At 60.0% G+C, this 230,686-nt stretch carries 177 protein-coding genes, 1 tRNA gene, 15 pseudogenes and 2 riboswitches (2 of these 195 cut by a window edge); of the genes and pseudogenes, 108 read left to right on the top strand and 85 right to left on the bottom strand.

Features of this window, described 5'->3' with window-relative positions; translation table 11 throughout:
- From nirB to map, 4 genes are all read left to right on the top strand, one after another.
- Positions 1-113, top strand: the 3' portion of a protein-coding gene (gene nirB, locus ACYZTK_RS03700; RefSeq protein WP_462013187.1) for a nitrite reductase large subunit NirB. The gene continues 2,449 nt to the left of window position 1, outside the view; the window shows 113 of its 2,562 coding nt (coding positions 2,450-2,562); its start codon lies beyond the left edge, outside the window; the stop codon is at positions 111-113.
- Positions 113-475 carry a nitrite reductase small subunit NirD gene (gene nirD / locus ACYZTK_RS03695; RefSeq protein ID WP_462013186.1) on the top strand — a complete coding sequence of 121 codons (363 nt, stop codon included), beginning with the start codon at positions 113-115 and terminating at the stop codon, positions 473-475. Before nirB ends, nirD begins: the two co-directional genes overlap by 1 nt.
- 86 nt (positions 476-561) lie before the next feature.
- Positions 562-825, top strand: a complete 264-nt coding sequence (locus tag ACYZTK_RS03690) for a ParD-like family protein (protein ID WP_462013185.1) — start codon at positions 562-564, stop codon at positions 823-825.
- Positions 822-1,607, top strand: a complete 786-nt coding sequence (gene map / locus ACYZTK_RS03685; protein ID WP_462013184.1) for a type I methionyl aminopeptidase — start codon at positions 822-824, stop codon at positions 1,605-1,607. The genes ACYZTK_RS03690 and map overlap by 4 nt, the downstream gene beginning before the upstream one ends.
- 83 nt (positions 1,608-1,690) lie before the next feature.
- On the opposite strand, the gene ACYZTK_RS03680 is transcribed toward map, so the two are convergent.
- From ACYZTK_RS03680 to ACYZTK_RS03670, 3 genes and pseudogenes are all read right to left on the bottom strand, one after another.
- Positions 1,691-2,863 carry a DUF1624 domain-containing protein gene (locus ACYZTK_RS03680; protein WP_462013183.1) on the bottom strand — a complete coding sequence of 391 codons (1,173 nt, stop codon included), beginning with the start codon at positions 2,861-2,863 and terminating at the stop codon, positions 1,691-1,693.
- Positions 2,864-2,959: 96 nt separating this feature from the next.
- Positions 2,960-3,040: pseudogene (locus ACYZTK_RS03675) on the bottom strand (outer membrane lipoprotein carrier protein LolA); the annotation flags it as partial.
- Positions 3,041-3,104: 64 nt separating this feature from the next.
- Positions 3,105-5,360: a TonB-dependent siderophore receptor gene (locus tag ACYZTK_RS03670; protein WP_462013182.1), complete on the bottom strand. Its 2,256-nt coding sequence runs from the start codon at positions 5,358-5,360 to the stop codon at positions 3,105-3,107.
- A 325-nt stretch (positions 5,361-5,685) separates the two neighbouring features.
- Here ACYZTK_RS03670 and ACYZTK_RS03665 point away from each other — a divergent pair, with 325 nt between their 5' ends.
- The 3 genes from ACYZTK_RS03665 (at position 5,686) to ACYZTK_RS03655 (ending at position 9,465) form a co-directional block, all read left to right on the top strand.
- Positions 5,686-6,138, top strand: a complete 453-nt coding sequence (locus ACYZTK_RS03665; RefSeq protein WP_462013181.1) for a GNAT family N-acetyltransferase — start codon at positions 5,686-5,688, stop codon at positions 6,136-6,138.
- 306 nt (positions 6,139-6,444) lie between these two features.
- Positions 6,445-7,839, top strand: coding sequence for a DUF1254 domain-containing protein (locus tag ACYZTK_RS03660; protein WP_462013180.1), 1,395 nt, complete (start codon positions 6,445-6,447; stop codon positions 7,837-7,839).
- A gap of 135 nt (positions 7,840-7,974) precedes the next feature.
- Positions 7,975-9,465, top strand: a complete 1,491-nt coding sequence (locus ACYZTK_RS03655; protein ID WP_462013179.1) for a DUF1254 domain-containing protein — start codon at positions 7,975-7,977, stop codon at positions 9,463-9,465.
- Positions 9,466-9,956: 491 nt separating this feature from the next.
- Here the strand turns inward: ACYZTK_RS03655 and ACYZTK_RS03650 are convergent, their stop codons facing one another.
- On the bottom strand, positions 9,957-11,489 hold the full coding sequence (locus ACYZTK_RS03650) for an MFS transporter (RefSeq protein WP_462013178.1): 1,533 nt from the start codon (positions 11,487-11,489) through the stop codon (positions 9,957-9,959).
- A gap of 172 nt (positions 11,490-11,661) precedes the next feature.
- On the opposite strand from ACYZTK_RS03650, the gene ACYZTK_RS03645 reads away from it, so the two are divergent.
- A complete protein-coding gene (locus ACYZTK_RS03645; protein WP_462013177.1) occupies positions 11,662-12,549 on the top strand; it encodes a LysR family transcriptional regulator in 888 nt (295 codons plus the stop codon).
- A 117-nt stretch (positions 12,550-12,666) separates the two neighbouring features.
- Here the strand turns inward: ACYZTK_RS03645 and ACYZTK_RS03640 are convergent, their stop codons facing one another.
- Positions 12,667-13,758 carry a DUF3616 domain-containing protein gene (locus tag ACYZTK_RS03640; protein WP_462013176.1) on the bottom strand — a complete coding sequence of 364 codons (1,092 nt, stop codon included), beginning with the start codon at positions 13,756-13,758 and terminating at the stop codon, positions 12,667-12,669.
- A 162-nt stretch (positions 13,759-13,920) separates the two neighbouring features.
- On the opposite strand from ACYZTK_RS03640, the pseudogene ACYZTK_RS03635 reads away from it, so the two are divergent.
- From ACYZTK_RS03635 to ACYZTK_RS03625, 3 genes and pseudogenes are all read left to right on the top strand, one after another.
- Positions 13,921-14,442: pseudogene (locus ACYZTK_RS03635) on the top strand (GNAT family N-acetyltransferase); the annotation flags it as partial.
- Between the two features lie 118 nt (positions 14,443-14,560).
- The gene (locus ACYZTK_RS03630) at positions 14,561-15,805 is read left to right on the top strand and encodes a serine hydrolase domain-containing protein (RefSeq protein WP_462013175.1); all 1,245 of its coding nucleotides are present in this window, start codon (positions 14,561-14,563) and stop codon (positions 15,803-15,805) included.
- 90 nt (positions 15,806-15,895) lie between these two features.
- A pseudogene (locus ACYZTK_RS03625) lies at positions 15,896-16,021 on the top strand (NADPH:quinone oxidoreductase); the annotation flags it as partial.
- Between the two features lie 67 nt (positions 16,022-16,088).
- Here ACYZTK_RS03625 and ACYZTK_RS03620 read toward each other — a convergent pair.
- Both ACYZTK_RS03620 and ACYZTK_RS03615 read right to left on the bottom strand, forming a co-directional pair.
- The gene (locus ACYZTK_RS03620; RefSeq protein WP_462013174.1) at positions 16,089-16,892 is read right to left on the bottom strand and encodes a 2OG-Fe(II) oxygenase; all 804 of its coding nucleotides are present in this window, start codon (positions 16,890-16,892) and stop codon (positions 16,089-16,091) included.
- A gap of 83 nt (positions 16,893-16,975) precedes the next feature.
- Positions 16,976-17,782, bottom strand: coding sequence for a glycosyltransferase family 2 protein (locus ACYZTK_RS03615; RefSeq protein ID WP_462013173.1), 807 nt, complete (start codon positions 17,780-17,782; stop codon positions 16,976-16,978).
- Between the two features lie 396 nt (positions 17,783-18,178).
- On the opposite strand from ACYZTK_RS03615, the pseudogene ACYZTK_RS03610 reads away from it, so the two are divergent.
- Positions 18,179-18,424: pseudogene (locus ACYZTK_RS03610) on the top strand (DUF6124 family protein); the annotation flags it as partial.
- 117 nt (positions 18,425-18,541) lie between these two features.
- Here ACYZTK_RS03610 and ACYZTK_RS03605 read toward each other — a convergent pair.
- Together ACYZTK_RS03605 and ACYZTK_RS03600 are read right to left on the bottom strand one after the other, a co-directional pair.
- Positions 18,542-19,005 (bottom strand): annotated as a pseudogene (locus ACYZTK_RS03605) (LysE family translocator).
- A 57-nt stretch (positions 19,006-19,062) separates the two neighbouring features.
- A complete protein-coding gene (locus ACYZTK_RS03600; RefSeq protein WP_462013172.1) occupies positions 19,063-20,523 on the bottom strand; it encodes an L-lactate permease in 1,461 nt (486 codons plus the stop codon).
- Between the two features lie 131 nt (positions 20,524-20,654).
- Between ACYZTK_RS03600 and ACYZTK_RS03595 the strand changes: the two genes are divergently transcribed.
- Together ACYZTK_RS03595 and ACYZTK_RS03590 are read left to right on the top strand one after the other, a co-directional pair.
- Entirely contained in the window at positions 20,655-21,143 is a 489-nt protein-coding gene (locus tag ACYZTK_RS03595) for an Lrp/AsnC family transcriptional regulator (RefSeq protein WP_462013171.1), read from the top strand.
- Between the two features lie 115 nt (positions 21,144-21,258).
- Entirely contained in the window at positions 21,259-22,194 is a 936-nt protein-coding gene (locus ACYZTK_RS03590) for a LysR family transcriptional regulator (RefSeq protein WP_462013170.1), read from the top strand.
- Here the strand turns inward: ACYZTK_RS03590 and ACYZTK_RS03585 are convergent.
- The 4 genes from ACYZTK_RS03585 to ACYZTK_RS03570 form a co-directional block, all read right to left on the bottom strand.
- Positions 22,179-22,625, bottom strand: a complete 447-nt coding sequence (locus ACYZTK_RS03585) for a GlcG/HbpS family heme-binding protein (RefSeq protein ID WP_462013169.1) — start codon at positions 22,623-22,625, stop codon at positions 22,179-22,181. The genes ACYZTK_RS03590 and ACYZTK_RS03585 overlap by 16 nt on opposite strands.
- 11 nt (positions 22,626-22,636) lie before the next feature.
- Positions 22,637-23,986, bottom strand: a complete 1,350-nt coding sequence (locus ACYZTK_RS03580; RefSeq protein WP_462013168.1) for a metal-dependent hydrolase family protein — start codon at positions 23,984-23,986, stop codon at positions 22,637-22,639.
- Between the two features lie 503 nt (positions 23,987-24,489).
- On the bottom strand, positions 24,490-25,647 hold the full coding sequence (locus ACYZTK_RS03575; RefSeq protein WP_462013167.1) for an alpha/beta hydrolase family protein: 1,158 nt from the start codon (positions 25,645-25,647) through the stop codon (positions 24,490-24,492).
- A gap of 59 nt (positions 25,648-25,706) precedes the next feature.
- The gene (locus tag ACYZTK_RS03570; RefSeq protein WP_462013166.1) at positions 25,707-26,669 is read right to left on the bottom strand and encodes a LysR family transcriptional regulator; all 963 of its coding nucleotides are present in this window, start codon (positions 26,667-26,669) and stop codon (positions 25,707-25,709) included.
- A gap of 267 nt (positions 26,670-26,936) precedes the next feature.
- On the opposite strand from ACYZTK_RS03570, the gene ACYZTK_RS03565 reads away from it, so the two are divergent.
- The 14 genes from ACYZTK_RS03565 to ACYZTK_RS03500 all read left to right on the top strand — a co-directional run bounded on the left by ACYZTK_RS03565 (position 26,937) and on the right by ACYZTK_RS03500 (position 45,571).
- The gene (locus ACYZTK_RS03565; RefSeq protein ID WP_462013165.1) at positions 26,937-27,878 is read left to right on the top strand and encodes a VOC family protein; all 942 of its coding nucleotides are present in this window, start codon (positions 26,937-26,939) and stop codon (positions 27,876-27,878) included.
- Between the two features lie 3 nt (positions 27,879-27,881).
- Positions 27,882-28,235, top strand: a complete 354-nt coding sequence (locus tag ACYZTK_RS03560) for a Rieske (2Fe-2S) protein (RefSeq protein WP_462013164.1) — start codon at positions 27,882-27,884, stop codon at positions 28,233-28,235.
- 144 nt (positions 28,236-28,379) lie between these two features.
- Complete coding sequence (locus ACYZTK_RS03555; protein ID WP_462013163.1) at positions 28,380-29,504, top strand: FAD-dependent oxidoreductase; 1,125 nt, start codon at positions 28,380-28,382, stop codon at positions 29,502-29,504.
- A gap of 57 nt (positions 29,505-29,561) precedes the next feature.
- Positions 29,562-31,259 (top strand): DUF1302 domain-containing protein, encoded by a 1,698-nt coding sequence (locus ACYZTK_RS03550; RefSeq protein WP_462013162.1) that lies wholly within the window; start codon positions 29,562-29,564, stop codon positions 31,257-31,259.
- A 12-nt stretch (positions 31,260-31,271) separates the two neighbouring features.
- Positions 31,272-32,660: a DUF1329 domain-containing protein gene (locus ACYZTK_RS03545; protein WP_462013160.1), complete on the top strand. Its 1,389-nt coding sequence runs from the start codon at positions 31,272-31,274 to the stop codon at positions 32,658-32,660.
- Positions 32,661-32,721: 61 nt separating this feature from the next.
- Positions 32,722-33,816, top strand: a complete 1,095-nt coding sequence (locus tag ACYZTK_RS03540; RefSeq protein WP_462013159.1) for a WD40/YVTN/BNR-like repeat-containing protein — start codon at positions 32,722-32,724, stop codon at positions 33,814-33,816.
- Positions 33,817-33,820: 4 nt separating this feature from the next.
- Positions 33,821-36,283, top strand: coding sequence for an efflux RND transporter permease subunit (locus ACYZTK_RS03535; protein WP_462013158.1), 2,463 nt, complete (start codon positions 33,821-33,823; stop codon positions 36,281-36,283).
- Complete coding sequence (locus ACYZTK_RS03530) at positions 36,273-37,520, top strand: MFS transporter (protein WP_462013157.1); 1,248 nt, start codon at positions 36,273-36,275, stop codon at positions 37,518-37,520. The genes ACYZTK_RS03535 and ACYZTK_RS03530 overlap by 11 nt, the downstream gene beginning before the upstream one ends.
- Positions 37,521-37,533: 13 nt before the next feature.
- The gene (locus ACYZTK_RS03525) at positions 37,534-38,115 is read left to right on the top strand and encodes a cupin domain-containing protein (RefSeq protein ID WP_462013156.1); all 582 of its coding nucleotides are present in this window, start codon (positions 37,534-37,536) and stop codon (positions 38,113-38,115) included.
- Complete coding sequence (locus tag ACYZTK_RS03520) at positions 38,112-39,095, top strand: fumarylacetoacetate hydrolase family protein (protein ID WP_462013155.1); 984 nt, start codon at positions 38,112-38,114, stop codon at positions 39,093-39,095. The genes ACYZTK_RS03525 and ACYZTK_RS03520 overlap by 4 nt, the downstream gene beginning before the upstream one ends.
- Before the next feature lie 10 nt (positions 39,096-39,105).
- Positions 39,106-40,074 carry an NAD-dependent epimerase/dehydratase family protein gene (locus tag ACYZTK_RS03515; RefSeq protein ID WP_462013154.1) on the top strand — a complete coding sequence of 323 codons (969 nt, stop codon included), beginning with the start codon at positions 39,106-39,108 and terminating at the stop codon, positions 40,072-40,074.
- Positions 40,071-40,853, top strand: a complete 783-nt coding sequence (locus tag ACYZTK_RS03510) for a cyclase family protein (RefSeq protein WP_462013153.1) — start codon at positions 40,071-40,073, stop codon at positions 40,851-40,853. Before ACYZTK_RS03515 ends, ACYZTK_RS03510 begins: the two co-directional genes overlap by 4 nt.
- Before the next feature lie 35 nt (positions 40,854-40,888).
- Positions 40,889-42,598 carry an arylsulfatase gene (locus ACYZTK_RS03505; protein WP_462013152.1) on the top strand — a complete coding sequence of 570 codons (1,710 nt, stop codon included), beginning with the start codon at positions 40,889-40,891 and terminating at the stop codon, positions 42,596-42,598.
- A gap of 72 nt (positions 42,599-42,670) precedes the next feature.
- Complete coding sequence (locus ACYZTK_RS03500) at positions 42,671-45,571, top strand: sensor domain-containing phosphodiesterase (RefSeq protein ID WP_462013151.1); 2,901 nt, start codon at positions 42,671-42,673, stop codon at positions 45,569-45,571.
- Here ACYZTK_RS03500 and ACYZTK_RS03495 read toward each other — a convergent pair.
- Positions 45,508-46,857, bottom strand: a complete 1,350-nt coding sequence (locus tag ACYZTK_RS03495; protein ID WP_462013150.1) for an MFS transporter — start codon at positions 46,855-46,857, stop codon at positions 45,508-45,510. The genes ACYZTK_RS03500 and ACYZTK_RS03495 overlap by 64 nt on opposite strands.
- Positions 46,858-47,171: 314 nt before the next feature.
- On the opposite strand from ACYZTK_RS03495, the gene ACYZTK_RS03490 reads away from it, so the two are divergent.
- Both ACYZTK_RS03490 and ACYZTK_RS03485 read left to right on the top strand, forming a co-directional pair.
- Positions 47,172-47,456: a GFA family protein gene (locus ACYZTK_RS03490; RefSeq protein ID WP_462013149.1), complete on the top strand. Its 285-nt coding sequence runs from the start codon at positions 47,172-47,174 to the stop codon at positions 47,454-47,456.
- A gap of 172 nt (positions 47,457-47,628) precedes the next feature.
- The gene (locus ACYZTK_RS03485; RefSeq protein WP_462013148.1) at positions 47,629-47,877 is read left to right on the top strand and encodes a hypothetical protein; all 249 of its coding nucleotides are present in this window, start codon (positions 47,629-47,631) and stop codon (positions 47,875-47,877) included.
- A gap of 57 nt (positions 47,878-47,934) precedes the next feature.
- On the opposite strand, the gene arcA is transcribed toward ACYZTK_RS03485, so the two are convergent.
- Positions 47,935-49,185, bottom strand: a complete 1,251-nt coding sequence (gene arcA, locus ACYZTK_RS03480; protein WP_462013147.1) for an arginine deiminase — start codon at positions 49,183-49,185, stop codon at positions 47,935-47,937.
- 10 nt (positions 49,186-49,195) lie between these two features.
- Positions 49,196-52,597 (bottom strand): EAL domain-containing protein, encoded by a 3,402-nt coding sequence (locus ACYZTK_RS03475; protein ID WP_462013146.1) that lies wholly within the window; start codon positions 52,595-52,597, stop codon positions 49,196-49,198.
- 234 nt (positions 52,598-52,831) lie between these two features.
- Between ACYZTK_RS03475 and ACYZTK_RS03470 the strand changes: the two genes are divergently transcribed.
- Together ACYZTK_RS03470 and tspO are read left to right on the top strand one after the other, a co-directional pair.
- A complete protein-coding gene (locus ACYZTK_RS03470) occupies positions 52,832-53,527 on the top strand; it encodes a tRNA (adenine(22)-N(1))-methyltransferase (RefSeq protein WP_462013145.1) in 696 nt (231 codons plus the stop codon).
- Between the two features lie 121 nt (positions 53,528-53,648).
- The gene (gene tspO / locus ACYZTK_RS03465) at positions 53,649-54,086 is read left to right on the top strand and encodes a tryptophan-rich sensory protein TspO (RefSeq protein ID WP_462013144.1); all 438 of its coding nucleotides are present in this window, start codon (positions 53,649-53,651) and stop codon (positions 54,084-54,086) included.
- Between the two features lie 72 nt (positions 54,087-54,158).
- Here the strand turns inward: tspO and ACYZTK_RS03460 are convergent, their stop codons facing one another.
- The 6 genes and pseudogenes from ACYZTK_RS03460 to ACYZTK_RS03435 form a co-directional block, all read right to left on the bottom strand.
- Positions 54,159-54,974 carry a DUF1206 domain-containing protein gene (locus tag ACYZTK_RS03460; RefSeq protein ID WP_462013143.1) on the bottom strand — a complete coding sequence of 272 codons (816 nt, stop codon included), beginning with the start codon at positions 54,972-54,974 and terminating at the stop codon, positions 54,159-54,161.
- Positions 54,975-55,043: 69 nt separating this feature from the next.
- On the bottom strand, positions 55,044-55,544 hold the full coding sequence (locus tag ACYZTK_RS03455) for a P-loop NTPase family protein (RefSeq protein ID WP_462013142.1): 501 nt from the start codon (positions 55,542-55,544) through the stop codon (positions 55,044-55,046).
- 27 nt (positions 55,545-55,571) lie between these two features.
- Positions 55,572-56,132 (bottom strand): fasciclin domain-containing protein, encoded by a 561-nt coding sequence (locus ACYZTK_RS03450; RefSeq protein ID WP_462013141.1) that lies wholly within the window; start codon positions 56,130-56,132, stop codon positions 55,572-55,574.
- Positions 56,133-56,205: 73 nt separating this feature from the next.
- Positions 56,206-56,913 (bottom strand): anti-sigma factor, encoded by a 708-nt coding sequence (locus tag ACYZTK_RS03445; protein WP_462013140.1) that lies wholly within the window; start codon positions 56,911-56,913, stop codon positions 56,206-56,208.
- Positions 56,910-57,485, bottom strand: a complete 576-nt coding sequence (locus ACYZTK_RS03440) for a sigma-70 family RNA polymerase sigma factor (RefSeq protein ID WP_462013139.1) — start codon at positions 57,483-57,485, stop codon at positions 56,910-56,912. The genes ACYZTK_RS03445 and ACYZTK_RS03440 overlap by 4 nt, the downstream gene beginning before the upstream one ends.
- A gap of 71 nt (positions 57,486-57,556) precedes the next feature.
- A pseudogene (locus ACYZTK_RS03435) lies at positions 57,557-57,928 on the bottom strand (MFS transporter); the annotation flags it as partial.
- A 2-nt stretch (positions 57,929-57,930) separates the two neighbouring features.
- On the opposite strand from ACYZTK_RS03435, the gene ACYZTK_RS03430 reads away from it, so the two are divergent.
- Positions 57,931-58,326, top strand: coding sequence for a LysR substrate-binding domain-containing protein (locus ACYZTK_RS03430; protein WP_462014847.1), 396 nt, complete (start codon positions 57,931-57,933; stop codon positions 58,324-58,326).
- Between the two features lie 117 nt (positions 58,327-58,443).
- Positions 58,444-59,085: a LysE family translocator gene (locus tag ACYZTK_RS03425; RefSeq protein WP_462013138.1), complete on the top strand. Its 642-nt coding sequence runs from the start codon at positions 58,444-58,446 to the stop codon at positions 59,083-59,085.
- Between the two features lie 62 nt (positions 59,086-59,147).
- On the opposite strand, the pseudogene ACYZTK_RS03420 reads toward ACYZTK_RS03425, so the two are convergent.
- Positions 59,148-59,291 (bottom strand): annotated as a pseudogene (locus ACYZTK_RS03420) (LacI family DNA-binding transcriptional regulator); the annotation flags it as partial.
- 52 nt (positions 59,292-59,343) lie between these two features.
- Here ACYZTK_RS03420 and ACYZTK_RS03415 point away from each other — a divergent pair.
- The 5 genes and pseudogenes from ACYZTK_RS03415 to ACYZTK_RS03395 form a co-directional block, all read left to right on the top strand.
- A complete protein-coding gene (locus ACYZTK_RS03415; protein ID WP_462013137.1) occupies positions 59,344-60,510 on the top strand; it encodes a Gfo/Idh/MocA family protein in 1,167 nt (388 codons plus the stop codon).
- 222 nt (positions 60,511-60,732) lie between these two features.
- Positions 60,733-61,023: pseudogene (locus ACYZTK_RS03410) on the top strand (NAD(P)/FAD-dependent oxidoreductase); the annotation flags it as partial.
- Positions 61,024-61,522: 499 nt separating this feature from the next.
- Positions 61,523-62,251, top strand: a complete 729-nt coding sequence (locus ACYZTK_RS03405; RefSeq protein ID WP_462013136.1) for a transporter substrate-binding domain-containing protein — start codon at positions 61,523-61,525, stop codon at positions 62,249-62,251.
- 107 nt (positions 62,252-62,358) lie between these two features.
- Positions 62,359-62,841 carry a signal peptidase II gene (locus tag ACYZTK_RS03400; protein WP_462013135.1) on the top strand — a complete coding sequence of 161 codons (483 nt, stop codon included), beginning with the start codon at positions 62,359-62,361 and terminating at the stop codon, positions 62,839-62,841.
- A gap of 99 nt (positions 62,842-62,940) precedes the next feature.
- Positions 62,941-63,189, top strand: a pseudogene (locus ACYZTK_RS03395) (short-chain dehydrogenase); the annotation flags it as partial.
- A gap of 60 nt (positions 63,190-63,249) precedes the next feature.
- On the opposite strand, the gene ACYZTK_RS03390 reads toward ACYZTK_RS03395, so the two are convergent.
- Positions 63,250-63,930: a class I SAM-dependent methyltransferase gene (locus ACYZTK_RS03390; protein ID WP_462013134.1), complete on the bottom strand. Its 681-nt coding sequence runs from the start codon at positions 63,928-63,930 to the stop codon at positions 63,250-63,252.
- Between the two features lie 107 nt (positions 63,931-64,037).
- Here ACYZTK_RS03390 and ACYZTK_RS03385 point away from each other — a divergent pair, with 107 nt between their 5' ends.
- The 4 genes and pseudogenes from ACYZTK_RS03385 to ACYZTK_RS03370 all read left to right on the top strand — a co-directional run.
- Positions 64,038-64,517 (top strand): VOC family protein, encoded by a 480-nt coding sequence (locus ACYZTK_RS03385; protein WP_462013133.1) that lies wholly within the window; start codon positions 64,038-64,040, stop codon positions 64,515-64,517.
- 587 nt (positions 64,518-65,104) lie between these two features.
- Complete coding sequence (locus tag ACYZTK_RS03380; protein WP_462013132.1) at positions 65,105-65,485, top strand: RidA family protein; 381 nt, start codon at positions 65,105-65,107, stop codon at positions 65,483-65,485.
- Positions 65,486-65,732: 247 nt separating this feature from the next.
- A tRNA-Gln gene (locus ACYZTK_RS03375) sits at positions 65,733-65,807 on the top strand.
- A gap of 526 nt (positions 65,808-66,333) precedes the next feature.
- A pseudogene (locus ACYZTK_RS03370) lies at positions 66,334-66,450 on the top strand (IS30 family transposase); the annotation flags it as partial.
- 117 nt (positions 66,451-66,567) lie between these two features.
- On the opposite strand, the pseudogene ACYZTK_RS03365 reads toward ACYZTK_RS03370, so the two are convergent.
- The 6 genes and pseudogenes from ACYZTK_RS03365 to ACYZTK_RS03340 form a co-directional block, all read right to left on the bottom strand.
- A pseudogene (locus ACYZTK_RS03365) lies at positions 66,568-67,377 on the bottom strand (asparaginase domain-containing protein); the annotation flags it as partial.
- 155 nt (positions 67,378-67,532) lie between these two features.
- Positions 67,533-68,432 carry an EamA family transporter gene (locus tag ACYZTK_RS03360; protein ID WP_462013131.1) on the bottom strand — a complete coding sequence of 300 codons (900 nt, stop codon included), beginning with the start codon at positions 68,430-68,432 and terminating at the stop codon, positions 67,533-67,535.
- A 68-nt stretch (positions 68,433-68,500) separates the two neighbouring features.
- Complete coding sequence (locus ACYZTK_RS03355; protein ID WP_462013130.1) at positions 68,501-69,301, bottom strand: 2OG-Fe(II)-dependent halogenase WelO5 family protein; 801 nt, start codon at positions 69,299-69,301, stop codon at positions 68,501-68,503.
- Entirely contained in the window at positions 69,298-70,020 is a 723-nt protein-coding gene (locus tag ACYZTK_RS03350; RefSeq protein WP_462013129.1) for a class II glutamine amidotransferase, read from the bottom strand. Before ACYZTK_RS03350 ends, ACYZTK_RS03355 begins: the two co-directional genes overlap by 4 nt.
- The gene (locus ACYZTK_RS03345) at positions 70,008-71,291 is read right to left on the bottom strand and encodes an ATP-grasp domain-containing protein (protein ID WP_462013128.1); all 1,284 of its coding nucleotides are present in this window, start codon (positions 71,289-71,291) and stop codon (positions 70,008-70,010) included. Before ACYZTK_RS03345 ends, ACYZTK_RS03350 begins: the two co-directional genes overlap by 13 nt.
- A 5-nt stretch (positions 71,292-71,296) precedes the next feature.
- Positions 71,297-72,751 carry a hypothetical protein gene (locus tag ACYZTK_RS03340; RefSeq protein WP_462013127.1) on the bottom strand — a complete coding sequence of 485 codons (1,455 nt, stop codon included), beginning with the start codon at positions 72,749-72,751 and terminating at the stop codon, positions 71,297-71,299.
- 146 nt (positions 72,752-72,897) lie between these two features.
- Here ACYZTK_RS03340 and ACYZTK_RS03335 point away from each other — a divergent pair.
- Both ACYZTK_RS03335 and ACYZTK_RS03330 read left to right on the top strand, forming a co-directional pair.
- A pseudogene (locus ACYZTK_RS03335) lies at positions 72,898-72,996 on the top strand (helix-turn-helix domain-containing protein); the annotation flags it as partial.
- 522 nt (positions 72,997-73,518) lie between these two features.
- Positions 73,519-73,973: pseudogene (locus ACYZTK_RS03330) on the top strand (GNAT family N-acetyltransferase).
- 31 nt (positions 73,974-74,004) lie between these two features.
- Here the strand turns inward: ACYZTK_RS03330 and ACYZTK_RS03325 are convergent.
- Positions 74,005-75,183: a trans-sulfuration enzyme family protein gene (locus ACYZTK_RS03325; RefSeq protein ID WP_462013126.1), complete on the bottom strand. Its 1,179-nt coding sequence runs from the start codon at positions 75,181-75,183 to the stop codon at positions 74,005-74,007.
- Positions 75,180-76,556: a pyridoxal-phosphate dependent enzyme gene (locus ACYZTK_RS03320; protein WP_462013125.1), complete on the bottom strand. Its 1,377-nt coding sequence runs from the start codon at positions 76,554-76,556 to the stop codon at positions 75,180-75,182. Before ACYZTK_RS03320 ends, ACYZTK_RS03325 begins: the two co-directional genes overlap by 4 nt.
- A gap of 313 nt (positions 76,557-76,869) precedes the next feature.
- Between ACYZTK_RS03320 and ACYZTK_RS03315 the strand changes: the two genes are divergently transcribed.
- On the top strand, positions 76,870-77,067 hold the full coding sequence (locus ACYZTK_RS03315; protein WP_462013124.1) for a hypothetical protein: 198 nt from the start codon (positions 76,870-76,872) through the stop codon (positions 77,065-77,067).
- Positions 77,068-77,108: 41 nt separating this feature from the next.
- On the opposite strand, the gene ACYZTK_RS03310 is transcribed toward ACYZTK_RS03315, so the two are convergent.
- On the bottom strand, positions 77,109-77,639 hold the full coding sequence (locus ACYZTK_RS03310) for a glyoxalase superfamily protein (RefSeq protein ID WP_462013123.1): 531 nt from the start codon (positions 77,637-77,639) through the stop codon (positions 77,109-77,111).
- Between the two features lie 215 nt (positions 77,640-77,854).
- Here ACYZTK_RS03310 and ACYZTK_RS03305 point away from each other — a divergent pair, with 215 nt between their 5' ends.
- Together ACYZTK_RS03305 and ACYZTK_RS03300 are read left to right on the top strand one after the other, a co-directional pair.
- Complete coding sequence (locus ACYZTK_RS03305) at positions 77,855-78,247, top strand: GFA family protein (RefSeq protein ID WP_462013122.1); 393 nt, start codon at positions 77,855-77,857, stop codon at positions 78,245-78,247.
- Between the two features lie 20 nt (positions 78,248-78,267).
- Entirely contained in the window at positions 78,268-78,765 is a 498-nt protein-coding gene (locus tag ACYZTK_RS03300; RefSeq protein WP_462013121.1) for a DUF1543 domain-containing protein, read from the top strand.
- A gap of 13 nt (positions 78,766-78,778) precedes the next feature.
- On the opposite strand, the gene ACYZTK_RS03295 is transcribed toward ACYZTK_RS03300, so the two are convergent.
- Both ACYZTK_RS03295 and ACYZTK_RS03290 read right to left on the bottom strand, forming a co-directional pair.
- Positions 78,779-79,471 (bottom strand): RES family NAD+ phosphorylase, encoded by a 693-nt coding sequence (locus ACYZTK_RS03295; RefSeq protein WP_462013120.1) that lies wholly within the window; start codon positions 79,469-79,471, stop codon positions 78,779-78,781.
- Positions 79,465-79,869 (bottom strand): hypothetical protein, encoded by a 405-nt coding sequence (locus ACYZTK_RS03290; protein WP_462013119.1) that lies wholly within the window; start codon positions 79,867-79,869, stop codon positions 79,465-79,467. Before ACYZTK_RS03290 ends, ACYZTK_RS03295 begins: the two co-directional genes overlap by 7 nt.
- A gap of 188 nt (positions 79,870-80,057) precedes the next feature.
- On the opposite strand from ACYZTK_RS03290, the gene ACYZTK_RS03285 reads away from it, so the two are divergent.
- The 6 genes and pseudogenes from ACYZTK_RS03285 to ACYZTK_RS03260 all read left to right on the top strand — a co-directional run bounded on the left by ACYZTK_RS03285 (position 80,058) and on the right by ACYZTK_RS03260 (position 85,356).
- Positions 80,058-80,492, top strand: a complete 435-nt coding sequence (locus tag ACYZTK_RS03285; RefSeq protein WP_462013118.1) for a hypothetical protein — start codon at positions 80,058-80,060, stop codon at positions 80,490-80,492.
- On the top strand, positions 80,489-81,949 hold the full coding sequence (locus ACYZTK_RS03280; RefSeq protein WP_462013117.1) for an ATPase domain-containing protein: 1,461 nt from the start codon (positions 80,489-80,491) through the stop codon (positions 81,947-81,949). The genes ACYZTK_RS03285 and ACYZTK_RS03280 overlap by 4 nt, the downstream gene beginning before the upstream one ends.
- Before the next feature lie 9 nt (positions 81,950-81,958).
- Positions 81,959-82,984, top strand: coding sequence for a sensor histidine kinase (locus ACYZTK_RS03275; RefSeq protein ID WP_462013116.1), 1,026 nt, complete (start codon positions 81,959-81,961; stop codon positions 82,982-82,984).
- 58 nt (positions 82,985-83,042) lie between these two features.
- Entirely contained in the window at positions 83,043-83,609 is a 567-nt protein-coding gene (locus ACYZTK_RS03270) for a nucleotidyltransferase family protein (RefSeq protein ID WP_462013115.1), read from the top strand.
- Positions 83,610-83,733: 124 nt separating this feature from the next.
- Positions 83,734-84,450: pseudogene (locus tag ACYZTK_RS03265) on the top strand (MCP four helix bundle domain-containing protein); the annotation flags it as partial.
- A gap of 42 nt (positions 84,451-84,492) precedes the next feature.
- Positions 84,493-85,356 carry a methyl-accepting chemotaxis protein gene (locus ACYZTK_RS03260; RefSeq protein ID WP_462014846.1) on the top strand — a complete coding sequence of 288 codons (864 nt, stop codon included), beginning with the start codon at positions 84,493-84,495 and terminating at the stop codon, positions 85,354-85,356.
- A gap of 103 nt (positions 85,357-85,459) precedes the next feature.
- Here ACYZTK_RS03260 and ilvD read toward each other — a convergent pair whose 3' ends face one another.
- Positions 85,460-87,142 carry a dihydroxy-acid dehydratase gene (gene ilvD / locus ACYZTK_RS03255; RefSeq protein WP_462013114.1) on the bottom strand — a complete coding sequence of 561 codons (1,683 nt, stop codon included), beginning with the start codon at positions 87,140-87,142 and terminating at the stop codon, positions 85,460-85,462.
- 384 nt (positions 87,143-87,526) lie between these two features.
- Here ilvD and mqo point away from each other — a divergent pair, with 384 nt between their 5' ends.
- The 5 genes and pseudogenes from mqo (at position 87,527) to ACYZTK_RS03230 (ending at position 94,086) form a co-directional block, all read left to right on the top strand.
- Positions 87,527-89,176 carry a malate dehydrogenase (quinone) gene (gene mqo, locus ACYZTK_RS03250; protein ID WP_462013113.1) on the top strand — a complete coding sequence of 550 codons (1,650 nt, stop codon included), beginning with the start codon at positions 87,527-87,529 and terminating at the stop codon, positions 89,174-89,176.
- A 469-nt stretch (positions 89,177-89,645) separates the two neighbouring features.
- Positions 89,646-90,059 (top strand): arsenate reductase ArsC, encoded by a 414-nt coding sequence (locus tag ACYZTK_RS03245; RefSeq protein WP_462013112.1) that lies wholly within the window; start codon positions 89,646-89,648, stop codon positions 90,057-90,059.
- Between the two features lie 261 nt (positions 90,060-90,320).
- Positions 90,321-92,222: a potassium transporter Kup gene (locus tag ACYZTK_RS03240; protein ID WP_462013111.1), complete on the top strand. Its 1,902-nt coding sequence runs from the start codon at positions 90,321-90,323 to the stop codon at positions 92,220-92,222.
- Between the two features lie 553 nt (positions 92,223-92,775).
- Positions 92,776-93,489 (top strand): annotated as a pseudogene (locus ACYZTK_RS03235) (PAS domain-containing protein); the annotation flags it as partial.
- Between the two features lie 51 nt (positions 93,490-93,540).
- Entirely contained in the window at positions 93,541-94,086 is a 546-nt protein-coding gene (locus ACYZTK_RS03230; RefSeq protein WP_462014845.1) for a methyl-accepting chemotaxis protein, read from the top strand.
- A 279-nt stretch (positions 94,087-94,365) separates the two neighbouring features.
- Here ACYZTK_RS03230 and ACYZTK_RS03225 read toward each other — a convergent pair whose 3' ends face one another.
- Positions 94,366-95,571, bottom strand: a complete 1,206-nt coding sequence (locus ACYZTK_RS03225) for an MFS transporter (RefSeq protein ID WP_462013110.1) — start codon at positions 95,569-95,571, stop codon at positions 94,366-94,368.
- 110 nt (positions 95,572-95,681) lie between these two features.
- Here ACYZTK_RS03225 and ACYZTK_RS03220 point away from each other — a divergent pair, with 110 nt between their 5' ends.
- On the top strand, positions 95,682-96,305 hold the full coding sequence (locus ACYZTK_RS03220) for a TetR/AcrR family transcriptional regulator (protein ID WP_462013109.1): 624 nt from the start codon (positions 95,682-95,684) through the stop codon (positions 96,303-96,305).
- 234 nt (positions 96,306-96,539) lie between these two features.
- On the opposite strand, the gene katG is transcribed toward ACYZTK_RS03220, so the two are convergent.
- Positions 96,540-98,798: a catalase/peroxidase HPI gene (gene katG / locus ACYZTK_RS03215; RefSeq protein WP_462013108.1), complete on the bottom strand. Its 2,259-nt coding sequence runs from the start codon at positions 98,796-98,798 to the stop codon at positions 96,540-96,542.
- Between the two features lie 324 nt (positions 98,799-99,122).
- On the opposite strand from katG, the gene ACYZTK_RS03210 reads away from it, so the two are divergent.
- Positions 99,123-100,250, top strand: coding sequence for a GGDEF domain-containing protein (locus tag ACYZTK_RS03210; RefSeq protein WP_462013107.1), 1,128 nt, complete (start codon positions 99,123-99,125; stop codon positions 100,248-100,250).
- Positions 100,251-100,271: 21 nt separating this feature from the next.
- Here the strand turns inward: ACYZTK_RS03210 and ACYZTK_RS03205 are convergent, their stop codons facing one another.
- From ACYZTK_RS03205 to ACYZTK_RS03190, 4 genes are all read right to left on the bottom strand, one after another.
- Positions 100,272-102,482, bottom strand: coding sequence for an LTA synthase family protein (locus ACYZTK_RS03205; RefSeq protein ID WP_462013106.1), 2,211 nt, complete (start codon positions 102,480-102,482; stop codon positions 100,272-100,274).
- A gap of 114 nt (positions 102,483-102,596) precedes the next feature.
- Positions 102,597-104,633, bottom strand: coding sequence for an LTA synthase family protein (locus ACYZTK_RS03200; RefSeq protein ID WP_462013105.1), 2,037 nt, complete (start codon positions 104,631-104,633; stop codon positions 102,597-102,599).
- 30 nt (positions 104,634-104,663) lie between these two features.
- On the bottom strand, positions 104,664-105,275 hold the full coding sequence (locus ACYZTK_RS03195; RefSeq protein ID WP_462013104.1) for a hypothetical protein: 612 nt from the start codon (positions 105,273-105,275) through the stop codon (positions 104,664-104,666).
- The gene (locus ACYZTK_RS03190; protein WP_462014844.1) at positions 105,272-106,570 is read right to left on the bottom strand and encodes a sialidase family protein; all 1,299 of its coding nucleotides are present in this window, start codon (positions 106,568-106,570) and stop codon (positions 105,272-105,274) included. Before ACYZTK_RS03190 ends, ACYZTK_RS03195 begins: the two co-directional genes overlap by 4 nt.
- Before the next feature lie 381 nt (positions 106,571-106,951).
- Here ACYZTK_RS03190 and ACYZTK_RS03185 point away from each other — a divergent pair, with 381 nt between their 5' ends.
- From ACYZTK_RS03185 to ACYZTK_RS03160, 6 genes are all read left to right on the top strand, one after another.
- Positions 106,952-108,172: a helix-turn-helix domain-containing protein gene (locus ACYZTK_RS03185; RefSeq protein WP_462013103.1), complete on the top strand. Its 1,221-nt coding sequence runs from the start codon at positions 106,952-106,954 to the stop codon at positions 108,170-108,172.
- A 34-nt stretch (positions 108,173-108,206) separates the two neighbouring features.
- Complete coding sequence (locus tag ACYZTK_RS03180; protein WP_462013102.1) at positions 108,207-108,839, top strand: Vgb family protein; 633 nt, start codon at positions 108,207-108,209, stop codon at positions 108,837-108,839.
- A gap of 162 nt (positions 108,840-109,001) precedes the next feature.
- Complete coding sequence (locus tag ACYZTK_RS03175) at positions 109,002-111,005, top strand: aminotransferase class I/II-fold pyridoxal phosphate-dependent enzyme (RefSeq protein ID WP_462013101.1); 2,004 nt, start codon at positions 109,002-109,004, stop codon at positions 111,003-111,005.
- Positions 111,006-111,029: 24 nt separating this feature from the next.
- Positions 111,030-111,812 carry a transporter substrate-binding domain-containing protein gene (locus ACYZTK_RS03170; RefSeq protein WP_462013100.1) on the top strand — a complete coding sequence of 261 codons (783 nt, stop codon included), beginning with the start codon at positions 111,030-111,032 and terminating at the stop codon, positions 111,810-111,812.
- A gap of 242 nt (positions 111,813-112,054) precedes the next feature.
- On the top strand, positions 112,055-112,768 hold the full coding sequence (locus ACYZTK_RS03165) for an ABC transporter permease (protein ID WP_462013099.1): 714 nt from the start codon (positions 112,055-112,057) through the stop codon (positions 112,766-112,768).
- A gap of 5 nt (positions 112,769-112,773) precedes the next feature.
- Complete coding sequence (locus ACYZTK_RS03160) at positions 112,774-113,472, top strand: ABC transporter permease (protein ID WP_462014843.1); 699 nt, start codon at positions 112,774-112,776, stop codon at positions 113,470-113,472.
- 90 nt (positions 113,473-113,562) lie between these two features.
- Here ACYZTK_RS03160 and ACYZTK_RS03155 read toward each other — a convergent pair whose 3' ends face one another.
- Entirely contained in the window at positions 113,563-114,198 is a 636-nt protein-coding gene (locus tag ACYZTK_RS03155) for a TetR/AcrR family transcriptional regulator (RefSeq protein WP_462013098.1), read from the bottom strand.
- 109 nt (positions 114,199-114,307) lie between these two features.
- Here ACYZTK_RS03155 and ACYZTK_RS03150 point away from each other — a divergent pair, with 109 nt between their 5' ends.
- From ACYZTK_RS03150 to ACYZTK_RS03140, 3 genes are all read left to right on the top strand, one after another.
- On the top strand, positions 114,308-115,324 hold the full coding sequence (locus ACYZTK_RS03150; protein WP_462013097.1) for a M14 family metallopeptidase: 1,017 nt from the start codon (positions 114,308-114,310) through the stop codon (positions 115,322-115,324).
- A gap of 166 nt (positions 115,325-115,490) precedes the next feature.
- Positions 115,491-116,519 carry an AbrB family transcriptional regulator gene (locus ACYZTK_RS03145; RefSeq protein ID WP_462013096.1) on the top strand — a complete coding sequence of 343 codons (1,029 nt, stop codon included), beginning with the start codon at positions 115,491-115,493 and terminating at the stop codon, positions 116,517-116,519.
- 137 nt (positions 116,520-116,656) lie between these two features.
- Entirely contained in the window at positions 116,657-117,112 is a 456-nt protein-coding gene (locus ACYZTK_RS03140) for a cupin domain-containing protein (protein ID WP_462013095.1), read from the top strand.
- A gap of 312 nt (positions 117,113-117,424) precedes the next feature.
- Here the strand turns inward: ACYZTK_RS03140 and ACYZTK_RS03135 are convergent, their stop codons facing one another.
- Positions 117,425-118,207: an alpha/beta hydrolase gene (locus tag ACYZTK_RS03135; RefSeq protein ID WP_462013094.1), complete on the bottom strand. Its 783-nt coding sequence runs from the start codon at positions 118,205-118,207 to the stop codon at positions 117,425-117,427.
- 101 nt (positions 118,208-118,308) lie between these two features.
- Between ACYZTK_RS03135 and ACYZTK_RS03130 the strand changes: the two genes are divergently transcribed.
- Positions 118,309-119,259, top strand: coding sequence for an aldo/keto reductase (locus ACYZTK_RS03130; RefSeq protein ID WP_462013093.1), 951 nt, complete (start codon positions 118,309-118,311; stop codon positions 119,257-119,259).
- Positions 119,260-119,433: 174 nt separating this feature from the next.
- Here the strand turns inward: ACYZTK_RS03130 and ACYZTK_RS03125 are convergent, their stop codons facing one another.
- The 6 genes from ACYZTK_RS03125 to ACYZTK_RS03100 all read right to left on the bottom strand — a co-directional run bounded on the left by ACYZTK_RS03125 (position 119,434) and on the right by ACYZTK_RS03100 (position 127,686).
- Positions 119,434-121,602 (bottom strand): TonB-dependent siderophore receptor, encoded by a 2,169-nt coding sequence (locus ACYZTK_RS03125; RefSeq protein ID WP_462013092.1) that lies wholly within the window; start codon positions 121,600-121,602, stop codon positions 119,434-119,436.
- A gap of 94 nt (positions 121,603-121,696) precedes the next feature.
- Positions 121,697-122,110, bottom strand: a complete 414-nt coding sequence (locus ACYZTK_RS03120) for a heme-binding protein (protein ID WP_462013091.1) — start codon at positions 122,108-122,110, stop codon at positions 121,697-121,699.
- Positions 122,107-123,348 carry a glycolate oxidase subunit GlcF gene (gene glcF / locus ACYZTK_RS03115; protein WP_462013090.1) on the bottom strand — a complete coding sequence of 414 codons (1,242 nt, stop codon included), beginning with the start codon at positions 123,346-123,348 and terminating at the stop codon, positions 122,107-122,109. Before glcF ends, ACYZTK_RS03120 begins: the two co-directional genes overlap by 4 nt.
- 3 nt (positions 123,349-123,351) lie before the next feature.
- On the bottom strand, positions 123,352-124,416 hold the full coding sequence (glcE, locus tag ACYZTK_RS03110) for a glycolate oxidase subunit GlcE (protein WP_462013089.1): 1,065 nt from the start codon (positions 124,414-124,416) through the stop codon (positions 123,352-123,354).
- Positions 124,416-125,915: a glycolate oxidase subunit GlcD gene (glcD, locus tag ACYZTK_RS03105; RefSeq protein ID WP_462013088.1), complete on the bottom strand. Its 1,500-nt coding sequence runs from the start codon at positions 125,913-125,915 to the stop codon at positions 124,416-124,418. Before glcD ends, glcE begins: the two co-directional genes overlap by 1 nt.
- Before the next feature lie 7 nt (positions 125,916-125,922).
- On the bottom strand, positions 125,923-127,686 hold the full coding sequence (locus ACYZTK_RS03100) for an L-lactate permease (protein WP_462013087.1): 1,764 nt from the start codon (positions 127,684-127,686) through the stop codon (positions 125,923-125,925).
- A 182-nt stretch (positions 127,687-127,868) separates the two neighbouring features.
- Here ACYZTK_RS03100 and ACYZTK_RS03095 point away from each other — a divergent pair, with 182 nt between their 5' ends.
- The 14 genes from ACYZTK_RS03095 to ACYZTK_RS03030 all read left to right on the top strand — a co-directional run bounded on the left by ACYZTK_RS03095 (position 127,869) and on the right by ACYZTK_RS03030 (position 142,735).
- Positions 127,869-128,105, top strand: a complete 237-nt coding sequence (locus ACYZTK_RS03095) for a hypothetical protein (protein ID WP_462013086.1) — start codon at positions 127,869-127,871, stop codon at positions 128,103-128,105.
- A 233-nt stretch (positions 128,106-128,338) separates the two neighbouring features.
- Complete coding sequence (locus tag ACYZTK_RS03090) at positions 128,339-129,226, top strand: Dyp-type peroxidase (RefSeq protein ID WP_462013085.1); 888 nt, start codon at positions 128,339-128,341, stop codon at positions 129,224-129,226.
- 133 nt (positions 129,227-129,359) lie between these two features.
- Entirely contained in the window at positions 129,360-130,112 is a 753-nt protein-coding gene (locus ACYZTK_RS03085) for a GntR family transcriptional regulator (protein ID WP_462013084.1), read from the top strand.
- Positions 130,109-131,854: a fumarate reductase/succinate dehydrogenase flavoprotein subunit gene (locus ACYZTK_RS03080; protein WP_462013083.1), complete on the top strand. Its 1,746-nt coding sequence runs from the start codon at positions 130,109-130,111 to the stop codon at positions 131,852-131,854. The genes ACYZTK_RS03085 and ACYZTK_RS03080 overlap by 4 nt, the downstream gene beginning before the upstream one ends.
- 26 nt (positions 131,855-131,880) lie before the next feature.
- On the top strand, positions 131,881-132,126 hold the full coding sequence (locus ACYZTK_RS03075; RefSeq protein ID WP_008060065.1) for a 4Fe-4S dicluster domain-containing protein: 246 nt from the start codon (positions 131,881-131,883) through the stop codon (positions 132,124-132,126).
- 236 nt (positions 132,127-132,362) lie between these two features.
- Positions 132,363-133,769: an ABC transporter substrate-binding protein gene (locus ACYZTK_RS03070; protein WP_462013082.1), complete on the top strand. Its 1,407-nt coding sequence runs from the start codon at positions 132,363-132,365 to the stop codon at positions 133,767-133,769.
- Between the two features lie 160 nt (positions 133,770-133,929).
- Entirely contained in the window at positions 133,930-134,712 is a 783-nt protein-coding gene (locus tag ACYZTK_RS03065; protein WP_462013081.1) for an ABC transporter permease, read from the top strand.
- Positions 134,712-135,560: an ABC transporter ATP-binding protein gene (locus ACYZTK_RS03060; protein WP_462013080.1), complete on the top strand. Its 849-nt coding sequence runs from the start codon at positions 134,712-134,714 to the stop codon at positions 135,558-135,560. Before ACYZTK_RS03065 ends, ACYZTK_RS03060 begins: the two co-directional genes overlap by 1 nt.
- Complete coding sequence (locus ACYZTK_RS03055) at positions 135,557-136,519, top strand: HEAT repeat domain-containing protein (protein ID WP_462013079.1); 963 nt, start codon at positions 135,557-135,559, stop codon at positions 136,517-136,519. The genes ACYZTK_RS03060 and ACYZTK_RS03055 overlap by 4 nt, the downstream gene beginning before the upstream one ends.
- Positions 136,516-136,791 (top strand): DUF971 domain-containing protein, encoded by a 276-nt coding sequence (locus ACYZTK_RS03050; RefSeq protein WP_462013078.1) that lies wholly within the window; start codon positions 136,516-136,518, stop codon positions 136,789-136,791. Before ACYZTK_RS03055 ends, ACYZTK_RS03050 begins: the two co-directional genes overlap by 4 nt.
- Positions 136,792-137,003: 212 nt before the next feature.
- Positions 137,004-137,621 carry a transcriptional repressor LexA gene (lexA, locus tag ACYZTK_RS03045; RefSeq protein ID WP_462013077.1) on the top strand — a complete coding sequence of 206 codons (618 nt, stop codon included), beginning with the start codon at positions 137,004-137,006 and terminating at the stop codon, positions 137,619-137,621.
- A complete protein-coding gene (gene imuA, locus ACYZTK_RS03040) occupies positions 137,621-138,238 on the top strand; it encodes a translesion DNA synthesis-associated protein ImuA (protein ID WP_462013076.1) in 618 nt (205 codons plus the stop codon). Before lexA ends, imuA begins: the two co-directional genes overlap by 1 nt.
- A gap of 7 nt (positions 138,239-138,245) precedes the next feature.
- Positions 138,246-139,661 carry a Y-family DNA polymerase gene (locus ACYZTK_RS03035; RefSeq protein WP_462013075.1) on the top strand — a complete coding sequence of 472 codons (1,416 nt, stop codon included), beginning with the start codon at positions 138,246-138,248 and terminating at the stop codon, positions 139,659-139,661.
- Positions 139,637-142,735, top strand: a complete 3,099-nt coding sequence (locus tag ACYZTK_RS03030; protein ID WP_462013074.1) for an error-prone DNA polymerase — start codon at positions 139,637-139,639, stop codon at positions 142,733-142,735. Before ACYZTK_RS03035 ends, ACYZTK_RS03030 begins: the two co-directional genes overlap by 25 nt.
- Positions 142,736-142,885: 150 nt before the next feature.
- Here the strand turns inward: ACYZTK_RS03030 and ACYZTK_RS03025 are convergent, their stop codons facing one another.
- From ACYZTK_RS03025 to ACYZTK_RS02995, 7 genes are all read right to left on the bottom strand, one after another.
- Positions 142,886-143,548, bottom strand: a complete 663-nt coding sequence (locus ACYZTK_RS03025) for a flavin reductase family protein (RefSeq protein ID WP_462013073.1) — start codon at positions 143,546-143,548, stop codon at positions 142,886-142,888.
- 12 nt (positions 143,549-143,560) lie between these two features.
- Complete coding sequence (locus ACYZTK_RS03020) at positions 143,561-145,060, bottom strand: amidohydrolase family protein (RefSeq protein ID WP_462013072.1); 1,500 nt, start codon at positions 145,058-145,060, stop codon at positions 143,561-143,563.
- The gene (locus tag ACYZTK_RS03015; RefSeq protein ID WP_462013071.1) at positions 145,057-146,253 is read right to left on the bottom strand and encodes an amidohydrolase family protein; all 1,197 of its coding nucleotides are present in this window, start codon (positions 146,251-146,253) and stop codon (positions 145,057-145,059) included. Before ACYZTK_RS03015 ends, ACYZTK_RS03020 begins: the two co-directional genes overlap by 4 nt.
- A gap of 134 nt (positions 146,254-146,387) precedes the next feature.
- Positions 146,388-147,440, bottom strand: a complete 1,053-nt coding sequence (locus ACYZTK_RS03010) for an extracellular solute-binding protein (protein WP_462013070.1) — start codon at positions 147,438-147,440, stop codon at positions 146,388-146,390.
- Between the two features lie 17 nt (positions 147,441-147,457).
- A complete protein-coding gene (locus ACYZTK_RS03005; RefSeq protein WP_462013069.1) occupies positions 147,458-148,246 on the bottom strand; it encodes an ABC transporter permease in 789 nt (262 codons plus the stop codon).
- Entirely contained in the window at positions 148,243-149,160 is a 918-nt protein-coding gene (locus tag ACYZTK_RS03000) for an ABC transporter permease (protein ID WP_462013068.1), read from the bottom strand. Before ACYZTK_RS03000 ends, ACYZTK_RS03005 begins: the two co-directional genes overlap by 4 nt.
- A gap of 1 nt (position 149,161) precedes the next feature.
- Entirely contained in the window at positions 149,162-150,247 is a 1,086-nt protein-coding gene (locus tag ACYZTK_RS02995; RefSeq protein WP_462013067.1) for an ABC transporter ATP-binding protein, read from the bottom strand.
- Positions 150,248-150,387: 140 nt separating this feature from the next.
- On the opposite strand from ACYZTK_RS02995, the gene ACYZTK_RS02990 reads away from it, so the two are divergent.
- From ACYZTK_RS02990 to ACYZTK_RS02980, 3 genes are all read left to right on the top strand, one after another.
- Positions 150,388-151,077: a GntR family transcriptional regulator gene (locus tag ACYZTK_RS02990; RefSeq protein WP_462013066.1), complete on the top strand. Its 690-nt coding sequence runs from the start codon at positions 150,388-150,390 to the stop codon at positions 151,075-151,077.
- Between the two features lie 215 nt (positions 151,078-151,292).
- Positions 151,293-153,404, top strand: a complete 2,112-nt coding sequence (locus tag ACYZTK_RS02985) for an ATP-binding protein (RefSeq protein ID WP_462013065.1) — start codon at positions 151,293-151,295, stop codon at positions 153,402-153,404.
- Between the two features lie 172 nt (positions 153,405-153,576).
- The gene (locus ACYZTK_RS02980) at positions 153,577-156,198 is read left to right on the top strand and encodes an excinuclease ABC subunit UvrA (RefSeq protein ID WP_462013064.1); all 2,622 of its coding nucleotides are present in this window, start codon (positions 153,577-153,579) and stop codon (positions 156,196-156,198) included.
- Positions 156,199-156,352: 154 nt separating this feature from the next.
- On the opposite strand, the gene ACYZTK_RS02975 is transcribed toward ACYZTK_RS02980, so the two are convergent.
- The 6 genes from ACYZTK_RS02975 to ACYZTK_RS02950 are packed head-to-tail and all read right to left on the bottom strand — an operon-like array spanning position 156,353 to position 161,777.
- Positions 156,353-158,296, bottom strand: coding sequence for a response regulator (locus tag ACYZTK_RS02975; RefSeq protein ID WP_462013063.1), 1,944 nt, complete (start codon positions 158,294-158,296; stop codon positions 156,353-156,355).
- Positions 158,286-159,158, bottom strand: coding sequence for a sensor histidine kinase (locus ACYZTK_RS02970; RefSeq protein WP_462013062.1), 873 nt, complete (start codon positions 159,156-159,158; stop codon positions 158,286-158,288). Before ACYZTK_RS02970 ends, ACYZTK_RS02975 begins: the two co-directional genes overlap by 11 nt.
- Positions 159,151-160,161, bottom strand: a complete 1,011-nt coding sequence (locus tag ACYZTK_RS02965) for an ATP-binding protein (RefSeq protein ID WP_462014842.1) — start codon at positions 160,159-160,161, stop codon at positions 159,151-159,153. Before ACYZTK_RS02965 ends, ACYZTK_RS02970 begins: the two co-directional genes overlap by 8 nt.
- Positions 160,158-160,562 (bottom strand): anti-sigma regulatory factor, encoded by a 405-nt coding sequence (locus ACYZTK_RS02960; protein ID WP_462013061.1) that lies wholly within the window; start codon positions 160,560-160,562, stop codon positions 160,158-160,160. The genes ACYZTK_RS02965 and ACYZTK_RS02960 overlap by 4 nt, the downstream gene beginning before the upstream one ends.
- Positions 160,559-160,921: an STAS domain-containing protein gene (locus ACYZTK_RS02955; RefSeq protein WP_462013060.1), complete on the bottom strand. Its 363-nt coding sequence runs from the start codon at positions 160,919-160,921 to the stop codon at positions 160,559-160,561. Before ACYZTK_RS02955 ends, ACYZTK_RS02960 begins: the two co-directional genes overlap by 4 nt.
- Before the next feature lie 4 nt (positions 160,922-160,925).
- Complete coding sequence (locus ACYZTK_RS02950; RefSeq protein WP_462013059.1) at positions 160,926-161,777, bottom strand: STAS domain-containing protein; 852 nt, start codon at positions 161,775-161,777, stop codon at positions 160,926-160,928.
- A gap of 215 nt (positions 161,778-161,992) precedes the next feature.
- Here ACYZTK_RS02950 and ACYZTK_RS02945 point away from each other — a divergent pair, with 215 nt between their 5' ends.
- From ACYZTK_RS02945 to ACYZTK_RS02935, 3 genes are all read left to right on the top strand, one after another.
- Entirely contained in the window at positions 161,993-162,250 is a 258-nt protein-coding gene (locus tag ACYZTK_RS02945; protein ID WP_462013058.1) for a hypothetical protein, read from the top strand.
- A 446-nt stretch (positions 162,251-162,696) separates the two neighbouring features.
- Positions 162,697-164,721 carry a T6SS effector phospholipase Tle3 domain-containing protein gene (locus tag ACYZTK_RS02940; RefSeq protein ID WP_462013057.1) on the top strand — a complete coding sequence of 675 codons (2,025 nt, stop codon included), beginning with the start codon at positions 162,697-162,699 and terminating at the stop codon, positions 164,719-164,721.
- Complete coding sequence (locus ACYZTK_RS02935) at positions 164,718-166,403, top strand: type VI lipase adapter Tla3 domain-containing protein (RefSeq protein ID WP_462013056.1); 1,686 nt, start codon at positions 164,718-164,720, stop codon at positions 166,401-166,403. The genes ACYZTK_RS02940 and ACYZTK_RS02935 overlap by 4 nt, the downstream gene beginning before the upstream one ends.
- An 88-nt stretch (positions 166,404-166,491) precedes the next feature.
- Here the strand turns inward: ACYZTK_RS02935 and ACYZTK_RS02930 are convergent, their stop codons facing one another.
- Complete coding sequence (locus ACYZTK_RS02930) at positions 166,492-167,013, bottom strand: DUF4142 domain-containing protein (protein WP_462013055.1); 522 nt, start codon at positions 167,011-167,013, stop codon at positions 166,492-166,494.
- 207 nt (positions 167,014-167,220) lie between these two features.
- Here ACYZTK_RS02930 and ACYZTK_RS02925 point away from each other — a divergent pair, with 207 nt between their 5' ends.
- The gene (locus ACYZTK_RS02925; protein WP_462013054.1) at positions 167,221-167,463 is read left to right on the top strand and encodes a YdcH family protein; all 243 of its coding nucleotides are present in this window, start codon (positions 167,221-167,223) and stop codon (positions 167,461-167,463) included.
- Between the two features lie 171 nt (positions 167,464-167,634).
- Here the strand turns inward: ACYZTK_RS02925 and ACYZTK_RS02920 are convergent, their stop codons facing one another.
- From ACYZTK_RS02920 to ACYZTK_RS02895, 6 genes are all read right to left on the bottom strand, one after another.
- Positions 167,635-168,723 (bottom strand): SMP-30/gluconolactonase/LRE family protein, encoded by a 1,089-nt coding sequence (locus tag ACYZTK_RS02920; protein ID WP_462013053.1) that lies wholly within the window; start codon positions 168,721-168,723, stop codon positions 167,635-167,637.
- Positions 168,720-169,865, bottom strand: a complete 1,146-nt coding sequence (locus ACYZTK_RS02915; RefSeq protein ID WP_462013052.1) for a sterol desaturase/SRPBCC family protein — start codon at positions 169,863-169,865, stop codon at positions 168,720-168,722. Before ACYZTK_RS02915 ends, ACYZTK_RS02920 begins: the two co-directional genes overlap by 4 nt.
- A gap of 106 nt (positions 169,866-169,971) precedes the next feature.
- The gene (locus tag ACYZTK_RS02910; protein WP_462013051.1) at positions 169,972-170,835 is read right to left on the bottom strand and encodes a LysR family transcriptional regulator; all 864 of its coding nucleotides are present in this window, start codon (positions 170,833-170,835) and stop codon (positions 169,972-169,974) included.
- An 83-nt stretch (positions 170,836-170,918) separates the two neighbouring features.
- Entirely contained in the window at positions 170,919-172,766 is a 1,848-nt protein-coding gene (locus ACYZTK_RS02905) for an amidohydrolase (RefSeq protein ID WP_462013050.1), read from the bottom strand.
- Between the two features lie 306 nt (positions 172,767-173,072).
- The gene (locus ACYZTK_RS02900) at positions 173,073-173,387 is read right to left on the bottom strand and encodes an SCP2 sterol-binding domain-containing protein (RefSeq protein WP_008154977.1); all 315 of its coding nucleotides are present in this window, start codon (positions 173,385-173,387) and stop codon (positions 173,073-173,075) included.
- A gap of 77 nt (positions 173,388-173,464) precedes the next feature.
- Positions 173,465-174,175: a histidine phosphatase family protein gene (locus ACYZTK_RS02895; protein ID WP_462013049.1), complete on the bottom strand. Its 711-nt coding sequence runs from the start codon at positions 174,173-174,175 to the stop codon at positions 173,465-173,467.
- Between the two features lie 205 nt (positions 174,176-174,380).
- On the opposite strand from ACYZTK_RS02895, the gene sohB reads away from it, so the two are divergent.
- Together sohB and ACYZTK_RS02885 are read left to right on the top strand one after the other, a co-directional pair.
- Positions 174,381-175,403: a protease SohB gene (gene sohB / locus ACYZTK_RS02890; protein WP_462013048.1), complete on the top strand. Its 1,023-nt coding sequence runs from the start codon at positions 174,381-174,383 to the stop codon at positions 175,401-175,403.
- Between the two features lie 138 nt (positions 175,404-175,541).
- Positions 175,542-179,390: a dermonecrotic toxin domain-containing protein gene (locus ACYZTK_RS02885; protein ID WP_462013047.1), complete on the top strand. Its 3,849-nt coding sequence runs from the start codon at positions 175,542-175,544 to the stop codon at positions 179,388-179,390.
- 35 nt (positions 179,391-179,425) lie between these two features.
- Here the strand turns inward: ACYZTK_RS02885 and ACYZTK_RS02880 are convergent, their stop codons facing one another.
- The 3 genes from ACYZTK_RS02880 to ACYZTK_RS02870 all read right to left on the bottom strand — a co-directional run bounded on the left by ACYZTK_RS02880 (position 179,426) and on the right by ACYZTK_RS02870 (position 182,263).
- Positions 179,426-179,920, bottom strand: coding sequence for a DUF934 domain-containing protein (locus ACYZTK_RS02880; RefSeq protein WP_462013046.1), 495 nt, complete (start codon positions 179,918-179,920; stop codon positions 179,426-179,428).
- Complete coding sequence (locus ACYZTK_RS02875; RefSeq protein ID WP_462013045.1) at positions 179,904-181,562, bottom strand: nitrite/sulfite reductase; 1,659 nt, start codon at positions 181,560-181,562, stop codon at positions 179,904-179,906. Before ACYZTK_RS02875 ends, ACYZTK_RS02880 begins: the two co-directional genes overlap by 17 nt.
- A gap of 479 nt (positions 181,563-182,041) precedes the next feature.
- Positions 182,042-182,263, bottom strand: coding sequence for a DUF2970 domain-containing protein (locus ACYZTK_RS02870; RefSeq protein WP_462013044.1), 222 nt, complete (start codon positions 182,261-182,263; stop codon positions 182,042-182,044).
- Positions 182,264-182,433: 170 nt separating this feature from the next.
- Here ACYZTK_RS02870 and ACYZTK_RS02865 point away from each other — a divergent pair, with 170 nt between their 5' ends.
- Positions 182,434-189,396 carry an NEL-type E3 ubiquitin ligase domain-containing protein gene (locus tag ACYZTK_RS02865; RefSeq protein WP_462013043.1) on the top strand — a complete coding sequence of 2,321 codons (6,963 nt, stop codon included), beginning with the start codon at positions 182,434-182,436 and terminating at the stop codon, positions 189,394-189,396.
- Between the two features lie 200 nt (positions 189,397-189,596).
- On the top strand, positions 189,597-196,556 hold the full coding sequence (locus ACYZTK_RS02860; protein ID WP_462013042.1) for an NEL-type E3 ubiquitin ligase domain-containing protein: 6,960 nt from the start codon (positions 189,597-189,599) through the stop codon (positions 196,554-196,556).
- Between the two features lie 55 nt (positions 196,557-196,611).
- On the opposite strand, the gene metH is transcribed toward ACYZTK_RS02860, so the two are convergent.
- Complete coding sequence (gene metH, locus ACYZTK_RS02855; RefSeq protein WP_462013041.1) at positions 196,612-200,322, bottom strand: methionine synthase; 3,711 nt, start codon at positions 200,320-200,322, stop codon at positions 196,612-196,614.
- Positions 200,323-200,477: 155 nt separating this feature from the next.
- Between metH and ACYZTK_RS02850 the strand changes: the two genes are divergently transcribed.
- The 3 genes from ACYZTK_RS02850 to nfuA all read left to right on the top strand — a co-directional run bounded on the left by ACYZTK_RS02850 (position 200,478) and on the right by nfuA (position 204,644).
- The gene (locus ACYZTK_RS02850; protein WP_462013040.1) at positions 200,478-202,787 is read left to right on the top strand and encodes a fatty acid cis/trans isomerase; all 2,310 of its coding nucleotides are present in this window, start codon (positions 200,478-200,480) and stop codon (positions 202,785-202,787) included.
- A 180-nt stretch (positions 202,788-202,967) separates the two neighbouring features.
- Positions 202,968-204,002, top strand: a complete 1,035-nt coding sequence (locus tag ACYZTK_RS02845; protein ID WP_462013039.1) for an acyltransferase family protein — start codon at positions 202,968-202,970, stop codon at positions 204,000-204,002.
- Between the two features lie 57 nt (positions 204,003-204,059).
- A complete protein-coding gene (gene nfuA / locus ACYZTK_RS02840; RefSeq protein WP_028621370.1) occupies positions 204,060-204,644 on the top strand; it encodes a Fe-S biogenesis protein NfuA in 585 nt (194 codons plus the stop codon).
- Positions 204,645-204,790: 146 nt separating this feature from the next.
- On the opposite strand, the gene cobM is transcribed toward nfuA, so the two are convergent.
- The 4 genes from cobM to ACYZTK_RS02820 all read right to left on the bottom strand — a co-directional run bounded on the left by cobM (position 204,791) and on the right by ACYZTK_RS02820 (position 206,933).
- Positions 204,791-205,537: a precorrin-4 C(11)-methyltransferase gene (gene cobM, locus ACYZTK_RS02835; RefSeq protein ID WP_462013038.1), complete on the bottom strand. Its 747-nt coding sequence runs from the start codon at positions 205,535-205,537 to the stop codon at positions 204,791-204,793.
- Between the two features lie 81 nt (positions 205,538-205,618).
- Positions 205,619-206,032 (bottom strand): cobalamin biosynthesis protein, encoded by a 414-nt coding sequence (locus ACYZTK_RS02830; RefSeq protein ID WP_462013037.1) that lies wholly within the window; start codon positions 206,030-206,032, stop codon positions 205,619-205,621.
- Positions 206,029-206,730: a CbtA family protein gene (locus tag ACYZTK_RS02825; protein WP_462013036.1), complete on the bottom strand. Its 702-nt coding sequence runs from the start codon at positions 206,728-206,730 to the stop codon at positions 206,029-206,031. Before ACYZTK_RS02825 ends, ACYZTK_RS02830 begins: the two co-directional genes overlap by 4 nt.
- Before the next feature lie 11 nt (positions 206,731-206,741).
- Positions 206,742-206,933, bottom strand: a complete 192-nt coding sequence (locus ACYZTK_RS02820) for a CbtB domain-containing protein (protein ID WP_462013035.1) — start codon at positions 206,931-206,933, stop codon at positions 206,742-206,744.
- 121 nt (positions 206,934-207,054) lie between these two features.
- Positions 207,055-207,282: riboswitch (cobalamin riboswitch) on the bottom strand.
- Positions 207,283-207,471: 189 nt separating this feature from the next.
- Positions 207,472-207,689, top strand: a riboswitch (cobalamin riboswitch).
- 98 nt (positions 207,690-207,787) lie between these two features.
- Here ACYZTK_RS02820 and cobW point away from each other — a divergent pair.
- The 4 genes from cobW to ACYZTK_RS02800 all read left to right on the top strand — a co-directional run bounded on the left by cobW (position 207,788) and on the right by ACYZTK_RS02800 (position 214,576).
- Positions 207,788-208,849, top strand: a complete 1,062-nt coding sequence (gene cobW, locus ACYZTK_RS02815; RefSeq protein WP_462013034.1) for a cobalamin biosynthesis protein CobW — start codon at positions 207,788-207,790, stop codon at positions 208,847-208,849.
- 3 nt (positions 208,850-208,852) lie between these two features.
- Positions 208,853-212,719 (top strand): cobaltochelatase subunit CobN, encoded by a 3,867-nt coding sequence (gene cobN / locus ACYZTK_RS02810; protein ID WP_462013033.1) that lies wholly within the window; start codon positions 208,853-208,855, stop codon positions 212,717-212,719.
- A gap of 193 nt (positions 212,720-212,912) precedes the next feature.
- The gene (locus tag ACYZTK_RS02805; RefSeq protein WP_462015005.1) at positions 212,913-213,911 is read left to right on the top strand and encodes an ATP-binding protein; all 999 of its coding nucleotides are present in this window, start codon (positions 212,913-212,915) and stop codon (positions 213,909-213,911) included.
- Between the two features lie 119 nt (positions 213,912-214,030).
- Positions 214,031-214,576: a vWA domain-containing protein gene (locus ACYZTK_RS02800; protein ID WP_462015003.1), complete on the top strand. Its 546-nt coding sequence runs from the start codon at positions 214,031-214,033 to the stop codon at positions 214,574-214,576.
- A 132-nt stretch (positions 214,577-214,708) separates the two neighbouring features.
- On the opposite strand, the gene poxB is transcribed toward ACYZTK_RS02800, so the two are convergent.
- Both poxB and ACYZTK_RS02790 read right to left on the bottom strand, forming a co-directional pair.
- Positions 214,709-216,433 carry a ubiquinone-dependent pyruvate dehydrogenase gene (gene poxB / locus ACYZTK_RS02795; RefSeq protein ID WP_462013032.1) on the bottom strand — a complete coding sequence of 575 codons (1,725 nt, stop codon included), beginning with the start codon at positions 216,431-216,433 and terminating at the stop codon, positions 214,709-214,711.
- A gap of 74 nt (positions 216,434-216,507) precedes the next feature.
- A complete protein-coding gene (locus ACYZTK_RS02790) occupies positions 216,508-218,055 on the bottom strand; it encodes an MFS transporter (RefSeq protein WP_462013031.1) in 1,548 nt (515 codons plus the stop codon).
- Positions 218,056-218,158: 103 nt separating this feature from the next.
- Between ACYZTK_RS02790 and ACYZTK_RS02785 the strand changes: the two genes are divergently transcribed.
- The 4 genes from ACYZTK_RS02785 to ACYZTK_RS02770 all read left to right on the top strand — a co-directional run bounded on the left by ACYZTK_RS02785 (position 218,159) and on the right by ACYZTK_RS02770 (position 222,852).
- A complete protein-coding gene (locus tag ACYZTK_RS02785; protein WP_462013030.1) occupies positions 218,159-219,028 on the top strand; it encodes a LysR family transcriptional regulator in 870 nt (289 codons plus the stop codon).
- Between the two features lie 381 nt (positions 219,029-219,409).
- Positions 219,410-220,969, top strand: a complete 1,560-nt coding sequence (locus tag ACYZTK_RS02780; protein ID WP_462013029.1) for a TerC family protein — start codon at positions 219,410-219,412, stop codon at positions 220,967-220,969.
- Between the two features lie 215 nt (positions 220,970-221,184).
- Positions 221,185-221,574: a RidA family protein gene (locus ACYZTK_RS02775; RefSeq protein WP_462013028.1), complete on the top strand. Its 390-nt coding sequence runs from the start codon at positions 221,185-221,187 to the stop codon at positions 221,572-221,574.
- Between the two features lie 60 nt (positions 221,575-221,634).
- Positions 221,635-222,852: an amino acid deaminase gene (locus ACYZTK_RS02770; protein WP_462013027.1), complete on the top strand. Its 1,218-nt coding sequence runs from the start codon at positions 221,635-221,637 to the stop codon at positions 222,850-222,852.
- 127 nt (positions 222,853-222,979) lie between these two features.
- Here ACYZTK_RS02770 and ACYZTK_RS02765 read toward each other — a convergent pair whose 3' ends face one another.
- Both ACYZTK_RS02765 and ACYZTK_RS02760 read right to left on the bottom strand, forming a co-directional pair.
- Positions 222,980-223,255 (bottom strand): peptidylprolyl isomerase, encoded by a 276-nt coding sequence (locus ACYZTK_RS02765; protein WP_462013026.1) that lies wholly within the window; start codon positions 223,253-223,255, stop codon positions 222,980-222,982.
- Between the two features lie 54 nt (positions 223,256-223,309).
- Positions 223,310-225,406 (bottom strand): hybrid sensor histidine kinase/response regulator, encoded by a 2,097-nt coding sequence (locus ACYZTK_RS02760; RefSeq protein ID WP_462013025.1) that lies wholly within the window; start codon positions 225,404-225,406, stop codon positions 223,310-223,312.
- 119 nt (positions 225,407-225,525) lie between these two features.
- Here ACYZTK_RS02760 and ACYZTK_RS02755 point away from each other — a divergent pair, with 119 nt between their 5' ends.
- Positions 225,526-226,632, top strand: coding sequence for a PilT/PilU family type 4a pilus ATPase (locus tag ACYZTK_RS02755; protein ID WP_462013024.1), 1,107 nt, complete (start codon positions 225,526-225,528; stop codon positions 226,630-226,632).
- Between the two features lie 104 nt (positions 226,633-226,736).
- On the opposite strand, the gene ACYZTK_RS02750 is transcribed toward ACYZTK_RS02755, so the two are convergent.
- The 3 genes from ACYZTK_RS02750 to ACYZTK_RS02740 form a co-directional block, all read right to left on the bottom strand.
- Entirely contained in the window at positions 226,737-228,692 is a 1,956-nt protein-coding gene (locus ACYZTK_RS02750; RefSeq protein WP_462013023.1) for an acetoacetate--CoA ligase, read from the bottom strand.
- Positions 228,693-228,852: 160 nt separating this feature from the next.
- A complete protein-coding gene (locus tag ACYZTK_RS02745; RefSeq protein WP_462013022.1) occupies positions 228,853-229,626 on the bottom strand; it encodes a 3-hydroxybutyrate dehydrogenase in 774 nt (257 codons plus the stop codon).
- A gap of 7 nt (positions 229,627-229,633) precedes the next feature.
- A protein-coding gene (locus ACYZTK_RS02740; RefSeq protein WP_462013021.1) for a GntP family permease crosses the window boundary here: on the bottom strand, positions 229,634-230,686 show its 3' portion. 339 nt of this gene lie beyond the right edge of the window; 1,053 of the gene's 1,392 nt are visible here — the last part of the coding sequence; its start codon lies off the right edge, out of view; it ends in the stop codon at positions 229,634-229,636.

Genomic DNA, 230,686 nt, shown 5'->3' with positions numbered 1-230,686 from the left:
TCAACGATAAACGCCCGGACCCGGACATCCATTTTGTCCAGGAACGCGGTCAGCGCCGGCCGATCATGGCCACTGAGCTGCAGCTTATTGCCGCCATTGAGGAGATTGCCTGATGAGCCCTTCGAACGTTCAGCGAAACCTGGCGGCCTGGAAAATGGTGTGCAGAGAACAGGACCTGGTCAGTAATTCCGGGGTGGTCGTATGGTTTGAGGGGGCGCAAGTCGCGCTGTTCTACTTGCCGGATGCCCAGGGCCGATCGCTGTACGCAATCGACAATCACGACCCGCAATCCGGGGCTAACGTGATCGGTCGCGGGTTGATTGGCTGCATCAAGGGGGACATGGTGGTGGCATCGCCGATCTACAAGCAGCATTTCCGTCTGGAAGATGGCCACTGCCTGGAGTCGCCGCAGCAGCGCTTACGGGTCTGGCCTGTGCGCTTGAACGGTGGTCTGGTTGAGCTTGGGATGGACTGATTTCCGAGCGTTTAATCTACGCGCGTTTGATTTCGCCAGCGAAACGTTTAATATATGATTCATATATATTCCGTATGGTGATAATCATGGGCATCGTAAAAATCTCCGAAGGCATGCACGAGCATCTGCGCGTCGCCAGCGACGCGCTGAGTCGTTCGATCAACGCCCAGGCCGAGCACTGGATGCGCATCGGCATGCTCACCGAGGTGCACCCCAACCTCGACCACAGCGACATCTGCCGTCTACTGATCCGTGCGGAATTGGCCGGCGGCCTGGATTTGCATCAGCTGTGTGACCTCGCAGAGGCTTCGCAAATGCCGGCTCGCGCAACAGTCGGAGCCGGCAAATGAAGGCGATTGTCCCGATCAACACCCCTGCGCAAATAGCCCAGTCTCGCACCGCTGCACAACTGGCTGCCGAAGTGCTGGCGATGATTACCCCTTACGTTAAAGCAGGGGTGACCACCAACGAACTTGATCGAATCTGTCACTACCACATCGTCACCGTGCAGAAAGCCATTGCTGGCAACATCGGCTATCACGGCTTCCCGAAAACCGTGTGCACCTCCGTCAATCAGGTGGTCTGCCATGGCATTCCAACCGATGAACCGTTGAAAGACGGCGACATCCTCAACATCGATATAGCCGTGGTGAAGGATGGCTGGTACGGCGACACCAGCCGCATGTACTTTGTCGGTGAACCGGCTCCCGAGGCGCAACGCCTGGTCAAGACCACCTACGAAGCCCTGTGCGCCGGTATCCGCACGGTACGGCCCGGTGCAACCCTGGGCGACATTGGTCACGCCATTCAAACGGTCGCGGAGCGCGATGGCTTCAGTGTGGTGCGCGAGTACTGCGGCCACGGTATCGGCAAGGTCTACCACGACGAGCCGCAGATCCTGCATTACGGTTATCCGGGGCAGGGGCTGAAGTTGAAAGCAGGGATGATTTTTACCATTGAACCCATGTTGAATGCGGGTAAACGGCACGTGAAGACGCTGGCGGATGGCTGGACTGTGGTGACCAGGGATGAATCGCTATCGGCGCAGTGGGAGCACATGGTGGCGGTGACTGCGGATGGGTTTGAGGTGTTGTCGGTTTGGCCGGATAGTGTTGAATCTATCGAAATATAGGCAGTTTATGTAGTTACGATAAACTGCCTGATTTGAGTAGAACCAATGGGCGCCATGCCAAATCATTGAGCTTCTGGTTTCGCTTAAAAATACTTCAACCACCCAATATCCCGCCGCCGTGCCTTCAGCGCAGCAAACCAGCGCACCGGTATATACAGCGATGCAGCCAAGAGCACCGCTGTCACCCACACAGCCCAAACGCCGTCAAAACCGAAGTAGCTCCCCTGGTTCAAGCCAAACACCGCGGCGCTGATCAGGTACAACACCTTCAGCACGTACAGGTGAAGTAAGTAGAAGAACATTGGAGCCGCACCGAACACCGCCAGGGTGCTGATCCACTTGCGTTGCTGAGCCCGCTCAAAGCCCAGGAGCAACAACAGGCCGGCGCCCAGTGTCAGGCACAGGAACAGCAGGGAAGGTGGGTACTTGGTGATATTGAAAAAACTCATGACCGTTTGAGCAGTGCTTTCGTAGGCCTGCCAAGGTGCTTCGCCGTAACCATTGGCTAGGCGCAACACGAAGAAGCCCAGCAGCACTGCGACGCCGGCCACCAGCAGTTTGCGTTGCCGTGCGGTGGCACCCGCCGAGCGAGCAAACCACGGGCCGATGCAGTAACCCAGGGCGATCACCCCGATCCACGGCAGCACCGGATATGAGGTGCGCAGTCGCAGATTTTCAGACACCTCGATCCAGCCGCGATCATGCAGGATCGCCCAAGGTACGTGCAGGCTTGAGCCGACCGGGAAGTGCAGGCCGTCGAGCAGGTTGTGTCCGCCGACAATGAGCACGCCCAAGGCCAACAGGGCAGGCCTTGGCAGCCAGACAAGGATGGCGAGGGCAATCATGCTGACGCCTATAGCCCAGATCACCTGCATGTAGATCACGCTTGGGGGGAACTGGAAGGTCCAAGCGAAATTCACCAGAGTGAACTCCAGCACGACCAGGAACAGGCCGCGCTTGAACAGGAAGGTGGAGACGTCGCTTTTGCCTTGGTGTTTTTCGCCGTACAGGTAGGCGGACAATCCGGTGAGCAGGACGAACACCGGGGCGCACAGGTGGGCGAGGGTGCGGCTGAAGAACAAGGCCGGTTCGGTGGTTTCGATACCCATCGGGTCGGCTACCTGGCGGTGCAGGAGGAAGGTTTCGCGCACGTGGTCGAGCAGCATGAACAAGATCACCAGTCCACGGAGGGCATCGATGGATAGCAGGCGTTGGTTGAGGCGTGTGGCGGGGGGAATCTGGACAGGGATTGTCATGGGAGAATCGCAGGCAGGGATTTATGTGTAACGTTATTCTATAACATATTGGCCGCATTGTCCCATTGATCAAGAAACTTAAGGCCTTGCTCGCGTAACTGTAGGAGCGAGCCTGCTCGCGAAACACCTGAGGACGCCGCAGGGCATCAGGTGCCCCGCGTTATCGTTAACGTCCATCGCGAGCAGGCTCGCTCCTACAGGATCGTGGGCGCTTCCACAGGGAGAGGGCAGCCCCGCAGTTTTAGAACCGGTACTTCGCCGAAGCCGTAATGCTGCGCGGAGCTCCGTAGGTCAGCGCACCATAGGCATCAAAGATGTCGAAGTACTTCTCGTCGGTCACGTTGTTCGCATTCACCTGCGCCGAGAGGTTGTCAGTGATCTCGTAACGCGCCATCAGGTTGACCAGCGCATAGGCATCCTGCTGGATTTTCTCGGGGTTGCCGGCCGGGTTGGTGGCGTAGGTGTAGATCGAGTCCTGCCAGCTGACGCCGCCGCCAATGGTCAGCTTGTTGAACGCGCCGGGCAGCCGATAAGTGGTGAAGGTACGCAGCAACTTGGTCGGGTACAGGGTGTTCACGTCATCGCCGTTGGCATCTTCCGCAATGAACTGGGTGTAGCCCACCGAGGCATTCCAGTCGGTGGCGAGTTCGCCGGACACTTCCAGCTCGAAGCCCTTGCTGGTTGCGCCTTCACTGGCTTCGTAGGCAAAGCCGCTGATCGGGTTCGATGGATCGATCAGCGTGCCGGTGCTCTGGCCCAGGTTGTCCTGTTTGATCTGGAAAATCGCCGCCGAGGTGTTCAAGCGGCCGCCGTAGAATTCACCCTTCAGACCGAGCTCGGTGCTCTCGCCAACGATGGGGTCCAGTGTCTGGCCGCTGCTGTCGCGCACCGACTGCGGCAGGAAGATTTCGGTGTAGCTGGCATAGGCCGAGATGTTGTCGGTGAGGTCGTAAACCACGCCGGCATAAGGGGTCAGTTCATGATCGACATCAACCTTGCTGACTTCCGAGAACACGTCATCACTGGTTTTTTCATACCAGCTCTCACGCGCGCCAAGAATCACTTTCAAGTCGTCGGTCACGTTCAGTCGGGTCGCGGCATACAGGCCTTTCTGGCGAGTCTCGCTGTAACCGTAGTCGGTGCGCGGGCCCCATACCGGCTCGGCGAAGTTACCGCCGTAAGCGTCGAAATCGGCGACTCCGTCAAAGCCCGTTTGCGCATTGAGGGCATCGGCGTCGAATTTCTGTTTGCTCTCCACGTAACCGAACGCCAGTTCGTGCTCACGGCCCAGCAACGAGAACGGTCCATTGAAGCGGATGGCGTAGTCGTCCTGGTTGGTCTCGGTCTTGTAGGTCGCCGGGAACGACGACATGGGGGCGCTACCATTGCGGCCTGGATTGCCGGAGAGGTACAGCAGGGACGAATCGCCGGTGCGCTCGCCACGGTTGTAGCTGAGGTTCATCTGCCAGTCGTTGGCAAACCGGTGGTCGAGATTGACGAAGTAGGTGTCGTAAGTAGTGTCCCACTTGCTCCATTTTGCCGAGGTGCTCTTCGAGCGACTCCAGTTGGTCCGGCCGCCGTCTGCGTACCAGACCGGCAAGCCACCCCACATGGGCGAGTCCTCCTTGTTTTCCTGGTGGCTCAAGCCAAACCACAGCGTGGTGTCTGGCGTCAGGTCGATGTCCATGGTGCCGTAGAGGGTCTGGCGCTTGTTCGAGTTCATGTCGATCCAAGTGTCGCCTTCGTTGGTCTCCCCGACCAACCGCGCGCGAATTGTGCCTTCCTCGTTCAGCGCGGTGGACACATCGGCCTCGACGCCATAGGTGTCCCAGGTGCCGGCGCTCAGCTCTACCGAGCCCTTCAAAGCGGTGCTGTTGGCACGCTTGCGCACCATGTTGATCGACGCCGAAGGGTCGCCCGCACCGGTCATCAAACCGTTGGCGCCGCGCACCACCTCAACCCGGTCGTACATGGCCAGGCTGCTGAAGATTTCCCCTGAACTCCATGGCTGCTCGTAGATGGTCGGCACGCCATCGATCATCAGCGAGTTGAGCTCAAAACCCCGGGCGTTGAACTGCGCTCGGCTGGTTTCGTAGCGGTTGACCGAGACCCCGGTGGTGTTGTTGACCACGTCGAGGATGGTCTTCAGATCCTGATCCTGGATGCGCTGCTGGGTCACTACGCTCACTGACTGCGGGGTCTCGCGCAGGGACATGCTCAACGGTGTTGCGGTGCGTGCCGCTTCGGTCGTGTAGGAGTTGGTGTCCTCGGTCACGGCATTGCGTTCGCGGGCGGCCGTTTCCGTGATCGCGATTGGGGCCAGGGTCAGAGAGCTTCCATTCTCTTTTTGTTCAGTCTGTTCCGCCGCTTGCAGGGATGGCGCGGTGAACGCGATACCGGCGGCAAGCATGTGCACTGCAAGGGCCAGCGGGCGCACTTGAGAGAGCGAGCGTGGCATGGCGGAGCTGGTTGAACGCAGGGAGAGGGGGGCGGTCATGCGAATTCTCATTCGGGTTGCTGTTATTGAGAATCCTTATCATACGTAAATGTAATTATATGTGAAATGAGGTTCTTACTTATTTGAGAATGTTTATCAGGTGAGGGCGTCGAGGCTGCTTCCTGACCTAGCTCCTGAATGCACGATGATCACTGATCTTCTCTAGGTGTTGATGTTCAAGAAACGGCCGTCAGTATCGTCGAGGAGTGGGTCATTCAACGAGTGACGGTTGATAATGCCTGGCGTACAGGCGACCCTGCTGCACTCATGGGTGTCTAGCTAATCCAGATGTCCACTCGACAACTTTTCAATTAGCGAACCCCACATGATCCGTCAGGCCTGTGCAGATGATGAGGACGCTGTACGTGCTTGCGCCGAGCAGGCGTATGTCCAGTATGTGGACGTCATAGGGCGAAAGCCTGCTCCGATGCTGGCAGATTTCGCGGCGCAGATTGCCGCAGGCGATGTCTACCTTTGCACAGGAGAAGGGGATGAATTGCAAGGCTTCATCGTTTTCTATCCGCTGGAGCAACATATGTTGCTCGAAAACGTTGCGGTCTCGGCTGCGGGGCGTGGGCAGGGTATCGGCAAGGCGCTGATCCGGTTCTGCGAGGCGCAGGCGCTGGGTTTGGGCCTGGGTAGTGTGCAGCTCTATACGAACGCAAAGATGACCGCAAATCTGTCGATTTATCCTCGTCTCGGTTACGTCGAAATCCGGCGCAGCACTGAGGATGGATTTGATCGTGTATTTTTTGAAAAGCGCGTCGTGGTTAACTGACCGTCACAGCAGGAAACAGGGGGCATCCGTGAATTATCGGACAGCAATTCATGGACCGAAATAACGCTTTCTCTGCGACGGACTGGGTTCTGCGAAATGCCGATCATGCTACTGGGCGACGGTTGATTCGGGCAGCTAGCGGCCAAAAGCCGACATTCCTGTCTGGTTGTCAAATGTACAGAAAACGCCCCTAAGGTATAGATACCGGCGTGGATAACGTAGACGACCTTCGAGTTCGGACATACGATGCTTGGGCTTGGCAGTTGAGAGCCAAAACTGCCGCCATGGAATCAGGGAGCGTCGTACATGCTGAAAAAAATGTTGTTTGCCACATCGCTAGTAGCGACCATGATGATTGCCCTGCCAAGCACGGCAAGCGCTTCGGCAAGCGTCGAGGAGACCCGAAACATCGCCAAGGATGCTTATGTTTTCGGCACACCGATGGTGGATACTTATCGGGTCATGTATGCATTCTCGGTCGACAAAAGTAACCCGCAGTATAAAGGCCCCTTCAACAGCATCCTCAATGTCTCCAGAGTCTTCACACCGGCAGACACCGCATTCGTAACCCCGAACTCTGATACACCCTACTCGTTTGTCGGACTGGATCTGCGTGCAGAACCAGTGATTATCAGCGTCCCGCCGATGGAGAAGAATCGGTACTTCGTTTTCCAGTTGATGGATCTCTATAGCTTCAACTTCGCGTATATCGGCAGCCGTACTACTGGCAACCAGGGCGGTACGTACATGATCGCTGGTCCGGACTGGAAAGGTGAAAAGCCCAAGGGCGTGGACAAGGTCATCAAGGCCGAAACAGAAATGGTTTCGGTGGTTGGCCGTACCCAGTTGTTCAATCCTGACGACTTGGATAACGTCAAAAAAATCCAGGCCAATTACAAGGTTCAAACCCTCTCCACCTTCCAGAATCAACCCGCCCCCAAGGCGGCTACGCAGATAAACTGGATCAAACCGATAGCGCCTGCCGTCGAGCGCACATCCCCCGAATTTTTCAATCAGTTCGCCTTCCTGCTGCAATTCGCCCCGAGCCACCCGAGCGAGGTCGCGTTGCGTAAGCGCTTCACCGAGATCGGTATCGAACCGGGAAAACCTTTCGACGCCTCTAAACTGTCGCCGGAACAGCAAGCTGCACTGGTGGCGGGTATGCAAGACGGCCAGAAAGAAATCGACCAGTTGCGCAACTCGTTAGGCGGTAAAACAGACACCCTGTTCGGCACTCGGGAATATCTAAAGAACAACTACGTCGTCCGCGCCACAGGCACACAAATGGGGATTGGCGCGAACTCGCGCGAAGAGGCGATGTACCCCATTTACGATAAGGACACGTCGGGTCAGCCTCTCGATGGCAGCAAGCACAACTACACGCTGAGATTCGCAAAGGGTCAGCAACCGCCGGTGGAAGCGTTCTGGTCGTTGACGATGTACGACCTTCCAAAACAATTGCTTGTGGACAATGCGATCAACCGCTATTTGATCAACTCGCCGATGCTGCCGAATCTGACAAAAGATGCTGATGGCGGACTCACCCTATACATTCAGCATGAATCGCCAGGCAAAGACAAAGAGGCAAATTGGCTGCCGGCACCCAATGGGCCATTTATGGTCACGATGCGCTACTACTGGCCGAAACCAGAATTGTTGTCCGGGAAATGGCAATCTCCCCTGATCGAACAAGCGAAGTAACCATCAACGCGCCCTACACCGTGTAATGGCCTATTAACCAACGGCAGTCCAGTGAACAACGCTGGGCTGTCTCTCTGCCATTGCGAGTGTCCTCCCCCTGGAGACACAGCAACCGGCCAGAAAAGGACGGCGAGCATGAAAACAGTCGCTACAACCCTGACTGCATTGGCCATGGGTATCTCAATCAGTCTCAGTACACAAGCTGCCACGCATTATGAACAACTGGCCGAAACACCTTTCTCCGGGGGTTATCCAACCCTGGAAGGCGTGGCTCAGCTGAAGAACGAGTTGTTGTTCCAGCGCGCTGTGCAGTCTTATATCTGGGCGCTGCCGGCCTTGAACATGTACGGCATGAAGGAAGGGTCGGAAAAGACTTTTGGGGCCGGCTACAACGTACTGCCGATCTGGAAAGACCGGCTTAATGCCAAGACGCTGGTCACCACCCCGAACTCCGACGTGATCTATGCGATGGGCTACCTCGACCTGAAGCAGGACGGGCCGATGGTGATCGAGGTACCGCCAGGATTGCAGGGCATTCTCGACGACTTCTTCCAACGACCGATCTGCTCCGAGGGCACCATCGAAGGCCGCCAGTGGTGCGGCGATGTCGGCCTGCCAGGTCCGGACAAAGGTAAGGGCGGCAAATACCTGGTTCTGCCACCGGACTACAAAGGCGACGTTCCACCCGGCTACCTGACCTACCGTTCACGCACCTATGGCGTGTTCGTGTTCTGGCGCGGCTTCTTCAAGGATCCGACTCAGCTTGAAGGGCCGGTCAAGGTCATGGAACAAACGCGCATCTATCCGCTAGGCAAACAAGCGACGGCCAAAGCGATGGAATTCCCGAACGCCTCAAAAACTCCAGCCAACATGCTCTATCCCACTGACGGCAGCGCCTTCGATATGCTCTCGCGCTTCATCGATGATGAATACGTGGATGCGCAGGACATGGAAATGCGCGGCATGCTCGCAGCTTTGGGGATCATCAAGGGCAAGCCATTCCTACCGGATGCGGCCACCCGCGACCTGCTCGACAAGGCGGCGAAAACTGCCAGCAAAATCGGTCATGCCATTTCATACATCCCCCAAACCATTGTGGCGGACGGCACCTGGTACCCGGATCGCAAATGGCTGAACGTGTTCCCCGGCAATGCTACCTTCACCGCTGACACATTCAATTTCATCGACCCACGTACCGGTTTCTTCACCAACGCCTATTCCACCAGTCCAGGCATGGCCATCAACATGGAAAACGTCGGGGCGAAATACCCGGCCTCTTTCGTCGATGCCAAGGGTGAATTCCTGTCGGGCAGTAACCACTACACTCTTAACCTGCCCAAAGGTGTTCCAGCAGCGTTGTTTTGGTCGGTGACTGCCTACGACTCAATTACAGCTTCGGGCCTGGACAACGGCCAACCTTTCCCCTCCCTGAACACCATGGACAAACCTATCACTAATGCCGACGGTTCGATTGACGTGCACTTCGGCCCGGACTCACCGGGCGCCGGCAAAAACTGGATCAAAACCCTTCCTGACAAAGGGTTCTTCGTGATTCTGCGCCTCTACGGGCCTACCAAAGCGTTCTTCGACAAAACCTGGAAACCTGGAGATTTGGAGAAACAGTAAGTGCAATACCGCACGGCGCCGTGAGCGCGATAGCCGCGTCGACATCGCCGATGGGGAAGCCCTACAGGATGATCTATTAGGGCTTTCCCTCGGTCGGCCTCTGCCAATAACCACCGGCAGCTATGCGTCGGTTGCCGCCCTTCGAGACAGGCAGTAATCGGCCGATTTCTGCCTGTGGGCAAAGGCTGTAATCGACCCATACTAGCCTGTACCCGGCACGTACGTACCCAGCGAACAGTTAAGGGATATTGGGAGGTAATTAGTACGTAGCAGGGCTACACGATGCCCCATCCCCCTTTGCGACCCTAAGCGTCCGGCGAACACGGTTGGCGAGTCCTTTACACATGTCTCCAGCGTGGGCATGGAGAACTCCGGGTAGCCTTCCATCGGGACGACGAAACCGAAGATGAGCCGAGCCTTTCACGCTGGATATCCGCGTATCGCCCGATGCTATGTGCGATCGGGAGGCCGTGAATTTGTCCAAATCGGATTCATGCCGCGGCTGCCACTTCTTCATGCGCACGCGATCGACCCAGCAGTGCGAACACTAGCAACGCAGTCAATGCAGAAGATGCAGCCAGGATGTACAAGACCCAGCGAAATGCCTGGTCGTAGGTTGCCAACAGCAAAGCGCGCTCGCCGCTGACGAGGGTACTGGCATGCGCCAGATCGCCGAGCGCGGCGCGATTGGCGGCCTCAATCACAACAGCTGGATCGGCCGCAGCTAAACTGCCAAGCAATCCGCCCTGAATTAAGAACGCCAACAGCGCGCCCGCCACCGCGATGGCAATCCCGTCGGCCGAAACACGCACGCAGTTGAAGATGCCGGTCGCCATGCCTGCACGTTCTGTCTCCACCACGCTCACGGCCATGCCATCCATCAACCCCCAAGGCAGACCAATGCCTGCGCCGATCAGCGCCAGTGGCGCTATCAGCGCAGGGCCAGCCCCGCCGGACAACACCTGGCCCACCCAGACCAGTCCAGCTGCCACCAGCAGCAGCCCGACGCCAGACAGGATGCCGGAGGTGAACCAGCGCGACAACAACGAAGCAAGGAACGGCACGACCAGCAGCGGCGCTGCCAAGGCGATCATCATTTGGCCCGCTTCCAATGCGCTCAGCCCGTCGATGCCGATGAAGCGGCCCGGCAGCATCACGATTAATGTGACAAAGAAGAAGGCTGGCGATGCGGCCAACACCTGCACACCGACGAAGCGATCACTGCCGAACAACGATAGGTCAAGCATCGGGCGCGCGACGCGGCGTTCGATGCATACGAATGCAATGAACAGTACGACTGAGGCCAACAGCGTGCCGAGTACCGAAGCGCTGCCCCAGCCTTCTTCCGGCGCCAGCAGGATGCCGTAGGTGAACAGGGTCAGCGCGGCGGTAAAGCTGAGGGCGCCGGGCCAGTCCAGGCCGGTAGAGTCTGGATCTTGGGACTCCGTGGCGCTGGCCCATACCAGCAGCAAACCGGCGGCCCCAATCAGCGCCGTCGCCAGGAACACCCAGCGCCAGCTCGCCACCTCCACCAGCCAGCCTGCCGCCAGCGGCCCGAAGGCCAGGCCTATACCAAACGTGGTGCCGAGCAGGCTGAACACTCGGGTGCGGATCGGGCCCTGGAAAGTCTGCGCCAGCGAGGACATGGCGCCAGCGAAGGCCGCTGCGCCACCGAGCCCTTGCGCGAGGCGCAACCCGTCGATCCAGCCGACCGTCGGCGCCAGCGGGATCAAGACCGTCATCAGTACGAATAACGTCAGGCCGACCAGCCACACGCGCTTGCGGCCGTAGGTGTCGGTCAGGCTGCCGGCCGCCATCATGGCGCTGCCGTAGGTCAGAATGTAGCCGTTGACCACCCAGTTCAGTTGCACCGCCGTCCCACCCAGTTCCTGACTGATGGACGGCAGCACGACGGCCGGCCCAGTAAAGCACAGCGGGATCAGGATGCCGGTGAGGCAGGCGGCAAGCAGTTGCAGCCAGTCGCGTCCGGTGGTACCGCTTGTGGCGGTCAGGGTTTGGGTCATGGGGAACATCCGCAAAGAGTCATTAGAGGGTCAGGCAGCCGTCCGGTATCTCAAAAGCCAAGCAGACGGCCGGATCCAACCTGTGCAGCCGTCAGCGTAGGTGCGGGCTTGTTCAAGAAAAATAGGCTAAGGTTCCGATCATATCGGACATATTTTCTAAGAACGGTGAAGAATGGACTCCCTCAATGGCATCGCGTTCTTCGTGCAGGCGGCGGATGCCCGTAGTTTTTCGCAAGCCGGGCGCGTACTCGGCGTCTCGTCTTCCGCCGTGGGCAAGAGCGTGGCCCGACTGGAGGAACGGCTGGGCGTGCGCCTGCTCCACCGCAGCACCCGTAGCATCACGTTGACCGCCGAGGGCACGCTGTTCCTGGAGCGTTGCCGGCGCATCCTCTGCGAGGTCGAGGCGGCGGAGTTGGAACTGTCTGAAACTCGGCAGACTCCCCAAGGCAAGCTGCGCGTGAGCATGCCGCTGGTGAGCAGCTTGGTCATGCCGGCGCTGACGGCCTTCATGCACCGCTACCCAGCCATCGAACTGGACGTGGATTTTTCGGATCGGCTGGTCGATGTAATCGAGGACGGATTCGATGCCGTCATTCGCACCGGAGAACCGACGGATTCCCGGTTGATGTCTCGTGCACTGGGCACCTTCAAGCTGCTGCTGGTTGCTTCGCCCCGGTACTTCGCCGCACGCGGCACTCCGCGCGTGCCTGCCGACCTGACGGGTCACGCCGCCCTGCAACACAAGTTCCCGAGTACCGGCAAGTTCGAGTCGTGGCCCTTGTGCAGGCCGGAGGGCGGGGCAGAACCCGTCCTCTGGGCCTCGATGGTATGCAACACCACCGAGGCCCTGCTTCACGTCGCCCGCGATGGCCTCGGAATCGCCTGCCTGCCGGATTTCATGGTGCGTGATGCCATTGCCGCAGGCGAACTGGTGACGGTGCTGGACGACTTCAACCAGCATCAGGGCACTTTCCGTATACTTTGGCCATCGAGCAAACACCGAGCGCCGAAACTGCGTGCGTTCATTGACTTCATGGGCGCGGAGCTGTTCAAAACCTGATCCACCGCCGCCAGTTTGCCGCTGCGCAAAGCACCCGTTAAGGGCCAGTTCCTGGCCGATTGCAGCCCTTGATCAGCAATCGGCCAAAAGCACACAGGCAGTCCCCGAGGTGCGTGGTTAATTCAGGATGAACAGATCCCCTTCCACATCCGAATCGCCGTGTTTACGACTTTGCGCCGCGGAGTCGTAAAGGATCAGCAAAGTCTCCCCACGCTGCTCGCCCGATTCGAACAGACACATGGCTTCAGCGTGATCGTTGCCTTCTCCGAAAGGCACCTCCAGCACGATCTCCAATTGATCGGTGAAGACCACACTTTCCTCGTCGGACGCGAAACCGCCGCGCCAGCGAAAGACCGTTACCGGGCCGTCCTGGTCCATGGTGGGACCCGCCAGGATCAGCAGGTCGTCACCGCAGATGCACAGGTCACGCAAGCCCAGGCCATTTAGCGCGAAGAAGTGCTTGCGATAGCGGCGCCCAGCCGGGCCGATTTTATTGAGCATCAGCGTGTCAGTGGAGGCGTCGTTCAGCTCAGGTTCGATCTCCAGCAACATAGCCCAGCCACGAAGGACAGGCCCACGGAGCCCCAGCAGAAGGCGCGAGCCGATCACCGCCAATCCTTCTACATCGAAGCCGTTGTCTTTACCCGGGATGCTGAGGAAGTCGCGCAGCTGAGGATCTTCAGCAATTTCTGCGGTCAGGTCGTTACCGACTTCGTTGCCCCGTAGCTGCGCCGCCGTACGTCCATCGGCGTCTACTGTCCTGGCGAGTACATAGCTATCGTTTTGCTGCACCACCGGGATGCGGGCCAGCAGAAAGCGATTGCCGTCCGCCTCTACGGTCGACAGGCGCTTGATATTTTTCTGTGCAGAAGTGCCTGCCTCTGCCTTCTTTCGCTTCAGGCTATGGGAGCCCACCACCCAGAGGTAGCCACTTTCAGGGACATAGGCCAAGCCCTCGATATCGATCTCGGCGTCCTTTTTCGGTAGGGGCAGATCCAAATAGTCCAGAAGCTGAAACGATTGGTGCCCATCACACCTGACGACGGCGCCGGGCGCAGAGCCCTGGATTTTCAGGCGTTCCAGGCTCGTGGTTTCGTCGTTGGCGACCCAGAGCGTGTCGTCGATCTGCTGAGCGGCCGAAAGGCCATCGCGCAACGACGCAAACGCCGGGTCAAAGCTCAACAGCGCAAAATTGCTTCGGTCGCTCATGAACGATCTCCTGTCTTTATGACGCGGCGCGTCGGTTATTCAGAATTAGATTTGGAGCCTGTTCGTTGTCCAGTGTGCGCTCGTCCAATTCGGGTGGTCCATCGCTTATCGCTTTGGCCACTTCGGTAACTATGTCGTAGCGTCGTCTGGACCTGTTCCGCGCTCACTCGGCTGATTGTCGAGTGGCGCTCCGGAGCGAATCGCTTTGATGCGCCGGGAGAATGTCTTATGGCGGCGTATTTAAACCAGGAACTGATCGGTATTGGAGGCCTTTCAGTTGATCCATATGGCGAGGCCAATACGGCAAGACTGCGACGGGTGTACGTCGCAGTTTCTTCAAGGGGGCAATACGTGGGGCAAACGCTAGTAAAAGCGTTGGTCGCACATGCTGCTCTTCGCTTTGCAATAAACTGTAATTGCTACGGGGATGGCTTGGAAATTGATACCTTTTGGGTTAAGGAATCTCATCGCGGGAGAAAAGTCGGTTCTATGCTATTGGAAAAAGCAGAAACCATTGGCGCCAACAATGGGGCAGTTATTGCATTCTTAAAAACCGTTGATGCGAAACAGTTCTATGAGCAGCATGGGTATGAGATTTATGGTGTTCTTGAGGATCGACCAATTGGGACTAACCTGTATCACTTAAAAAAACGGCTAGTAAAACGTACCTCTGTTGATACTTGATGAGACGCGAACTGCATCGTCCTTCAGCTCGTTCGGCGTAATCCCAATGAGTAGACTATGGTTCAAGCGGGAGCGTGTCTCAACGTCCGTGAATGGAAAAACAAAAAAAGGATAGGTTATGCACTCATCCGTTAGTTTTCATCCGGCTGCGCCTGGTCGGTCGTTGCTTCTCTCGCTCGGTCTGCTCGCTGCGGGTATCACCTCGTGCGCATGGGCTGACGATTATCCCCACGCTCAGGAACCGATTGGCACCGTGGAGCAGATTTATGACGGCGCCATGCTCCCCGATCTGGCGGTCAGTACCTACCGCAACATCGACCGGCTGTTCCCGACCCACAGGATCAAAGCCGGCGATCACCCATATGTGCTGCCGAAATCGGACAAACAGTTGCCCAACGTTCGCTTCACTGTCGGGGACAAAAAGTACGACCTGTATGACTTCGTCGCACTGGACAGCATTACGGCGATGCTGGTGCTCAAAGACGGCAAGATCGTGTTCGAGACCTACCAGCGTGGCAACACCGAGAAAACCCGTTGGATGTCGATGTCGATGGCCAAGTCCATCACCTCCACGCTGGCGGCTGCAGCGATCAAAGACGGCCTGATCAAGGGCCTCGATGCGCATGTGGTGGATTACGTTCCCGAGCTCAAGGGCAGCGCCTATGAAGGCGTGACCGTGCGCAACGTGCTGATGATGTCTTCGGGCGTGAAGTGGAACGAGACCTACACCGATCCGGCGTCTGATCGCCGCGCGCTACTCAAGGCGCAGATATCGCAGAAACCTCACTCGGCCATGGCGTTGATGGCCAGTTTGCCGCGAGTGGCTGAGCCCGGCACGGCCAACAATTACAGCACTGGTGAAACGCAGGTACTCGGCGAGATCGTTCGTGGCGCTGTGAAGATGCCGCTGGCCGATTATCTATCGCAGAAGATCTGGCAGCCGTTCGGTATGGAGAGTGATGCCCGGTGGTGGCTCGATTCGCCTGACGGCGTGGAAATCGGTGGCAGCGGTATCAGCGCCACCCTGCGCGATTATGGACGCTTCGGGCTGTTTTTCATGAACGGCGGCAAGATCAATGGCGAGTCTATTCTGCCCGAGGGCTGGGTCAAGGAGGCGACGCTGCCGACCACCCTCAAAGGCGCCAAGTCCCTGGACTACGGGTACATGTGGTGGACCGCGTGGACCGAACCGTCGGTGAAAGATGGCGCCTATGCGGCGGTCGGTATCCAGGGCCAGAACATCTACGTCAACCCCGCCAATAACGTGGTGATTGTCACCTTCGGTGCCCAGCCCAAGCCGGTTGATAAAGAGCCGATCGACCCGATGGTGTTTTTCGATGCCGTGGTAGCTGCGTTGAAGTAACTCTGCAACGGTCCAGGAGCTATGAGCAGCCTCATCCAGACGTCCGCTATCGGCCAAAAGCAGTCAGTCGGTCTAATCTACCAAATAATGGCCTTCGCACCAGGAGACGAAGTCTGGTACACCCCGCAAATAATCGACGGGCCAGGAAGTTATGCCGAGTACCACGTTGCTGCAGAATGCATAATCGGGAAGAAGCCTCCCTCGCTGAGCCATCTTTAGGCGGCAAGCCTGAGCCTGGTCGGCGGAACGGTTTGGGGGAAAGCGTTTCCTCTAGCGATATGGTTTAGTTTCTTTTCTTGATTAGTTTGTTCAAGTAGTACTTCAGGCTTAAACGATCTTTGGGCCTTGGCTTGTAATGCGTTTTATTTCTTTGAGCGGGATCGATCGCGATGGTTTGTGCGGTGTAATAATACAGCGCTATAGACCTGCGCGTGATGTGCTCCGGAGTCGTTAAAGGCTCTGGGTGCCCATGATTACTGTCTTTGTCTGTGTTGAAAATGACACAGCGGTTATAAATTGGCAGGACTTTTTTAAGACAAGTCTTCATGTCGACATCCCAAAGTTCCAGGTTGCCGCCGTACTCCTCTTTCCAGCCTTCATTCAGATAAATTATGGCATTCAACCTGCGTTCAATATTAAGCTTTTTGTTGAGCCTGAAGTCCGAGTGAACACCTAGAAAGCCACCACTTTTCGTTTCATGCAGCCCGCCACCGGTAAAGTAAGGGTCGGGTATCAACCCTTCGATGCCCGTGAGTTTTTCAAGAAACTGCAACATGGGGGCCGAGTTAAAGGCGTTGAAAACAGTCTTCAAATAGGGGGCGCATTCGTTGGGACTGATTTGTCGTTTGCGTTGACCTTTATAACCACGCTCGTAGAGCATTTCGTTGTGGGTTGGCTCGACTGGGAAGTGCGAACAGATACTCGCAATCAGGTCTTCCTGTAAAAAATTATCGATGACTATATGCGGAAATGGCGTAGCCTGGAAATAGCTACTGGCTAGCGAAGAACCCAAAGCGCTGGCGGCGTTCTGGTCGAAATCGAGCTCCGGGGAGAGGGTGATAGGCAGTGTGTGAGTGATGTGGGCCATTACCGCTCCAATAACTTAATATAAAAACCCAAGGATAATTTCAAGCAGTGTCGCACATACTACTCGTTGCGTGCCTTCAAAGCTTAATTTTGGCTGTTGTCCTTGTTAAGACGCTTGAGGATGTTGTTGTACATTTTGGTTCGTCTATGAGTTTTTTCATAGCCGCCAGCCGCTGCGACAGTGCCGGATTGAATGTGATCTAGATAGCTGAAAATTTTACGCGGCGATAACATTTCAACGACATAACCAAGCTCGGTCATGCGGTCTTGGAGGGTGTAGCCGGGCACTCGATCATCCATCGAGAAATGCATGCCGTGCTGTTTTATAAGTTTGCAGTTCCACATTGTACAGAAACTCTTCAAGTAGACTTCTCTGTACGGTTTAGGTTCTCTGGAACGTAATCCCAGTGAGATTTTCAGGCGTCTGAAATGGTGCTTTAATAATCGTGAGCTAAAGCGCCAAAGGGTTCTCGTGGTCCCACGATTTAGTTGCTCTACACAACCGACGGCTACAATTTTTGGGTTTTTCATGCATTTATTTAGCATCATTGGAAAAACATTTTTATCGAAAATAAATGTATCGGTGTGCATCAGGAGTAGATAATCAGACTCAATCCGCTCCAAAACCATGTCAAGTGCTTTGCCATGGGCGATATGGCCCGCCTCTGGTTCAGGAACAGTACGCTCGATTAAGTTGATCCAGTCAAGTGCCCGCAAGTACTCAGTACTTTCATCGGCGGAATAGTTGTCAACTACCCATACTGGAACGCTACTACCCACATGCTGATGCAATAGATCCAAACATATCTTGGTGATTTCTGGCGTCTTGTAATTCACTATCACTATACTGAAGCTCTTAGGGCTTTCAGTCAGAAAATTAGCGTTATTCATCGCTCAGGCACTCAACGGTATTGTATGTAAGTATAGAAATAACTGACCTATGGACAGCCGCCGCTTATCTGTCTGCGCAAAATTTTGCGTGGCCAAACACAATTCGTTAAGCCGTTTTGTCATACACTGAATAACCATAGCTTACTCAGACGTGATGGACGGGAATGAATACGGACTCCATAGTATAAGGATCTTTTCCATAGGTAAATATCCGTGAATTAATTCGTCACACAAGGATGCTGGATAGGCGAGCTCCTCGGGAAAGGGTGAGCTGAGCTTAGCTTACGTTCGGTAACTTGATTCGCGTCACTGCCCATCAGTGATCGGGTTTAGTCGCCCGTGGTTTCACGAGTCGCATTTGCGTCCAGACAGTCAGGTCATTTCATGCCTGCACTTGCAGCCGCCGACATCCGGGGCACTCCGCGAACACCCAGCACGCTGTTTACCGTGAACCCGCAGACCACGACCGAAACTCTGATGGTATATCTAGTCGAGACCCTGGCCTCGGTGGATGTGATGGTCCATCAATTGGTCGATCATCTGGAGGGGGGAGATCGCAATGCGCTGCTGGGCGTTTCCAACAGCGTCATGCTGGCGGAGATCACGGCGAATCGGGTGCTGGATCCGATTGATCCGCCGTAAATGGATGTCGAATCAAAAGATCGCAGCCTCGTTGCACTCGACAGCTCCTACAGGGACCGGGGTGGACGCATTTACCTCGGTAACAGTGCCGAAAAAATCTTCGGCAGTGGAGCGCTTTTATACAAACTGGCGAACCCCCAAAGACAAGATCAAGCCACCACACAGTCGATCAATCGCCTTTTTCCTCCCCTTATATGCGCCAGCAATGGCAGGCTGTGACAGGGCGATCGCGACCATTGCATACCAAGCCATCGAAACCACCACCACCACTCCCAGCATCGACAAAAAGGTGCCTGCCGGAACATGGGCGGGCGCTGCGGCTGAGAACACCGCAGCGTAGAAGGCCATGGCCTTGAGGTTGCCGATGTTGGTGAGCACTCCCTGAACAAACGCCTGCCGGCTATTGCCAACGTCGCCATCATGTTGTGGGCCAGGTGGATTCTTCCCGGCGTTGATCAACAGGCGCAAGCCGAACCACATCAGGTAGCCGGCGCCCAGAATCTCACGAAGTTTGGCCCGGGGATAACGACACCAGCCAGATAGACCAGGAATACGGTTAAGACTGCGGTGCCATCGATCATGTGCTTTCTCGGGAGTCAGTCGTGGTTGGAAACTCTGTCAGCCAGCGTAGCGCACTGTTACCCGAGCCATCCAACCAACAGCATCGCACCCAGCGCCACCAACACCGTATTCAGGCAAACCAGCCCAAAGGCAAACCTCACCAGTGCGCCTTCTTCGTTGGGCTGGGTTTTCGCCAGTCCGAGAATCAGCATGACAATCGACAGCGAACCCAGTGCGGCATGTCCTGCTGCACTGTTTTGCACCGCGGCGAGCAACAGGCGCGAGGATTCCGGCAACATCGCGATGGCCGGCATGAAGATCGCGTTGCCGCCCACGTTCGATCCGGTCATGTAGCCGGACAGTCCGCCAAGCAGTGCCACCAGAGAAGTCGCAGCGGTGGGCGACAAGCCCGCCAGCAGTTGCATCAAGCCTGACAGGAAGCCGGCCTTTACCATCATTTGCGACATCGCCAGGAAGAAGAAAATCGTCAGCAAGGGGCGTTTCGCCCGAACCGCCAATGCAGGCAACAGGCTGACGTCAGCGCCCGTCTGGCGTGGAGTATTACGCGTGTGGAAGCCCAGGCCGATCAGCACCAGAATCAGCGCCACGCCGGGTGAAGCCAAGGGTTTCCAGCTGACCTGGGCGCCCTGGACGATCCAGAGATCCTGCCAACCGGTAATGCTCCACAGCGTCTTCAAGCCAACGATGTAGGCGATCAGCAGCAGATACGGCCAAGCCCGGCGCGGCCATTGCACCGGGCCGCGCTCGCCGTCACTGCGGCGCAGGCGCCAAAGCCCGACAAACAAAACAGTCGCTGCCGTCACCAGGCCCGCAGCAACGCCGGCCACTTCCGGACCGAGCCAGCGACTGGCGCCGTAAAGCACTGCCACGAAAAGCAGCCAGAAAACCCCCAGAGCACGCCATTCCCGCACCTCGCGAACGCCTGCCAGGTACAGCGCCATTGCACTGAGCGCGAGGAATACCGGGGCGCTGGTCAAGGCCGAAGTCGCAGCCAGTGCCGGCGCATCCAGATGCGCCAGCGATGCGCCAATCACCGACGCCAGGCCCAGGGTGCCCCACGGCATGATCGCCATGCCGGCCAACGCGATGCGCAGCGCGACCTGGCGTTCAAACAGGCTGAGCAGCAGCGGCACCGTTGCGATCAGCGACACGCCAAACCCGGTCATCGATTCCAGTAACGGCGCCAGCCCGAGGACGATGAACACCAGTTGATCGCCGCGGCGCAGCCCCAGGGATTGCACCCATTGGCTGAGCGCCAGGTTGACGCCCAGGCGCTCGATGAAAATCACGAAGGCCAGCCCCGGCACGATCACGAACGCGGTACTGGCAAACAACACACCGGTGTCCTCGGCGGCAGCCAGCATGCTGCCCAGGTGCCAAGTATCAGCAGCGCCTGCGAGCCACAGCACCACCACCAGCAGAGTGCCTGCGAGGGCCGCGTGCACGGGTGGTCGGCGCAGCACCACGAGCATGGCGGTGACCAGCAGGACGGGGGAGAGATGAAACAGTGCGAGCATGCCAATAATATCCTGTGTGGGTTCCCGGTCAGGCTGCTTGGGCAGGCTGCAGGCAAGATAATATTTCTCGTGGCTAGATAAAGGGTCGCGGTTTTCTGTTAGTTTTCGGGAAAATTTCTCGCGGGGCGCGCATGGCTAACAAGGACGCTGCATTTGAAGCACTGGATAAATTCGACCGTGCAATCCTGGACCTCGTCCAGCGCGACAACACCACGCCGCTGCGGCTGATGGCCGAGCAGGTCAACCTGTCCACGGCCGCCGTGCAACGCCGCATCAAGCGCATGGAAGAGAAGGGCGTGATCATCGGCAACGTGGCGATCGTCGACCCCACGGCCGTTGGCCGACCGATCACGATCATCGTGGAAGTGATGGCCGAGCGCACCAGCATCGATGCGCTGGAGGCGATGAAGGCGCACTTCGCCGTGCCCGAGGTACAGCAGTGCTACTACGTTACTGGCGAGGTGGATTTTGTGTTGGTGGTGACCGTTGCCAGCATGCAGGAATACCAGGCGCTGGCGCGGCGGTTGTTTGCTGAAAATGCCAACGTGACCTGGTTCAAAACCATCGTGGCGCTGGATCGGGTGAAGGTTGGGCTTGCGGTGCCGAGCTTGGCCGGGTAACTGCGCAGTCGCATGTAGTTTTTTTCGCGATAGCTTGTAGCGGGGCACGCGATTGGTCGGTCAGTCACGCGCTGGTTAAGGTTCTCCATAACCATCCATCAGCAGCGGAAACAGCATGCGTTATCGACGTCTCGACCTGAACCTTCTGGTTGCTCTGGATGCTTTGTTGAGCGAGTGCAGTGTGAGCCGGGCGGCCGAGCGTTTGTGCCTGGGTCAGTCTGCGACGAGTTCGGCACTCGGGCGCCTGCGCGAACACTTTAATGACCCGCTGCTGGTGCAGGTTGGCCGGCGCCTGGAACCCACTGCATTGGGTATGGAGTTGTTGCCCAAGGTGCGCGAAGCCCTGGCGCTGACCCGGGAGATCGTGGATTCGCCGGTGGGTTTCGAGCCCGCGAGCTGTACCCGGCAGTTCACGCTGATCGCGTCGGATTACGTGGTCGGCGTGCTGCTGCCAGCGGTCAGCCGGGAACTGGCGCGGATCGCTCCGGGCGTGCGGCTTAGCCTGCGCGACATGCCTGCCCCGCGCGACGGCGACGTGGTCAGCGAAGCGCTGGACTATCGGCGCAGTGATGTGGTGATCGTGCCGCAGCGCCGCCTGAATCCTGCCTTTCCCCATGTGCCGTTGCTCAACGATGAGCTGTGCTGCATCGTCTGCGCAGGTCAGACGCAGTATGCCGATGGGCTGAACCTGACCAGCTATTGTGCGGCGGAACATGTGGTGCGCGAGTTCTCCGACGGGCGAAACTTGGCGATGGATGCCGTGCACCTGCAAGAGCTGGGTGTACAACGGCGGGTTGCGGTGGCCGTGGAAAGTTTTGCGCTGATACCGGAGTTTGTGATCGGTACGGCGCGAATCGCCACGGTGTTTCGCCGGCAGGCGCAGCGATTCTCCCAACTTTACCCGCTGCGAATCCACCCCGCGCCGCTGGCGTTTCCCGAGGCGGCCCAGGTACTGCAATGGCACCCTTATCAGGAGCACGATCCAGCGATGCGCTGGTTTCGCAACCTGCTGGTGCAGCAGGCCGCGTTGCTTGATCAGCCTGCGGGTTGATCACCGGTATCGGCCACCAACGCGCACTGATCAATGGCCAGCAGTGCGCAGCGTTCGTCATTGTCCGAGGTGTCGCCACTGATGCCGATGGCACCCAGGATCTTCCCCTCGGCATTACGAATCAGCACTCCGCCTGCCACGGGAATCACTCCGCCGCCGGTCAAACTGTTGATTGCATCAAAGAAGGCGGGCATCGCTTGCGCGCGCCGTGCCAGTTCCCGCCCTCCAAAGCCCATCCCCAGGCAGCCGCGAGCCTTGCCGGTGGCGATTTGTGGGCGCAGGAAACTGGCGTGTTCATCGCGCAGCATGGCCAGGGGATTTCCGGCGGCATCCAGTACCGCAGCGGCCATGGGTTTGAATCCGGCTTCGCGGGCGATACGGATAGCGCGGCTCGCCAGGTCGGTAGCCGTGAGCAGATCGAGCTGTTGCATGGCGGCAGTCCTCATACTGTCCATTTGCCCAGTTGGGCAACCCGGTCGCGGGTGTACAGGTCGGTCCACTTCAATGAGTTGAAGTCTGACACCTGTTTGGGGTTGTAGGGGCTGCGGTCCATGCGCACCGGCTGGCCACCTTTGTACACGGCCTTGATACGCGTGCGATCCTGCAGCAGGCGAATGTCGTGCAATGGCGAGCCATCGAGCAGCAGAAAGTCTGCCTGCTTGCCCACTTCCAGGGTGCCCAGGGTTTCGCCCCGGGGCATGCAGCGCGCACCGACGTTGGTGGCGGCGTACAACGCTTCGGCCGGGGTGAAACCCAGGCGAGTCACCAGCAGTTCCAGTTCGCGGGCATGCCACTCGCCGTAAGGCGTCACCGCAAAACCGCTGTCACTGCCGCAGGCAAATGGCACCCCGGCGGCTTTGGCGCGTTTGAGTACCGCCGAGCCGATCTCCAGAGTGCGGGCGCAGTAGCCCGCATAGCCTGTGGTAATGGCCGGGTCGTGCGGCTGGCAGAAATCCACGGTGTTCTGCGGGAAGGTCATGGTCGGGGCCAGGATGCTGCCGGCTTCGAGCAAGGCCTCGATGCAGGCGTCGTCCATGTAGAACGCGTGGAAGACCAGGTCGACACCGGCACGCGCGGCATACATTACTGCCTCGCGACCGTAGGCGTGGGTAGCGACTTTGCAGCCCAGGCGATGCGCCTCGGCAACCATCTCGTACGTTTCTTCGGCAGTGAACGCGGCGACGATTTCGCCATTGGGACGGCGGTGGGTACCGTCCATGGCGATTTTGATCAGGTCGACACCGTCCTTGGCCTGCTTGCGGATTTCCGCCAGGGCATCGCTGCGGCTGGTCACCAGGCAGGCGGTGAAAAACTCCGGGGCCCCCATGCGGCTCGGGAACCAGTCGTTGAGGCTTTGGCGATTGGTGATCACTCGACTGCTGGCGGCGATACGCGGCCCTTCGAACAACCCGGCGCCGATCGCGTTGCGCACGGCGATGCTGAGCTGGCCGCTGTCGCCGGGGCAGACCATGCTGGTGACGCCGGCCGCCAGCACATGCTGGGCGAAGAACATGCCGCGCAGGGCGCGAAACTCGTCGCTGGTCCAGATATCGATGTCTTCTTCGCTCTGGGCATTGCCGAACGCGAGGTGGGTGTGCACATCCACCAGGCCCGGCATGACAAAGTTATCGCCGGCATCTACTACGATGTCGCCGGGTCGAGGTGCAGGTGCGGATGCGGTTGGGCCGACGTAACTCAGCAGGCCATTTTCGGCCACCAGGGTTTGCTGCTGACGGGTGTCGAGGCCGGTGCCGTCGAACAGGGTCTGGCATTTCAGGTGCAGGGTGCTCATGGCGTTTTCGCTTGGCTGATTGTTATGCGAAATGAGGCTAGGGGCGGCGGCAGGTTCAGCACCAACAGATTGCATCGATGGCCGTGTATTGATGCGGTCAATAGGTCTGCAATCCATTGTTTTCGGGGGTTGTGGACGATGGTCAAGGGAGAGGAGAGGGTATCGCGACTTACGATGGCAGGCATCGTGATCGACGATTTTTACCCGGCTGGTACGGCGTTGATGAAAGGTCTTCCCTGTCACAAAACCTGTAGGAGTGAGCCTGCTCGCGATGACGGCCGAACATTCAACACTGACGCTGACTGACACAACGCATCGCGAGCAGGCTCACTCCTACAGTTGACCTGCGCCATGCACAGATAATGTGTGCGCAGCAGATCCCTGTGGGAGCGTGGCTTGCCCGCGAAGGTCTTCCAGTTGACGAATTTGTTGGCTGACACACCGCTTTCGCAGGCAAGCCAGCTCCCACAGGGGATGCAATTTGTGTATGGCTGAACAATCAATCAGCCAGTGTGCCCACCCAGGGTTTCAGCCACCCAGTCCGCAATGTACTGCCCCGCATTGATGCTGTTATCGAAACTCGAATGCTGCACCCCACCCTCACGTTCGGTGAAGATTTTCAGCTCGCGTTTCGGGCTGTTGACCAGTTGCTCGTAGGTGCGATGCGCCCACTTGAGGGGGATCTGCGAATCCTTTTCACCGTGGGTGACCAGGAACGGCACCTTGATCCGGTCCAGCACACCGTCCAGGTGTACGTTCTCGGCGATGGCCATGAACTCGTCGACGTCATTGGCGCCCCACACCCAGCACACGTGCGACCAGTAATGCGGGACCGGGAAGCTGCCTTCTTTTTCCAGGCGTCGCTTTTGCACATCGCGCCAGTCGTGGTTGGCGCCCCACACCACGCCGCAGGCGAAGCGCGGTTCGAAGGCTACCGCACGCGGGCAGTAATAACCGCCGAGTGAAACGCCTTCCAGGCCGATACGTTTGGCGTCTACATCGTTGCGGGTTTCCAGCCAGTCGACCACACGACTGGCCCAGTGCTCGCTGTCGAAGCGGGCGATCAGGTTGTGCAGGCGCAATGCTTCACCGGTGCCCGGCTGGTCGATGATCAACGAAGACACTCCGCGCCTGGCCAGCCAGGCGGGCAGGCCGACGCGGTATTTCATTTCCTTGGTTGAATCCAGCCCGTTGACCTGCACCAGGATCGGCGCCGGGCCGCTTACGCCTTCGGCGCGTACCAGCAGACCGGAAATATGTTTGCCCTCGTAAGGGATTTCCACCCGCTCGCAGTTTTCCCGGGACAGTTCGATGCCGCGTTTGAAGGTCTGCAAAAAGCGCTGGTAGAGTTCGCTACGACCCGCTGCACCATGGGCCTGCAGGCGCTCGCAGGTGAGGTAGTAGGTGGCGGCGCGGTTGTACTTTTCTCCTGCGGACAACAGCCGGCCCTGGCCCTCGTCTTCTTCGGCCAGGCCGCAGAGTTTGTCGGCCATCTTCGCCCAGGTCTCGCGAAAAGCCTTGGTGCCGGCGGCGTCGGGTTGTTTGGCGGCTTCCTGCAGCGGCGCGCACATCTCTTCGATCTCGCCCATGCGGGCGCCCATCTCGATGGCCAGGTCGACAGAAAGATTCCACACGTAGTTGGTCGGGAAATAGCGGAACATGATTATTGTTGTCCTTGTGATTGCCTTGGCGTTCTCAAGGCACGTTAAGGACGACCCGACTATTTGGCCAATCGTGACGCGGGATGGGAGGTATCGCGAGCGGCGATAGCATCCTCTTCCAAATACTGGATGAATTCACTGATGCGCTCGCGCAGCCAGCGATGCATGGGGTCACCCTCGACGCTGCGGTGCCAAAGCATCACTTCACGCATCACCGGAATTTTCACCGGCGGCTGCAGGATCCGCAGTGGCAAATGCTCTGCATAAAGTCGTGCCAATCGTTGGTGCATGGTCGCGATGCGCTGGGTGCCAACCACCAACTGCGGCAGGGTATTGAAGTCGTTGGTGATGACCTCCAGGCGGCGATTGAAGCCGTACTGGTTCATGAACCACTCTTCGATACTCATGTGCCGGGTGCGCCCGAAACCGACCGAGACGTGGCCCATTTCCATGTACTGCTCAAGGGTCAGGCTGTCACCCACCTGGGTATTGCCCTGCCACACCACGCACACATGTTCTTCCTCGAACAGCAGCTTGGAGGGGTGGCCTTCAATGATGTAGCGCTCTGGCACGATCATCAGATCGACTTCGCCGCGCACCAGCAACTCACCGGAATTATCGCTGGGGCCGAGCATCTCGAAGGTGATGTTGGGCGCTTCCTGGTGGATCTTCTGGATCACCTGGGCGAACAGCACGCTGATCAGGTAATCCGAGGTCACCAGCCGGAAGTGACGTTTGCTGGTGGCGGGGTCGAACACCGGTTTGGCGGTGATCGACGACTGGATCGTCAGCAGCACTTCACGCACTGGCTTGGCCAGCTCCAGGGCGTAATTGGTGGGCTGCATCTTGCGCCCGACCTGCACCAGCAACTCGTCTTCAAAATAGGTCCGCAGGCGCCCCAACACACCGCTGGTAGCGGACTGGGTCATGTGCAGGCGTTCGGCGGCGCGGGTGATGTTCTGCTCTTCGAGCAACACATCGAGCGCTACCAGCAGGTTCAGGTCGAGGTGATTGAAACGCATCAGGCACGTCCGTTGTTGTATTTATTTTCGCGATACATTCGGATGAATACAGTGCCGCGTCAAGCCTGCGCCATCACGGCATCAGGTATCGCGTTTGCCGATAGGTCGCATCCCGACATGCGATTAGTCAGCTGCCCAGCCTCAGGTCAATCTTCGCCGCAGTCGGACCTTGAGCCGACACCACCACCGGGTTCGTTGCCAGGCTGATCCTGATTCTGAGCGATCAGCCAGCCGTTCCCGGATCATAATTTCAATGGAGTGGTAGCCATGAACATCATTGGCCTTGATGCCCTGATCTTTGGCGTCGATGACATCCAAGCCTGTACCGATTGCCTGCGTGATTACGGCCTTGCGCCGGTTGCCGTGGACGCAAACGGCGGGCGTTTTGAAGCACTGGACGGTACTGCGGTGATCATTCGCCGTGCCGACGATCCTGCGCTGCCGGCGGCAATCGGCCCGGCTCCGTCGATTCGCGAAACCGTGTACGGCGTCGCCAGCAGCACTGACCTTGATGCAATCGAAGACGAACTGGCCCGTGATCGCGAGGTCACCCGCGACCAGGACGGCGTGCTGCACAGCGTCGACGACATGGGTTTTGCCATCGCTTTCCAGGTCACCGTGCGCAGGGCGTATACCGCCCCGGACGACCTGACCAACGCCGCCGGCCACGCGCCGCAGCGCCCGCTGAATCAGCCCGGCATTACCCTCGACATGAGCGCGGTGCCGCGCACTTTGTCCCATGTGGTCTATTTCGTGCCGGACGCGGCCAAGGCCGAGGCGTTCTACGCCGGGCGCCTGGGTTTCAAGACCACCGACACCTTTGTCGGCGCCGGGCCGTTCATGCGCCCGGCGGGTTCGGATGATCACCATTGCCTGTTCATGATCCAGACCCCGCCGCACATGAAAGGCTGCGAACACTTCACCTTCCACATGGGCAGCGGCACCGAAGTGCTGCTGGCCGGTACCCGCTTCGAGCAAAAAGGCTGGACCAGTTTCTGGGGCCCTGGACGCCACCTGTTTGGCTCCAACTGGTTCTGGTACTTCAACAGCCCGTTGGGTTGTCACATCGAATACGACGCCGACATGGACAAGCACGATGACGCCTGGGAGGCACGCCGCGCGCCACTGTCGGCGGATAACTCGCAGTTGTTCCTGTTCAACTCCAAAGAGAAATGGGCCCCCGGTGGTCCGCCGCCGAAGCTTGGTTGAGTCATGAGTGGCAGCGAAGTCCGGCTGTGCAGGGCGGATCAACTGGAGGAAGGGCAGGCGCGCGGATTCGATCCGCAGCAGTGCGGCAAGGACAGTGTGTTTGCCGTGCGGCATCAGGGGCAGGTGCGGGTTTACCGCAACAGTTGCCCGCATCTGGACGTGCGCATGGAGTACCGCAAGGACCGGTTTCTGAGTGCCGACGGGCAATTGATCGTGTGTTACGCCCACGGCGCGCAGTTCCTCCCGAGCACTGGCGAATGCGTCTACGGCCCCTGTCTGGGCCGGCGTCTGCAGGCGTTGCCATGGCGTGTAGAGGAGGGCTGGCTGGTGCTGAAAATGCCCGGCTCGGCGGCGTAACGGGAACAGATCGAGGTATCGCGTACGGCGATACATCGCATCCTTACTCGCGATTAGTCAAATCCCCGGTTTGCCGGGAAGCTGGACCCAACGACGCAGTGCCCGACGCTGCATCGAATCACAAGAATAAGAAGTGAGAATGCCATGAGTGCAGTGAACAACGTTCTGATCGTGGGCGGTGGGATTGGCGGTTTGTGTGCGGCCATCGCGCTGCGACGCAAAGGGTTTGCAGTGGATTTGATCGAACTCAAATCCGAGTGGACGGTGTACGGCGTCGGGATTATCCAGCAGAGCAACGTGGTCCGCGAGATGGCCAAGCTGGGCGTGCTCGACGGATATCTCGATGCGGCGTATGCCTTCGAAGACGTGGCTATTTACGGCCCGGCCGGACAGCTACTGGCGCGCATTCCGGGCCAGCGCCTGGCGGGGCCGGAGTACCCGGCCAACGTCGGCATCTCGCGGCTGGCCTTGCATAAAGTCCTCAGTGAAACCGCCCTGGAGCTGGGTGCCAACGTGCGCCTGGGTCTCAGCGTGGAATCCCTGGACGATCAGGGTGACAGCGTCGAAGTGCTGTTTACCGATGACAGCCGCGGGCGTTACGACCTGGTGGTAGGCGCCGACGGCCTATTCTCCAAGGTGCGCCAGCTGCTGTTCGGCGACACCTACACGCCGCGTTTCACCGGCCAGGCGGTGTGGCGCTACAACTTCCCGCGCGACCCGCAGATCGATCACCTCGCCAACTATCAGAGCGCCGCCGGTAATGCCGGGCTGGTGCCGCTGGCCGGCGACCTGATGTACATGTTCCTGACTTCCCACGAGCCGTCGAATCCGTGGATGGCGCCCGCCACCATGGCCGAGCAGATGCGTGAGCGCCTGCAGGGATTTACCGGCGTGATCGGCGAGCTGCGCGAGCAAATCACCGACAGCAGCCAGGTGGTCTACAAGCCCATGGAAGTGGTGTTTGTCGACGAGCCCTGGTATCGCGGGCGCGTACTGCTGATCGGCGATGCCGCGCACGCCACCACGCCGCACCTGGGCCAGGGTGCGGGCATGGCGATCGAAGATGCGGTCGTGCTCAGTGAAGAGTTGACCGGCGACGCAGGCGTCGAGCAACAGTTGCAGCGCTTTATGGCGCGCCGTTTTGAACGCTGCAAGTACATCAGCGAAAGCTCGGTGTTGGCTGGCGACAAAGAGATGCAGCACGACCGCAATTTCGATCGCATCGGTCTGGTCAAGCAGATGCTCGCCCGCACGGCGGAGCCGATCTGACCCAACCCTGCAGCTCATCCACAGCAGTTACCACTATAAAAACAAGAGGTTAACGCGATGGTTAGTTCCAAGACTGCGACGCTCGCGCGCCGCCAGGTCAGCTCGTCTGCACCCTTTGGTTTCAGTTTGGCCGCAGTCCTGGTGCTGTGCAGCCAGCCGGCCCAGGCCTTTCAGGTGGACACCGGCAACCCTGATTTCAAGTTGCGCTGGGACAACACGGTGAAGTACAGCGCCGCCTGGCGCACCCAGGACCCCAGCAGCAAATTGACCCAGGGCCAGGTGGCACTCAATCAGGACGATGGTGACCGGGCTTTCAAGAAAGGCCTGATCTCCAACCGTACCGACATTCTTTCCGAGCTGGATATGTCCTTCAAGGACTTCGGTGCACGCTTGAGTGGCGCGGCGTGGTACGACACCGAGTACCAGCACGACAACGATAACGATGACCCGGCGCGGGCCAACCAGCGTTCGGTAGCTTACGACGAGTTCACCGACGACACCCGCCATCTGCATGGCGGTGACGGCGAATTGCTCGACGCATTTGTGTACTGGAACGGCGAGGTTGCCGATCGCGCCACCTCCGTGCGCGCCGGGCGCCATGGCCTGATCTGGGGCGAGAGCCTGTTCTTCGGGGCCAACGGTATCGCTGGCGGCATGGCGCCAGTCGACGTGGTGAAAGCGCAGTCCGTACCCAACACCCAGTTCAAGGAAATCACCCGGCCGGTCAATCAGCTGTCGGGGACGTTTCAGCTGACCGACGATGTCTCGGTGGGTGCCTACTACCAGCTCGAATGGGAGGAGACGCGCCTGCCCGGTGCCGGCAGCTACTTCTCCACCAGTGACACCATTGGTGAGGGCAATGAACGCCTGATCGTCGGCGCGCCGTTTCCCGCCTTCCTTGGCGGCAACCCCAGCAGTCCGGCGGCGTTCTTCCACGGCAATGACAAGGAAGCACGCAGTTCCGGGCAGGGCGGCCTGCAGCTGAAGTACAGCGCCGAAACCGTCGAATACGGCCTCTACGCGATCCAGTACCACGACAAGACGCCCAAGCTGTATCTCAAGCCATCCAGCGGCGTCCCGAATTTCAGTACCGGTCAGATCGGTGAGTATTACTGGGTCTACCCCGAAGACATTCGCGCACTGGGTGCGAGTTTCTCCACCACCATGGATGAGTTCAGCTTCGCCGGTGAAGCGTCGATGCGCTGGAACATGCCGTTGGTGTCGAACGGGCAATCAGTTCTCCCAGGCGTGGTTGCCGACAACGATGACGACGCGCTGTACGCCGTCGGCCGCACTGCCCACGTCAACCTCAACGTGCTGGCCTCGTTCGGCCCGAATTTCCTCGCCAGGGAGTCGGGATTTGTCGGCGAGATCGCCTGGAACCGCCTGCTCAATGTCACGAAAAACCGCGCCGCGCTCGACCCGAACGCCACCGACGACGGCCTCGGTTTCAAGATGGTGTACACACCGACCTACCGCCAGCTGTTTTCCGGCATCGATATCAGCGTACCGATGGGCGTCAGCTATTTCCCCCTGGGCAAGTCAGCCGTGGTCAGTTCGTTCGGCCCGGATAACGGCGGCGACATCAACATCGGCATCACTGCCACTTACCTGGACCGCGTCACTGCCGGCCTGACCTACACCCATTACTACGGCGCCGAGGACACCAACCTCAATGCCCTCAGCCAGTTCAATTACAAGCAATCGCTGAAGGATCGGGACTACCTGGCCTTTTCCGTCAAGACCACGTTTTAAGAGGACTTGCGCATGACCTCCAACAAGAATAATCCGGCATTCAAGCTCAAGGCGCTGTGCTTCGCGCTGCTCGGTACCCTGGCCATCTGCAGCCAGTGGGCGGTGGCCGCCACGGCTGAAGAAGCGGCCAAATTGTCCAAAAGTCTGACACCGATGGGCGCGGAGCGTGCCGGCAATGCAGACGGCACCATCCCCGCTTGGGACGGTGGTTACACCAAGGTCGATCCTTCGTTCAAACCGGGTGGCAAGCGCAGCGATCCGTTTGCGGCGGACAAACCGGTGTTCAGCATCACCTCGAAAAACCTCGCGCAGTACGCCGGCAAACTCACCGACGGCACCAAGGAAATGTTCAAGCGTTTCCCTGACACCTATCGCATTGACGTCTATCCGACTCGTCGCTCCGCAGCCGCCCCGCAGTGGGTGTATGACAACACCCTGAAAAATGCGACCCGGGCAAAACTGGTGGAGAGCAGTGCCGGGCCGGTGCCGGAAGGCGCATATGGCGGGATCCCGTTCCCCGTGCCGCACAACGGCGCCGAAGCGATGTGGAACCACTTGCTCAATTGGCGCGGCACCTCGTTGTCGATGCATTTTCGGCACTACCTGATGACTGCTGACGGCAAGCAGGTGATGACCACCGACGGCCAGGCGATCCAGGACATGCCGTACTACTACCAGGACGGCTCGCCTGAAACCTTCGCCGGCGACTATTGGCTGTTCCGCCTGCTCAACGTCGGGCCTCCATTGCGTGCCGGCGAACAAATCATGGGCCGCACCAATATCAACGGCGACAAGTCCCAGGCGCACGTGTACCTGACCGGCCAGCGGCGGGTGCGCAAGCTGCCGAATGCCTGCTGCGACACGCCGACACCGGCCACCGCCGGGGTCATGTCGTTCGACGAATTGAGTGTGTTCCAGGGCCGCATGGACCGCTTCGACTGGAAGCTGGTGGGCAAGCAGGAGATGTACATCCCCTACAACACCAACAAGGTGCAAACCGCCGCCAAACCGGAAGACCTGTTCCTCGCCCATCATATGAATCCCGACTACGTGCGCTGGGAGTTGCACCGGGTGTGGGTGGTGGAAGCCGACCTGGCACCGGGCAAACGTCACCAGTTGCCGAAGGGCCGCTATTACCTCGATGAAGACACCTGGCAAGCGATGCTGGGCGACCGCTGGGACGCCAACGGCCAACTGGCCAAGACTCTCTGGTCGTTGCCTGCGGTGCTGCCGGACTTGCCGGCGCAGGCGCAATTGTCCTCGGGCTTTTACGACCTGACCTCGGGCGCCTGGTTTATCCAGAACGTCTACACCGGCCAGCCTGAGCAGTACGGCGTGGTGGATCGCTACAAGGCCTCGGAGTTTTCGCCAGCGGCGATGGCGGGTGCCGGGGTTCGCTGAGTCGGACCGGATCACCCAGCCTTTGGGGTGATCCGGTTTCACAGGGTTTTCGAGGTCGGTGATGAATAGAATCGGTAGGTTGATGTGCCTTCTGGCACTGCCATGGGTGTGGCCATTGAGCCAGGCACAGGCCGCCACGGTCGGCGATACGTTGAGCACCCCGGCGATGCGTGCGCCCCAGGCGCAACACGCCGTGCTGCTGGACCTGGCCCGGGCAGGCACGCGATTGGTAGCCGTAGGCGAGCGCGGCATCGCGCTGCTCTCCGATGACAACGGCGTCAGCTGGCGCCAGGCCCAGGTGCCGGTATCGGTCAGCCTGACAGCGGTGCAGTTTGCCAATGCCAACAATGGCTGGGCGGTGGGGCATGCCGGCGTGGTGCTGGTGTCTCACGACGGTGGTGAGAACTGGGCGGTGCAACTGGACGGCCGTCGTGCAGCGCAGCTTGAAGTGCAAGCCGCCCGGGAGGCACTGTCCGGCGCGGTGGACCAGGAAGCAGCCGTTGCGCGAGTGCAGACCGCCGAACGCCTGGTCAGTGACGGCCCGGACAAACCCTTTCTCGCCCTCAATGTGGTCGACGACCAGCACGCGCTGATCGTCGGCGCCTACGGCCTGGCATTCGCGACCACTGATGGCGGACGCACCTGGCAGTCCCTGATGGGCCACATCGACAACCCGATGGGCGCGCACTTGTATGCCATTGCACGCCAGGGCGAGCGCTGGTTTCTTGCCGGCGAGCAGGGCTACCTGGCGCGATCCGACGATGGCGCAAAATCCTTCAGCGCTGTGGACAGCCCATACCCCGGCAGTTTTTTCGCCCTGCAAATTCGCGACGACGGCACCTTGCTGGCGGCCGGCTTGAAAGGCAATGCGTTCATCTCCAGCGACTTCGGCGACAGCTTCGAACCTGCGCCCGTGCCGATGCCGGTGTCATTTAGCGATGCGATTCGTACCGATGACGGCCAGTTGCTGCTGGTCAATCAGGGCGGCGCACTGTTTCGCACCGGTGCCCAGCCCGGGTCGCTGCTCACGCCTTATGGCAAGCCACTGGGCAAGCCCGTCGCCAGTGTGATTCAGGCGGTCGACGGCAGCCTGGTATTGGCCGGTTTCACCGGTTTGACGCGCCTGTCGCCGCCAACCGCTATTGCTTCGGAGTGAGGTTATGAAGTCTTTGGACAACGCCACGGCCAGCCTGGCGAATTTCGATCCACGCTCCGGCTCGGTGGTGGAGCGCACCCTGTTCAACCACCGGCTGTGGGTGCTGCTGGTCTGCGTGATCACCACCCTGGTGCTGGGCTATCAAGCGACGCGTATCGAGTTGAACGCCAGCTTCGAGAAGATGATCCCGACCGAGCAGCCGTACATTGCCAACTACCTTGAGCACCAGAAACAGCTCACTGGCCTGGGCAATGCCCTGCGCATTGTCGTGGCCAACCGTAGGGGCGATATCTATGACGCCGATTACCTGAAAACCCTGCAGGCCATGAGCGACAAGCTCTACCTGCTGCCGGGTGTCGATCGTGCGTACATGAAGTCGCTGTGGACACCGGCCACCCGCTGGGTGGCGGTCACCGAGGACGGCCTGGATGGCGGGCCGGTGATTCCCGACGACTACAGCGGCACCCAGGCCAACCTCGAAGCGCTGCGGCGCAACGTGCAGCGCTCCAATGAGCTCGGGCAACTGGTGGCGCTGGATCAGACTTCCAGCATCATCTACGTGCCGTTGCTAGCCAACACCGCCGACGGACAGTCGCTCAACTACTCGACCTTGTCCGATCAGCTGGAGTCGCTGCGCAGCGCCTATCAAAGCGACAGCGTCGACATCCATATCACCGGTTTCGCGAAAAAAGTCGGCGACCTGATTGCCGGCCTGAAGCAGATCCTGCTGTTCTTCGCCGTCGCGATCCTGATCACCACCGCCGTGCTGTTCTGGTACACCCGCTGCCTGCGCAGCACCTTGCTGGTGGTGTTCTGCTCGCTGGTGGCGGTGGTCTGGCAACTTGGTTTGCTGCCGCTGCTGAATTACCAACTGGACCCGTATTCGGTACTGGTGCCGTTCCTGGTATTCGCCATCGGCATGAGCCACGGCGCGCAGAAAATGAACGGGATCATGCAGGACATCGGCCGCGGCATGCACCGGGTGGTCGCTGCGCGGTTCACTTTCCGCCGGCTGTTCCTGGCCGGGCTGACGGCGCTGCTGTGTGATGCAGTGGGGTTTGCCGTGCTGATGCTGATCAAGATCCAGGTCATCCAGGACCTGGCGGTGATCGCCAGTATCGGCGTGGCGGTGTTGATCTTCACCAACCTGATCCTGCTGCCGGTGTTGCTCTCCTATGTCGGCGTCACGCCACGCGCGGCGCAGTTGAGCCTCAAGAGTGAACAAAGCGAGCAGGCCGGCCAGCGCCGCCATGCCTTCTGGCGTTTTCTCGACCTGTTCACCCAGCGCCGTTGGGCCAGCCTGTGCATCGCCATCAGCCTCGCGCTGGCGGCGGTGGGCTTTCTGGTCAGCCTGCAACTGAAAATCGGCGACCTCGACGCCGGCGCGCCGGAGCTGCGGGCCGACTCGCGCTACAACCAAGACGATGCCTTTCTTACCCGGCATTACGGCGCCAGCAGCGACTTGTTTGCGGTGATGGTGAAGACCCCCGGCGGCCAATGTGCGCGCTACGACATCCTGGCCAAAGTCGACGCCCTGGACTGGCAGCTGCGTGCGTTACCGGGGGTGGATTCGACCAACTCCCTGGCCCTGCTGAACCGTCGCATGCTGGTGGGGCTCAGTGAAGGCAGCCCGAAGTGGTACGAGCTGCAGAACAACCAGGCGATGCTCAACATGATCACCGCCAGCGCGCCCCGAGGCCTGTACAACGAAGATTGCAGCCTGCTGACGCTGTACGCCTATCTCACCGACCACAAGGCGGAAACGCTGACGCGCCTGGTCGAGCATGTGGAGACGTTTGCCGCCGCCAATAACACCGACGAGGTGCAATTCCTGCTGGCCGCTGGTAACGCCGGCATCGAGGCCGCCACCAACATCGTGGTCAAGCAGGCCAACCGCGAGATGCTGTTCTGGGTCTACGGTGCGGTGATCCTGTTGTGCCTGATCACCTTCCGCTCCTGGCGCGCGACGGTGTGCGCGGTGATCCCGCTGATGGTCACCTCGATCCTCTGCGAAGCGCTGATGGTCTGGCTGAACATTGGTGTGAAGGTTGCCACCTTGCCCGTTATCGCCCTGGGGGTCGGCATCGGAGTCGACTACGCGTTGTACGTGATGAGCATTCTGCTCGGCCATTTGCGCCAGGGCGCGAGCCTGTCCGAAGCCTATTACCGGGCACTGGTGTCCACCGGCAAAGTGGTGATGCTGACCGGCATTACCCTGGCCATTGGCGTGGCCACCTGGATTTTCTCGCCGATCAAATTCCAGGCCGACATGGGTGTGCTGCTGGCTTTCATGTTCGTCTGGAACATGGTCGGCGCCCTGGTGCTGCTGCCGGCGCTGGCGTACTTCCTGTTGCCTGCGCGCAGTGCCGCGGCGAGTGCTGCGGTGCCGGTGAATGCCAGCGCTGCAAAACAGCCGGTGGCTGACGTTAACCATTTGCGCACCGAGGAGCCTTGCCATGGCCGTTGAAATCGCTGTTGAAAACACCTCTCGGCAGGCCGGATTGGCGCAATCCTTGCTCCTGCTGCTGGGCAGTTGCCTGCCGGTGCTGGGCGCGGTGTTGCTGGCCCCGGTACTGCCGCGAATGCAAGCTCATTTTGCCGAAGTGCCGGGCAGCGCCGTGCTGGTGCCGATCGTGCTGACCCTGCCGGCGCTGGTCATTGCGCTGTTGGCGCCGTTCGCCGGCCTGCTGGCTGACCGTCTGGGACGCAAACCGCTGCTGCTGGTGAGCATGGCGCTGTATGTGGTGTGCGGCGTGCTGCCGCTGTGGCTCGACTCGCTGCCCGCCATCGTTGCCAGCCGTGCCGGTATCGGCCTGGCCGAGGCGGGGATCATGACCTGCTGCACCACGCTGATGGGCGACTACTACAGCGGCGCGCGGCGCGAACGCCTGTTCGCGTTGCAGATGGTCGCCACTTCATTGTCCGCTGCGGTATTTATCGCCCTGGGTGGCTTCCTCGGCCAGAACGACTGGCGCACACCATTTGCGCTGTACGCCGTGGGCCTGATCTTTCTGCCGCTGATGGCCTGGAAGCTCTGGGAACCGCAACCCCGCGCACGCAGCGAGCAGGTCGAGGCGAGCACCACCACGAGCCAGTTCCCATGGCGTGCCCTCACGCCCATGTACGCGCTGGCGCTGCTGGCCGGGCTGAGCCTGTTTATCGTGCCGGTACAGGCCGGCTACCTGCTCAACCTGCTGCACGTGGATGCTCCGCAGCAAATCGGCATGACCATGGGTGCCAATCAACTGGGGGTGCTGGTCGGTGCCCTGAGTTTTCGTCTGTTCAGTGGTGTACGCAGCCAGCACCTGCTGCTGATTGCCTATGTGCTGGCGGGTGTCGGCGGTTTGCTGATGGCCAACGCCGACAGCCATGCGCAGGTGGTGGTCGCGGTATTGGTCAACGGCCTGGGGATCGGCTTGATGTTGCCCACCCTGATCACCTGGATCATGGCTCAGGTGGGCTTCCATCAACGTGGCCGGGCCGCCGGCTGTTTTACTGCGGCGATTTTCGCCGGCGAATTCATCAGCCCGCTGGCGGTACTCGGCATCACTGCCGGCGACAGCGCGGCGTTACCCCAGGCACTGGCCATCGTCGGCTGGCTGCAGATCCTGGTCGCGCTGTTCTGCCTGGCAGTGCCCAAGGTCGGTGGCCTGTTGGCCAGCACCGGCGCTTGCAGTCGCAACACCATCGGCAACGGCCATTGAACGAGGATTTTCCATGCAAGCGCTTCCCCCCTTCAAACGCGTGGTCACTGGCCACAACGCCGACGGCCAGGCCATTGTGTCCAGCAGCGCGCCAACGCCGAGTGTGTTCCCGCTGCTGGCCGTGCCCGGCACGGTGTTCCATGAGCTGTGGAGCAGCAGCGCCAGCCCGGCATTACTGGACAACGCCGGCGATCCCACGGCGAAACCGCTGCAACTCAGCCCTGGCCCCCAAGGCAGCGTGATTCGGGTGGTGGATATTCCGCCGGACAGCGTGCAAAACCAGGTCAGCGATGAAAACGCCGCCGCAGTGTTTGCCGAAATTGGCGAATCTCATGCCGGCACTGGCCAGGCCAATGCCCGGCACAAACTGATGCACCGCACCGAAACCCTCGACTACGGCATCGTCACCGAAGGCGAGGTATGGCTAGTGCTGGATGAGGAAGAAGTGCAGCTCAAACGCGGCGATGTGGTGGTGCAACGCGGCACCAACCACGCCTGGAGCAACCGCACCGAGGCCATGGCACGCATGGTCTTCATTCTTCTAGATGGGCGCTTTGCGGCTGAACTGCGCAATGACCCGGAGGCTTCAGCATGAAACTCGCAACCCTGAAAAACGCCAGCCGCGACGGGCAGTTGGTGGTGGTCTCGCGTGACCATCAATGGGCCCTGGACGCCAGTTCAGTAGCGCTCACTTTGCAGCAGGCGATTGAAAACTGGGACAGCGCTGAACCACGCTTGCAAGCGCTTGCCCGGCAGCTGGAGGACGGCGAAAGGAGCAGCGCATTTGCCTTTGACCCCGCCCAGGCCATGGCGCCGCTGCCCCGCGCTTATCAGTGGTGCGACGGCTCGGCGTTCCTCAGCCACGGCGCACTGATGCAAAAAGCCTTTAACCTCGAGCCCATTGATGGCGCCGAACACACCCCGCTGATGTACCAGGGCGCCGGTGACGACTTCCTCGGCGGGCGCGACGATATTGCGTTGCCGAGTGAAAGCCAGGGCATCGACTTCGAAGGCGAGTTCGTGGTGCTGGTGGACGATGTGCCGATGGGATGCGTAGCGGCACAGGCACTGACGCATATAAAACTGATCCTGCAGATCAATGACGTTAGCCTGCGCGCCCTGGCCCCCCGGGAAATGCGTACTGGTTTTGGTTTCTTGCAGGCCAAACCATCGTCGAGTTTCGCACCGTTGGCGATCACCCCGGACGAGCTGGGTGAGGCCTGGCGCGATGGCCGCGTGCACTTGCCCTTGCACGTGCAGTGGAACGGCCAATGGTTTGGCCACCCCCACGGCGGGCAGATGAACTTCAACTTCGGCGAGCTGATCGCCCATGCCGCGCTCACTCGCCGCCTGCGCGCGGGCACGTTGATCGGTTCCGGTACGGTTTCGAATGCCGAGCGCGATGCCGGTTCGGCCTGCATTGCCGAGCGGCGCGCCATCGAGATGATCGAACACGGCGCCGCGCAAACCGGCTTTATGCGCTTCGGTGATCGGGTGCGCATGGATGTGCTGGGAAGTGAGGGCCAGTCATTGTTTGGCGCCATCGACCAACGTGTCGTTGAAGCCCAGGGGTGAGGAGCGGCCTATGCGTGTGTTGATTACCGGTGCCAACGGTTTCGTCGGCCGCGAGCTGGTGAGTTGCCTGCTGGCGCGGGGCAGTCTGCGTGGGCAGATCATTCGTTCGCTGCTGGTGCTGGATACCGATTTGCAAGGCTTGCCGGATGACTCAAGGCTGCGCCGGCATGTCGGCAGCATCACGGATGCAGCGTTGATGCGCCGGGTGCTGGCCGACGGTATCGATGTGGTTTTCCATCTGGTGAGCATTCCGGGCGGGGCAGCGGAGGAGCAATACGACCTCGGTTACCAGGTAAACCTGCTGGCTAGCCTGGAGTTGCTCAACCAGCTGCGCAACAAGGCCGTGCCGCCCGTGCTGGTGTACGCCAGCAGTGTGGCAGTGTACGGCGGCGATCTGCCGCCGAAGATGAACGAGCACGCCGAGCTGCGCCCGCAACTGTCGTACGGCACGCACAAGGCGCTGGTCGAGCGCGTGCTGATCGACCTCGCCCGGCGTGGCGAAGTGGACGGCCGCGCGCTACGCCTGCCGGGCATCGTCGCGCGCCCGCGGGAGCCCAATGGCCTGCGTTCGGCGTTCATGAGCGACGTGATGCGCGCCTTTGCCGAAGGCGCAGCCTATCAATGCCCGGTCTCGCCAGAAGCCACGGCCTGGTGGATGTCGGCCCGTTGTTGCGTAAATAACCTGATCCACGCTGCCGAAATCGATGGGGCGTCGGTGGCCCAGCGGGTGTGGCAGTTACCGGTGCTGCACCTGTCCATCGCGCAGGTGGTTGACGCCTTGGCGGCGAGCTATGGGCAACAACGCCGCGAGCTCATTACCTACGCCGTCGACGAACAACTCGAAGCATTATTCGGGCGCATGCCGCCACTGAAAACGCCCCTCGCACGCGCTGCCGGCTTCAGCCACGACGGCAACGCGGCCGCGCTGATCCGCAATTCCCTGAACCCTGCGCCCGCTCAAAGGAGAAACCCCGCATGACGCTAAAACGCCGTCTCGTCGACCTGTCGGTCACCCTCGACAACAACCCCTACACCGATCCGCCGCCGCTGTTGCCGAAGATCGACTACATGGACCATCAGCAGGGTTGGCCGGAGATGGCCGCGATGTTCCCGGGGCTGCAACTGGAGCAGATGCCCGGCAATGAATCCTGGGCCGCCGAACGCCTGCAAATCACCACCCACAGCGGCACTCATATGGACGCGCCCTGGCATTACGCATCCACCACCGATGGCGGCGAGCCGGCATTCGGCATCGATGAATTGCCGTTGGACTGGTGCCTGCAGCCAGGTGTGAAGCTGGACTTTCGGCACATGGAGGACGGGCATGTGGTGACGGCTGCTGAGGTTGAAGCCGAGCTGGCGCGCATCGAACATGTGCTGCAGCCGCTGGATATCGTGCTGGTCAATACCCGTGCCGGTGCGCTGTTTGGCCAGCCGGGCTACCTGGATGCCGGCGTCGGCATGGGCCGCGAAGCCACTTTGTATCTGCTCGAACGCGGAGTGCGTGTGGTCGGCACCGATGCCTGGAGCTGGGATGCGCCGTTCAAATACACCCGCGAGCGGTTTGCCGCTGACGGCGATGCGGCGATCATCTGGGAAGGGCACAAGGCCGGGCGCGACATTGGCTACGGGCAAATGGAAAAGCTCGCCAACCTGGAAGCGCTGCCGGCCAGCGGTTTTACAGTGTCCTGCTTCCCCTACAAGATCCGCCACGCCTCGGCAGGATTCGTGCGGGCGGTGGCGATTTTCGAAGAATAAGCAGTAGCAATAAAATCACTAATAAGAGAGAAAACATGGGTCTTTTGCGACTGCCACTGACGGCACTTTTTTGCGCGCTGACATTGGGCAGCAGCCTGAGCATGGCGGCCAGTACCGATGCCAGGCAACCTAATATCCTGCTGATTATGGCCGATGACCTGGGCTATTCCGACCTGGGCAGTTATGGCGGTGACATCCACACCCCAACGCTGGATCAACTGGCGAATCAAGGCGTGCAGTTCACCAGCATGTACGCCGCGCCCACCTGTTCGATCACGCGCTCCATGCTGATGTCCGGCACCGACAACCACCTTGCCGGGCTCGGTACCATGGCCGAAGCCTTGCAACCGTTTCAGCGCGGCAAGCCGGGGTACGAGGGCTACTTGAACCAGCGCGCGTATTCGGTGGCCGAGTTGCTCAAGGCGGGCGGATACAGCACGTCGATGGTCGGCAAGTGGCACTTGGGTCTGGACGCAGACCAGGGGCCGGATCGCCGCGGTTTCGAGCAGTCTTTCACCCTGCTGGAGGGCGGTGCGACGCACTTCAAGCCTTCGGCCGTCGAGCCGTCGAAAATCGAACAGGTGCACTACCGCGAAAACGGTAAACCGGTGGAGCTGCCGACTAATTTCTACTCCACCGACTTCTACACCGACAAGCTGATCAGCTACCTGCAAAACACAGAGAAGGCCGGCAAACCGTTTTTCGCCTACGCCGCCTACACTGCGCCGCATTGGCCGTTGCAGGCGCCCAAGGAGTACCTGGACAAGTACCGCGGACGATTTGATCAGGGCTACGACAGCGTGCGGCTGGCGCGTCTGGAGCGGATGAAAAAGCTCGGCCTGCTGGCCAGCGACGCTCAGCCTGCGCAGCCACTGCCGGTCAATCCGAAGCTGCCGGGCTGGGATCAACTGACCCCGGAACAACAGAAGATTGAGGCGCGCAAGATGGAAATCTACGCCGCCATGGTCGATAACCTCGACCGCAACATCGGTCGACTGGTGGACTACCTGCGCCAAAGCGGCCAGTACGACAACACCTTGATCGTGTTCATGTCCGACAACGGCGCTGCCGCAGAGAACCATGCCCAGTTCTACCCGCCTGGCCCGCGCACCGACAACAGCTTTGCCAACCTGGGACAGGCGGGTTCGCAGATTGACTATGGCCTGCGCTGGGCTGAAGTCAGTGCGGCGCCGTTTCACCTGTTCAAGGGCACCACCGCTGAAGGTGGCATCAGCGTTCCGGCAATTATCCAGCTGCCCAAGGCGTTGCTACGCCAGGGCGTTGAACGCGGAGTCGCACGGGTAGACGACCTGGCGCCGACGTTCCTCGAACTCGCGGGCATCGCGCTGCCAGACCAGCCGCCCACAGCGCAGAGCAAACACCCGATCACCGGTAAATCGCTGCTGCCGATGCTCGCAGGCAAAGGCAGCCCTCACGCCAACCAGAGCCTGGCCGGCGAACTGTTTGGCAACGCCTATTACCGCGAAGGCAACCTGAAGTTGCTGGGCCTGCGACCCCAGGCAGGCTTCGGCGACAAACCGCAGCCACCACAATGGCAACTGTTCGATATGGCCAAGGACCGGGGCGAAACCACCGACATGGCAGCCAGCCAACCCGAGACGGTCCAGCGTCTGAAGGCGGCGTGGTTGCAGTATGCCGAGCGGGTGGGTGTGGTATTTGCGCCACAGAGCCTGATTGGTGCCAATGAGAATAAATCTATTGAAAAAAACCTGGATAAGCCTTAAACGAGAAGGTCGCTGGCGCATTGCTGGCTATCAATAAGCGGGCATCGCCCGTTTTTGGCTCAGGAAGCGCTGATGAGTTCTCGTCCGTTAAATGACTCCCCCCAGCAATCGACGGAATCCGAGGTCGGCGCGTCCGCTGCGTCAGCCAGTTCGGACACGGTCGGCAGGGCCCTCGCGGACGGTCATGACAGGATTCAGCGCTTGCTCGACTCAGCGCGCAACGGGGCGCACACCCGTGCCTGGGTGGTTTACCGGGCCGGTGAGCAGATGCACTTGCGAGCGCAGGGCGACCCGCAGGAGCAGTGGCCGGCCATCGTTGCCAACGAAGACTTTGAAGCGTTTTGCCTGACCCGGCGCCTGCATCGCTGGCCAACCGGCCGGGGCGAGGCAGTGCTTGGTTGGTTGCTCGCGCCCCAGGACGATGCAGCAGACCCGGCGCTCGCCGAATTTGCCCAGCGCCTGGGCATCGAGGCGCAGACCAACACCCTGGCCCGTGCGCAGATTACCCAGCGGGTGCTGTATGAAATTACCTACCTGGCCAGTTCAACCCGCGACCGCTTTGTGTTCCTGGTGGGGGTGCACCGGCTGCTGGCCAGCCTGATCGATGCCGAGAACTTCTATCTCGCGCTGTACGACCCCCACACTGGCAAGATCGACTACCCCTATTACGTCGATATCATCGACGTCGATGCCGTGGAGGCCGAACACTACGAGTACCTGGACCCTGCGCACCTGTCCTTGACCGGCCAGGTGTTGACCAGTGGCCAGCCCTTGCTGGTCGACGCCGCCGGCATTCTCGCGGCGCAGGCCGAAGAGCGATTCTATTGCGTGGGTGATCGTCCGGAGTTCTGGATGGGCGCGCCGCTGAAAAATGCCTCGGATGAAGTGTTTGGCATGCTGGCGATGCAGGTGTACGACGTATCGCGCACCTACAGCGCTGAGGATCGCGCGCTGTTCCTGGTGGTGGCGCGCCACGTGGCCATGGCGCTGGATCGCATCCTGCATCGCGAGGACCTGGAAGCTACAGTGATGCGCCGCACCCTGGAGCTGTCGGCCCTCAACGACGCCTTGCGCCAGGAAGTGGCCGAGCGCGAGCGCGCCGAGCATTTGCAGAGCGCGCTGTTCCAGATTGCCGAACTGTCGAGCCGGCCTGGCGACATGACCGAGTTGTTTGAAACCTTGCATGGCATCGTCGGTGAGCTGCTGTTCGCGCACAACTTCTACATCGCGCTGTTCGACGACGCCACCAGCGAAGTGACCTTTCCCTATTACGTCGATGAACGCCAGACCACCCGCCCGATGGCGCGCCGTGGCCGCCGAGGCTTGACCGAGTACGTGATCCGCCAGCGTCGACCCTGCCTGGTGGACTCCGCCGAGGCCGAGCGCCTGTCGGCCACCGATGAAACCGAGCTGGCCGAGGAGCATATGCGTTCCTTCTCCTGGCTGGGCATTCCGTTGTTCGATGGCGACGTGGTGCGTGGCGTGCTCGCGGTGCAAAGCTATACCTCCCAGGTGCGCTACACCCTGCGCGACCAGGAACTGCTGACGTTCGTCTCGCGGCACATCGACACCGCGCTGGCGCGGCGCACTGCCGCCGAAGCGATCCATGCCGCCAACCTCAAGCTCGAAGCCCGGGTGCAGAACCGAACCCGCGAGCTCGATCATGCCAATGCCAAGCTGCAGCACGAGAATCTGCACGACGCGCTGACCGGTCTGCCCAATCGTACCTGCCTGCAGCAACGCCTGGGCCTGGCCTGGTCGCGGTATGGTAGCGAAGGTGGGCACCTGGCGGTGATGTTCATCGACCTTGACCGGTTCAAGATGGTCAACGACAGCCTTGGCCATCACTTCGGTGATCTGTTGTTGATGCAGGCTGCCCAGCGTCTGCGCGGATGCGTGCGCGAGACCGACCTGCTTGCACGCTTGGGCGGCGACGAGTTTGCGGTGCTCGCACCGGAGGCGCCGCTTGAGGTGGTGATCGAAATCGCCGAACGGATCCTGGTGGCCTTCGACCTGCCGTTTTTCATCAATGGCCTGGAGGTGTTTTCGTCCTGCAGCATCGGCATCGTCAGTGCTGACAGTCAGTTTCATCACGAGCCGGCCGACCTGCTGCGCGATGCCGATGCGGCCATGTATCGGGTCAAGAGTGCCGGGCGCGACAGCTACGCGGTGTTCAACCAGGAGGTGCGCCGCGAGGTCTCCGACCAGGTCGAACGCGAAGGCGCCCTGCGCAATGCGCTCAAACGCAGCGACGAACTGCTGCCGTATTTCCAACCGATCGTCAGCGTCGAGACCGGCCAACTGCTGGCCCTGGAAGCGCTGATCCGCTGGCATCAGCCGGGGGGCAGGGTGGTCGCGCCAAGCGAGTTCCTGCCGGATGTCGAGGGGCTGCGCCTGATCGGTCGACTGGATCTGTACATGCTCAACTGCATTGCGGTGATCCTCGCCCGGCCCGAGCACGCCAACTGGCCGCCGGTGCACGTCAATTGTTCCAGCTACAGCATGACGCGCCCGGATTTTGCCAGCGATGTCCTGGCCCTGCTGGCCCGTCATCAGGTCGCACCTTCGCGAATCTGTCTGGAACTCACCGAAGGCGCCCTGGTGGCTGAGCCGGCCATTGCCCGCCTGACCATGCAGCAACTGGCCGACAATGGTATGTCGGTGGTACTCGATGACTTCGGCGCCGGGTTCTCGTCCCTGAGTTATGTGCATCAGTACCGTTTCAGCGGCTTGAAGATCGACAAGTCGTTCATCCTCGAACTCACCACCAGCCCGCGCAGCCGGGCGATCGTGCGGGCGATTGTGCGGATGGCCGAGTCGCTGGATTTGAGCGTGGTAGCCGAAGGCGTCGAGGATCAGGCGACGCTGGACTTGCTGCGCGAGATGGGGGCGACGCAGGCCCAGGGCTATTATTTTGCCAAGCCGATGGGGCTGGATGCGCTGCTGGATACGTTGTTAGTGGGAATATCGTGAAGCGAAATCCTTGAAGTCTCCCGCAGCGCCAGCCCACCTGCCAGCGCGAGCAAGGCAATGGCGATCAGGTAGAACGCCGGCGAGAGGTTGCTGCCGGTGGTGCTGATCAGCCAGGTCGCCATCAGCGGCGCGGTCCCACCGAACAGGGTGTAGGCCATGTTGTAGGTGATGGCCGACGCGGTGTAGCGAGTGCGCGTGGGGAAGGTCTCCGAGAGCAATACCGCGGTCACCACGTTGCACAACACCGCGCCGATCGCCAGCAGCAACACGCCGAAGACGGAGGCTGCGAACGACCCGGAACTGGCCATCATGAATGCTGGAAACACCACCACAATCAACAACGCACAAGCTGTCATCACGGTCATCCGCCGTCCGACCCGATCGGAGTACAGGCCGGCCAACGGGCAGATCAGTGCGGCAAAGATCAGCGCGATCAGCGACACCAGCAACGCCGTGGCCCGACTCAATCCGCCGGCGACTTGCAGGTAGGTCGCAAAGTAGGTGGTGAACATATAAAACGACAAGGCCGTCAGCGAGATAAACGCGCCCAGGCAGCAAATCGCCTTGCCGTGATTGCGCAAGGTGTCCCTGAGCGGGGAGTGCGCGACTGCATGCTGCTCGGTCACGGCCTGGAACGCTGGCGTCTCATCCAGCTTCCAGCGCAGGTACAGCCCGACCATCCCCAGCGGCGCAGCAATCAGGAACGGCAGGCGCCAGCCCCAGCTACCCATGGCTTCAGCCGACAACGAAGCCTCCAGCGCGTAAGCCACCACTGCGGCGGCGGCGAATGCTGCAAAGGTCGACACCGGAATAAAACTGCCGTACCAGGCCCGTTTATCATTGGGCGCATGTTCCATCAGATAGGCGCATGCCCCCGCGTATTCGCCACCGGCAGAAAACCCCTGGGCGCAGCGGATCAGGCTCAGGAGTATCGGCGCCATAACTCCGATCGCTGCATAGGTGGGCAACAAGCCGATCAGGGTCGTCGCGCCCGCCATCAACAGGATGGTCATCGCCAGGGTGCGCTTGCGCCCAATCCTGTCCCCCAACATGCCAAAGAAAATCCCGCCAAGGGGCCGAAACGCAAACGCTACGGCAAACACCGCAAAGGTTTTCAGCAGTGCGACGCTGGCATCGCCGCTGGGGAAAAATTGCTGGGCAATCGTCGTCGCCAGAAATCCGTAGACGGCAAAATCGAACCACTCGACAAAATTACCGATCCCGGCGGCAACTATCACTTTTCTCAGGGTCTTAGGGCTGACCTGCTCTGCGGCGGCGCTTGTCATGCTGAACCTCGACGTTTAATCCGTTAGCCCTGGATTATCGGGGCAATGGCTGAAACGTCTCAGTTCAAAAGTGTCGTTGGCGTAGTCAGGAGCGACTTGGGGACTGCGCCAATATAGGGCGGCGTTGGGTCGATCGGCAATCCACGTGCACTGCCGTCGTATTCAATAGCCGATTTCTCCCGCAATATCGAATCAGTTTCGGCGCAGATTTTCTCTTCAGGGGACAATTGAACCGCATCTCGGAGCCGGATTGGTGGCGATGGCGGCGCAACATTCACCATCGCAACCGCAGTTTAGCGATGGCAAGATAACGCATGCCAGAGCGCATTTTTGTGGGCGACCAAGGAAAGAGAACAATGAAAGGAAGTTGCGCCTGCGGGTCCGTGGGCTATGAAATTGACTGCATCGACATGTCCGTCAGCCATTGTCACTGCCACACCTGTCGCAAGATTCACGCTGCTGCCATGATCGTGCGTCTTGGAACGCTGGATGAGGATCCCCAGCACAGGCCGCAATATCACATCTGGACGGAACATGAGGTGCCCTTGTTGCACGCCGATGGATTACCCATGTTTCTTCAGTGGGAGCCGGGGCGGTAGAGTAAGGGCATCAGTCGATTTGCAGCTCCAGGTGCACGATGTCTATGGCGGGGCCACCTCAAGCTGTCTTAAGTAAACCAGCCCTTGCATTATTGGGCACCTCCCGTCAGATGCCGTGAATTTAGTTCCAGTCGTCCTGCTCCATTCAGAAACAGCTCTGGATAGCACGACCATGAATTCATTCAAGAACCGGCTGACGCAGGCTCAGGAACAACGACTGCTCGCGCTGGATGCCTGGCATCAGACGCTGCAGAACTGCTCGCTCCGGATGGAGTGTCCCGATTCGTACCACGAGGATCTGTTACGCCAGGCGGACGAGATGGATCGCCTCGGGATCGTTAACTGGGAGGAGTGGCGGGATCTGCGGATTGAGGCGGATCAGGCTTATTTGCGGGCGGTTGCGGGGGAGGATTACCACTGAACGGTTTTTTTTTAGGAGCGAGCTTGCTCCGGGCGGCAGACCAGTGACGGGGGGATTTCAGTATTCGATCGGGTCACGAATGATCGGGCAGGTCATGCAGTGGCTGCCGCCACGTCCGCGTACCAATTCGCCCGCACTGATCGTGATGACTTCCACGCCGGCTTTGCGCAATAGCGTGTTGGTGTAGGAGTTGCGGTCATATCCAATCACTACACCCGGCTCAAGCGCCAACACATTGTTGCCGTCATCCCACTGTTCCCGCTCTGCAGCAAAGCTGTTGCCGCCGGTTTCTATGACACGCAACTTGTCCAGGTCGAGCGCCTTGGCCACAGTGTCGAGGAAACTGCCGCTTTCACGGCGAATGTCTATGCCGCCCGGCTTGCCCTCATCCGGACGCAATGAAAATGCGACGATCCGGTTCACCACTTCCGGATAGATCGTCACTACGTCGCGGTCGCAGAAGCTGAACACGGTATCCAAATGCATGGCCGCGCGAGATTTTGGCAGGCAGGCGACGATAATTCGCTGCACGGCGTCATGCCTGAACAGGTTCGCCGCCAGCTGGCCGATGGCATGGCTGGAGGACCGTTCACCCATGCCGACCAGCACGACTGCGTTGCCAATCGGCATGACATCGCCGCCTTCGAGTGTGGCGTTTGCATGTTCCTGATCAGGGTCGCCGTACCAGATCTGGAAGTCGGCCTCGGTGAACTCCGGGTGGAATCGGTAGATGGCACTCATCAGTTGGGTCTCCTGACGACGCGCCGGCCAGTACATGGGGTTAAGCGTCACTCCACCGTAGACCCAGGAGCTGGTGTCACGGGTGAACTGAGTGTTGGGCAGAGGCGGCAGAATAAAGCTGGAATGACCGAGAAACTCGCGGAGCACTTCAACCGTGTGCTGGCTGAAACAGCCCAGCAGGTCTTCCGCCGAGACGCCACCGATCAGGTATTCGGCAATCTTGCGCGGCTCTTGCCCTCGCAGCCAGCCTTCTACTTCATTGGCCAGGCCAAAGCCGAGCGGGTTAGCCGTCATTTTGCGCTGCATGATCCAGTCCAGCGCTTCGGGCATGCAGACGATATCGGTGAGCAGATTGTGCATTTCCAGCACGTCGATATTGCGAGCGCGCATCTTGCTCACGAAGTCGAAGTGGTCGCGCTTGGCCTGGGCTACCCAGAGCACGTCGTCGAACAGCAATTCATTGCAATTGCCCGGCGTCAGGCGCTGGTGCGCCAGGCCGGGGGAGCACACCATGACCTTGCGCAGTTTGCCAGCTTCGGAGTGCACGCCGAGTTGCAGCTTGGGCATATCGATCTCCTCAGTCTTTGCTCACGAAAAGGCCTTTGTCGAGCCGCTCACTCACCCATGTCTCGTAATCCGCTGCGGGCATGGGGCGGCCATACAGATAGCCCTGGCCTTGGTCGCAACCTATCTCCTTGAGAAAGCTGTTTTGCTCTTCGGTTTCCACGCCTTCTGCAATTATTGTAAAACCCAGGGCGTGCCCCAATTCGACGATGGTTTTAGTAATTGCCACATCACGCGGGTCATTGGGTAAATCCGAAATAAAGCTGCGATCGATTTTCAGATGGTTGATGGGTAGCAGCTTGAGGTAAGCCAGGGAGGAGTAGCCCGTACCGAAGTCGTCAATGGCAGTCGTTATGCCCAGGCTCTGCAATGTACTCAAGACCTCGCGGGAATGTTCGGGGCTTGCCATCATCAAGCTTTCAGTCACCTCTACCTCAAGTACATGCGCCGGTAGATCGTGCTGTTCCAAGGCACTTCTCAGGGTTTCGACGAAATCGCTGCGATCAATTTGCAGCGGCGCGACATTGATGGCAATGACACCGTGCAGGAGCTTCAGATCAGCCCATCGCCTGATATCCCTGCAGACCATGTCAATAACCTGCTCACCGATCTGGATGATCAAGCCGGTATTTTCCGCCAAGGGAATGAACTCGCCAGGTGAAATCAGACCTTGCACCGGATCACGCCAGCGAATCAGCGCTTCGGCGCCCGCTATTTCATTGTTGAGCAGATTTATCTTTGGCTGGTACCAGACTTCAAATTCATGATTAAGCACTGCGCGTCTCAGAGAACGCTCGCCATTCAATCGTTCCTGAGCGCGCAATGTCATTTCAGGCTGATAAAAGCGGTAGTCGTTACGTCCGCCTTCCTTGGCGCCGTACATGGCTGTATCCGCTTGCCTGAGCAGTTGTTCAGGGGTCTCTGAATCATGGGGCGCCACCGATATTCCGATGCTGGCAGTCAACAGCGTGGCAGTGCCTTTCAAATCGAAAGGTTCCTGCAGTGATACCAGCAGTTTTTTCGCCACGATGATGGCGTCGGTGGGGTGTGTGAGGTTGTTCAGTATCAACGCGAACTCGTCACCTCCCAAACGAGATACGGTGTCCTCGGAACGCACGCACGAAAGGAATCGGCACGCTGCCTGTTGTAAAAGCACGTCCCCCAGGGAATGTCCCAAGCTGTCGTTCACCGTCTTGAAACCATCCAGGTCCAGCACCACCACGGCAAGAAATTGGTTATAGCTCAGCGACAGGTCCAGTGAATGCTGCAGCCGCTCATTAAACAACGCACGATTGGGCAAAGCAGTCACCGGGTCGTAATGGGACATTCGCTCCAGATCAGATTGCGATTGGTTGATCGCTGAAATGTCCGAAAACACGGCGACGTAGTGAGTGACTTTGCCACTTTCATTGTAAACAGCGTTGATGGTCAGCCATTCCGGATAAAGCTCGCCGTTTTTTCTCCGATTCCACAATTCGCCGCGCCACAACCCGGTTGTTTTCAGGCTCTTGAAAATTTGCCGATAAAAAGCGTTGTCCTGTTTATCGGTTATGAGGGTGTTGGGCCTGAAACCTATGGATTCCTCGGCGCTGAAGCCTGAAATCTTCATAAACGCTGCGTTTACCGAAAGTATATGCCCGCGTGAATTGGTAATGATGACGCCATCAGCGGTGTTATCGAGGACGATGCCCGCGAGGCGTAGCTGTTCGGTGCGCTGTTTGATCTCGGTGATGTCGGTGGAAATCCCCAATACCCCGGATGGCTGCCCATTAACTCCCTTTAAAACACACTTCGTCGTCAGGTACGTGCGCGTCATGCCCTGTTTTTTGACTTGATCCTCAAACTGTAAACTGCCGCCGATTGAAAGCACGCTTTGGTCATTGTTGAGCAGGATTGTGGCTTCTGCTGAAGGCAGATAACTTTCGCGAGTTCTGCCTTCCATTTCCTCGAAGGTATGACCAGCGGCCTGCTCGAACATACGGTTGCACAGACGAAGTTTGCCTTGCGTGTCGTAGACGTAAATGAGCGATGGCGCGTTATCGACGATGTCGAGCAACAGTGCCTTTTGTGTTTGCAGGGCTTCCTCGGTTTGTTTCCTGTCGGAGATGTCCCGCACCACGGCGTAAAGCATCGGCTTGCCGAAGAGAACCACTGCGCACAGGGTTATCTCTGCGGGGAATACGGTTCCATTGGCCCGCTTATGCAGCCACTCGAAACGGTGTACGCCATTGAGCATGGCCGTATCGAGCATTTCTCGCGCCTTGAGCGTTGTTGACTGGCCATCACTCTGGAATTCGGGGGAGATATCCGTCGCTTTTATCCGGTGCAACCTGGATAAATCGTGAAATCCGAAAACGTCCATCGCCGCCGGGTTCGCATCGGTGCAAACGCCACTCTTGCGCAGGATCCAGATGGGATCAGGCGAGCGTTCGAACAGTGCACGAAAACGCGCCTCACTTTGCACCAGTGATAATTCTACGGTCTGACGCTCTTCAATCTCGTGGGTTAACTGGGCATGGCGCTGGCGAGTGAGCAAATGACTTTTGCTCAGTTGCGCAGCGAAATAGGTAAATAAACCGGTGCAGATGAGGGCGACGAGGAATAGCGGCGAGTTGAACAAAAAGCTGACTGGCCAGCCATTCTGCGGCAGAGCCGCGAGTTGCCAGGTGCCACCGGGGACGCTGACCATGGTAGTAACAGCTTCAGCCTGGAATATTTCAGGGTCACCGTAGATCATCCCGCCACTTGCTCCTGAACCATCTTCGCCGCGAAGGGCCAGTTGCAAGTTTTTATCACCAACGATACCGCCGGCAGTGAGTAGTTGAAGCACATCCGCAACAACCGACGCATTGCCCCAATACGTCTCTTCGCCGCTTGAATGGCTGATGAAAACAGGTCGACGATGGATGAATCCTTCGCCACCCTGAACCAGGTGCACCGGCCCAGCCAACAAAGAGTCTTTTCGTTCCCGAGCTCGCTCGATCGCCCGGTATTGCTCAGGAAGCTTGCGGTAGTCCAACCCCAGGACTCCCTGGTTTCCTTCGAGCGGAAAGATTTTACGCACCACGTCGTCGGGTGCCAGTGCGATGTGGCGTATATGCGGCTGGGATGAAATGGCTTGCCGGGCCATTCCGTCGAAATGCGCCGACGAAATTTCGCCGTCCACTCTAAGCAGCTGGCCGATGCCTTCCGTCACATCAAAAGTCGAGCGAACTTCGCTCTCAAGATGAGCCCTGATATTGGCCAGCGCGGATATAACCTGTGCTCTTGCTTCCTGAGATTCCTCTCGCGAATCCAGGGTGCCAAGAGTTACGGAAAGGACAACTCCGGTCAGGAAAATACTGCCTGGCAACACAAATGTTCGCCACCACTGTGGGTGGGTATCAGTTGGCCCAGTACTTTTATCTGTTGCCATGCCAACTCGGGTTCTTATCAACGCGTCATTCCCTGGGGTAATCATTGAAATAGAACGGAGTAGAACTCTGGCTGCATATTGGTCCTAATTGGTACTAACTATTCGACTTTAGCGCAATTGCAGTGGTTCAACCGATCCGACGACCGTCCCGAAGGAGCACTGGCTGGCAACCATTGAAATCCCCACCATCACCCGACACAATCGCGTCCCCAATTGGCTCCCGTGGTACTCCCGTTGAACCAAAACACCCTGTCCATGCGCCTTGAACGCGTTGGCGCCCATGTGCCCGCCGGCGCCCGCCTGGCCGATATCGGCTCGGACCACGGTTACCTACCCGTGGCGTTGATGCGCCGTGGGGTCATCACGGTAGCAGTGGCGGGCGAGGTGGCAATGACGCCGTTCCTCAGCGCCGAGCGCACCGTGCGGGACAACGATCTGGACCAGCACATCACCGTGCGCCTGGCCAACGGCCTGGCAGCGATTGAACCGCACGACGAGATCACCGCAGTCAGCATCTGTGGCATGGGCGGCGAGACAATCCGCGACATCCTCGAAAACGGCAAGGCGCACCTCAGCGGTGAAGAGCGCCTGATCCTGCAGCCCAACGGCGGCGAGCAGCCACTGCGCCAATGGCTGATGGACAACGGTTATCGCATCCACTTCGAGGAACTGCTGCGGGAAAACCGCTTCTACTATGAAATCATCGTTGCCGAGCGCGATGGGCCGGTGATGTATTCCCCCGAGGAACTGTACTTCGGCCCGCTGCAGATGCAGGCTCGCAGTCCACTGTTTCTGGCCAAGTGGCAGCGTCTGCTGCAGCAAAAACACAAGACCTTGAGCAGCTTCGCCCACGCCCGACAGGCAGTGCCGCAAGAGAAGGTGCAAGACCTCGCCCTGCAAGCCCGATGGATCACCGAGTTGCTGGCCTGAGAGCACGCGGCAAAAAACTGTCTGCCTGTGCAGACTTTTTTACTCCCTCGGGTTGTCCAACCCTGAGACTGCCAATACGGCGTTCCAACCCCAGATAGCTGGCCTCAGCTAAGGACAGACGATGACCTTCATGATTTTCCTCTTAGCCTGCGGTGCTGCGGCGAGCACCGGTATCATGTTCCAGCCCGGTCAATGGTACGAAGAGCTCAAAAAACCCAGCTTCACCCCGCCTAAATGGCTGTTTCCGGTCGCGTGGACCATCATCTACCTGCTGCTCGCATGGGCGGGGTATCGCTTGAGCCTGATACCTGGCAGCCAGATGGTATTGGCACTCTGGGCGGCACAAATTGCCTTGAACACCCTGTGGACTCCGGTATTTTTTGGAGCGCACCGGATTTTCGCGGGGATGGTGATCATTACGCTGCTATGGCTTGTCGTTGCGACGATGGTGGTGCTGGCACTGCGGCTTGATCTGATCACCGGGCTCATCCTGTTCCCGTATCTCATCTGGCTGTGTGTAGCCGGTGCGTTGAACTTCTCGATACTGCGCAACAACTGAATCCCGCCTTAACCGACGGTTCGTTACGCTCACCGTAACGACCGTCGCTCTGCTATCAGCCAGCTGCCGCACTTAACCGCGGACAACTCCAGGCACGTCCATGTTGATCTTGCGCCAGGCGGCCTCGGCAAAGCTGTACACCGAAAATGCGATCAATCCCAAGGCCATCACCATCAACAACACGCCTCCGGCCGGAAGACCCTGCAGCGCATCGAGCGCATCCTTCATGCCAGGTGGATCAATCGCCTTGTAGTTGGAGCCACTCACCGCCAGCAGCACGGCGATCTCGATAAACACCACGCCCCGGGCCATCAGGCCGAAGCGCGAGACCGGGCGAACATACCGCATGACGTCTTCGTCCGCTTCAAAGTACTTCTCGAACGTGGCCTTCCAGCCTTTGAACAGGTGAGCGATGCCGACGCCGAGGGGGACCAGGGCGATCAGGTAGATCAACATGTTCGAATGCTCCCACGACAGCATTTGCGCCAGCAGGTCCTTGGTCTGCGAGCCGCCATCGCCGCCAGCACTGCGCACACCACTGACCAGCAGGCCCAGGGCAAAAAACGCCAACGCACCATTGACCAGGCCCCCTGCCAGCAATCCTGCGCGAACGACAACACCTTTAAGGTCCGTACCGTGGTGATCCACATCGCGGACGGCTTGCAGAATCCGCCAGCCCGCAAACGCGAGCAGGCCAGCCACCACCAGCCCTACCAATACATAACCAAATGGCTGGTTCAACAATGCTTCGAGACTGCGATGGCTATCCTTGGTTTTAGTCGAATCCTGGGCGGCGAGCAGGGCGAAAATGCCGATGATCAAATAGATGACGCCCCGGGCGGCGTAACCGCCCCGTGCGAGTGCGACGAGGCTCTGGTGAGCGGACATGGGAGTTGATTCCAGAGGAGTGATATTAGAGCAGACCTGTGGAGCGGGAAGGGGTTCGATTCAACCGCGTTAGTGGGCAGAACCCCGTTCCTGCGCAGTTGCGGCACGGCTGATTCCAGGGCTGCCAGCCAGGCCGTCAAGGAATGCGTCAATCTGCCGGGTACCGCGCAAATGCACCACGGGAATCTGTGGGCCCGTGGCTTGGCGCACCGCCTCGATTCCGGGGCGATAACCCCTGTCGAAATGCCACACGTATTTGAGGAAGGTCAGGAATTCGCGGTCGAGCTTTTCCGAACAGCCGGCGGGAATATCAGGGCGCGGGCGGTTCATCACGCTGCGCCGGACCACCCGGGCGAAACAGGTGAGCCGCGGCGTGTCGAGCCAGATGATCAGGTCGGCACGGGGCAGACGCAGGTCAAAGGTGCGCCGCGCATAATTGCCTTCACATACCCATACATCCGGGGTAATCGCCCGGCGAACCCGTTCGCGGAACTGCTCGGCGTCGGGCTCCACCCAGTCGGGTTCCCAGAACTCCGTGGCCGAGCGGCTGCTGTCGACCTGAGCGGACATTGGGTAATGCCCGCCGGGTCGTCGATGCTATTTGGGCATCAGCACCGTGTCGACCACATGGATGACGCCGTTGGACTGCATGACATCAGCGATGGTAACCGCGCTTTTTCCACCCTTGGCGTCCATTACCCAGAGTTTCCCGTTGTGCTCCATGACGGTGAGTGATTCGCCTTGCACGGTTTTCAACACAGTCTTGCCGCTGTTCATCTTGGCATCCGACATCAACTGCTTGGCGGTATGGGTACCGGCGACCACATGATAGGTGAGGATCTTGGTCAGGTCAGACTTGTTCTCAGGCTTGACCAGCGTGTCGACGGTGCCGGCAGGCAATTTGGCAAAGGCTTCGTTGGTGGGTGCAAAGACCGTGAACGGGCCCTTGCCGTTGAGGGTGTCGACCAGGCCGGCGGCTTTGACTGCCGCTACCAGGGTGGTGTGGTCCTTGGAGTTGACGGCATTTTCGACAATGGTCTTGTTCGCATACATGGGGGCGCCGCCCACCATGACGGGCTCAGCGGCAAAGGCGGGTGACGCAGCGAGGCAAAGGGTCGCGAAGCAGGCAGCGGCGATGCGTTGGGTAATGGATAGCATGAGACTTCTCCAGATTCTTCGGTCCTTCGGATGAAGGTAAGAAATGTACGGAGCAGGTCTCCAAACGGATGCATCAAAGCGACGATATTTTTCCCTGGGCGATGACCGGTCCGGTTGGCAGTCCGGTAGGGGAACCGTTCAACGGTTCCAGGGAGACCGCCAGCACCACGCCGCTGCCAAGCGCGCCTGCAAGTTCCGACGGCACGCTCAAGGTGGCGGCGGCATTGGCTGGCAGCAGGCCCAGCGAATGGGGTTTGCCATCGGCAGCGATTACCCATGCCTGGGCACTCTTGTTCTGCCAGTCGGCGGTGCGCGTGGGGACGAACAGCACACTTCGACCATCGGGCGGGATCGTCGCGGCGAACAGGGTGTTGCCGTCGCTCTGTTCCAGGCGGGCGAGCATTGCCGGCCGCAAGCCTGGTGATGGCGGCTGGAGGGTGAACACCGCTACCAGCAGTCCGGCAGCCAGCGTCGCGGCTGTCCAGCGCCAGAATCCGAGGTTATCCCACCAGCCCGCACGCCTTGGCTGTTGGCGGCTGTCGCTGGGGAACAGTTGCTGCTCGATGGCCTGCCAGCTGCCTTGCGGTGGGCTGGACTCAGGTATCTGCTGGAGCCACTGGGCAAAGTGAAGCTGCCAGGCGGCTATCGCATTTTGATAGTGCGGGTCCCGGGCCGCCATGGCCTGCACCCGATCGCGTTCTTCGCCGGTCAATACGCCGAGCACGTACTCTGCGATCAGCAGGTCCGGGTCATCGTCTGGAGGCAGTGGGTTCTGGTTCATAGGCCAAGGCACATGCGCAATCGAAGCAGTCCGCGACGAATCCAGCTTTTCATCGTCCCTAGGGGAATACTGTGTCGCTCGGCCATTTCGGCGTAGGAGTAACCCTCGAAGAAGGCCACGCGGATATAGCGTTGCTGGTCTTCTTCCAGGGTCGCCAGGCAGCGGTCCAGTTGGCTACCCTGGCGCTCGCGCTCGACGGACTCCAAAACCGAATCCTGGGTAGGCCAGTCGTGGATGGCTTCGATCGGTTCATGACGATGATGGGAGCGGCGCCGGTCGATGGCCTTGTTGCGGGCCATGGTCGCCAGCCAGGTGATGGCGCTGGCCAACCGCGGATCGAAGCTGGATGCCTTCATCCACGCCATGATGTAGACCTCCTGAAGCACCTCTTCAGCCTCGGCGCGATTACCGACATAGTGCAGGCACACGCCGAAGAGCCTGGCCGAAGTGGCTTGGTACAAGGCTTCGAAGGCGAGTCGGTTGCCCGTGCCGCAGGCCTGCAACAGGACGTTCTGAGCCTCGGCCCTGGGTTCGACTTCGGTGAAGTCCGGCGCATTCGGTCTGATCGTCAAATGGCCAGTCCCCGACAGTAATTGCAGAAACTGTAGTCTTGTTTTGTCTCTACCGTGATGAATCTGCTGATTCACTGCTCAGTGGCAGTCGTCACCGTTATCGAAATGGCAACCCCCAGCAAGTACAGCATCCCACCGGCCACCACGAACAGCGCCAGCATATAAAAAATGTAGTGAGCAGGTTGCGTTGCCAGGACCATTCCGCACAGGACCGGCCCCAACGCTGCGCCGACGTTGCTGAGGTTTTGCGCCCCGTAGTACATGCCCCTTAGATGACTGGGCGCGATGTGGTCGATAAACATGTATTCCGCCGGGAACACGATGATTTCACCGATGGTGAAAATGGCCATGGAAATCACCCAGAACAGCAGGGTGGTCGACAGGGCGAAACCGCCCAGGCCGAAGATGAACATGCTCAGTCCGCCGGCGAGCCACAGGTTCAGATCTGGACCGCCATGGCATACCGCTGTCCGAGCGCGACCTTGAGCAACATCGGTGCATTGCCTATGGCTGGGTGGATGGCAGCATCAGCCCCTGGAATTTTGCTGGGGAGCAGCGCAGCCAGGTAGACCCGCGACTGGTAGTGGGCAATGGCGACGGGCTGCGCATGGCCGCGTTGGCAGGCTGCGGTATCGTGCAGTTGCCTTCGTGGCTGGTGGAGCAGGAGCTGAGAGACGGGACATTGGTGCAGGTACTTGCGCAGCTGGCCTGCGTCGGGATGGAGATCAATCTGGGGTGGGTCAAAAATCGTCAGGCGCTGCCCAAGGTTCGGGTGTTGATTGATGCGCTGGTTGTTGGACTGAGTGAGCTTGATGGCAGCTTTCAGGATCAGGCCAGCTGAATCGGCATTGGCTGCTGGCTCCGTTTTATGGGAGGCTATTAGCGACTTGATGGACCAGGCGCTTTTATATCCTGTGGCCGTCGCTTTTCGCAGCTACAAAATTACCGAGCACTGAAAATGGACTCTCACTCGATCCTCACCTTTACCCTGGTCGGCGCAATCGCCATAGCCAGCCCCGGCCCCGCCACCTTGATGGCAATCAATAACAGCCTGGCCCACGGGCAGCGCAGCGTGATCTGGTCATCGCTGGGCAATGCCAGCGGCTTGTTCTGCCTGTCTGCTGCCGCCATGTTGGGCCTGGGGGCGTTGCTGGCCAGTTCCGAGTGGCTGTTCAACGCGGTGAAGATTCTCGGTGCCGGTTATTTGTTTTACCTGGGCGCCAGGCAGCTGTTCAAAAGCAACCCGATGCTGGCGGAGGGTATCGAAGATGACTCGAAGAAGAGCAAGCCCAATCGATCCAAGCTCTTCAAATCGGCATTCCTGACGGCGGTGACTAACCCCAAGGCGACGATGTTTTTTACTGCACTGTTTCCGCAGTTCATTGATCAGGGCGCAGCGTTGTTACCGCAGTTCATGATCCTCACCTCGATCTTCATGGCGCTGTCGATTTCCTCCCTGAGCCTGTACGCGGCACTGGCGTCCCGGGCCAAGGGCGTGCTGACGCGGCCGGATCTGTCGCGGTGGGTCAGCCGGGTGGTGGGCACGACGTTTATCGGCTTTGGCGCGGCCATTCTGACCATGCGGCGCCAGGGTGCGTAAGTTGGCGGAGTGCCGCGTGCCTGCAGTCTGAATCGCCCCGGCTCAGCGCCGGCGGACTACCGCAGCGCCGTCGGGTGGTCAGGCAGCTGCAGCATGGTGGCGGCGCCGTCATCACCGGCCTTGAGCGTGAAGTCGCCGTGGCAGATCAGCGCGGGATCCGCTTCGATTCCCGCTTCCCCCAGTGCGTCCTGATAACCAGCCAATTTACGCCACGATGTAACCGGTTACATTAGCCAAATTCTACAGAGAACAGTTGCGATGAATCTACCAGTGGCAAAAATAAGAATGGGCTTCGTCGGTGGCGGGGAGGGGGCCTTCATCGGCAAGGCCCACCGGCAGGCCGCCGGGCTCGATGGGCGTTTTGAACTGGTGTGTGGCGCGTTCAGCCGCGATGTCCGCAATAATCAGGACACCGGCGCTGCCTTGGGCTTGCCCGCTTCACGCTGCTACAGCGACTGGCGGCAAATGCTCGAAACCGAGCGCGGGCTGCCCGCCGAGCAGCGCATGGAACTGCTGATCATCGTCACCCCCAACCACCTGCATGCGCCGATCGCCAGTGAGGCGCTGAAGGCTGGTTTTCATGTGTTCAGCGAGAAGCCGGCGGCGTTGAGCCTGGCCGAGCTGCTGGCGCTAAAGGAGGTACTGCAATCCAGCGACCGTCTCTACGGCCTGGCCCACACCTATCTGGGTTATCCGATGGTGTGGCAAGCCCGGCAGATGGTGCGCGATGGCGTAATCGGCACCGTGCGTAAAGTGCTGGTCGAGTACCCCCAGGGCTGGTTGAGTGAGGACGTCGCGGGGCAGGGCAACAAGCAGGCCAGCTGGCGGGATCAGCCGAAGCAATCCGGATTGGGCGGCTGCATTGGCGATATCGGTACCCATGCCTTTTCCCTGGCCGAGTTTATTGCGAACCAATCCGTGATCCAGCTGTGCGCGATGTTGAATACCCACGTCGCCAGCCGGCAGCTGGATGACGATGCCGCGATGCTGTTGAAGATGGCCGACGGCGCCAGCGGAGTATTGGTTGCCAGCCAGGTTTGCGCCGGCGAAGAGAACCCGTTGAAGATCCGCGTTTACGGCGACAAGGGTGGTCTGGAGTGGCGTCAGGAGCAGCCGTCCAGCCTGATCCATCGTGCGCTTGATCAACCCATGCGCGTGCTGCGATCCGGGGTCGGCCAGCCCTGGTTGTGCGACGCCGCGACCCGGCGCATGCGCCTGCCGGCCGGGCATCCGGAGGGCTACCTGGAAGCCATGGCCAACCTTTACGGCGACTTCGCAATAGCGATCCGCGGCCAGCATGACGGCAACTCGGTGCCCGGCGTGCCTGGCATCGACGTCGGATTGCGCGGCATGGCCTTTATCGAAGCGGCGGTCGCCAATCATCGCGGTTACAGCAAATGGACCCAACTGGTCTGCCCTGAATGAACCCGGAGAGTCCATCTGTGAACCGAAAGATGAGCGTCAGGTGCGGATCAATTTGACGAACGAGGGCCGCAAGTTGCGGGAAGGGCTTTCGGAGGATTCGCAGCGCCACGCGTCTTTCTCCAGCGGACGGTTGCCCTTATAAACACTCCAGCAAACGAGGGGTAGCACGAGGGTTATGCATCCTGGCTGTCGGTGGCGCGCAGTTTTTCGGTGGACACGGTAATGCTGTCGCCCCGGGAGGTGCAGAAGAAATTGCCGGGTTACGCCATGCCGCAGCTCGGTGGTTTGTTTACCGCCAGCGACGGTCAGGCCCAACCCACCCTGGTGGCCCGCGCCTTCGCCATGCGTGCCCGGGAACTGGGCGCACAGATCATCGAGCAGTGTGGCGCCACAGGCATCGACGTGGCTGCCGGGCAGGTGGTCGGTGTTGAAACCGAGCGTGGTTATGTGAAGGCCAGGACTGTGGTGTGCGCCGCCGGTGTCACGACGTTTCGGCTGCTGCAGATGCTCGGCATTTCCCTGCCCCTGCAGTTGGTGCGCGGCACGGTGGCGCGGACCACGGCCGGACCGAACCTGAGTGGCATTTCCACGATCGCCAACGGCGTCGGTTTCCGTCAGCGCCTGGATTGCAGCTTGAACATTGCTGACGACGCCCATGTCTACGTGGACATGACCCTCGGTCATCTACGTGCACTGCATTGGTATGCGCCCTCGCTGTGGGCACACTCCAAATTGTTTCGCTTCAATCTCAATGGCGCCTGTCTCACCGATCTGCACCAGCGCATGCCGTGGTCCGAGGCATCGCGCTGGCTTCGTTCCGCCCGCCGGTGCGGCCGCTGTCACTGCAACAGATCGGCCAGATCGAGGAAACACCGCAGATGCTCAGCCATTGGGATGCGTGGTTCGATATGCCGTCGCAGTGGACGCCGTTCTGGCTGTGCAGCGGACAGCAGACTGTGGCCAAACGCCCGAAGGGCATCCCCCGCACACGAAGCCGCCTGGTACGGATTGCGTGTCGACCGGCTCGAAACTGGCCGCACAGCTTGGCGTCGAGATTCCACTGGTGACTGCGCGCGCCGAAATGATCGTCACCGAACCGCTGCCGTTGCTGGAAGTGGGCGGGGTGGATGGCAATGGCCTGTATGGCCGTCAGACCCTGCGCGGCAATCTCGCGTATGGCGGCGGGCCGCATGAGTGGGTCGATCTGCGCGACGTGCGGCGCAACCGCGCGCAGTCGACTCCCCTGCAATGCAATATCGCCCGCCGGCTCGCCGAGCTGTTCCCCAAGGTCGCGCACAAACGGGTGATTCGCAGCTGGGCCGGGTTCATTGAAAACACCCCGGAAGGCCTGGCCGGTAAATCGATCGGCGTGCAGGGCTCGACCACCAACGCCGAGTTCATCCGCAGCGCCTACGGCAAGGCCTCGGAGATCCGCATCTACACCACTCAGGACGACTGCAATGCCGACTTGCTGGCCGGACGTATCGACGTAATGTTCCTCGACAAGCTCGGCGACATCGCGTTCCTGGCCTCGGCAGATGGCGCTGGCTTTGAAGAAAAAGGCAGCGGCAGCGTGAAGGTGGATCCCTTGCAATATGGCCTGGGCATCGGCGCCGGGCTGCGCAAAAGTGACACCGAACTCAAGGCGCGGATCGACCAGGCGCTCACGCAGTTGCATGCGTCAGGCAAGTACACGCAAATCTCGCAAAAGTACTTTCCGGTCGATCGCTGGCCGCAGTGATTTCCCGTGCACCCTCGACCGCACCTGCGCTATCTTGCGGCCGCTATCGCCAGCCGGGTCCTGGCGTCGAATTCGTGGTGAATAAGGTATCGTTCATGGAACAGGTGATGAAAAACCGACTGTTTGCAGTGCTGATCGGCATTGTGTTTATCGCATTTGATCAGCTGGTGAAACTGCAGGCGCTGCATTCGCTGCAACTCGACAGCTTCCGGTATGGCAGCAGCTTTGCCTGGCTGGACGTTGCCCTGAGCCTCAACCCTGGCGCATTCCTCAGCCTGGGGGCGGGGCTGGCACCGGGCGTTAAACAGCTGATTTTCATTGTCGGTGTCGGGGCGGTGGTGTGCTGGGCCATCTGGTGGGCGTTGACCCATTGGGCGCAATCACCGCGCAAGGCAGCGGCGATCTATTTCATCGCCCTGGGCGGTGCTTCCAATCTGATCGATCGGGTGTTCCGCGAGGGCCATGTGGTTGACTACCTCATCCTCAATCTGGGGTCGGTGCATACCGGCGTGTTTAACATCGCCGATATCGCGATCATGGCCGGCGCTGGGGTATTGCTTGTCAGCGAGTTCAGGACCAAGCGCAGCTGATCTGAAGGAACAGCGACATCATTGATTGACCGCCAATTTGGAGCCGAGCATGGCGATGAAATTGGCCAGAGTCCGAAGGGTTGAGCGTCATTGCGCATCACGGGGATGTGGGGCGTGACGGCTGAACCGCACTATCTGAAACCTGAGTGGGTGGCCAGCGGCGTGGTGTTTCTGGCCTCAACGCTGTGCCTGGACACTGGTTACATCCTGCGGGCCAGCAATGGCCAGTTCACTGCGACGCGATTTGCCGAGAATCAGGGTGTGGACTATCCAGCCGATCTGGCGCGTATCAGTGCTTCCAGCGCCGAGCAGGTCGCGCAACAGCGGGGCCGGATCAAGGAGTGTTGATGTTACTGCCAGGGAACTGGAACCCTGGTCCGCCATACAGGCATGGGCCTGTAACCCAGGCTAAACACCGGGTACGCGCTGTTCAGCCACCAGCAGCAATGACTGCGGCACCGGACTTTGCGGGTGCTGCGGCTCTTGCAGGCCCACCAGTTGAAAACCGGCCATGTCCAGCGCGTTGAACCAGCTGGACAAGGTGCGCAGGTACCAGGGCATCGGTTGCCACTGGCCGCTGAACCCGGCGAAGGTCTCTTCCCGCCAGCCATCCTGATAGTTGCCCGCCGCCGCAGTCCACGGGTGCAGCGTCTGGATCACCAACGCGCCGCCGGGGGCGAGCAGGGTGTTCATGGTGCTCAGCAGCGGGATGATGTCCTGGTGCAGCAGGGCGAAGTTGGCGCAGATCAGGTCGTAGTCGCGGCCGATGTCCACCGTTGAATCCGCCAAGGCTTCGTAGCTCGCCAGGTGCACCCGGGAACTGCCGGCCGCCCGGGCGGCCTCGACCAATGTGGCGTCGCCATCCACCCCAACCGCCGCGATGCCCCGTTCAGCCAATACCCGTAATAACCAGCCTTCGCCACAGCCGAGGTCCAGCACGCGCTCGGGCTGACGGCCCATGATCGCCAGCAGGATGGCCTGGTCGGTGACCTGTGCGCGACTTTCGATCGAGCCATTGCGCACGACTTTGATCCAGGATTGGGCATTGTGGTGCCAGCTTTGGAGGAGGGTGGAATCGGGGGAGGTCATAGTGTTCTTCGCAAGGGTCAGTTCAGATCAAGCATAGGCCACTGCACACGCTGCTAGACTCAATCGGCTAATCCTGTGTTGGAGAAACCTCTTTCTGGAGAGCCATGATGATCAGCAAGAATACGATTTGCCTCTGGTACAACGGCGACGCACTCGACGCCGCCACCTTTTATGCCCAGACGTTCCCGGACAGCGCCGTGGTCGCCGTCCACCATGCGCCTGGCGATTACCCGTCGGGCAAGCAGGGCGATGTGTTGACGGTCGAGTTCACGGTGATGGGCATCCCGTGCCTGGGATTGAATGGCGGCGATGGGTTTAGGCACACCGGGGCGTTTTCATTCCAGGTGGCCACCGATGACCAGGCGGAAACCGATCGTTTGTGGAATGCCATCGTCAGCAACGGTGGGGAGGAAAGTGTATGCGGCTGGTGCAGGGACAAGTGGGGGCTGTCGTGGCAGATCACGCCGCGCATTCTCACGGCCGCAATCACCGATCCTGATCCGGCGGCGGCCAAGCGTGCGTTTGAAGCAATGATGCAGATGGTCAAGATTGACGTGGCCGGGATCGAAGCGGCTTTGAAGGGCTGATCAGCTCTGCGTCGGCGAAATTGATCAATTCGATTCTGGAATAATTTCCTGCTGGTCCTCACTGCGCGCGGGACCGCGTAGGAGCTGTCGAGAGAAACGAGGCTGCGATTTTTTGATCTGGCTTGTGTACATATCCATCGCTGCGGTAACGGCTTCGAATGGTTCCGCCCTTACGGCGGGTCACTTGGAACAGCGCCAAGTAACCAAGCGCTTCTTGCCCCTCCACTTGACACCTCGCTAAGGCTCGGTGTGCCCGCGATCAAAAACCGGGCCGTGGCGGCCTCTGGGCCGACCAAGTCATCAAGCCGGCACGCTGCGCTTGTTTGGTCGTGCACACTCTTGAATTCGAATGAGCACCTGTGAGAGATGATATCTGTGGGAGCAAAGCTTGCTCGCGATTAAGGCCTTGTATTCAACATTGATGGCGACTGATTCACCGCAGTCGCGAGCAAGCTTTGCTCCCACAGAGGGTGCAGACCCCAGTTCTGTGCACTGCATCAGCCCACACCGCACCCCGGCATCTGTAGACTATGCCGCCTCAAGGCGTACCCCAGCCTAACCCGTTTACCCCAGAACAGAGACCCCCCATGGCCAATCAAGACATCACCTTCGTCCCCGATCCCGACACCGACTCCATCTCCTCCGACGTCGCCGGTTTCGGCGGCCTGCTGGTCTCCACGCAGATCCCGACCCACGCCGATGGCAGTCTCGAACTGGGCGACATCACTCTGCAAAGCGAATGCACCTTGCAGGCACTCAAGGTTGCATTGGAGCGCGCTGGCAGTTCGATGGACCGCGTCCTGCACCTGACCATCTACCTCACCGACATGGCTGATCGCGCTGCCTTCAATGAAGTCTACAAACGCTTCTTCGCCAAGCCATGGCCGGTGCGCGCCGCTGTCGGCGTGGCCTCGCTGGCAGTCGAAGGCATGCGCGTGGAAGTCACCGCGATGGCGGCCAAGGGCTGACATAGGGTGTGCTTGGCGACTTGGCGAAAGAGTCGAGTCGCCAGTAAAATCTTGTCGATGCGATAAGCGGCTGTTTTAAAACAAAATTATTTCCATTTTCTACTTCCAAGTCCACGCAGAAGTTGGTAAATTTGCGCCCATTCCAGCACAGGCCCTCACCGGACTGTCAGCGAACGCAGCAACACCCGCCGTTGCTCACAGCTTCACCATCAAAAAGACAGTGCCCAGCACTCGTCGCGATCGACACAGGGGCGTCGCCAAGCGGTAAGGCAGCAGGTTTTGATCCTGCCATGCGTTGGTTCGAATCCAGCCGCCCCTGCCATTTTCTGGTTTTTCATTTGTCTCGTAACATGGACCAATTAAATTATTCTAAATAATTTGAATCGGCACAAAGTTTACGAACCCTCGCTTCTTCAAATCGATTCGCAGTCCGACGCATACGCGCGCTGGTTCGGTTGGTTCATCTAATATAATTGCTACCTGCATGGAGTTTTCATCGAGACGATCCAGGCTGCGCAGCCTAATACTCCGGTAATTGCGGGCAATGACCAAGCCAATGCATGGTTTTGACTCAGCATCACTCCTGACGCCGTGGAAATACTAGCGATGCCTATGCCATGTGAAGCAGCGAAATATATGGCTGTGGCGGTTGCTGAATAGTGCATTGGGAATAATCGTTGGAGAGATACAATTAAAGTAGGCGGGTAATGTGGTGGCTATCGGGCACAAAAAATAAAGCAATGCTGCTTTGAATGGTCTCTGCCCCACCAATCCCTCGCGCTTATTGGTGTCTCGCAGGATGAGCACACCGCCTATTTTTGAATGGGTGGGGTTAATGGAGCGCTTACGGCCATTGGGAGGGCGACTTGATCAAGGGCAAGGACAATGGTTCGGCTGTTGGCACCCTCGTGGAGCGCACGAGCGGGTATCTGATCCTGGTGACAATGTTCGATGCCACCGCGACTTTCAATGGCCATCAAATTGAGATTTAACTCCGGTATTGCAGGCCTATTTATTATTCTAGCGCCCATAATTACGTGCAATTTTCCTAAAGTTGTTTCTCTAGTGAAATTACCGCCAGAAATGACTCCGGATTTACGAAGTGCAGTTCCAACAATATGCGACTGTTCCATAAATCCTCTAGACACAGCTACAATAACGATACCCGCAAGATGATAATTTCGTAAAACTTGAAGAAATTCTACATCGCGACTTTCATCGACAATTAGCTCAGGTCCTTCATGCTCAAGTATCAAAGCGTCAACACCACTATTAAGAATACTAGTTAAAATCGCAAGTCCTTGACCAGGAGCCAATGTTACAACAGCCACCCGGGCTAAAGAAAGGCGATCCCGGTAAGTAAAGTTTTTGAGCTTTGGCAAAATTTCACAGTCACTCATCTCTTGAGAGCGCTGGCCAAACGGGTGCCTTCCTGACGTTTTAATTTTTGTACTCAAAAGCGGATCAAGTAGTTCACCATGAAAATACACATGTATTCCGCTAGGCAATCCGTGTCCTAAAGTAACCATTCCACCAATTAGATTTTCCCAAGCATCACTATCAGGCAAACCAGTTGGTATCATCGCGCCAGTAAATATCACTGGCACTGGAATCCCTTGAAGCTGAAAACTCATAGCAGCAGCGGTATATGCCAAAGTATCTGTGCCATGCAAAACGAGTACGCCACTACACCTTTCAATGTCAACGGCATTAATAATTGCACGACGTAACACGAGCCAGTATTCGGGAGTAATATTGGCACTATCATTAATCGGCATTACTTCTTGGTAGCTCCAATCTGGAGGTAGATTGGAAGGATGGTCATGAAGATGATCATCTATGCCCTCCAAGAAATCCGGACATTGGGTTAAACCATTATTACTCGAACACATGCCAATGGTACCCCCCGTGTAAAGCACCTTTATTTTTTGAATTGGCTTGATCAATTCAGTGCTCATTGAGAACTCCCCAAAATAATATATGCCAGATACATAGCTGCATGCGCTATAGCCCTTTTAAAATACTTAAGTATCAATCCTTTTAATGCTTACTCTTTTCTAGCCTTGAAAATTGTCCTCCCATAAATGTTTAATAGTAGTCCCAAAATAATAATTATAGCCCCTAATACCTGTGCCACCGATAAAGACTCACCCAGCATGAAATTAGCGCTAATCAGACCTACTATAGGAACTAAAAGCGATAAAGGGGCAATTCGCCAAGTTTCGTATCGCTTGAGCAAATACCCCCAAGCTGCATAACCCAGGATAGTTGCAAAAAGTGCGAGATATACTAACGAGAAAAAAGTCTGACTCGAAATGTCTATCAAGCTCTGCTGGATAGTGTCTTTACCCTCAAATATCCAAGAACAGGCAAAAAAAGGTAATATCGGAACTAACGCACTCCAGACGACTAGCGACATTATAGAAAAATTATTATCCCGTGCGATGATTTTATTTGTAATATTACCAAACGCCCAGGAAAGTGCAGCGCCTAATGTCAGCATCAAAGTACCTAGCGTAATTGAATTACTACCTGAAACGTCCATCCCTGCTTTGGCAAGTAGACCGATTCCAACAGAAGCAATTATTAGGCCGGATATATGATTCCACTTCAATTTTTCTGATAGCAATAGTGCTCCAAGCACCATAGTAAAAAAAGCCTGCGTTTGGATAACTAAAGACGCAACGCCAGCGGGCATACCAAGCTTGATAGCCATAAACAAAAAAGCGAACTGGCCGAAGCTTATGGTTAAACCATATATAATCAGCCACTTAATTGGCAGAGTAGGCGATCGAATGAAGAAAACTGCAGGAAAGGCTACTAGCGTGAACCTTAGCCCCGCTAGAAGAAATGGAGGCATGTCTTGGAGGCCAATTTTAATTACAACAAAATTCAAACCCCATACAACTACTACACAAAGAGCAAGCAACATATCTTTAATTGACATAGATTTTTTCCTTTTCTAAATTCACATCATGTGAATATAGAACATAAATGCGTGTAATATCTCAATACTTAACTCCACGCGATCGCTTTTTTCATAGCGGCGTCTGTGAGCCCAAAAAAGAAACCTAGAGTAATTCGAGTCTCCCCAAATACACGGTCGATCTCATGGTAATAGTTGGGATTAAAAATATAAATATCCCCTCTGCGAGGACTAAACTCAAAAACTTCGCAGCCTTTTACGACTTCACCAGGATAACCAAGCTCTCCCTCGGTTTTAAACGCTTCATCAGTGGGATCCCACTTTTTCTTATAAATACGCAAAATGCCTCCGGATGTACACTCCTGCAAGCAAACAACGCAACTCAACTGCTGAGTTATATTTGTGACTACTAGACCTGTGCCAGAAGCATCGCGTAAAATATTGTCGTTATGTAGTGGATTCGCGACACCATCCGCATGAAAACGAACGATAGAACCAGAGTAACTGGTTAGTTCCGGCTCGGACGCCGTCTTTAATGTGTCAATCTGAAGTGCATATTTAACTAAACCATATACATAATAAGTCATCCCAAGTAAAGATCTGGGAAGCATAGGCTGAATGTCTGCAACTTGATCAAAGTAGCTAATCGGCTGCCTAGTATGCTTGGCAAGGTATGGGCCAAGTGTCGTGAGAGTACCATTTGAATATGTGGACACTCGAATTGATTCACGACATGCCTCAAGATCTGCATTCAATTCAAAAATTGATTCTGGCTTCAGAAAATCACGCAGAACCAATACAGGCATCCGGGCCTCAATAATATCGGTTAGCCAAACTGACTCCACAGGAGTATGCATATTTACTATCTTTATACTATCAAGCGAACTCATGCATTTATACCTAAGTCCGAAAATGTTATTTGGTATAGCTCACTATTTTTCATCGGTCGCCAAATTGATAAGTCACCTAAGGCTTGGATCGCTTCAGATGAGAAATACTCAGCCTGGCCTGTCTGAAAATGATGTATGGTAAAATATTTTGGGTGCGGGGTATCTTCCGGATGCCACTGCCACACCCACGCATTATCTGGCGTGACAAGAAATGAATTTCCCGCGCTGCCACCAGGTGGTAGTCGCGAAAGCTTTGTGAGTAAATGGTCTCTTGTTAACTGCGCAGGTTCAATATTTTGGACAATGTACTCAAGATATTCTGCAGAATCAAAAGTAGAGGCTGGCAGACCAAGATGCTCATAAACAGTTGGCAAGTAACCATTGTGCATCATATGCCAATCAGTGAACCAATTTCTCCGATGCAACGGATGGGAAAACTCTACTCCCGAGTTTCGAGACAGCGTTGCATGTCTAACATGCACAGCTAAAAACTTAGTATCTATTTTCGAAGAATCTATTTTAAGAGATTCTTCCGCAAAATTTCCTTCACTATGCATCGTTTTAATTTTATCGTTTTCGATCCATAAACATCCCCAGCCATTGGGATGTTGTTTAATAGGGCTATCATGAGCTGCCGTTTCACCCGCAGACATTGCACGCGCGGCATCTAATACATCACGCGAAGAAAAAATCCCGCACGCAATAATCATCCTACACATTGTTGAAATCCTCTCTCCGTAGAATGTTCGACTCTTACTATATCTTTGAATGCTGATACAATATTAAATGCATCTTCTGATGCGAGTTTAAACACACTGAGTACGCCAGCATGACGCGTCAAGTCGGCGTATAGCGTAGAGTCGAGGGCGATTTTTATTGGTTGGGTCTTTCCGAGTGTCAATACCTCTCCCTGGCCAAACTTATCAACCCATAATTTAGCCCGGCCTAACTGCTCCAAACAGCGCAATCGCAGCTGACCAACTGCCTCCAAATTGACAATAGCCGGCAATTGCAGCCCTTTACCTTCCTCTAAACCAAAAGCGATGCCTGCCCAGTCCACACCTGAAGCCTGCTTTACTAGACTAGCGACCCCCATCCCAGAAAGGCGAAAACCCATTTCTATAAAATATGGCACGTTGTCGACCACAATAAAATCTATATGGAACGCCCCCCTGTTATAGTTGAACGTATCGCAGCATGCAGTCATCAAATCAACATAGGCCTGTGGCATACGGGATCCCGTCACTCCAACATGCCCGGACTCATAAAAACTGATTATATTTTCCTGAGAGACAACCCGCTCTATTAGTTTCTGACAATAGGTGAGTGCATATGGTTTCCCCTCGTAGACCACACCTTGGATAGAGAACTCTTCGCCATCGAGCCAAGTTTCTACGATGAAACCCTTGAAAGGTCGTCCCCCATAATTCATTGTAAGATTTAGCTGGTGAACAGCCGAGTCTAGCTGATCTCCATTTTCCACCATCCAGACTCCAAGACCGCCGCCTCCATCTACTGGTTTAATAATACATGGGTAGTCGAGATTATCTCTCGCTTTTAGAATTGCTGAAGTGGAAGAAAAATTGTGAAAGCTCGGCTGCGTTACTTTACAATTTTCAGCCAATAAATTTCTTTGGGAGTGCTTATCGAATGGCAATAAATGTTGGTCGGTACGACAAGAGCCCCACATACCACGCAACTTGAATGCACTCTGATTATAAACCTCAAATCCAGCCAATACCACTTTCGGGATGACAATACAGTTTGCTCTATCAAGTGCCTGGACGATATCTTCAACATTCTCAGGGCGTTCAATGGGTACTATTAAATCAAATAAGAGTTTAACCGTTTTAGATTGATACTCTATATAGTCAGGCGTTTCAATTAATACTGTAAAATAACCAAGCTCACTGGCAATTCTCTGATAAGGATTTAAACCATCCCTGGTCGAACCAATTTGAAAAAATACTTTATTCGTTTTGGTTTGCATAGTTATTATCGACCAGAAATAATTTCAGATGTGGTTTCATGTGAATAACTATTTCTTACTTGGATTACAGATTTGTGTGGATCATATCGTAGAATACGAGAAAGTGGATCGTCACTTTTGGCCGATAACAAGGATGTTACTAGCTGATTGTTATAGCACTGCCGCAGCTCTTGCAGGCTTAGTCCGGAGGCTTCTTCTAATCGCTTACTCAAAGGCGTATCAACTCTCATATCACTCTGAAGTAAGACATGAACTGAATTGGCTGAAAAATCTTTTTGTTGTTGAACAATATAGTCTGCTAAATTGCTTCCACGTTGCGTAAAGGGTGAATAGATCATACAAATTAACTGCTCATTTGTGATACAAAAAGCATCGATAGCAAACTTTTCAGCTCGCAGTCGTTGTTCGTTGATAGCAATCTCACCTTCGTAGCGGGTGGCCATCTCTTCAACTAAATGTGGTGGAAAACCTTTCTTTACCATTAAACCAAGTGCAAAATTGACATACTCCTTAATGCCCTCGGAATAGCTTCTATTCAAGCGAGTCTCAGCGCGGAGACCTCGAATATGCGCCATTAGTGTTGGGTTGCCACAGTCAGATTCTGAAAAGCTGAACATTAGTTCATCAAACTGGAATCCCATAAAATCAGTAAGAAGAGCCCAGTGCTCACCTGACTCATAGGAGGTGTCTTGGTAAATATTAAAAAATATCGGATCACGATCTAGCTGGTGAGTAATACGCTGAGCGGGAGATACGTTTCCTACGCCGTAAATTTTTTCGAAGTAGCCTTTGGCAACTCCGTCAAGCGTTTCTAAAAAACCCGCAAACCCCTTGTTTTTATCAACATCTGGTGCATCAAATAAACGCGCCAGATGGCGAGCCCAAGCAAAATAACCAGTTTGCTCTTTCGAAGAGTCGCCCGTAATAATTACGTCGACGCCCCCCTCATAATGAGCAGACATACCAAAAGAGTTAACCATACTCAAGTTGCAGGCATTACAGAACGTGGAACGCGCATCGGCTTGAAAGCGATGACCGTTCATTAACACGTCTGTACGATTTTGACACCTCACTGAGTCTGGCATTGGGAGGTTGCGATGAAACGGCCTAATAATCAAACCATCAGTGATCAAGCATTCAACCAGATCGTCGTCATAAATACCCAACGCGTGATATACGTTATCGATGTTTTCCATTACCCTATCGTTCATGCCCGCATGTCGATTGGTAGTAATTCTCAGCTGAAATGTCCGCCCCTTTTCCTGGAGTATAATTCCTTGTATATACCTAACCCACGCGACCATATAGCTGCTGTCTTTCCCTCCGCCGTAGGCTAAAAGCACTCGATTTGTTTCAATACATTCTTGATCTGGTAGCGATTTAATAAGTCTTTTGGCGCATTTTTTAGCAGATTCAATTACTGTGGGGGAGAAATAATTCTCCATATTTTTAGCCGCCATCTAAAACTCCTTTTTTTCATTAAGGGTCAAGTCACAGAAGTTGCTTTCCCAATCTGGGCGGCCGCAAAAACTGAGTGCAACACCCCCCCTTCCGGTAAGGTGTTGCTATGTGATTTACCGAACTCGGCAATGAAGAACGCGCTACGATTCAAGTGGGGCAATATCAGAATCTCAGCCAGCGAGAAATTGCTCGCGTGGCGGGGAGTTGCCCTTCCACCATTAGCCGAGAGCTGCGACGCAATCGGCTCCCCGGAGCCAGCTATGCGAAGGTAAGGTCTATGCCTATCATTTTTGTTCTCCTGGACGGTGTTTCCCCATTGCATTTATTTATTATTTGCTAAACATCCTGCAGTATTTGTATTCGAGTTTGTCGAAGCATATCTCGACATACAATCCAATCTCAATTAGCCATCCTGTGATTTGCAAGCACGGCAACCTGTATGCAATTTGTTCGTGGCGGGCGCCTAACAGGGTTAGTTGTCCGTGCATCTCCAGCTGTGCAGCCCAAACATATTTTGAATTGCATTTTGCGTCAACGATTCTTGAAATTTTCAGAAACGTCTTACCTTTTTGGAGTACTAGTCTCAAATACACGTAGTCCGTTTCCTAAATATATGTAGGGTCTGTCCCGCTATGTCATTTAATGGCCTATAAATTAAGGCAGGGGAGCGATCACAGTTTCGTTTTGATTTCAGTCGCGGAGTGGACCTTATTAGTGTTTTGCCACATGATTCGCCTTAATCCGCCGTCATGTGAGGGCTCGACTAATGGAGTGTCAGATTCGCCGTGCAACACCTGAAGACGCTGCAGCAATAAGCCATGTGGTGATCAACGCCTTAAGCAAATCCAACGCACAGGACTACGCGCCTGAAGTAATCGCCCGTTTGGAGCAAAATTTCTCGGTTCAGGCAATCCACGATTGCTGAGGCAACGTAAGGTTTTCGTTGCAGTGGTCAACCAACAAGTCATCGCCACCGCCAGCCTGGATGGCGCGGTTGTGCGCAGTGTCTTCGTGGAGCCGGACTACCAGGGCGAGGGCATCGGCAAGCAGTTGATGGAAGTCATCCATGCCGCTGCCGTTGAAGCAGGGCTGGAAGCACTGCAAGTACCCTCATCAATCACTGCCGAACGCTTCTACGCTTCCATGGGTTACCAGAAAGTGCGCGATGAATTCTTCGGCGACGAGCGCACGATCGTCATGCGCAAGAACCTGCAGCAATAGCGGGCCCTGCCTCAGGACCCGCTGACCACGCTTATATCCGCAGCAAAGCCTGCGCCAGATCCGCGCGCAGATCCTCCACATCCTCAACCCCCACCGACAAACGCACCAGCCCATCGCCAATACCCAGTTGCGCCCGGGTCTCCGCCGGGATGGTCGCGTGGGTCATGATTGCCGGGTGTTCGATCAGGCTTTCCACGCCACCCAAACTCTCGGCCAAGGCAAAGATCTCCACGTTTTCCAGGAAGCGCCTGGCGCCGGCCAGGTCGGTGTTGAGGTCGATGGAGATCATGCCGCCGAAGCCGCGCATTTGCCGTTTGGCCAGTTCGTGTTGGGGGTGCGAGGGCAGGCCGGGGTAGTAGACGTGCGTCACTTGCGGCTGACGTTCCAGCCATTGCGCCAGGTCCAGCGCATTGCTGCAATGGCGTTCCATGCGCAGGGCCAGGGTTTTCACGCCGCGCAGGGTGAGGAATGCGTCGAACGGGCCGGCGATGGCGCCGACGGCGTTTTGCAGGAAGCCCAGGCGTTCGGCGAGTTCGGGGTTCTGGCCGACCACGGCGATGCCGCCGATGACGTCCGAGTGGCCGTTGAGGTACTTGGTGGTCGAGTGCAGGACGATGTCGAAGCCCAGTTCCAGCGGGCGCTGGATCCATGGGCTGGCGAAGGTGTTGTCGGCCACGCAGATGATGCCGCGGGCGCGGCAGATGCGGGCGATGGCGGCGAGGTCGGTGAGGCTCAGCAGCGGATTGGTCGGGGTCTCGACCATGACCATGCGCGTGTCGTCCTGCAGGGCCGTCTCGAAGGCCGAGAGGTCGGTCAGGTCGACGAAGCTGAAGCGGTGCCCGGCGCTGCGCCGGCGGACTTTGTCGAACAGGCGGAAGGTGCCGCCGTACAGGTCATTACCGGAGACGATGTGCGAATTGGCGTCGAGCAATTCGAGCACGGTGGAGATGGTCGCGAGGCCCGAGGCGAAGGCGAATGCCTGGGTGCCGCCTTCGAGGTCGGCCACGCAGCGTTCCAGGGCAAAACGCGTCGGGTTGTGCGAGCGGCCGTAGTCGAGGCCCTTGTGCACGCCGGGGCTTTGTTGCAGGTAGGTGGAGTTGGCGTAGATCGGCGGCATCAATGCCCCGGTGGACGGGTCCGGCGTCTGCCCCGCATGGATCACGCGAGTGGCAAAGGCGTGCGCCGCAGCGGTTTTGTCAGGCTGGCTCATGCAAGGGATCTCCGTAGGTGATTGAGCAGGTCGACGCGGGTGATCAAACCATGGAAGCCCGCCGCGTCGGCGATGATCGCCACCAGTCCGCGGTCGAGTTCGGCTTGCAGTTCAGCCAGGCTGGCTCCGGGTGCAATGGTCTGGACCTTGTCGGTCATGGCGCTGGCAACGCTCAGGCGAAAGTGCGAGGCGTCTTCCTGCATGCCGAACAGGATGTCGGATTCGTCGATCACGCCGACCAGTTGCTCGCCGTTCACCAGCACCGGCAGCTGCGAGACATCGGCCAGGCGCATGCGCTGGAATGCGGTGAGCAGGGTGTCGTCGGGGCCGACGCTGATGACTCGGCCATCCTCGAATCGCCGGGCGATCAGGTCGCGCAGGTCGCCGTAGCGCTTGTACTGCAGCAGACCCTGGTCGTTCATCCATTGGTCGTTGTAGACCTTGGACAAGTACCGGGTGCCGGTATCGCAGACAAAACTGACCACGCGCTTGGGTTCGGTCTGTTCGCGGCAGTAACGCAGCGCCGCTGCCAGCAGGGTGCCGGTCGACGATCCGCCGAGGATGCCCTCGGCGCGCAGCAGTTGGCGCGCATGGTCGAAGCTTTCTTCGTCGCTGATCGAGTAGGCCTTGCGCACGCTGGACAGGTCGCAAATCGAGGGGATGAAGTCCTCGCCGATGCCTTCCACGGCCCAGGAACCGGGCTTGCCGAGGGTGCCGGTGCGGCTGTATTCGGCCATGACCGAACCGACCGGGTCAGCCAGGACCATTTCCAGGTCCGGTTGCACGCGTTTAAAGAAGCGGGTCAGCCCGGTGAGGGTGCCGGCTGACCCAACGCCAACGACGATGGCGTCGAGGTCGTGCTGGGTCTGCGCCCAGATCTCTGGCGCGGTGCTGCACTCATGTGCCAGGGGGTTGGCCGGATTGTTGAATTGATCGGCGAAGAACGCATCGGGAATGTCCTGCGCCAGGCGTGCGGCAACGTCCTGGTAGTACTCGGGGTGGCCCTTGCCGACGTCGGAACGGGTGATGTGCACTTCGGCGCCCATGGCCTTGAGGTGCAGGACCTTCTCGGTGGACATCTTGTCCGGGACGACCAGGACCACCCGGTAACCCTTGGCACGGCCGACCAGCGCCAGGCCCAGTCCGGTGTTACCGGCGGTCGCTTCGACGATGGTGCCCCCGGGCTTGAGGCGGCCATCGCGCTCGGCGGCGTCGATCATCGCCAGGCCGATGCGGTCCTTGATCGAGCCGCCGGGGTTCTGCGATTCGAGTTTGAGGAACAGGGTGCACGGGCCGGTATCGAAGCGGCTGACACGCACCAGTGGCGTGTTGCCGATCAGTTCGAGTACGGCGGGGCGGGAATCGTTTGGCATGTCATCACCTCGCTTGTTGATTGGCAGGAGGGTCAGTGATTTTCTGGGGGTTATTGTGGTGGTATGGGAAGGACCTTAGGTCGGGATGGCTGGGTTGGCAACCGTGGGGTAGGGCTGGAACGGGTTCGAAAGATCGCAGCCTCGTTTCTCTCGACAGCTCTTACAGGTGCCCATGGCCTGATCGTCATGTACTGCGTTCGAGTCGGAAGGGCTACCGGTGGTCCGACGGCGTGAATCTTCTGCACTGCCCACACTCGATGTCCCGTAGGGCTTTGCTTTGCGATGGCGGTGTTATCCGCCAGGGGTACTTGTAATGAGATCGGTCGAAGACTTCAGGATAAAATCTCATGCGCTGCTGATTGAGCTGGATGCGGCGACGATGGGCATGATGTTGCTTGTTTCCACTCGATGCGTATCGGGGCCGCAATGGGACGAAGCAACCCAAAGGCACCACGACGCCTATGAGCTGTGGAATACTTTTCTCAATGTGCCTGAAACGCCCGATCCATGATTGTCAGGCGGACCGGGTTGCCCCGGTCCGCACAGTCAACGTCAGCTTTGGCAGAAGCGAATGCGGTTGCCGAACGGGTCATGGACTTCGAGGATTTTCCCCCAGCCTTGCTCGATGATTTCCGGGCGGCCATAGCCATAGCGCTTGGCTTGGAGTTCGTCACGCAGCAGTTCGATATTGTGCATGGGGACAAAGGTTGTAGAGCCTGGGCTCGCGTCGCCATGATGTTCGGAAAGGTGCAGTTGCAGGCCGTTGCGCTGGATCCCCAGGTATAGCGGCATATCCGCTTCGAAACGGTGCTCGAAGACTACGCTGAAACTGAGGAAGTCCAGGTAGAACTCCCGGGCCTTGGTTTCGTCGAACATGCGCAGGATAGGAATGGCTTTGTCGAAAGTGACCGCAGGTTGCGGCGTTTCCTGGGGCAGTGTCGCCGCAGCGGTGTTCCAGTCCTTGTAGCCCAACTGGTGCGCTATCAGTTCCAGCGCCATGGAGTGCGAGGCTTGCGGATCGCGCACTTGCAGTGAGGCGCGCAGCCGCTTGGCCATTTGCTTGGCTTGTTCGATTGAAATCATCACAGCTCCTTGAGTCGAGACAGGTTGGTGCTCGCATTGCCAAACCTCGACCGTCAAGAGTTGCGACAGGATTTGGGTATTGAATCAATGCTTTCACCTTTCCTTGCGGAAGCGAGCGGCGGGCAGCATCGGCCCTCGCTGATGGTACACAGCCGATGGCGGGTGGGGAAGTGCCTGTCTTGAGCTTCCTGGAGCTGCTACTGAGGAGATGCAACATGGACCGGTTCACTGGCGGTTGCCTGTGCGGCAATGTGCGAATCGAGGCGACGGGGCGGCCCTACCGGGTCGGTCTGTGTCATTGCCTGGAATGTCGCAAGCACCATGGGGCGCTGTTTCATGCGTCGGCGATATTTCCTGAAGATGCGGTGAGCGTTCAGGGCGAAACCCGTGATTATCTCGGGCGATTTTTCTGCCCGCGCTGTGGCTCATCGGTGTTCGCCCGTACCGCGGATGAGGTCGAAGTGAACCTGGGATCGCTGGATGCGCCTGACCAACTCGAACCCACCTACGAAAGCTGGACTTGCCGCCGCGAGGCCTGGTTGCCCAGGTTTGCGCTGGCGAGGCACTATGAACGTGATCGGGCTAGTTCGGATCGCTTTGAGGACTAGGTGCAAGCGGGAGGACGATGATGCTGTTTGTGGTAATGCTGGGGGGCAAACATCCCCGGGCCAGGATTGAGGTCCACGATGTTGTGTTCGCTGTTGCTGATACTCTGGAAGGTACCTATCCGCAGTTGCGCCATGGCTGGTTTGGCAGTCCCGCTGGCGTGCATATCGACTCGTGGATGCGCGTGGAGGGCGTCGAGGGCTGGAAGGTCGAACTGAGTCCGCTGGCACCCGCCGCGGACTCGCCGCGACTGTACTTCATCAACCTGGGCGGCTATGAATCGGCGGTGTTTGGTGAGGCTCACCATTACTTGCTGGTGGTTGCCCGCAACAGGAAGGAAGCGGCTGCCAAGGGCAAGCGGCAGATGCCGAGGCACTGGAGCCAAGCGCATACCGATGCGCTGATGGACGTCGATGATTGCCTGCCGATTGATCTGGTGGCTGGGCGTTATGTGCACCTGGTCGAGGGTGAGCATGGCGGGGTTGTTCAGGGTAACGATTACATCGTCCTGCCGGGGTGAGCTACTGGACTGATCACGCCTCGCGGATCTGATTGACCCCGGTGATCTGCCCGTTCCAGATCATCTCGTAATGGGCGGTCTGTACGATCGACGAGACCGGCCTGGGCGTCATCAGCGCCCAACAGTGGTTCCCACGCAGACGCACCGACTGGTAACGCAGACCGGGGCAGCCGGCTTCCTTGACGGCCTTGCCCAGGCGATGGGATGCCGCGTAATTGTCGGGCGCGTAGATTGGGTCTTTCATCGCGATGGCCGTCGCATCTTTCATCGCGGCTTCAACGAAGGAACAGGCCAGACCGCGAAAGACAAACCGCTCATAGTTCAGCCCCCGCACCTTGGACCAGTACAGGCTCTGGTGATGCTGCACTTCGGCCAGGGCGGTTTCCATCGAACCTGCCAGGTACAACACGCCAAAGCTGCCATCGCTGAACCGCGAGCCGGCCGGATTGACGTGGGTGAAGGGCGCCGTCGCATAGGAGCAGCCAGGAATGCCGAAGGGGATTTCGCTGCGTGGGATCATCTCGAGCTGACCCAGCTCATTCCTCAGTCGGGGATTGGTCAGCGCCTGGATCTGGTAAAGCGCCTCGAACTCCTGCGCGTCGGCCACGTCATCAAACAGGTTGATCGGCGGGAACTTCGAATTGACCAGTCGAAACGCTTGCACCGGCTGGCCGACAAGGCTGGGCAAGCGGCTCAGCGTCACCATTGCGCGCCTCGCAGCACATCGATGCGGCGGAACGTCTCATACAGCGCAATCATGTCCCCCTGAGACATGACTTCCAGGGGCGAACGGCCGTTGAAGAATTCGTTGTGATTGGCCATGGCCGGGAAACCATAGACATTTTCCGGGTTGTCAAACACCAGGCGCAGTCCCGCGTGAATGTTCAGGACAAAGCTGATGCGCTGCATCTGGTCGGCATCCAGCGCCACGGACCAGTCGGGGTCGCGCTGTTTGGCGCGGGTATGGGTGCTGCGCGAGATTCGCAGGATCCGGCATGCCTGTTCACTCGAAGCCGCCCATTTCTCAATGATGCCGACCGCTGCGCGCAGGCCGGCTACACATTGATCCTTGGAAAATGCCTGTGCGGGAAGGGCGATTGCCATGAAATTCACCTCTGCGTTAATCTATAGACCAAGTTATAGACTTCTTGCGTCTATAGATCAAGCGAGTCGCCAAGTGTCCGAGTAATCATCAGCGTCTGCGGCGCGACTCGCCAGCCGTGCCGTTAATTGAGTCCCCGCGCGTCCATAGGGTGTACTATCAAGGACTGTTCATCAGATATCAGTTTGCCATGGCCACGCAAAGCGAAGAGAGCCGCCAGATCGTAGCTTCTCTGGCGCACCGTGTGGGTCCCGACGCCGACTCCGCAAGGATTGCCCAGGCGCTTGTCACCACCATGCAGGATATGGACGCAGCCCTCACGCCGATCATTGGCAAGCAGGGGGTTGTCGCGCTTTACCGCCGCAGCCTGCATCTTTGCGTCGCCAGACACCCGCGTCTCGCCGGCACTTACGACAGTCTGCAGGCCTCGCTGGATGTGCTTGCCCTCAAGTCGCTGCTCGTCGAGCAGAACGATGCCGATGCGTTGTTCTTCAGCGAAGTCATGCTGACCACCTTCTACGAGCTGTTGATCACGCTGATCGGGCCCTCGCTCACCGCACGTTTGCTTCGTGACGTGTGGGGACCTTCCCTGAGCGACACCCCTTCGCAGGAAATTTCGCCATGAGCACCAAAGTAACGATCAACCGTCTGGCCACGGGCGTGCCAGGACTGGACGAGGTGCTGGGCGGAGGATTACCGGAATTTTCGTTCAACCTGATCGCCGGCCCCCCTGGCTGCGGCAAGACCACCCTGGCCCATCAGATGATGTTTGCCCTGGCGACCCCGGAACGCCCGGCGCTGTTTTTCACCGTGTTAGGCGAACCGCCGCTGAAGATGCTGCGCTACCAGCAGCAGTTTGACTTCTTCGACAGTGAAGCGATCAATCACTCGGTGCGCTACATCAACCTGATGGACGACACCCTCGCTGGCGACCTGGACGAAGTGCTGCGGCGCATTGTCAGCGAAGTGGAAACCCACTCGCCGGCCCTGGTGTTTGTCGACTCGTTCCGCTCGGTGGTATTGGCCAGCCAGACCCAGGACAACCCGAACAACAACCTGCCGCAGTTCGTCCAGCAACTGGGCATGTTGATGACCACCTGGCAGGCGACGACCTTCCTGATTGGCGAGTATTTCACCGAAACCGACACCAACCCGATTTTCACCGTGGCCGATGGCCTGATCTGGCTGCGCCAGAGCGTGCAGCGCAACTCCATGGTGCGCAAAATGGAGATCATGAAGATGCGCGGCCAGCCGACGCTGCCAGGGTTGCACACCTTCCGCATCGCCACCTCGGGGATCAAGGTCTTTGCGCCGGTGGCCACCGAGCATTTCGACGCACCGCGCGCACTCACCGGCGAGCGCCTGAAGATGGGCGTGCCGCAACTCGATGAGATGCTGGGCGGGGGCCTGCCTCGGGGCTATTCGTTGCTGGTGGCCGGGCCGTCGGGCTCGGGCAAAAGCATTCTCGCCTCGACCTTCCTTGCCGAAGGTGCGCGCAATGGCGAGACCGGCGTGATCGCAGTTTTTGAGCAGCGTCCCAACTATTCGCAGAACGCCACCCTGGCACGCCTGATCGAGGCGGGGCAGGTGGGCCTGGTGGACAGCCGAGCGCCGGACTTGTCGATCGATGAAATCGTGCACTTGCTGCTCAGTGAAATCCGCCGACTGAAAGCGACCCGGGTGGTGATTGATTCACTGTCAGGATTCGAGCTGGCGCTGGCGCCGACCTTCCGCGAAGACTTTCGCGAGTCGCTGTCGCGGATGGTCACGGCATTGACCGGCGCCGGGGTCAGCGTGTTGATGACGTCGGAGCTGGAAGATCGTTACACCGACCTGCGATTCAGCCCTTATGGCACGGCATTTCTCACCGACGCGATCATCGTGCAGCGCTACATCGAAGTGCAGAGCCGCTTGCTGCGCATCATGGCAGTGGTCAAGGTGCGCTCCAGCCCGCACTCCGACGAGCTGCGCCTGTACAGCATAAACAACGATGGGCTGCAGATCGGCGATCGTTTGCCGGATCAGGAAGGTTTGCTCGGGGGCCGGCCGACGCGGCGGCACACGGGCCTCGACAATGGATGAGGGAGTATCATGAACGGGGCTGATGGCCGGGACGAAAAAGCGCTGGCGAATGCCGCTCACGAATTGTTCCTGCTGGGTCAGAAAACCGTCAAGGCGCGAGCGGTACTGGTGGCCCTGCAAAAGGAACTGAGCGACGCCAACACCCAGCTGATGGACAATCAGCAGGTCGAGCAGTTGATCGAGGCCAATCAACAACTGGTGCTGGCGATCCTGTCGGCGCAGTCGGATGCCGAAGAGAGCCGGCGTACCGATCGCGAACAGCAGCTGTTCCTGGAGATGCGCGAAGCCAACGAGCAACTGGTGATTGCCGCCCTGAGCGCGCAACAACTGCAAGCCTTGGCCGAACAGACGCTGCTGCAGCAACGCAACACTCTGGCCCTGGTGGCCCACGAGTTGCGCAACCCGCTGACGCCGATCAGCATGATTGCCGGTCGCCTGGCACGGGTACCCAGCGCCGAGCTGCCGCGCATGCAGCAACTGATCGAGGGGCAGGTCAAGCACATGTCGCGGCTGGTGGAGGACTTGCTCGATGTCTCCCGCGCCAGCACCGGCAAGCTGCGCCTGGACTGCTGCCGGGTCGATATCGTCCCGATCATCGAAGACGCCGTCGAAGTGTGCCGGTCAGTGATGACCGATCATCATCTGCAGTTCACGGCCCAATTGCCGGGGGAGCCGCTGACGGTCAACGGCGATGCCATACGCCTGACGCAAATCCTCGGCAACCTGCTGGGCAACGCCGCCAAGTACACCCCCGCAGGCGGCGTTGTTACCCTGGAGGTCACGGTCCAGGGCCACAACCTGATCATCTGCATTCGGGATAGCGGCATCGGTATTTCCGCCCAGGCGCTGCCGTTTGTCTTCGAGCCGTTCGTGCAGGACATTCATGCCGTCGGCTTCAACGGCGCCGGCCTGGGCATCGGCCTGACGGTGGTGCGCGAGCTGGTCGAGGCCCACGGTGGCCGCGTGACCGGTCGCAGTGAAGGCGACGGGCAGGGCAGTGAGTTCGTGGTGACGTTACCCTTGATCATCCATTGAGGTCAGTTTGTTGTATTGTCGTGCTTTCAGGGATCCGATGGCTGACAAGGAGTTCACAATGACACTGACCCACGCTCGATTGATGGAAATCGCCAGGACCAACCCGGCCAACGTCGAGATCCTCGAGCGTTTGCCGTCTCTAGGCCTCAATCAGTGCATGCTCACTGCGGGCTGCCTGTTCCAGGCGGTGTGGAACCATCACGACGCAAAGCCCGCCGCGTGGGGCGTCAAGGACTACGACGTTTTCTACTTTGACGACGACCTGTCGTGGGAGGCGGAGAACGAGGTCATCCTGGCCGCCAAGGCGCTGTTTCACGACCTTGACCTCAACATCGAAATCAAGAATCAGGCACGGGTTCACCTGTGGTACGGCGAACGCTTTGGCGGGGCGTATCCCCAGCTGCAATCGGCGAAGGATGGAATTGACCGCTACCTGATCGAGGGCACCTGCATCGGCGTGGATGTACTGAGCGCCGAGGTGTATGCGCCTTATGGTTTGAGTGATGTTGAGCAAGGGCTGTTGCGGATCAATCCGGTGAACCACCAGTTTGATCTGTTCGAACATAAGGCCCTGAGCTATCAGGAGCGCTGGCCCTGGTTGAAAATTGTTTATCCGGCTGTTTAGCGTCATGGATTTGTCTAAAAGGATCAAAACACTCGTTTGCAAATAGCCTTCAATTACCGCTTGGCGCGGTCGATAACCTGATCAGAACAGCCATCCGCGCATGGCTGCGCCCAACTGATCGGGGATGCACAGAGTGTCGATAAAATTACGCTTGATACTGCTGATTGGAACAGGCCTGCTCACGGCCTTGATCATGAGCCTGGTCAGTTATCTGGGAAACACGCAGATGGCGGGGGCGGTGAATGACAATGAAGTGAGCATGGCGGCGCTGCGCAACCACCTCGAAGCGGACATGATGCATGACGCCCTGCGCGCCGATGTGTTGTCGGCAATGCTGGTCGGTCTGGGTAAAAGCACCAGCAGCAAGGCCGAGGTGCGCAGCTCCATCGATGAACACGCGGCGCATTTTCGCGAAGTGCTGGGCAATAACCTCAAGCTGCCGGTCAACGCCACCATCAAGGCCGGTCTGAATCAGGTCAAGCCCAGCCTCGACACCTATATCAGTGCAGCCGAGCGCATTGTCGGGCTGGCACTGGACGATCCGCAGGCGGCGCAACAGCAACTGGGTACTTTCAACGCGGCGTTCAGCCAGCTCGAAGACCAGATGGCCGCGCTCAGCGAGCTGATTGAAACCGATACCCAGCAGACCAGCGCCGGCACGCAGCAAGCGATCAGCAACGCCAACCTGGCCCTCGGTGGCGTGTTGATCGCCAGCCTGTTGTTGCTGCTGGTGCAGGGGCGCTGGGTGATGCTGAGCATCATGGGGCCGTTGCAAACCGCCAGTCGTATAGCCAACAGCATTGCCCATGGTCACCTGAGCGAGGCGATCACTGAACCTGCCGGCAAGGATGAAGCCAGCACCCTGATCCGCAGCCTGGCAACCATGCAGCGCGACCTGCGCGGCATGATCGAGGTGGTGCGCAGCAATGCCCACGGCGTCAGCGGCATGAGCGAACGATTGAGCCATGGCTGCCACGAGGTCGCCGACAGCAGCCAGCAACAGAGCAGCGCTGCCAGCACCATGGCCGCCGCCGCCAGCGAGATGACCGCGAGCATCGAGGAAATCACCCGGCACGCCGAACGCGCGCTGAACATGGCCAACCAGGCAGAAAACCTGGCCAAGGAAGGGGGGCGGGTGATCCATCAGGTGGTCAGCGACATGGATGGCATCGCGCGTTCGGCGCAGCAGTCGGCGCAGGTCATTCGCACCCTGGACAAGGAATCCGAGGGTATCTTCAGCATCATCCAGGTGATCAAGGGTATTGCCGACCAGACCAACCTGCTGGCACTCAACGCCGCAATCGAAGCCGCCCGCGCCGGCGAGCAGGGCCGCGGTTTTGCCGTAGTGGCCGACGAGGTGCGCAGCCTGGCCGGGCGCACCAGCGCCTCCACCCAGGAAATCGCCGGCATGGTTGCGCGCATCCAGCAGAGCACCCGCGAGGCGGTCAGCAGCATGGAGGCCGGGGTGGCGCAGGTCGACAAAGGCATGGCGGTGACCGCTGAGGTCGAGCGCGCGATCCGCGAGATCCTCGATGCGACGCTGAATACCACGCAACTGGTCAACGACATTACTCGCACCATTGGCGAGCAGAGCCTGGCCAGCAACGAAATCGCCCATCAGGTGGAGATGATTGCCGGGATGTCCGAGGGCAACAGCCGGGTGATTGGCCAGACGGCCTCGACCACTGATGAGCTGGCGAGCCTGGCAGGGCAGTTGTCGCAGTCGGTGGATCGGTTCAGGCTCTGACGGGCGGCGTTTGAAGATCAAAAGATCGCAGGCTGCGCCAGCTCCTACAGGGGATTGTGTACACCCGTAGGAGCTGGCGAAGCCTGCGATCTTTTGATTTTGTTTATAGATATTTGTCCGTAACAGCCCCTTCCGAAGCGCTGGACACGGTTTTTGCATACTTCGCCAACACCCCGCGCTTGTACTTGGCCTCCGGACGCACCCAACCGGTCTTGCGCCTGGTCAGTTCAGCCGCAGAAACGTCCACCGTAATCTGCCGGGTCTCGGCATCAATGACGATCCGGTCGCCGTCCTCGATCAACGCAATTGGCCCGCCTTCAAAAGCTTCCGGGGTGATATGCCCCACCACGAAACCATGAGAGCCACCGGAAAAGCGGCCATCGGTGATCAGCGCCACTTCCTTGCCCAACCCCTTGCCCATAACCGCCGAGGTCGGCGAGAGCATTTCGCGCATGCCCGGGCCGCCCTTGGGGCCCTCGTAGCGGATCACGATCACCTCGCCAGCCTTGACCTCTCCATTGAGAATACCCGCCAGCGCACCTTCTTCGCCGTGATAGACCCGGGCCGTACCTTCGAAGCGCAGGCCCTCCTTGCCGGTGATTTTTGCCACCGCGCCATCGGGAGCCAGGTTGCCGCGCAGCACCACCAGGTGCGAGTCTTTCTTGACCGGCTGATCGAAGGGCAGGATCACGTCCTGGCCGGCCACGTAATCGGCGACGTCGCGCAGGTTGTCGGCGAGCGTCTTGCCGGTCACGGTCAGAACATCCCCATGCAACATGCCGGCGTCGAGCATACGTTTCATCAACGGCTGGATGCCGCCGATGGCCACCAGCTCGCTCATCATGTAGCGGCCGCTGGGGCGCAGGTCGGCCACCACCGGTGAGATTTTGCCCAGCTCGACGAAATCATCCAGCGTCAGCTCGACGTCCACGGCGTGGGCCATGGCCAGCAGGTGCAACACCGCGTTGGTCGAGCCGGCGAGGGCGATGACCACGCGGATCGCGTTTTCAAAAGCTTTGCGGGTCATGATATCCCGCGGCTTGAGGTCCAGCTTGAGCAGCTCCATGACCTGCTGGCCGGCGCGAAAACTGTCCGAAGCCTTGTCGCTGCCCACCGCGTCCTGAGAGCTGGAGCCGGGCAAGCTCATGCCCAGCGCCTCGATGGCCGAGGCCATCGTATTGGCGGTGTACATGCCGCCGCAGGAACCGGGGCCGGGGATGGCCACTTCCTCGATCCGCTTGACCTGGATCTCGTTGATATCGCCGCGGGCGTGCTGGCCGACGGCTTCGAACACCGAGATGATGTCGGTATGGCCGGCGCCCGGGCGGATGGTGCCGCCATAGACGAAGATGGAAGGGCGGTTCAACCGCGCCATGCCGATCAGGCAACCCGGCATGTTCTTGTCGCAGCCACCCACAGTGACCAGCCCGTCGAAGCCCTCGCAACCGACCACGGTTTCAATCGAGTCGGCGATCACTTCCCTTGAGACCAACGAGTACTTCATGCCTTCAGTGCCGTTGGCGATGCCGTCGGAGATGGTGATGGTATTAAAGATCACCCCTTTGGCCCCGGCGGCGTTGGCCCCGCGTTCGACCTCCAGCGCAAGCTTGTCGATGTGCATGTTGCACGGCGTGACCATCGCCCAGGTCGAGGCGATGCCGATCTGCGGCTTGCTGAAATCCTCGTCGGTAAAACCCACGGCGCGCAGCATGGCGCGGCCCGGAGCACGCTCCACGCCGTCCACCACCTGGGAGGAATACTTGCGCAAATCGGGCTTGTCGCTCATGACCGTTCCTCACTGGCTCGTCTGGAAACCACGCTGAGTATAGTGGCCCCAGCGCCCCCGGCCGGACCAACAAGTCGGGAACAGACGCGCGGGTTTGCCCTGACGTGATATTCTTTGCAACTACTTGGTTCGATCCATTCAGTTTGCGTGTCCCTGAGACGCGCCAACGGAATCACTGTCGCTCAAGCAGCTGAAGCTAATAAAGATAAAAAGTCAGTTCAGTAGGGACATATAAACTGAGGTCGATGCAGTCAATCGGCCTTGTGTGCCCACCCTCCAATCCTGCGGCGCGAGCACCCACGACATCCTGCCTGAATGCCGTGAATCAAGGGGCTCGAGACTGCGGATGGCAGGGCGGATGGCGTTTTATCATAGGTGCTACAGATGTTTAAGAAAATCAACACGGCCCTGCTGGGGCTGGCTTTGTCGATGGGGATCACGTCCGTTCACGCGGAAGAGGCAAAGAAAGTCGATGTGCTGCTGATCGGTGGCGGCATCATGAGCGCAACCCTGGGTGTCTGGCTCAATGAGCTGGAACCTGGCACCTCGATGGAAATGATCGAGCGTCTCGACGGCGTGGCCCAGGAAAGCTCCAACGGCTGGAACAACGCCGGTACCGGTCACTCGGCGCTGGCTGAGCTGAACTACACCCCGGAAGACGACAAGGGCAACGTACAGATCCCGAAAGCCGTTGAAATCAACGAAGCGTTCCAGATCTCCCGTCAGTTCTGGGCCTGGCAGGTTCAGCAAGGCGTGCTGAAGAACCCGCGCTCGTTCATCAACTCCACTCCGCACATGAGCTTTGTGTGGGGCGACGACAACATCCAGTTCCTGAAAAAGCGTTACGAAGCCCTGCAGGCGAGCCCGCTGTTCGCCGGCATGCAGTACTCCGAAGACCCGGCTGTGATCAGCAAGTGGGTGCCGCTGATGATGGAAGGGCGTGACCCGAAACAGAAAATCGCCGCCACCTGGTCGCCGCTCGGTACCGACGTCAACTTCGGCGAAATCACCCGCCAGTTCGTCGCGCACCTGCAGACCACGCCGAAGTTCGACCTGAAGTTGTCCAGCGAAGTGCAGGACATCACCCGCAACGAAGACGGCACCTGGCGCGTCAGCTACAAGAACCTGAAAGACGGCAGCAAGTTCGAAACCGACGCCAAGTTCGTCTTCATCGGCGCTGGCGGCGGTGCCCTGCACCTGCTGCAGAAGTCCGGTATTCCTGAAGCCAAGGAATACGCCGGCTTCCCGGTTGGCGGCTCGTTCCTCGTGACCGAAAACCCGACAATCGCCGAGCAACACCTGGCCAAGGCCTACGGCAAAGCCTCCGTTGGCGCACCGCCGATGTCGGTGCCGCACCTGGATACCCGTGTCCTGGACGGCAAGCGCGTGATCCTGTTTGGCCCATTCGCGACCTTCAGCACCAAGTTCCTCAAGGAAGGGTCGTACCTGGACCTGCTGACCACCACGACCACGCACAACGTGTGGCCAATGACCAAGGTCGGCATCAAGGAATACCCGCTGGTCGAGTACCTCGCTGGCCAGCTGATGCTGTCGGATGAAGATCGTCTCAACGCGCTGAAGGAATACTTCCCGAACGCCAAGGCTGAAGACTGGCGCCTGTGGCAAGCCGGCCAGCGCGTGCAGATCATCAAACGTGATGAAGCCGCTGGTGGCGTGCTGAAGCTGGGCACCGAGATCGTTGCTTCGCAAGACGGCTCCATCGCCGGGCTGCTGGGCGCATCCCCAGGTGCATCGACTGCCGCGCCGATCATGCTGACCGTGCTGCAGAAGGTGTTCAAGGACAAGGTCGCTTCCCCGGCCTGGCAGGAAAAGCTTCACCAGATCGTGCCGAGCTATGGCACCCAGCTCAACGGCAATCCTGAAAAAGTCGCCGAAGAGTGGGCCTACACCGCCAAGGTGCTGCAACTGACCCCGCCACCGGCGATTGGCCAAGTAGCGGCTCCGGTAGTTGTTCCGGCTGACGCCGAGAAGGCTGCTCCGAAGGCTAATGCTGCAAGTGACATGGCTTTGTAAGTAGAAGCGTTGTTGGAGAGCCCGCTGAACCGGTGACGGTCAGCGGGCTTTTTTGTGGGTGTTGTTTTTTTGATCGGTAAGCCTTTTGCGCCCTCTGCAGCGGGAGACTTCCAAAGAAATGATCTGGGCCACGAAATCGTCGACAGAAGACATCATCGTCCTCGCACGGGGAATGATGCAGTCTTCAACACCTTGTGAGTTTTGAGGGGTGGCCCTCATCCTTTCCGGGTTCAAGCAATGATTTTCCAGGACGGGCTGCATTATGCAGCTGCTCCAGCAGTGCTTCCCCCGTAACCCATTACTGCGCTACCTATGGTTGACTCCTGATTCTCTCTTAGGAAAAAGGATGGTGTGGGCGCTGTAATATTTGGAAATAGTGCATTCCATCGAGTCGAAACCGGGAGATCAAAACGCTGCTTAACTGAACATTGCCGGATTATCAGATCAGTACTAAAGCGGGGAGGAAGGCATGGCTGACAGATTACGGGTGTTGTTCGTTTGTGCCAAAAACGATGTCCGATCAGTGTTGGCCGAAGCTCTGCTTCGCCACACAGCCCCGTCAAACTTCGAAGCGTACAGCGCTGGCGTCGAGCCTAGCCAAGTTGATCCCCAAACCCTGGAGTCTCTTGAACATATAGGCATAGAAACCAATGGCTTACGTAGCAAATCGATAGATTATTTCGAGGGGCAGGAGTTTCACTATGTCATTACACTGTGTGACAAGTCTTCGCAAGAAGCATCGCGAATGCCGACGTCTGGGGAGATGATCGTGTGGAATTTCGAAGATCCAACTATCAGTGAGCGTCATGACCCATTCCGGCACGCGCTACAAGAAATTCACGACCGTATCAAGATGTTCGTCATGGTGAAGACCAGGCACTGAAACTCTCAGCTCTTCGAAGGTTTCTGCTCAAAAAGCGATTACTCAAGGTGCCGCTCCAAGTGGACCGTCACTCACGTCACGTCAAACTGCCGCCGTATCTGCCATAAAATTTTTACGGTTTTTTTACGCTAGGTGTTTTTGCCTGCAACGATACTGGCCGCGAATTTTTACATTCTCCCATGTGCCTCGTCCGGCGCATGGCAAATAGTATTGCCCAAGGATGGCCTGTACTTCCTCCTCGCAATTTGAGAGAAGCAAACCTTGAGTGAAACTGTGACCCGTGCACACGAAGTCTCCCCATCGAAAACGTCTGGAGTGGGCTTGCTCATCGCGGCGGTCGGCGTGGTTTACGGAGACATTGGCACCAGCCCTCTATACACGCTGAAGGAAGTGTTTTCCGGCCACTACGGAGTTCAGGTAAACCACGACGGCGTGCTGGGCATTTTGTCCTTGATCTTCTGGTCACTGATCTGGGTGGTCTCGATCAAATACGTGCTGTTCATCCTGCGGGCCAATAACCAGGGTGAGGGCGGCATCATGGCGTTGACAGCATTAGCGCGCCGCGCTGCAGCACCCTATCCATTTATGAGCAAGGTGCTGGTGCTGCTCGGCCTGTTTGGAGCAGCGCTTTTTTACGGGGACAGCATGATCACCCCGGCGATTTCTGTGCTCTCGGCAGTCGAAGGATTACAGCTGGCGTTTGACGGCATAGAGCATTGGGTTGTGCCGTTGTCAGTGATAGTGCTGGTAGCGCTGTTCCTGATACAGAAACATGGCACGGCTCGAATCGGCATCCTGTTTGGCCCAGTCATGGTGCTGTGGTTTGTCGTATTGGGTGCGCTCGGGGTTTACGGTATTTTGCAGCGTCCTGAAGTACTGCAAGCGCTTAACCCTGCTTGGGCTGTGCAGTTCTTTGTGGTTCATCCGGGCATCGGTGTGGCGATTTTGGGTGCTGTCGTGTTGGCATTGACCGGGGCTGAGGCTCTGTATGCCGACATGGGACATTTTGGTCGCAAGCCGATTTCTCGTGCCTGGTTCATTTTGGTGTTGCCGGGGCTGGTACTCAATTATTTTGGCCAGGGTGCCTTGATCCTGGAGAACCCGGAGGCGGTGCGAAATCCGTTTTATCTGCTTGCACCTGGTTGGGCTCTGTTGCCCATGGTCGCGCTTTCCACCCTCGCAACCATCATCGCCTCTCAGGCCGTAATCTCTGGTGCTTTCTCCCTGACGCGCCAAGCCATTCAGTTGGGATACGTCCCGCGCATGTTTATCCAGCACACCTCCAGCCAAGAGCAGGGGCAGATTTACATCGGTACAGTCAACTGGGCGTTGATGGTCGGTGTCGTGCTACTGGTAATAGGTTTCGAGTCGTCCAGTGCCTTGGCCGCTGCCTATGGGGTCGCGGTGACAGGCACCATGTTGATCACCACTATCTTGTCTTCCGCTGTCGTCCTTCTGCTTTGGAAAACCCCGCGCTGGCTGGCTATCCCGATGTTGCTCGGGTTTTTGCTGGTGGACAGTCTGTACTTTGCTGCCAACGCACCGAAGATTTTCCAGGGAGGGGCGTTCCCGGTGATTGCCGGCATCGGCCTGTTCATTTTGATGACCACCTGGAAACGCGGGAGAAAGATCATTGTCGAGAGGTTGGACGAGACCGCACTTCCTCTGCCGTTGTTCATCGGCAGCATTCGTTCGCAGCCACCGCATCGGGTGCAGGGAACAGCGGTTTTTCTGACGGCCAGGGCCGATGCTGTTCCCCATGCACTCTTGCACAATTTGCTGCATAACCAGGTTTTACACGAGCAGGTGGTGCTGCTCACCGTAGTCTCCGAAGATAGCCCTCGGGTTACTGCTGACAAAAGGTTTGAGGTTGAAGCTTACGGCGACGGGTTCTTTCGTGTCAGCCTTCACTTCGGCTTCATGGAGGAGCCGGATGTGCCCATGGCGTTACGTCTGTGTCCCCTGAATGCGCTGGATTTCAGTCCGATGCGCACCACATATTTCCTCAGCAGGGAGACGGTGATCCCCACCAAACGCATTGGAATGGCACGTTGGCGCGAAAGTCTGTTCGCGTTCCTGCTGAAGAATGCCAACAGCAATCTCAAGTATTTCAAACTGCCGTTGAACAGGGTGATCGAGCTGGGTACTCAGGTGGAGATGTAAGAGCTGCTGGGTACCTCAGCTATAAGATGAGGATTGAGCTCACTGCTCCGATGCCGAGGGGAAGCCATGTGTCACTTATCTACGTGGCTGCAGTGAGTCGTTGCTCGGTCGAGCTCTCATAAATTATGCGCTCCTCAAAGCTCTGAGGGGTAACGCTACCAGTCCGCTGCACGTGGCCAACGTTTGGGAGGGCGTTCCGCGTGATCCTCTCCAGCTGTGATATCGAACCTGCCTACTCCCCCATGCTCCACTTGGGAGCTATCGAAATCTTTGTACAGCTTTTGCGCTAAAAGCTGTACAAATCAAAATATCTGTACAAGTATTTAGAAGGTGTGGCATTCTGTCATCAGAAAGCCAGCGCTCTCTGCTTTCTTTTCCCTAGCGCATCAGCTGTCTACAGCTTTTCAAATGCATTGACCGATTTAGACCACCCACCTTTGTTCTCTACTTTTGGGTAGCACAATGAAGGAGGGGTATATTTTTCGCGAGTCTTGAGCGGCCAGTGTGTTGATCCACAATAGTCTGACCTTCTCTATCTCCGGGGGCACTGGCAATGTTTAAGACATACAAGAAAGAAAACGTAAAGCTGCAACAAATCATCGCTGAGCAATCCAGTTTGCTCGGGGCAATTAATCGCTCAATGGCGGTGATTGAGTTTGACCTGAATGGAATGGTTTTAAAGGCAAATGAAAATCTCCTTAAAACCATGGGTTACGACCTGGATGAGGTTTTGGGACAGTCGCACCGAAAATTTTGTCCGCCCAATTTCGCTCGTAGCAAAGAATACCTGGACTTCTGGAGCCGCCTCAAAAGCGGTCATTTCGAATCAGGGACTTTCGAGCGGATAAATTCTTCTGCTGAACCCATTTGGTTAGAGGCTAGTTACAATCCAGTCAGGGATGAGCGCGGAAATGTGGTCAAAGTAGTTAAGTATGCACTTGATGTCACATTGAAGTTGCAGCAAGAAAGTTTAGTCAGAGGGAAATTGCAAGCACTCGATCGAGCGATGGGCATAATCGAATTTGCGTTAGACGGCAGCATTCTTGATGCCAATCAGAATTTTTTGAATCTCACTGGGTACAGTTTAGTTGAACTCAAAGGAAAGCACCACAAGCTGTTTTGTAAACCTGCATTGGCGAACAGTGGTGAGTACCAAGATTTTTGGCGTCGTCTGAATCAAGGGGAATTTTTTAACGGGCAGTTTGAACGTGTCGGTAAGGGAGGGAGAGCCTTATGGCTTGAAGCTACCTACAATCCGGTTTATGACGCCAATGGATGCTTGAATAAAATCGTGAAATTTGCATCAGATGTCACAGCGATGGTGCAAAAGCATACTGAGGACACTCAAAGTGCTAGCCAAGCCTACAGCATTTCAGTTGAAACTCGCAGGGATGCCGAGCGCGGAACATTGGTTATCCAGCAAGCGGCAAGCGAAATGCGCGAAATCGCCGCTAACATAGAGGACTCCTCACTTATTATCGCCAAGCTCGGCGAGTGTTCTGAGCAGATCACCACTATCGTTAAAACGATACGGGGGATTGCTGATCAGACCAACTTACTGGCTTTAAACGCTGCCATCGAAGCCGCTCGGGCGGGCGAGCAAGGACGCGGATTTGCTGTGGTCGCTGATGAAGTTAGGTTGCTAGCTGCACGCACCAGTGGCTCTACGATGGAGATCGCAGAAATGGTTAACAAGATTCAGGCTGAAACGCAGTTAGCGATCAAGAGTATGGCCGGCACGCGCGAGCGGGCTACCAAAGGCGTCGAGCTAGCTGATCAAGCAGGTACAGTCATCCAACAAATTCATGATGGTGCGAGTGAAGCTGTGCAGGCAGTCAGCATGCTTGCCCATGAGCAAGAGTAGATGACCTGGTGTCCTCGGCTGACTGCGGTATGACTTTCACATCACTCAATGCAGCCGCCACCTGAAAATGATTCTCCCTGCATAAGCTGATTTTGCTGTTCTTGAAGGAAACCCGGTTGAAAGCGTTAATGGCCGAAAATCTGGCTTACAGAGAATACCAAAAGCAATATCACGCAATCATGGCGGATTAGTTCTGCGCCTGGCGCCTCCCGAGGCTTCGCGCAAGTCACTTGCAGCGGTTATCGAGCAAGTCCGTGAAGCCCTTCACAACCCAGTGACTTAATGTCCGGCAATCACCAACCCGCTGCTGCGGTCACCCTGCGGAAAGCCATGTGCCCGCGCGTTTAGTGCGATCAAAAAGCTGATCACCAACAGCACCATCAATATCCAAGGAAAAACGCTCACACCCAGTTGATCGAGCATTACGCCGCCCAGCAATCCACCCACCGCAATCGCGCTATTCCATACGACGACATTCATGGAAAGGGCAACGTCCGCTCCTTTTCCGGCGGTGTCGGCCAACGCTGTTTGCAGCAGCGTCCCAGCGCCTCCGAATGTCAGTCCCCAGACAAACACCCCAAGCAGCATCACGATCGCGGAGTTCGAGAACACACCGAAAACCAGTGAAACAGCAGCGAAGGTGGCCAGACTGATTAGTACGGCGGTGCGTAGGTGACGATCCACCAGCCGACCGGTGATCCAGATACTCGCGAGCGCCGCGATGCCGAACACCAGCAGCACCACGTCGACATGCCCGGTCAATCCTGCGGATGAGAGGAAAGGGGCGATGTAGGTGTAGAGAATGTTGTGGGCCAGCATCCATGTGACTACCACACCCAGTACCGATCGTACGCCGGGCGTGAACAATACCTGACGCAGTGCCATGCGTTGCGATGACGATTGACCTGGGTAGTCGGGCACTTTGATCAACACCCACACGATCAGCACAAGGGTCAAACCGGACATCAGGGCAAACGCCATTCGCCATCCCATGAAGCCGCCCATCCAGGTACCCAGGGGCACTCCCAGGGATAATGCAATCGGGGTTCCGACCATCGCCACCGCCAGTGCGCGTCCCTGCAGGCGCGGTACAACCATGCGCCGGGCGTAACCGGCCAGGAGGCTCCAGGCCAGGCCGGCAGACACGCCAGCGAAAAATCGGGCGACCAGTGTCAGCCAGTAATCTGAAGACAAGGCAGTAATGGTGTTGAACAGCAGGAAGCCAAGAATCGTCGACAGCAGGACGGTGCGGCGGCGCCATCCTTGAGTAGCGATCGTCAGCGGAATCGCCGCTAACACGGATCCCAGGGCATAAACCGTGACCATCTGCCCGGCCAATGGTTGCGACACATCGAGCCCGGCGCCGATCTCAGGCAACAGTCCGGCCGGTAAAGTTTCGGTCACGATGCAGGTAAACCCAGTCATGGCCAACGCCAGTAATGCACCTAGCGGTAGCCGCTCGGCTTGCTGTTCATCATTTATCATTTCACGCTCCCTGATATATATACCGATCGATATAAATCTAGGGTGGGCCGGTCACGTTGTCAATCATTTATGTATCGATTAGTATCTAAGTCTCGCTGACGGAGGAACGTATGGCTCAGATGGGAAGACCGCGCACCTTCGACCGGGACGCGGCAATCAATCAGGCGATGAATCTTTTCTGGGAGCACGGCTACGATTCCACGTCGCTCAGCCAGCTCAAGGCGTCCATTGGTGGAGGTATTTCAGCACCCAGCTTTTATGCAGCCTTTGGCTCAAAGGAAGCGCTGTTCCAGGAAGTCATGGCGCACTATTTGAGTACCCATGGCCGGGTCACCGAGAGCCTGTTCGATGAAACACTGGCGCCCCGGGAAGCGATTGAACTGACCCTGCGTCGTTCTGCCAAAATGCAGACCGAGCCCGACCATCCAAGGGGTTGTCTGGTGTCATTGGGGTTGATGAGTGCGTGCTCGCAGGAGAGCAAAGTCATCTCCCGGCCACTGGCGGAATCCAGAGCCCTGAATCGTGTGGGCATCACCAAATGCGTTGAACGCGGCGTTGCCGAGGGGCAGTTGCGACCTACAGTGGATATTGAGGCGCTTGCTACGATGTTCGACAGCTTTCTGTCGGGACTTTCGATCCTGGCCCGGGACGGGGTGAGCCATGCAGCGCTGGATGCTGCGGTGACGCAGGTGATGAGTGTGTGGGATGGGGCGCGGGCTCCAGCTACGATCTGATCCGTATTTTTCATCGCGATCTGCATCTGTAATGAAAATAGCGTGCGGCTCACAATGACGCCACATTGAACAAGCAGGAGCGCCCCAAATGGGCAAAATGGCGATTTTCCTTGGTGGTTTTTTAGTATTGACCGTTCTGATTGGCGCGCTGGCTACGATCTCTCCGACATAACGTTGCCTGCACACAGCAAAACGCCTCCACTGATGGAGGCGTTTGCATTTTCAGGGTCTAGGTTATTTCACATCAAACCGATCCAGATTCATCACCTTGGTCCACGCCGCCCCAAAGTCTTTCACAAACTGCTCCTTGCCATCAGCGCTCGCATAAACCTCAGCGATAGCCCGCAGCTGCGCATTCGAACCGAACACCAGGTCCACCCGCGTGCCGGTCCATTTCACCTGGCCGGTCTTGCGATCACGTCCTTCAAATTCCTGTGCTTCATCCGAGGTGGGTTTCCATTCCACGCCCATGTCCAGCAGGTTGGTGAAGAAGTCGTTGGTCAGGGTTTCCGGGCGCTGGGTGAACAGGCCATGTTTGGTCTGGCCGACGTTGGTGTTCAGTACGCGCAGGCCGCCGATCAGGGCGGTCATTTGCGGTGCGGTCAGGTTGAGCAATTGTGCCTTGTCGATCAGCAGCGCCTCGGCCGGTACGGTGTAGCGGGTTTTGAGGAAGTTGCGGAAGCCGTCGGCGTCAGGCTCGAGGAAGGCGAAGGACTCGACGTCGGTCTGTTCCTGGGTCGCATCAGTCCGTCCTGGAGTGAAGGGCAGGCTGAGGTTGGCTCCAGCGTTTTTCGCCGCTTGTTCGACCCCTGCGTTGCCGGCCAGCACGATCAGGTCGGCCAGGGAGACTTTCTTGCCGCCGCTGTTGAACTCGTTCTGGATGCTTTCGAGTTTCGCCAGCACGCTGCCCAGTTGTTGCGGCTGATTGGCCTGCCAGGATTTCTGCGGTTCCAGGCGCAGGCGCGCACCGTTGGCACCGCCGCGTTTATCCGAGCCGCGGAAGGTCGAGGCAGCGGCCCAGGCGGTAGAGACCAGCTGCGAAACGGACAGGCCGGACGCCTGCAGTTTGCTCTTGAGGGCGGCGACGTCGCTGTCGTTGATCAACTCGTGGTCGACGTCGGGAATCGGGTCCTGCCACAGCAGCTCTTCGTTGGGCATTTCCGGGCCGAGGTAGCGCGAGAGCGGGCCCATGTCACGGTGGATCAGCTTGAACCAGGCGCGGGCGAAGGCGTCGGCCAGTTGCTCGGGATTCTGCAGGAAGCGCCGGGAAATCGGTTCGTAGATCGGGTCGAAGCGCAGCGCCAGGTCAGAGGTGAGCATGGTCGGGTTGCGGCGTTTGCTCGGGTCGTGGGCATCCGGAATGATCCCGGCGCCGGCGCCGTTTTTGGGCGTCCACTGGTGCGCGCCGGCCGGGCTTTTGGTCAGTTCCCAGTCGAAGCCGAAGAGGTTTTCCAGGTAGTTGTTGCTCCACTGGGTGGGCGTGGTGGTCCAGGTCACTTCCAGGCCGCTGGTGATGGTGTCCGGGCCTTTGCCGGTGCCAAAGCTGTTTTTCCAGCCGAAACCCTGTTCTTCCAGGCCCGCTGCTTCGGGTTCCGCGCCGACGTTGTCCGCAGGACCGGCGCCGTGGGTTTTACCGAACGCGTGGCCGCCGGCGATCAGCGCCACGGTTTCTTCATCGTTCATGGCCATGCGGCCGAACGTTTCGCGAATGTCCAAGGCGGATTTGACCGGGTCGGGCTCGCCTTCCGGGCCTTCGGGGTTGACGTAGATCAGGCCCATTTGCACGGCAGCCAGGGGTTTTTCCAGGTGCCGGCCGGGCTCGACGCGGCTGTCTTCGTTCTCGCCAGGCTCGGCGACCAGTGGGCCTTCGCCAGGTTTTTGCATCGGCTCTTTGTGGCCTTGATCGTAGCGGGAGTCGCCTGCCAGCCATTTGTTTTCCGAACCCCAGTAGACGTCTTCGTCCGGTTCCCAGACATCCGGACGGCCGCCGGAAAAACCAAAGGTCTTGAAGCCCATGGATTCGAGCGCGACGTTGCCGGTTAGGACGATCAGGTCGGCCCAGGAAACATTGCGCCCGTACTTTTGCTTAATCGGCCACAGCAGCCGGCGTGCCTTGTCCAGGCTGACGTTGTCCGGCCAGCTGTTGAGCGGGGCGAAGCGTTGCTGGCCGGAACCGGCGCCGCCACGGCCATCGGCGGTGCGATAGGTGCCGGCACTGTGCCAGGCCATGCGGATGAACAGCGGCCCGTAATGACCGAAGTCGGCCGGCCACCAGTCCTGGGAGTCGGTCATCAGCGCGCGCAGGTCTTGCTTGAGTGCCTGGAAGTCCAGGCTCTTGAACGCTTGGGCATAATTGAAGCCTTCGTCCAGGGGGGCGGACAAGGACGAATGCTGGTGCAGGATCTTCAGATTCAGCTGGTTGGGCCACCAGTCGCGGTTCGTCGTGCCACCGCCAGCGGCATGATTGAAAGGGCATTTCGATTCATTTGCCATGTGTGAGCTACCTTTGGGTCGTGATCATCCGGGCAGTGCGCACCTCATGGGTGCGGCCAAGCGACGAGCCACTGCTACGGCCAGCTGATGGCGCCAGCGCAGGACTAAGGTTAGACCCGACTTGGGAAGTCAGCTAATAGGGGGAGTGTTGCGGGGTGATAGGTTCAGTCTCTTACCTGGAATTGGCGCCCACAGTTCATCCGCCACCAAGCCAGCTAGACTTGCCGAGCAATTCTTGCACAAGAGGCGCTTATTCGTTGGCTACCGATCGTAGCGGGATGCCACAATCGGTTTTTTTCGCGGCAGCATGATCAGGCGGATCATATGGATCGACTTGGGCTTCGGCAGGACCAGCAAACCCAGATAGCCGAGCAGGTGCGCGCGGACCGGTTGCATCAGTTGTTTCACCAGTCCGTGTCGGCGGTGTTTGGCAGTTACCTGGCCGCGATCATGCTGTGCTGGTTGTGCTGGGACACCTTTGATCACAGCGTGATTTTTTCCTGGATTGCCCTGCTGTCGGCATCGTCGTTATTGCGGCTGGGGATGTTCATCGCCTATTTCCGCAGCCCCGAGCTGGAACGTACGCCGCAACGCTGGGAGCGCACGTACTGGCTCACACTGGTGCTGTCTGCGGGTATCTGGGGCGTTGGCGCGTTGGCGGTGATGCCCACGGATCACCTCCTGTCTCAGGCGCTGGTGATGTTGTTTGCGGTGGGGATGTCGGTCAGTGCGGTGTCCTGTTACTCGTCCTACAGCCAGATGACGCTGGCCTCGATCGCCCTGGTGCTGCTGCCCTGCACCTTGTGGCTGTTGTTCCAGCCTTCCACGGTTCAGACGGGCATGGCCCTCGCAGTGCTGGTGTTTGCCTCGTTTGTCGCCGGCGCCACGCGCAAGCTGTCGGTAGCCCTGGAAACGGCCTTTCGCCTGACCCGAGAGATGGAGCGGGCGCACAGCATATCGACCCGTGCGGCGCAGACGGACGAGCTGACGGGTCTGAATAATCGTCGGGCCTTCTTCGAGCATGCTCAGCAGCTGTACAGTCACTGCAAAAGCCACCGGCTGCCGCTGTGCGTGGTGATGCTGGATATGGATCATTTCAAGCACATCAATGACACTTACGGGCATCAGGTCGGCGATCAGGTGTTGCGGCAGATGGGGGTGGTGATCAGTAAGTCCTTTCGCGCTACCGATGTTTATGGTCGGCTGGGCGGCGAGGAGTTTGCGGTGTTGTTACCGGACACTTCGATCGAAGTGGCGCTGGACATTGCCGAGCAGGTCACGCTATCCATTGCGGGATCGATGACCGGCCCGGTGCACTGCATTACTGCCAGTCTCGGGGTGGCCTCAATGGCGCCCGAGGATCATGACTTGCACAGCCTGATGAACAATGCCGACAAGGCCTTATACCGAGCCAAGGCGCGGGGGCGCAATCAGGTGGCGGTGTCAGACTGAGGCCGCGATCCGCCGACTGACTCAGCTGGATTCCGCCGTATCATCTTCCAGAGTTTGGCCAATCGGTTCTTCCTGCCCGGGCAATTCGGTAATCACACTGAAGTCACTGACCTCGATCGCCCCGGTGCCATAGCCCAGCAAGTGGAAAGAAAACGCCTTGCGCGACTCGGGGTTGTCGAAGCTGAAATCCATCTCCAGCGGCTGGTCGGCGGTGACCAGCATTTCTGCCGGCAAGCCGACCTGCACGTCCTGCTCGAATTCCTTGGTCTTGAGCAGGATGTAGGCGTTCTGCTGGCTATCGACCGAACGCACGGTCAGGCGCACGCGGGTGTGTGAGCCCTTGGGCATTTCCAGGTACTGCGCTCCGATCAGGTTGTCGGCCCAGTCATCATTGATCTGCGCCTGCAGCGGAATGCTCGCCGGGCTGCCGAACTGATAACGCTGGTTCAGTGGAGTTTGCATCAGGGTTCGATCAAGGGCCGTGGCGCGGGCGGCGATCTGCCGGGCGCGCTGCCCGCCGTACTGGCCGAGCAGTTTCGCCCGATCGGCGATAAACCCCTCGCTGGCGTAATACCGGCAGCGTAGCTGGAAATCGCACTCGGTGAAGGTTCCCTGGCCGTCGTGATAACGCAGGTTGCCGTTGGTATAGGACATGATCTCGCGCCCGGTTTCATAGTCGCGAAACAGCGAGCGGCCGCTGAGAGTGGCCGGCACGGGCAAGGCGAAGTAGTCGAGGATCGACGTGGTCAGATCCACGTGCCCGTACACCCCGGACTTGATGTGAGGCAACTGCGCCTGCTCGGGAGCGAGGGTCAGGTTAAAGCCCCAGGACGAAGCGAGACGCACACCGTCGATGCCATGGGATTCATCGGAAGTGATCAGCACCAGGGTGTCCTTGAGCACGCCCTGGCGCTCCAGGCCACTGAGGAACTGATCCAGCGCATCATCCAGATAACCGACTGCCGCCTGCTTTGGAGTGTCGTAGCGTTGCAGGTAGTCCTCCGGGGCGGAGTACGGCTGGTGGGTGCCGACGGTCAACAGGGTCAGCATCCATGGCTTTTTCTGTTTTTTCAGCTGGCCGACGTAGTCCAGGGCGCCCTCGAAGAACGCCTTGTCATCCTTGCCCCACGGGAACTCCAGGTACGAGGCATTGGTGAACCACTCAAGGCCCAGCGTGGTGTCGAAACCGATGTGCGGCATGATCTTGTCTTTGGCCATGAAGCGCAGGCCGGCGCCCTGCAGGTAGTGTGTGGCAAAGCCGTTCTTGTGCAACTGGGCCGGAAGGCAGGCCTGGTTGCGTTCGGTCTGGGTGAGCATCTCGACACCCTTTGGGGTGCCATTGTCGAGCTTGTCGTAGTCACCGCAGAGCATCGCGTACAGGCCGCGGATGGTCTGATGGCTGTGCAGTACGTAATCGGGTGTATTCATGCCGCGTTCCGCCCAGCGACTGAGTCGCGGCATCAGGTTTTCCTGATAGCTGCTGTGCAATGCTTCACGGTTGGTCGCTACATAGGCGCCGGGAATGCCTTCCAGTGCGATCACCAGCACGTTGTGCGCTTGCCCTGGGCCAGTCAGCAGCCGCTGACCGTCGAGATCGAGTTGCACCAGACCGGCCATCTGCGGTGGCACATCGACCACGTCGCCTTCCAGCCATTCCTCCACTGCCATCTGCACGTTGCCCGTGCCCGCAGTGATCAACTGGTGGGGCAGGTTGAACACGCGCCACTGATCGGCATCGGTGGGCAGCAGGTGTTGCGCGCCCCAGTGGGCAATCAGCAGCAACAGCGGAGCGCTCCAGGCGTGGCGGGGCAGGGACGGCGAGGGAGTTGAAGGGGCCAGCCAGTGGCAGCACAGCCAGACGATCAGCGTGACCAGCAGCGTCGCCGCCAACCATGGCTGGGCGAATCCACCGCCGCTGGAGTTTTCCAGGAACTGCGGGTCGATCAGGTAATGCAGGTCCGAGACGTTGGGCAGACGGCCCACTGCACTGACCAGCTCGGCGCTCGCCACCGTCATGAAACCCCACACCAGCAGCACCGGCAGCGCCAGCCACCAGGGACGGCGATGCAACAGCACGATCAACAGGCTGGCGATGCCCAGGTCCGACAGGTAGCCGTGGGGATTTGACCAGCCCAGGGCCGCGCGCAGGCACAGGGGCACGATCAACACCAGGGTAATGAGGGCGATAAGACGCGCGTAGGGTTTCTGCAACCCGAGACGGAATTTGTTCACGAAATTTATTCCAGACACTGAATCGTCACACAAGTGTGCTGGATGGTATCAAGTGCCGGCCTGCCTGACCCCGATATATGAGGTCACATTTGCTCGCCGGCACTTGTTTGGCGGTTACTTGCGCACGTTCTGGTAGAGCATCAGCCTCGAGGTTTCATGCATGCCCCGGGTCAACTGCACCAGGCGTTTGAACTCTTCGGGGTTCTGTTTGGCGACGTCATCCAGCGGCGTCATCGAAGCGAGGTCGTGCAAGGTTGGCGAGCTGCCGTCGTGTTCCATCTGCACCATGAAGTGCTGGGTCACGCCGGCAATCAACGGGAAGGTGCCTTCGCGCAGCACCAGTGGCACGACCCGTTCACCTTCGGGAGCCGGCTGCTGGATATCCCGGCCCATGCCGCTGTTGCGGAACTCCATCCCGGCCATCCCGGCCACTGTCGGCAGCAAGTCGACCAGGCCAACTGCTTCCTCGACGGTACGCGAGCCCAGCAGGGCCGGGGCGTGGATGATCATCGGCACAGCGTTGCTCTCCAGGCCCAGCTGTTCGTAGGCCGGAGCGAGGAACGGGATCTGCGCGATGCGGGTGTTGTGATCGCCAAACAGCACGAAGATGGTGTTGTCGTACCAACCGCCGGCCTTGGCGATTTCCATCAGGCGCCCGATGTTGAAGTCCAGCAGGCGCACCGCGTTGTACTGCTCGACACTGCGCGAACCGGCGGCCTGTACTTCGGCCAGGGTCGGATGCTTGACCTCAAATCCGTCGTTGAGCTTGGGGATGGTGAACGGACGATGATTTCCGGCGGTTTGCACGTAGGCAAAGAACGGTTTGTCGTCCGGCAGCGCCTGCAGGATCTTGTCGGTTTCCTTGAACAGATCCAGGTCGGAAATGCCCCAGACATCCACCACCGGCGCCTTCCAGTCGCGCTCTTCGAACAGCCGCACGCCGTCGATGCTCTGGCGAATCAGCGCGTTCATGTTGGCCCAGCCGGAGTTGCCGCCGATGGTGTAGATCTTCTCGTAGCCGGCGAACGCATTGATCAAAGTGTTCTGCTGGGTGATCAGCGGGTTGCGGGTCGCGGTTTCCTGACGGGTGACGTCGGGTACCCCGGAAATGCTCGCCCACACGGTTTTCGCGGTACCGGTGACTGGCACGTAGAAGTGCTCGAAGAACCAGCTCTGCTTGGCCAGGCGGTCAATGTTCGGTGTCGGATTGATCGGGTTGCCATAGGCGCCGACGGCGCTGGTGCCGAGGGATTCGAGCATCACGAACATTACGTTTGGCGGGCGCGAGCCAGGAATCTTGTAGGGTTGCGGCGCCTGGTGGCGGACGAAGTTCAGGGTTTGCGGGTCCGGTTGATCGACGCCGAGGTAATTGGACATCACTGCATAGTGCTCGCGCACCTGCTGTTCGTCGTAGCGTGACTGGCCAACCTTGACCGTGTCGTAGAGGAAAATCACCGGGTTCAGGCCCAGTGCGGCGATCTGGTTATTGCTGGAGAAAAATGCGTCGCTCCAGCGCAGCGGCACCGGGTTTTCCAGGTTCATGTTTTCCACCCGGCCGAGAATGCCCAGCAGCACCAGCACTACCATCAATGCGCTGCCCCAGGTCACGGAGAGCGGATGAATGACCTTGCGCGGACGATCCAGCGTGACCCGTTCCAGGCGCACCAGGGCCAGGGTCACCAGCGCTACGGTTGCCAGCCAGCCGAGGCTGATCCAGATCACCGGGTAGGTCTGCCAGACCATGTCGCGGGAGATCTGCGCGTCTTCGATGAAGCGCAGCACGGTGGCGTTGATCCGCACGCCGAGGTAGGCGTAATGACCAAAGTCGATGATGTAGATCAGCAACAGGATGCTCAGCGCGACCACCAGGTAAACCCTGGCGACCAGGCGCAATACACGGCTGGTGGTCAGGTTCCAGCGCGGGATCCAGGCGAGCAACGCCAGGGGCAGCACGGTGAGGATGGCCAGGCGCAAGTCGAAACGAAAGCCGATGCCGAGGGTTTCCAGAACGGCGGGTTGGCCACTCAGGGCACTCGCATCAAATCCTGAAAAGCCGAAGAAGAACACCACTCGCAGCACGGCGAACAGCGCAAACATTATTGCCGTTGCGCCCAACCAGTAATGCAAGCGTCTCGATTGCAACCAACCCATCCCTGTTCCCCTGTTTATAGTCTTTAAGTCTTAAGTGGATCGGTGATCCGCAGATCCGCGCCGGCTGTTCAGCCAGCGATAAGCCTGGCGGGCGGCGAGTACCAGCAGCGCGACGCAGCAATACAGGCCCAACAGCGGATCCACCAGGTAATCCCAATAATTGTGCGAAGGTTTCGACCCGACCAGGAACGCCAGGGTTGCGCCAGCCAGCATCGCCACTGCGAGGCCGTTGCGCAGGTAGAACAGGCCCAGCGTCAGCAGTGCGATCACGGTCAGCAGCACCCGCGGGCTGTAGCCCAGTCGGTAAGGGTCGACGTAGCTCATGCCCAGGGTTGCCGGATACAACAGTAGGGCCATGGAGGCAAACATGATCAACACTGCGACATGATCCCGGGTGGCCGGTGGCACCACCTGCAGACGGCGCAGGCAACCCCAGGCCATGAAGATCATGGTAGTAATCGCCAGGTCATCGATATGGCTGCGTAAATAGGCGGCCAGGGTCAAACCATCCAGCGGAATGAAACTGGCGGCTAACAAGGCCAGCAGTAGCGTCCCTCGCCAGAGCCGGTCCAGGCCGAATCCTGGCAACAGCAGGAAAATGATCATTGCGAAAGTGAGATGGGCTTGCCACAGATTGATCATTTCAGGCGCTCGGACAGCCAGGCTTCGTTGAAGGTGATGTGCTTGATGAAGGTGTTGTTCCAGGAATACACCAGGTGATACAGGCCATCGGGGCTGCGGATGAAGTAGGGGTATTCGTACTCGAACTCACACCCGCGGTTGGTGCACACCCGCTTGTCGAGGTTGCTCAGGAACTCCTCTTCCAGCGGCTGTCGCTGCGCCCCGCTGGAGTCGCGAAACTCGTGTCCGATGATCTCCTTGTAGGCTTGCGGGGAGAACGGCTCGCCCTCCGGGTCCGGGGATTTATCCAAGTCACGCAGGGTGCGCCAGTCGTCCATCTTCGCATCGGTGCCATACAAGCTCAGCTTGAAGCGACCTTCGCGCAAGTCGTTGAGTGCTACCAGCAAGCCGTGTTCCGGGGTTGCCACTGCCGCCAGCGAAGAGTTGGGATTGGACGGCTCGAGCGGATAAGGTTCGCTCCAGGTCCGCCCGGCGTCTTCGGTGCGAGTGGCCAGCACTCGGTGGTGGGTCTCGCCGGCATAGCGCAGCAGGGCCACGCCGCGTTGGCCATCCAGCGGAACGACCGTGGGCTGCAATGAATTGTTGCCCCGGCTGATGCGGAATTTATCGATGACGTCGCCGTCCGGGCTCAGGTACAGGTATTCGGCAAACTTGCCGAGGAACTCGTGATACACCGGCAAGCCAATCGAACCATCGGCGTGAAACACCGGCGCCGAGCGCACCAGGGTGCTGATGTTCAGAAACGGCGAGGTGATCAGTTGGCGTGGCGTGGACCAGTTCTCGCCGAAGTCGTCGGAGACCATCACGTTCACCGCGCTGCCGGCCCAGCCGCCCATCGACACCGACACATAGAACAGCCACAGGCGATTGTCCGGGGCGAGCGCCACCACCGGGTTGCCGAGCTTGCGGATGTATTTGCGAGTGCCTTGCTGGGTTGACTCGCGAGTCGCCAATACGCGCTCCGCGCCCCATTCGCCGGTTTTCGCGCTGAACAGGGCGGAACGCACCTGCACGTCAGCGGCACCTTCGCGGGTGCCGGCGAACCACACCGACATCAGGCTGCCATCGGGCAGGGCGGTGACCGCCGAGGAATGCACGAAGTCCACCAGGCCCGATGAAGCGAAGCGGCTGGTGTAGACCGGTTTCGCCACTTTATTGGCTACGGCCATGACCGGTTTCATCAGGGCAAAGGAAGAATGCACGGGGGCAGGGTGGGTAAACCATGCGCCGGCGAACAAGCAGACGAGGGCAAGGTAGACAGCGATTACAGCAGGGCGGGGACGATTGATGCGCATCATACGGCTCGGCATCTCAGGGGCCTGATCGAGCGGCGTAACCTATCACTTGTAGTTACACATCCGGTGTTTAGCCAGGGATGGATTTGTAAGGAGATGTTGATGTTTTGTCAGGGGGGGGGCGGGAGGTTTGGTGTAAGGCTGTGTTAGAGACGTTGACGACTCGTTTAACAACCCCTGAGGTCTGGCTTTGCGTGAGTAACTTTAGACACGTGGTGTGATGGATCCCTGTAGAAACGGGCTTGCTCGAGATGTATTTGAGACCGCCGCGAGCAATCTTCGCTCCCTCAGGACGGGGGGGCGATCTGCTGCACAAACCAATGCCAGGCGCCAGGTCGTGACTAGACTGACCACCAGCAGCCCACACCTTGGAGTAACCCGATGGACTCGTTGATCACGGCGGCAGCGCATGCCCTGGCGGCAGGCGATCCTCTCGGCGCGCTGGACCGGGTCGCCCTGCGTGACGATGCGCCGGCGCTCGCGCTGAGGGGGATCGCCATGGCGCAGCTGGGTGATCTGGTGCGCGCCAGAGACCTGGTGAGACGGGCTGCCCGAGCGTTCGGGCCGCAGGAAACCCTGGCTCGGGCGCGCTGTGTGGTGGCCGAAGCCGAGATTGCCCTGGCTTCGCGGGATCTGCGCTGGCGGATTGACGCGCTGGAAACTGCGCGCGTCACGCTGGAGGTGCAGGGCGACCGAATCAATGCAGCTCATGCGCGCTACCTGCAGATCAGGCGGCTGCTGTTGATCGGCCAGCTGGATGATGCTGAGGGCATGCTTGCCGACCTTGACCCCGGTCCGTTGCCGCCGGCCCTGAGAACGATCCATGAACTGGTGATCGCCGGGATTGCGATTCGCCGTCTGCAAACCGCCAAGGCGCGAGCCGCCTTGGCCAGGGCTGGGGATGCAGCGAAGGAGGCGGGCATTGCAGCGCTGACGGCGCAGGTGACAAGCGCCGCCAGCGTGCTGCAAGCGCCTGCGGCGCGGCTGATTGTGCGGGGAGCAGAGCGACCGGTCTTGCTGGACGAGGTCGAAGCCATGCTCGGTTCAACCACGCTGGTGGTGGACGCTTGCCGTTACTCCGTACGCGGAGTCGGGATGTCGGTGTCCCTGGCGACTCGCCCGGTTTTGTTCACCCTGGTCCGGGTGCTGACCGAGGCTTGGCCGGGCGATGTATCGCGGGAAATCCTGATCGCCCGGGCGTTTCGTCTGAAGCTCAGCGATGAATCCCATCGTTCGCGGTTGCGCGTCGAGATCGGACGCCTGCGTGCGGTGCTCAAACCCTTGGCCGCAGTGACGGCGACCCCGCGCGGTTATGCCCTGCAGTCGCTGGTCGCAGTGGACGTGGTGCTGCTGGCGCCGCCGGTCGAGGCGAAATACGCGACGCTGTTCGCATACCTGGCCGATGGCGAAGCGTGGTCGAGTTCCGCCCTGGCACTGGCGCTGGGCACCAGTCAGCGCAGTGTGCAGCGTGCGCTGGATGCACTCGCGGTGGCGGGCAAGGTGCAGTCGTTCGGCCAGGGGCGGGCGCGGCGCTGGATGACGCCGCCGGTACCGGGTTTCGCGACGAGCTTGTTACTCCCGGCCCCGCTGCCCGGTGATTAGGATGGAGCCATCAACCGAGAGGAGGAACACCGAGATGAAACACTCAACCGCTGAGATTGTTCGTGAGTACGGGCCCTTTGCAGGCGTGGAAAACGTGCACGGCGTTTCCTGGGACGGCGAGCATGTATGGTTTGCCACAGGCGAAAAACTTAACGCGCTTGACCCGGCAGACGGCCGGACTGTGCGCTCGATCGATGTCGCCGCCCATGCCGGCACCGCCTTTGACGGTGAGCATTTGTACCAGTTGGCCGAGAGCCGTATCCAGAAAATCGACCCTGTTTCCGGCGAGGTGCTCAACACTATCCCGGCCCCAGGCGGCGGCAATGACTCGGGCATGACCTGGGCCGAAGGCTCACTGTGGGTGGGTGAGTATCGCGAGCGCAAGATTCATCAGATCGATCCGGCCAACGGCAAGATTTTGCGCACTCTGGAGTCCAACCGGTTTGTCACGGGTGTCACCTGGGTCGAGGGCCAGCTGTGGCATGCGACCTGGGAAGGGGAGGAAAGTGAGTTGCGGCGTATCGACCCGGTTACCGGTGAGGTGCTGCAGAGCGCGAGGTTGCCAGCGGGGGTGGGGGTGTCGGGGCTTGAGTCGGATGGCGCGGAGCGGTTTTTCTGTGGGGGTGGTGGGAGTGGGCAGGTGCGGGTGGTGCGCCGGCCTCGGTAGATCAATAAACGCCACCACTGTCGCAAAAACGACCTCTTTACACTGATCACGAATCTCCAGGAATTATCTGTTGAACGACTGTTCAGCTTCGATTATGTTGAGACCCACTTCCCCGGCTGGTAGCGCGGGCTTGCGTTTCTTCTTATCGAACGAGGCACTTGCATGCGGTTTTCACCCTTTGTTGAGCGGATAACGGGCGACGGCGTTGCCGCTTGGGACATTCACTACGCGGCATACGAAGCCCAGCGCCGGGGTGAAGATGTGATCATCCTCAGCGTCGGTGATCCGGACTTTCCCACCCCGGATTTCATCACCGATGCAGCCATTCATGCCCTGCGCGAAGGCGACACCCACTACACCGAAATCGCCGGTCGCCTGAAATTGCGCGAAGCGATTGCCGCCCGCTACAGCCCTTTGTTCCACCGTGAGTTGCAAGCGCCAAACGTGATCCTCACGGCGGGAGCGCAGAACGCCCTGTTCGCCGCTTCGTTATGCCTGCTGACAACTGGCGATGAAGTGCTCGCCCTGGACCCGATGTACGTCACCTACGAGGCCACGCTCAAGGCATCGGGTGCGACCCTGGTACGCGTCCCATGTGCCGCAGATTCCGGTTTCCGCCTTGACGCCGCCGTGCTAGCCAAGGCGATCACCCCGCGGACCAAGGCGATTTTCCTCTCCAACCCGAACAACCCCACCGGCGTGGTGCTCAATCGCGAAGAGCTGCAAGCCATCGCCGAACTCGCGGTCATCCACGACCTGTGGGTGGTGGTGGATGAAGTCTATGAAAGCCTCACGTTCGAGCGCGAACACCTGAGCCTGGCGGCCATGCCGGGCATGGCCGAGCGCTGCGTGGTCATCGGCAGTCTGTCGAAGTCCCATGCCATGACCGGCTGGCGCATTGGCTGGATCATCGCCAACGAAAGCCTGGTGGCCCACGTCGAAAACCTGGTGCTGAGCATGCTCTACGGCCTGCCAGGGTTCGTCATGGAAGCTGCACTCAAGGCCGTGCAGTCACACGGTGACGTGACCCATGGCATGCGCGACATCTATCGTCGGCGCCGCGACCTGGTGGTGAAAAGCCTGGCTGATTGCCCGGGGATCTCGGTACTCAATCCCGACGCCGGCATGTTCGTCCTGCTGGACGTGCGCAACACCGGCCTGACTTCGCTGGAATTTGCCTGGCGACTGCTGCGCGAGGCGCACGTCTCGGTGCTGGATGCGGCCGCGTTCGGCGAGCCGGCGCAGGGTTTCGTGCGGCTGTCGTTTACCCTGGGTGAGGAACGACTGGCCCAGGCGTGCCAGCGTATTCGCAAGTTTGTCCTGGTGCTCAAAGGTGAAGCCCCGCGCCCGGTGATCAGCCGCGTGACCTGCGAGGCGACCATCGAGCCGGCAGCCCGCAAGACCATGATTGAAGTCGATCGCCTGCACAAACGCTTCGGCAATATCGAGGTGCTCAAGGGCGTTTCGTTGACCGCCCGGGAAGGCGAAGTGATCTCGCTGATTGGCGCCAGTGGCTCGGGCAAAAGTACCCTGCTGCGCTGCATCAACATGCTCGAAATCCCCGACCAGGGGCGCATTCTGGTGGATGGCGAAAGCATCCATCTGAATCAGAATCGGCCAGGTGCACCACTGGTGTCGGACGCCAAGCAGCTGGTGCGCATCCGTTCGAGCCTGGGCATGGTGTTCCAGAACTTCAACCTGTGGCCTCATCGCACGGTGCTGGAAAACCTCATCGAAGCGCCGACCCAGGTCTTGCGCGAAAGCCGCGCGGAGGCCACCGAGCGCGCCGAAGCCTTGCTCGAACGCGTGGGGCTTGCAGCCAAGCGCAACGAGTACCCGGCGTTTCTCTCAGGGGGTCAGCAGCAGCGCGTAGCGATCGCCCGGGCCCTGGCGATGCGGCCCAAGGTCATGCTGTTCGATGAACCCACCTCGGCACTCGACCCCGAGCTGGTCGGCGAAGTGCTGCGGGTGATCCGCTCCCTTGCCGAAGAAGGCCGCACCATGATCCTGGTGACCCATGAAATGGCCTTCGCACGCGATGTCTCCTCCAAGGTCGCCTTCCTGCATCAAGGGCTGATCGAGGAAACCGGTTCGCCGGACGATGTGTTCGTACACCCACGCAGCGAGCGTTGCCGACAATTCGTCAACGCTCATCAGACTCGCTAATTAATAACAAGACGGGGAACAACCATGGGCAATCGACGTTTGGCAAACTGGATGACGGGCGTGGCGTGCGTGCTGCTGGCCGGGATGAGCGCGGCACAGGCGGCACCGATCAGGTTCGCGGTAGCCGCCGAACCCTATCCGCCGTACACCGAGAAGCAGGCCAACGGTGAATGGAAGGGTTTTGAGGTCGACCTGATCCACAAGCTCTGCAGCGAAATGAAGGCTGAGTGCGAGATCAAGGAAGTGGCCTGGGACGGGATCATTCCATCGCTGCTGGCGAAGAAGATCGACGTGATTTTTTCCTCGATGTCGGTGACCTCCGAGCGTGAAAAACAGATCGCCTTCAGCAAGGCTTATTACGATTCAGTGATTGCCGTGGTCGGGCCTAAAGGCACCACCGTCAGCAAATACCCGGATGATCTCAAGGGCAAGATCATCGGCGTGCAGAACTCCACCGTCAGCGCCAGCTACCTGAAAGCCAACTACGAAAAAATCGCCGACGTGAAGTACTACGACACCCAGGACTCGGCCAACGCCGACCTGATCGCCGGGCGCATCGACTTGATGATGGCGGACGGCACGGCCATGGCCGCCTTCGTCAAGACCCCTGATGCGAGCAACCTGGCCTACCTCGGTGCCGTGCCCTACGACCCGCTCTTCGGCAAAGGCGTCGGTGCCGGCCTGCGCAAGGAGGACACCGAGTTGAAGGCCAAACTGGACGCGGCGATTACCAGCCTGCTGGCGAGCAAGGACTATGACGAGCTGTCTCAGAACTACTTTGGCACCAGCGTGAAACCTGCTTTTTGATAGCTGGACTGCAAGGCAAATCCCGCAGGAAACAATGATTCTGTGGGAGCAAGGCTTGCCTTTGCAGGAAACAATGGTCCTGTGGGAGCAAGGCTTGCCCGCGATGCTTTTGGCGGACTCAACGGCCTCATCGCGGGCAAGCCTTGCTCCCACAGAGCCTTGCTCCCATAAGGGGTGCTCCCACAGGGACTCACTCCTACAAGGGATAGTGGTGATTGGAAAATCGCTGACTGGAGAACGCCATGCCAGCAATGTTCGATTTGATCAACTTCAGCGAAACAGGCTGGGGCAGTGCGCTGCTCAAGGGTCTACTGATGACCCTGCAGATATCCGCCGGGGCTTTTGTGGTCGGTTTGTTTATCGGCCTGGTGGTGGCCTGCCTCAAGCTGGGCGCGCCCAAACCCATCGCTGCACTGATGCGCGGCTACACCACGCTGTTTCGCGCCATTCCAGAGTTGTTGCTGATTCTGCTGCTGTACTACGTCGGCTCCATGCTCCTCAATTCACTGATGGCCCGGATGGGCTACGAAGCCGTCAACGTCAGTGGCCCGCTGGCGGCCATCCTGGTGCTGGGACTGGTGCAGGGCGCCTACGCCTCGGAAATTTTCCGCGCGGCGATCCAGGCGATTCCCTACGGCCAGATCGAGGCGGCGCGGGCGTTCGGCCTCAGCGGCTTTGGCCTGTTCCGTCGGGTCACGCTGCCGATCATGGCGCCCTATGCGATGGCCGGGATGGCCAACCTGTGGATCAACCTGATCAAGGACAGTGCGCTGATCAGCGTGGTCGGCACCAATGAACTGCTGTACACCGCCAAGCAAGCGGCGGGATCGACGCGTCACTACCTGTTGTTCTACCTCACGGCCGCAGCGTTGTATTACGCGGTGACGTTGGTGTCCAACTACCTGTCGGGACGGCTTGAACGACGTATCCGTCGCTGGATGCCTTTGGCTGAGTGAATGAAATGATTCCAGCGTGGATAGTTGAATACGCGGCACTCCTGGGCCGCGGGTTGCAAACCACCATCACCATTTTGCTGATCTCGATGGTATTCGGTTTCGCCCTGGCGGTGCTGGTGGCGTTGGCGCGGATCTCGAAAAATAAAGTGATCGCCAAGGCCAGCCTGTTCTACACCAGCGTGCTGCGCGGCACGCCGCTGCTGATCCAGATCTACATCTTCTACTACGGTCTCGGCAGCCTGTTTGCGCAGTTTCCGCTGATCCGTGGCAGCTTCTTCTGGCCCTACCTGCGCGACGGCTATTGGTACATAGTGTTCGCCCTGGTGCTGTCGGTGGGCGCCTACGTCGGCGAAGTGATTCGTGGCGGGCTGCTGGCGGTGCCCAAGGGTGAAATGGAAGCCGCCGCCGCCTTCGGCATGACGCCGCGCCGGGCGCTGCTGCGGGTGCGTTTGCCGCGAGCCATGCGCCTGCTGTTGCCGACCCTGGCGGGCGAGACCGTGATGTTGCTCAAGTCCACGGCACTGGCCTCGACCATTGCGATCATCGACCTGCTGGGCGCGGCCAACGTGGTGCGCGCGCAAACCCTGCAGGTGTATGAGCCGCTGCTGCTGGTGGCCGGGGTGTATGTGTGTCTAACGTTCCTGATCGAGGCACTGTTCGCGTTCTTCGAGCGGCGCGGGACGCCAGTGCGCAGGTCGGTTTAATGACTACGCCACGGCCGGGCTGGTGGGTGGTATCGGTCAGTTCCGATCGCGATCAGCGGCACCCTGGCGATGATCTTCGGGCGTCATGCCTCACGGGGCGTCGTCGGCGCTGAATGCTCCGTTACGCAGCCCCTTTATCCAGCAGCGGCAGATGTGAAGGCCGTTGGCGGGGCTGAATGTTTCGGGGTTGAGGCACCACTCGATCCAGAGTCCGTCGAGCGTCGCGGATAGGCCAATCGCAGCCAGGTGCGTGTCGTGGATCATGAAGCCTTCGCTGGCCGCGAGGTCATCGAGCAATTGGCGGAGCAAGTCGAGGTAGGCGCGGTAGCTTTTTTCGTGGGACTGGCTGACGTGTTCGGAGTGGCGGATCAGGCTCCAGAACACCACCCAGGCACCGAGCAGTTGCGGGTCCATGACCCGCGGTGAAAATGAGCCTGTGAGGAAGGCATCGATCTTCGCGGCAGGCGTGTCTGCCTGTTCAATTTCCTGCATCAGGGCGCTGGTCAGTTCGCTGGCGAGTTTCTGGTAAGTGTCGGCGATCAACGCGTCGATGCTGCCGAAGTGATGGTTGAGCAGGCCCACCGAGACCCCGGCTTCGGTGGCAATACGGCGCACCGATAGACCGGCGTGACCGTCGCGCACCAGGCAACGCAGCGCGGCAGCCACGAGCATTTCCCGGCGCTCGTCGGGTTCGGCGCGGCGGTTCTTCACAGGGGGAGTGGTCACAGGTACGTCCTTGGAAGCGTTTTACACGTTGCCGAGCTTAGTTGAACGAGTGTTCAATCACCAGCGGCGATGCAGCGGTTTTTATCGGTCATGACGGGAGCACAAGCGGATGGCGCAGGATATTTCGTTCAATGTTCGCAACAACAACGGCGACCCGCTGCGGGTCGGCGCCTGGCGTTATCAGGGTGACGGCACTGGCCCCAAGGTGCACCTGCAAGCCGGGGTGCACGCCGATGAAATCGCCGGGATGCTGGTGTTGCACCTACTCATGCACCGCCTGCAGGCCGCCCAAGCCCAAGGTCGGCTGCGGAGCCAAGTGACGGTAGTGCCCCAGGCCAATCCGCTGGGCATCGGTCAGTTTCGTCAGGGGCGCCTGTTGGGCCGCTATCACGACGCGACCGGGCACAACTTCAATCGTGGCTTTGATCAGTCGGCTGCCATGGAACAGCCCTTGACCAACGTGCAGGAGTGGCAGAAAAGCCTGGTGCAACTGGCGACCGGCGCCGACGTGATGCTCGACCTGCACACCGATGACGAGGCGCTTCCGTACCTCTACGTACACCGCAGCTTTGCGCCCCAGGGTCGTGAACTGGCGGCAGCGATGAAGATGGATGTGGTGATCATCTGGGACGACGGTGGCGATGGCTCCTTCGAGGAAACGATCATTGCGCCCTGGCTGCGCGATGGCGTCAGTAGCCTTCAAATGGCGGCGACCCTGGAGCTGCGCGGGCAGGGCGATGTCAGCGACCGACTGGCTGAACAGGATGCCCAGGGGCTCTACGACTGGCTGTGCAGTTGCGGCGCCATTGATGAGGTTTCGACCGTCGGGGAATGGCCGGTGGAAACCCTGGAAATGGGCCAGATGGAGACGATTCTCGCGCCGCAGCCTGGGGTGTTGATCCTGGAGAAGCGGCTGGGGGATTATGTCGAGGAAGGTCAGCGTTTCGCGCGAATCCTGCGCCGGCCGGGCGATCCGTCTACCGAAGTGGCGCTGGTCGCCGAGCAGGCGGGGCGCATGGTTACCTGCTACCGGGACCGGCTGATCTCCCAGGGCATGGTGGTGGCGAAATTCACTGGCACGCGCATTTCCAGGCACTGGCGCGGTGGGCTGCTGGATCCGAATTGACGGCCGATCGCGGGCTGTTTCAACCGTACATAACGCCGCTCGTTGCAGAGCGGCGTTTTTGTATGCAGCGCTTTTTACTTGACGCTGCACGGGGAACAGTGGGAAAAAGTGCGAGCTGGGCGAAAGATTGGATCCAATACTTGGCTCCCGGAATTAAGGACAATTCATGAAAACGCTCTTGTGCTTGCTGATTGCCACCGCCGTTGGCGCCGCGCTGCAATATATCGGCGTGCCCCATGGCCTGTTGCTTGGCTCGATCCTCTCCACCGCGGTCATCGTCGGTAAATCCGGCTTTGCTCCCACTCTGCGCTTTGGCCTGGGATACGTGCAGATCGCCCTGGGGATCGCCACCGGCTTGATGTTCCAGGCCTGGGACAGCAAGACCGCCGCAGCTCTGCTGCCCAGTCTCGGGCTGTTGCTGCTGTGCATGACGGCGCAGATCGTGGTCGCCGGTTTCTGGTTGTACAAAGTCACTGGCTGGAACCTCAAGGACTCGCTGCTGGCGGTGTATCCGGGGGCGCTGGCGGCGGTGTTCGATTTGCTGGAATCGGAGCGCGCATCGAGCAAGGTGATCGTGGTGCACCTGGCGCGGCTGTTGTTCATCACCGTCCTCGTCAGTTTCTGCGTGACCGGGCACACCGTAGTTATCGCCGCCGACAGCAGCCCCTGGCTGGTGAGCACACTGTTGATCCTGCTCTCGCTGATCGGCCTCTGCCTGCTACTGGGCCGCTTGCTGCTGCGCTTCGGGGTCCCGGCGCCGTTCATGCTTACGGCGATCGTCCTGACCGGCGTCTACGTGCGGTCAGGCTATCTTCCGGGTTTTCATATGCCGCAATGGAGCATCGATTTTGCCTCGGTGCTGCTCGGCGTGTTGATCGGTTCGAAATTTCGCGATATCAGCCTCAAGGAGTTGGTGCGCCACGGGCGGTCCGGCTTGATGTCGGTGGGGCTGATGTTGCTGGTGGCGGCGGGATTTGCCGCAGTGGCGTGGCAGGTCCTGGGCAGTGATCCGTTGACCCTGTGGCTGGCGTACATGCCTGGTGCCATCGAAACCATTTCAATCGTCGCGTTCAGTGGTGGCCTGAATGTCGTGTTCATTCTGTCCCATCATCTGGTGCGGATGGTCGTGCTGCATTTTTCCCCGGCGTTGCTGATCCAGGCGCGGCGCTGGCGTGAGAGTGCGGATCGGGGGTGACGTTGTATTTTCATGTATCAGACTTGCCTGCAGCCATTTGAGGATACAAATCGAGGTCGGGTCGGACACTTGGGCGATACAGGGCGGCTTTCCAATGGGGCACACCGCATTTGCGGTATCACCTTTGGAGAATCGCGATGTCCTTTTTCACTCTTCGTAATACCGCTGGTGCGCTTGGCCTGGCCATTGCTGCGCTCTGCGGATTGGCCCAGGCTCAGGAGGTCAATACATCCACCCAAGGCGCGACGGCGGCCGCTAAAAGCTGGCAGACCGGTTTGCACCGCACGGATCTGCTGCATCGGGATATCGACGTTGCGGGGCAAGAGGTGCTTCAGGTTCGCGTGGATTTTGAACCGGGGGTGGTATCGCCCAAGCATTCCCATCCTGGGGTTGAGGTGGCTTATGTGCTGGAAGGCACGTTTGAATATCAGCTTGAAGGGCAGCCGGCGGTGACGCTGAAGGCGGGGGATTCGTTGTACATCCCGGCGGGGGTGGCGCATGTGGCGAAGAATGTGGGTGCTGCTACTGCTTCGGAGTTGGCTACTTACATCGTCAAGAAGGGCCCGCCGCTGGTTAAGATTGTGGCTGAATAACCCTTCGCCCATACGACTTACGCCTTTTGATCTTACTTTGGGTACATATCCATTTCTGCGGTCACGGCTTCCAATAGCAGCCGTTACCGCAGAAATGGATATGTACGCAGAAAAAGAAGCAAGATCAAAAGATCGCAGCCTCGTTCCACTCGTCAGCTCCTACAGAGAAATGGAGTAACCGGCTGAAAAGCGGAACCAATGGAAAACGTTACCGCAGGAATGGATATGTACACCGTCAGTGAAAATGGTCGCCTGCCAAACCGTCATCGCGAGCAGGCTCACTCCTACAGAAAAAGTGGTCGGCACCCGACCTCACAAAGCATCCCCCAACAACTTCAGGTAATCAGCACTGTCTGAAATCGAATTATGCCCCACCCCCGGAATCACCCTCAGCGCAGCCACCCCAGGCGAGAAATGCTCGAACAGCCGCTGCGTACTCGATCGCGGAACGACTTCGTCATGCTCCGCCGCCAGCAGCAATGTCGGGACACTGATTTCCCGCGCATACCGCCAGGATTCAAAGCGCTCCTGCAACAGCCAGCGCACCGGAAAGATCGGAAACTGCCGTGCCGCCAGTTCACCGAGACTGTTGTAGGGCGTGATCAACACCAGGCGCGAGGCCGGGCGCTGACTGGCCAGGCGCACTGCGACGCCGGAGCCGAGGCTGCGGCCCACCAGCGTCACCTGCGGATGTTCGGCGTAAACCTTGTCGAACAACGCCAGGGCATCACGCTGAATGTCCTCCTCGGACGGCGCACCGGTACTGCCGCCATACCCCCGGTAATTCAGAAAGTACAACGCATGATCGGCAAAAGCTGCGGAAAACGAGGGTAAATTACGCGACACATCCTCGGCGTTGCCCCCGAAATAGATCAGCGCTTTGGGCCCCGCGTGCTCATGCACCGATACCAGTACCTGGGCATTGGCGCGGGTCAGCGTGATTAACTCACTCTCGACAGCACGGGGTTGCGGGTAATAGATGAGGGCGCGCTGGAACACGAACAACGCAACACAGAGCGCCACATACAGCGCAATGACGATGACGACGATGAACATCAGGATGCGTGACATTCGGCTAACGTTAGTGGGCGGCATTGACGACTCGGGAGCAAGTAGCGATTGTACGAACGCTGTCGAAGTGTAGTCGATCGTTCGCGAGGAGCGGGCCGCAACCGCGCAAGTGAAAGGGCAATACCATGAGCCACACTGACGGAATAACACGTCGCCGATTACTCACGCTGGCTGCTGGGGTCTCGGCAGTCTTCACCTTCGATCCTGCCGGTGCACAAACCGAAGAGTCGAGCGTCACAGGAGGCAACAGCATGCAGACCCGAGGCATTCCTTCCAGCGCCGAGCCGCTGCCGATCGTTGGATTGGGCACTTATCGCGGCTTCGACGTCGCCCCGGCGGACCCTGCCTATAAACAGCTGCCTGCGGTGCTCACTGCTTTGTTCGAGAAGGGCGGGACGCTGATCGACAGCTCGCCGATGTACGGTCGTGCCGAGCAGACCACCGGGGAGTTGCTGTCGATTCACGAGCCGCGCTCGCCGGCATTCCTGGCGACCAAAGTGTGGACCCGCGGCCGCGAAGAAGGCATTGCGCAGATGGAGGAGTCGTTCAAACTGCTGCAAACCGACCGCATTGACCTGATGCAGATTCATAACCTGCTGGACTGGAAGACCCATTTGCCGACCTTGCGCCAGTGGAAGGATCAGGGGCGCATTCGCTACATCGGGATTACTCATTACACGGCGTCGGCCTATGACGAAGTGGAGGCGGTACTCAAGGCTGAACAGCTGGATTTCCTGCAGATCAATTACGCCCTGGATGATCGCGGGGTCGAGAAGCGCATCCTGCCACTGTGCCGCGAGCGCGGTGTGGCGGTGATCTGCAACCGGCCATTCGGCGGTGGAGGCCTGATCGCGCGGCTCAAGGACAAGCCGCTACCGGGGTGGGCTGCGCAGGTGCAGGTCAACAGCTGGCCGCAACTGGCGCTGAAGTTTTTGCTGTCGCATTCGGCGGTGACTTGCGTGATTCCGGGGACGGGCAATCCGCGTTACATGGCTGACAATGCCAAGGCCGGGTTCGGTCCGATGCTGACCGGGGCGCAGCGTGAGCAGCTGATTGATTTGGTGAAATCAACCTGAATCAAACCCTTGAGAGCAAAGCTGGCTAGGGGAGCACAGATTGTGAGAACAATACTTGTGGGGTACACATCCCCTGTGGGAGTAAAGCTTGCTCGCGATTGAGGGTTCTCATTGAACATCGATGTCGACTGAGCCAGCGCAATCGCGAGCAAGCTTTGCTCCCACAGGGCGCTGTCAGAAGTTTATCGAAGCACTCAACCGCGCCGTTAGCGGCGCGCCCTGGAATACGTAGTCATCGCCCATGTATTCCCCGGCATCACGCCAGTAACGCTTGTCGAACAGGTTGTCCACGGTCAGGCGGAACACCGTCTCGTAGCCATCGATGCGCGTGCTGAAGCGGCTGCCGACGTTGAAGATTGCATACGCGCCGGTCTCCACCTCACCGACCTGGCTGGCGTACTTGCTGGCGCTGTACTGCATACCACCGAGCACTGCCAGGCCCTCGACCCAGGGCAGCGCATAGTCCGCCGTAAGACTGGCGCGCAGGTTCGGCACATTGATCGTCTGGTGCCCTTCATAGGCGGCCGTTCCCGTGCCGCTGACCCGTGAACGAATCGCCGCAACGCTGGCGCTGATCTGCAGGCGATGGGTGGCAAAGCCGTTGGCGGACAATTCGAGGCCAGTGTTCTTCTGCTCGCCCTGTTCAGTAAAGGTGAACGTGCCGTCGTCATTCGGCCGGGAATACTGATAAGCCTGGCGAACCTGAAACAGCGCGGCCCCCAGGCTGATGCGCTGCCAGTCGTACTTGACCCCCGCTTCAATCTGCCGTGACACCGTAGGCGCGAGGATCTCAAACGCGTTGGTGGTAAACCATGCCGCCTCACCGCCCAGGGACAGGCCTTTGCTGTAGCGGGTATAGAGCGACAGGTTCTGCACCGGCTTGTAGATCAGCGCCGCCTGGGGCAGGAATTCGTAGCGCCGGGTATGGCGAGTGGTGGCCCCCTGGTTGTCGAAGGTTTCCTCGTCCAGGCGTACGGCGCGCCCGCCGAGTACGGTCTGCCAGTGCTCGTTGAAACTGATGCGGTCATTGAAAAACAAGCCGTACTGCCGACTGTCCAGGCGTCGCTGGGAATCATTGAGCGGACCGTCGTAGCGGGCGAAGTCCGCAGGCTCGTTATTGATATTGCCGCTGCCAATCATCACGTTGATCGGGTCGCGCTTGTCCACGACCCGGCGAAATCCGCTGCTGCCCAAGGTCAGTTCGTGGCCAAGGCCAGCGGTGTCGAAGCGTCCGCTGAGGGTCGCCTGCACCTCGTCGTTGCGGCGGGTATCGTCGGGGCTGCGGAAGTCATAGACATCGTAGTCACCCTCCGGGCTGAAGTAATTCGGCACTGCGGCGTCGGCGCAGCTGGCGGCGCCATAGCACCCCCAGGCGAACGAGCTGTAGTCGTCGATCACCACGCGGCTGCGCGAGGCGCTGAAATCGGCTTTCCAGGAGTCGCTGAAGCGGTACTCGAAGTTGCCGTTGATGTTCAGCGCATCGGTGCTGACCGGATTGGCGCCGCTCTGGTGCGCCAACAGTTTTTTCGGCGAGGCGTGGTGCGGCAGACGTGTGCCACCCAGCAGCTGATAGCCCGGAGCCGAACGCTGTTCCTTGGTCTGATACTCGACGTCCAGCTGCAACAGCGCATCGGGGCTGATGTTCCAGTCAAACGCCAGGGAGGCGAAATCCCGCTGGCCGTTGGTGTGTTCGACGTAGGAATGAATATCTTCGTGGGCCAGGTTGGCGCGCAAGCCGAACTGCTGCTCGCTGCCGAAGAAGCCGCCGATATCCGTCGCCAGATAACCGCTGCCGCGATCATCGGTGGAGACTGTGACCTGGCGCACATCGGTCGGCCGCTTGGTCACATAGTTCACCAGTCCACCGGGCTCGGAAACTCCGCTTTCCAGGCCGGACAGGCCCTTGAGCAACTCGACCTGCTGCTTGTTTTCCAGCCCGACATTCTGTTCGCCGGTGATGGTGCGGCCGTTGATCTTGTAGCTGCTGGCAGCATTCAGGGAAAAGCCGCGCACCACGAAGTTCTCGTAGTAGCCCACCGGCGCATAACCTTGGCCGACCGAAGCGTCGTTGCGCAGCACTTCGCTGAGCAGACGGGCCTGTTGATCCTTGATCAGGGCTTCGTTGATCACTGCCACAGATGCCGGGGTGTCGAGCAGCGCGGTGGTGCCGAAACCACTGACCGAAGCACTGTCGGCCTGGTACCCGGAAGTGTCTTCGCCGGTGACAGTCAGGGCTGGCAGCTCGGTGTCGGCGCCCAGTGCGCAGTTGGCCGAGAGCAGGCCCAACGTCAATACATTGAGGGCGAACAGGCCCTTGTGGCCTGTCCGGTAAAGCCTGTCCATGGATACTCCTCGTAGTCTGACCCGCACGCAAAGCGCGCCATCATACAGAGGACGTATCGCGACCGGCGATTGTTAATCCCGGGACTGTGATTGCTCAGGCGTTTGTATTACCCAGGCACTGCGCACCCGCCTTGGCGACCTGCGCATCCTGCTCGGCCTTGACCCCGGACACTCCGATCGCGCCGATCACCTGGCCATCGACGATAATGGGCACGCCACCTTCCAGGGAGGTCAGCAGCGGCGCGGAGAGAAAGGCATGCCGCCCGCCATTGACCATCTCTTCATAACCTTTCGATTCACGCCGACCCAGAGCCGAAGTGCGCGCCTTTTCAGTGGCGATGTAGGCGCTGATCGCAGCAGCACCGTCGAGGCGTTCAAGGGCCAGGGGGTGGCCGCCGTCATCGACGACGGCAATGGTCACGGCCCAGCGGTTGTTCTGCGCTTCAGTGCGGGCCGCCGCGAGGATCTGGCTGACCTCGGCCTGGCTCAAGACAGACTTGCTGTTCATGGGGATACTCCAGTGCGGATAGAGGGCAATGCGGCTTCGACCACTTCGATCCAGTGCCTGACCGGAGTGCGGCCGGCGCCGTCGAGGTGCGACTGGCAGCCGATATTGGCGGTGACAATCACGTCGGGGTGGCCACTTTCCAGGGCATTGAGTTTGTTGTCGCGCAATTGTCGGGCCAGCACCGGCTGGGTCAGCGAATAGGTGCCCGCCGAGCCACAGCACAGGTGGCTGTCGGGCACGGCAGTGAGATTAAAGCCCAGGCGGATCAGCACCGCCTCGACGGCGCCGCCGAGTTTCTGCGCGTGCTGCAAGGTGCATGGGCAGTGGAACGCCAGGCGCTGTTCGGCTTGGACTCCAAGGGTTTCGAGGGATTCGTCGCGCAACACTTCAACCAGATCCCTGGCCAGCGCACCGACTTTTTGCGCCTTGGCAGCATAGGCTGGATCCGTGCACAGCAGGTGCCCATAGTCTTTGATGAAAGCGCCGCAGCCGCTGGCGGTCTGCACGATGGCCTCGGCGCCAGCCTCGATGCTCGGCCACCACGCATCGATATTGCGCCGGGCGCGATCAAGGCCGGCGGCCTGGGCGTCGAGGTGATAATCCACCGCGCCGCAGCACCCGGCCTCGCGGCTGGCGATCACACTGATACCCAGGCGGTCCAGTACCCGTGCCGCGGCTGCGTTGGTATTGGGCGACAGGCCGGGCTGCACGCAGCCCTCAAGCATCAGCACCTGTCGGGCATGACGTGGCACCGGCCGGGTTTTCGCCGGATACCCGCTGCGCGGCAACTTGGCGCGCAGCGTCTCCGGCAGCAGGGCGCGGAACACCTGGCCAGTGCTGACCAGGCTCTTGAACAGCCGAGGATTTGGCACGGTGTCGCGCAAGCCCGCGCGTAGCAGGCGCTGCCCCAGCGGCCGGGGCACGGCCGCATCGACCACTGCACGACCGATATCCAGCAGATTGTGATAGTCCACCCCGGAAGGGCAGGTGGTCTCGCAGTTGCGGCAGGACAGGCAGCGGTCCAGGTGCAACTGGGTCTTGCGGGTCACTTCATGGCCTTCCAGCACTTGCTTGATCAGGTAGATGCGCCCGCGCGGGCCATCCAGCTCATCACCCAGCAACTGATAGGTCGGGCAGGTGGCATTGCAGAAACCGCAGTGCACACAGCTGCGCAGGATACTTTCGGCTTCCTCGGCGCGGGGCAACTGGCGGGCCTGTTCGCTTAACGTGGTCTGCATGGGTCAAAGCTCCGCATACAGGCGCCCGGGGTTGAAAATACCCTGGGGGTCGAGCTGCTGCTTGAGGTTGCGGTGGTAGCGCATCAGGGTTGCCGGCAGCGGTTGGAAAGGGCTGTCGACCAGGCCGTGGCTGTAGCAGGTGACATGCCCACCAGCGTCGCTGACCACTTGCCGGATGAATGAGGCTTCGGCTTCGGATTTGAGCCAGCGCTGGGCACCGCTCCAGTCGATGAATTGCTGCCCAGGGAGGGACAGGCGCGGCGTATTGTGCGGGACCGAGAGCCGCCACAGCGGCTGACCTTCATCGAAAAACCCCAGTCGATGTTCGTTGAGATCGGCCCAGTAAGCGGCGTCCAGCACCTCACCGCCCAAGCGGTCATGGGCGGCTGCCACGGAGCCTTCGCCACCTTCCAGGCGCAGGTGCAGACGCTGGCCGTCGTGGCACGCGGCGCTGATCGGCAGTGGCTGCTGACCCCATTCGGCGAGGCGATTCAAGGCGCGCTCGGTATCCAGTTCCAGGCTGATGCTCAGGCACTGCCGGGGTTTGGGCAGGACCTTGAGCGAGACCTCGGTCACCACTCCCAACGAGCCGAAGCTGCCGGCCATCAGCCGCGACACGTCGTAGCCGGCGACGTTTTTCATTACCTCGCCACCGAAGCGCAGGTGCTTACCGTGCCCGGTAATCACTCGGGTGCCGAGGACGAAATCGCGAACCGAGCCCGACCATGGCCGCCGCGGCCCCGACAGCCCGCTGGCAAGCATCCCGCCGACAGTCGCGCCATCGCCAAACGAGGGCGGTTCACACGGCAGCATCTGCTGCGCGGCCTCCAGTACTTCAGTCAGCTGCGCAAGGGGTGTGCCGCAGCGCACGGTGATCACCAGTTCGGTCGGATCGTAGCTGACAATACCTCGGTGGGAGCGGGTGTCGAGCACTTCTCCAGCCGTGATCCGCCCCAGGAAGGCCTTGCTGTTGGAGCCCTGGATGCGTAGCGGGGTAGCGCTTTGCAGCGCCTGGTTAACCTGTTCCAGCAAGGTTGCGCTGTCATCAGCGGCAGTTTCGTGATCCATCAGAAACGCTCCAGCTCGGGGAAAGGCAACTGCCCCATGTGCACGTGCATCGCGCCAAACTCGGCGCAGCGGTGCAGGGTCGGGATGTTCTTGCCGGGGTTGAGCAGGCCACCCGGATCGAACGCCGCCTTGACGGCATGAAACAGCGTCAGCTCATCGTTGTTGAACTGGGCGCACATCTGGTTGATCTTCTCGCGGCCCACGCCATGTTCCCCGGTGATGCTGCCGCCGACTTTCACGCACAGTTCGAGGATTTTGCCGCCCAGGGCCTCGGCGCGATCCAGCTCTCCCGGTTGATTGGCATCGAACAGGATCAAGGGGTGCATGTTGCCGTCGCCGGCGTGGAACACGTTGGCCACGCGCAGGCCGTACTCGGCAGACAAGGCCGCGATGGCCTGCAATACGCCGGGCAATTCGCGACGCGGGATGGTCCCGTCCATGCAGTAGTAATCGGGCGAGAGGCGGCCTACCGCCGGGAAGGCATTCTTGCGCCCGGCCCAGAAACGCACGCGCTCGGCTTCGTCCCGGGCCTGACGCACTTCGGTGGCGCCGGCCTGTTCCAATACCTGGCGGACCCGGTCGCAGTCGTCATGCACATCCGCTTCAACGCCATCGAGTTCGCACAGCAGGATGGCTTCGGCGTCCACCGGGTACCCGGCATGGATGAAGTCCTCGGCCGCACGGATCGCCAGGTTGTCCATCATTTCCAGGCCGCCGGGGATGATCCCGGCGCCAATGATGTCGCCGACTGCACGGCCGGCTTTTTCCACCGAATCGAAGGCCGCCAAAAGCACTTTGGCGGTCTGCGGCTTGGGCAGTAGCTTGACCGTGACCTCGGTGATGACCCCGAGCATGCCTTCGGATCCGGTGAACAGCGCAAGCAGGTCGAAGCCGGGTGAGTCGAGTGCATTTGAGCCCAGGCTCAGGTGTTCGCCATCGACAGTGAGGATGTCGACCTTGAGCAGGTTGTGCACGGTCAGCCCGTACTTCAGGCAGTGCACGCCCCCGGCGTTTTCGGCTACGTTGCCGCCGATCGAGCAGGCGATCTGCGATGAAGGATCCGGCGCGTAGTACAGGCCGAACGGTGCCGCCGCCTGGGAAATTGCCAGGTTGCGCACGCCAGGCTGCACCCGCGCCGTGCGGGCGGCGGGGTCGATGTGCAGGATGTTATTGAAGCGCGCCATCACCAGCAGCACGCCTTTTTCCAGGGGCAATGCACCTCCAGACAAACCGGTGCCTGCCCCCCGGGCGACTACTGGAACGCGCATCTCGTGACACAGGCGCAGCACGCCCTGCACTTCGTCCAGGTGGCGCGGCAGCACAACCAGTAACGGCGTGGTGCGATAGGCCGAGAGGCCGTCGCATTCATATGGCTTGAGCTCTTCCTGCTGGTGCATCACTTCCAGCGCCGGCAGGCGACTGCGCAATGCTTGCAGCAAGACGGCAGGGTCGACGTCGGGCAGCACGCCATCGACGCGTTCATCGTAGAGAATGTTCATAGTCTGCCTAGCGCCCACCCACTACCATATGACTGAATGGCTCAACATACGCCTGCAGCGTCACCAACCCGCCGACCAGAATCGCCAGGATGATCGAGTGGAAGAACACATACCGCAAGATTTCGCCTTCATGGCCATACCAGCGAGTGGCGGTGGAGGCCACGACGATCGATTGCGCATCGACCATCTTGCCCATCACCCCGCCGGAACTGTTGGCCGCCGCCATTAGTACCGGGCTGAGTCCCAGTTGCTCTGCAGTCACCCGCTGCAGACCGCCGAACAGCACGTTGGAGGCGGTGTCCGAGCCAGTCAGCGCCACGCCAAGCCAGCCGAGCAGGGTGCCGAACATGGGGTAGAAGATACCCGTCGCGGCAAAGGCCAGGCCCATCGTCGCATCCAGGCCCGAATAGCGGGTGAGGAACCCCAGGGCGAGCATCGCAACGATGGTGATCAGCGAGTAGCGCACCACCCAGATCGTGCGCAGGTATTGCTTGATCAGCTGCGGGATCGAATAGCCCATCAGCAAGCCGCCGAGAATCGCTGCCAGAAGGATGCCGCTGCCGGTGCTGGTCAGCCAGGTGAATTTGTAGATCGCATCTTCGGTTTTCGGCGCAGGCACTACCGGCGGGACCTTTTCGATCTGCTGGTGGATGGTGCCGAAGGTGATGATCGGGGCGAAGATCGGGTTGGCTTCGCGCAGCGGCTTGCCCTGCGGGTCGAGCTTGGCCGAATTGGTCACCGGATCGATCGCCGGACGCGTGTCGAACAGGTTCTTGAAGCCCTGGGTGCCCCAGGCGAATACGAACACCGTGAGGATGATCCAGGGCATCCACGCACGCATCACTGCGGACTTGGCGTCAGTGCCAAAAGCGGCGCTGGCGACCGGTTTCTCGTCATACTCGGCGTCGATTTTCGAGTTGTCGACGCGTCCGGACAAGGCGGCAGAGGTGTGGATGGTGGCCGGCTTCCAGACCCTGAGGAAACCGGTCAGGCAGGCCATGGAAATCAGCGCGGCGATCACGTCCACCAGCATGGGCCCGTGGTAGTTGGACACGATGAACTGCGGCACGGCGAAACTGACCCCGGCCACCAGGATGGCCGGCCAGATTTCCAGCATCTTGCGCCAGCCGGCAAACGCCCAGATCAGCCAGAAGGGCACGATTACCGAGAAAAACGGCAGCTGGCGACCGACCATCATCGACAACTCCATTTCATCCAGGCCGGTGACCTTGGCCAGGGTAATGATCGGCGTGCCCAGGGCGCCAAACGCCACTGGGGCGGTGTTGGCGATCAAGGCCAGTCCGGACGCGGCCAGTGGCGAGAAACCCAGGCCGATCAGGATCGCCCCGGTCACCGCCACTGGCGTGCCGAAACCGGCAGCGCCTTCGAAAAACGCGCCGAAGCAGAAAGCAATCAGCAGCAGTTGCAGGCGTCGATCGTCGGTGATCCGCGCCAGGGAGTCCTGCAGTACCTTGAACGAGCCATTCTCGGTGGTCAGTCGGTGCAGGAAAATGATGTTGAGCACGATCCAGCCGATCGGCAGCAAGCCGTTGGCGGCGCCATAAAGTGCCGCGGAGCCCGCCATGTTCGCCGGCATGCCAAAGGCGAAGATCGCGATGACCAGGGCAGAGCCGAGGGCGAGCAGTGCGGCCAGGTGCGCCTTGATATGAAAAAACGCCAGGGCTGCCAGCATTACCACTACGGGCACTGCAGCCATAATTGTGGAAATCACCGGGTTGTTGAACGGATCGTAGATTTGCTGCCAGACCATGTTCCACCTCTGCTTTTTATTGTTGGACGTGCAGACCCCGAAGGGGCGGTGAATTGCAGTATAGGTGGCATTGCGCCGCTGGCAGACCGGGCTTTTCGGGCATTTTGACGATCCATTTTGGTGCGTTTGGCTGAGCTAAGATGAGTATTGACTCGAACTTCATTGACCGGAGGATTGCCGTTATGACTGAGCGCCATTTGGACCACAAGGAGACACTGTCGAATGGATGCACGATTGAGGTGAAAGCGGAAATCCTCGGTGATGGCTCGCTGAAGATGTTTATCGGAGTGAACCGGCCGGATGGCACAGTGATTTTTGAGGATCATGATCCCAAGCCGCATTTTCTCGACATGGAGGCGGCGCTGGATTGGGGGGTGGATATTGCCAAGGGGATTGGGAATGGGCAGAGGACGTTGTGATCTTGCGGACGCCATCGCGGGCAAGCCTTGCTCCCACAGGTTTTGGGGAGTGCACAGGATCTATGAACCACTCAGACCTGTGGGAGCAAGGCTTGCCCGCGATGACGGAATTCCATCCAACATCATTGCCATCTGACACCCCGTGATCGAGAGCAATCCAGGTAACCACAAAAAACGCATAGGTACTCGAACCAGGACCCCGGTAAACTGCGCAGCTTTTTCAAGGAGCCAATATGAGTTACTACCAGCCGGGCATTCTCGCCACCCCCGTTCCCCTGCAAGCCCGCCATCTGTTTTTCGCGCTGGAGTCGGTCGAAGCATTGCCGGCCGCGCTCGACAAGCTCATGCAATTGATCGATGGCAAGTCAGCGGTAGTCGGTTTTGGTGAATCGCTGGTAAAGGCGCTCCACGCCCAGGTCGATGGCCTGCGCGCGTTCCCGGCCATGACCGGAGTCGGCGTCGACAACCCGTCAACCCAGCACGCCCTGTGGTGCTGGCTGCACGGAATCGACCGCGGTGAATTGCTCAATCGCAGCCACGTCATCGAGGCGGCACTGGCCCCGGCCTTGCGTCTGGTGCAGATGAACGAGACTTTTCGCCACCTGACCGGCCATGATCTGACCGGTTACGAGGACGGCACCGAAAATCCTCACGACGAAGCCGCCGTTGCAGCGGCCTTGCTGGGCGAGGGCGCCGAAGGCCTGGTCGGTGGCAGCTTCGCCGCGATCCAGCAATGGCAGCATGACCTCAAAGGTTTTCGCGCGCTGCCGTCCCATGAAACGGACAACATCATGGGCCGTCGCTTGAGTGACAACGAAGAGCTGGACGACGCGCCGATCTCCGCCCACGTCAAACGCACCGCCCAGGAAAGTTTCGCCCCGGAAGCATTCGTGGTCCGGCGTTCGATGCCGTGGATCGAAGGCGAGCGCGCCGGGCTGATGTTCCTGGCGTTCGGCTTCTCGCTTGACGCCTTTGAAGCCCAGCTGCGCCGTATGAGCGGTCTGGAAGACGGCATCACCGACGGCCTGTACCGCATCAGCCGCCCGATCACTGGCGGTTACTACTGGTGTCCGCCGCTGAAGGACGGTCACCTGGACCTGCGCGCATTGCGCATCGGCTGACATTTTCCTGGTGGTGAGGGAGTATGCTCCCTCGTCACGAAGACGCAGCTAACCTTATACCCAAACGTTATTTCCCACCCGCAAAACAGCTCGATATGATCTTGTCATAACTCGTTATAACAAGTGATTATCCATGACCGATAACGTCCTCTCCCTTGGCAGCGTCCCGCTGCACACCCAACTGCGCGACGTGTTGCGTGCGCGAATTCTCGACGGTGAATACCCGCAAGACAGCCAGATGCCGTCCGAAAGTGAGCTCGGCAGCCTGTTCAAGGTCAGTCGCATTACTGTGCGCCAGGCGTTGGGCGATCTACAGAAAGAAGGGCTGATCTTCAAGATCCATGGCAAGGGCACCTTTGTGGCCAAGCCCAAGACCTTCCAGAACGTCAGCACCCTGCAAGGCCTGGCGGAGTCCATGACCGGTCGCGGTTACGAGGTGATCAACCGCCTGCGCAGCTTCAGATTCATCGCCGCCGACAAGCTGGTCGCCGAGCGTTTGCAGGTGGCCGAAGGCGACACCGTGGCACAGATCAAGCGGGTCCGGCTGATCAATCGCGAGCCGATTTCCCTGGAAATCACCTATCTGCCCAAGGTCATCGGCGAGCGCCTGGAGAAGGCTGACCTGGTCACCCGCGATATTTTCCTGATCCTGGAAAACGACTGCGGGCTGTCGCTCGGGCATGCCGACCTGGCCATCGACGCGGTCCTGGCCGACAGCGACCTGACCCAGGCCCTGGGTGTGGAAGCCGGGTCGCCGATCATGCGCATCGAGCGCCTGACCCACGATGCCGCTGGCCGCCCGGTGGATTTCGAACACCTCTACTACCGCGGCGATGCCTTCCAGTACCGCCTGCGGATCGACCGGCAAAAAGGCGATCAGGCATGACCCACAGTTCCGAGAACAGACGCACCCTCGAACAGGAATACGACATCGTCGTGATCGGCGGCGGTACTGCCGGCCCCATGGCGGCGATCAAGGCCAAGGAACGTAACCCCAACCTGCGAGTGCTACTGATCGACAAGGCCAACGTCAAGCGCAGCGGCGCGATCAGCATGGGCATGGACGGCCTCAACAACGCGATCATTCCGGGCCACTCGACGCCGGAGCAGTACACCAAGGAAATCACCATCGCCAATGACGGCATCGTCAACCAAGCGGCGGTCTACGCCTATGCCACCCACAGCTTCGAGACCATCGAGCAACTGGATCGCTGGGGGGTGAAGTTCGAGAAGGATGAAACCGGTGACTACGCGGTGAAAAAGGTCCACCACATGGGCGCCTACGTGCTGCCGATGCCGGAAGGACACGACATCAAGAAAGTCCTGTATCGCCAGTTGAAGCGCGCGCGGGTGAGTATCACCAACCGGCTGGTGTGCACGCGCTTGCTGACTGACGAAGAGGGCGCGGTCAACGGGGTGATGGGCTTTGATTGCCGCACGGCGGACTTCCACGTGATCAAGGCCAAGGCGGTGATCCTCTGCTGCGGCGCGGCAGGGCGCCTGGGGTTGCCGTCTTCGGGTTACCTGATGGGCACCTACGAAAACCCGACCAATGCTGGCGACGGCTATGCCATGGCTTACCACGCAGGTGCGGAACTGGCGAACCTTGAATGCTTCCAGATCAACCCCTTGATCAAGGACTACAACGGCCCGGCCTGCGCTTATGTCACCGGCCCGCTGGGCGGCTACACCGCTAATAACAAGGGCGAGCGCTTCATCGAGTGCGACTACTGGAGCGGCCAGATGATGTGGGAGTTCCACCAGGAACTCGAAAGCGGCAATGGCCCGGTGTTCCTCAAGCTCGACCACCTGGCCGAGGAAACCATCCAGAACATCGAGGAGATCCTGCACAGCAACGAACGCCCCAGCCGTGGCCAGTTCCACGCTAATCGCGGCACCGATTACCGTACGCAGATGGTCGAGATGCACATCTCGGAAATCGGTTTTTGCAGCGGCCATTCGGCGTCCGGCGTGTGGGTCAACGAGCGGGCCGAGACCTCGGTCAAGGGCTTGTACTCGGCGGGCGACATGGCTGCAGTGCCGCACAATTACATGCTGGGTGCTTTTACCTATGGCTGGTTTGCCGGGACCAATGCGGCTGATTTTGTCGCCGGGCGCGAGTTTTCAGCGGTCGACGCCGGGCAAATCGAAACGGAAAAGCAACGGGTCTACGCGCCACTGGACCGCGAGCACGGGCTGCCACCGGCCCAGGTCGAATACAAGCTGCGCCGGTTTGTGAACGACTACCTGCAGCCGCCGAAAGTGACCAAAAAGATGCAGATCGGCCTGCAGCGTTTCAGCGATATCCAGCGCGATCTGGATCAGATCAAGGCCCACAACGCTCATGAACTGATGCGTGCCATGGAAGTCAGCATGATCCGCGACTGCGCGGAAATGGCCGCCCGGGCTTCGTTGTTCCGCGCTGAAAGTCGCTGGGGGCTGTACCACTATCGGGTCGATCATCCGCAGCGCAATGACAGCGACTGGTTCTGCCACTGCCATCTGAAGAAGGGTGAAGACGGCTTGATGAGCAGTTTCAAGAAAGCCGTGGAGCCTTACATCATCCCCCTCGACGCCGAGGAAATGCAGGCCTATGACCGGCTGCGGGTGGGCGCTTACGCCGCCTGACGATTGACACCAGGAGAGTCCGAACCATGGCCTATCAGCCCCAGGAAATTTTCTTTCGCTCCAACGCGCCGGTAACGGTGGATGAGGACCTGTGCATCGCCCACAAGGGCTGCACCGTCTGCGTCGACGTCTGCCCGATGGACCTGCTGGCGATCAACCCGGCGACGCAAAAGGCCTATATGGCTTTTGACGAGTGCTGGTATTGCATGCCTTGCGAGAAGGACTGCCCGACTGGGGCGGTGAAGGTCGATATACCTTACCTCTTGCGTTGAATGATCGGGCCCCTTCGCAGGCAAGCCCGCTCCCACAGGTTTCTCTGGTGAAGCAGCAATCTCCGGCACTACACGAATCACTGTGGGAGCGGGCTTGCCCGCGAAGAGGCCGGCCCAGACGAAACAAAGCCATCCGGCCACCCTCGGACGCTGAATTCAAACCACCCCTCGTTTCCCACCACGCCCTGATCGTGGCGGAGACGAACATCCTATAAACGATTCGAGGGGACACACCCATGTTGTTGCGTGCAGCGTTTGCCGGTCTGGTACTGGCTTCATTTACCCTGTCGGCCTCGGCCGACACCATCCGCATTGCCATCGGCACCCAGGACACCACGATCAATTGCGCCGCTGGCGGCCTGTTGATTCGCGAGCTCGGCCTGCTGGACAAATACCTGCCCCACGACGGCCAATACAAGGACGCCAAATACGAGGTGCAATGGAAGAACTTCACCAGCGGTGCGCCGCTGACCAACGAGATGGTCGCCGGCAAGCTCGACTTCGGCGCGATGGCCGATTTCCCCGGCACCTTCAACGGCGTGGCGTTTGAAACCGCCGGCAAGCACAGCCTGTTCATCAGCGTGCTGTCGGGCAGCATCAAGGGCAGCGGCAACGGCATTGTGGTGCCGAGCGCATCGAGCGTGCAGTCGCTGGCGGAGCTCAAGGGCAAGACCATTTCCGTTCCGTTTGCTTCAACCGCCCATGGCATGTTGCTGCGCGCCGTGGCCGCACAGGGCTGGGACCCGCTCAAGGACGTCAACATCATCGCCCAGCCGCCGGAAGTTGCAGGCTCGGCGTTGCAGGCCGGGAAGATCGACGCCCATGCCGACTTCGTGCCGTTCGCCGAACTGTTCCCGAGCCGCGGGTTTGCCCGCAAGATTTATGACGGTTCGCAAGCCAATGCGCCGACTTTCCATGGCGCCCTGGTGGACCAGGCCTATGCGAAAAAGTACCCGGAAATCGTCGTCGCCTACCTGCGCGCCAGCATCGAGGCCAACCAGCTGCTGGCAGCTGAACCGGAGAAGTACAGCGAGCTGATTGCCAAGGTCACTGGTGTCGACGCCGAGGTCAATTATCTGTTCCACGGCCCGCTCGGCGTGCAGACCCGCGACCTCAGCTGGAAGCCGGAATATCGCCAGGCGGTCGGCACGGCCATCGACACGCTCAAGCTGCTGAAAAAAGCCGATCGTGGTCTCGACCTCAATACCTTCATCGATGACCAGTACATCCGCGCCGCGTTCAAGGCGTCCAACGTGGATTACTCCGCGCAGCTGGGCAATTATGCCCAGAGCCCGTTGAAAGCGGTGGATGCCTCGAATGGCCAGGCCATTACCGACTTCAGCCGCGTGGCTGAAATCTGGGTGCGTGGTGAACCCAAGGTCCGTCAATACGCCTCGGCGCAGGCCGCGTTCAGTGCATTGGCCAGCCTGAAAGCCGAAGGCAGGAACATCCGCGCGGTGTATGCCCAGGCGAGCGACAGCGGGATCAAGTTGTTGGCGGATCAGGCGTGGTTTGCCAGTGATGCCAAGGGCCAGCTCAGTGCCTTCCTGCTCAAGGGCCAGGCCCAGCAATTCGCTGCAGCCCAGGGCGGCAAGGTGTTTGACTTCACCGATGCGACTACTCAGGCGGTCGCTGCCCGTTAATCAATCGGTCTCATGAACACGACGGCTCACATTCGAACGAGGTCAACGTAGGAGCTGCCGCAGGCTGCGATCTTTTGATCTTTCTTCTGTCAATCAAGATCAAAAGATCGCAGCCTGCGGCAGCTCCTACGGGGTCGTGGTCGCTACTGGAATTTTGTGTATGTACCGAACATTTATCCGCTGGATCCCCAGAGCCGCCTCGCTGCTGCTCTGCCTGCTGTTCTGGCAACTTGCCGCCAGCCACCACTGGAACCTCGGCCTGGTCACTTTTGCCAACGTTCCGACGCCGCTCGCGGTGGTCGAGGCGGCGTTGGGGCTTGGCGAGTCCGGCAAGCTCGGCCGGCACCTGGGCAGCAGTCTCAGTCGGGTGTTTGCCGGTTACCTGGCGGCGCTGGTCATCGGTATCGCGCTCGGCCTGGCCATCGGTCGCTCGAAATGGGCCGAGGATTTGCTGCTGCCTCCCCTGGAAGTGCTGCGCCCGATCCCTGCCGTGGCGTGGATTCCCCTGGCCATCCTGATGTTTCCTTCGTCTGAGCTGTCGATGGTCTTCATCACCTTCACCGGCGCGCTATTCCCGATCCTGCTCAACACCGTGCATGGCGTCGAGGGCGTCGATCCGAGACTGATCGCCTCGGCCAAAAGCCTGGGGGCAGGGCGTCGGGCCATTCTGCTGGAAGTCATCCTGCCGGGCGCTGCGCCGAGCATCATCACGGGCCTGGCAATTGGCATGGGCACCTCGTGGTTCTGCCTGGTGACCGCCGAAATGATCTCTGGCCAATACGGAATCGGTTACTACACCTGGGAGTCCTACACCATCCAGAACTACCCCGACATCGTGGTCGGCATGTTGCTGATCGGCGTGCTGGGCATGGGCAGCAGCCTGTTGATCAAACGTCTGGGCGGGTTGTTCACGCCGTGGCATCGACCACGAGGGAAAGCCTGATGAGTATTTATCAAGCCATGGAAGGGCGCATAGATATCCAGCAATTGTCGATCAGCCTGGGCGAGGGCAGCACGGCATTTGAAGCGGTGCAGGGCCTCGACTGCCAGATTGATGCGGGACAGTTCGTGTGCATCCTCGGCCCTTCCGGCTGTGGCAAATCCACCTTGCTCGGGGCGCTCGCCGGGCATCTGCAGACGTCCAGCGGCACCCTGACGGTCGACGGTGCCAAGGTCTCGGGACCTTCGCCCCAGCGCGGCATGGTGTTCCAGCACCACACGCTGTTCCCCTGGCGCACGGTACGCGACAACGTCGCCTTTGGCCTGAAGATGCGTGGCATCGGCAAGGCCGAGCGACACAAGGCGGCGGACGAGATCCTGACCCTGGTCGGGCTTGAAGGGTTCGCCGAGCGTTGGCCCGATCAATTGTCCGGGGGCATGCAGCAGCGAGTGGAAATCGCCCGGGTGCTGATCAATCGCCCGCGCCTGTTGCTGATGGATGAACCGTTCGGTGCGCTCGATGCGCTGACCCGGCTGAACATGCAGGAGTTGCTGCTGGACATCTGGACGCGGATTCGCACCACCGTCGTATTTGTCACCCATGACATCGATGAAGCGTTGTTCCTGGCTGATCGGTTGCTGGTGATGAGTTCCCGTCCGGGGCGGATCATCGAAGACCTGCGGCTTGATTTTCCCCGGCCCCGCGCCAGCGAACTGGTGACGAGCCACGAATTTTCCCGCTTGAAGCGTCATTGCCTCGAGTTGCTGCGTCACGAAGACGGTCGGCAGTTACCGCGCCTGAACCCTCTCGGACTTCCCCCAGAAAACAAACTGCCGCGATTTGCCCTATGACCTCACTATTCGATGTAACCGATAACGCTGACATTCTTGCCCTGCAACCACGCCTGACCGATGCAGACCCGGGGGTGCGCAGGATTGCCCTGATTGAACTGGCCGACCTTGAGGAGCCAGACGGCCTGATCTGGCTGGTCGATCGACTGGCCGGGGACCCGGCTGAAGAGGTGCGCACCGAAGCCGCCCGGCTGCTGGAAGCCTGGGAAGATCAGCCGGTGGTCGAGGCGCTGTGCCAAGCTCTCACCGACCCCTCCCTGGCGGTTCAGGCCGCCGCCGCGCAAAGCCTCAGCCTGCTCAAGAGCGAGGCGGCAGGCCAGGTGGTTTTGCCGTGGACCGGGCATGCCGAGGTGCATGTGCGCATCGCCGCGTTTCGGGCGTTGCGTGAATTGCGCTACCCGAATGCGGCTGCGGCAGCCTCTGCAGCGTTGGTCGATGTTGATGCAGGCGTGCGTCGCGAGGCGGTTGGGGTACTCGGCTGGCTCAAGCAGCTCGATGCCTTGCCGGCCTTGGCGACTTTGGCCAGCCAGGACCCAGACACCGAAGTTCGTCGTGCGGCCACTGGCGCCCTTGGCCTGGCCTCAGACGCGCAGGTCTTGCCGGCATTGCGCCAGGCGTTGCTGGACGACGCCTGGCAGGTGCGTGAGGAAGCCGCCACGACGCTTGGCAAGGTCGGGCACGTTGACGCGGGGCCGGCGTTGGTCGATGCCCTGGGCGACGACTACTGGCAAGTGCGCCTGCGCGCCACCCGCAGCCTTGGGCGCTTGCGCTATGTACCGGCGCTTGCCGCGCTGATCGAGACCCTCGGCCATCGCATCAGCAACCTGCGCAAGGAGGCAGCGTTGGCTTTGGGCGAGTTGAACGACCCGGGCGCCATCGCGCCCTTGCAGGCAGCCCGGGACGATGGTGATCCGGAAGTGCGCAAAGCCGTGCGCATTGCCTTGAGTCAGCTGCAATGACCCCGCTGGCGATTGGTAATTCCCAGGACAGGCAGCAACTGAGCCTGAACTGGCCGGACGGCCGCGAGCAGTTGCTGGACCATGCCGCACTGCGCCGCCAGTGTCCGTGTTCGCAGTGCCGGGCGTTTCGCCTGCAAGGGCGGGTGCCGCTGGTGGACTCGCGGGTGCGGGTGATCGAGGTGAATGCCCAGGGGTATGGGGTGCAGTTGGTGTTCAGTGACGGGCATGAGCGCGGGATTTTTCCGTGGGGTTATCTCTGCGGGCTGACTTAAACCTTGAATTGAACACCCCCCGTAGGAGCTGCCGGAGGCTGCGATCTTTTGATCTTGCTTTGTAAAAAACAAAATCAAAAGATCGCAGCCTCGTTTCTCTCGGCAGCTCCTACGGCGTTTCATACAGGCAGTTCATGTGGGCAGTTCATTCAGGGCGATAGGACATGTCCGGGACGGATGGTGCTTGTCAGCAAAACGCCAGAAGAGTACAAATGTACTCCATGACGACTCTAACCCCCCGCCGTACCGCCATCCTGACCTTCATCCGCGATCGCATCGCCGAGCACGGTCAGCCTCCCAGCCTCGCCGAGATCAGCGAGGCGTTTGGTTTTGCCTCGCGAAGTGTGGCGCGCAAGCATGTGCTCGCGCTGACCGAAGCCGGGTTCATCGAGGTCAACCCTCATCAGGCCCGGGGCATTCGTTTGCTCGGGCAGCCCGCGCGCCCGGAGCTGCTGGACATTCCGGTGCTTGGCCGGGTGGCGGCCGGTGCACCGATTGGCGCCGATGCCGAGGTGCACAGCCGCTTGATGCTCGACCCGGCAATTTTTTCCCGGGTGCCGGACTACATGCTGCGGGTCCAGGGTGACTCGATGATCGAGGATGGCATTCTCGATGGTGACCTGGTGGGCGTGCACCGCAGCGCCGAAGCGCTGAATGGCCAGATCGTCGTGGCGCGGCTCGATGGAGAAGTGACCATCAAGCGCTTCGAACGAGTGGGCGAGGTGGTTCGACTGTTGCCGCGCAACCCCGCGTATCAACCGATCATTGTCGAAGCCGATCAGGACCTGGCTATCGAAGGGGTGTTCTGCGGTCTGGTGAGGCAAGGGTGATGGGTGCCGTCGTCGCGCTGGATACGCTGTTCAATGGCGGCCACGTCTGGAAAGGCCGACCTGCGCCCCCGGCCGCCAGCCCGCAACCCACCGGGCATGCAGTGCTGGATGCGGCGCTGCCTACGGGTGGCTGGCCGGAAGCGGCGCTGACTGAAATCCTCCTGGCCGGGCAGGGCGTGGGTGAGTTGCAACTGGTGTGGCCGGCATTGGCACGCTTGTCTGCGGCGGGTGAGCGCATTGTATTGATCGCGCCGCCGTTCGTGCCTTATCCGCAAGCCTGGGAAAACGCCGGGGTCAATTTGCGGCAATTGTCGATCATCCAGGCCAGCGAGCGCGATGCCCTGTGGGCGGCGGAGCAGTGCCTGCGTTCGGGCAGTTGCGGCGCCGTGCTGTGCTGGCCGCACAAGGCGGATGACCGCGCATTGCGCCGCTTGCAGGTGGCCGCCGAAACCGGCTCGACCCTGGCGTTTGCCTATCGCTCGATCCAGGAAGCCGTCAATCCTTCGCCAGCGGCGCTGCGCATCGCCATCGACGCGCGGCCGGCGCAGTTGCGGGTGCTCAAGTGCCGGGGCGGGCTGGCCCGTTCGGCGCCGATCGCCTATGCCGTGGGGCATTGAGGTTGCCATGCGCTGGGTATGTATTCTTTTTCCGCAATTGGCGCTGGACGCGGTACTGCGTCAGCGCAGCGACCCCGATGAACCGCTGGCACTGTTGACCGGCCCGGCCCAGCGGCGAGTGCTGCAAGCAGTGAATGCTTCAGCTCGGGCCCTGGGCCTGCGTCCCGGCCAGTCGATGACCGCCGCGCAGGCGTTGAGCAAAGGCTTTGTCACGGCGGAGTACGACGCCGCAGAAATCGAACACTGGCAGCAGTTCCTCGCGGCCTGGGCCTATCGGTTCAGTTCCCAGGTCAGCGTGCATTACCCGCGCGCGTTGGTGTTCGAGATCGAATCCAGCCTGGGCTTGTTCGGGCCCTGGCCGCAGTTCGAGGCGCGCTTGCGCAGTGAGCTGGGCGAACTGGGTTTTCGCCATCGTATTGTCGCGGCCCCCAATCCGGTGGCCGCCCGGGTATTGGCCAACCTGCATGACGGTCTGGTGGTCGCCGATGATGCCGCGCTGCAGCAGCACCTGGCACGCCTGCCCATCGACCGCATTGCCCTGGAACCAACGGTGGCCACGGCATTGTCGCGCATGGGGCTGCGCACCCTGAATCAGCTTCAGGGGTTGCCGCGCAACAGTCTGGCCCGGCGTTTCGAAGCCGGGGTGCTGCTGCATCTGGACACCTTGTGCGGTGTTCGACCCTTGGCGCTGGCGTTCTACCTGCCGCCGGATCGTTTTGATGTACGCATCGAACTCAATTTCGATGTGCAGTCGCACCAGGCCCTGCTGTTTCCGTTACGCCGCCTGACCGGCGATCTCGCGGCGTTTCTATGCGGGCGCGACAGTGGCGTGCAGCGTTTCGACCTGCACCTGGAACACGCAGGTTTACCCGACAGCGTGATCAAGGTCGGCCTGCTCAGCGCCGAGCGCGATCCGGCAATGCTCTTCGAACTGGCCCGTGGGCGCCTGGAGCAGGTGCAGGTGCAGGCCCCGGTGCGGGGTTTTCGCCTGCATGCCGAAGACTTGCCGGCCTTCGTGCCCCAGCGTCAGGAGCTGTTCGACGACCGTCCGCAGCAGTCCTTGCCCTGGGAGCAACTGCGCGAGCGCTTGCGGGCGCGGCTTGGAGATGAAGCGGTGCACGGCTTGCGGTTCCAGGCCGACCATCGCCCCGAGTGTGCGTGGCAGGCCGAAGTCGACAACCAGCGCAGTAGCGGGTTGAACGGCGTACAGCGTCCGGGTTGGCTGCTGACCGAACCGCTGGCAGTGCACGAAGGTTCGGCGCGCATTGTCATGGGACCCGAGCGCATCGAGTCCGGCTGGTGGGATGGCGCGGATGTGCGACGTGACTACTACCTGATCGAAACCCGCTCCGGCCAACAGGCCTGGGCCTATCGTGCGGTAGGTGAGAGCGGGCCGTTGTGGCTGCAGGGCTGGTTTGCATGACTACGGACTATGCGGAACTGCACTGCCTGTCGAACTTCAGCTTCCAGCGCGGCGCCTCCAGTGCGCTCGAGCTGTTTCAGCAGGCCAAAAAGCAGGGCTACCAGGCGCTGGCGATCACTGATGAATGCACCTTGGCCGGGATTGTCCGGGCCTGGCAGGCGGCAAAGTCGGTGGAGTTGCCGCTGATCATCGGCAGCGAAATTCGTATTGAGAACGGCCCGAAACTGGTGCTGTTGGTGGAAAACCTCGAAGGCTACCAGCAGCTGTGCAGGCTGATCACCCGGGCCAGGCGCCGTACGCCGAAAGGTCAGTACCAGGTGCTGCGCGAAGACTTCAGCGAGCCGTTGCCGGGCGTGCTGGCGTTATGGGTGCCGGATACCGTCGATGACGCTGCCAGCGGCCACTGGCTCAAGCAGGTGTTCCCTGAGCGCCTGTGGCTGGCGGTGCAATTACATCGTGGCCAGAACGACAGGCGTCGACTGACCGAATTGCTGGGCCTGGCGGGCGAACTGCTAATCCCGGCGGTGGCCAGTGGCGACGTGCACATGCATGTTCGTGGCCGGCGCGCCTTGCAGGACACCATGACCGCCATCCGCCATCACGTGCCGGTTGCCGCCGCCGGGTTGCGCCTGCACCCCAATGGCGAGCGGCACTTGCGCAGTCTTGATGTGTTGGACGAGCTATACCCCCAAGCCTTGCTCGACGAAACCCTGAAGATTGCCCGGCGCTGCACCTTCGACCTTGGCCAGTTGCGTTATCAGTACCCGCGTGAACTGGTGCCAGAAGGCCAGAGTGCGGCGTCGTGGCTGCGTGAGCTGACTGAACGCGGAATGCGCGAGCGCTGGCCTGATGGCGCGAGTGCCAAGGTCCGGCAATTGATCGACAAGGAGCTGGGGCTGATCGCCGAGCTGGGTTATGAAAGCTACTTTCTTACCGTCCAGGACATCATCGCGTTCGCCCGACGCGAGAAAATTCTCTGCCAGGGCCGGGGCTCGGCGGCCAACTCGGCGGTGTGTTTCGCCCTGGGCATCACCGAGATCGATCCGGCGCGGATGAACATGCTGTTTGAGCGCTTCCTCTCCAAGGAACGTAATGAACCGCCCGACATCGATGTCGACTTCGAGCACGAGCGCCGCGAAGAAGTCCTGCAGTACATTTTTCAGCGCTATGGTCGCACCCGTGCTGCGCTGACCGCCGTAGTCAGCACTTATCACGCCGCCGGGGCGGTGCGCGACGTGGCCAAGGCGCTCGGTTTGCCGCCGGACCAGATCAACGCCCTGGCCGATTGTTGCGGCCACTGGAGCGACCAGACGCCGCCCGTGGAGCGACTGCGCGAAGGCGGCTTCGACCCCGAGAGCCCGGTGTTGCGTCGAGTGCTCAGCCTGACCGGGCAGTTGATCGGCTTTCCCCGGCACCTGTCCCAGCACCCTGGTGGTTTTGTCATTTCCGAGCAGCCGCTCGACACCCTGGTACCGGTTGAAAACGCCGCCATGGCCGAGCGCACCATTATCCAGTGGGACAAGGATGACCTGGACGCAGTCGGGCTGCTCAAGGTCGATATCCTGGCGCTGGGCATGCTCAGTGCCATCCGCCGTTGTTTTGACCTGTTGCGGCGTCACCGCAACCTCGACCTGAGCCTGGCCTCGGTGCCGGCCGAAGATGCGCAGACCTACGAAATGATCGGCCGCGCCGACACCGTCGGGGTGTTTCAGATCGAGTCCCGGGCGCAGATGTCGATGTTGCCCAGACTCAAGCCCAAGGTGTTCTACGACCTGGTGATCGAAGTGGCGATCGTGCGTCCGGGGCCTATCCAGGGCGGCATGGTGCATCCGTACCTGCGGCGCCGAAACAAGGAAGAAGCCGAAATCTACCCCTCCGAACAACTGCGCGAGGTGTTGAAACGCACGCTTGGGGTGCCGTTGTTCCAGGAGCAGGTGATGCAGATCGCTATCGTCGCCGCCGACTACAGCCCTGGCGAGGCGGACCAGTTGCGCCGCTCCATGGCGGCCTGGAAACGCCACGGCGGGCTCGAACCGCACAAGGTACGCCTGGCTGCCGGCATGAAGAAGAACGGCTACACGGCCGAATTCGCCGCGCTGATCTTCGAGCAGATCAAGGGCTTTGGCAGCTATGGCTTTCCCGAATCCCACGCCGCCAGCTTTGCCTTGCTGACCTACGCCAGTTGCTGGTTGAAGTGCCACGAACCAGCCGCGTTCGCCTGCGCGTTGATCAACAGCTGGCCCATGGGTTTCTATAGTCCCGATCAGATCCTGCAGGATGCGCGCCGGCATCATTTGCAGATTCGCCCGGTGGATGTGCGCGCCAGCGACTGGGATTGCAGCCTTGAGCCCATTGCCGGAGCGCAGCCGGCGATTCGCATGGGCTTGCGCATGATCAAGGGTTTTCGCGAGGACGATGGACGGCGCATCGAGGTGGCGCGGGCGCGCGGGGTATTTGTCGACATCGCCGACCTCGGCCAGCGGGCGCAACTGGATGCCCGCGCCCAGGAGCAACTGGCCGATGCCGGTGCGTTGCGCGGGCTGGCGGGGGACCGCCATCGGGCTCGCTGGGAAGTGGCAGGCGTGCAGAAACAGCTGGGTCTGTTTGCCGGGCTGCCGAGTCAGGAAGAGGAGCAGGTGGCGTTACCCAAGCCCACCGTGGGTGAAGACCTGCTGGCTGATTACACCAGCGTCGGCACGACCCTCGGCCCGCATCCGCTGGCGTTGCTGCGCGGTGAATTGAAAGCCCGACGTTGCCGTAGCTCAAGGGAATTGCTCGAGGTCGAACATGGGCGTCCGGTCAGCATTGCCGGGTTGGTCACCGGTCGACAACGACCCGGTACCGCCAGTGGCGTGACCTTTGTCACCCTGGAAGACGAGTTCGGTAACGTCAATGTGATCGTCTGGCGCGACCTGGCGGAACGGCAGCGCCAGGTGCTGGTGGGCTCGCAGTTGCTTAAGGTCGACGGGCGCTGGGAAAGCCATGGCGAGGTCCGGCACCTGATTGCCGGACGCATGAGTGATTTGAGTGAGTTGCTGGACGGGATCAGCATCCGCAGCCGGGATTTCCATTGATGAACCAACTACTTCCGTAGGAACCGTAGGAGCTGTAGGAGCTGTAGGAGCTGTCGAGTGAAACGAGGCTGCGATCTGTTGATCTTGCTTTTAAAAACAACATCAAAAGATCGCAGCCTCGTTTCACTCGGCAGCTCCTACAGGGTTACCTTATCTCTGTTCAGGCCAGAATCGTTCGCCGCCCCCAGGCGCATCCGTCCACGCTTGCAACGAGCGCGTCGGCAGGTCGAAGTAATCCCGGGTGCGCGCGTAGCCGTGGCCGCCCATGCGGCCAATGGCATCCAGCCCCAGCTGATCGATGTACAAGGTTTTCGGGTCGATGAGCTCATCGCGCACATGCACCATCAAGACCTCGCCAAAGATGATTTCCCGCGACTGCCCGATCGACAGCGCCATCATCCGTCGGCACTCCAGCGCCACCGGGGCTTCGCCGATCCGGGGGCATTTGACCAGGGTGCCGGGAATGGCCGTTAAACCCGCGGCGGTCAATTCGTCGAAGCCGGGGGCGAAGGGCACGGCGCAGACGTTCATGGCCTCGACCAGGGCATCACTGACAATGTTGACCGTGAATTCCTGATTTAGCTGGATGTTGCGTGTGGTGTCCTTGGGGGTCTGATCGCCATAGTTTTCCACGCCCAGCGCAAGGATCGGCGGGTCGGCGGACAGCGCATTGAAGAAACTGAAGGGCGCGGCGTTGATGCGGCCTTCACCGTCGACAGTGGTGACCAGGGCAATCGGGCGCGGCACCACGCTACCGATCAGAATCTTGTATTTGTCCCGGGGGCTCATTGTGCTGAAGTCAAAGCTTTGCATGGGCAGAACTCTCTAAAGAAGTGGATCAATTGCGCTCAGCGGCGTCACCGCGCTGTAGTCGTCGGCAAACGGGATGGCCGGTTTGAACAGGGTTTTCCAGTCCGGTTGGCCCACTGCTCGGTCGGCATGGCTGCGCATCAGTTTTTCGAATTGTTGTTGCGCCTGGCGTTGCAAGGACGGGTAGTCGATGCCCTGGACCTGGCCGCCCTGCATCACGCAGCGGCCATCGATATAGCTGGAAATGCAGTCGTCACCACGACCGGCCAGCACCAGGTTTTTCAGCGGGTCGAACAGCGGGCCAAGGTGCAGGCCGCGCAGGTTGAATACCGTGATGTCGGCCTTGGCCCCGGGGGCCAGGCGTCCGAGATCTTCGCGCCCCAGGGCCTTGGCGCCGCCCAGGGTGGCGGCGTTGTACAGGTCCAGGGTGCTGGTCAGCGAGTTGCCGCCCTCCAGCAAGCGGGCGATGTTCAAGCCCTGGCGCATGTTCTCCAGCAAGTCCGCCGGCCAGGTATCGGTGCCCAGGGCGAAGTTGATGCCCTGGGCCTGGTAGCGCCCGAACGAATTCAGCGCCTCGCCGTCACGGGCGAACACCACCGGACAATGCACCAGGCTGGTCCCGCCGTTGACCACGCGCTGCAGGTCATCGTCGCCTGCGGTGTAGATGCCGTGGGGCAACAGGCTGCGCGGGGTCAGCAGGTCCAGCTGTTCCAGCCAGGCCAGCGGCGAACAGCCGCGCAGTTGCTCGACCATCGCGACTTCGCCCAGTCCCTGGCAGCAATGCAGCCGCACTGGCGCATCGAGTTCGCGGCTTAACGCAGCGGTGCGCTGCAGCAACGCCGGGGTGCAGGTTTGAATGCGGTCCGGCAGCAAGGCGCCGCGAATCAGGCCACCATGGGCACCGTCGAAGTCCTGGAAGAACCGCCCAGCCGCCTCCAGTCCAGCCAGACCCCTGGCTTCATCGAAGTGATGCCCCAGGGTGCCGTCCGCCCGCCAGTAACTCATCCCGCTCATGTAGCAGGGCCCGAGGTAGGTACGCAGGCCCAGTTCGCCGGCGACGTGCGCGACGGCGGCAAACTCGTCGTAGGTCTCGGCCCACTCGCGGTAGTACATCGAGGTGATCGGCATCGCCGTGGTGATGCCGTTACGGATAAGTTGGGTGAAGGCGTAGCGGTATTTGAAAATTTCTTCTTCGCCAGTGAAGCTTTCCTGTGGGCCCCTTGCCAGATAGTCCTCTGACCACATGCGCCCCATGTCGCGTTCGTCACCGTTGTCGAGGGCCAGCACCGTGGAATCGAGGTCGCCGAGTGCGTCCAGGTCGATGAAGCCCGGGCCGATCAGCGCATTGCCGTAATCAATCCATTGATCCACCGGACCGGCATAACCACGGCCGACAAACAGGATGCGCGAGCCTTCGAACACCACCTCGCCGTCGCGCCACAACACGTGCTGGCGGCCGTCGAAACCGACCACGCAGGCGGCCTTGAGGCCAATTCGGTGAACCGGCTGACTCATAGGCGACTGTCCAGCAAGCGTCCAGCACTGGCGATCAACTGCCCGCGGCGATAGACCTCGCGCAGCGGTCGTGCGACCACCGCTTCACCCAAGGTCTGCACCGGCATCAGCAAAAAGTCCGCCGGCTGGCCGACGTGCACGCCATAACCGTCAACGCCTAATGCCCGGGCACCATTGACGGTCGCCGCATCGAACACTGCCGCCAGTTGGTCGTCCTTGTTCAGGTCGAAACGAAACGCCAGGAGCATCGCCCGTTCGAGCATGTCGCCGTTGCCCATGGGCGACCAGGCATCGCGGATGCCGTCGGAACCCAGGCACAGGTTGACCCCGGCTTCGCGCAAGGCGAGGAACGGTGGCACCGCGCAGTCCGCAGGCGCCGAACTCATCAATGAGATACCCAGCGCCGCCAGACGCTCGGCCACTGGCTGGACCTGGCTCCAGGGCAACATGCCGAGGCAGTAGGCGTGGCTGATCATCACCTGGCCCTGACGGGCGAAGCGTTCAGTGTAGTCGGCGATCAGGGCGATCTGCCACAGGCCCAGTTCGCCTTTGTCATGCAAGTGGATGTCCACCCCGCGATCGAATTCGCTGGCCAGCTTGAACACGAAGTCGAGTTGCGCGACGGGGTCGTTATCGATACCGCAGGGGTCAAGGCCGCCGACGTTCTCCACACCCAGGGCCATGGCCTCGCGCATCAGTTCGGCGGTGCCAGGGCGGCTGATCAGGCCGGTTTGCGGGAACACCACCAGTTGCAGGTCGATCAGGTCGCGGTAGCGTTCACGCAGTTGCTGCATGGCCTCGACGTGACGCAGGCCGAACTCGGGGTCGATGTCGACGTGACAGCGCATGGTCAGCGAGCCCCGGGCGATGCAATTTTCCAGGAGTGCGCCAGCCCGTTGGGCGATGGGGGCGTCGACTTGACGCAGGATGCGGCGCTCGTTGGCGATGTAATCCTTGAGGGTCGGCCCGGCGCTGTTCGGGCGCCAGGGTTGGCCCCAGAGGGTTTTGTCGAGGTGGACATGGCTTTCGACCAGGGCTGGGGTGAGCAGTTGGTGTTGGCCATCGATGTCGGTGGCGGCGAGGACTGCGTCGGTAGCCGGGCGGCGCTGCTTGAACAGGCCGTTCTCGATCAGCAGGTCCTCGGCGGGAGCGCCGTAGGGGCGCACGTTGCGTAGCCAGCGGGGGTGAGTCATTGCATACCTCAAAATTTGTGTTGTGTGGGAGGGCCTCTTCGCGAGCAGGCTCACTCCTACAGGGTTTGGTGTTGGGTGGCCCTGTAGGAGTGAGCCTGCTCGCGATGGCCGCGACTCGGTTCAGAGTCAGGCCATCAACCCTTGAGCTTCGCCCAGATCCGGTCCTGCAGCTCCCGCGCCTTGTTGCTGCACTCTTTCTCCGGGCGCAGGCGCGCGGCGAATTCGTCGGGCATGTTGATGGCGTCCATCACCTTCCACTTGGCCTCCAGCAACTGGTCGCTCTGGATCCCGTTGGCATACGCAATGGCATTCGACACCGCCGCGGCGTTTTCCGGTTTCATCATCCAGTCGATGAACAGCTTGGCGTTACCCGGGTGCGGGGCGCTTTTGGGCACGGCGAAATTGTCCTGGAACATCGCCAGGCCTTCGCGCGGGTACACATACTTGATGGTGTTTTTCTGCAGCGTGGCCCGGGCGGTCGAGCCGTTCCAGTTCTGCATCATGATCACTTCACCGGAGGCCATGCGGTCGACGGTGTTGTCCGAGCTGTACATCTTCAGGAACGGTTTCTGTTTCTGCAGCAGCTCGAGGATGCGCTTGGCGTCCTGGGGGTTTTCGCTGCATTCATCGACGTTCAGGTAATGGCTGGCAGCGTTGATCACGCTGCTCGAGGTGTCGAGGGCCGCGAGCTGGCCTTGCAGTTCCTTGCGCGGCTCGAAGAACTCTTTCCACGAGTCGTCCAGCTTGCCACCGGGCACCCGGGCGCTGTCATAAGAGAAGCCGGTGGTGCCCCACAGGTAGGGTGCGGAGAACTTGCGGCCAGGGTCGAACGTCGGATCGCGGAAAGCCGCTTTGACATACTGGAAGTTGGGCAGGGCGGCGGCGTCGATCTGCAGCAGCAGGTCCTGCTTGATCAGGGTCTGCATGATCGACTGCGAGGGCACGATCACATCGTACGCCGCACCGCCGGCCTGCAACTTGGCCAGCAGCGTCTCGTTGCTGTCGTAGCCATCCATGGTGACCTTGATGCCGGTCTCTTTCTCGAACTTGGCCAGCAGCTCGACCGGGTAGTAGTCGGTCCAGTTGTAGAAAAACAGCTCCTTGGGCTCGGCAGCTTGCGCGGTAAAAACCGTGAAGCAACTGAGGGCCAGACCGGCGACGCCGTAACGCAGAGTTTTCAATTTCATGGAAGAACGCTCCAGGCTCATTGGTTTTTGCCGCGCTGTCCCAGCCAGAAGGCCAGCACCACCAGCACGATGGAAATCAGCAGCATCAAGGTCGAGATCGCGTTGATCTCCGGCGTCACGCCGGCCTTGATAGCCGAGAAGATGTACACCGGCAGGGTCGTGGAACCGGGGCCGGCAACGAAGAAGGTCATGATGAAATCGTCCAGGCTGACCACGAACGCCAGCACTGAACCGGACAACACCGCCGGCCACAGCAGCGGCAGGGTGACCCGGCGAAACACCTGCCAGGGGTTGGCGTACAGGTCGTTGGCCGCCTCCAGCAGGCTCTTGTCCAGGTCATTGAGGCGGGCGCGGATCGGCAGGTAGGCGAAGGGAATGCAGAAACCGATGTGCGCGACGATCACCGTGAGCAGTCCGAGCTTGATGCCCAGGGCCATGAACAGCAGCAGGGTGGCGACGGCGGTAACGATCTCCGGCAGGATCAGCGGCAGGTTGATTCCGCCCTCGACCATCTTCTGCCCATAGAAAGGTCGATAGGTCGCCAGCGCCGCGAGCAGGGCAATCGCCGTAGCGCAGACCGTGGCGATACTGGCGACGATGATCGAGTTCAACGCGGCAGTCTGGATCGACGGGTTCGTCAGGATCCGCCCGTACCAGGCGAAGGAAAACTCGGTCCACACGGTCGCCGAGCGGTTGGCGTTGAAGCTGTAGGCGATCAACACCAGGATCGGCAGGTACAGGTACGCCAGGATCAGCAGGCTGACTTCGCGGGTCAGCGGCAGTTTTTTCAGGTGCAGGGCGATCATTGGGAGGCTCCCAGACGCAGGGTCTTGGCGGCATTGCGGCTGTAGAGGGCGTACAGCACCAGGGACAGCAGCAAAATCCCCAGCAGCAGGAACGACAGCGAGCTGCCCAGTGGCCAGTTGCGTGCGGTGCCGAATTGCTGCTGGATCAGGTTGCCGATCATCAGCGTCTTGCCGCCGCCAAGAATCGCCGGGGTAATGAACGCACCCAGGCTCGGAACGAACACCAGCAGCGCGCCGGCAATCACCCCCGGCATCGACAGCGGCAGGATGATTCGCTTCAGCGCGTGCCAGCGATTGGCGCCCAGGTCATAGGCGGCTTCTACCAGGCGCCAGTCGAGTTTCTCCAGGGTTGAGTAGATCGGCAGGATCATGAACGGCAGGAAGCTGTAGACCAGCCCGACGCTGACCGCGAAGTCGTTGTAAAGCAGGGTGATGCCACCCGCCTGGGGGAACAGCGCATTGAGGCTTTGTGCGACCCAGCCGTGTTCGCGCAGGATGATCAGCCACGCGTAGTTGCGGATCAGCAGGTTGGTCCAGAACGGAATGGTGATCAGCAGCACCATGAGGTTGCGTCGTCCCGGGGTCAGGCTCGACATCCACAACGCCACCGGAAAGCCGAACAGGAAACACAGCACCGTAGTGCCGCCCGCCTGGAACACCGAGCGCAACAGCGCCTGGGCGTAGACCCAGTTGGGCTCCAGTTCACCATCGAAGCCTTCCTGGAAAAACAGCTGCACGTAGCTTTGCAATTGCCAGTCGGCCTGCCAGTCGACGCCGCCGTAGACGTTGCGCGGCAACAGGCTGATGTAGCCCATGATGCCCAGTGGAATGGCGATCAGGGCCAGCAGGGTCAGAATTACCGGGCTCAGCAACAGCGCCCGGTTCAAGGCGGGGGAAGAACTGCTGACACTCATCTCAGGCCTCCATCAGCAGGCAGGCGTGGGGCGGCAGGTTGACCGCAACCCGATCGCCCACGGCCCGGCCACGGTTCAGGCCTTCGTTGTTCTCTCGCAACATGACCTGGATTTCGTTGTTCAAGCGGCACTGGTAGAGGGTCGCCGTGCCCACGTACAGGACGGCCTCGATCACGCCCCGCAGGTGGTGCGGTTGCGTGGGGTCGACCAGTTGTGAGCGCTCCGGGCGAAACGCCAGTTGCACCTTTGCACTGTCCAGGCCCTGGGGCAGGCAAGGAATTTCCACCGGCATGCCGTTCGGCACAAACAGGTTTTCGTTGTGCAGGCCGCGCTTGAGGTGACCGGGAAGGAAGTTGATGTCGCCGATGAATTGGGCGACAAACTGGTGCTGGGGGCGCTCGTAGATGTCGGTGGGTGTGCCAATCTGCAGGATCTTGCCGGCTGACATCACGGCAATGCGATCGGACAACGTCAGGGCTTCTTCCTGGTCGTGGGTCACGAAGATAAAGGTGATGCCGGCTTCCTTCTGCACTCGCTTGAGCTCGACCTGCATTTCCTTGCGCAACTTGAGGTCGAGGGCCGACAGCGGTTCGTCCAGCAACAGCACCTTGGGCTTGGGCGCCAACGCCCGGGCGAGGGCCACGCGCTGTTGTTGGCCGCCGGACAACTCGGCAGGCTGGCGCTGGGCCAGGTGCTGCATTTGCACCAGCGCGAGCATTTCTTCGACCCGCCGGGCGGTCTGTTGGCGATCAAGACCCTGCATCTCGAGACCGAAGGCGATATTCTGCGCGACACTCATGTGCGGAAACAGCGCGTAGCTCTGGAATACCGTATTGACCCGGCGTTTGAAGGGCGGCAAGTCATTGACCGGTTCACCCGCCAAACGGATCTCGCCAGCGCTGACGTGTTCGAAGCCGGCGATGGTGCGCAGCAGGGTGGTCTTGCCGCAGCCCGAGGGGCCGAGCAGGGTGAAGAATTCGTTGTCGGCGATGTCGACTGACACATTGTCGAGCGCGGGGGCCAGGCCCGGATCGTCAGAGTAGCGCTTGGAGACGTTACGCACTTCGACAGCTATTGGTTGACCCATAATGGTGCAATCCTCTAATTATTGTATGCAATATCTGGATGCAATCTACAAATAACCGGATTAATCTGCGGGTGCAACCCCCTTTTTCATTGGCTGTTCTCTGCCAGGGGTCGGTTGTCCGGCACTAAAGGAGTATTCAGATGACCGAAAAAAAACTCGAGACGACGGTGGACCGCGTCTACCAAGGGGTTTACGAGGCGATCAGCAAGCGTTCGTTGCGTCCGGGAATGAAGCTTGGCGAGGCGTCACTGGCCGAGCTTTTTAATGTCAGCCGCACGTCGGTGCGCGCTGCGTTGAAGCAGTTGGAGGCTGACGGCCTGGTCACTACCGAGCCCAATAAAGGTGCGTCGGTGTCCTTGCCCAGTGATGAAGAGATCCGTTCGTTGTTCGAAACCCGCCGGTTGATCGAGATCGGCATCGTCAGCGAACTGTGCCGTCGCCGCGATTCAGCGGTGGCCCAGGACCTGCGTGAGCATTTGCTGCTGGAAGATGAAGCGCACCGCAACGGCGACCATGAGCGGTTGATTCATCTGCTGGGCGAGTTCCATATCAAGTTGGCGCGCAGCCTGAACAACCCGGTACTGCTCGATTGGTTCCAGAAGCTGATTTCCCGCGCTTCGCTGTATGCCGCAGCACTGGATGACGACAGCCACGAGGCTTGCCGCGACGACGAACACCTGCGGTTGATTGAATACATCGAGGCCGGTAATCAAAGCGCGGCGATTGAATTGACCTGCATGCATTTGAATGGCATCGAAAAAGCCATCCTCGACGTCGCCGCCACGCTGAAAACTGGCTACCATCCGCTTAAGCATTTGATTGAGGTTTGATGCGGATGTGTATGTCCGCGTAGGAGCTGCCGAAGGCTCGGGCCGCGTTCGGACGATCTTTCGATCTTTTTGTTGGGCGCAAGATCAAAAGATCGCAGCCTCGTTTCACTCGACAGCTCCTACGCAGTACAAATGTGGAAGTCAGCGATGAAACCATTGGCGCCGCGCGAGCTCGAAACTAGCAGGTGTCATTTCAGGGACTAACGAGTCAGTCGATGCAGTTTCTAGACGCAAGCCACGGGTGTGCCGGCTGGGACAGTGAGATGGCCGGACGCATTCGTGCATTCGACTGGAGCCTGACTGAGCTTGGACCTCTTCAGGACTGGCCAAAAAGCCTGCGCAGCACCGTGCAATTGATGCTCGCCTCGCCGTTGCCGATGGTGATGCTCTGGGGCCGCGCCGGGTACATGATCTACAACGATGCCTATTCCGAATTCGCCGGCGGACGGCATCCCTATCTGTTGGGAGTGCCGGTCGAACTGGGCTGGCCAGAGGTCGCCGAGTTCAATCGGCACGTGGTGGATACCTGCCTGGGCGGCGGTACCTTGTCGTTCAGCAACAAAGAGCTGGTGCTGTTGCGCAACGGAACTCCGGAAGACGTCTGGCTCGACCTTTATTACAGCCCGGTTGCCGATGACGAAGGACGTCCCGGCGGTGTCATGGCAATGGTGGTCGAGACCACTGAACATGTCATTTCCGAGCGCCTGCGCCGCGAAGCCGAAGATGCCTATCGCGCCGACAATGAGCGGGTGCGTCTGGCGCTGAACGCCGGGGCGTTGCTTGGCTCGTTTGTCTGGGACCTCAAAGCCGATATTCTTTCCGGTGATGAGCGCTTTGCCCGGACATTTTCATACCCGACTGATCGTGATCTGGCCAACCTGCCCAGTGCACACGCTGAATCGCGGATTCATCCTGAAGACTCGTCCTGGGTCATCGAACAGGTGAGTCAGGCGCAGAAAACCGGCAAACCCTTCAACGCTGAATATCGCGTATTGCTGCCTGATGGCACCTACCGCTGGGTACTGGCGAGTGGTTGCTGCGAGTTCGATGAGCAGGGCGAGCCACTGCGCTTTCCCGGGGTATTGATCGACATTCATGAGCGCAAGATTGCCGAAGAATCGCTGCTGAAGTTCACCCGTAACCTGGAGCAGCGAGTTGCCGAAGAGGTAGGCGCGCGACTGCAGGCTGAAGAGCAGCTGCGTCAGTCGCAAAAGCTCGAAGCCATCGGCGGCCTTACCGGCGGCGTAGCGCACGACTTCAATAATCTGCTGCAGGTAATCGCCGGCAACCTGCATCTGCTGGCGCGGCACGAGCCGGATAATCCCAACGTGCAGCGCCGGGTCAAGGCCTCGATTGCGGCGGTTGAGCGGGGCGCCAAGCTGTCTTCGCAACTACTTGCATTTGCCCGTCGCCAGCCGTTGACGCCTTCGGTTCACAATCCCAGGCAGATCTTCGAGGGACTCGCTGAACTGCTGCAGCGCGCGTTGGGCGAAACCCTGCAGATCGATGTGCGGGTGCCGGATGAGTCGTGGAATATCAACGTTGACCGTAACCAGCTGGAAAACGCCATCCTCAACCTGGCGATCAACGCCCGGGACGCCATGCAGGGTGAAGGCATTGTGGTACTTAGCGCCGACAACGTTTTGCTGGACCGCCAGTTCTGTGGGGGCAAGGGCATTGTGGCCGGCGATTATGTGCGGGTGGCGGTGGTTGATACCGGGGTTGGCATGTCACCCCAGGTACTCGCGCAGGCGTTCGAACCGTTTTTCACCACCAAGGCTGATGGTCAGGGCACGGGACTGGGTCTGAGCATGGTGTTCGGTTTCGTCAAACAGAGTGGCGGGCATATCGAGATGTCCAGCGTCGAAGGCCAGGGCAGCCGAGTGCAGCTGTACTTTCCGCGCAGCCTGCGACCGCTGCTTGCCGAGTCTGCCGTGCATGATGTGCACTATCAGTGCGGCCACGAAACGGTGCTGGTGGTCGAGGATAACGAGGCGGTGCGCGCCGCTGCGGTTGAATTGCTGCATGAAGAAGGGTACGCAGTGCTCACGGCTGCCAACGGTGATATCGCCATGCAAATGCTGCTGGACGGCGTCAAAGTGGATCTGATTTTCACTGACGTGGTGATGCCGGGGCTGATCAAGAGTTCTGACCTGGCAGCCTGGGCCAAGGTGCAGCAACCGCCGGTGGCGGTGCTGTTCACCTCGGGTCATACCCGCGACATCATCTCGCGCAATCACCAGCTGAGCCCTGATACTCACTTGCTCAGCAAACCGTACGGGCCGGAGGCGCTGACGCGCATGGTGCGTAACGTGCTCAGTGGTTGAAATGACCTATCAGGTTTTGCACCGAACCACTGTAGGAGCTGCCGAAGGCTGCGATCTTTTGATCTTTAACCGGCGCGCCCGAGAAGATCAAAAGATCGCAGCCTTCGGCAGCTCCTACAGTTAGATCGTGTTCGATCGAGCATTTGTGTCTTCATACCAATCAAGGCGGCCTATGACTTCCAATCCAACCTCCGGCATGGTCAGGGTGCGTGGGGCCCGGGAACATAATCTCAAGAACGTCGATGTCGACATTCCCCGGGATGCCCTGGTGGTGTTCACCGGGGTGTCCGGTTCGGGCAAGTCCTCCCTGGCGTTTTCCACGCTGTACGCCGAAGCGCAACGGCGCTACTTCGAATCCGTGGCGCCGTATGCGCGGCGCCTGATCGATCAGGTAGGCGTGCCGGACGTCGACTCCATCGATGGCTTGCCGCCTGCCGTGGCCTTGCAGCAACAACGCGGCACGCCGAGCACGCGCTCGTCGGTGGGCAGTGTCACGACCTTGTCGAGCCTGATCCGCATGCTCTACTCCCGGGCCGGCAGTTATCCGCCCGGGCAACCAATGCTGTATGCCGAGGACTTTTCGCCGAACACTCCTCAGGGCGCCTGCCCGGAGTGCCACGGCCTGGGCCGGGTCTATGAAGTCACCGAGGCGCTGATGGTGCCGGACCCAAGCCTGACCATCCGCCAGCGTGCCGTCGCCTCCTGGCCCATGGCATGGCAGGGACAGAACCTGCGCGACATCCTGGTCACGCTTGGCTACGACGTCGACAAACCGTGGCGCGAGCTGCCGAAAAAGCAGCGTGACTGGATCCTCTTCACCGAGGAGACACCGACGGTTCCGGTGTACGCCGGGCTCACTCCTGAAGAAACCAGGGTCGCGCTCAAGCGCAAGATGGAGCCGAGTTACCAGGGCACGTTTACCGGCGCCCGGCGCTACATCCTGCACACCTTCACGCATTCTCAAAGCGCGCTGATGAAGAAGCGTGTCTCGCAGTTCATGCTTGGCAGCCCGTGCCCGGTGTGCGATGGCAAGCGGCTCAAGCGCGAGGCACTGTCGGTGACATTCGCCGGTTACGACATCGGCGAGCTGTCGCAAATGCCCTTGCTGCAATTTGCCGAGGTGTTGAAACCGGTGGCGGCCCACAGCTATCTGGAACAGGCCGAGGAGGCGAGCGACATCTTCACCCCCAATCAAACCAGAGAGGCGCGGGCGCAGCGGTTGGCTCACGGTGCCAGCGCTCACGCCAATGCCCCGGATGTGCGGCACACGCCCAACCTGTCGGTGGAAAAACGCCTGGCGGCGCAACGCATCGCCCAGGATTTGCTGGAGCGGGTCAGCACCCTCACCGATCTGGGCCTGGGCTATCTTGCACTGGAGCGCAGCACCCCGACCTTGTCATCCGGCGAGCTGCAGCGCCTGCGCCTGGCGACCCAGTTGGGCTCGCAATTGTTCGGCGTGATCTATGTGCTGGATGAGCCCTCGGCGGGCCTGCACCCGGCGGATGGCGAGGCGCTGTTCGAGGCTTTGCAACGGCTCAAAGCCTCGGGCAATAGCCTGTTTGTGGTCGAACACGACCTGGAGACCATGCGCCGCGCCGACTGGCTGATCGACGTTGGGCCGGCTGCCGGCGAGCATGGCGGGCGCATCCTGTATAGCGGACCGCCGGCCGGCCTGGCTGACGTCAAGGAATCGCAAACCCGCGACTACCTGTTCGCCGAGCAGGTGAGTCAGGTGCGAACCGCGCGCAAGCCGTCCGCCTGGCTGCGCCTGGAGGGCATCACCCGCAATAACCTGGATAACCTCAGTGTCGAGTTTCCGCTGGGCTGTTTCACCTCGGTGACTGGCGTGTCGGGTTCGGGCAAATCGAGCCTCGTCAGTCAGGCTTTGCTGGAACTGGTCGGCGCGCACCTGGGGCGTCCCGTGGCGGATAACGACACTGAAGAACCGAGCCTTGAGGACGATGCGCCGCAAGTCAGCGGTGGCCAGGTGACTGCGGGACTTGAGTCAATCAAGCGCCTGGTTCAGGTCGACCAGAAACCCATCGGCCGTACGCCCCGTTCCAATCTGGCGACCTATACCGGCCTGTTCGACAGCGTGCGCAAGCTGTACGCCGCTACCGACGAGGCGCGGGGGCAAGGCTACGACGCCGGGCAGTTCTCCTTCAACGTTGCCAAAGGCCGCTGCGCGACCTGTGAAGGCGAAGGTTTTGTCAGCGTCGAGTTGCTGTTCATGCCCAGCGTGTATGCGCCATGCCCGACTTGCCACGGTGCACGCTACAACCCCGAGACGCTGGCCGTCACCTGGCAAGGCTTGAACATCGCCCAGGTGTTGCAGTTGACGGTAGACGAGGCGGTGGCGGTGTTTGCCGAACAAGCGGGCATCCGCCGTTCGCTGGAGGTGTTGCGTGACATCGGCCTGGGGTATCTGCGCCTGGGTCAGCCGGCCACTGAGCTGTCGGGTGGGGAGGCGCAGCGCATCAAGCTGGCGACTGAGCTGCAACGCAACCAGCGCGGCGCGACTTTGTATGTGCTCGATGAACCGACTACCGGTTTGCATCCGCGGGATGTCGATCGGTTGATGGAACAGTTGAACACCCTGGTGGCGGCGGGGCATACGGTGATAGTGGTCGAGCATGAGATGCGCGTGGTGGCGCAGAGTGACTGGGTGATCGATATCGGGCCTGGGGCAGGGGGGCAGGGCGGGACGATTGTGGTGGCGGGGGCGCCGTTGAAGGTGGCTAAGAGCAGGAAGAGCAGGACGGCGCCTTTTTTGGCCAGAACACTCAACCTGTAGAGGCACAACCTGTGGGAGCAAGCCCTGTAAGAGCAAGGTCTGTGGGAGCAAGACCTGTGGGAGCAAGGCTTGCCCGCGATGAACGATGATGAGGTCTAGCAGTAGTACTGCGGCGCCCCTATCGCGGGCAAGCCTTGCTCCCACAGAGGGTCTATCAGACCCCATCAATCGTGCGTCTTACCTTGTCCAGCAGCTCATTGATCTGGAACGGCTTGACCAGCATCTCCATGCGCTCGCCGAGGAACACCTGGCGGTTGATCGCGTTTTCCGCGTAGCCGGTCATGAACAGGATCGGCAACTGCGGGCGCCAGCCGCGGGCCACGTCTGCCAGCTCGCGGCCGGTCATGCGGGGCAGGCCGACGTCGGTCAGCAGCAGTTCGATCGACGGGTCGTTCTGCAATCGCTCCAGTGCACTCTCGATGTCCCCGACCTGGGTGCAACGATAACCTGCGTCCATCAGTACCTCGGCGACAAACATGCGCACTGACGGCATGTCCTCGACGATCAAAATATGCTCGCCGTCGCCCTGCGCATCAGCGGTGAGCGGGGTCACTTCACTGGAAGTCGGGTCGGTAGTGGCCGGCAGCATGATGGTGACTTCGGTACCGCGCCGGGCCACGCTGCGGATGTGTGCGTCGCCGCCGGATTGCCGGGCAAAACCGTAGATGGTCGACAGCCCCAGCCCCGTTCCCTGACCCAGTGGCTTGGTGGTGAAAAACGGATCGAAAACCTTGTCGATCACGCTATGGTCGATACCCGTACCATCATCGCGCACGGCCAGGGCGACGTAGGCACCATCCGCCAGGTTCGGGTCGCCGTGGGAAAACGCGGCATACGTGCTGACCCAGATATTGCCGCCCTGGGGCAGCGCGTCGCGCGCGTTGATCACCAGGTTGAGTACGGCACTTTCGAGCTGCACCGGATCGACCAGGGCGATCGCCGCCTTGGAGGTCAGTTCGAGCTTCAGGGCGATGCGCTCGCCGATGGTACGCACCAGCAATTCTTCGAGCGATCGTACTTGGGCATTGATGTCGATCGGCCGGGTGTCCAGCGGTTGCTGGCGGGCGAACGCCAGCAGGCGGTGAGTCAGCGAGGCGGCACTCATGGCCGAACTCAAGGCCGCTTCGGTGTAGAACTGGACCTTGTCAGTACGCGATGCAGCCATGCGCTTCTGAATCAGTTCGAGGCTGGTGATGATGCCGGTCAGCAGGTTGTTGAAGTCATGGGCGATGCCGCCGGTGAGCTTGCCCAGGGCATCCATCTTCTGCACTTGCAGCAGCTGTGCTTCGGTGCGCGCACGCTGGGCGACTTCCTTGGCCAGCTGGGTGGTGGCGTCATCCAGCTGGGCCAGGTGCGAGCGCTCGCGGTGACGGTGCTCGGTGACGTCTTCGACGAACACCAGGCTAAGTTCGGGGGTGCGGTACGGCGACAGCTGCCACTCGGTCTCACGGACTTCACCGTGCACCCGCATGTTCAGCGTGCCTCTCCAGCGCTCGCCGTAGGCCAGGCGCAGACGCAGTTCGTCGATGACAGCGCCCTGGTCCGCGGCGAAACATTCGCGCAAGGCTTCCGGATCCCGATTGTCCTGCACCAGCTGGGCGAACGCATGGTTGCATTCGTGAACCTTGAGCTGGGCATCCAGTACCGCGATGGGCGCGGACACGTTGACGAAGATTTCCCGAAAGCGCGCCTCGCTTTCCCGCAGTGCGTTTTCCGTCTCACGCACCCGCAGCAGGGTGCGCAGGGTCGCCAGCAGCACATCCGGGTCGACCGGGTGAATCAGGTAGGCATCGGCGCCAGCGTCCAGGCCGGTGATGATGTCGCCGGTCTGGATCGACGCCGCCGACACGTGAATCACCGGCAGCAAGGCAGTGGCGGATTCGGAGCGCAGCTTGCGTACGATGTCGAACCCGCTCATGTCCGGCAAGTTGACGTCGAGGATCAGGGCGTCCAGCGCGACACTGTCGATCAGCTCGAGCCCCTCACCACCCGTGCCGGCCTCCAGCACTTCATAGCCGTGCAGTTCCAGGCGCCGGCGCAGGGCGTAGCGCGTGGCGGCGTTGTCATCGACGATCAGCAGGCGGATGTCACGTTTCATCAGCGGGCTCCATGGCGATGGCGAGCGGGATGATCACGAAAAAGGTCGAGCCCACGCCCGGTTTGCTTTCCAGTCCGACCTCGCCACCCAGCAGCTCCGCGAAGCGCTTGCACAGGGACAACCCGAGCCCGGTTCCGCGCAGACGCTTCTGCAGCGGCGAGTCGACCTGGGAAAAGTCCTCGAACAATGCACCATGTAGCTCTGGGGCGATACCTATACCGGTGTCGCTGACGGCAAAGCGCACCTGGTTATCGCCTTGCAGGCGTGCCGAAACCCGGACTTCGCCACGGGTGGTGAACTTCAGCGAGTTGGAAATGAAGTTGCGCAGGATCTGCGCGAGTTTCTTGTCGTCGGTGAACAGTTTGGGCAGGCCCACCGGTTCTTCAAAGATCAGATCCACGGCGCTGGCATCGACAATCGGGCGAAACATCCCGCGCAAGGCGGCGAACAGGTCGAACATGTCGAACCAGGCGGGAGAAATATTGATGCGCCCGGCTTCGATCTTCGCCAGGTCCAGCAGGTCGTCGACCATGTCGCTGAGCTCGCGGGCGGCATTGCTGACGAACGCGACCTGCTTGTGCTGCTCGGCGCTTAAGGGGCCGTCGAGTTCGTCGGTCAACAGGCCGGTGATGCTCAGGATCGAGCCCAGTGGCGTGCGGAACTCATGACTCATGTACGACAGGAAGCGGCTCTTGAGGTCCGACGCCTGGCGCAGTTGATCGGCCTGGGTATCCAGTTCGGCATATAACGCCAGGACGCCCTGGTTGGTTTCGTCCAGCTCATCGCGCAGGGCGTTGGCTTCAGCCTGCAACTGCGCAACCAGTGCCGCTTGCTCGTCGTGACTCATGGGTGTCTCAGCCATGATTGGCCTCCAGAGCAATCACTACTACCGTGACGTCATCGTTATTCCGGCAAAAATCGCGGTGCAAAATGGCGGCTATCACTGCGGGATGGCGGTGCACCAGGCCGGGGTAATCTTGCAGGTTCCAACGGGACTGCAGGCCGTCGCTGTACATGATCAATAGTTGTCCGTTCACTTGAGCATAGTCAAAGGGTTGCGCCTTTCGATATTGCCCGCCGACGATGCCGGGGTGGGACGCCAGGCCGCGGGATTTTCCGGGGGCAATCAGGCAGGCACCGATATTGCCGATGCCGACAAATTTCAACGCATCGGCACTGCCGTCGTATTGGGCGATTGCCAGGGCGCCGCCGCGCGTGCCGATCATTTCACGATGGATATCTTCCAGCAGCATCACCGGGGTGGTGAACGGTGCCAGCGCAAAAGTCTGTTCGCCGGCACGGGCCGCGCGCTCGGCGTCTTCGCCATGACCCAGGCCATCGATCACCAGGGCGCTGATACTCGCCCCGTCAAAGGCCAGGTGCCAGACATCGCCGCAGGCGGGGTCGTTGCGCAGGGAGTGCTGGCTGATGCCGAAGGGGCGATCGGCAGCTTTGTCGCCGCGTGGGTACAGGCGGGTCAGCAGCACGGCACCCCGGGAGTCGGCGTAGACGTCGAACACTTCGGCCTGGCGTGACATGGCCCCCAGGCCAATACCCTGGGTACCACCCGTGGAAAAACCGTCGGCCAGGCAGGCATGCAGGTCAAAGCCCTGGCCGCGGTCAACGGCGAGCATTTCGATCCCGGCACCGGCCTCGCGCGGCAATATCCTAAGGTGCAATTCGCCGCTGGCGGCGTGCTTGAGGATATTGCTGGAAAGCTCGGTGGCCACCAGCGCAACACGTCCGGCGTCAGTGGTGTCGAAGCCATTTTGCTCCGCCAGTTTCTGCGCAGTGCGACGGGCGTGACCGATCTGGCTGCTGTCTTCGATGGGTAATACTAGCGTCATCGAACCACTGATATTCATACCCATCGGGTGATCGTAATGCGGGTGCCCTGGCCGGGCGCCGTCTCCAGTTCGAACTCTTCGACCAGGCGCTTGGCACCGGTCAGGCCCAGGCCGAGGCCGCCACCGGAAGTCCAGCCGTCAGTCATCGCCAGCTTGATATCAGGTATGCCCGGGCCTTCGTCGCGGAACACCAGGCGCAGGCCGGTGCGGGCGTTTTCGTCGAGGATTTGCCAATCCATGTCGCCACCACCGCCATACACCATTGTGTTGCGCGCCAGCTCGCTGACCGCTGTCACCATCTTGGTCAGGTCGATCAGGCGCATGCCGCATTCAGTGGCCAGCTTGCGCGCCGTCTGGCGCGCCAGGACCACGTCCTGTTCGATCTGAATCGGTTGGCTGCCGCTGCTGCGCACATTCATTGCTCGAGTACTCGTTCCTGCAGCAGTTTCATCCCGCGTTCGACGTTCAGCGCAGTGCTGACCCCCGGCAGGGTCATGCCGAGTTCGACCAGGGTGATTGCCACGGCAGGCTGCATGCCGACCAGTACGGTTGTGGCATCCATGATCCGCGACAGGCCGGAGATGGTGCCGATCATGCGGCCGATAAACGAGTCGACCATGTCCAGCGCCGAGATGTCGATCAACACGCCCCGGGCCGAGGTCCGGCTGATGCGCTCGGACAGGTCGTCCTGGAGCGTCAGGGCCAACTGGTCATGCATGTCGACCTGAATGGTCACTAGCAGGAAGTCGCCCATCTGCAGAATAGGAATGCGTTCCATGGGCTCAACCCGCCTTGCTGACGGACAACCCCAGTCGGGTCAGGGCCAGCTTCAGTGCGTCGGCCAGGTTGGCCTTAGTGACCACGCCTTGCAAGTCCAGGCCCAGGTGCACGATGGTCTGGGCGATCTGCGGACGCACGCCGCTGATGATGCAATCGGCACCCATCAGGCGAATCGCGGTGACGGTCTTGAGCAGGTGCTGGGCCACCAGGGTATCGACGGTCGGCACGCCGGTGATGTCGATGATGGCGATTTCCGAGCCGGTATCGACGATGCGCTGCAACAGTGATTCCATCACCACCTGGGTGCGTTGCGAATCCAGGGTACCGATCATTGGCAGGGCGAGTACGCCATCCCACAGCTTGACCACCGGCGTCGACAGTTCCAGCAGTTCTTCCTGTTGGCGCTTGATCACCGCTTCACGGGATTTCTGGAAAGTACGGATGGTGTGCATGCCCAGGGCGTCGAGCAGCTCGGAGATTTCCCACAGCTGTTCGGCCAGCAGCGCCGGGTTGTCCTGGTAATGGTTTTGCAGCATCGCAAACATCGGGCCCTTGAGCGAGAAGATGAAGCTGGCGGTCTGATGCGAGTCCTGGCCGAGCAGGGCGCGGCTGTGGGAGAGTTTTTCGAGGAACAGGCGGATCTCGTCCCAGCCAGGCGCTGCGATGTTCTGGCCGTTGCCTTTTTCCAGGCCCGCGACGATCAGTTGCAGGAACTCCGCAGTCTGCTGCTTGAGGTCTTGCTCCTTGACGTTGCGCGTGGCGCCGGTGGATTCCAGGCGTTGGGTCCAGTCAGCCAACAGTTGATTCTGGTTGGTTTTCATCGCATCGAGTGTGCTGGTCTGCAGTGCCGCCATGTGCCTGAACTCCTTGAAAGTATTGGCCTATCGCGTGATTTCGGGATCGGCGCAAATCAATGACATTTGCCGTGAAAAATAGTTGTTATGTCGCGCAACTATTTATCATCTCACACAGCGTAGGTGATCATCGATGGAACGTTGCGCCAGGCGTGGATTCGAACCTACAAGGCCCGAGTGTTTGCGCCTGACATGTACTGATGAGCGAGGTACTTATGAACGACGATTCGAAGACGCAGCAGCAGGATCAAGCGGTGGACCGCAATGATCCGGCGATTGACCCGCAGACGCCCGGCGGCAGTTCGCCTGCACCGCAACCCACCGCCAAGCCGGAAAGTGCCGACCAGGCTGTCGACCAGAAGAACCAGCACACCGACAATGACAACGAATTCAGCCCGGGCTTCAAGCCGGATCCGGATCGTGCAGAACCTGGTGAAGATACTGATGGTGATATTGATACCGATGGCGGCTAGGCGCCTTGTAGCCACATAAAAAGGCCGCATCGATTAATGCGGCCTTTTTGTTGGCGCTGTCTCGTCCTGAGGAGACGGGAGTGATTCAGCTGTCAGACGATTCTGAAATTGCAGGGGTGACCATCGTCCCCATTTTCGGCTCGACCCAGTATTCACGCGGCTTCTGCCCTCCAAGCTGCAAAAAACCATACAGAGCCACCGCATCGCAACGATTGCGCCCGCCAATCCGTGCACGCTAACGTCCAGCCGCATTGCTTATTTGCGACCCGGGTCCGATGGCCCGACCAGTTTTGCAAATGCTTTTCGCCGCTCTGCAGGAGCTTTCGCCGGAGTAATTGTTAAATGGACCTGACAACGATAATTGCGCTGCGCAGTCGGCGCCTGATCAAGGCTGTAACCGCCAGAAAAGCGGCGATACGTGGCAGCGACTTGAAAGGTGGCGGTCAATGAGTAGCGAAGATTATTACTGCGTGGCGAAAGCCTCGTTCCGCCTTCTCCCCAACTGTAATACCGTGCGGTACGTGGAAGTGCCCGCCGACCTGCCGGGGGTGGTGATCTTCCTGCACGGCGTCAATGACCCCGGGGCGTCCTATGAATCGGTGGAGACCGGGTTGTGCCAGGGGGTTAACGAGCGCCTGGATCGACCGGATCTTATGGCGGGGCGGTATGGGGCTACTTATCGGGCAGCCAAAGATGCGCCGCGTGAAGAGTTGAGTAGTGATCAGGCCTCCATACTCGATGACCCTGATACCTACCTTTATCGTCGAGATACTACCGCCCCCAAGACCCGCAGCTTAATGATCCCTTTCTACTGGGGTTACCGAGCCGCACCGGAACACGTCAAGCGTGATGATGCCGGTGATCCGTTCAGGATGCACAACCAGTTTCAGGATATCCGGGGCAATCGCCTGGATCGCCACTTCGCCAAGGCCGGTGGTTTTTTTGCCAATGCCACCAACAACCTGGAAGACATGTATGGCGAGGGTTTCAAGGCCAACTGGAAAACCGCCACCGTCGAACACGCCAAACCGAACAACTACCTGCTCTTCGCCAATGCGCCGCTACGGCATTACTTTGTGTTGGCCGCTCACCGTCTGGCGATGCTGGTCAGTGAAATTCGCCGGGTATCCCCTGATGAAACCATCACCATCATGGGCCACAGCCAAGGCACCCTGATCGCGTTGTTGGCGCAGGCGCTGTTGGTGGACAAGGGCCAGCGCTGCGCCGACACCCTGATTCTCGTGGATTCGCCCTACAGCGTCCTGCCCAAGGTCACTCCCAAAGACCATGACACCCTCGCCACGCTGATCCGTATCGTCACAGCGGTGACGCAAACGCCCCATGCCCAGCCACCGTTATCCGCGCTCAGGAATAGCAAAACCTATGGTGGTCGCACCGGCGTGCGATGGTCACCGACTCAAGGCACCCGCACGGACAAAATCGGCAACCTCACGGTATTTCCCGAGCGCGACAATCGCGGCAAGGTGTACCTGTATTTTTGCCCGGACGACACCACCGTGGCCCTGGACGACGTGCAAGGCATTGGCACCTACGGGGTGCCCGATGCCACGCCTGACGGGCGACCGGCGATGATGGCGCTGCAATCGATGGGCTTTTATCAACGGCTGTGGACCAGGCGTCAGCGTGATGGGGACCCAGTGCAGGTGGGCAAGCCGCCACAACCGGAATTTATCCGCGCGCCGGGCGAGCACCGCTACCCGGGCGCGTCCCTGGTCACCGGGGTGGTCTCGCAAGCGCCGATAGCCGAGGGGCAGGAACGCCTGATCAATGCCGAGGCCCTGAACCCGCCACATGCACCGCAGATGTTCGGTGGCGAAGCGGTCAAAGGCAGCCCGACCACCGCAGGCCTGGACAAACCCGATGAGGTTGCCAAGAGCGTTGCTCTGGGCAAAGACGCCGCGACATTTTTGTGGATAAAAATGCCTGCCGAGTATGACGCTCCAAACACCACGCAGCAGGAGGCGTTAATCCGTTTTAACGGCTTATCCACCGACCCGGAGGACCATACTCGCGCCGTACGAAAAGGCGCCGCCCGCTCCAGTTTCAGTTCCTGTCACGAACGCGAGGAAACTCCGCGAGAAGCCCGGGCGCGCATGGAACATGATCAAGGGGCGTGGGGCGCCAACTCCTACCACTCGGCGATTTTGCGCAGCCCGGAAAACCAGCGTTGGGTGACAGCCATGGACATTGCTATTGGCCAGGCCCGCTGCCTGGATCATCCAGCCATGCGTGAGGTGTTGGTGGCGATTGCGGATTGGAAGATGGATGAAGTGCAATACAGCATAGTTACCAAACTGCCGGGTTGGTCTCGACTTAGCGCTGAGGCTCAGGCGCTAGTGGAGTCCAGTCACCTGTATTACCGGGATGGCAAATTCCCGTCCTCTGATTTGGTACCGCTGACGCCACCCTCTCTGCTTGCCGGCACCGCTAAAAAAGGAGTGGGCTTGTGAGCGACTCTCAACACCGAACCCGAACGTTACCAGGACTCAAGCCTTACCTCTGGATCGCTGGAATACTGCTGATCCTATGGTTCGGCTTCGTCTGGATGATCCATATCAAGGCAGAGGAGAACAACGTGGTAATTCGTGACATGACCCCGGCAATTCGCTGGGGTATCTCCGCCATTCTGGGCCCTTTACTGCTGATTTTCAGCATTCATTGGTGGGGCAAAGCCGTGGCCAGTGAAAAGGCTGAGTTTGCCGCTTACGAAGCCAAAGTTATGGAGCAAATCGCCGAGCAGCAAGCCACGCAAGCGCGGACTTATGCGTTGGAGATCCGGGGGGTAGGGCTTGGGATTTACCAGGACCACCAATCGGAAATCTGGCAATTCATCAAAAAGAAAAATGACAACTTTGCTTCGATTTACTCACGAGACCCCAAGGATTACACCGACTCACTGGACTCCCGAGAGATCAGCAGATTTATCAAAGTCCGTGTTGCGTTCAAACATTCGGCAGGCGAGTCAGTGGCGTACTGGCCAATCCCGGTGTTTGCCATCGCACCGCCCAAGCAACCCACAGATATGGGGGCTGCGAGCAATATCCTCAGCGGTCGCAATGCCGCCACGCTCGGGGTCACGCTCTTTTTGTGGCAGGACGCGGAGAATGCAACTCATGCTCAGGGCATAATCGAGCGGTTGTTCCAGTTTTTTGATGACAACCCCCAAGTACCCCAAGCCTTGATCGTGAGCGAGGACGGCGATGTCACTCGTAACGGTTTGCGCGTGGCTGGCACCCCTGGTTTGCAGAACGGCCATGTCGTCCCTACGGTGTACGAAAGCATGACCGGGCTGCTGGTGACTCGCTCGGATCGGGTGGATCGGTTTATTCGTCCATATGTCACCCATGAGCCTGAGGACAATCAGAATAAAAAAACTGACTTGGGCAAGCTTTGGGCGTTTTACTGGAAGCATTCCCATGAATTTCGAGATGTGTACGAAGAGGCGGAGCGTGGCAAGGGGTGTGTTAAACCCTATGCCCCCGGCACCATGTCCACCGCCTACTGGCAATCGCAACTCCCCTCGCTCTGGCAAACGCTGTCTTACCAAGGAACAGGCTACTTCGAACCCTCCCCATGGCTGCCCATTCGCTGGACCCAGCACCAGCTCAAAGAGTTCGACGCCGCGCCGGTGCTCGGATACTTGCACCGGCCGATCAAGGTCTCGATGCAGGATGAGCACGGCAAGCGGCTTAAACCGGCGTTGCAGGCCAAAGCCTTGCAGGCAGGCTGGTTACAGGCCCTGCAGACGTTGCCCAAAGGGCAGCAGCTGGTACGAGTGTTCTACGACTCCACTGATAACCGGGACGCAGAAATTGCCCTGACCATTGCCTTGCACGGCCTGAATACCGACGGCCATGGGATAGAGTTGGGCAATGTCGATGAGGGGTATGACATCGGGCGGCGTCTGGGCAATACCGGTGTCAGTGGGGCGCTGGTCGAAATCAACCTGGCGACCATTGCCAGCTACCTGGATGGCGGCGCCAGCGCGGTGGTCTACGCCGGTCAGGACGGCAGCTTGACGGTACAAATGATTCACCCACCGGACGAGGCGCGCAAAGCGAAGAACCGCGAGAACCGTGGTGCCGACCCCTTCAAGTTCGGTTCACCTAACGGCGGCGCTCCCAGAACATGAGCCATCCCGAAACGCAAAACGCCCGATGCGGTGCATCGGGCGTTGGCTGAAAACAGGCGTAAACCTATTTCAGGAGTAGACAAGCGACTTACTTGTCTGGATGCGCAGCCTGCAGTTTTTTCGCTTCAGCCAAATGTTTTTCCAGGGCCGGCAGCATTTTCTGGGCGAACGCTTTGAAGTCGGTTGCACCCTTGACCTTGTCATCCGTCACGGTGTTGGCTTCTTTCTTGAACAGCTCGATGGTTTCTTCGTGAGCCTTCACCTGGTTGTTGGCGTAGGCCGTGTCGAAGGATTCATCACGCATGTCGAGGATCTTTTCCTTGGCCTGCTTCACCAGGGTCGTGGTGTCGGGGACTTCGAAGTCATTCTTCTTCGCCAGCGCCGCGAGTTCATCGTTGGCCTTGGAATGATCGGTGATCATCATGTTGGCGAATGCCTTGATATCCGCCGATGAGCTTTTCTCCAGCGCGAGTCGACTGGTTTCGATTTCTGCAATCCCGCCAGCAGCGGCATTGTCGACAAAATCGTTGGAAGTGGCGGCAAACGCGGTGCCCATGCTACTGCTCAAGGCTACGGCCAGGGCCAGGTTACGCAGGGTGAATCCGTCCATTGATCATTCTCCACACAGGTTTTATTAGCGATCCGCTGATCGTTAATAAATGGAGGTCAGTGCATGGGCAAAGGTTTTATCGCGTTTGCGCCAGCACGACGAACGGACACCTGTGGTCTCGACAGAACCGGCCAACCGAGGCCATTCTGGTAGTTGGTGAACGCAATTGATCGCGTTTACTGCCGATCAACGAAACGGAGGTGTTCCATGCCGGTGACCCACGATCTGTATCAGGACCTGAAACTGTCAAAGGAAGAGATCCAGCAAAAACGCACCAAAGATCCATTACTGGATTCACTGATCAACAAGTATTCCCAAGCCGATGCCGAGGTGGTCAAGGCAGAATCTGCACAATCGGACGCGCCCAGCGATGACGCGTTGAAGAAGCTCAAGGAGAAGCGCTTGCAGGTCAAGGACAAGATCGTCCAGCAACTCCAGGCGCCGACCTGACAGCCCGGTCTGCCAAGTATTAATGATTTCAATATCCACCTGTGGGAGCAAAGCTTGCTCGCGATGACTGTCTGTCTGACACCTCGATGTCGCATGTACGGCCTTTATCGCGAGCAAGTTTTGCTCCCACAGGTTTGCTCAATATTTATGGCTTGATTATGGGGCATATGATTATTGCAGTGCCTTCGCCAGAGACAGCCTAACCATGTGATCCGCCTTCAACGATCCGAAATACAACCACTCCCCGTACTCGCGCACGGTGGTAATTGGCGAGTAATTACCGCTGCTACCATCCTGCAGATTGGCGATCACCTTGCCGTCCAGATCCAGCCCAAGGGCAAACGCGCGTTTCTCTACCGGTTTGGGCAGTACTTGCATGGCCCGGGCAATCACCTTGCGCACATACGGATGCGGCGCGGTGGCGTCCAGCAGAGCATTGCGCGGAGCGTAGATCGCTACCCAGAAACGATTCTCGCCATTAAATGACAAGTTGTCGGGCAGGCCCGGCAGGTTGTCGATGAAAACGTCATGAGTACCGGCTTTCGGCCCGCTGAGCCAGTACCGGCTGATGCGATAGGCGCCTGTTTCGTTGACCAGCACAAAGCTGTCGTCCGGGCCCAGGGTCACGCCATTGGCAAACTCCAGCTTGTCCAGCAGCACGGCAGTCTTGCCAGTCTGGAAGTCATAACGCAGCAAGCGCCCGTCGCCGCCATGCTCGATGATCGCATCGCCGTCGTGGCCATAACCAAAGCGGCTGGAAGCGTCGCTGAAATAGGCGTAGTGGCCGGACTTGTCGATGGCGACGTCGTCAGTGAAGCCGAAGGGCACACCGTTGGCCTCTGTGGCCAATGGAATCAGACGGCCTTGGGCGTCCAGGGACAACAGGCCCTTGACCCCGTCGGCGATCACCAGCAAGCCATTTGGGTGACGTGCCAGGCCCAGGGGCCGGCCACCAGTGTCGGCCAACACTTTGGTGGTCTTGCCATCGAGGCTGGTGCGAATCAGCCGACCGTCGTGCAGGCCGGTGATCAAGTTATTGTCTTCGAGCAGCAAGGCCTCCGGGCCTTCGACACTGGAAACTCCCACCGTCTCCACGTCTTTGAGGCGTTGATTGTCGGCATAGATGCCAGCGGTGAGCGAAGGAGCCGGCGGCGGGTTCCAGGCCACTGGTTGCACCTTGGTCGGCATCAACAACAGATACGCGGCAATGGCCACAATCACCAGCAACACGGCATGACGAAACTTGAAGGATCGACTCACGCGTTGGCTCCTGCCGGGGCCAGGTGTTTGTGCGCCATGTCACGCAGCGCCTGCAGCGAGTGCGCAGACTCGCGATCGATGCGGCGCTTGAGCAGCAGCCGGTTGGCCAGGCGCATCCCCAGGCCCTGGAACTGGTATTCCAGGGTGCGGATAAACCGGGTGCCGTCGCCCTCGGCGGCGCACTCGTAGGTCACCACCAGCGACAGGCCCTTGCCGTCCTGAGCCCGGGCGCTCCAGCGACGTCCCGGCAGGTATTCCTCGACCATCCAGCTCAGGTGACCCTCACGCCCGCCGGCGCGGATGTCTTCTTCGAAGCGTGATCCCGCATGCAACGGGCCAGCCTGGCCTTCGACTTTCAGCGACGAAGGATGCCATTCCGGCCAGCGGGTCACGGTACTGGCGTAGGCGAGCACTTCAATTGGATTGCCGACAATGTCGACTTGATGCTGCATGCGGGTCATGGGCCTACTCGTCTGGGGCGGGGTGAGAAGTTCCGGTTCCCAGTAGAGGGTGCCGAACAGGTAATCCATCAGGGGGAAAACGATGTTGAAGTTGCGTTCCTGCATCAGTTCGCGGCGGTGATGCAGTTCGTGCAGGCGGCGCATCTGGCGTATCCATGGCAGGCGGGTCAACCCGTTGCTCGGTGGCAGATGTTCGCAGGCATGAAACACCTCATAGGCCAGGTAGCCCAGCACCAGGCAGCCGCCGAACAAACCGGCAACGTTGGCATTGACCAGGGACAGCAGCCACCAGAGGGGCAGGGTGATGACCAACGTGTGCAACACGATCAGCCACGCCGGGAACAGGATGACGCGCCAGTCCCGGGCGCTGTCGTAGGCCATATGGCCGGGGGTAAAAAAACTGTGATGATCGCCGGCATGGCGCGCGTAGAACATCCGCGCGAAGTCTTTCTTGTGGTGCCCAAGGTGGCGATGCACCAGGTAGACCCCGGCATTGAACAGCAACAGGGTCAAGGGTACGGCCAGCCATTCGAGCGGCTGCAGCTGCTGTACGGTGCTCCAGAATCCGCCTATGGCCAGCAGCCCGAACCCCAGCACAAATCCCCCGTGCAGCCAGGGGTTGTAGCGTGGATGGACGGCGGCGCGGTAGCGGCTGCGGAATGTATCGGTGGTCTGCCTCAATGCAATCACCCGGGATAATGGTTATCACCAGCAGATTAGCCGATTGGCGGATTTCGGCTGGGAGAACCATGACGGCACAAACGCCATCATCCGGTGCACAGCGCAGTCAGGTCAGCGGATCCCAGCGTTGCGACCAGTCACTGTCGCTCCTGATGATCTCGCGCAGGAGGTTGAACGCCTGTTGCAAGGTGGCCGAATCACGGTCGCGAGAATAGACCAGATAGGTTGGGTAGTTGAACTCCGGGGCCTTCGGTACTTTTTCCATGACGCCACTTTCCAGGTAACTCTGGACCACCCGGGTGCGGAAATAACCGCTGCCACCCTGTTCGAGGATGAACTGCAGCGCAAGCGGGCCGAGGTTGAAGCTCATGGCGGCCCTGGCGTTCTCCGGCAGCGCCGCATCATGCTGACGGCGGAAGTCCGGGCCCCAGTCGATGTAGACGTAAGGGTCGGGTTTGGCCACCAGGCGTACCAGCACCAGTTTTTCTTCCAGCACTTGCTCGACTTGCAGGCGCGGCCAGTACTCGGGTTGAAAGACCAGCGCCGCGTCCAGCAGCCCAAGCTCCAGCTGGCGCAATAAATGTTCGCCATCACGGACTTCCATGCGCAGGGCATGGCTGGGAATCTTCTCTCGCAGTTTGCCGGCCCAGCTGAGCATCAGCGGGTTGCACAGGCTGACCTCGCCGCCGATGTGCAGGACATTGCGATAACCCTCCGGCAGGGGCAGGTCCCGGCGCGCCGCTTCCCAGGTTTGTACCAGCTGGTTGGCGTACACCACAAAGGCCTCGCCGTTGGGCGTCAGGCGGGCTCCGGCACGATTGCGCACAAACAGTGTACTGCCCAGCTGGCTCTCGAGTTTCTGCACCCGTGCGGTGATTGCGGTCTGGGTCACGTGAAGCTTCTCGGCCGCAGCGGCGAGGCTGCCGTGACGGACGATTTCGAGGAAGGTGCGGGCGAGATCGATGTCCATGGGGTGGCCGGTGCGGGAAGTGCGAGCATTGTAAACACATATCCCTGCGCCGACCCTTATAGCAGCTGGCGAAGCCTGCGTTCTTAAAAGGCAAAGCACGAACAGCCAAACGCGCCCCAGAATCCCTGGAAATCACTGACCGGTGCCGAGGATAATCGCGCTCTTTCGTGGCTGTGGGCATGTACCGCACACGCGCCCACACATTGATGAACCTGGGCTGTCATCGGCGCCAATGGTCGCCAGTGGCCGGGCACAGTCACCACCGGTGACCAGTCAGGCACCACCGGCACCGGCGGTGGACCCAGCTTGGCGAACTCGGCGCTGCCGTAGACGATCTTGCCGTCGACGATGGTCAGTACCGACTCGATCCATTTCACCGCGTCATCTTCAATGTGGAAATAGTCGGCCGACAAGGCGATCAGGTCCGCCAGTTGCCCGACCTTGATCTGGCCTTTCTTGCCCTGCTCCGAGGAAAACCACGCACTGCCATGGGTGAACAGCTCCAGCGCGGTGTCGCGGCTCAAACCCTGCGGATACAACTCCAGACCACCGACGGTGCGCCCGCTGACCAGCCAATAGAGCGACGTCCAGGGGTTGTAGCTCGACACCCGGGTAGCGTCGGTGCCCGCGCCCACCGGAAGACCTTCGGCGAGCATGCGCGCGATGGGCGGCGTGTGTTCGGCGGCCTTGGCGCCGTAGCGGTCAACAAAATACTCGCCCTGAAACGCCATGCGGTCCTGGATCGCGATACCGCCGCCCAGTGCTTTCACCCGCTCGATATTCTGTGGGGTAATGGTTTCGGCGTGGTCGAAAAACCATGGCAGGCCATCGAACGGGATGTCGCGGTTGACCTTCTCAAACACGTCGAGCATGCGGCTGATCGACTCGTTGTAGGTGGCGTGCAGGCGGAAGGGCCAGCGCTGTTCCACCAGATGGCGGACCACCGGTTCCAGCTCCTGCTCCATGGTTTGCGCCAGGTCGGGGCGCGGTTCGAGGAAGTCTTCGAAGTCGGCAGCGGAGAACACCAGCATTTCCCCAGCACCGTTGTGCCGCAGAAAGTCATCACCCTGGCCATACCGTGAGGTGCTGGTCCAGTTCTTGAAGTCGGTCAGCTCTTCCTTGGGCTTCTGGGTGAACAGGTTATAGGCAATGCGCACCGTGAGTTGCTTGTCCCGGGCCAGTTGCTGGATGACCTGATAGTCGTCCGGGTAATTCTGGTAGCCACCGCCGGCATCGATGGCACTGGTAACGCCCAGGCGATTGAGTTCGCGCATGAACTGGCGGGTCGAGTTGACCTGATACTCCAGCGGTAGCTTGGGCCCCTTGGCCAGGGTCGAGTACAGGATCATCGCATTGGGGCGCGCGATCAGCATGCCGGTGGGATCGCCATTGGCGTCGCGCTGGATCTCGCCACCCGGCGGGTTGGGCGTATCGCGGGTATAACCGACTACCTTCAACGCGGCCCGGTTGAGCAGGGCACGATCGTAGAGGTGCAGAACAAACACCGGGGTGTCCGGTGCAGCCCTGTTCAATTCATCAAGGGTGGGCAGGCGTTTCTCGGCAAACTGGAATTCGTTCCAGCCCCCGACCACACGCACCCACTGCGGCGTCGGCGTGCGGTCAGCCTGGTCCTTGAGCAGGCGCAAGGCATCGACCAGCGACGGCACGCCTTCCCAGCGCAGTTCCAGGTTGTAATTCAAGCCACCGCGAATCAAGTGCAGGTGCGAGTCGTTGAGGCCGGGGATCACCGTGCGACCGTGCAGGTCGATGATCTGCGTGCCGGGGCCTTGCAGAGCCATGGCTTGGGCATCGCTGCCCACCACCACAAAGCGCCCGTCCTTGATCGCCACGGCGCTGGCCTGGGGTTTCTTGCGGTCGACGGTGTGCAGTCGGCCGTTGTACAAAATAAGGTCGGCGGGGTTATCGGGCATGGTTTTACTCCCTGCAAACAACGGACTGACCCAGGCACCGACGGCGCCCTGCCGAAAGGCCTTGCAGTACACGACGGCGGTTAAATCCGTCGTGGTCGTCAGGTGGGCTCATGGCAGTGCTCTCCGCGTGGCTCCTGGGGCAAGAAGCGAGGCCAAATGCGGATGTCTGACGCATGCGGCCAGAAAGAATATAGACCGCAAATCCAGCGATGGCCTTTTCACCCGGGCGAAAACGACAAATCCCGCCTCGAAGGGCGGGATTCGTTTGCAGCCAGGCGCAGCCCCCGAAAGTCGGGAGCCCGTCGCTTAGGCCGGGAACAGCTCGGACAGTTTCATCGCCAGCATCATGTCGCCTTCAGCGCGCAATTTGCCGCCCATGAACGCCTGCATGCCGTCGGTCTCGCCGCTGACGATGCCTTCCAGGGTTTCGCCGTCCATCACCAGGGTCACCTGGGCGTCCGGGTTTTCGCCTTCCTGCAGCTCGCAGGTGCTGTCCTTGACGATCAGCGAGAAGTTCTTGGTGTCGTCGATGCGGAAACCGAATACCAGGTCCAGACCGGCAGCAGCGGCTGGGTTGAACTTGGCTTTCATTGCTTGTACGGCATCAGCTACGGAGGTCATGATTCGATCCTTTTCTTGGGAATTACAGCTGGGAATTACAGTTGGGTGATGACAGCCAGGGTCACAATAATCCGGACTCAGCGGAAAGTGATGAGTTCCGGGGCCTTCAACAGTTGCAGGTGCGCATGACTGTTGAAGGAAGCCAGGGCCACCTCGCGTCCACGGAACTTCAAGTGGTTGAGCGAGGTGTTGACGATTTGCCAGTTCAGTTCAAAGGCCTGGCGGGCAGGCATTTGCGTGATCAGGTGGAGCAGGGCGGTGATGGTCCCGCCGGAGGTGAACACGGCGATTTTCTGAGTGTTGTCAGCGGTTTCGAGGATTCGGTGCAGGCCGGCCCGAACCCGCTCGACAAAACCCAGCCAGCTTTCCAGGCCCGGTGTGTCGTAGGTGCCGGCGAGCCAGCGCTCGATGATCAGCGCGAAAATACGCTGGAATTCGCCGCGGTTTTGCGCGGCGTTGCGCAAGATGTGCAGCGCTTCGGGTTCGTCCGGCAGCAGTTCCGGCAGCAACGCGCGGATCACTGCATCGGCATCGAATTCATTGAATGCAGCATCAGTTTCCAGAACAGGCACGGGCAAGCCGACTGCGGCGAACTGATCCAGGGCACCGGTGGCGGTATCCTGCTGGCGGCGCAGGTCGCCTGCCAGGCAGCGATCAAAGCTCAGACCCAGTGCAGCCAGGTGCTGGCCGAGGATTTGCGCCTGGCGGATACCGGTCGGCGACAGGACGTCATAGTCGTCTGCACCAAATGAGGCCTGGCCATGTCGAATCAGATAGATGCTGCCCACGTCCGCTTCATCCCGCTACGTTGAAGGTCTGGCGAGGTTATGGGGATGACGGGGTGCTGTCAATGAAAAAACATACGCTTGTTTGAAATGCCGGTTGCCTGCCTGTTACCACAGGTTTCACGGCTGGCCGACAAGGCGGCGCATGGGTATGCTGGGCGTAACCCCGCGCGTGGTAAATGCCGCGCTTAGCAATGAAGGAGTCCCTGTGGAGTTTTTTGCCGAGTACGCCAGTTTCCTGGCCAAGACCGTGACACTGGTGGTCGCCATTCTGGTGGTCCTGGCCAGCTTCGCGGCATTGCGCAGCAAGGGCCGACGCAAATCGGCCGGGCAGTTGCAGGTCAGCAAGCTGAATGATTTCTATAAGGGCCTGCGCGAACGCCTGGAGCATACCTTGCTCGACAAGGACCAGCTCAAGGCGCTGCGCAAGTCCCAGGCCAAGGCCGAGAAAAAGCAGAAAAAGAAACCCGAGGCCAAGCCACGGGTATTCGTGCTGGATTTCGATGGCGACATCAAGGCCTCCGCCACTGAAAGCCTGCGTCACGAGATCACCGCCTTGCTGACCCTCGCCACCCCCAAGGATGAAGTGGTGCTGCGCCTGGAAAGCGGCGGCGGCATGGTCCACAGCTACGGCCTGGCATCCTCGCAACTGGCGCGCATCCGTGACGCCGGCGTGCCCTTGACCGTGTGCATCGACAAGGTGGCGGCCAGCGGCGGCTACATGATGGCGTGCATCGGCGAGAAGATCATCAGCGCGCCGTTCGCCATCCTCGGCTCCATCGGCGTGGTCGCGCAGCTGCCCAATGTCAATCGCCTGCTGAAGAGGCATGACATCGACTTTGAAGTGCTGACTGCCGGCGAATACAAACGCACCTTGACCGTGTTTGGCGAGAACACCGAGAAAGGCCGGGAGAAATTCCAGGAAGACCTGGACATCACCCATCAGCTGTTCAAGAACTTCGTTGCGCGTTATCGCCCGCAGTTGGCGATCGATGAGGTGGCCACTGGCGAGATCTGGCTGGGCGTTGCGGCGCTCGACTTGCAGCTGGTGGACGAACTCAAGACCAGCGATGAGTACCTGTCCGAGCGGGCGAAGAAATCCGAGCTGTACCACCTGCATTATGCCGAACGTAAAAGCCTGCAGGAGCGCATTGGCATGGCGGCCAGCGGATCGGTCGATCGGCTGCTGCTGAGCTGGTGGAGCCGGTTGACGCAACAACGATTCTGGTAATACCTGCAACTGACTAGTGGCCTCTTTCACAGTGATGCAGTGAAAGGGGCCGTTTTATTTCTGGCGATAGATATGTAGGGCAGTTAAAAAAAATCGCTCGATAAGCTGACGATCTTTATCGGTGTCGAGTGATCAACCATGCCTGTTCAACCCGCAACGCCCAGCCCCCCTTTTTTGTCCGAGCTCAAACCTGTACTTGACCTGGCCCTGCCGCAGACGCCTGGGGAGTTTGGCGAGCGCCTGATCAAGCAGAAGTGGGGGGCCGACATTGATCCACGCACGGCCCTGCTGGTCACCCTCCATTACCAATTCAAGGGGCACCCTGCACTGGACGGGGTCGAGCAGGGACAGGTAGCGAGTTCCCGTTCACTGCTGCAGACGCTGTTGTCGAACTATCAGACCGTGGGTGACGGTCGCTTCGCCGAGAACGCCTTCGGTCTGTACTCGCCGCCTGATATCGGCCCTTGCGTGCAAATTGTGCAGAAGGTCGACGAGTTTGCTGATCACGGTAGCGGCAATCACCTGACATATGAAGGCATCTATCGCCAGACCCTCCCGCAGACCTACGGGCCGCTGACACAGTTAAACCTGCGGCCTGACGCTTTCAAGCAATGGGTTTGGGAACTCGAGTTGAAGAGTCTGTATGCAACCTACCTTGAACAGGCCTGGCCCAACGATGAGGTGCTCCTTGCAGGCCGGCCCTGCAGCTTGAGGACCTCGGTCAGGGCAGCGTATGTCATGGCAGCGTGGTTGCAGTGGCATGAACAACGCCTGAGCCAGCAAGGTCTGGAACTGGCGCTGGGGGCGGCGGGCCTGCCATCTGGGCAGCGTTGGCAAACGCTTACTCTAGATGACCTGCAGTTGCCGGCCCGGGTCCCATCGTCGATCAAATTTGGCCGTTTGAAACTTTACCGTTACAGCGCCAACGATATCTGGTCGTTTCGCGACACCGCCAGCCCCCGGGTGCTGCTGTACATCCCCGGTAATTCTTCGCCACTGCATGAGTTCGCCGATGCCAGCGAGCTGCATCGGTGGGTGGTCACGCAGGGCAGGGTGGATGAAACCAGACAGGCCTTGGCGTCGCACTTCGCCGAGGGCGATCGCCAGGACGGTACTTTTCATGCCGGCGTGCTGACGGCTTTGGAGGCTATGTCGCAATTTCCCGCCAAACACTGGTTGAGCAACAATGCCGGCTTTTTCAATAACGATGGTTATTGGAACCCGAGCGAGTATATCGACTTTGACGACCCTGCCAAGGACGTCGACCCCTTTGCGCGCCTGGTGCTGAGCATGAAGCAGGCCGCCCGGGCCAGCGTGGAGAGCATTCACGACGACGCACAGGTCAATCGCGATAACCTGAGTGCAGTCGTTGAGCCGTTGGTGCAGTGGATCAACCAGTTTGGCCCACTTGCGCTGTTCGTGCCGGGAGGCGAAGGTGTGTTGGCGCTGGCTGGACTGATTGACGCTGGGTACGGGCTGGACCAGGCGCTAGACGGCAAAACTCCCGGCGAACGTTCCGCGGGGGTTACTCGTACGGTGTTTGGCTTGCTCAATGCACTTCCCGTAGTGGGGGCTGTGCTGGAGGGTGAAGCAGCGGAGGCCGCAAGGGGCCCGCAGCGAGAGACTGGGCGCGAAACTCCTGGGCTGGAGCAGTCCGACAGGCCTGCGTCGCCACCGACCACTGCACCGCAAACCGCAGGCCATGCGCCGACAACACGCCTGCAATTGCTGCGCGGTCTTGGCTCTTCGGTGGCGTCCTTCAGTGATGAGGTGCTGGCACAGATTGGCAAGGTGTGTGCCATTGATGACGACATGCTGCGCCTGATGCAGGCGGGTCGCCCACCGACGCCGTTGCTGGCAGACACCATCAATCGCTTCAAGCTCGACCAGGAGCTCGGCCCCTCGGCCAGCGCAGCCCTCTTCAACAGCCGGTACGCAGCGTTGCAGCAGTCGGAGCATGAGTGGGTCCGGCTGTTCCAGCAGCAATACCCTGGCCTGCCCAAATGCGCCATCGAACAGATGCTCGACCGCCATGGTGTCGATGTCCTGCGGCTGCCCGAAGCCGTGGAGAGCCACCAGTTGTTGGCTCAACTGGACAGCAAGGCCCGCCAGTATCAACAGCACGTGCGGCTCAATCATGCTTATGAAGGGTTGTACCTGCGGTCGGCAGCGAACGCCGACTCTGACCGGCTGGCATTGCATTCGCTGAAAAATCTGCCCGGCTGGCCGCGCGACCTGCGGTTGGAGATCCTTGATGGTTCGCCATCGGGACGGGTGATTGATCGTTGTGGACCCCTCGATGCGGCTCATTTCCGGCAGATCATCAAGGTCGATAGCAGCTACTTGCACAATGGCCAGCCCACTGACTTCTTCGATGCCGTCCTCGGCATGCTGACAGACGACGAACGTTCGGCATTGCATCTCACAGCACCTGATGCCATCAGGGCATTGCGGATCAAACTCGGCGATCAGGCCATATCCCGCAGCGAAACACTGCTCGGCCTGCAGAGGCTGGACGCCGGCATGACGTTCGAGCCCGCCGGGCTCCGCGGAGGCGGCTATCCCCCCACAGCGCAGGGGCAGGCGCTGCAATTACGGATGCACAAGCTGCAGCTGAGGAATGCTTATCCGGACATCAGCGAGGCCGACATGGATCAGTTGATACAAAACGCCGGTGAATTCGTGCAGGCGTATATCGATCGGCTGAACCTGGAGCTGGAGCAGCTGCACATCGACCTGAACTACTGGATCGACCAGGTGACGCAGGATATCCAGGAAATGGACATCACTGTTCTCGACATGGCTGACGAGGAGGCCGCAGGCATGACCGAGGAGCAAGTCGCCCAACAAAATACCCACGTCATGCAAATCGCTGTAGATCAAGAGCGCGGGGTTCGCAGGGAGCTCGCCGAGGAGTTGGTTGCCATCTGGCAAAAACGCGGCCCGGTGCAGGACCGTTTGTATGCAGACGGGCGCATTCGCGGCGTCAGGCTGGTGCTCGACTTCGAGGATTATCATCGATTACCCACCCTGAGCATCAGGTTTAATGATGTGATCGAAATGTCGATGCGTGGTTTTCACCTGACCGTACCGCAAACCCTGAACGGATTTCTCCAGAGCTTTCCAAACCTCGAAGCACTGAATCTGGAAAGGCTGGACTTGAGTCATTTCTTCGTGGGAACTGAAGGGCGCGCCTTGCCGCCGGTGATTGGCCAATTGAAACACCTGACTTCACTCAACTTGCGCGCCACCGAGCTGGTCTTCAATTCGCATGCGGCTTCGCAACTCTGCGATCTGACTAACTTGCAGATCCTCGACCTGAGCGACAACCCTTTGGAAGTACCACCGGTGTTATTGGGAATGAGCAACTTGCGCAAGCTCAACCTGAGGAACACCCGAATCACCCGTTGCCCGTTAGGAATACCGGATGAGCCGACTTTCACTTTCCTTGATCTAAGCCATAACCAGATTACCCGTATTCCCCAGGCGGTGCTGAATCAGTCCATCGCCAGGGACAGGGTGCTGCTGTGGAACAACCCGCTGACCGATGAGGACACTCTGCAGCGATTAGTTGCACATCGTGCGCGCACCGGCATCAATCTGTGGTTGAGCACACCTGATAATCACTATGCAGATCCCGCCACCTGGCTGCACGGAGTTCAAGCAACACAGCGCGATGCCCGGCTGCAGATCTGGCAGCGAACGGCACTCAAGCCTGCAGGTGCAAGACTTCTGGGCAGCATGAACACGCTCAGCCTGACTGCGGAGTTTCGCATCAGTTACCTGGACCTGCAGGTTCGGGTATGGCGGCTGTTGACGGAAGCCGATGCCTCGCCGGAGTTCTGGGGCAGATTGACTCAAGACGTGCCGTTGGGACGTGACGCTCTCGACAGCCCTATGGCGGTACTCAGTGCCCTGGAGGGCCGGGCGCGGCTGTTCAATGATTGGGTGGCGCTGGGACGACCGTTTCCGATCAGGGAGAATTGATGCATGACCCCGTCAGGGGTCATGACTTTACATTTTCAGCGGCGACGGAACAGCGGCAGCGGTTCGTCAGTGGCGGCCTGATAGGTCACCGAGAAGTCCTTGAGGCTTTCCAGCGCTTCGTACGGGTCTTTGTCAGCGCGCAAGGCGAAGGCATCAAAGCCGCAGCGGCGCAGGTAGAACAGTTGATCGCGCAGCACATCGCCGATCGCCCGCAGTTCGCCCTTGAAGCCGTAGCGGTCGCGCAACAGACGCGCGTTGGAATAGTTGCGACCGTCGGTGAAGGCAGGGAAGTTCAAGGCGATCACCTGAAACTGGTCCACGTCTTCAGCGATTTCTTCCGCTTCTTCATCCGCATCCAGCCACACACCGAGGCCGCCATCGCGGGCCTTGAGCATGCGGCTGTGTTCGCGCCACAGCTGTAACGGGACGATCAGGTCGTCGCAGTTGCTGATTTCGTCGATGTTGAAATCCTTGGGCAACAGGTGCCAGGTTTCGTCGACGACTTCGTTGTTCTTAATGATTCGCTGCATAGACGCGCTCCTTGAAGAGGTCGATGCCAATACGCTGGTAGGTGTCGATGAAGCGCTCGTCTTCGGTACGTTGTTCGACGTACACGTTGATCAGCTTTTCGATCACATCAGGCATGGCTTCCTGGGCGAAGGACGGGCCGAGGATCTTGCCCAGGCTCGCATCGCGGCTGGCGCTACCACCCAGGGAGACCTGGTAGAACTCTTCGCCTTTCTTGTCCACGCCGAGAATACCGATGTGGCCAACGTGGTGGTGACCACAGGCGTTCATGCAGCCGGAGATGTTCAGGTCCAGTTCGCCGATGTCGAACAGGTAGTCCAGGTTGTCGAAACGACGCTGGATCGATTCGGCGATCGGGATCGACTTGGCGTTCGCCAGGGAGCAGAAATCACCCCCCGGGCAGCAGATGATGTCGGTCAGCAGGCCAATGTTCGGCGTGGCGAAACCTTGCTCGCGCAGTTCGCCCCACAGGGTGAACAGCTGGGCCTGCTCAACGTCGGCGAGGATGATGTTCTGCTCGTGGGAGGTGCGCAGCTGGCCGAAGCTGTAGCGCTCGGCCAGGTCGGCCACTGCGTCCAGCTGTTTGTCGGTGATGTCGCCCGGTGCTACGCCGGTCGGTTTCAGGGACAGGGTCACGGCGACATAACCCGGCTTCTTGTGCGCCAGGGTATTGCGGGTACGCCAGCGGGCGAAACCTGCGTGTTCCTTGTCGAGGTCAGCGAGCGCTTGCGCCTGGTTGTCCAGGGACTTGTAGTCTGGATCAACGAAGTGTTTGGCTACGCGATGCACTTCATCCTCGGTCAGCGTGGTCTGGCCACCGCGAAGGTGTTCCATTTCCGCGTCGACTTTTTGCGCGAAGACTTCTGGGGTCAAGGCCTTGACCAGGATCTTGATCCGCGCCTTGTACTTGTTGTCACGACGGCCGTAGCGGTTGTAGACGCGCAAGATAGCATCGAGGTAGCTCAACAGGTCCTGCCACGGCAGGAATTCGTTGATGAACGCGCCGACCACCGGCGTACGGCCCAGACCGCCGCCGACCAGTACGCGGAAACCCAACTCACCCGCTGCGTTGTGCACCGGCTCCAGGCCAATGTCATGCACTTCGATGGCGGCACGGTCCGAGGTCGATCCGTTGATCGCGATCTTGAATTTGCGCGGCAGGTAGGCAAATTCCGGGTGGAAAGTGGTCCACTGGCGCACGATTTCGCACCACGGGCGCGGATCGATCAGCTCGTCGAACGCAACGCCGGCGAACTGGTCGGTGGTGACGTTGCGCAGGCAGTTGCCGCTGGTCTGGATCGCGTGCATCTGCACGGTAGCCAGTTCGGCAAGAATATCCGGGATGTCTTCCAGCGCCGGCCAGTTGAACTGCACGTTCTGCCGGGTACTGATGTGGGCGTAGCCCTTGTCATAGTCGCGGGCAATTTTCGCCATCATTCGCGTCTGGCGCGAAGTCAGTTGGCCATAAGGCACCGCCACCCGCAACATCGGCGCAAAACGCTGGATGTAAAGGCCATTTTGCAGGCGCAGGGGGCGGAATTCTTCTTCGCTCAGCTCGCCTGCCAGATAGCGTCGGGTCTGATCACGGAACTGCTTGACGCGGTCCTCGATGATCCGCTGATCGTACTCGTCGTATACGTACATATAAGTCCTGTTCTCAGGCTTGGGCCGGTCGGTTCCAGCTGCATTCTTGGCTTGCTGAAGCCGATACTGCCTCGGCAATTCTGCGCGCACGGCCGCGCACTCCCAACGGAGCCGGGGCAAGATACCAGTTTGTAGTTATGCGCAAAAGTGATGTTTGAGTATATGTAAAGAACCAAAACGACTAACGAGAATCGTTGTTACCAATCCCTCGTTTGTGGTGTGGGCAATCATCGGCTTTACTGTGAGCGAGTCTTCCTGCAATCACCGATAAAACCGACAAGAGGCGATGCAATGAGCAACCCTACCAAAGCTTCAAAACCTGATAGTACGGTGGATGCCTGGGCCATTTTGTTCCTGATCATCCTGGTCGTTGGAACTGCCGTTTTCTGGGTCAGCCATCAATAAACGGCCTCGTCCGGGCTGGGGGCCGTGTGCGCACGCCGCATCGGTGCAGTTCCTCAGTCCCGGTGCGAACCATGTCAGATGCCTGCCAGATGCAGCACCAGCTTGACGATGACGAACAGCGTCAAGGCGAATACCGCCGTAAACAAAATCCCCAGAATTACAAAGTGACTCGGCTTGCCATGAGTGAAGTCGCGCGCACGATTCTTACCGCTCTGGACCCCGAATGCCGCCGCCAGCACGCTGTGCAACATTTGCCAGAAGGTCGGCGGCTTGTTGTTGTCGACTGGATCGTCCATATACTCCTCGTCATGCCGGTGTGAACCGTAAGCATAGTCAAATAACCGCGCAGGCGAACGCGGCCTTCGGCAGCTGCCCAAGGTTTATGTGTGCCATAACCATGTACCGCCAAGCGCCGCGAGGGCCGTGATTTCCTGATGGTCTACCAACCGTCATCAGGAATTACCCAATGCCCGAGCTCGCCAAACCCATAGACCCTGGATTTCACGTCCCGTTTATCAAGCACCGTCTGCCCGACTGGACTCAACACCTCGCGCCCGCACACATCGACAGCCTGGCCCAGGCCCTGGATCCCGCCCAGGTGTTCGCCAAAAACTACCCGCAACTGTACGCGCAGGCATCACCTGCGATGCGCCTGGCGTTGTACAACAGCCAGGTCAGCAGCAACCGCTCCACCCAGGCGCTGGCCAAGACCCTCAAAGACTTCAAGGGTATAGCCGAATTCGCCAAGCCGCTGCTGACAGAGGCTATGGGCAAGACTTTTGGCCAGTCGCCCGATGTCACCAAGACCGTGCTGTATCACCTGCGTTCGCCCAACCGGGCGGATGAGCAGTTACTGCTGCAGGCCGCTCTGCGCAACTTCGAGACGAACGAGCCGTTTGATGAAGTGTCCCTGCAGGAAACCAGTGCGCTGGCCCCGGCCGGTGCGATGGAAAACGAACTTTACGATAAGCGTGACAGATACCCGTTCTGGAGTACGCGCTACAAGATTCGCGACAAGATGTCGATCAAGCCGGGGGAGTTCGCCAGCCTGTGCCGGCAACTGGACCTGGGCCAGCAGTACCAGGACCACCTGAGCGCCGTGTTCGATGCGCCAGGCACCAGCGCGACGGTGCGTGAACAGACGATCACCGCGAACAAGGACCGCATGCGCCTGCAGGCGCATATTGCGCGGATGAAATCGGACCTCAGTGAATCGGCGTATGCCACATTGCTGGCGGTTCTCGATGGCAGCCCTGATCCAAGGATCGATGGGAAATCGGTGGCTTGCAGCCAATTGACGGCACTGGGTTCGCAGTTGAGCGATGTGTTGATCATCGGTCCGCAAACCCGCAAACCCACCTCGACCCTGGAAGATATCGCAGAGGTGTTTCTACCGGTATCCGTCTGGAGCATGGCAGTCGATGCCAATGCGCGAATCATTGTCTACATGCCGGGCGATCCGCGGTGCCCGATCATGGAGTTCCCGTCACTCGCTGCGTTTGCCAAGGACCTGGCCATCCGCCTACGCTCGGGAAGCTTCCAGCGTTTTATCGCCGGGTTGCTGCCTCAGGACGAGTCGCCAAGGTTTTTCCGCAGGCTCAAAGCCCAGCTCAAAACCCATCGCTGGAATCCGAACCCGGTATACCCAGGCCCGCCGTACAACCCCGCAGCCTTTGTCGATGGCATATACGAGGAGATCTGGAACGAAGACGTCAACCTGGCCCTGAGCGAAACATTCTTCGACGCTGAAGTGTTCGGTGCGCGCTACGAAGCTCACCTTGCCAGGATCAAGTCAAATGCCCGGTTGCTGGCAATTCCGACCGCTGCGGTCGATCACCAGGCGTGGATCGAACGCCTGGAACACTTGGCCGAGTGGGGCCTTAACGTACTCAACGTCGCCGCCTTTTTTGTTCCGGGCCTGGGCGAAATGATGCTGGTGGTGGCCGCAGTACAATTGGGTAATGAAGTTTACCAGGGGGTGGAAGCGTGGAAGGAGGGCGATGCCGAAGAGGCCTGGGGTCACCTCAAGTCGGTCATGGGAAACGTGGCCTTCATGGCGGTCCTCGGTGCGCTTGCAAGCAAGGCGCCACCGATCACTGCTTCGCGGTTCGTCGACGGGATGCGCACCATCTCCACGCCATTTGGCGAGCTGCGGCTGTGGAATCCTGAGCTCACGGGCTACGAGAGCGGTGTCTCACTCGACCGCGTGACCCCCAACGCGTTGGGGCAATACGAGGTAGGGGGCAAAACCTTTATCAAGCTGGAGGGTAAAACCTACGAGAAAAGCTACGACCCAGCGCTTAAACAGTGGCGGATCAAACACCCTACCGACCCCGCAGCCTTTCAACCGGTCTTGCGACACAATCAGCTTGGTGCCTGGCGCCATATCCATGAGCGTCCACTGGAATGGGATCGCTTGACGCTGTTGCGCCGTATCGGCCCGCAGATGGACGCCTTCTCTGATGCCCAATTGCTGCAGATCGGGGATGTCAGCGGGGTCAGTGATGATGTCTTGCGCCAGATGCATATTGATTATCAAGCCCCGCCGCCGGGCCTTGCAGAGACGATCGCGGCATTCAGGGCGGATCAGCAGGTGGATGAATTGATCGTGGGCCTGCGCAACGGCAGCCACCTCAATAGCGGTGCCGACTTTGTCGTTCCGCTGGCCATGGAACTGCCAAACTGGCCCATTGAGGAAATACTGGAAGTTTTCGAGGGCTCGGAACACTGGGGCACTTCCCAGCGCTACAGTTCTGCCTTGGCGCAGCACAGTGCGAAGCCGACCATCAAGATCACCCGAGCCGAAATCCGTGCCGGGAAACTCCCGCAAACCGTGATTGCTGCGCTTGATGACGAGCAAAAGCTCCAGTTGCTGGGCGCCAGGAGCGCACAAGCCGGCGCGGACCCGGTGCAGATGTTCAGGGACCGACTGGCCAATCAAGCGTTGATCAGGAAAAAGTCGCTGTTCGACCGGCTGCATACCTCTGAGCGTTCGGCAGATGCCGATATCCAGCGCCTGCAGCGCAGTTTTTCTACATTGTCGAACGAGGCCGCCCAGGAAGTACTGGCCAGTTCCAGTGCCAGCGAGCTGTCCCGGTTGCGCAGCAGCGGAAAAATGTCGCTGCGTCAGGCCAAGGCGATTCGTCCGCATATCCAGCAAGCTGCCCTGAACCGCGCATTCTGCGGAATGCAACTGGAGAGCATGGCCTCGGTGGCCAGCGATCGGCTGGCGGTGCACAACCTGCAGCACTTGCCCGGCTGGTCAGCGCAAATGCGCGTGGAAATCCGCGCCGGCTCTATCCGGGGGCCGCTACTGGACAGCGTTGGAAACGAAAGCGCGACGATTCGTCATTACCTGGTCAAGCATGAGGGTTGCTATCGCGCGTTCAACGCCCAGGGCGGGGCGCTCAACAGCATCCCCGCCCACGGCCGCAATCTGTTCGAATCGCTGGTGGAGGTGGCGCCGCCAGCTACCCGGCAGAGCCTGCTGGGTAATCCGGGCCAGGCACTGCAACAGGAACTGGCCAGCTATGCCAGCGCTCATCGCGAGGAAATGTCGCGCGTACTGAACCAACATCCCATCGACGGCCCTGGCCCATCCCTGCGCCTGCCCACAGGCCAACTCGGTTACCTGGCCAGTGGCCGGGGAGAGGGTTTTCCCGATGCGAGCCTGGTCACCAGGGTGCGCGACCTCTACCCCAACATTTCCGAGGCGCAAGCCAGCCAATTTGTCAGGAGTCGTCTGAGCGCCGGGGATAGCCATCAGCAAGTGTTCAATCTCCTGAACAACCGCCAGCGGGAATTCGCGGCTCTGGACCAACAGTTGAATGCCTGGATCGGCACTGGAGCCGGCCAGGCTGCGCGCAGGATGCAGGTGGAAAAGATACTCCGGTGCTGGCGCTCCGGCCTGTATCGAGGGCAGGAACCCGCCTTTGAGCTCGACTTGCGCGGGGCTGATGCATTGCCCGAATGGACTGCTGATTTCAGCCATGTGCGCACGGTTCGACTCAATAGCAGCCAGCTTACCGATGCCTCCGGAGTGACGGTCCTGGAAAAATTCGCGCAAGTGAAAAAACTCGACATCACCGTGCAAGGCCAGGATATTGCTGCCCTGGCCGGGAAGCTCGGTGAGTTGACCGCTATAACCGAATTGAACCTCAACGGAGTAGCTCAGGTTTATACATCCGAGTTTCTGCAGGCGCTTGAGGGCATGACGCAGCTGGAGACTCTGTCGCTTGAAGGCGATGGGGTCGCGATGGACTTCAGCAAATTGACGAACCTGCGCTCCCTGCGCCTGGCAGGCCAACCGGACAGATGGCCCACTGGAGTATTGAACCTGCCCAGGCTTGAAGCCCTGGACTTGCAGGCCGTTAAAATTCAGGAGCTGCCTACCGGGCTGTACAGCGGACATGAGGCGCTGTGGCGTGGTTTGAAGATGAACTGGGGTGCCATGGAGCCGCAAGCTTTCCGCAAGGCCTACACCTATGTCCACGACCACCCGGCCCATTTGGTTCAGGAACCGCAGATGGTTGACCACTACTGTCGTGCGCGCCTGTCATCACTGATGCCGGATGATTACTCTTTCGCTTCCCAGGCGGTGGGCGGGCTAAATGGCAAAGGAGTAATGGGCGTAGCACTGCTGGATCAGGTTGATGCATTGCACCATCAGCGAAGCGCGTTGAATCTGGCGCTGGATGCGTGGCAGAACACGCCTGTCAGGGTGAGTGCCGAAGAGGTGCAATTGCACCATCGTGAGCAGGTTGCCGACAGAGTTCGCGAATGCGCGCGCAACGGGTTGCGCGCCGAGTATGCCCCACGCGAACCCATGGCAGGACCAGCGTGGGCAGCGCCCCTGTATAGGAGCGACGTGCTGGACCTGACCGGGTTTGGGGCAATAGGAGATCTACCCGAGCTGGGCGATACGGTGTTTCCCCATATCCGACGCATGAACCTGAGCGGCATGGGCGTGTCGAGCAGGCAAACCAGCGATTTTCTGCTGGGTTTCCCCAAGCTGACGACTCTGGAACTCAGCGCCAACCGACTGACTGAAATCCCCCAGGCGTTCAGTAAGCTTACGGAACTGACTGCGCTCGATCTCTCGTTCAACGAACTGACGATCACGCCGTTGGCTCAGTCCCGGTTGAACGGCTTGATATCGTTGCGGACGCTGAACCTTGCCTACAATCGGGTCGGCGCCCTGGACGTCAGCTCGATGACCAACCTGCAAAGCCTGTACCTGGGGCATACCCGCCTGACGGCATGGCCCGAAGGCGTAATGTCGCTGCCCCAATTGCACCGTCTAGCCCTGAATAATAGCGCCGTCACCACCGTCCCGGTGGCTGCAATGACCGGCCATGATCGACTCCTCGGTATCACCTCGCTGCAAGGTTGCCGGCTGAGCCCGCAAGGTTTGGCGGCAGTACGCGCCTATGCGCAACGCACGCCCTCCCAAACCCCGATGGGGATTACCCGGGCGCAACTGGCAGCAGGTCGAACCGGTGGCGATCCCGAATTCTTTCCGGTGGAAGCATCGGAGCGCCCCGACCTTTTATTGTCGCTGGAGGTGACGCGCGGTGACACGCCCGGGACATCGGCTGCTCGACTGCAGCGCCTTGATCCTCAACTGTCCGAGGACGAGGCCGTCGGGCTTATAGATGGATGGCTCGAGCGAGGAATGGGCGCGCCTGAAATTGAAAACCGCATCGTCGAATGGGAAGCGCAACACACTCAATTGCTCAAAAGCCTGAATGACTGGATAGATGTCCCGGCTTCGCGCCACGGCCGCACCTGGATCAATGCGCTGGACCGCCGCCGTGCGACTGATAAATTGCTGGAAAGCTGGCGCAGCACGTTACGAGACGCCCCTGGGGGCGAGGGCGCATCGCCGGGTACGGTTATTGATTTTACCGGCCTGATCATCGGCGACCTGCCGGCCATGCCGTTCACGTTCAATCATGTCGTCGAGCTGGACCTGACAAGGGTTGGGCTCACGACCAACTCGGATGCGTTCCTGCGCTCATTTCCCCGTCTGCGCAGTCTTACACTCGATCACAACGGTCTGGGCAGCTTGCCGGAAGCGGTGACGCGCTGTGCAGATCTCACCCGGTTAAACCTGGTTTATTGCGATATCCGCGCCAGTGCGCCGTTGCAGCGCCAGCTCCGCTCGATGCCGCGCTTGCAGTGGCTGAACCTGGGTGAGAACCAGTTGTGGGAGTTCGATATGACTGGCCTCGACCAACTGCATACCCTGGATCTGCATAGCAACAATCTGCGTGAGTGGCCGACAGGGGTGCTGGAAGCGCCAGCACTGTCAACGCTGGACCTGGCGGGCAACCAGATCTCGACCATACCTGCAGCGGCATTGCGGCCCGAACATGCAAACCTGATGGCCGGTACCAGTCTGCTCGATAACGTACTGGAGTCGGACGAATTCATCCGTTTGCAGGAGTACCTTGGCGAAACCGGACGAGGGTTGGGGTTCACCGCCAGGGAGATCGACGACCGGCTGGCGGATTTCGATTCTGCAGAATCTTCGGATGAAGGTGAGGGCGATGTGCATCCCGATCGAGAGACACCCACTGCGCAAAAGGACCGCTGGTTCGATGGAGTGCCGGCTGATTCGGACAAGCACGCAATGTGGCAGGCCGTGATGGCGCAGGACACCACCGAGGACTTTGCCTACATTCTTTCGCAACTGCGGCACACCCAGGACTTTCGCGTTGATCGCCTGGGCCTGACGCAACGGGTCTGGCGCGTCCTCGAATCGGCTTATGGAGATGAGGCGTTGAGCCATCGCCTGATGGGCCTGGCGAAAGCGTTGCGGCATCGGGCGACCTGTGGCGATGGCCGAATCCTGTTGTTCAACGAACTGGAAGTCGAGGTCTTCGAGTACGAAGCCCTGAAGTCGATTACCCCGGAACACAAGGGTCGCGAGTTGCTTAAGCTGTCCCGACGCCTGTTTCGCCTCGCTCAGGTCGAGGAGGTCGCACGGACCAGGATCGAGGCCCACCCAAGTATTGATCCGGCGGAAATTCGCCTGGCCTATCGCATCGGGCTGGCGCAACGCCTTGACCTGCCCAGCCAACCGCAAGGCATGCTCTATGGCAACCTGGCGCAGGTGACCGCTGCGGATCTCGACCAGGCGTATACCAAAATCATTGCCGAGGAACAGACCGCCGAGTTCAACGAGCAACTGATGGTGCGTGAGTACTGGAGGGATTTCCTGGAGGAAAAATACCCGACCGAGTTCACCCGGGTACAGGAAAACTTCCAGGCCAAAGGCACTGCGCTTGAAGACAAATATCCCGAGTTCAATCAGGCGTACTTCCAGGAACTGGAAGCCCTGGAAGCCGACAACAGGGTCAATCGTCAGAACCTGCTGAGCGAACTCACTTCCCGTGAGTTGGCCCAGCAGGCCACTACGAGCTGATCTTCAGCGGACAATACTCTGGAGTCGACTCAGGTCGACTCCAGAGCTCACTGGATCAGTTGTCGTAACCGAGGTTAGGCGCCAGCCAGCGTTCGGTGATGCTCAATTCCTAGCTACTGTCCTCCATAACTATGTACCGCCATGCCCGCGAATGGCCGTGATTACCTGACCCTTCAACCACAGTGATCAGGATGCACGTCATGCCCGAGCTTTCCCTGCCCACGGATCATGGATTTCATGTTCCGTTCATCAAGAAACGCCTGCCCGACTGGACTCACCACCTCGCACCTGCACATATCGTCAACCTCTCACGGGCCAGGGATCCGGCCGAGGCATTCGCCAGGAACTATCCGCAGCAATACGCCGCGGCGTCGCCCGCACTGCGCCTGGCGCTGTATGACAGTCAGGTACGCAGCAACAGCTCCACCCAGGCGTTGGCCAAAACCCTCAAGGACTTCAAGGGCATCACTGAATTTGCCAAGCCGTTGCTGGCTGAGGCCATGAACAAGACCTTTGGCCAATCCCCCGATCCGACCAAAACCATGCTGTATCACCTGCGAGCGCCCAACCGGGCCGATGAGCAGACTCTGCTGCAGGCCGCGTTGCGCAATTTCGAGGTCGATGAGTCTTTTGATGAAGTCGCCCTGCAGGAGACCAGTGCGCTGGCCCCCGCCGGAGCATTGCAGAACGAGCTTTACGATCGGCGCGAGCGCTACCCGTTCTGGAGTACGCGCTACAAGATCAGCGACAAAATGTCGATCAAGCCTGGGGCGTTCGCCACACTGTGCCGGCAACTGGACCTGGGCCAGCAGTACCAGGTTCACCTGAGCACCGTGTTCGATGCGCCGGGCACCCGCGCTACCGTGCGCGAGCAGACGATCACGGCCAACAAGGACCTGATGCGCCTGCAAGTGCACATCGCGCGAATGAAGTCGGCCGTCAGTGAATCGGCCTACGCGACTTTGCTGGCAATACTCGACGCCAAGCCGAACACGATGATCGACGGTCGGGCAGTGGCGTTTAGCCAATTGACGGCACTGGGCTCGGAGTTGAGCGATGTATTGATCATCGGTCCGGTGTCCCGCAAGCCCACTTCGACCCTGGAGGATGTCGGCGAGGTATTCCTGGCGAAACCCATCTGGAGTGTGGCAGTCGACCTCCATGCGCGAATCATCGTCTACGTTCCGGGTGACCCGAAGCACCCGGTCAAGGAGTTCTCTTCGCTGGCCGCATTTGCCAAAGACTTTGCCGTCCGATTGCGCGCGAGAAGCTTTCAGCGCTTTATCGCCGGATTGCTGCCCCAGGACGAATCGCCAAGGTTTTTTCGCAGGCTCAAAGCCCAGCTCAAAACCCACCGGTGGAATCCGAATCCGGTCTGGCCGGGCCCGCCCTACAATCCCGAAGCCTACCGCAACGGCATGTATGAAGAAATCTGGAACGACGACGTCAACCTGGCCCTGAGCGAGACCTTCATCGACGCTGAAGTGTTCGGTGCACGGTATGCAGCGCACCTGGCCAGGATCAAATCCAATGCCAGGCTCCTGGCCGTTCCTACGGCTGCAGTTGACCACCAGGCCTGGATCGAACGCCTCGAACACCTGGCCGAGTGGGGATTGAACATACTCAACGTCGGTGCGTTCTTCGTTCCGGGACTCGGCGAGGTGATGCTGCTGGTAACTGCGGTGCAACTGGGCCGTGAGGTATACCAGGGCGTGGAAGCCTGGAAGGAGGGCGATACCGAAGAGGCCTGGGGACATCTCAAGTCGGTCATGCAGAACGTGGCCTTCATGGCGGTGTTGGGCGCAGTGGCCAGCAAGGCACCACCGATCACGGCCTCGCGCTTCGTTGACGGCATGCGTAAAGTTACCACGCCGTTCGGCGAGCCGCGCCTGTGGAACCCGGACCTGTTGTCGTATAAAAGCAGCGTTGCACTCGATGGCATGACGCCAAACGCACTGGGCCAATATGAGGTGGGGGGCAACACCTACATCAAAATTGAGGGCAATGCCTACGAGAAAACCTACGACCCGGCGCTCAAGCAGTGGCGCATCAAGCACCCCTCCAACCCCGAGGCCTACCAGCCGGTCTTGCGGCACAACCAGCTGGGCGCGTGGCGCCACCTCGATGAACGACCGCTGGAGTGGGACCACCTGACGTTGTTGCGTCGTATCGGCTCGCAGATGGACGCTTTCTCCGATGCGCAGTTGCAGCAAATTTCGGAGGTCAGCGGGGTCAGTGATGATGCCTTGCGCCGGATGCATATCGATCATCAGCCTCCACCGCCGCGCCTGGCGGAGACGCTTGCGGCTTTCACCGCCGATCAGCGGGTGGACGAGTTCATCTTCGGACTGCGTCGTGGCACCCGCCTGAACGACGCCGCCGAATTTGCCGTACCGTTGGCCTTGGAACTGCCAAATTGGCCCGTTGAGGAAGTACTGGAGGTCTTCGAGGACGCTGAACATTGGGACGCCTCCCAGCGCTACGGTGCGGCGTCGGGGCAGCCCACTGCCAGATCGACAATAAAGATCAGTCGAGCTGAAGTCCGCGCCGGCAAGCTGCCGGATATCGTTCTGGCTGCGCTCGACGAACAGCAAACAACTCAACTGCTGGGTTCGCACAGCGCAGGCCCAGGCGCGGACGCGGTGCAGATATTCAGGGAACGTCTCGCCGATCGGGCACTGATTCGCAGACAGTCACTGTTCGAACGTCTGCACACCCCGGAACCGACAACAGATCCCGATATCCAGCGCCTGCAGCGCAGTTTCCCGACGCTGTCTACCGAGGCTGCCCAGGATGTGCTCAATGGCTCCCGCGACAGCGATTTATCCCGGTTGCGCAGTAGCGGCAAAATGTCCCTGCGCCAGGCCAAGGCGATTCGTCGGCATATTCAGCAAGCCGGCCTTAACCGCGCGCTCTGCGGCTTGCGCCTGAACAGCATGGCCTCGGCGGCCAGTGACCGTTTGGCGCTGCACAGCCTGCAGCTCATGCCCGGCTGGACCGCGCGGATGCGCGTGGAAGTGCGCGCCGGCTCCATTCTGGGCCCGCTGCTGGACAGCGTCGGCAGCGCAACCGCCAGGCCCAGCTTCTATCTGATAAAAAGTCTGGACACTTACCGGGCGTTCGATGCGCAGGGCATGGCGCTCAGCAGCATTCCCGCCCAAGGGCGCAATCTGTTCGAGTCGCTGGTGGAGGTTTTGCCCCAGGCTGCCCGGGATAACCTGCAAGGCCATGAGGGCCAGGCGTTGCGTGAGGACTTGGCATCCTCTGCCAGCACCCACCGCGAGGAAATGGCGCGGGCGCTCAATCAACGGCCCATCGACGGCCCGAGGCCGTCCCTGCGCCTGCCTTCAGGCCAGCTCGGTTATCTGGCCAGCGGTCGCGGGGTCGGTTTCTCCGACTTGCCCGATCCCGGATTGATTACCAGGGTACGACTGCTCTACCCGAACATTTCCGATGAACAAGCCAGTCAGTTCATCCGCAGCCGCCTGAGCGCCGGGGACAGCCATCAGCAGGTATTCAACCTGCTGAACAATCGCCAGCGCGAATTCGAAGGGTTATCCCGTCAGTTGAACAGCTGGATCGGCACCGGCGTCGGGCAAGCCGCGCGCAGGTTGCAGGTGGAAAAAGTGATGCGGTGCTGGCGCAACGGCCTCTATCGAGGCCAGGACCCTGGCTTTGAACTGGATTTACGCGGGGCGGATGCCTTTCCCGAGTGGGACGCCGACTTCGGCCATGTGAAAACTCTGCGGCTCAACAGCGGCCAGCTCACCGACGACGCTGGCCCGGCGTTGCTGGACAGGTTCTCGCAGCTCAGGAAACTCGACATTGTCGTGCACGGGCAGGACACGGTCGCCCTGGCCGCGAAACTGCCAGAATGGACCACGCTTACCGAGCTGAGCCTTGCAGGCCTGGGGCAGACGTATGCGCCACAGTTCCAGCGCGCACTGGAGGGTATGACACAGCTGGAGGATCTGACATTGTGGGGGGATGCGGATTCGATGGACTTCGGCAAACTGACCAGCCTGCGATCCCTGAACCTGTTCGGCCATCCCGACCGTTGGCCGACCGGGGTCCTGGATCTGCCGGGGCTCGAAGCCCTTAACTTGCAGACCCTGGCGATCCCGGACCTGCCCGACGAACTCTATACGGGTCACGAAGCGCTCTGGCGTGGCCTGAGGTTGAACTGGGGAGCCCTGGAGCCGCAGGCGTTGCGCAAGGCTTGCAACTACGTGCGCGACAACCCGGCGCATCTGGCGGATGAAGCGCAGATGGTCGCGCTCTACTGTCGTGCGCGACTTGCCTCGTTGATGCCCCAGGATTACTCCTTCGCATCCGACGCGTTGGCGCGGTTCAATGCCGACGGGGTAACGGGCACGGCATTGCTCGACCAGGTCGACGCCCTGCACCAGCAGCACAATGCATTGAACCTGGCGCTGGATACGTGGCAGAGCACTCCAGTGAGGGTCGAAGGGGAGCAGGTCCAGACTTTTCATCGCGAGGTGATTGGCGACAGGGTTCGTGAATGTGCACGCAACAGTTTGCGCGCTCACTATGCGCCAGATGAACCCGTGGCAGGACCGTCAAGGGCGCCTGCCAGGTCCAGCAGCGAAGTGCTCGACATGACGGGGCTGGGGGCCATCGGTGATCTGCCTGTACTGGGCGATACGGTGTTTGCGCATATCCGCCGCTTGAGTTTGGCCGGCAGCAGGCTGACGACTGCCCAGGTGAACGATTTTCTGCGAGCGTTTCCGCGACTGCGCACCCTGGAACTCAGCGCCAACCGATTGACTGAGCTGCCCCAGGCCTTCGACGCGCTGACCGAATTGACCGCACTCGACCTTTCGTTCAACGAGTTGACAATCACGGCGTCGGCGCAGGCCAGGATCAATCGCCTGAGCGCTTTGCAGACGCTGAACTTGGGGTATAACCGGGTAGGTACACTGGACGTCAGTTCGCTGACGAACCTGGAGAGCCTGTACCTGGGGCATACACGCGTAACACGCTGGCCCAACGGTGCGCTTGCGTTACCCCGACTGCGCCACCTGGCCCTCAATCACAGCGCTATCACCGACATCCCGGTAGAGGCATTGGCCGGTCATGATCGACTGCTGGGTGCGACCTTGCTGCAAGGTTGCCGATTGAGCCCGCATGGCCTGGCGGCAGTGCGCGCCTTCGCTGAGCGCACGCCGTCCCAAACACCGATGGGCATCACCCGTGTGCACCTGGCGGCCGGTCGAACAGGCGGGGATCCCGAGTTTTTCCCGGTCGAGGTATCGGAGCAGCCCAATCTTCTGTTGCCGCAGAACCTCGCGCCAGTTGACGGTAATTTGCCGCCGACTTCCGCCGCCCGGCTGCAGCGTCTTGATCCGCAATTGGGCGAGGCGCAAGCCATCGAGCGCATCAATGCATGGCTGGCCGGTGGCCTGGATGCGACGCAGATTGAAGCGCGACTGGTGCAATGGGAGCAGCAACAGACCCAGCTGATCAGTCGTTTGAATGAATGGATCGATGCCCCGGCTTCACGCCTGCGTCGCGCATGGGTGAACGCTGTGGACCGGCGCCGGGCAGCCGACCAATTGCTGGAAAGCTGGCAGCTCACGCTGAGGGATATTCCCGGGGTCGAGGGAACTCTCGATTTTAACGGGCTGATCCTCGGTGATCTGCCCACAATGCCGTTCATCTTCAATCATGTGGTGGAACTGGACCTCAGTGGTGTCGGGCTATCGGCGAATTCCGAAGGATTCTTGCGTTCTTTTCCGCGCTTACGCTACCTGACGCTCAATCTGAACGGCCTGGGCAGCTTGCCCGAGGCTGTGACCCAATGCCAGGAATTGACCCGCCTGAACGCCAGTTTTATCGATATTCGCGCCAGCGAACCCTTACACCGCCAGTTGCGCGCCTTGCCGCGCCTGCAATGGCTGGACCTGGGCGAGAACCACTTGAGCGAATTTGACCTCACCGGCCTCGACCAAGTGCAAGTCCTGGATCTGCGTGGCAATGACCTGCGCGATTGGCCAGCGGGGGTACTGCAGTCACCCGCATTGACTACTCTGGACCTGACGAGCAACCAGATATCGACCATTCCCCAGTCAGCACTGCAGCCTGAGCACGCCAATCTGATGATCGGCACCAACCTGTTCGATAACCTGCTGGAGTCGGCTGAGTTCGTGCGCTTGCAGGACTACTTGCGGCAAACCGGGCAGGGGTTGGGCTTCACTCACCTGGATATTGATCATTTTTTGGCCGGATTCAACTCCGAGGAGTCGGAGCCTGGTGAGGGTGTCGCGCATCCTGATCGCGAATCGGACGACGCCCAGAAAGAACGCTGGTTCAGAGGTATTGCGGCGGATTCGGAAAAGCACGCGATGTGGAAGGCAATGAAAGAGCAGGACACGACCCACGACTTTTCATACATTCTGTCGCAGCTTCGCCATACCCAGGATTTTCACGCGGATCGCCTCGGCCTGACCCAGCGAGTGTGGCGCGTGATTGAGTCGGCCTATGCCGACGAGGCGCTGAGCGAACGGTTGATGGGCCTGGCGCGGGCACTGCGCCACCAGGCGACCTGTGGCGATGGTCGAATCCTGTTGTTCAACGAGCTGGAAGTCGAGGTGTTCGAGTTCGAAGCCTTGAAGTCCATTGCCCCTGAACATAAAGGTCGCGAGCTGCTCAAGCTGTCCAGGCGGTTGTTTCGCCTGTCGCAGGTGGAAGAGGTCGCCAGCGAAAGAATCAGTGCTCATCCGACTGCCGATCCGGCGGAAATTCGCCTGGCCTACCGCGTCGGTCTGGCACAACGCCTGGATCTTCCCGATCAACCCAAAGGCATGCTTTACGCCAACTTGTCGGGAGTGGCGGCGGCGGATCTCGATCAAGCCTACACCCGGATCATTGCCCAGGAGCAGACAACGGTGTTCAACGACCAATTGGTTTCGCGCAAATACTGGAGAGACTATCTGGAAGAAAAGTACCCGGATGAATTCACCCGGGTGCAACAGCAATTCCAGGATAAATGCACGGCCCTTGAAGACAAGTACGCCGAGTTCAACGAGGCGTACTTTCAGGAACTCAAGGCGCTGGAATCGGACAACGGGGTTGACCGCAAGAACCTGCTGAGCGAACTCACGTCCCGTGAACTGGCCGAGCAGGCGACGATGACCTGACTCTCGATGGGCAACACTCTGGAGTCGACAGCGCCCGACTCCAGAGCTCACCCGTTCAGTTGTCGTAACCGAGGTTCGGCGCCAGCCAGCGCTCGGTAACGCTCAGTTCCTGACCCTTGCGTGACGTGTAGCTCTGTACCTGATCCTTGTCGATCTTGCCCACGGCAAAATACTGCGCCTGCGGATGGGCGAAGTACCAGCCGCTGACCGCTGCCGCCGGGAACATCGCGTAGTGCTCGGTGAGGAACACGCCGCTGCGGCCGGCCTGCATTTCGCTGGCCTCAGGGTCGAGCAGGGCGAACAGGGTACTTTTCTCGGTGTGATCCGGGCAGGCCGGGTAGCCGGGGGCAGGGCGGATGCCGCTGTATTGTTCCTTGATCAACGCCTCGTTATCGAGCGTCTCGTCCTTGGCGTAACCCCAGTGTTCCTTTCGCACCTGCTGGTGCAACCACTCGGCGCAAGCCTCGGCCAGGCGGTCGGCCAGGGCCTTGACCATGATTGAGTTGTAGTCGTCGCCGGCGTCCTGATAGGCCTTGGCCACTTCTTCGGCGCCGATGCCGGCGGTGGTGATGAAACCACCCACGTAGTCGGTGATTTCGCTGTCCTTCGGCGCGACGAAGTCGGCGAGGGAGAAGTTCGGTTTGCCGTCGGTCTTGATGATCTGCTGACGCAGGTGATGCAGCTTGGCCAAGGGCTTGCCGTCATCGCCATAGACTTCGATGTCGTCATCGCGCACCTGGTTGGCCGGCCAGAAGCCGAACACCGCGCGGGCGCTGATGAGTTTTTCGTTGATCAGCTTGTCGAGCATTTCCCGGGCGTCGGCGTACAGCGAAGTGGCCGCTTCACCGACCACTTCGTCGGTGAGGATGCGCGGGAATTTGCCGGCCAGGTCCCAGGAAATAAAGAACGGCGTCCAGTCGATGTACTCGGCCAGTACCTTGAGGTCGATGTTGTCCAGCACCCGGGAACCGGTGAATGTCGGTTTCACCGGCGCATAGGAGCTCCAGTCGAACTGCGGTTTCTTGGCGATGGCCGCCGGGTAGCTCAAGCGTTCCGTGCGGGCGCTGCGGTTGGCGGTGCGCTCGCGAACCTCGACGTATTCCAGGCGGGTCCTCTCGACGAAGGCCGGCTTCAGCTCCTTGGACAGCAATTGCGTGGCCACGCCCACGGCGCGGGAGGCGTCCGTGACGTAGATCACTGCGTCGTTGCTGTACTTGGGTTCGATCTTCACCGCCGTGTGCGCCTTGGAGGTGGTCGCGCCACCGATCATCAGCGGCAAATGGAAGTTCTGCCGCTGCATTTCGCGGGCGACATGCACCATTTCGTCCAGCGACGGAGTGATCAGGCCGGACAGGCCGATGATGTCGCACTTCTGCTCCTTGGCCACCTGCAGGATCTTCTCGGCCGGCACCATCACGCCCAGGTCGACGATGTCATAGCCGTTGCAACCCAATACCACGCCGACGATGTTCTTGCCGATGTCGTGCACGTCGCCCTTGACCGTGGCCATGAGGATCTTGCCCTTGGCCTCCGGCTTGTCGCCTTTTTCCAGTTCGATGAACGGGATCAGGTGAGCGACGGCCTGCTTCATCACCCGAGCGGATTTCACCACCTGGGGCAGGAACATTTTCCCGGCGCCAAACAGATCACCGACGATGTTCATGCCGGACATCAGCGGTCCTTCGATCACTTCGATCGGGCGGGCAAATGACTGGCGCGATTCTTCGGTGTCTTCAACGATGTGCGTGGTGATGCCCTTGACCAGCGCATGCTCCAGGCGCTTGTTGACCTCCCAGCCACGCCACTCTTCGGTCTCGGCTTCCTTGACGCTGCCGTCGCCCTTGTACTTGTCGGCGATGGCGAGGAGGGCGTCGGTGCCTTCCGGGGTGCGGTTGAGGACTACGTCCTCGACAGCGTCGCGCAGTTCGGCGGGGATCTGGTCGTAGATCTCCAGCTGGCCGGCGTTGACGATGCCCATGCTCAGGCCGTTGCGGATTGCATACAGCAGGAACACCGAGTGGATGGCCTCGCGCACCGGGTTGTTGCCGCGGAAGGAGAACGATACGTTGGACACGCCGCCCGAGGTCAGCGCGTACGGCAGCTCGTCACGGATATAGGCGCAGGCGTTGATGAAGTCGACGGCGTAGTTGTTGTGCTCTTCGATGCCGGTGGCCACGGCGAAGATATTCGGGTCGAAGATGATGTCTTCCGGCGGAAAGCCGACTTCGTTGACCAGAATGTCGTAGGAGCGCTTGCAGATCTCTTTCTTGCGCGCTTCGGTGTCGGCCTGGCCGGCTTCGTCGAAGGCCATCACCACCACGGCGGCGCCGTAGCGCTTGCACAGCTTGGCGTGGTGAATAAACTGCTCGACGCCTTCCTTCATGCTGATCGAGTTGACGATGCCCTTGCCCTGGATGCACTTGAGGCCGGCTTCGATCACTTCCCATTTCGAGGAGTCGATCATGATCGGTACGCGGGAGATGTCCGGCTCGCCGGCAATCAGATTGAGGAAGGTCACCATGGCCTTCTTCGAATCGAGCATCCCTTCGTCCATGTTGATGTCAATCACCTGGGCGCCGGCTTCGACTTGCTGCAGGGCGACTTCCAGGGCTTCGGTGTAGTTGTCTTCACGGATCAGCCGGGCGAATTTCGCCGAGCCGGTGATGTTGGTGCGCTCGCCGACGTTGACGAACAACGAGCTGCGATCGATGGTGAACGGTTCCAGGCCCGACAGGCGGCAGGCTTTTGGGATCTCCGGAATCTGCCGCGGCGCGTATCCGGCCACGGCTTTGGCGATGGCCTCGATATGCCCCGGGGTAGTGCCGCAGCAGCCGCCGACGATATTGAGGAAACCGCTTTGGGCGAATTCTTCGATGATCTTGGCGGTTTCCGACGGCAGTTCGTCGTACTCGCCGAATTCGTTCGGCAGGCCGGCGTTCGGGTGCGCCGAGACATGGGTGCCGGCCTTGTTCGACAGCTCTTCCAGGTACGGGCGCAACTCGCTGGCACCCAGGGCGCAGTTCAGGCCGACGGAAATCGGCTTGGCGTGGGCCACCGAGTTCCAGAATGCTTCGGTGGTCTGGCCCGACAGGGTGCGGCCGGAGGCGTCGGTGATGGTCCCGGAAATCATGATCGGCAGTTCGATGCCGAGTTCCTCGAACACTCCTTGCACGGCAAAGATCGCCGCCTTGGCGTTCAAGGTATCGAAGATGGTTTCGATCAGGATCAGGTCGGCGCCGCCTTCGATCAGACCTTTGGTGGCTTCGGTATAGTTCTCCACCAGCTCATCGAAAGTGACGTTGCGGTAGCCGGGGTTGTTCACGTCTGGCGACAGCGAGCAGGTGCGACTGGTCGGCCCGATCACGCCGGCGACAAACCGTGGTTTGTCCGGGGTTTCCAGGGTCTTGGCGTCAGCCACCTTGCGCGCCAGGCGTGCACCTTCTACGTTTAATTCGTACGCCAGGCCCTGCATGCCGTAATCGGCCAGGGACACCTGGGTGGCGTTGAAGGTGTTGGTCTCCAGGATGTCGGCGCCGGCGTCCAGGTAGGCCTTTTCGATCGAGCCGATCACGTCCGGGCGAGTCAGCACCAGCAGGTCGTTGTTGCCCTTGACGTCGCTTGGCCAGTCGGCGAAGCGTTTGCCGCGGTAATCCTGTTCCTCGAGCTTATAGCTCTGGATCATCGTGCCCATGCCGCCATCGAGAATCAGAATGCGCTCTTTGAGGGCGTGCTTGAGAGCTTGAAGGCGAACACTGCGATCGGACATGTGGACTACTCGGAAAGACCATTACGAAGGGTCGGGATCATAGCAAACCTGCGCGCTTTTAGAGCATGTACCGGTTTTGCATGAATATCGCTCATGTTGGTGCCTGAGCCAGACCGGTAGAATCGCGGCGTTTTCTCATGATCGGAACCCGGGATATGTCGTATCGCGTCGTCACCAGCATGCTTGTGCTGTGTTTAAGCTGGGGCGCCGTAGCGCAACAACCGGCCGCTTCCCCGGCTATCTCCCCGGCTATTTCCTACACCAGGGACATCCAGCCGATCTTCACCGAAAAGTGCGTGGCCTGCCACGCCTGCAACGACGCCGCCTGTCAGCTCAACCTCGGCAGCGGCGAGGGTGCGGCTCGGGGCGCGACCAAAACCCCGGTGTATGACGGCGAACGCACCAGCGCTGCGGTACCGACCCGATTGTTTTACGATGCGTTCGGCAAACAGGCTTGGGCGCAAAAAGGTTTTTATCCGGTGCTCGACGGCCAGGCCAGCCAGGCTTCCCTGATGGCGCGGATGCTGGAGCTGGGGCACAACACGCCGTTGCAACCCAACGCCAAGCTGCCTCAGGACATCGTGCTCGGCCTGAACCGCGCAAACATGTGTGCGATGCCGGGGGAATTCGACGGTTACGCCAGCACTCACCCGAAACAGGGCATGCCCCTGGCGGTCACGGGCCTGACCAACCAGCAATATCAGACGCTGCAACGCTGGCTCGCCTCCGGTGCGCCAATCGATGAGCAGGCCCTGGTGCCCTCGGCGCAGGAAGCGTTGCAGATTGTGCAGTGGGAAAATCTGCTCAATGCCCCCGGCGCCCGGGAAAGTCTGGTGGGACGCTGGTTGTTCGAACACTGGTTTCTCGCCCACATCTACTTCAAGGACGGTGAGGCGGGGCATTACTTCCAGTGGGTGCGCTCGCGAACGCCGACCGGCCAGCCGATCGACCTGATCCAGACCCGCCGCCCCAACGACGACCCTGGCACCCAAGTGTTCTACCGCCTATGGCCAGTTCAGGGGGTGATCGTACAGAAGACTCACATTACCTATCCGTTGAGCGCAGCGAAGATGGCGCGGGTCAAGAGTCTGTTCTACAACGGCACCTGGCAGGTCCACGCCTTGCCGGGCTACGGGCCGGAGCGCCGGGCCAATCCGTTCAGCACCTTCGAGGCCATCCCGGCCCAGGCGCGCTACCAGTTCATGCTCGATAACGCCGAGTATTTCGTGCGCACGTTCATTCGCGGTCCGGTGTGTCGGGGGCAGATCGCTACCGACGTGATCCGCGACAACTTCTGGGCGCTGTTCCAGGCCCCCGAGCATGACCTCTATATCATCGACCCGAACTATCGCGGCCAGGCCACGCCGTTGCTGGCGATGCCCGGGCAGAACGACGACGTCGGCAGCGTACTGAGCCTGTGGCATGACTACCGTGACAAGCGCAATGAGTACGAGGCGTTGCGCCGTGGCAGCTACGCCGACGCGCCGGCACCAAGCTGGTCCACTTTATGGGCGGGAAACGACAACGCGCTGCTGAGCATTTTCCGCCATTTCGACAGCGCCTCGGTCAACAAGGGTTTGATTGGCGAAGTGCCGCAAACTCTGTGGCTGTTTGACTATCCACTGCTGGAGCGCACCTATTACCAGCTGGCGGTCAACTTCGACGTGTACGGCAACGTCTCGCACCAGGCCCAGACCCGCCTGTATTTCGACCTGATCCGCAACGGCGCCGAGCAGAACTTCCTGCGCCTGATGCCCGCCGACTCGCGGGATGATTACCTCGATGACTGGTACCAGAACAGCGGAAAAATCAAAATGTGGCTCGATTACGAAAGCATCGATGACGACAAGGAAACCGCGCTCAAACTCGATGCCAAAGACCCCAAGCGCGACTTTGCCCTGCAGTTGCTGGCCCGCTATGGCGATCTGAATGCCAGTCCCGATCCGATCAACCGGTGTGACGGTGCCTATTGTTCGCGCCCCAATATCGACCCCGACCTGCAAAGCGCTGAACAGGCCCTGAGCCGCCTGACTTCGCGCCCGGCAGCCGGGCTGAGAGTGATCGGCCAGTTGCCGGAAGCGACCGTGCTGCGGGTGCAAAGCGCCAGTGGTCATCGCGAGATCTATAGCCTGCTGCGCAATCGCGCTCACAGCAACGTCGCGTTTCTGCTCGGTGAATCCTTGCGGTATCAACCCGGGCTGGACACGCTGACCATTTTCCCCGGTGTGCTGAGCAGCTATCCAAACTTCATGTTCAACATTCCCGCCGATCAGGTGCCGGCCTTCGTCGACGCCATGGAAAACGCCAAGGATGCCAATCGCTTCGAGAAAATCGTCGAGCGCTGGGGCATCCGCCGCAGCCATCCGCAGTTCTGGGAGTACTTCCACGACCTGAGCCGCTATGTGCACGAGACCCAGCCGCAGGAGGAGGGCGTGCTGGATATGAACCGGTACGAGAATCTTTGATCGACCTTTGATGCAGGCTTGTGGTCCGATCTTTCAGGCACCACCAAATTCCCCTGTAGGAGTGAGCCTGCTCGCGATGGTGTGTCAGACGACACTTGCGCTGCTGACACACCATCGCGAGCAGGCTCACTCCTACAGGGTATCTTCGGTGGGTTGCGGATTGTGATCGGAGGCCCATCAATGTTGATTTCAGTACAGGCATTGCGCGCACTCGCGGCCTGGACGGTGGTCTGCCACCATTTCATGCAGATATTTTTCGACTTCCAGGCCCGTGGTCCGATCGGGCAGATGTTCATCGACAAGGGCGCGGTGGGCGTGGACATCTTTTTCGTGATCAGCGGCCTGGTGATCTTCCTCTCCACCGAAGGGAAATCCCTGCCACCCGCTCGATTTCTCCTGTATCGGCTGTTCCGCATTGTCCCGGCGTACTGGTTCTACACGGTGCTGATGGCGCTGCTGGTGGTATTCGCGCAACCGCTGCTGCCGGACCAGAGCGTCGACTGGTCGCACTTGCTCCTGTCTTTACTGTTCATCCCTACAGAAAATCCCGGCGGCTACGGCATCTATCCGACGCTCAACGTTGGCTGGACCCTCAACTACGAAATGCTCTTCTACGTGCTGTTTGCCTGGGCGCTGTTGTTTCGTCTGCAAGTGCGGCTGCTGGTGGTTGCGGCACTGTTGTTTGCGGTGTGCCAGGCCTGGACGGGTTATGGCTGGATCAGCCAGTTCTATCGTTCAGACATTGTCTATGAGTTCCTGCTGGGCATCGCCATCGGCATGCTCTACCGCCGCGGCTGGATCCGCCCAGGCCTGTGGCTGCCGCTGGTGGGCATCATCGGCGCCTTGCTGGTGATCTATCACTCGGCACCGCAGCCGCGCTTTTTGGTCTGGGGCCTGCCTAGCGCAGTGCTGGTCATGGCCTGCATGGCACTGGAGCGTTTTTTCCAGAACAATCGCACGCTCAAGCTGTTGGGCGACTGTTCCTACTCTGTTTACCTGATGCACGTGCTGGTGCTGTCAGCCGGCGGTTTTATCGCGCAGCGCTACGGCGTAAACCCGTACCTGATGTTTGTCCTGTGTGCGCTGGCCATAGGCGTGGGCTCCTGGGCGAGTTACCAATGGGTGGAAAAGTCCAGTTATCGCTGGCTTAAACAGCGCGTTGATGGCGAAACCGCGCCTGAATCGGCGCCGGCTCTTTCCCGACCGAAATACTAGGACTTTGTCCCGCGCGTTGATTGGCGTAAACTGCGCCCAAGCCTGCGAGGAGTTTCCATGACCGCTATTACCATCACTGACGCCGCCCACGACTATCTGGCTGATCTGCTCTCCAAGCAGAACACCCCGGGCATCGGCATCCGCGTGTTTATCACCCAGCCCGGCACCCAATACGCCGAAACCTGCATTGCCTACTGCAAGCCGGGCGAAGAAAAGCCCGAAGACACCGCGCTGGGGCTGAAAAGCTTCACCGCCTACATCGATTCGTTCAGCGAAGCGTTCCTGGACGACGCGGTAGTCGACTACGCGACCGACCGCATGGGCGGCCAGCTGACCATCAAGGCGCCAAACGCCAAAGTGCCGATGGTCAATGCCGACAGCCCGGTAAACGAGCGTATCAACTACTACCTGCAGACCGAGATCAATCCAGGTCTGGCCAGCCACGGCGGCCAGGTCAGCCTGATCGATGTGGTCGACGACGGCATCGCCGTACTTAAGTTCGGCGGCGGTTGCCAGGGCTGCGGCCAGGCTGACGTAACCTTGCGCGAAGGCATCGAGCGTACCTTGCTCGAGCGCATTCCGGAGCTCAAGGGCGTGCGCGATGTGACTGACCATACGCAGAAAGAAAACGCCTACTACTGAGTAAGGTGTTCGCTGCGGAACAAAAAAACGGCACCCGTGAGTGCCGTTCTTTTATGGGTGAAGCTTGAAAGATCGCAGCCTTCGGCAGCTCCTACATGAGACCGCATTCCCCTGTAGGAGCTGCCGAAGGCTGCGATCTTTTGATCTTAGGGCCTATATAGATGCGCATGCCCAGCCCGATACAACGACGACTCACTGAACTGATCACTGCCCAACACCCGACCCACCAGAATCAGCGCCGTACGCCGAAAGCCCTTCGCTTCAACCTTCCCGGCAATATCAGCCAATGTCCCCACCACCCAATCCTGATCCGGCCAGGTCGCCCGGTGAATCACCGCAATCGGGCAATCCGCGCCGTAATGCGGCACCAGTTCAAGCACAATTTTCGAAAGATGATTGACCCCCAGATGGATCGCCATGGTCGCTCCATGCTGCGCCAGGCTGGCCAGTTCTTCGCCCGCCGGCATGGCAGTCTTGTCGGCATAACGGGTCAGGATCACGCTCTGGGACACATCCGGCAGTGTCAGTTCAGCGCCCAGCAGCGCGGCGCAGGCCGCCGTGGCCGTGACCCCAGGGATGATCTCAAACGCAATGCCCAGCTCGCGCAGGTAACGAATCTGCTCGCCGATGGCGCCATACAGGCTCGGATCCCCGGAATGCACCCGTGCCACATCCTGGCCATTGGCATGTGCAATCTTGATCAACTCGATGATCTGTTCCAGGTGCAGCTCGGCGCTGTTGACCACCAGCTCGGCCTGATGACCGTCCAGCACAGCAGCGGGCACCAGGGAGCCGGCATAGATGATTACCGCGCAGCTGCGAATCAGACGCTGGCCTTTGACGGTGATCAGTTCCGGGTCGCCGGGGCCTGCGCCAATGAAATAGACGGTCATCGTCGTGTCCTGTCAGAAAAAGGGCTTGGGCAGGCTTCAGATGAAGATTGCTCATGATCGAAGAGGGGATTATCGGGGATTTTAAACTGCGCAGGCTAACGCGAGGGTGGCCTGCGCGTATTTTTGTCGTGAAATCAACAGTTTCGCCGGCGTCTGGGTCAGCTGTTCGGCCAACGCAAGCGCCGCGCTTTCGGCGATGCCATAACAACCGGTGCGTTCGAAAGCGATGTCCGAGTGATGACTGAGTTGGCCATGGTAACCGGCCAGCTGCTCACTGCTGAAAAACTGCAGCGCCAGCCCCAGCTGCTCGGCCAGCTCGATCAGGCCAGGCTCTTCGCGCTTCAGGTCGATGCTGGCCAGCGCCTTGACCTGGTGCAGTTCGATCTGGTGCGCCTGGAGTGCCTGATCAAGCAATGCGCGTAGGGTGCCGACAGGGCAGCCGCGTTGGCAGCCCAGGCCAACGACCAGCGTCGGCGCCCTGTCGGCTTCTGTCATGCGTGGTATTGATCGGCATTTTTGCGGCGGAACAACCAGGCGCTGATCAGGCCCAGGGCCAGCCAGAACGCCACGTTGGTCAACTGCGAAGCGATTTTGAACTGGCTTTCCAGCGCCTCGGGCGCGAGCATCGAATGCACTTCCGGTTGCGGCGCGCCAATCACGTGCGGCACGGCGAGAATCGCCACGCCAAGGATTTTCATCAGCCAGTGACGGCTGAATACGATCAGCGCGATGCCGACCGCAGTTGACGCGGCGGTACCGATCCACCACACCTGCCGTTGGGCCAGATCAGCCGCTGCGGTGCCTGGCAATTCAGGCGGCAGGCCAAGGGTTGGCGCCAGCACGAAGGTCGCGTACCCGGCCAGGCCCCAGAGCAGGCCTTGGGAAGTTCTGGTGGGCGCGCGCAGGGTATAGAGACCCGCGAGCATCAGGGCGAAGCCGACGGCGACGACCAGATTGCCGCCAGTGGTCGACAGCACGCGCTGCCAGCCGTCTTCAGGCTCCCAGGCTTCGGCATCGTGGCTGTGGGCAGCGGCCGTTGCGTGTTCGTGGACTTGCACCGCGGCCGGCTCGGATTGTTCGTAGGTTTCCGCCTGCAGAATCAGCGGCGAGACCCAGAAACTTTGCAGCAGGGTCAGCAGCAGGGCGGCCACCAGCCCAGTGAAACCTGCGGTTTGCGCGATACGCTTGATCATCTGGGCAGGTCTCAGTGGCACGGGAACGCGGAGCTGTGTCGGGTATCGTGCGCGGCATTGTGCACCGCTTCGATATGCGAGAAGCCGGCGAAATACACCAGGCCTGCGCCGAGGATCGACGCCAGTACGGCGGCGCTCAGGCGTTGAGTCAGGGTCGTGGTGCTGCTGGCGGTACGGCTAGCGGTAGTACTGATGGTCGACATGGCGCTTCCCTCTGGTCTGTCAGCGGGGTGAATAGAGCGCATGGAAAACCCCTGCGAATCGGGCACGCAGAAGCTCAAACAGCGCCCGCCCACCGCGGGTTTGTTAGTGGGCGAACCTTGAGTTCGCCAGGTGTTGCGGGCCGGTCTCCGGGCTCACGAGGGGTGCAGGCTTGCGCCGTTACCTGCAAGAGTCGCCTTCCCATGCCGAACTGCTGGCACAGTGGATCTGACACTTCGCTCGCTTACCGTTGCGGGGGCAGCACCGGACTGACATGGGCTTGAGTAAAGCACATGAATCACCGGTTTCCCGTTTCACCCTGTGAAGGGCACCCGTAACAAGTTGCGTAGGAGAGCATGGGCGGGGGTTTGGCGTCAATTGGCAAGGGTTCTCAATTGGCGAACTGCTTCTGTAGGAGCTGCCGAAGGCTGCGATCTTTTGATCTTGTTTTTTCAGAGCCAGATCAAGAGATCGCAGCCTTCGGCAGCTCCTACAGGGAGCGGCGCGACGCAGGAGCATTGACCCGCCCCAAGACCATGCGTAGCCTTGCGCTTTCGAGGTTCTTCGGCGTTGGCCGAAGCTAAGAAGGGAACGCGGTCAATGCCGCGGCTGCCCCCGCAACTGTGAACGGTGATGTTCGCTGCCACGCCACTGCAAACCCTGCGTCTATCGAGGGTGAGCGGGAAGGCGCAGTGAATGCCAGGCCCTGGGCCTCGCACGCCGTCAGCCAGGAGACCTGCCTCGACACAGATTCTCACTACAACCGGGCGGGGTGATCCGGTGGCGAACTCTCCCGCGCGCGCCTGTCGCAGCGATTGTCGTCCCGTATGCCCGCCACCTTGCCAAAGGGCATCCGATGAAAACACTGGCCAAACTCCCCGTCACCATCGTTACCGGCTTCCTCGGCTCGGGCAAGACCACCTTGCTGCGGCACATGCTCGACAACGCCCAGGGCCGCCGTATCGCGGTCATCGTCAACGAATTTGGCGAGCTGGGTATCGACGGCGAGATCCTCAAGCAGTGCTCCATCGGTTGCACTGAAGAAGAGGCCAACGGCCGCGTCTACGAACTGGCCAACGGTTGCCTGTGCTGCACCGTCCAGGAAGAATTCTTCCCGGTGATGCGCGAACTGGTGGCCCGTCGCGGCGACCTCGACCACATCCTGATCGAAACCTCCGGCCTGGCCCTGCCAAAGCCCCTGGTCCAAGCCTTCCAGTGGCCGGAAATCCGCAGCGCCTGCACGGTAGATGCGGTGATCACCGTGGTCGACAGCCCGGCGGTCGCGGCGGGCACTTTCGCCGCGTTCCCGGACCAGGTCGACGCCCAGCGCAAGCTTGATCCGAACCTGGATCACGAATCGCCACTGCACGAACTGTTCGCTGACCAATTGGCCAGCGCCGACCTGGTCATCCTCAACAAGTCCGACCTGATCAGCCCGGAAGACCTGGCCCGGGTGCGCCTGGAAGTCGCCGAGGAATTGCCACCGGCGGTCAAGGTCATCGAAGCCAGCAGTGGTCGCGTGCCACTGGACGTGTTGATCGGCCTCGGTGCCGGTTCCGAGGAGCACATTGACGGTCGCCACAGTCATCATGATCACCACCACGAAGGTGAAGACGATCACGATCATGATGCCTTCGATTCGATTTCCATCGAACTGCCGCAAGCCGACGAAAGCCTGCTGCTGGACGCATTGACCCAACTGGTCGTCAAGCACGGCATCCTGCGCGTCAAAGGCTTTGCGGCGATCCCGAACAAGCCGATGCGCCTGCTGATCCAGGGCGTGGGCACACGTTTCGACAAGCACTTCGACCGCCAGTGGGGCGCCGACGAAGCGCGCACCACGCGCCTGGTGCTGATCGGCCAGGAACTGGACGCCGTGCAACTTGAAGCGCAGCTGCGCGCCGCGCTCAGCGTGTAAGCCATGCACCTGCTCAGGACCCAGCCCGGCGGATTCGTCTCGGATGACAACATTGCCGACCTTGGACAGACCCCCGCCGAACTGGTGATCCTGTGCAGCGGCGATTCGAGCCTGGCGCTGCTTGCCGAGGCCGCACAGCAACTGCCCGACGATTACCCGAGCGTGCGCCTGGCCAACCCGATGCAGGTGCAGAACCACGCTTCGGTCGACCTTTACGTCGACGAGGTGCTGCGCCACGCCAAGGTGATCCTGATCTCTCTGCACGGCGGCATCGGCTATTGGCGCTATGGCGTCGAGCGCCTGGTGCAATTGTCCGAGCGCGGCGTGCAACTGATCCTGGTGCCCGGCGATGATCGCCCCGACCCGGAACTCAGCGACCTGAGCACAGTAGGGGCGAACGACCGCGACCGGCTCTGGCAGTTTCTGCGCCAGGGCGGGCTGGGCAATGCTCTGGATTTTTTCCGCTGCCTGGCCAGTCGCTGGCTGGGTCGCGATTACTCGTGGGGCGAGCCGCAGACCTTGCCGCGCACGGCGCTCTACCATCCGCGCAAAAGTCCGGCGGTGCTGGGCGATTGGCAAGCCGACTGGCAGGCCGCTCAACCCGTGGCAGCCGTGCTGTTCTACCGCTCGCATTTACAGGCGGCCAACACCGCGTTCATCGATGTTTTCTGCCAGCGCCTGCAGGCAGCGGGTTTGAACCCGTTGCCGATCGCGGTGGCCAGCCTGAAAGAGCCCGGCTGCCTGTCGGTGGTCGAGGACTGGCTGGATGAGGTCGGCGCGGGCGTGATCCTCAACACCTCCGGATTCGCCCAGTCCAGTCCTGAAGCACCGCATCTGCGACCGTTTCGCCGCGACATTCCGGTGATTCAGGCTATCTGTGCCCAGGACAACCAGGCCAGTTGGCAAGCCAGCGAGCAGGGCCTCGGTCCCCGGGACCTGGCGATGCACATTGCGCTGCCGGAACTGGACGGGCGAATCATCAGCCGCCCGATCAGCTTCAAGGACCTGGCGTGGCGCAGTGAGCGCAGCCAGTCGGATGTGGTTTGCTACCGCGCGCAGCCCGAACGCATGGATTTCGTCGCTGAACTGGCGCGCCGCTGGATCGATCTGGCCCGAGTGCCCAACGCTGAAAAACGCATCGCGCTGATTCTTGCCAACTACCCGACCCGGGACGGTCGCATCGGTAATGGGGTCGGGCTCGATACGCCAGCGGCTGCGCTGAATATCCTGCGTGGCCTGCAGCAGCAAGGTTATCCACTGCCCGCGGAGTTGCCACTGAGCGGCACCGCGCTGATCCAGCAACTGCTCGGCGGCGTCAGCAACGACCTCGAGACTATTGACCAGCGTCCGTGCCAGCAGAGTCTGGGGCTGGATGACTATCTGCTGATGTTCAACGCGCTGCCCGAGGCCAATCGGCAAGCCGTGCAGGAGCGTTGGGGCGCGCCGGAGGGCGATCCGATGTTCCGCAGCGGGCGGATGATGATCGCTGGCCTGCGGTTGGGCCTGACCTTCGTTGGCATTCAGCCGGCGCGAGGCTATCAGGTCGACCCTAGCGCGGTGTACCACGACCCGGACCTGGTGCCGCCCCACGGTTACCTCGCGTTCTATTTCTGGCTGCGCAACAGTTATGGCGCTCACGGGGTGATTCATGTCGGCAAGCACGGCAACCTCGAGTGGCTGCCGGGCAAGGGCGTCGGGTTGTCGCAGAACTGCTGGCCGGATGCATTGCTGGGGCCGCTGCCGAACATCTATCCGTTTATCGTCAACGATCCGGGCGAGGGCGCCCAGGCCAAGCGACGCACCCAGGCGGTGATCATCGATCACCTGATGCCGCCGCTGACCCGCGCCGAAACCTACGGGCCGCTGCGCAACCTGGAATTGCTCGCCGACGAATACTACGAAGCGCAGTTGCTGGATCCGCGCCGGGCGCGGGAACTGCAGCGCGACATCCTGCAGTTGGTGCGCGACACCCACATCGACCGCGAGCTGCAGCTCGATGAACAGCTGGACAGTGATGCCGATGCGGCCATCTGGCTGCCGCGCCTCGACACGTACCTGTGTGACCTGAAGGAATCGCAGATCCGCGACGGCCTGCATATTTTCGGCGAATCGCCGAGTGGGCGGTTGCGCATCGACACCTTGCTGGCGTTGCTGCGCATTCCTCGCGGCGATGGTCGCGGTGCCCAGTCGAGTCTGTTGCGGGCGTTGGCCAAGGCGTTTGGGTTGGGTTTCGATCCGCTGGATTGTGCCCTGGCCGAGCCGTGGGTTGGACCGCGTCCCATTGAACTGCAATCACTTAACGATGAAGCCTGGCGCACGGCGGGCGATACCCGCGAACGCCTGGAGTTGTTCGCCACGCAGCTGATCTCACAGACAGTCAACGCTCCTCCTGCCAACCCAATACCCTGTGGGAGCGAGCCTGCTCGCGATGCGGTCGAGCATTCAACATTGATGTCAACTGATCCACCGCCATCGCGAGCAGGCTCACTCCTACAGGATGTGCGCTGGGCTGAAGTGAGGGCCATTCTTGACCATCTGCATGAGGTAGTCGCACCGCGCCTGGACGCCTGCGGCCCCGCGGAAATGCGCGGTCTGCTCGACGCCCTCAACGGTCGTTTCGTCCCCGCTGGCCCCAGCGGTGCACCCAGTCGCGGTCGCCTGGACGTGCTGCCCACCGGTCGCAACTTCTACTCGGTGGACGTGCGCAACCTGCCGACCACCACCGCCTGGCGTATCGGCTTCCAGTCGGCCAACCTGATTCTTGAACGCCATCTGCAAGACCATGGCGACCATCTGCGCCAGCTCGGGCTGTCAGTCTGGGGCACCGCGACCATGCGCACCGGCGGCGACGATATCGCCCAGGCCATGGCATTGATGGGTGTGCGACCGGTGTGGGCCACCGGCAGCCAGCGGGTTGACGATTTCGAAATTTTGCCACTGAGCCTGCTCGACCGTCCGCGCGTCGACGTGACCTTGCGCGTGTCGGGTTTCTTCCGCGACGCGTTTGCCAACCTGATCCGCCTGTTCGATGCAGCGGTGCAAGCGGTTGCTGCACTTGAAGAGCCAGATGACCTCAATCCCCTGGCCGCCAAGGTGCGTGCCGAGCGCGCAGCGTTGCTGCAATCCGGGCTCGACGAAGAAGCGGCGCGGCGTCAGGCCGGGTGGCGAATTTTCGGCGCCAAACCTGGCGCCTATGGTGCAGGCGTGCAGGGCGCCATCGACGGTCGCCTGTGGCAAAGTCGCGAGGACCTGGCCGAGGTTTACCTGAACTGGGGCGGCTACGCCTATGGCGGTGCCGACGAAGGCACGGCCGCCCGCGAGCAGTTCGCCCAGCGCCTGAGCCAGGTGCAGGCCGTGCTGCAAAACCAGGACAACCGCGAGCATGACTTGCTCGATTCCAATGATTACTACCAGTTCCAGGGCGGCATGCTGGCGGCCGTCGAGAGCCTTAGCGGTGCTGCGGCCGCCAGTTACCATGGCGACCACAGCCAGCCCGACCTGCCGAAAATTCGCACGCTCAAGGAAGAACTCAACCGGGTGATTCGCTCGCGGGCGGCCAACCCCAAGTGGATCGACGGGGTGAAGCGTCACGGCTATAAAGGTGCGTTTGAATTGGCGGCGACGGTCGACAACCTGTTTGCCTTCGACGCCACCACGCAGCTGATTGACGATCACCAATACGCGTTGCTGGCGGATGCCTACCTGCTGGATCCGGCGACCCGGGAGTTTGTGCGCGAGCACAATCCTCATGCCTTGCGCGACATGACCGAGCGCATGCTTGAAGCGCAGCAGCGCGGGATGTGGCAGGAGCCGGGGGCGTACAAGGCGGCGCTGGAAAACCTGCTGCTGGATATAGAAGAAGATGTCTGAAGCTGTCCCCTGTGCCAGAAGATTCCTGATGCTATCCCCCTGTAGGAGTGAGCCTGCTCGCGATAGCAGCCTATCAGTCGCCATCTGAGTAGACTGAACAAATGCCATCGCGAGCAGGCTCACTCCTACAGGTACAGTGTGTTTCTCATAGGTGCACGGTGTACCTGCTACCGACCATGACCGAGTAATGAAAATGACCGACACCCCGCATTTCCCCCTATCCGCCGTGGTCGGCGCCGACGATCTAAAGCTCGCCCTGTGCCTCACCGCCATCGACCCGAAAATCGGCGGGGTGCTGATTGAAGGCCCGCGCGGCATGGCCAAGTCGACCCTGGCCCGAGGTCTCGCCGATCTGCTCGCCAGCGGTCTGTTCGTCACTCTGCCGCTGGGTGCGACCGAAGAGCGCCTGGTCGGCACCCTCGACCTCGACGCCGCACTGAACGAAGGCCGGGCCAGGTTTTCTCCCGGGGTTCTGGCCAAGGCGGACGGCGGCGTGCTGTACGTTGATGAAGTCAACCTGCTGCCCGATCACCTGGTGGACCTGTTGCTCGACGTGGCCGCCAGCGGCATCAACCTGATCGAGCGCGATGGTATTTCCCATCGGCATTCGGCCAGGTTCGTCCTGATCGGCACCATGAACCCGGAAGAAGGCGAACTGCGACCGCAACTGCTCGACCGCTTCGGCCTCAACGTCGCCCTCGGCGGCCACACCGTACCCACCGAGCGTGGCGCGATCATCCGTCGGCGTCTGGCGTTCGACCATGATCCGACTGCCTTCTGCGCCGAGTGGGAAACCGCGCAGCAAGCCCTTCGCGAGCGTTGCGAAAAGGCCCGCGGTGTCCTCTCGAGCATCCCCCTCGACGACCAGGCCCTGGGCAGCATTACCGAACGCTGCTTCGCCGCCGGCGTCGATGGCCTGCGCGCGGACCTGGTCTGGTTGCGCGCCGCCCGTGCCCATGCGGCGTGGCGCGGTGCGCAAGCGATCGGCGAAGAGGATATCGAGGCAGTCGCCGAGTTCGCCTTGCGCCATCGGCGACGTGAGCACACGCCACCGGCGCCGCAAGCCAGCCAACCGCCCTCAGGTCAGGATTCACAGCCAAGTCAGGGGCAGGGCCAGTGGGGCGAAATGCCCGCCCAGCCACTCCCGGTGGGTGCCCGACGTGAAGTGCCGAGCTGGCCAAAAAAGCCTTAGGCATTCGCCCTCGATCTGACACGGGGGCGAATGCCAAGCCCCGCGTCGGACATCTGCACAGCGGCAAGCAAGGACCGCGACATGTGGCGCACGAGGGTTCGATCAATTGGCCCGGCACGTTGCTCAATGGGCGTCCGCGTCAGCGTGATGATCTGTTGTTGCAGATGCGCACGCGTTCACCCCACGAGCTGTGGCTGGTGATCGTTGACGCTTCCGCCTCTACTCTGCGCCATCAGGCGTTGAGTGATGCCAAGGGTTTGCTGGCTCAGGTGTTCGATGATGCCTATCGACAGCGTGCGCGGTTGGCGCTGCTGACTGCCAGCGGAACCGCGCCGAGCTGGCAGGTGCAAGGGCTGAAAGCGTCCAGCAGTTTAAGCGCCTGGCTCGATCAGTCAGGTGCCGGGGGAGGCACGCCCATGCTGGCAGCGCTGGCAGAGGCGGGCAGTTGGCTGGCTGCGCGGCAGAAGCGCTTGCCGGCAGAACGGCAGCGGCTGTTGCTGGTCACGGATGGCCGATTCAAGGAATGGTCGCTGTTGCCAACGCTCAATTGCCCCGGCCTGCTGATCGACATCGAGCGCGGCCCAATCCGCTTGGGCCGCGCACAGCAGCTGGCGGCAGATCTACAGCTCGACTACCACCACATCGATACGCTGATCCCCCTGTAGGAGCTGCCGAGTGCAACGAGGCTGCGATCTTTTGATCTTGATTGTCAGGGGCAATAATTAAGATCAAAAGATCGCAGCCTCGTTGCACTCGTCAGCTCCTACGGGGTATCTACAGCAAATGAATCAAAGCATTTAACGAAACCAATTAGTCCGCGCCAACTCAATCACCTCATCCCCACGCCCACTCATCACCGCCTTGAGCATGTACAAACTGAACCCCTTGGCCTGCTCCAGCTTGATGGTCGGCGGCATGGCCAGTTCCTGGGTCGCGGTCACCACATCCACCAGCACCGGCCCGTCATGCGCCAGCGCCCGGCGCAACGCAGCGTCCAGGTCTTCGCAGGCCTCGACGCGAATCCCGAGGACCCCCATGGCATTGGCCATCGCCGCAAAATCCGGATTATGCAGGTCAGTACCCGTATCCAGCAGCCCGCTGGACTTCATTTCCATCGCGACAAATCCCAGGGACGCGTTGTCATAAACGATGATTTTCACCGGTAGTTTCAGCTGTGCCAGGGAAATGAAATCCCCCATCAGCATGCTGAAACCACCGTCTCCGGACAGGGAAATCACCTGCCGGCCAGGGAACGCCGCCTGAGCACCGATGGCCTGTGGCATGGCATTGGCCATCGAGCCGTGGTTGAAAGAGCCGAGCAGGCGCCGCTTGCCGTTCATCTTCAGATAACGCGCGGCCCACACTGTTGGCGTGCCCACATCGGCGGTGAAGATCGCGTCGTCATCGGCCAGCTCACTGAGCAGCCGCGTGAGGTACTGCGGATGAATCGGCCGGCCCGGTGCGGAAGCCTGAGCCAGGTCATCCAGGCCATCGCGGGCTTTTTCGTAATGCTTGAGCGACGACTCCAGAAACTTTCGATCGGCGCGATAGGGCAGACGCGGCAGCAAGGCGGCGAGGGTCTCACCGACGTCAGCGGCGATGCCCAGGTCCAGGGCGGTGCGGCGCCCGAGGGCTTGCGGGTCGTGGTCGATCTGAATGATGGTCGCGTCGGTAGGGTAGAACTGGCGGTAGGGGAAATCCGTGCCCAGCATGACCAGCGTGTCGCAATTGAGCATTGCGTGGTAACCGGAGCTGAAGCCGATCAACCCGGTCATACCGACGTCGAACGGGTTGTCCCACTCCACGTGTTCCTTGCCCCGAAGTGCATGCACGATCGGCGCGCCGAGGGCATCGGCCAACGCCACTACCTGATCATGGGCACCGGCGCAGCCGGCGCCGCACATCAGGGTCACAGCCTTGCTCTGGCCGAGCAGTTCAACCAGTCGATCGAGATCGTGGCGCGCCGGCAAGGTGCGCGGTTTGGCCAGTGCGGGCCAGGGTTTGAATTTCTCGTCGACTTCCTGCAGGGCCACGTCGCCGGGGATCACCACCACCGCCACGCCACGGTTGAGAATCGCGCTGCGCATCGCCCGATGCAATACCTGGGGCATCTGCGCCGGGTTGCTCACCAGTTCGACGAAGTGACTGCACTCCTTGAACAGTTCCTGCGGGTGGGTTTCCTGAAAGTAGTTCAGCCCAACTTCCGATGAGGGGATCTGTGCGGCGATCGCCAGCACCGGCACGTGGTTTTTGTGGCAATCGAACAGCCCGTTGATCAGGTGCAGGTTGCCCGGCCCGCAACTGCCGGCGCACACCGCCAGCTCTCCGGTGACCGCAGCTTCGGCACCGGCGGCAAACGCGGCGACCTCTTCATGGCGCACGTGCATCCACTCAATACTGTCCATGGTGCGCAGGGCTTCGGTCAGACCGTTGAGGCTGTCGCCGGTCAGGCCCCAGATGCGCTTGACGCCGGCCTGTTCAAGCGTGGTTGCCAGTTGTTGGGCAATGGTGATTTTCGCCATGGGGTCCTCCAGTGACTTTGAGTTTTCTTCGGGGTCAACAAGAGGACAACTCAATGCCGGTCATGACTCCCTGTTTATCCCTCTCGCAGGGAAAAACTGCTCTGCGCCGGGACCGAACTACGCATCAGCGTGCCCACCACTGCCGCGCCCAACCCCGCAAGTAAGCCTGCAACCAGTAACAGCAAGCTGAAACCGCTGACGAAAGCCTGCCGGGCGAGGGGCTCGACCATTGATCGGGCTGCTTCGGGTAACAGACCCATGGCCGCCGGCATGTCCCCGGCCACCACCCGGGAGCTGACGCCTTGGGTGTGCTCCAGCCACTGCGGACCATGGCTCGACAGCTCGGCATGCAGTACCTGGGTGGAATGGCTCGACAACAACGCGCCATAGACGCCGATAGCCAGCACGATGGCGCTGAAGCGCATGGTGGTGCTCATGCCCGAAGCCATCCCCGTACGCTCACGGGGCACGCAGGCCATGATGTTTTTCTGCGTGTCGCCATTGAGCAATCCGGCGCCGGCGCCGGTTACGGCAATCGCCAGGGCAAAGGGCAGGTAGCTGGCGCTGGTGACGGCCCAGGCACTGAGCAGGTTACCGCTGGCCACCAGGGTCAGGCCGGTCGCCATCAAGGTAGCGGGAGCAAACCTTGTCGCGAGGCGGGCGCCGACTTTCGGAAAAATCAGCATGGTCGCGGCAAATGGCAGCATCCCCAGCCCCGAGGTGATTGCGGAGAATCCCAGGCCATTCTGCAGGTAGAACGGCAGCAACGTCATCATCACCTGGGCGCAGCCGGCGTAGGCGAACATGCCGAGCAGGGCGCCAATGAAGCGCGGGTGGCGGAACAGTTGCAGATCGACCATGGGCCGTTGCTGCAGCCGTTCAATCAGCACAAACGCCCCCATTAACACTGCACCGCCGAAGAGCCGGGCATAGGTCAGTGGGTTGCTCCAGCCGATCCGGTTGGCCTCGATCAGGCCCCAGATCAGGCACACCAGACTGGCACTGAAGGCCAGGCTGCCCCAAGGGTCCAGGCGCGCGGATTGCGGGTCGCGTGACTCGGGTACGGCGCGCCACACCCTCCACATCAGGAACAGTCCGACCGGCAAATTGAGGTAGAAAATCCAGCGCCAGCCGACGGTTTCGGTAATCAGCCCGCCAAGCGTCGGTGCTGCCGTCATCGCCACGCCCATGCAGGCGCCCCAGAAGGCCCAGGCCTTGGCGCGCTCCACTTCATCGTGAAAGGTGTGGCCGATGGATGCCAGCGCCGAGGTCAATAACAGCGCCGCGCCGACGCCCTTGATCGCCCGGGCGACGTCGAGGAACAACGCGCTCGGTGCCGCGCCGCAACCGATGGACGCGAGGATGAAAATGCCCAGGCCCCAGAGCAGGGTTTTCTGCCGGCCAAAACGGTCGGCGATGCTGCCTGCCGGGAGCAACAGTGCCGCAAATGACAGCATGTAGGCGCTGACCACCCATTCGATGTCAGCGAAATTGGCCCCCAGGTCACGGGCGATCGTTGGCAGGGTCACGGCCACAATGTTGGTGTCGAGCACGATCAGCGAACAGACACCTGAGGCTGTGAGTAACGTCTGGCGCGGGCTGACCTTCGGGTTGACGGACATGGCAACGGGTCTCTACTGTGAAAGTCCTCGTAGCTTATGTCTGGCGAGGGCCTTGTTTGTTAGGCGAACGCCATCGCTTTGTTACCTTTGAGCTAATACATCAATGGACATTCGGCATTTCCGCTACTTTCTGGCCGTGGTCCGCCAGCGCAACTTCACCCGTGCGGCCGAGCAGCTCGGTATTGCGCCGCCGACCTTGAGCCGGCAGATCCAGGACATGGAGAGCGAACTCGGCACCCGCCTATTCATCCGCCAGCAGCGTGAAGTCAGTTTGACCGAGGCCGGTGCGGCGCTGGTAAGTGAGGCGGACGCGACGGTTCGGCAGTTTGAATCGGCTCAACTCAATGCCCAGCGCGCCGGGCGCGGTGACATCGGCCAGATTGAACTGGGCTACGTGGCATCGGCCGTGTATTCCGGTTTGCTGCAAAAGCAGGTGCAGGCGTTCTCTCGCGACTGCCCGGACGTGCGCCTGACTGTTCGGGAAAGTCCCATGGCGACGTTGCCGATGATGGTCGTCGAGGGCCGGTTCGACGTCGGTTATGTTCGCTCACCGATGACCTTGCCGGAAAGCCTGGAGGCTGTTCGCCTGGACTCGGAGGGTTTCGTGCTGGCGGTGTCGGGCGAGTCGTGGTTGAGCCCTCTGCCTGAGATCAGACCGGTCCAGCTGCAGGACGAGACCTTTATCCTGCCCGAGCAGATCAGCGGGACTTTGCAGGTGGCGGCGCAGGGTGGCTTTGCGCCGAAGCTGGGTGCGCAGCCGGGCGGGCTGGTGGCAGTGTTGGCTCTGGTGTCCCTGGGGCAGGGTGTCGCGGTGGTGCCGGAGTCGGTGGTGGGCCATGTCGGTCTGCTTGGGGTGGGGTATCGGCAGATCGCTGGCTGCGAGGCCAGTTCGTGGTTGTCGTTGATTTATCGGCGGTTTGAGAAATCGGCGGCAGTGGGCAGGTATATCAATCTGGTTCGCAGGAAACTGTAGGAGCGAGCCTGCTCGCGATGGGGGTCAACGATAACGCTGGCAACCTGACACCCAGCGGCGTTCTCAGGTTTTTCGCGAGCAGGCTCGCTCCTACAGTGGGAGAGCCTGGGGGTTGTACAGATTTTGTAATGATTCCTCTATGTAGGAAAAGTCGCTGTTAGCTGTACGCTTGGAGTCCTTTTTTCCTGCAGGATTTGCATGAACACCCTCTCGGAGCCTCCCAGTTACCCTGTCTCCCGGCGCACCCGCGCAGTCTTGATGCACGCGAAGCACCCTGTCTTCCGACTTCAGAATCCCACTCAACACGTGTTTCCACGGCCATCGCGCCGCGCCTTGCCGTGCCTGGCATTCTGAATCAACTGAAGAGGTAGAGAGATTTTCATGGAATGGATTGCTGATCCCACCGCGTGGCTGGGCCTGCTGACCTTGATTGTGCTGGAACTGGTACTGGGTATCGACAACCTGGTGTTTATCGCCATTCTCGCGGACAAACTGCCACCCGAGCAGCGCGACCGCGCACGGCTCATCGGTTTGTCCCTGGCGTTGCTGATGCGCCTGGGCCTGCTGGCCAGTATTTCCTGGCTGGTGACCCTGACGCAGCCGCTGTTCGAGGTGTTCGACAAGAGCTTTTCCGGCCGCGACCTGATCATGCTGTTTGGCGGTGTGTTCCTGCTGTTCAAGGCCACCATGGAATTGCACGAGCGCCTCGAAGGCCATGTCGGCGAACGCACGTCCAATACCGCGTACGCGATGTTCTGGCCGATCGTGGCGCAGATCGTGGTGCTCGACGCAGTGTTCTCCCTGGACGCGGTGATCACCGCCGTCGGCATGGTCGACGAATTGGCAGTGATGATGATCGCGGTGATCATTTCCATCGGCCTGATGATCGTCGCCAGCAAGCCGCTGACCCGCTTCGTCAACGCGCACCCGACCGTGATCATGCTGTGTCTGGGCTTCCTGATGATGATTGGTTTTGCGCTGACCGCCGAAGGCCTGGGCTTCCATATTCCGAAGGGCTACCTGTACGCGGCCATCGGTTTCTCGATCCTGATTGAAGTCTTCAACCAGATCGCCCGTGCTCGCCGCAAACGGTCGATGCAGGGCGTGCGGCCGATGCGCGAACGCACGGCCCACGCAGTAATGCGTCTGCTGGGCGGACGCAGGCTGGCCTCGGAGGAAGTCGACGAAGAGATTTCCGACCTGCTGGACAATGGCGAGGCTTCCAGTGAAGCGCTGTTCGATCGGCGCGAGCGAGTGATGATCAGCGGCGTGTTGCAACTGGCCGAGCGGCCGATCCGCACCTTGATGACAGTACGTGCCGACATTGATCACATCGACTTGGCGGATGACGCCGAAGCTATCCGTGCGCGGCTGATGCACTCGTCCTACTCGCGCCTGCCACTGATTCGCGACGGCGCGGTGGATGAGCCGCTGGGCTTCGTGCACAAGAAGGAATTGCTCAAGGAGTACCTGGCCGGCCACGAACCGGACTTGGAACACCTGGCGCGCAAGACTATCAACCTGCTGGACAGCTACTCGATCCTCAATGCCCTGGAACAGATGCGCAAGGCCTCGACCCATATCGCCTTCGTGGTTAACGAATTTGGTGACTTCGTCGGCGTGCTGACCATGACCGACATTCTTGAATCGATTGCCGGCGAGTTGCCCGACGCCAGCGAAATCGAAGGCCCGGATGTGGTCGAGGAAAATGGCGGCTTCGTGGTCAGCGGCGCCCTGAACCTGATGCGCGTGCGCCAGCGCACCGGCTTTGCCGCCGAGCCTACCGAGGACTATCAGACACTCGCCGGGTTGGTGGTAAGTCTGCTTGATCGTCTGCCGGCTATTGGTGACAGCCATGAGTGGGAGGGCTGGCGGATGACGGTGATGGCGGTTGAGGAACGGCGGGTGACCCGGGTGTTGCTGGTACCTCGCAGCGAATAATTTCCCGGCGCCTTCGAAGGCCTGATCGCGAGCAGGCTCACTCCTACAGGAGAGTGGTGCGGACACAAGTTTGGTGTCTGACAAAAATCCTTCTGTAGGAGTGAGCCCTGCTCGCGATTCCTTTCCGCTGCCTGTTCCGCTGTTACATACTCTGTTGAGCAATAGCGAAATTCGCTGAATCTTTCATTTTTTCACTTCACTCAGGAGACCCACTCATGAGCATTACTCGTTACGGTACTGGCAGCACCGCAGGTGGCGGCCAGCCGCGCCCTTTCGCCCGTGCTGTAGAAGCAGATGGCTGGCTGCACGTGTCGGGCCAAGTGCCGGCGCTGGATGGCGAGATCATTGTTGGCGGTATCGTCGAGCAGACTCACCAGACCATGAAGAACTTGATTGCGATTCTCGAAGAGGCCGGTTATGGCCTGGAGGACGTAGTGCGTACCGGCGTGTGGCTGGAAGATCCGCGGGATTTCTGGAGCTTCAACAAAGTGTTTTCCGAGTATTTCAGCCCCGAGCACGCCCCCGCCCGAGCCTGTGTGCAGGCGAACATGATGGTCGATTGCAAGGTTGAAATCGACTGCGTGGCGTACAAGAAAAAGGCCTGAGATCATGCTCCAACGAATAGCACCGGCTGTCTGCGGCCGCGCCTTGCAAGGAGTTCGACCATGACTACTGACCAAACCATCGCCGTCGTGCAAAAGGGGGCGGCCCAGACCGGCGCCAACCTGGTCCGCGACGTCAGCCTGCCGGCCCTGGTGCTGCACCGTGAAGCGCTGGAACACAACATTCGCTGGATGCAGGACTTTGTCCGCAGCAGCGGCGCTGAGCTCGCGCCCCATGGCAAAACCAGCATGACGCCAGCGTTGTTTCGGCGGCAACTGGACGCGGGCGCCTGGGGGATTACCCTGGCCAGCGCGACGCAAACCCGCGCAGCCTATGCCCATGGAGTGCGCCGGGTGCTGATGGCCAACCAGTTGGTAGGTACTCCTAATATGGCGCTGATCGCCGATCTGCTGACCGACCCGGGCTTCGATTTCCATTGCATGGTCGATCACCCGGATAACGTTGCCGACCTCGGCACCTACTTTACCTCCCGCGGCGTGCGGCTGAACGTGATGATCGAGTATGGGGTGGTGGGCGGCCGGTGCGGCTGCCGCACCGAACAAGAAGTGGTCGCACTGGCCCAGGCCATTGCGGCGCAACCGGCCCTGGCGCTGACGGGTATCGAAGGCTACGAAGGGGTGATCCATGGTGATCACGCCGTCAGCGGGATCCGCGCGTTCGCCGCGTCCCTGGTGCGCCTGGCCGTGCAGTTGCAGGACAGCGGTGCGTTCGCCATCGGCAAGCCGATCATCACCGCTTCGGGCTCGGCCTGGTATGACCTGATCGCCGAATCTTTCGAACAGCAGAATGCCGCAGGGCGCTTTCTCAGCGTGTTGCGCCCGGGCAGTTATGTGGCGCATGACCACGGCATCTACAAGCAAGCACAGTGCTGCGTCCTCGACCGTCGCAGTGACTTGCATGAAGGCTTGCGCCCGGCACTGGAGGTCTGGGCTCACGTGCAGTCGCTGCCGGAGCCGGGGTTTGCAGTGATTACCCTGGGCAAGCGCGACGTAGCCTATGACGCCGGGTTGCCGGTGCCATTGCTGCGTTACAAGGCGGGTGTGGTGCCGGCGATCGGCGACGATGTTGGCGCTTGCACGGTGACCGCAGTCATGGACCAGCATGCGTTCATGACGGTGGCGCCGGGGATTGAACTGCGGGTCGGAGACATCATTTCCTTTGGCACTTCGCACCCGTGCCTGACGTTCGACAAGTGGCGGGTGGGGTGTCTGGTGGATGAGCAGTTGAATGTCATCGAGACCATGGAAACCTGTTTTTAAGGTTTGAGATTGCGGTGTGGCCATCGCCGGCAGGCTTTGCTCCCACAGTGTGGTCTGCAGCCCTGAATTTTAACGCCAATCCTGTGGGAGCAAAGCTTGCTCGCGAAGTGGCCTTAACCCAGACGTCTCAATCCCGGTAAAACACCTGCACCAGGTGATAACCAAACTTGCTCTTGATCGGCCCATGCACCACCCGCAGGGGTTTCTTGAAGATCACCGCGTCGATCACCCCGACCATCTGCCCGGGCCGCACTTCGCCCAGGTCGCCGCCGCGTTTGCTGGACGGGCAGGTGGAGTACTTCTTGGCGAGCACATCGAATGCCTCGCCCTTGGCGATGCGTTGTTTGAGCTGCTCGGCTTCTTCCGAGGTCTTCACCAGAATATGGCGGGCTTGAGCTTTCATGTGACGGTTACCTTGTTGCGGTCGTGACAGCGAGGCGCGCAATTATGCCTTAACTTAGCCGGGCTGACCGAGCATCGTGCGAATCTTGTTGGCCAACAGGTCAATCGAGAATGGCTTGGCGACCATGTCCATGCCCTGCTCAAGAAAGCCCTGGCGTTCGGCCGCTTTTTCCGCGTAGCCGGTCATGAACAGCACCTTGAGGCCGGGACGGCGTTGACGGGCGATTTCCGCCAGTTGCCGCCCGTTCATGCCCGGCAAGCCGACGTCAGTGACCAGCAGATCGATCCGCGCATCCGACTCCAGCAAGGGCAGGGCGGCCATCGCATCCTGGGCTTCGTGGGCCCGGTAACCCAGCTCCTTGAGCAGGTTGAGCACCAGCATGCGCACCGCCGGATCGTCCTCGACCAGTACCACTGTCTCGCCGGCATTGGCCGGCGGCGTTTCGCCGCTGAAGGCCGGCAGAGTGTCCTGCGGTGCCGGCTCCTGCAACCGCGGCAGGTACAGGCGCACACTGGTGCCCTCGCCGGGCACGCTGTCGATGTGCACATGACCGCCGGACTGCTGGGCAAAACCGTAGATCATCGACAGCCCCAGGCCCGTCCCCTGGCCAATGGGCTTGGTGGTAAAGAACGGATCGAACGCCTTGGCCAGCACCGACGGGGTCATGCCGGTGCCGTTGTCGCTCACGGCGATCATCAGGTAATCCCCGGCCTTGACCGGTTCCAGTGAGGTGATCGCGCTGTCTTCGAGGTAGACGTTGGCGGTCTCGATCAGCAGTTCGCCGTTGTCAGGCATGGCGTCACGGGCGTTGATTACCAGGTTGAGCAGGGCGTTTTCCAGCTGGCTGGCATCGGTGTTCACTGGCCAGACGTCATCGACCAGGTGCAGGCGCAGCGCGATGTGGTCGCCCTTGGTCCGGCTGAGCAGATCTTCCAGGGAGCGCACCAGGTCATTGGCGTTCAACGGCTTGCGGTCCAGCGACTGGCGTCGGGAAAAGGCCAGCAGGCGGTGGGTCAGGGCGGCGGCGCGATGGGCAGAAGACACCGCCGCTTCGGTGAACCGGCCGATCTCGGCGGCGCGTCCGTCGGCGATATAACGCTGCATCAGGTCGAGGCTGCCGATGATCCCGGTCAACATGTTGTTGAAATCATGGGCGATGCCACCGGTCAACTGACCGACCGCTTCCATCTTCTGCGCATGGCGCAAGGCGTCCTCGGCGCGTTCGCGCTCAAACATCTCGTTCTGCAGGCGCTGGTTTGCTTCGGCCAGCTGTTGCGTGCGTGCAGCGACGCGCTCTTCCAGGGTTTCATTGAGGTTGAGCAAGGCCAGCTCGGTTTTCCTGCGCTCGGTTTCGTCGATCACGAAAATGTAGAAACCGTTTACCGCGCCGTCCGCGCCATGGCGTGGCAGGTAGTTCATCAGGGCATGCCGGTAGCTGCCGTCACGGTGGCGGGTGTCGATGCCAAAACAGCAGGTCTTGCCACTGAGTGCCTCGGCAATGTGCGAGGCGCGCAACGCGTAGGCGTCCTCGCCCAGCACTTCGCGGATGGTGCGGCCATACAGCTCCTCGGGCGTGCGGCCGTACCAGTCGAGGTAGGCGGCGTTGTTCAGGCGAAAGCGCTCTTCGCGGTCCACGTAGCTGATCAGGATCGGCATGGCGTTGATGATCAGCTGCAACTCGGTCTGGCTCTGGCGCAGGGCCTGTTCGGTGCGCTCATTGGTTTCAGTCGCGGTGACCAGAATGCCGGCGACCTGCGCGCTTTCGTCGCGGATCGGGCTGTAGGTGAGGTCCATCCAGACGTCGCGATCGACGCCGTCACGCTGCAAGGTGAAACGCTGTTCACTGCAGGTGTGTACCTGGCCCTGCAAAACTGCACCGGTGAATTCGTGAAGTTCCGGCCAGGTCAGGTGCGCCGGTTGGCCGAACGCGCGGGGGTGCTTGCTGCCGGCCAGCAGGGCAAACCCGTCGTTGTAGATTTGCGTGAGTTGCGGGCCCCACAGCAATAGCATCGGCATCGGCGAGTGCAGCACGATGTCCACGGCGGTCTTCAGGCTTTGTGGCCAGGCGCTGACGGCGCCCAGTGGGCTGTGGCTCCAGTCGATGCGGGCGATCAAGGCCTGGGCAGCGCTGCCGGTCGGTGATGCGTTCATCAAATTGTCCTGCACTAAAGTCGGTCTGGCGGCGTCTACTATGCTTGCAGGGCGATAGACGCTGGATGGCCCATTGGGGTCATATTGTTCAATTGAATGCTTCGCGGGTGCTTTTTGCCATGGAAATCGATGCACTGTTAACGCTACTGGCCAGCCGTAACGGCTCCGATCTCTACCTCTCCACGGGGGCGCCGCCCAGCGCCCGGTTTGATGGAACACTAAAGACCCTGGCCGAGCAACCGTTCAAGGCGGGAGAGATCGCCGCCATTGCCGCGTCAATCATGGACGCCGAACAGCGCCTGGAGTTCGATCGGGAACTGGAGATGAACCTGGCGATCTCGCTGCCGGGCGTCGGGCGCTTCCGAGTCAACATCTTCAAGCAGCGCAACGACGTGTCCATCGTGGCGCGTAACATCAAGCTCGACATTCCCCGGTTTGAAGACCTCAACCTGCCGGCAGTGCTGCTCGATACCGTCATGCTCAAGCAGGGCCTGATGCTGTTCGTCGGCGCCACCGGGTCGGGCAAGTCGACTTCGCTGGCGGCGCTGATCGACTATCGCAACCGCCACAGCAGCGGGCACATCATCACCATCGAGGACCCGGTCGAATACATCCATCGGCACAAGCGCTCGATCATCAACCAGCGCGAGGTGGGTGTCGACACCCGCAGTTTCCATGCGGCGTTGAAGAACACCTTGCGCCAGGCGCCGGACGTGGTACTGATCGGCGAAATCCGCGATCGCGAGACCATGGAGCACGCATTGGCGTTCGCTGACACCGGGCATCTGGTGATTTCCACGTTGCATGCGCATAACGCCAATCAGGCGCTGGATCGCATCGTCAATTTTTTCCCGGACGAGCGTCGAACCCAGCTGCTGCATGACCTGGGCAATAACCTCAAGGCGTTCGTCTCCCAGCGCCTGGTGCGCAGCCGCGACGGCCAGCGCCGGGCGGCGGTGGAAGTGATGCTGGGCACGCCGACCATTGCCGACCTGATCCGGCGCAATGAGCTGGATGAGCTCAAGGGCATGATGGAGAAGTCGACGGAGCAGGGGATGCAGACGTTCGATGGGGCGTTGTTCGAGCTGGTGGTGGAAGGGGCGGTGGACGAGGAAGAGGCGTTGAAGCATGCGGACTCGGCGAACAATCTGCGCTTGCGATTGAAGTTGCATGCCGATACGCGGGGAGCTGCGCCCGCGTCCGGTGAATGGGGTCTGATGGATTGATCAGTCCCCGTAGGAGCGGCCGAAGGCTGCGATCTTTTGATCTTGATTCTCTGAAAATAACATCAAAAGATCGCAGCCTTCGGCAGCTCCTACGGGGGGATTTGTCAGTCCTGCAGCTCGGGGCGGTTGCGGTATTGCTCCAGCGCTTCGGGATTGGCCAGTGCATCGGTGTTCTTCACTGGCTGTCCATGCACCACGTTTCGCACTGCCAGCTCCACCACCTTGCCGCTGATGGTGCGGGGAATGTCCGTCACCGCAACGATCTTCGCCGGCACATGCCGCGGCGTGGTGTTGGCGCGTATCACCTGGCGAATCTGCTGCTGCAGCGCTTCGTCAAGGAACACGCCATCGCGCAACTTCACAAACAGCACCACTCGCACATCACCCTGCCATTGTTGACCGATCGCCACGCTGTCCGTTACCTGCGGCACTTTCTCCACCTGACGATAAATTTCTGCCGTGCCGATACGCACACCTCCGGGATTGAGCACAGCGTCCGAGCGGCCATGAATCAACATCCCGCCATGCGCCAGTTGCTCGGCATAGTCGCCCTGGGCCCACACGCCGGGAAACAGGCTGAAGTAGGACTTCCGCAGTTTTTCGCCGTCGGCGTCATTCCACAGGCCGATCGGCATCGCCGGGAAATGGCGGGTACACACCAGTTCGCCTTTCTCTCCGATCACCGGCTGGCCAGCGTCGTTCCACACTTCAATGGCCATACCCAGGCTCTTGCCCTGCATCTCGCCCCGGCGGACCGGCGATAACGGATTACCGATGACAAAACACGAAACGATGTCGGTGCCGCCGGACATTGAGGCCAGGCACAGGTCGCGCTTGAAATCGCGATAGACGTAGTCATAGCTCTGGGGCGACAACGCCGAGCCGGTGGACAGGAGGGTTTTCAGGCTGCCCAGATCATGGCTGTGACGCGGTTGCAAGCCGCTGCTTTCCAGGGTGGCGAGATACTTTGGGCTGGTGCCGAAGACGCTGACGCGCTCGTCGTCGATCAGGTCAATCAGCCGTTCCGGGCCTGGATGGAAGGGCGAGCCGTCATACAGCACCACCGCGCTGCCCACGGCGAGGGCCGAGACCAGCCAGTTCCACATCATCCAGCCGCAGGTGGTGTAGTAGAACAGGCGGTCACCGGCGCCGAGATCGGCGTGCAGCCCAAGTTCCTTGACGTGCTGCAGCAACACGCCGCCGGTGCTGTGGATGATGCATTTGGGTACGCCGGTGGTGCCGCTGGAATAGAGGATATACAGCGGGTGGGCGAAGGGCACGGCGACGAAATCCAGCTCGCCACCGACGTCATAGAAGTCGTCCCACAGGCTGACATTGGCTTGGGTATGGAAGTGCTCTGCACGCGCTTGCGGGCGGGCGTAGGGCACGACGATCAACTGCTGCAGGGAGGGCAGGCGTTGGAGGATTTCATTGACCTTGGCGCGCTGGTCGATCTCTTTACCGGCGTAACGATAACCGGCGCAGGTCACCAGAACTTTCGGCTCGATCTGGCCAAAGCGGTCGATCACACCCTGAGTGCCGAAGTCTGGCGACGAGCACGACCAGATGGCCCCCAGACTGGTGGTGCCGAGCATCGCCACCAGGGTTTGCCAGGTGTTGGGCATGCACGCGGCCACCCGATCGCCCAGGCCGACGCCGGCGGCCTTCAGGCTGTTCTGGAAGCCGGCAACGTGTTCTGCGAGCTCGGCCCAGGTCAGCTGTTCGCGCTGACCGTTTTCGGCGATGGCGACCACCGCCACGGCATCGTCGCGCCGGCGTAACAGGTGCTCGGCGAAATTCAGGGTCGCGCCTGGGAACCATCGGGCGCTGGGCATCTGCGCGCCTTCAAGCAACACGGCGTCGGGCTGGTCGTGAAAGCGGATGTCGAAAAACTCGACGATCGCTTGCCAAAAATCTTCGCGCTGGTCGATGGACCACTGATGCAGGGCAGGGTAGTCGTCGGCATGCAGGTGGTGGCGTTGCTCGATGAAGCGCCGAAAGGCCTCCATGCGGGTCTTGCCGATGCGCTTGGCGTCGGGTTGCCAGAGGATGTCGGACATGGCTGGGCCTCTTGTTTGTCTTCAGATCCAATCGCGGGCAAGCCTTGCTCCCACAGGGGTGCCCCCCAGAGAAGGCTCTGTGGGAGCAAGGCCTGTTGGAGCCAAGGCTCTGTGGGAGCAAGGCTTGCCCGCGATGAACGATCACTCGGTCTAAAGTCTGTTACTGAGCCAACCACCCGCCATCAATATTCCACGCTGCCCCCCGCACCTGGCTCCCCGCGTCACTGCACAGGAACAGCACCAGTTCTCCCAGTTGCGGCGGCGTGACGAACTCCAGCGACGGTTGCTTCTCAGCCAGCAGGTCATGCTGCGCCTGCTGCGGATCAACCCCCTTGGCGATCCGGTCATCGATCTGCTTTTGCACCAACGGCGTCAGCACCCACCCTGGGCAGATGGCGTTGCAGGTGACGCCAGTGGTGGCGGTTTCCAGGCCGACCACTTTGGTCAAGCCGATCACCCCATGCTTGGCCGCCACATACGCGGCCTTGCCGGTGGAGCCCACCTGGCCATGCACCGAGGCGATGTTGATGATCCGCCCCCAGTTTTTTGCGCGCATGCCCGGCAGGCTCAGGCGCGTGCTGTGGAACACCGATGACAGATTGATCGCGATGATCGAGTCCCAGCGCTCCACGGGGAACTCTTCCACCGCCGCGACGTGCTGGATGCCGGCGTTGTTCACCAGGATGTCGATGCCGCCGAACTCGCGCTCGGCGTAGGCAATCATGTCGGCGATCTGCGCTGGATCGCTGACGTCGGCCGGATGGTGACCGACTTTGCCGCCGAACTGCTCGACCTGGGCGATCACGCTGGAGGCATTGCCGAAGCCGTTGAGCACCACATTGGCGCCGGCCTTGGCCAGGCTCAGGGCGATGCCCAGGCCGATGCCGCTGGTGGAGCCGGTAACGAGTGCGGTCTTGCCCGAAAGAGTGGTCATGAATACCTCACACAATGCCAGTGGCGTAGAAAGTGCCGATCACCACAAAAACCGCCAGGGTCTTGATCAGCGTAATACAGAAAATGTCTTTGTAGGCTTCCCGATGCGTCAGGCCAGTGACAGCGAGCAAGGTGATCACCGCGCCGTTGTGCGGCAAGGTGTCCATCCCGCCACTGGCCATCGCGGCGACGCGGTGCAGCACTTCCAGGGGAATGTTGGCAGCATGCGCGGCGCTGATGAACTGCTCGGACATCGCCGCCAGGGCGATGCTCATGCCGCCCGAGGCCGAACCGGTAATGCCTGCCAGCAACGTCACGGTAACCGCTTCATTGACCAGCGGGTCGGGAATTTTTTTCAGCCAGTCGGCCAGCACCAGGAAGCCCGGCAGCGAGGCGATCACCGCGCCAAAACCATATTCCGAGGCGGTGTTCATGGCCGCCAGCAGCGCGCCGCTGACGGCACTCTTGCTGCCTTCGGCGAGTTTGCTGCGAATCGCCTTGAAGCCAAACGCGAGGACCATGAGGATACCGATCAGCAAGGCTGCCTGCACCGCCCAGATGGCTGTGAGCTTGGCGATTTCGGTAGTGACTGGCGTGCTCATGCCCGGCAGTGCAAGGCTGTGGGTCTTGCCGTACCACTGCGGGATCCACTGGGTGAACAGCAGGTTCATGATGCCCACCGCCAGCAGCGGCGACAGGGCAATCCAGGGATTGGGCAGCTTGATGTCTTCTGCAGTCTCTGGCTCGTTGCGCAGTTCGGTGCCATAACCTTCGCCCGCGCGCAGGGCCTTGTTGCGTTGGCGCTGGAGGAACAGCATGCCGGCGCAGACCACGAAAATCGAGCCGATCAGACCCAGCCAGGGCGCGGCCCAGGCAGTGGTGTTGAAGAAGGTGCTGGGGATGATGTTCTGGATTTGCGGAGTGCCGGGCAGGGCGTCCATGGTGAACGAAAAGGCGCCGAGGGCGATGGTTGCCGGGATCAGGCGCTTGGGGATATCGCTTTGGCGGAACATTTCCGCAGCAAACGGATAGACCGCGAACACCACGACGAACAGCGATAC

The sequence above is a fragment of the Pseudomonas sp. LB3P31 genome, assembly GCF_054897945.1.
This window is presented reverse-complemented; position numbering and strand designations above follow the sequence as displayed.

Coding starts and splice junctions, on each gene's coding strand:
- nirD (WP_462013186.1), top strand. CDS start 113: ATGAGCCCTTCGAACGTTCAGCGAAACCTGGCGGCCTGGAAAATGGTG.
- ACYZTK_RS03690 (WP_462013185.1), top strand. CDS start 562: ATGGGCATCGTAAAAATCTCCGAAGGCATGCACGAGCATCTGCGCGTC.
- map (WP_462013184.1), top strand. CDS start 822: ATGAAGGCGATTGTCCCGATCAACACCCCTGCGCAAATAGCCCAGTCT.
- ACYZTK_RS03680 (WP_462013183.1), bottom strand. CDS start 2,863: ATGACAATCCCTGTCCAGATTCCCCCCGCCACACGCCTCAACCAACGC.
- ACYZTK_RS03670 (WP_462013182.1), bottom strand. CDS start 5,360: ATGACCGCCCCCCTCTCCCTGCGTTCAACCAGCTCCGCCATGCCACGC.
- ACYZTK_RS03665 (WP_462013181.1), top strand. CDS start 5,686: ATGATCCGTCAGGCCTGTGCAGATGATGAGGACGCTGTACGTGCTTGC.
- ACYZTK_RS03660 (WP_462013180.1), top strand. CDS start 6,445: ATGCTGAAAAAAATGTTGTTTGCCACATCGCTAGTAGCGACCATGATG.
- ACYZTK_RS03655 (WP_462013179.1), top strand. CDS start 7,975: ATGAAAACAGTCGCTACAACCCTGACTGCATTGGCCATGGGTATCTCA.
- ACYZTK_RS03650 (WP_462013178.1), bottom strand. CDS start 11,489: ATGACCCAAACCCTGACCGCCACAAGCGGTACCACCGGACGCGACTGG.
- ACYZTK_RS03645 (WP_462013177.1), top strand. CDS start 11,662: ATGGACTCCCTCAATGGCATCGCGTTCTTCGTGCAGGCGGCGGATGCC.
- ACYZTK_RS03640 (WP_462013176.1), bottom strand. CDS start 13,758: ATGAGCGACCGAAGCAATTTTGCGCTGTTGAGCTTTGACCCGGCGTTT.
- ACYZTK_RS03630 (WP_462013175.1), top strand. CDS start 14,561: ATGCACTCATCCGTTAGTTTTCATCCGGCTGCGCCTGGTCGGTCGTTG.
- ACYZTK_RS03620 (WP_462013174.1), bottom strand. CDS start 16,892: ATGGCCCACATCACTCACACACTGCCTATCACCCTCTCCCCGGAGCTC.
- ACYZTK_RS03615 (WP_462013173.1), bottom strand. CDS start 17,782: ATGAATAACGCTAATTTTCTGACTGAAAGCCCTAAGAGCTTCAGTATA.
- ACYZTK_RS03600 (WP_462013172.1), bottom strand. CDS start 20,523: ATGCTCGCACTGTTTCATCTCTCCCCCGTCCTGCTGGTCACCGCCATG.
- ACYZTK_RS03595 (WP_462013171.1), top strand. CDS start 20,655: ATGGCTAACAAGGACGCTGCATTTGAAGCACTGGATAAATTCGACCGT.
- ACYZTK_RS03590 (WP_462013170.1), top strand. CDS start 21,259: ATGCGTTATCGACGTCTCGACCTGAACCTTCTGGTTGCTCTGGATGCT.
- ACYZTK_RS03585 (WP_462013169.1), bottom strand. CDS start 22,625: ATGCAACAGCTCGATCTGCTCACGGCTACCGACCTGGCGAGCCGCGCT.
- ACYZTK_RS03580 (WP_462013168.1), bottom strand. CDS start 23,986: ATGAGCACCCTGCACCTGAAATGCCAGACCCTGTTCGACGGCACCGGC.
- ACYZTK_RS03575 (WP_462013167.1), bottom strand. CDS start 25,647: ATGTTCCGCTATTTCCCGACCAACTACGTGTGGAATCTTTCTGTCGAC.
- ACYZTK_RS03570 (WP_462013166.1), bottom strand. CDS start 26,669: ATGCGTTTCAATCACCTCGACCTGAACCTGCTGGTAGCGCTCGATGTG.
- ACYZTK_RS03565 (WP_462013165.1), top strand. CDS start 26,937: ATGAACATCATTGGCCTTGATGCCCTGATCTTTGGCGTCGATGACATC.
- ACYZTK_RS03560 (WP_462013164.1), top strand. CDS start 27,882: ATGAGTGGCAGCGAAGTCCGGCTGTGCAGGGCGGATCAACTGGAGGAA.
- ACYZTK_RS03555 (WP_462013163.1), top strand. CDS start 28,380: ATGAGTGCAGTGAACAACGTTCTGATCGTGGGCGGTGGGATTGGCGGT.
- ACYZTK_RS03550 (WP_462013162.1), top strand. CDS start 29,562: ATGGTTAGTTCCAAGACTGCGACGCTCGCGCGCCGCCAGGTCAGCTCG.
- ACYZTK_RS03545 (WP_462013160.1), top strand. CDS start 31,272: ATGACCTCCAACAAGAATAATCCGGCATTCAAGCTCAAGGCGCTGTGC.
- ACYZTK_RS03540 (WP_462013159.1), top strand. CDS start 32,722: ATGAATAGAATCGGTAGGTTGATGTGCCTTCTGGCACTGCCATGGGTG.
- ACYZTK_RS03535 (WP_462013158.1), top strand. CDS start 33,821: ATGAAGTCTTTGGACAACGCCACGGCCAGCCTGGCGAATTTCGATCCA.
- ACYZTK_RS03530 (WP_462013157.1), top strand. CDS start 36,273: ATGGCCGTTGAAATCGCTGTTGAAAACACCTCTCGGCAGGCCGGATTG.
- ACYZTK_RS03525 (WP_462013156.1), top strand. CDS start 37,534: ATGCAAGCGCTTCCCCCCTTCAAACGCGTGGTCACTGGCCACAACGCC.
- ACYZTK_RS03520 (WP_462013155.1), top strand. CDS start 38,112: ATGAAACTCGCAACCCTGAAAAACGCCAGCCGCGACGGGCAGTTGGTG.
- ACYZTK_RS03515 (WP_462013154.1), top strand. CDS start 39,106: ATGCGTGTGTTGATTACCGGTGCCAACGGTTTCGTCGGCCGCGAGCTG.
- ACYZTK_RS03510 (WP_462013153.1), top strand. CDS start 40,071: ATGACGCTAAAACGCCGTCTCGTCGACCTGTCGGTCACCCTCGACAAC.
- ACYZTK_RS03505 (WP_462013152.1), top strand. CDS start 40,889: ATGGGTCTTTTGCGACTGCCACTGACGGCACTTTTTTGCGCGCTGACA.
- ACYZTK_RS03500 (WP_462013151.1), top strand. CDS start 42,671: ATGAGTTCTCGTCCGTTAAATGACTCCCCCCAGCAATCGACGGAATCC.
- ACYZTK_RS03495 (WP_462013150.1), bottom strand. CDS start 46,857: ATGACAAGCGCCGCCGCAGAGCAGGTCAGCCCTAAGACCCTGAGAAAA.
- ACYZTK_RS03490 (WP_462013149.1), top strand. CDS start 47,172: ATGCCAGAGCGCATTTTTGTGGGCGACCAAGGAAAGAGAACAATGAAA.
- ACYZTK_RS03485 (WP_462013148.1), top strand. CDS start 47,629: ATGAATTCATTCAAGAACCGGCTGACGCAGGCTCAGGAACAACGACTG.
- arcA (WP_462013147.1), bottom strand. CDS start 49,185: ATGCCCAAGCTGCAACTCGGCGTGCACTCCGAAGCTGGCAAACTGCGC.
- ACYZTK_RS03475 (WP_462013146.1), bottom strand. CDS start 52,597: ATGGCAACAGATAAAAGTACTGGGCCAACTGATACCCACCCACAGTGG.
- tspO (WP_462013144.1), top strand. CDS start 53,649: ATGACCTTCATGATTTTCCTCTTAGCCTGCGGTGCTGCGGCGAGCACC.
- ACYZTK_RS03460 (WP_462013143.1), bottom strand. CDS start 54,974: ATGTCCGCTCACCAGAGCCTCGTCGCACTCGCACGGGGCGGTTACGCC.
- ACYZTK_RS03455 (WP_462013142.1), bottom strand. CDS start 55,544: ATGTCCGCTCAGGTCGACAGCAGCCGCTCGGCCACGGAGTTCTGGGAA.
- ACYZTK_RS03450 (WP_462013141.1), bottom strand. CDS start 56,132: ATGCTATCCATTACCCAACGCATCGCCGCTGCCTGCTTCGCGACCCTT.
- ACYZTK_RS03445 (WP_462013140.1), bottom strand. CDS start 56,913: ATGAACCAGAACCCACTGCCTCCAGACGATGACCCGGACCTGCTGATC.
- ACYZTK_RS03425 (WP_462013138.1), top strand. CDS start 58,444: ATGGACTCTCACTCGATCCTCACCTTTACCCTGGTCGGCGCAATCGCC.
- ACYZTK_RS03415 (WP_462013137.1), top strand. CDS start 59,344: ATGAATCTACCAGTGGCAAAAATAAGAATGGGCTTCGTCGGTGGCGGG.
- ACYZTK_RS03400 (WP_462013135.1), top strand. CDS start 62,359: ATGAAAAACCGACTGTTTGCAGTGCTGATCGGCATTGTGTTTATCGCA.
- ACYZTK_RS03390 (WP_462013134.1), bottom strand. CDS start 63,930: ATGACCTCCCCCGATTCCACCCTCCTCCAAAGCTGGCACCACAATGCC.
- ACYZTK_RS03385 (WP_462013133.1), top strand. CDS start 64,038: ATGATCAGCAAGAATACGATTTGCCTCTGGTACAACGGCGACGCACTC.
- ACYZTK_RS03380 (WP_462013132.1), top strand. CDS start 65,105: ATGGCCAATCAAGACATCACCTTCGTCCCCGATCCCGACACCGACTCC.
- ACYZTK_RS03360 (WP_462013131.1), bottom strand. CDS start 68,432: ATGTCAATTAAAGATATGTTGCTTGCTCTTTGTGTAGTAGTTGTATGG.
- ACYZTK_RS03355 (WP_462013130.1), bottom strand. CDS start 69,301: ATGAGTTCGCTTGATAGTATAAAGATAGTAAATATGCATACTCCTGTG.
- ACYZTK_RS03350 (WP_462013129.1), bottom strand. CDS start 70,020: ATGTGTAGGATGATTATTGCGTGCGGGATTTTTTCTTCGCGTGATGTA.
- ACYZTK_RS03345 (WP_462013128.1), bottom strand. CDS start 71,291: ATGCAAACCAAAACGAATAAAGTATTTTTTCAAATTGGTTCGACCAGG.
- ACYZTK_RS03340 (WP_462013127.1), bottom strand. CDS start 72,751: ATGGCGGCTAAAAATATGGAGAATTATTTCTCCCCCACAGTAATTGAA.
- ACYZTK_RS03325 (WP_462013126.1), bottom strand. CDS start 75,183: ATGAGCCAGCCTGACAAAACCGCTGCGGCGCACGCCTTTGCCACTCGC.
- ACYZTK_RS03320 (WP_462013125.1), bottom strand. CDS start 76,556: ATGCCAAACGATTCCCGCCCCGCCGTACTCGAACTGATCGGCAACACG.
- ACYZTK_RS03315 (WP_462013124.1), top strand. CDS start 76,870: ATGAGATCGGTCGAAGACTTCAGGATAAAATCTCATGCGCTGCTGATT.
- ACYZTK_RS03310 (WP_462013123.1), bottom strand. CDS start 77,639: ATGATTTCAATCGAACAAGCCAAGCAAATGGCCAAGCGGCTGCGCGCC.
- ACYZTK_RS03305 (WP_462013122.1), top strand. CDS start 77,855: ATGGACCGGTTCACTGGCGGTTGCCTGTGCGGCAATGTGCGAATCGAG.
- ACYZTK_RS03300 (WP_462013121.1), top strand. CDS start 78,268: ATGCTGTTTGTGGTAATGCTGGGGGGCAAACATCCCCGGGCCAGGATT.
- ACYZTK_RS03295 (WP_462013120.1), bottom strand. CDS start 79,471: ATGGTGACGCTGAGCCGCTTGCCCAGCCTTGTCGGCCAGCCGGTGCAA.
- ACYZTK_RS03290 (WP_462013119.1), bottom strand. CDS start 79,869: ATGGCAATCGCCCTTCCCGCACAGGCATTTTCCAAGGATCAATGTGTA.
- ACYZTK_RS03285 (WP_462013118.1), top strand. CDS start 80,058: ATGGCCACGCAAAGCGAAGAGAGCCGCCAGATCGTAGCTTCTCTGGCG.
- ACYZTK_RS03280 (WP_462013117.1), top strand. CDS start 80,489: ATGAGCACCAAAGTAACGATCAACCGTCTGGCCACGGGCGTGCCAGGA.
- ACYZTK_RS03275 (WP_462013116.1), top strand. CDS start 81,959: ATGAACGGGGCTGATGGCCGGGACGAAAAAGCGCTGGCGAATGCCGCT.
- ACYZTK_RS03270 (WP_462013115.1), top strand. CDS start 83,043: ATGACACTGACCCACGCTCGATTGATGGAAATCGCCAGGACCAACCCG.
- ACYZTK_RS03260 (WP_462014846.1), top strand. CDS start 84,493: ATGCAGCGCGACCTGCGCGGCATGATCGAGGTGGTGCGCAGCAATGCC.
- ilvD (WP_462013114.1), bottom strand. CDS start 87,142: ATGAGCGACAAGCCCGATTTGCGCAAGTATTCCTCCCAGGTGGTGGAC.
- mqo (WP_462013113.1), top strand. CDS start 87,527: ATGTTTAAGAAAATCAACACGGCCCTGCTGGGGCTGGCTTTGTCGATG.
- ACYZTK_RS03245 (WP_462013112.1), top strand. CDS start 89,646: ATGGCTGACAGATTACGGGTGTTGTTCGTTTGTGCCAAAAACGATGTC.
- ACYZTK_RS03230 (WP_462014845.1), top strand. CDS start 93,541: ATGGTGCAAAAGCATACTGAGGACACTCAAAGTGCTAGCCAAGCCTAC.
- ACYZTK_RS03225 (WP_462013110.1), bottom strand. CDS start 95,571: ATGATAAATGATGAACAGCAAGCCGAGCGGCTACCGCTAGGTGCATTA.
- ACYZTK_RS03220 (WP_462013109.1), top strand. CDS start 95,682: ATGGCTCAGATGGGAAGACCGCGCACCTTCGACCGGGACGCGGCAATC.
- katG (WP_462013108.1), bottom strand. CDS start 98,798: ATGGCAAATGAATCGAAATGCCCTTTCAATCATGCCGCTGGCGGTGGC.
- ACYZTK_RS03210 (WP_462013107.1), top strand. CDS start 99,123: ATGGATCGACTTGGGCTTCGGCAGGACCAGCAAACCCAGATAGCCGAG.
- ACYZTK_RS03200 (WP_462013105.1), bottom strand. CDS start 104,633: ATGGGTTGGTTGCAATCGAGACGCTTGCATTACTGGTTGGGCGCAACG.
- ACYZTK_RS03195 (WP_462013104.1), bottom strand. CDS start 105,275: ATGATCAATCTGTGGCAAGCCCATCTCACTTTCGCAATGATCATTTTC.
- ACYZTK_RS03190 (WP_462014844.1), bottom strand. CDS start 106,570: ATGCGCATCAATCGTCCCCGCCCTGCTGTAATCGCTGTCTACCTTGCC.
- ACYZTK_RS03185 (WP_462013103.1), top strand. CDS start 106,952: ATGGACTCGTTGATCACGGCGGCAGCGCATGCCCTGGCGGCAGGCGAT.
- ACYZTK_RS03180 (WP_462013102.1), top strand. CDS start 108,207: ATGAAACACTCAACCGCTGAGATTGTTCGTGAGTACGGGCCCTTTGCA.
- ACYZTK_RS03175 (WP_462013101.1), top strand. CDS start 109,002: ATGCGGTTTTCACCCTTTGTTGAGCGGATAACGGGCGACGGCGTTGCC.
- ACYZTK_RS03170 (WP_462013100.1), top strand. CDS start 111,030: ATGGGCAATCGACGTTTGGCAAACTGGATGACGGGCGTGGCGTGCGTG.
- ACYZTK_RS03165 (WP_462013099.1), top strand. CDS start 112,055: ATGCCAGCAATGTTCGATTTGATCAACTTCAGCGAAACAGGCTGGGGC.
- ACYZTK_RS03160 (WP_462014843.1), top strand. CDS start 112,774: ATGATTCCAGCGTGGATAGTTGAATACGCGGCACTCCTGGGCCGCGGG.
- ACYZTK_RS03150 (WP_462013097.1), top strand. CDS start 114,308: ATGGCGCAGGATATTTCGTTCAATGTTCGCAACAACAACGGCGACCCG.
- ACYZTK_RS03145 (WP_462013096.1), top strand. CDS start 115,491: ATGAAAACGCTCTTGTGCTTGCTGATTGCCACCGCCGTTGGCGCCGCG.
- ACYZTK_RS03140 (WP_462013095.1), top strand. CDS start 116,657: ATGTCCTTTTTCACTCTTCGTAATACCGCTGGTGCGCTTGGCCTGGCC.
- ACYZTK_RS03135 (WP_462013094.1), bottom strand. CDS start 118,207: ATGCCGCCCACTAACGTTAGCCGAATGTCACGCATCCTGATGTTCATC.
- ACYZTK_RS03130 (WP_462013093.1), top strand. CDS start 118,309: ATGAGCCACACTGACGGAATAACACGTCGCCGATTACTCACGCTGGCT.
- ACYZTK_RS03125 (WP_462013092.1), bottom strand. CDS start 121,602: ATGGACAGGCTTTACCGGACAGGCCACAAGGGCCTGTTCGCCCTCAAT.
- ACYZTK_RS03120 (WP_462013091.1), bottom strand. CDS start 122,110: ATGAACAGCAAGTCTGTCTTGAGCCAGGCCGAGGTCAGCCAGATCCTC.
- glcF (WP_462013090.1), bottom strand. CDS start 123,348: ATGCAGACCACGTTAAGCGAACAGGCCCGCCAGTTGCCCCGCGCCGAG.
- glcE (WP_462013089.1), bottom strand. CDS start 124,416: ATGGATCACGAAACTGCCGCTGATGACAGCGCAACCTTGCTGGAACAG.
- glcD (WP_462013088.1), bottom strand. CDS start 125,915: ATGAACATTCTCTACGATGAACGCGTCGATGGCGTGCTGCCCGACGTC.
- ACYZTK_RS03100 (WP_462013087.1), bottom strand. CDS start 127,686: ATGGTCTGGCAGCAAATCTACGATCCGTTCAACAACCCGGTGATTTCC.
- ACYZTK_RS03095 (WP_462013086.1), top strand. CDS start 127,869: ATGACTGAGCGCCATTTGGACCACAAGGAGACACTGTCGAATGGATGC.
- ACYZTK_RS03090 (WP_462013085.1), top strand. CDS start 128,339: ATGAGTTACTACCAGCCGGGCATTCTCGCCACCCCCGTTCCCCTGCAA.
- ACYZTK_RS03085 (WP_462013084.1), top strand. CDS start 129,360: ATGACCGATAACGTCCTCTCCCTTGGCAGCGTCCCGCTGCACACCCAA.
- ACYZTK_RS03080 (WP_462013083.1), top strand. CDS start 130,109: ATGACCCACAGTTCCGAGAACAGACGCACCCTCGAACAGGAATACGAC.
- ACYZTK_RS03075 (WP_008060065.1), top strand. CDS start 131,881: ATGGCCTATCAGCCCCAGGAAATTTTCTTTCGCTCCAACGCGCCGGTA.
- ACYZTK_RS03070 (WP_462013082.1), top strand. CDS start 132,363: ATGTTGTTGCGTGCAGCGTTTGCCGGTCTGGTACTGGCTTCATTTACC.
- ACYZTK_RS03065 (WP_462013081.1), top strand. CDS start 133,930: ATGTACCGAACATTTATCCGCTGGATCCCCAGAGCCGCCTCGCTGCTG.
- ACYZTK_RS03060 (WP_462013080.1), top strand. CDS start 134,712: ATGAGTATTTATCAAGCCATGGAAGGGCGCATAGATATCCAGCAATTG.
- ACYZTK_RS03055 (WP_462013079.1), top strand. CDS start 135,557: ATGACCTCACTATTCGATGTAACCGATAACGCTGACATTCTTGCCCTG.
- ACYZTK_RS03050 (WP_462013078.1), top strand. CDS start 136,516: ATGACCCCGCTGGCGATTGGTAATTCCCAGGACAGGCAGCAACTGAGC.
- lexA (WP_462013077.1), top strand. CDS start 137,004: ATGTACTCCATGACGACTCTAACCCCCCGCCGTACCGCCATCCTGACC.
- imuA (WP_462013076.1), top strand. CDS start 137,621: ATGGGTGCCGTCGTCGCGCTGGATACGCTGTTCAATGGCGGCCACGTC.
- ACYZTK_RS03035 (WP_462013075.1), top strand. CDS start 138,246: ATGCGCTGGGTATGTATTCTTTTTCCGCAATTGGCGCTGGACGCGGTA.
- ACYZTK_RS03025 (WP_462013073.1), bottom strand. CDS start 143,548: ATGCAAAGCTTTGACTTCAGCACAATGAGCCCCCGGGACAAATACAAG.
- ACYZTK_RS03020 (WP_462013072.1), bottom strand. CDS start 145,060: ATGAGTCAGCCGGTTCACCGAATTGGCCTCAAGGCCGCCTGCGTGGTC.
- ACYZTK_RS03015 (WP_462013071.1), bottom strand. CDS start 146,253: ATGACTCACCCCCGCTGGCTACGCAACGTGCGCCCCTACGGCGCTCCC.
- ACYZTK_RS03010 (WP_462013070.1), bottom strand. CDS start 147,440: ATGAAATTGAAAACTCTGCGTTACGGCGTCGCCGGTCTGGCCCTCAGT.
- ACYZTK_RS03005 (WP_462013069.1), bottom strand. CDS start 148,246: ATGATCGCCCTGCACCTGAAAAAACTGCCGCTGACCCGCGAAGTCAGC.
- ACYZTK_RS03000 (WP_462013068.1), bottom strand. CDS start 149,160: ATGAGTGTCAGCAGTTCTTCCCCCGCCTTGAACCGGGCGCTGTTGCTG.
- ACYZTK_RS02995 (WP_462013067.1), bottom strand. CDS start 150,247: ATGGGTCAACCAATAGCTGTCGAAGTGCGTAACGTCTCCAAGCGCTAC.
- ACYZTK_RS02990 (WP_462013066.1), top strand. CDS start 150,388: ATGACCGAAAAAAAACTCGAGACGACGGTGGACCGCGTCTACCAAGGG.
- ACYZTK_RS02985 (WP_462013065.1), top strand. CDS start 151,293: ATGCAGTTTCTAGACGCAAGCCACGGGTGTGCCGGCTGGGACAGTGAG.
- ACYZTK_RS02980 (WP_462013064.1), top strand. CDS start 153,577: ATGACTTCCAATCCAACCTCCGGCATGGTCAGGGTGCGTGGGGCCCGG.
- ACYZTK_RS02975 (WP_462013063.1), bottom strand. CDS start 158,296: ATGAAACGTGACATCCGCCTGCTGATCGTCGATGACAACGCCGCCACG.
- ACYZTK_RS02970 (WP_462013062.1), bottom strand. CDS start 159,158: ATGGCTGAGACACCCATGAGTCACGACGAGCAAGCGGCACTGGTTGCG.
- ACYZTK_RS02965 (WP_462014842.1), bottom strand. CDS start 160,161: ATGAATATCAGTGGTTCGATGACGCTAGTATTACCCATCGAAGACAGC.
- ACYZTK_RS02960 (WP_462013061.1), bottom strand. CDS start 160,562: ATGAATGTGCGCAGCAGCGGCAGCCAACCGATTCAGATCGAACAGGAC.
- ACYZTK_RS02955 (WP_462013060.1), bottom strand. CDS start 160,921: ATGGAACGCATTCCTATTCTGCAGATGGGCGACTTCCTGCTAGTGACC.
- ACYZTK_RS02950 (WP_462013059.1), bottom strand. CDS start 161,777: ATGGCGGCACTGCAGACCAGCACACTCGATGCGATGAAAACCAACCAG.
- ACYZTK_RS02945 (WP_462013058.1), top strand. CDS start 161,993: ATGAACGACGATTCGAAGACGCAGCAGCAGGATCAAGCGGTGGACCGC.
- ACYZTK_RS02940 (WP_462013057.1), top strand. CDS start 162,697: ATGAGTAGCGAAGATTATTACTGCGTGGCGAAAGCCTCGTTCCGCCTT.
- ACYZTK_RS02930 (WP_462013055.1), bottom strand. CDS start 167,013: ATGGACGGATTCACCCTGCGTAACCTGGCCCTGGCCGTAGCCTTGAGC.
- ACYZTK_RS02925 (WP_462013054.1), top strand. CDS start 167,221: ATGCCGGTGACCCACGATCTGTATCAGGACCTGAAACTGTCAAAGGAA.
- ACYZTK_RS02910 (WP_462013051.1), bottom strand. CDS start 170,835: ATGGACATCGATCTCGCCCGCACCTTCCTCGAAATCGTCCGTCACGGC.
- ACYZTK_RS02905 (WP_462013050.1), bottom strand. CDS start 172,766: ATGCCCGATAACCCCGCCGACCTTATTTTGTACAACGGCCGACTGCAC.
- ACYZTK_RS02900 (WP_008154977.1), bottom strand. CDS start 173,387: ATGACCTCCGTAGCTGATGCCGTACAAGCAATGAAAGCCAAGTTCAAC.
- ACYZTK_RS02885 (WP_462013047.1), top strand. CDS start 175,542: ATGCCTGTTCAACCCGCAACGCCCAGCCCCCCTTTTTTGTCCGAGCTC.
- ACYZTK_RS02880 (WP_462013046.1), bottom strand. CDS start 179,920: ATGCAGCGAATCATTAAGAACAACGAAGTCGTCGACGAAACCTGGCAC.
- ACYZTK_RS02875 (WP_462013045.1), bottom strand. CDS start 181,562: ATGTACGTATACGACGAGTACGATCAGCGGATCATCGAGGACCGCGTC.
- ACYZTK_RS02870 (WP_462013044.1), bottom strand. CDS start 182,263: ATGGACGATCCAGTCGACAACAACAAGCCGCCGACCTTCTGGCAAATG.
- ACYZTK_RS02865 (WP_462013043.1), top strand. CDS start 182,434: ATGCCCGAGCTCGCCAAACCCATAGACCCTGGATTTCACGTCCCGTTT.
- ACYZTK_RS02860 (WP_462013042.1), top strand. CDS start 189,597: ATGCCCGAGCTTTCCCTGCCCACGGATCATGGATTTCATGTTCCGTTC.
- metH (WP_462013041.1), bottom strand. CDS start 200,322: ATGTCCGATCGCAGTGTTCGCCTTCAAGCTCTCAAGCACGCCCTCAAA.
- ACYZTK_RS02850 (WP_462013040.1), top strand. CDS start 200,478: ATGTCGTATCGCGTCGTCACCAGCATGCTTGTGCTGTGTTTAAGCTGG.
- ACYZTK_RS02845 (WP_462013039.1), top strand. CDS start 202,968: ATGTTGATTTCAGTACAGGCATTGCGCGCACTCGCGGCCTGGACGGTG.
- nfuA (WP_028621370.1), top strand. CDS start 204,060: ATGACCGCTATTACCATCACTGACGCCGCCCACGACTATCTGGCTGAT.
- cobM (WP_462013038.1), bottom strand. CDS start 205,537: ATGACCGTCTATTTCATTGGCGCAGGCCCCGGCGACCCGGAACTGATC.
- ACYZTK_RS02830 (WP_462013037.1), bottom strand. CDS start 206,032: ATGACAGAAGCCGACAGGGCGCCGACGCTGGTCGTTGGCCTGGGCTGC.
- ACYZTK_RS02825 (WP_462013036.1), bottom strand. CDS start 206,730: ATGATCAAGCGTATCGCGCAAACCGCAGGTTTCACTGGGCTGGTGGCC.
- ACYZTK_RS02820 (WP_462013035.1), bottom strand. CDS start 206,933: ATGTCGACCATCAGTACTACCGCTAGCCGTACCGCCAGCAGCACCACG.
- cobW (WP_462013034.1), top strand. CDS start 207,788: ATGAAAACACTGGCCAAACTCCCCGTCACCATCGTTACCGGCTTCCTC.
- cobN (WP_462013033.1), top strand. CDS start 208,853: ATGCACCTGCTCAGGACCCAGCCCGGCGGATTCGTCTCGGATGACAAC.
- ACYZTK_RS02805 (WP_462015005.1), top strand. CDS start 212,913: ATGACCGACACCCCGCATTTCCCCCTATCCGCCGTGGTCGGCGCCGAC.
- poxB (WP_462013032.1), bottom strand. CDS start 216,433: ATGGCGAAAATCACCATTGCCCAACAACTGGCAACCACGCTTGAACAG.
- ACYZTK_RS02790 (WP_462013031.1), bottom strand. CDS start 218,055: ATGTCCGTCAACCCGAAGGTCAGCCCGCGCCAGACGTTACTCACAGCC.
- ACYZTK_RS02785 (WP_462013030.1), top strand. CDS start 218,159: ATGGACATTCGGCATTTCCGCTACTTTCTGGCCGTGGTCCGCCAGCGC.
- ACYZTK_RS02780 (WP_462013029.1), top strand. CDS start 219,410: ATGGAATGGATTGCTGATCCCACCGCGTGGCTGGGCCTGCTGACCTTG.
- ACYZTK_RS02775 (WP_462013028.1), top strand. CDS start 221,185: ATGAGCATTACTCGTTACGGTACTGGCAGCACCGCAGGTGGCGGCCAG.
- ACYZTK_RS02770 (WP_462013027.1), top strand. CDS start 221,635: ATGACTACTGACCAAACCATCGCCGTCGTGCAAAAGGGGGCGGCCCAG.
- ACYZTK_RS02765 (WP_462013026.1), bottom strand. CDS start 223,255: ATGAAAGCTCAAGCCCGCCATATTCTGGTGAAGACCTCGGAAGAAGCC.
- ACYZTK_RS02760 (WP_462013025.1), bottom strand. CDS start 225,406: ATGAACGCATCACCGACCGGCAGCGCTGCCCAGGCCTTGATCGCCCGC.
- ACYZTK_RS02755 (WP_462013024.1), top strand. CDS start 225,526: ATGGAAATCGATGCACTGTTAACGCTACTGGCCAGCCGTAACGGCTCC.
- ACYZTK_RS02750 (WP_462013023.1), bottom strand. CDS start 228,692: ATGTCCGACATCCTCTGGCAACCCGACGCCAAGCGCATCGGCAAGACC.
- ACYZTK_RS02745 (WP_462013022.1), bottom strand. CDS start 229,626: ATGACCACTCTTTCGGGCAAGACCGCACTCGTTACCGGCTCCACCAGC.